This is a genomic window from Pseudomonas sp. KH_046_2 (assembly GCF_057838985.1).
Map to the genome: position 1 here is coordinate 2,524,353 of NZ_CM174480.1, position 230,686 is coordinate 2,755,038.

General features: G+C 58.8%; 194 protein-coding genes, 2 tRNA genes and 14 pseudogenes (2 of these 210 only partly in view). 96 read left to right on the forward strand and 114 right to left on the reverse strand.

Translation table 11 applies throughout. The features are described from left to right. The 3 genes from AC3IX1_RS11490 to AC3IX1_RS11500 form a co-directional block, all read right to left on the reverse strand. On the reverse strand, nt 1–235 hold the 5' portion of the coding sequence (locus AC3IX1_RS11490; protein ID WP_489388265.1) for a TolC family protein. The gene continues 1,022 nt to the left of window position 1, outside the view; only the first 235 of its 1,257 coding nucleotides appear in the window; its start codon is at nt 233–235; its stop codon lies off the left edge, out of view. Between the two features lie 100 nt (nt 236–335). After that, entirely contained in the window at nt 336–677 is a 342-nt protein-coding gene (locus AC3IX1_RS11495; protein WP_489388266.1) for a hypothetical protein, read from the reverse strand. A gap of 491 nt (nt 678–1,168) precedes the next feature. Further along, on the reverse strand, nt 1,169–1,711 hold the full coding sequence (locus AC3IX1_RS11500; RefSeq protein ID WP_489388267.1) for a DMT family transporter: 543 nt from the start codon (nt 1,709–1,711) through the stop codon (nt 1,169–1,171). A 100-nt stretch (nt 1,712–1,811) separates the two neighbouring features. Between AC3IX1_RS11500 and AC3IX1_RS11505 the strand changes: the two genes are divergently transcribed. After that, a complete protein-coding gene (locus AC3IX1_RS11505) occupies nt 1,812–2,717 on the forward strand; it encodes a LysR family transcriptional regulator (protein WP_489388268.1) in 906 nt (301 codons plus the stop codon). 39 nt (nt 2,718–2,756) lie between these two features. On the opposite strand, the gene AC3IX1_RS11510 is transcribed toward AC3IX1_RS11505, so the two are convergent. From AC3IX1_RS11510 to AC3IX1_RS11520, 3 genes are all read right to left on the reverse strand, one after another. Next, entirely contained in the window at nt 2,757–3,176 is a 420-nt protein-coding gene (locus AC3IX1_RS11510) for a VOC family protein (protein ID WP_489388269.1), read from the reverse strand. A gap of 96 nt (nt 3,177–3,272) precedes the next feature. Then, nucleotides 3,273–3,995, reverse strand: coding sequence for a hypothetical protein (locus tag AC3IX1_RS11515; RefSeq protein ID WP_489388270.1), 723 nt, complete (start codon nt 3,993–3,995; stop codon nt 3,273–3,275). Nucleotides 3,996–4,066: 71 nt separating this feature from the next. Then, nucleotides 4,067–4,573, reverse strand: a complete 507-nt coding sequence (locus AC3IX1_RS11520) for a DMT family transporter (RefSeq protein ID WP_489388271.1) — start codon at nt 4,571–4,573, stop codon at nt 4,067–4,069. A gap of 341 nt (nt 4,574–4,914) precedes the next feature. On the opposite strand from AC3IX1_RS11520, the gene AC3IX1_RS11525 reads away from it, so the two are divergent. Then, nucleotides 4,915–5,073 carry a hypothetical protein gene (locus AC3IX1_RS11525; RefSeq protein WP_489388272.1) on the forward strand — a complete coding sequence of 53 codons (159 nt, stop codon included), beginning with the start codon at nt 4,915–4,917 and terminating at the stop codon, nt 5,071–5,073. Nucleotides 5,074–5,406: 333 nt separating this feature from the next. On the opposite strand, the gene AC3IX1_RS11530 is transcribed toward AC3IX1_RS11525, so the two are convergent. Next, nucleotides 5,407–5,832 carry a GNAT family N-acetyltransferase gene (locus AC3IX1_RS11530; RefSeq protein ID WP_489388273.1) on the reverse strand — a complete coding sequence of 142 codons (426 nt, stop codon included), beginning with the start codon at nt 5,830–5,832 and terminating at the stop codon, nt 5,407–5,409. Nucleotides 5,833–5,963: 131 nt separating this feature from the next. Further along, nucleotides 5,964–6,452: a GNAT family N-acetyltransferase gene (locus AC3IX1_RS11535; RefSeq protein ID WP_489388274.1), complete on the reverse strand. Its 489-nt coding sequence runs from the start codon at nt 6,450–6,452 to the stop codon at nt 5,964–5,966. 192 nt (nt 6,453–6,644) lie between these two features. On the opposite strand from AC3IX1_RS11535, the gene AC3IX1_RS11540 reads away from it, so the two are divergent. Both AC3IX1_RS11540 and AC3IX1_RS11545 read left to right on the forward strand, forming a co-directional pair. Further along, the gene (locus AC3IX1_RS11540) at nt 6,645–7,031 is read left to right on the forward strand and encodes a YkvA family protein (protein ID WP_489388719.1); all 387 of its coding nucleotides are present in this window, start codon (nt 6,645–6,647) and stop codon (nt 7,029–7,031) included. Between the two features lie 362 nt (nt 7,032–7,393). After that, nucleotides 7,394–7,963: a hypothetical protein gene (locus tag AC3IX1_RS11545; protein WP_489388275.1), complete on the forward strand. Its 570-nt coding sequence runs from the start codon at nt 7,394–7,396 to the stop codon at nt 7,961–7,963. A 324-nt stretch (nt 7,964–8,287) separates the two neighbouring features. On the opposite strand, the gene AC3IX1_RS11550 is transcribed toward AC3IX1_RS11545, so the two are convergent. From AC3IX1_RS11550 to AC3IX1_RS11580, 7 genes are all read right to left on the reverse strand, one after another. Continuing rightward, nucleotides 8,288–9,121 carry a DUF2950 domain-containing protein gene (locus AC3IX1_RS11550; protein WP_489388720.1) on the reverse strand — a complete coding sequence of 278 codons (834 nt, stop codon included), beginning with the start codon at nt 9,119–9,121 and terminating at the stop codon, nt 8,288–8,290. Nucleotides 9,122–9,201: 80 nt separating this feature from the next. Continuing rightward, nucleotides 9,202–10,737, reverse strand: coding sequence for a DUF3300 domain-containing protein (locus AC3IX1_RS11555; protein WP_489388276.1), 1,536 nt, complete (start codon nt 10,735–10,737; stop codon nt 9,202–9,204). A gap of 156 nt (nt 10,738–10,893) precedes the next feature. Beyond that, the gene (locus AC3IX1_RS11560) at nt 10,894–12,171 is read right to left on the reverse strand and encodes a peptidase MATCAP family protein (protein ID WP_489388277.1); all 1,278 of its coding nucleotides are present in this window, start codon (nt 12,169–12,171) and stop codon (nt 10,894–10,896) included. Between the two features lie 87 nt (nt 12,172–12,258). Next, nucleotides 12,259–14,385, reverse strand: coding sequence for a TonB-dependent receptor family protein (locus AC3IX1_RS11565; RefSeq protein WP_489388278.1), 2,127 nt, complete (start codon nt 14,383–14,385; stop codon nt 12,259–12,261). Nucleotides 14,386–14,495: 110 nt separating this feature from the next. Then, nucleotides 14,496–15,236 carry a Mut7-C RNAse domain-containing protein gene (locus AC3IX1_RS11570; protein WP_489388279.1) on the reverse strand — a complete coding sequence of 247 codons (741 nt, stop codon included), beginning with the start codon at nt 15,234–15,236 and terminating at the stop codon, nt 14,496–14,498. 56 nt (nt 15,237–15,292) lie between these two features. Continuing rightward, entirely contained in the window at nt 15,293–16,426 is a 1,134-nt protein-coding gene (locus AC3IX1_RS11575) for an ATP-binding response regulator (protein WP_489388280.1), read from the reverse strand. Between the two features lie 48 nt (nt 16,427–16,474). Next, complete coding sequence (locus AC3IX1_RS11580; RefSeq protein WP_489388281.1) at nt 16,475–21,337, reverse strand: HAMP domain-containing protein; 4,863 nt, start codon at nt 21,335–21,337, stop codon at nt 16,475–16,477. Nucleotides 21,338–21,634: 297 nt separating this feature from the next. Between AC3IX1_RS11580 and AC3IX1_RS11585 the strand changes: the two genes are divergently transcribed. Then, nucleotides 21,635–22,276 carry a response regulator gene (locus AC3IX1_RS11585; protein WP_489388282.1) on the forward strand — a complete coding sequence of 214 codons (642 nt, stop codon included), beginning with the start codon at nt 21,635–21,637 and terminating at the stop codon, nt 22,274–22,276. Between the two features lie 303 nt (nt 22,277–22,579). After that, nucleotides 22,580–22,879, forward strand: a complete 300-nt coding sequence (locus tag AC3IX1_RS11590; protein WP_489388283.1) for a hypothetical protein — start codon at nt 22,580–22,582, stop codon at nt 22,877–22,879. A 66-nt stretch (nt 22,880–22,945) separates the two neighbouring features. On the opposite strand, the gene AC3IX1_RS11595 is transcribed toward AC3IX1_RS11590, so the two are convergent. Both AC3IX1_RS11595 and AC3IX1_RS11600 read right to left on the reverse strand, forming a co-directional pair. Next, nucleotides 22,946–23,599 carry a hypothetical protein gene (locus AC3IX1_RS11595; protein ID WP_489388284.1) on the reverse strand — a complete coding sequence of 218 codons (654 nt, stop codon included), beginning with the start codon at nt 23,597–23,599 and terminating at the stop codon, nt 22,946–22,948. Nucleotides 23,600–23,877: 278 nt separating this feature from the next. After that, a complete protein-coding gene (locus AC3IX1_RS11600) occupies nt 23,878–24,156 on the reverse strand; it encodes a DUF2790 domain-containing protein (protein ID WP_008001371.1) in 279 nt (92 codons plus the stop codon). A 369-nt stretch (nt 24,157–24,525) separates the two neighbouring features. Here AC3IX1_RS11600 and AC3IX1_RS11605 point away from each other — a divergent pair, with 369 nt between their 5' ends. Next, on the forward strand, nt 24,526–25,500 hold the full coding sequence (locus AC3IX1_RS11605; RefSeq protein WP_489388285.1) for a quinone oxidoreductase family protein: 975 nt from the start codon (nt 24,526–24,528) through the stop codon (nt 25,498–25,500). Continuing rightward, nucleotides 25,497–26,423: a LysR family transcriptional regulator gene (locus AC3IX1_RS11610; RefSeq protein WP_489388286.1), complete on the forward strand. Its 927-nt coding sequence runs from the start codon at nt 25,497–25,499 to the stop codon at nt 26,421–26,423. The genes AC3IX1_RS11605 and AC3IX1_RS11610 overlap by 4 nt, the downstream gene beginning before the upstream one ends. 904 nt (nt 26,424–27,327) lie before the next feature. Here the strand turns inward: AC3IX1_RS11610 and AC3IX1_RS11615 are convergent. Further along, nucleotides 27,328–27,666 carry a hypothetical protein gene (locus AC3IX1_RS11615; RefSeq protein ID WP_489388287.1) on the reverse strand — a complete coding sequence of 113 codons (339 nt, stop codon included), beginning with the start codon at nt 27,664–27,666 and terminating at the stop codon, nt 27,328–27,330. 316 nt (nt 27,667–27,982) lie between these two features. Between AC3IX1_RS11615 and AC3IX1_RS11620 the strand changes: the two genes are divergently transcribed. The 5 genes from AC3IX1_RS11620 to AC3IX1_RS11640 are packed head-to-tail and all read left to right on the forward strand — an operon-like array spanning nt 27,983 to nt 33,035. Continuing rightward, complete coding sequence (locus tag AC3IX1_RS11620; protein WP_489388288.1) at nt 27,983–29,455, forward strand: c-type cytochrome; 1,473 nt, start codon at nt 27,983–27,985, stop codon at nt 29,453–29,455. 49 nt (nt 29,456–29,504) lie between these two features. Continuing rightward, nucleotides 29,505–31,277, forward strand: coding sequence for a cytochrome c oxidase subunit I (ctaD, locus tag AC3IX1_RS11625; protein WP_489388721.1), 1,773 nt, complete (start codon nt 29,505–29,507; stop codon nt 31,275–31,277). Next, a complete protein-coding gene (locus AC3IX1_RS11630) occupies nt 31,274–31,966 on the forward strand; it encodes a cytochrome c oxidase subunit 3 (protein WP_489388289.1) in 693 nt (230 codons plus the stop codon). The genes ctaD and AC3IX1_RS11630 overlap by 4 nt, the downstream gene beginning before the upstream one ends. 6 nt (nt 31,967–31,972) lie before the next feature. After that, entirely contained in the window at nt 31,973–32,704 is a 732-nt protein-coding gene (locus tag AC3IX1_RS11635; RefSeq protein ID WP_489388290.1) for a heme-copper oxidase subunit III family protein, read from the forward strand. Nucleotides 32,705–32,717: 13 nt separating this feature from the next. Continuing rightward, nucleotides 32,718–33,035 (forward strand): cytochrome C oxidase subunit IV family protein, encoded by a 318-nt coding sequence (locus tag AC3IX1_RS11640; protein ID WP_489316126.1) that lies wholly within the window; start codon nt 32,718–32,720, stop codon nt 33,033–33,035. 32 nt (nt 33,036–33,067) lie between these two features. Here AC3IX1_RS11640 and AC3IX1_RS11645 read toward each other — a convergent pair whose 3' ends face one another. Next, nucleotides 33,068–33,628, reverse strand: coding sequence for a magnesium transporter (locus AC3IX1_RS11645; RefSeq protein WP_489388291.1), 561 nt, complete (start codon nt 33,626–33,628; stop codon nt 33,068–33,070). Between the two features lie 133 nt (nt 33,629–33,761). Next, nucleotides 33,762–34,052 (reverse strand): hypothetical protein, encoded by a 291-nt coding sequence (locus AC3IX1_RS11650; protein WP_489388292.1) that lies wholly within the window; start codon nt 34,050–34,052, stop codon nt 33,762–33,764. Nucleotides 34,053–35,025: 973 nt separating this feature from the next. Here AC3IX1_RS11650 and AC3IX1_RS11655 point away from each other — a divergent pair. Further along, complete coding sequence (locus AC3IX1_RS11655) at nt 35,026–37,536, forward strand: putative bifunctional diguanylate cyclase/phosphodiesterase (protein WP_489388293.1); 2,511 nt, start codon at nt 35,026–35,028, stop codon at nt 37,534–37,536. Between the two features lie 197 nt (nt 37,537–37,733). Here the strand turns inward: AC3IX1_RS11655 and AC3IX1_RS11660 are convergent. From AC3IX1_RS11660 to AC3IX1_RS11675, 4 genes and pseudogenes are all read right to left on the reverse strand, one after another. Then, nucleotides 37,734–38,066, reverse strand: a pseudogene (locus AC3IX1_RS11660) (isochorismatase family protein); the annotation flags it as partial. A gap of 309 nt (nt 38,067–38,375) precedes the next feature. Then, on the reverse strand, nt 38,376–38,861 hold the full coding sequence (locus tag AC3IX1_RS11665) for a DUF6130 family protein (protein WP_489388722.1): 486 nt from the start codon (nt 38,859–38,861) through the stop codon (nt 38,376–38,378). 205 nt (nt 38,862–39,066) lie between these two features. Then, entirely contained in the window at nt 39,067–39,645 is a 579-nt protein-coding gene (gene gfa / locus AC3IX1_RS11670) for an S-(hydroxymethyl)glutathione synthase (protein WP_489388294.1), read from the reverse strand. 352 nt (nt 39,646–39,997) lie between these two features. After that, nucleotides 39,998–40,615: a LysE family translocator gene (locus AC3IX1_RS11675; RefSeq protein ID WP_489388295.1), complete on the reverse strand. Its 618-nt coding sequence runs from the start codon at nt 40,613–40,615 to the stop codon at nt 39,998–40,000. A 189-nt stretch (nt 40,616–40,804) separates the two neighbouring features. Here AC3IX1_RS11675 and AC3IX1_RS11680 point away from each other — a divergent pair. After that, nucleotides 40,805–41,256: pseudogene (locus AC3IX1_RS11680) on the forward strand (Lrp/AsnC family transcriptional regulator). A gap of 67 nt (nt 41,257–41,323) precedes the next feature. On the opposite strand, the pseudogene AC3IX1_RS11685 reads toward AC3IX1_RS11680, so the two are convergent. The 8 genes and pseudogenes from AC3IX1_RS11685 to tnpA all read right to left on the reverse strand — a co-directional run. Beyond that, nucleotides 41,324–41,461: pseudogene (locus AC3IX1_RS11685) on the reverse strand (protocatechuate 3,4-dioxygenase subunit alpha); the annotation flags it as partial. Between the two features lie 665 nt (nt 41,462–42,126). Further along, a pseudogene (gene tnpC / locus AC3IX1_RS11690) lies at nt 42,127–42,717 on the reverse strand (IS66 family transposase); the annotation flags it as partial. 116 nt (nt 42,718–42,833) lie between these two features. Next, on the reverse strand, nt 42,834–43,832 hold the full coding sequence (locus tag AC3IX1_RS11695) for a tyrosine-type recombinase/integrase (RefSeq protein WP_489384668.1): 999 nt from the start codon (nt 43,830–43,832) through the stop codon (nt 42,834–42,836). Beyond that, complete coding sequence (locus AC3IX1_RS11700; protein ID WP_489384667.1) at nt 43,825–44,769, reverse strand: tyrosine-type recombinase/integrase; 945 nt, start codon at nt 44,767–44,769, stop codon at nt 43,825–43,827. Before AC3IX1_RS11700 ends, AC3IX1_RS11695 begins: the two co-directional genes overlap by 8 nt. Then, complete coding sequence (locus AC3IX1_RS11705) at nt 44,766–45,992, reverse strand: tyrosine-type recombinase/integrase (RefSeq protein WP_489384666.1); 1,227 nt, start codon at nt 45,990–45,992, stop codon at nt 44,766–44,768. The genes AC3IX1_RS11700 and AC3IX1_RS11705 overlap by 4 nt, the downstream gene beginning before the upstream one ends. 113 nt (nt 45,993–46,105) lie before the next feature. Further along, nucleotides 46,106–47,080 (reverse strand): annotated as a pseudogene (gene tnpC, locus AC3IX1_RS11710) (IS66 family transposase); the annotation flags it as partial. 61 nt (nt 47,081–47,141) lie between these two features. Beyond that, a complete protein-coding gene (tnpB, locus tag AC3IX1_RS11715; RefSeq protein WP_256453175.1) occupies nt 47,142–47,477 on the reverse strand; it encodes an IS66 family insertion sequence element accessory protein TnpB in 336 nt (111 codons plus the stop codon). Next, complete coding sequence (tnpA, locus tag AC3IX1_RS11720) at nt 47,474–47,791, reverse strand: IS66-like element accessory protein TnpA (RefSeq protein WP_256453176.1); 318 nt, start codon at nt 47,789–47,791, stop codon at nt 47,474–47,476. The genes tnpB and tnpA overlap by 4 nt, the downstream gene beginning before the upstream one ends. A gap of 162 nt (nt 47,792–47,953) precedes the next feature. On the opposite strand from tnpA, the gene AC3IX1_RS11725 reads away from it, so the two are divergent. After that, nucleotides 47,954–48,145, forward strand: coding sequence for a hypothetical protein (locus AC3IX1_RS11725; RefSeq protein ID WP_489388296.1), 192 nt, complete (start codon nt 47,954–47,956; stop codon nt 48,143–48,145). Between the two features lie 41 nt (nt 48,146–48,186). Here AC3IX1_RS11725 and AC3IX1_RS11730 read toward each other — a convergent pair whose 3' ends face one another. Further along, a complete protein-coding gene (locus tag AC3IX1_RS11730) occupies nt 48,187–49,392 on the reverse strand; it encodes an MFS transporter (RefSeq protein ID WP_489388297.1) in 1,206 nt (401 codons plus the stop codon). Between the two features lie 197 nt (nt 49,393–49,589). Further along, entirely contained in the window at nt 49,590–50,072 is a 483-nt protein-coding gene (locus tag AC3IX1_RS11735) for an Lrp/AsnC family transcriptional regulator (RefSeq protein WP_489388298.1), read from the reverse strand. A gap of 224 nt (nt 50,073–50,296) precedes the next feature. Here AC3IX1_RS11735 and AC3IX1_RS11740 point away from each other — a divergent pair, with 224 nt between their 5' ends. The 8 genes from AC3IX1_RS11740 to AC3IX1_RS11775 all read left to right on the forward strand — a co-directional run bounded on the left by AC3IX1_RS11740 (nt 50,297) and on the right by AC3IX1_RS11775 (nt 58,869). Next, nucleotides 50,297–50,686: a nuclear transport factor 2 family protein gene (locus AC3IX1_RS11740; RefSeq protein WP_489388299.1), complete on the forward strand. Its 390-nt coding sequence runs from the start codon at nt 50,297–50,299 to the stop codon at nt 50,684–50,686. Beyond that, complete coding sequence (locus AC3IX1_RS11745) at nt 50,683–52,125, forward strand: NAD(P)/FAD-dependent oxidoreductase (protein ID WP_489388300.1); 1,443 nt, start codon at nt 50,683–50,685, stop codon at nt 52,123–52,125. Before AC3IX1_RS11740 ends, AC3IX1_RS11745 begins: the two co-directional genes overlap by 4 nt. After that, nucleotides 52,122–53,636, forward strand: a complete 1,515-nt coding sequence (locus tag AC3IX1_RS11750; RefSeq protein ID WP_489388301.1) for an NAD-dependent succinate-semialdehyde dehydrogenase — start codon at nt 52,122–52,124, stop codon at nt 53,634–53,636. Before AC3IX1_RS11745 ends, AC3IX1_RS11750 begins: the two co-directional genes overlap by 4 nt. Before the next feature lie 49 nt (nt 53,637–53,685). Then, nucleotides 53,686–54,555, forward strand: a complete 870-nt coding sequence (locus tag AC3IX1_RS11755) for a transporter substrate-binding domain-containing protein (protein WP_489388302.1) — start codon at nt 53,686–53,688, stop codon at nt 54,553–54,555. A 44-nt stretch (nt 54,556–54,599) separates the two neighbouring features. Continuing rightward, nucleotides 54,600–55,679: an amino acid ABC transporter permease gene (locus AC3IX1_RS11760; protein WP_489388303.1), complete on the forward strand. Its 1,080-nt coding sequence runs from the start codon at nt 54,600–54,602 to the stop codon at nt 55,677–55,679. Nucleotides 55,680–55,690: 11 nt separating this feature from the next. After that, nucleotides 55,691–56,458: an amino acid ABC transporter ATP-binding protein gene (locus tag AC3IX1_RS11765; RefSeq protein ID WP_489388723.1), complete on the forward strand. Its 768-nt coding sequence runs from the start codon at nt 55,691–55,693 to the stop codon at nt 56,456–56,458. A 238-nt stretch (nt 56,459–56,696) separates the two neighbouring features. After that, nucleotides 56,697–57,926 carry an alanine racemase gene (gene alr / locus AC3IX1_RS11770; RefSeq protein ID WP_489388304.1) on the forward strand — a complete coding sequence of 410 codons (1,230 nt, stop codon included), beginning with the start codon at nt 56,697–56,699 and terminating at the stop codon, nt 57,924–57,926. Nucleotides 57,927–58,248: 322 nt separating this feature from the next. Then, on the forward strand, nt 58,249–58,869 hold the full coding sequence (locus AC3IX1_RS11775; protein WP_489388305.1) for a tyrosine-type recombinase/integrase: 621 nt from the start codon (nt 58,249–58,251) through the stop codon (nt 58,867–58,869). Nucleotides 58,870–59,022: 153 nt separating this feature from the next. On the opposite strand, the gene AC3IX1_RS11780 is transcribed toward AC3IX1_RS11775, so the two are convergent. The 5 genes from AC3IX1_RS11780 to AC3IX1_RS11800 form a co-directional block, all read right to left on the reverse strand. Then, nucleotides 59,023–59,823 carry a carboxymuconolactone decarboxylase family protein gene (locus AC3IX1_RS11780; protein WP_489388306.1) on the reverse strand — a complete coding sequence of 267 codons (801 nt, stop codon included), beginning with the start codon at nt 59,821–59,823 and terminating at the stop codon, nt 59,023–59,025. 109 nt (nt 59,824–59,932) lie between these two features. Continuing rightward, nucleotides 59,933–60,322, reverse strand: coding sequence for a helix-turn-helix transcriptional regulator (locus AC3IX1_RS11785; RefSeq protein WP_489388307.1), 390 nt, complete (start codon nt 60,320–60,322; stop codon nt 59,933–59,935). A gap of 273 nt (nt 60,323–60,595) precedes the next feature. Further along, nucleotides 60,596–61,561: a hypothetical protein gene (locus tag AC3IX1_RS11790; RefSeq protein ID WP_489388308.1), complete on the reverse strand. Its 966-nt coding sequence runs from the start codon at nt 61,559–61,561 to the stop codon at nt 60,596–60,598. Nucleotides 61,562–61,794: 233 nt separating this feature from the next. Then, nucleotides 61,795–62,967 (reverse strand): DUF2252 domain-containing protein, encoded by a 1,173-nt coding sequence (locus tag AC3IX1_RS11795; RefSeq protein WP_489388724.1) that lies wholly within the window; start codon nt 62,965–62,967, stop codon nt 61,795–61,797. A gap of 266 nt (nt 62,968–63,233) precedes the next feature. After that, nucleotides 63,234–64,448 (reverse strand): patatin-like phospholipase family protein, encoded by a 1,215-nt coding sequence (locus AC3IX1_RS11800; RefSeq protein WP_489388309.1) that lies wholly within the window; start codon nt 64,446–64,448, stop codon nt 63,234–63,236. A gap of 345 nt (nt 64,449–64,793) precedes the next feature. On the opposite strand from AC3IX1_RS11800, the gene AC3IX1_RS11805 reads away from it, so the two are divergent. Beyond that, entirely contained in the window at nt 64,794–66,341 is a 1,548-nt protein-coding gene (locus AC3IX1_RS11805; RefSeq protein WP_489388310.1) for an MltF family protein, read from the forward strand. A gap of 281 nt (nt 66,342–66,622) precedes the next feature. On the opposite strand, the gene AC3IX1_RS11810 is transcribed toward AC3IX1_RS11805, so the two are convergent. From AC3IX1_RS11810 to AC3IX1_RS11820, 3 genes are all read right to left on the reverse strand, one after another. Next, entirely contained in the window at nt 66,623–67,099 is a 477-nt protein-coding gene (locus tag AC3IX1_RS11810) for a GNAT family N-acetyltransferase (RefSeq protein ID WP_489388311.1), read from the reverse strand. Between the two features lie 103 nt (nt 67,100–67,202). Beyond that, entirely contained in the window at nt 67,203–67,787 is a 585-nt protein-coding gene (locus tag AC3IX1_RS11815) for an MltR family transcriptional regulator (protein WP_489388312.1), read from the reverse strand. Between the two features lie 315 nt (nt 67,788–68,102). Beyond that, nucleotides 68,103–68,423 carry an isochorismate lyase gene (locus tag AC3IX1_RS11820; RefSeq protein WP_489388313.1) on the reverse strand — a complete coding sequence of 107 codons (321 nt, stop codon included), beginning with the start codon at nt 68,421–68,423 and terminating at the stop codon, nt 68,103–68,105. A 147-nt stretch (nt 68,424–68,570) separates the two neighbouring features. Between AC3IX1_RS11820 and arsN2 the strand changes: the two genes are divergently transcribed. Then, nucleotides 68,571–69,020: an arsenic resistance N-acetyltransferase ArsN2 gene (gene arsN2, locus AC3IX1_RS11825; RefSeq protein ID WP_489388314.1), complete on the forward strand. Its 450-nt coding sequence runs from the start codon at nt 68,571–68,573 to the stop codon at nt 69,018–69,020. Between the two features lie 99 nt (nt 69,021–69,119). Here the strand turns inward: arsN2 and mhpT are convergent, their stop codons facing one another. After that, nucleotides 69,120–70,337 (reverse strand): 3-(3-hydroxy-phenyl)propionate transporter MhpT, encoded by a 1,218-nt coding sequence (gene mhpT, locus AC3IX1_RS11830; protein ID WP_489388315.1) that lies wholly within the window; start codon nt 70,335–70,337, stop codon nt 69,120–69,122. A gap of 345 nt (nt 70,338–70,682) precedes the next feature. Between mhpT and AC3IX1_RS11835 the strand changes: the two genes are divergently transcribed. Next, nucleotides 70,683–71,990, forward strand: coding sequence for an OprD family porin (locus AC3IX1_RS11835; RefSeq protein ID WP_489388725.1), 1,308 nt, complete (start codon nt 70,683–70,685; stop codon nt 71,988–71,990). Between the two features lie 60 nt (nt 71,991–72,050). Here AC3IX1_RS11835 and AC3IX1_RS11840 read toward each other — a convergent pair whose 3' ends face one another. Further along, nucleotides 72,051–72,539 (reverse strand): MarR family winged helix-turn-helix transcriptional regulator, encoded by a 489-nt coding sequence (locus tag AC3IX1_RS11840; RefSeq protein WP_489388316.1) that lies wholly within the window; start codon nt 72,537–72,539, stop codon nt 72,051–72,053. Between the two features lie 214 nt (nt 72,540–72,753). On the opposite strand from AC3IX1_RS11840, the gene AC3IX1_RS11845 reads away from it, so the two are divergent. From AC3IX1_RS11845 to AC3IX1_RS11860, 4 genes are all read left to right on the forward strand, one after another. Further along, nucleotides 72,754–73,584 carry a p-hydroxycinnamoyl CoA hydratase/lyase gene (locus AC3IX1_RS11845; protein ID WP_046038330.1) on the forward strand — a complete coding sequence of 277 codons (831 nt, stop codon included), beginning with the start codon at nt 72,754–72,756 and terminating at the stop codon, nt 73,582–73,584. A gap of 83 nt (nt 73,585–73,667) precedes the next feature. Beyond that, nucleotides 73,668–75,116 carry an aldehyde dehydrogenase gene (locus tag AC3IX1_RS11850; RefSeq protein ID WP_489388317.1) on the forward strand — a complete coding sequence of 483 codons (1,449 nt, stop codon included), beginning with the start codon at nt 73,668–73,670 and terminating at the stop codon, nt 75,114–75,116. A gap of 89 nt (nt 75,117–75,205) precedes the next feature. Beyond that, complete coding sequence (locus AC3IX1_RS11855; protein ID WP_489388318.1) at nt 75,206–77,089, forward strand: feruloyl-CoA synthase; 1,884 nt, start codon at nt 75,206–75,208, stop codon at nt 77,087–77,089. Between the two features lie 8 nt (nt 77,090–77,097). Then, complete coding sequence (locus AC3IX1_RS11860) at nt 77,098–78,339, forward strand: thiolase family protein (protein ID WP_489388726.1); 1,242 nt, start codon at nt 77,098–77,100, stop codon at nt 78,337–78,339. Between the two features lie 104 nt (nt 78,340–78,443). On the opposite strand, the gene AC3IX1_RS11865 is transcribed toward AC3IX1_RS11860, so the two are convergent. The 7 genes from AC3IX1_RS11865 to AC3IX1_RS11895 form a co-directional block, all read right to left on the reverse strand. Next, nucleotides 78,444–80,660: a DUF3604 domain-containing protein gene (locus AC3IX1_RS11865; protein WP_489388319.1), complete on the reverse strand. Its 2,217-nt coding sequence runs from the start codon at nt 80,658–80,660 to the stop codon at nt 78,444–78,446. A gap of 39 nt (nt 80,661–80,699) precedes the next feature. Beyond that, nucleotides 80,700–81,698 (reverse strand): HupE/UreJ family protein, encoded by a 999-nt coding sequence (locus AC3IX1_RS11870; protein ID WP_489388320.1) that lies wholly within the window; start codon nt 81,696–81,698, stop codon nt 80,700–80,702. Beyond that, the gene (locus AC3IX1_RS11875) at nt 81,695–82,606 is read right to left on the reverse strand and encodes a peptidyl-prolyl cis-trans isomerase (protein ID WP_489388321.1); all 912 of its coding nucleotides are present in this window, start codon (nt 82,604–82,606) and stop codon (nt 81,695–81,697) included. The genes AC3IX1_RS11870 and AC3IX1_RS11875 overlap by 4 nt, the downstream gene beginning before the upstream one ends. A 287-nt stretch (nt 82,607–82,893) precedes the next feature. After that, a complete protein-coding gene (locus tag AC3IX1_RS11880; RefSeq protein ID WP_489388322.1) occupies nt 82,894–84,066 on the reverse strand; it encodes a helix-turn-helix transcriptional regulator in 1,173 nt (390 codons plus the stop codon). 129 nt (nt 84,067–84,195) lie between these two features. After that, nucleotides 84,196–86,088, reverse strand: coding sequence for a sulfate adenylyltransferase subunit CysN (gene cysN / locus AC3IX1_RS11885; RefSeq protein ID WP_489388323.1), 1,893 nt, complete (start codon nt 86,086–86,088; stop codon nt 84,196–84,198). Then, nucleotides 86,088–87,029, reverse strand: coding sequence for a sulfate adenylyltransferase subunit CysD (gene cysD, locus AC3IX1_RS11890; RefSeq protein WP_489388727.1), 942 nt, complete (start codon nt 87,027–87,029; stop codon nt 86,088–86,090). Before cysD ends, cysN begins: the two co-directional genes overlap by 1 nt. 67 nt (nt 87,030–87,096) lie before the next feature. Next, complete coding sequence (locus AC3IX1_RS11895) at nt 87,097–87,567, reverse strand: SRPBCC domain-containing protein (protein ID WP_489388324.1); 471 nt, start codon at nt 87,565–87,567, stop codon at nt 87,097–87,099. Between the two features lie 209 nt (nt 87,568–87,776). On the opposite strand from AC3IX1_RS11895, the gene AC3IX1_RS11900 reads away from it, so the two are divergent. The 5 genes from AC3IX1_RS11900 to AC3IX1_RS11920 all read left to right on the forward strand — a co-directional run bounded on the left by AC3IX1_RS11900 (nt 87,777) and on the right by AC3IX1_RS11920 (nt 93,408). Next, nucleotides 87,777–88,892 (forward strand): DUF1214 domain-containing protein, encoded by a 1,116-nt coding sequence (locus tag AC3IX1_RS11900; RefSeq protein WP_489388325.1) that lies wholly within the window; start codon nt 87,777–87,779, stop codon nt 88,890–88,892. After that, nucleotides 88,889–90,058 carry a sulfotransferase family protein gene (locus AC3IX1_RS11905; RefSeq protein WP_489388326.1) on the forward strand — a complete coding sequence of 390 codons (1,170 nt, stop codon included), beginning with the start codon at nt 88,889–88,891 and terminating at the stop codon, nt 90,056–90,058. Before AC3IX1_RS11900 ends, AC3IX1_RS11905 begins: the two co-directional genes overlap by 4 nt. A gap of 32 nt (nt 90,059–90,090) precedes the next feature. After that, nucleotides 90,091–90,879, forward strand: a complete 789-nt coding sequence (locus AC3IX1_RS11910) for an SDR family oxidoreductase (protein ID WP_489388327.1) — start codon at nt 90,091–90,093, stop codon at nt 90,877–90,879. Between the two features lie 12 nt (nt 90,880–90,891). Further along, a complete protein-coding gene (locus AC3IX1_RS11915; protein WP_489388328.1) occupies nt 90,892–91,860 on the forward strand; it encodes a DHH family phosphoesterase in 969 nt (322 codons plus the stop codon). Between the two features lie 216 nt (nt 91,861–92,076). Beyond that, nucleotides 92,077–93,408 carry an IS4 family transposase gene (locus AC3IX1_RS11920; protein ID WP_489385477.1) on the forward strand — a complete coding sequence of 444 codons (1,332 nt, stop codon included), beginning with the start codon at nt 92,077–92,079 and terminating at the stop codon, nt 93,406–93,408. A 45-nt stretch (nt 93,409–93,453) separates the two neighbouring features. Here the strand turns inward: AC3IX1_RS11920 and AC3IX1_RS11925 are convergent, their stop codons facing one another. Continuing rightward, nucleotides 93,454–94,626, reverse strand: coding sequence for an acetyltransferase domain-containing protein (locus AC3IX1_RS11925; RefSeq protein WP_489388329.1), 1,173 nt, complete (start codon nt 94,624–94,626; stop codon nt 93,454–93,456). Nucleotides 94,627–94,864: 238 nt separating this feature from the next. Further along, entirely contained in the window at nt 94,865–95,263 is a 399-nt protein-coding gene (locus tag AC3IX1_RS11930; protein ID WP_489388330.1) for a hypothetical protein, read from the reverse strand. Between the two features lie 388 nt (nt 95,264–95,651). On the opposite strand from AC3IX1_RS11930, the gene AC3IX1_RS11935 reads away from it, so the two are divergent. Both AC3IX1_RS11935 and AC3IX1_RS11940 read left to right on the forward strand, forming a co-directional pair. Beyond that, nucleotides 95,652–96,077, forward strand: a complete 426-nt coding sequence (locus AC3IX1_RS11935) for a GNAT family N-acetyltransferase (protein ID WP_489388331.1) — start codon at nt 95,652–95,654, stop codon at nt 96,075–96,077. A gap of 175 nt (nt 96,078–96,252) precedes the next feature. Further along, on the forward strand, nt 96,253–96,807 hold the full coding sequence (locus tag AC3IX1_RS11940; protein WP_489388332.1) for a YdeI/OmpD-associated family protein: 555 nt from the start codon (nt 96,253–96,255) through the stop codon (nt 96,805–96,807). Between the two features lie 202 nt (nt 96,808–97,009). Here AC3IX1_RS11940 and AC3IX1_RS11945 read toward each other — a convergent pair whose 3' ends face one another. Further along, entirely contained in the window at nt 97,010–97,369 is a 360-nt protein-coding gene (locus tag AC3IX1_RS11945) for a hypothetical protein (protein ID WP_489388333.1), read from the reverse strand. Nucleotides 97,370–97,863: 494 nt separating this feature from the next. On the opposite strand from AC3IX1_RS11945, the gene AC3IX1_RS11950 reads away from it, so the two are divergent. The 3 genes and pseudogenes from AC3IX1_RS11950 to AC3IX1_RS11960 all read left to right on the forward strand — a co-directional run. Continuing rightward, nucleotides 97,864–99,204 carry a tetratricopeptide repeat protein gene (locus tag AC3IX1_RS11950; RefSeq protein WP_489388334.1) on the forward strand — a complete coding sequence of 447 codons (1,341 nt, stop codon included), beginning with the start codon at nt 97,864–97,866 and terminating at the stop codon, nt 99,202–99,204. A gap of 142 nt (nt 99,205–99,346) precedes the next feature. Next, the gene (locus tag AC3IX1_RS11955; RefSeq protein ID WP_489388335.1) at nt 99,347–99,541 is read left to right on the forward strand and encodes a hypothetical protein; all 195 of its coding nucleotides are present in this window, start codon (nt 99,347–99,349) and stop codon (nt 99,539–99,541) included. Beyond that, nucleotides 99,450–99,815, forward strand: a pseudogene (locus tag AC3IX1_RS11960) (transposase); the annotation flags it as partial. The gene AC3IX1_RS11955 and the pseudogene AC3IX1_RS11960, both read left to right, overlap by 92 nt. A gap of 217 nt (nt 99,816–100,032) precedes the next feature. Here AC3IX1_RS11960 and AC3IX1_RS11965 read toward each other — a convergent pair. Both AC3IX1_RS11965 and AC3IX1_RS11970 read right to left on the reverse strand, forming a co-directional pair. After that, nucleotides 100,033–101,211, reverse strand: a pseudogene (locus tag AC3IX1_RS11965) (ABC transporter ATP-binding protein); the annotation flags it as partial. A 12-nt stretch (nt 101,212–101,223) separates the two neighbouring features. After that, complete coding sequence (locus AC3IX1_RS11970) at nt 101,224–101,889, reverse strand: LuxR C-terminal-related transcriptional regulator (protein WP_489388336.1); 666 nt, start codon at nt 101,887–101,889, stop codon at nt 101,224–101,226. A gap of 204 nt (nt 101,890–102,093) precedes the next feature. Between AC3IX1_RS11970 and AC3IX1_RS11975 the strand changes: the two genes are divergently transcribed. The 3 genes from AC3IX1_RS11975 (at nt 102,094) to AC3IX1_RS11985 (ending at nt 111,287) form a co-directional block, all read left to right on the forward strand. After that, on the forward strand, nt 102,094–102,381 hold the full coding sequence (locus tag AC3IX1_RS11975) for a PilZ domain-containing protein (RefSeq protein WP_477778050.1): 288 nt from the start codon (nt 102,094–102,096) through the stop codon (nt 102,379–102,381). A gap of 89 nt (nt 102,382–102,470) precedes the next feature. Next, complete coding sequence (locus AC3IX1_RS11980; protein ID WP_489388337.1) at nt 102,471–110,300, forward strand: beta strand repeat-containing protein; 7,830 nt, start codon at nt 102,471–102,473, stop codon at nt 110,298–110,300. Nucleotides 110,301–110,522: 222 nt separating this feature from the next. Then, complete coding sequence (locus tag AC3IX1_RS11985; RefSeq protein WP_489388338.1) at nt 110,523–111,287, forward strand: tetratricopeptide repeat protein; 765 nt, start codon at nt 110,523–110,525, stop codon at nt 111,285–111,287. A gap of 307 nt (nt 111,288–111,594) precedes the next feature. Here AC3IX1_RS11985 and AC3IX1_RS11990 read toward each other — a convergent pair whose 3' ends face one another. Next, complete coding sequence (locus AC3IX1_RS11990; protein WP_489388339.1) at nt 111,595–111,819, reverse strand: GDCCVxC domain-containing (seleno)protein; 225 nt, start codon at nt 111,817–111,819, stop codon at nt 111,595–111,597. A gap of 147 nt (nt 111,820–111,966) precedes the next feature. On the opposite strand from AC3IX1_RS11990, the gene merR reads away from it, so the two are divergent. Then, a complete protein-coding gene (gene merR / locus AC3IX1_RS11995) occupies nt 111,967–112,365 on the forward strand; it encodes a mercury resistance transcriptional regulator MerR (RefSeq protein ID WP_489388340.1) in 399 nt (132 codons plus the stop codon). A 166-nt stretch (nt 112,366–112,531) separates the two neighbouring features. Here the strand turns inward: merR and AC3IX1_RS12000 are convergent, their stop codons facing one another. The 5 genes and pseudogenes from AC3IX1_RS12000 to AC3IX1_RS12020 form a co-directional block, all read right to left on the reverse strand. Beyond that, complete coding sequence (locus tag AC3IX1_RS12000) at nt 112,532–114,271, reverse strand: dipeptidase (protein ID WP_489388341.1); 1,740 nt, start codon at nt 114,269–114,271, stop codon at nt 112,532–112,534. A gap of 160 nt (nt 114,272–114,431) precedes the next feature. Further along, nucleotides 114,432–114,731 carry a hypothetical protein gene (locus tag AC3IX1_RS12005; RefSeq protein WP_489388342.1) on the reverse strand — a complete coding sequence of 100 codons (300 nt, stop codon included), beginning with the start codon at nt 114,729–114,731 and terminating at the stop codon, nt 114,432–114,434. A gap of 167 nt (nt 114,732–114,898) precedes the next feature. Further along, nucleotides 114,899–115,123 (reverse strand): annotated as a pseudogene (locus AC3IX1_RS12010) (sodium/glutamate symporter); the annotation flags it as partial. 200 nt (nt 115,124–115,323) lie between these two features. Next, the gene (locus tag AC3IX1_RS12015) at nt 115,324–115,884 is read right to left on the reverse strand and encodes a lipid-binding SYLF domain-containing protein (protein ID WP_150723586.1); all 561 of its coding nucleotides are present in this window, start codon (nt 115,882–115,884) and stop codon (nt 115,324–115,326) included. Nucleotides 115,885–116,222: 338 nt separating this feature from the next. After that, the gene (locus AC3IX1_RS12020) at nt 116,223–119,609 is read right to left on the reverse strand and encodes an Ig-like domain-containing protein (RefSeq protein ID WP_489388343.1); all 3,387 of its coding nucleotides are present in this window, start codon (nt 119,607–119,609) and stop codon (nt 116,223–116,225) included. 672 nt (nt 119,610–120,281) lie between these two features. Here AC3IX1_RS12020 and nirB point away from each other — a divergent pair. The 4 genes from nirB (at nt 120,282) to AC3IX1_RS12040 (ending at nt 124,382) form a co-directional block, all read left to right on the forward strand. Next, on the forward strand, nt 120,282–122,843 hold the full coding sequence (nirB, locus tag AC3IX1_RS12025; RefSeq protein ID WP_489388344.1) for a nitrite reductase large subunit NirB: 2,562 nt from the start codon (nt 120,282–120,284) through the stop codon (nt 122,841–122,843). Then, entirely contained in the window at nt 122,843–123,229 is a 387-nt protein-coding gene (nirD, locus tag AC3IX1_RS12030; RefSeq protein ID WP_489388345.1) for a nitrite reductase small subunit NirD, read from the forward strand. The genes nirB and nirD overlap by 1 nt, the downstream gene beginning before the upstream one ends. Before the next feature lie 101 nt (nt 123,230–123,330). Further along, nucleotides 123,331–123,771 (forward strand): CBS domain-containing protein, encoded by a 441-nt coding sequence (locus AC3IX1_RS12035; protein ID WP_489388346.1) that lies wholly within the window; start codon nt 123,331–123,333, stop codon nt 123,769–123,771. Between the two features lie 77 nt (nt 123,772–123,848). Continuing rightward, nucleotides 123,849–124,382 (forward strand): DUF3016 domain-containing protein, encoded by a 534-nt coding sequence (locus AC3IX1_RS12040; RefSeq protein ID WP_489388347.1) that lies wholly within the window; start codon nt 123,849–123,851, stop codon nt 124,380–124,382. Nucleotides 124,383–124,660: 278 nt separating this feature from the next. Here AC3IX1_RS12040 and AC3IX1_RS12045 read toward each other — a convergent pair whose 3' ends face one another. Further along, nucleotides 124,661–124,912 (reverse strand): cold-shock protein, encoded by a 252-nt coding sequence (locus tag AC3IX1_RS12045; protein WP_489388348.1) that lies wholly within the window; start codon nt 124,910–124,912, stop codon nt 124,661–124,663. Nucleotides 124,913–125,084: 172 nt separating this feature from the next. Here AC3IX1_RS12045 and AC3IX1_RS12050 point away from each other — a divergent pair, with 172 nt between their 5' ends. After that, entirely contained in the window at nt 125,085–127,751 is a 2,667-nt protein-coding gene (locus tag AC3IX1_RS12050; protein WP_489388349.1) for an autotransporter family protein, read from the forward strand. Between the two features lie 201 nt (nt 127,752–127,952). Here the strand turns inward: AC3IX1_RS12050 and AC3IX1_RS12055 are convergent, their stop codons facing one another. Then, nucleotides 127,953–128,978 carry an AraC family transcriptional regulator gene (locus AC3IX1_RS12055; RefSeq protein WP_489388350.1) on the reverse strand — a complete coding sequence of 342 codons (1,026 nt, stop codon included), beginning with the start codon at nt 128,976–128,978 and terminating at the stop codon, nt 127,953–127,955. 110 nt (nt 128,979–129,088) lie between these two features. On the opposite strand from AC3IX1_RS12055, the gene AC3IX1_RS12060 reads away from it, so the two are divergent. Next, complete coding sequence (locus AC3IX1_RS12060; protein ID WP_489388351.1) at nt 129,089–130,126, forward strand: alpha/beta fold hydrolase; 1,038 nt, start codon at nt 129,089–129,091, stop codon at nt 130,124–130,126. 64 nt (nt 130,127–130,190) lie between these two features. On the opposite strand, the gene AC3IX1_RS12065 is transcribed toward AC3IX1_RS12060, so the two are convergent. The 4 genes from AC3IX1_RS12065 to AC3IX1_RS12080 all read right to left on the reverse strand — a co-directional run bounded on the left by AC3IX1_RS12065 (nt 130,191) and on the right by AC3IX1_RS12080 (nt 132,495). Continuing rightward, nucleotides 130,191–130,670, reverse strand: coding sequence for a 2,4'-dihydroxyacetophenone dioxygenase family protein (locus AC3IX1_RS12065; RefSeq protein WP_489388352.1), 480 nt, complete (start codon nt 130,668–130,670; stop codon nt 130,191–130,193). Between the two features lie 107 nt (nt 130,671–130,777). Further along, entirely contained in the window at nt 130,778–131,650 is an 873-nt protein-coding gene (locus AC3IX1_RS12070) for a TauD/TfdA dioxygenase family protein (protein WP_489388728.1), read from the reverse strand. A gap of 327 nt (nt 131,651–131,977) precedes the next feature. Beyond that, the gene (locus tag AC3IX1_RS12075; RefSeq protein WP_489388729.1) at nt 131,978–132,172 is read right to left on the reverse strand and encodes a hypothetical protein; all 195 of its coding nucleotides are present in this window, start codon (nt 132,170–132,172) and stop codon (nt 131,978–131,980) included. A 235-nt stretch (nt 132,173–132,407) separates the two neighbouring features. Further along, nucleotides 132,408–132,495: transfer RNA gene (locus AC3IX1_RS12080), tRNA-Ser, on the reverse strand. Nucleotides 132,496–132,618: 123 nt separating this feature from the next. On the opposite strand from AC3IX1_RS12080, the gene AC3IX1_RS12085 reads away from it, so the two are divergent. Further along, nucleotides 132,619–133,290, forward strand: a complete 672-nt coding sequence (locus AC3IX1_RS12085) for a Bax inhibitor-1/YccA family protein (protein ID WP_489388353.1) — start codon at nt 132,619–132,621, stop codon at nt 133,288–133,290. A 59-nt stretch (nt 133,291–133,349) separates the two neighbouring features. Here the strand turns inward: AC3IX1_RS12085 and AC3IX1_RS12090 are convergent, their stop codons facing one another. Both AC3IX1_RS12090 and AC3IX1_RS12095 read right to left on the reverse strand, forming a co-directional pair. After that, on the reverse strand, nt 133,350–133,679 hold the full coding sequence (locus AC3IX1_RS12090) for a YceK/YidQ family lipoprotein (protein ID WP_489388354.1): 330 nt from the start codon (nt 133,677–133,679) through the stop codon (nt 133,350–133,352). A gap of 56 nt (nt 133,680–133,735) precedes the next feature. Beyond that, nucleotides 133,736–134,173, reverse strand: coding sequence for an Lrp/AsnC family transcriptional regulator (locus AC3IX1_RS12095; RefSeq protein ID WP_046038550.1), 438 nt, complete (start codon nt 134,171–134,173; stop codon nt 133,736–133,738). A gap of 136 nt (nt 134,174–134,309) precedes the next feature. Here AC3IX1_RS12095 and AC3IX1_RS12100 point away from each other — a divergent pair, with 136 nt between their 5' ends. Continuing rightward, the gene (locus tag AC3IX1_RS12100) at nt 134,310–135,203 is read left to right on the forward strand and encodes a DMT family transporter (protein ID WP_489388355.1); all 894 of its coding nucleotides are present in this window, start codon (nt 134,310–134,312) and stop codon (nt 135,201–135,203) included. Between the two features lie 15 nt (nt 135,204–135,218). Here the strand turns inward: AC3IX1_RS12100 and AC3IX1_RS12105 are convergent. After that, nucleotides 135,219–136,002 (reverse strand): annotated as a pseudogene (locus tag AC3IX1_RS12105) (hypothetical protein). Between the two features lie 68 nt (nt 136,003–136,070). After that, on the reverse strand, nt 136,071–137,696 hold the full coding sequence (locus AC3IX1_RS12110; RefSeq protein WP_489388356.1) for an NADP-dependent glyceraldehyde-3-phosphate dehydrogenase: 1,626 nt from the start codon (nt 137,694–137,696) through the stop codon (nt 136,071–136,073). Nucleotides 137,697–137,960: 264 nt separating this feature from the next. On the opposite strand from AC3IX1_RS12110, the gene AC3IX1_RS12115 reads away from it, so the two are divergent. The 4 genes from AC3IX1_RS12115 to AC3IX1_RS12130 all read left to right on the forward strand — a co-directional run bounded on the left by AC3IX1_RS12115 (nt 137,961) and on the right by AC3IX1_RS12130 (nt 143,204). Then, nucleotides 137,961–138,347 (forward strand): c-type cytochrome, encoded by a 387-nt coding sequence (locus AC3IX1_RS12115; RefSeq protein WP_489388357.1) that lies wholly within the window; start codon nt 137,961–137,963, stop codon nt 138,345–138,347. A 22-nt stretch (nt 138,348–138,369) separates the two neighbouring features. Beyond that, nucleotides 138,370–139,764, forward strand: a complete 1,395-nt coding sequence (locus AC3IX1_RS12120; protein ID WP_489388358.1) for a D-arabinono-1,4-lactone oxidase — start codon at nt 138,370–138,372, stop codon at nt 139,762–139,764. 74 nt (nt 139,765–139,838) lie between these two features. Continuing rightward, entirely contained in the window at nt 139,839–141,047 is a 1,209-nt protein-coding gene (locus AC3IX1_RS12125; protein ID WP_489388730.1) for a DSD1 family PLP-dependent enzyme, read from the forward strand. A gap of 168 nt (nt 141,048–141,215) precedes the next feature. Further along, entirely contained in the window at nt 141,216–143,204 is a 1,989-nt protein-coding gene (locus AC3IX1_RS12130) for a peptidase U32 family protein (protein WP_489388359.1), read from the forward strand. A 105-nt stretch (nt 143,205–143,309) separates the two neighbouring features. Here the strand turns inward: AC3IX1_RS12130 and AC3IX1_RS12135 are convergent, their stop codons facing one another. Beyond that, on the reverse strand, nt 143,310–143,738 hold the full coding sequence (locus AC3IX1_RS12135; RefSeq protein ID WP_489388731.1) for a hypothetical protein: 429 nt from the start codon (nt 143,736–143,738) through the stop codon (nt 143,310–143,312). A gap of 321 nt (nt 143,739–144,059) precedes the next feature. On the opposite strand from AC3IX1_RS12135, the gene AC3IX1_RS12140 reads away from it, so the two are divergent. Then, nucleotides 144,060–144,134: transfer RNA gene (locus tag AC3IX1_RS12140), tRNA-Gln, on the forward strand. Nucleotides 144,135–144,232: 98 nt separating this feature from the next. Here the strand turns inward: AC3IX1_RS12140 and AC3IX1_RS12145 are convergent. After that, nucleotides 144,233–144,895 (reverse strand): glutathione S-transferase family protein, encoded by a 663-nt coding sequence (locus AC3IX1_RS12145; RefSeq protein WP_489388360.1) that lies wholly within the window; start codon nt 144,893–144,895, stop codon nt 144,233–144,235. 158 nt (nt 144,896–145,053) lie between these two features. On the opposite strand from AC3IX1_RS12145, the gene AC3IX1_RS12150 reads away from it, so the two are divergent. Both AC3IX1_RS12150 and AC3IX1_RS12155 read left to right on the forward strand, forming a co-directional pair. Then, a complete protein-coding gene (locus AC3IX1_RS12150; protein WP_489388361.1) occupies nt 145,054–145,986 on the forward strand; it encodes a GlxA family transcriptional regulator in 933 nt (310 codons plus the stop codon). 101 nt (nt 145,987–146,087) lie between these two features. Then, on the forward strand, nt 146,088–147,062 hold the full coding sequence (locus AC3IX1_RS12155; protein ID WP_489388362.1) for a nitrilase-related carbon-nitrogen hydrolase: 975 nt from the start codon (nt 146,088–146,090) through the stop codon (nt 147,060–147,062). 94 nt (nt 147,063–147,156) lie between these two features. Here the strand turns inward: AC3IX1_RS12155 and AC3IX1_RS12160 are convergent, their stop codons facing one another. Further along, complete coding sequence (locus tag AC3IX1_RS12160) at nt 147,157–150,459, reverse strand: hypothetical protein (protein WP_489388363.1); 3,303 nt, start codon at nt 150,457–150,459, stop codon at nt 147,157–147,159. Nucleotides 150,460–151,153: 694 nt separating this feature from the next. Between AC3IX1_RS12160 and ltrA the strand changes: the two are divergent. Next, nucleotides 151,154–152,456, forward strand: a pseudogene (ltrA, locus tag AC3IX1_RS12165) (group II intron reverse transcriptase/maturase). A gap of 110 nt (nt 152,457–152,566) precedes the next feature. Here ltrA and AC3IX1_RS12170 read toward each other — a convergent pair. Next, a complete protein-coding gene (locus AC3IX1_RS12170) occupies nt 152,567–153,073 on the reverse strand; it encodes an HvfX family Cu-binding RiPP maturation protein (protein ID WP_489388364.1) in 507 nt (168 codons plus the stop codon). A 389-nt stretch (nt 153,074–153,462) separates the two neighbouring features. On the opposite strand from AC3IX1_RS12170, the gene AC3IX1_RS12175 reads away from it, so the two are divergent. Both AC3IX1_RS12175 and AC3IX1_RS12180 read left to right on the forward strand, forming a co-directional pair. Next, entirely contained in the window at nt 153,463–154,479 is a 1,017-nt protein-coding gene (locus AC3IX1_RS12175) for an IS4 family transposase (protein ID WP_489388365.1), read from the forward strand. A 390-nt stretch (nt 154,480–154,869) separates the two neighbouring features. Beyond that, on the forward strand, nt 154,870–156,372 hold the full coding sequence (locus tag AC3IX1_RS12180) for an aldehyde dehydrogenase family protein (RefSeq protein ID WP_489388366.1): 1,503 nt from the start codon (nt 154,870–154,872) through the stop codon (nt 156,370–156,372). Nucleotides 156,373–156,486: 114 nt separating this feature from the next. Here the strand turns inward: AC3IX1_RS12180 and AC3IX1_RS12185 are convergent, their stop codons facing one another. The 3 genes from AC3IX1_RS12185 to AC3IX1_RS12195 all read right to left on the reverse strand — a co-directional run bounded on the left by AC3IX1_RS12185 (nt 156,487) and on the right by AC3IX1_RS12195 (nt 159,971). Next, nucleotides 156,487–156,816, reverse strand: a complete 330-nt coding sequence (locus AC3IX1_RS12185; protein ID WP_489388367.1) for a hypothetical protein — start codon at nt 156,814–156,816, stop codon at nt 156,487–156,489. Between the two features lie 523 nt (nt 156,817–157,339). Next, on the reverse strand, nt 157,340–157,843 hold the full coding sequence (locus AC3IX1_RS12190) for a GNAT family N-acetyltransferase (protein WP_489388368.1): 504 nt from the start codon (nt 157,841–157,843) through the stop codon (nt 157,340–157,342). 181 nt (nt 157,844–158,024) lie between these two features. After that, nucleotides 158,025–159,971, reverse strand: a complete 1,947-nt coding sequence (locus AC3IX1_RS12195) for a DNA topoisomerase III (protein ID WP_489388732.1) — start codon at nt 159,969–159,971, stop codon at nt 158,025–158,027. A gap of 258 nt (nt 159,972–160,229) precedes the next feature. On the opposite strand from AC3IX1_RS12195, the gene AC3IX1_RS12200 reads away from it, so the two are divergent. Further along, the gene (locus tag AC3IX1_RS12200; RefSeq protein WP_489388369.1) at nt 160,230–160,598 is read left to right on the forward strand and encodes a DUF427 domain-containing protein; all 369 of its coding nucleotides are present in this window, start codon (nt 160,230–160,232) and stop codon (nt 160,596–160,598) included. Nucleotides 160,599–160,652: 54 nt separating this feature from the next. Here AC3IX1_RS12200 and AC3IX1_RS12205 read toward each other — a convergent pair whose 3' ends face one another. Both AC3IX1_RS12205 and AC3IX1_RS12210 read right to left on the reverse strand, forming a co-directional pair. Next, entirely contained in the window at nt 160,653–162,275 is a 1,623-nt protein-coding gene (locus AC3IX1_RS12205) for an MFS transporter (RefSeq protein ID WP_489388370.1), read from the reverse strand. A gap of 114 nt (nt 162,276–162,389) precedes the next feature. Continuing rightward, nucleotides 162,390–164,048 (reverse strand): GMC family oxidoreductase, encoded by a 1,659-nt coding sequence (locus AC3IX1_RS12210; protein ID WP_489388371.1) that lies wholly within the window; start codon nt 164,046–164,048, stop codon nt 162,390–162,392. Between the two features lie 132 nt (nt 164,049–164,180). Here AC3IX1_RS12210 and AC3IX1_RS12215 point away from each other — a divergent pair, with 132 nt between their 5' ends. After that, the gene (locus tag AC3IX1_RS12215) at nt 164,181–165,083 is read left to right on the forward strand and encodes a LysR family transcriptional regulator (RefSeq protein ID WP_489388372.1); all 903 of its coding nucleotides are present in this window, start codon (nt 164,181–164,183) and stop codon (nt 165,081–165,083) included. Nucleotides 165,084–165,216: 133 nt separating this feature from the next. Here AC3IX1_RS12215 and AC3IX1_RS12220 read toward each other — a convergent pair whose 3' ends face one another. The 3 genes from AC3IX1_RS12220 to AC3IX1_RS12230 all read right to left on the reverse strand — a co-directional run bounded on the left by AC3IX1_RS12220 (nt 165,217) and on the right by AC3IX1_RS12230 (nt 169,549). After that, nucleotides 165,217–166,314: a DNA alkylation repair protein gene (locus AC3IX1_RS12220; RefSeq protein ID WP_489388373.1), complete on the reverse strand. Its 1,098-nt coding sequence runs from the start codon at nt 166,312–166,314 to the stop codon at nt 165,217–165,219. 158 nt (nt 166,315–166,472) lie between these two features. Continuing rightward, nucleotides 166,473–168,281, reverse strand: a complete 1,809-nt coding sequence (locus AC3IX1_RS12225) for a monovalent cation:proton antiporter-2 (CPA2) family protein (RefSeq protein ID WP_489388374.1) — start codon at nt 168,279–168,281, stop codon at nt 166,473–166,475. 194 nt (nt 168,282–168,475) lie between these two features. Continuing rightward, complete coding sequence (locus AC3IX1_RS12230; RefSeq protein ID WP_489388375.1) at nt 168,476–169,549, reverse strand: diguanylate cyclase domain-containing protein; 1,074 nt, start codon at nt 169,547–169,549, stop codon at nt 168,476–168,478. 172 nt (nt 169,550–169,721) lie between these two features. On the opposite strand from AC3IX1_RS12230, the gene AC3IX1_RS12235 reads away from it, so the two are divergent. The 4 genes and pseudogenes from AC3IX1_RS12235 to dmeF all read left to right on the forward strand — a co-directional run bounded on the left by AC3IX1_RS12235 (nt 169,722) and on the right by dmeF (nt 171,539). After that, complete coding sequence (locus tag AC3IX1_RS12235) at nt 169,722–170,060, forward strand: FKBP-type peptidyl-prolyl cis-trans isomerase (RefSeq protein WP_489388376.1); 339 nt, start codon at nt 169,722–169,724, stop codon at nt 170,058–170,060. 20 nt (nt 170,061–170,080) lie between these two features. Continuing rightward, a pseudogene (locus tag AC3IX1_RS12240) lies at nt 170,081–170,185 on the forward strand (MEKHLA domain-containing protein); the annotation flags it as partial. 132 nt (nt 170,186–170,317) lie between these two features. Continuing rightward, nucleotides 170,318–170,593, forward strand: coding sequence for a metal/formaldehyde-sensitive transcriptional repressor (locus tag AC3IX1_RS12245; RefSeq protein ID WP_108215964.1), 276 nt, complete (start codon nt 170,318–170,320; stop codon nt 170,591–170,593). A gap of 13 nt (nt 170,594–170,606) precedes the next feature. Next, complete coding sequence (dmeF, locus tag AC3IX1_RS12250; RefSeq protein WP_489388377.1) at nt 170,607–171,539, forward strand: CDF family Co(II)/Ni(II) efflux transporter DmeF; 933 nt, start codon at nt 170,607–170,609, stop codon at nt 171,537–171,539. A gap of 11 nt (nt 171,540–171,550) precedes the next feature. Here the strand turns inward: dmeF and AC3IX1_RS12255 are convergent, their stop codons facing one another. Further along, nucleotides 171,551–172,660 (reverse strand): cytochrome P450, encoded by a 1,110-nt coding sequence (locus tag AC3IX1_RS12255; RefSeq protein ID WP_489388378.1) that lies wholly within the window; start codon nt 172,658–172,660, stop codon nt 171,551–171,553. Nucleotides 172,661–172,739: 79 nt separating this feature from the next. Between AC3IX1_RS12255 and AC3IX1_RS12260 the strand changes: the two genes are divergently transcribed. Continuing rightward, nucleotides 172,740–173,504 carry an ArsR/SmtB family transcription factor gene (locus AC3IX1_RS12260; protein WP_489388379.1) on the forward strand — a complete coding sequence of 255 codons (765 nt, stop codon included), beginning with the start codon at nt 172,740–172,742 and terminating at the stop codon, nt 173,502–173,504. 159 nt (nt 173,505–173,663) lie between these two features. Here the strand turns inward: AC3IX1_RS12260 and AC3IX1_RS12265 are convergent, their stop codons facing one another. The 5 genes from AC3IX1_RS12265 to AC3IX1_RS12285 form a co-directional block, all read right to left on the reverse strand. Continuing rightward, complete coding sequence (locus tag AC3IX1_RS12265; protein ID WP_489388380.1) at nt 173,664–174,683, reverse strand: branched-chain amino acid aminotransferase; 1,020 nt, start codon at nt 174,681–174,683, stop codon at nt 173,664–173,666. A 220-nt stretch (nt 174,684–174,903) separates the two neighbouring features. Then, nucleotides 174,904–176,286 carry a dihydrolipoyl dehydrogenase gene (gene lpdA / locus AC3IX1_RS12270; RefSeq protein ID WP_489388381.1) on the reverse strand — a complete coding sequence of 461 codons (1,383 nt, stop codon included), beginning with the start codon at nt 176,284–176,286 and terminating at the stop codon, nt 174,904–174,906. 3 nt (nt 176,287–176,289) lie between these two features. Continuing rightward, nucleotides 176,290–177,564 (reverse strand): dihydrolipoamide acetyltransferase family protein, encoded by a 1,275-nt coding sequence (locus tag AC3IX1_RS12275; protein ID WP_489388382.1) that lies wholly within the window; start codon nt 177,562–177,564, stop codon nt 176,290–176,292. Then, nucleotides 177,565–178,623 carry an alpha-ketoacid dehydrogenase subunit beta gene (locus AC3IX1_RS12280; protein WP_489388383.1) on the reverse strand — a complete coding sequence of 353 codons (1,059 nt, stop codon included), beginning with the start codon at nt 178,621–178,623 and terminating at the stop codon, nt 177,565–177,567. Nucleotide 178,624: 1 nt separating this feature from the next. Beyond that, on the reverse strand, nt 178,625–179,860 hold the full coding sequence (locus tag AC3IX1_RS12285) for a 3-methyl-2-oxobutanoate dehydrogenase (2-methylpropanoyl-transferring) subunit alpha (protein ID WP_046037314.1): 1,236 nt from the start codon (nt 179,858–179,860) through the stop codon (nt 178,625–178,627). Between the two features lie 185 nt (nt 179,861–180,045). On the opposite strand from AC3IX1_RS12285, the gene bkdR reads away from it, so the two are divergent. After that, entirely contained in the window at nt 180,046–180,534 is a 489-nt protein-coding gene (gene bkdR / locus AC3IX1_RS12290; protein ID WP_046037311.1) for a Bkd operon transcriptional regulator BkdR, read from the forward strand. A 139-nt stretch (nt 180,535–180,673) separates the two neighbouring features. Then, nucleotides 180,674–182,374: a PI-PLC domain-containing protein gene (locus tag AC3IX1_RS12295; protein WP_489388384.1), complete on the forward strand. Its 1,701-nt coding sequence runs from the start codon at nt 180,674–180,676 to the stop codon at nt 182,372–182,374. On the opposite strand, the gene AC3IX1_RS12300 is transcribed toward AC3IX1_RS12295, so the two are convergent. Beyond that, on the reverse strand, nt 182,365–183,228 hold the full coding sequence (locus tag AC3IX1_RS12300) for an MBL fold metallo-hydrolase (RefSeq protein ID WP_489388385.1): 864 nt from the start codon (nt 183,226–183,228) through the stop codon (nt 182,365–182,367). The genes AC3IX1_RS12295 and AC3IX1_RS12300 overlap by 10 nt on opposite strands. A 161-nt stretch (nt 183,229–183,389) precedes the next feature. Here AC3IX1_RS12300 and AC3IX1_RS12305 point away from each other — a divergent pair, with 161 nt between their 5' ends. Further along, a complete protein-coding gene (locus tag AC3IX1_RS12305) occupies nt 183,390–184,190 on the forward strand; it encodes a sulfite exporter TauE/SafE family protein (RefSeq protein ID WP_489388386.1) in 801 nt (266 codons plus the stop codon). A gap of 82 nt (nt 184,191–184,272) precedes the next feature. Here AC3IX1_RS12305 and AC3IX1_RS12310 read toward each other — a convergent pair. The 4 genes and pseudogenes from AC3IX1_RS12310 to AC3IX1_RS12325 all read right to left on the reverse strand — a co-directional run. Then, nucleotides 184,273–184,367, reverse strand: a pseudogene (locus AC3IX1_RS12310) (aldose 1-epimerase); the annotation flags it as partial. A 131-nt stretch (nt 184,368–184,498) separates the two neighbouring features. Beyond that, a complete protein-coding gene (locus AC3IX1_RS12315; RefSeq protein ID WP_489388806.1) occupies nt 184,499–184,636 on the reverse strand; it encodes a hypothetical protein in 138 nt (45 codons plus the stop codon). A gap of 8 nt (nt 184,637–184,644) precedes the next feature. Further along, nucleotides 184,645–184,764: pseudogene (locus AC3IX1_RS12320) on the reverse strand (copper homeostasis membrane protein CopD); the annotation flags it as partial. A gap of 3 nt (nt 184,765–184,767) precedes the next feature. Then, a pseudogene (locus AC3IX1_RS12325) lies at nt 184,768–184,854 on the reverse strand (copper resistance protein CopC); the annotation flags it as partial. 102 nt (nt 184,855–184,956) lie between these two features. Between AC3IX1_RS12325 and AC3IX1_RS12330 the strand changes: the two are divergent. After that, nucleotides 184,957–185,577: a TetR/AcrR family transcriptional regulator gene (locus AC3IX1_RS12330; RefSeq protein WP_008017494.1), complete on the forward strand. Its 621-nt coding sequence runs from the start codon at nt 184,957–184,959 to the stop codon at nt 185,575–185,577. A 142-nt stretch (nt 185,578–185,719) separates the two neighbouring features. Here the strand turns inward: AC3IX1_RS12330 and preA are convergent, their stop codons facing one another. From preA to hydA, 3 genes are all read right to left on the reverse strand, one after another. Next, a complete protein-coding gene (gene preA / locus AC3IX1_RS12335; protein ID WP_102672357.1) occupies nt 185,720–186,994 on the reverse strand; it encodes an NAD-dependent dihydropyrimidine dehydrogenase subunit PreA in 1,275 nt (424 codons plus the stop codon). Beyond that, the gene (locus AC3IX1_RS12340) at nt 186,995–188,362 is read right to left on the reverse strand and encodes an NAD(P)-dependent oxidoreductase (RefSeq protein ID WP_489388387.1); all 1,368 of its coding nucleotides are present in this window, start codon (nt 188,360–188,362) and stop codon (nt 186,995–186,997) included. Between the two features lie 162 nt (nt 188,363–188,524). After that, nucleotides 188,525–189,964: a dihydropyrimidinase gene (gene hydA / locus AC3IX1_RS12345; protein ID WP_489388388.1), complete on the reverse strand. Its 1,440-nt coding sequence runs from the start codon at nt 189,962–189,964 to the stop codon at nt 188,525–188,527. Between the two features lie 540 nt (nt 189,965–190,504). Here hydA and AC3IX1_RS12350 point away from each other — a divergent pair. The 4 genes from AC3IX1_RS12350 (at nt 190,505) to AC3IX1_RS12365 (ending at nt 194,742) form a co-directional block, all read left to right on the forward strand. Beyond that, complete coding sequence (locus AC3IX1_RS12350) at nt 190,505–191,989, forward strand: NCS1 family nucleobase:cation symporter-1 (RefSeq protein WP_489388389.1); 1,485 nt, start codon at nt 190,505–190,507, stop codon at nt 191,987–191,989. Nucleotides 191,990–192,137: 148 nt separating this feature from the next. After that, entirely contained in the window at nt 192,138–193,421 is a 1,284-nt protein-coding gene (locus AC3IX1_RS12355) for a Zn-dependent hydrolase (protein WP_489388390.1), read from the forward strand. A 221-nt stretch (nt 193,422–193,642) separates the two neighbouring features. Beyond that, nucleotides 193,643–194,284 (forward strand): helix-turn-helix transcriptional regulator, encoded by a 642-nt coding sequence (locus AC3IX1_RS12360; RefSeq protein WP_489388391.1) that lies wholly within the window; start codon nt 193,643–193,645, stop codon nt 194,282–194,284. A gap of 236 nt (nt 194,285–194,520) precedes the next feature. Beyond that, nucleotides 194,521–194,742: a hypothetical protein gene (locus AC3IX1_RS12365; RefSeq protein ID WP_489388392.1), complete on the forward strand. Its 222-nt coding sequence runs from the start codon at nt 194,521–194,523 to the stop codon at nt 194,740–194,742. A gap of 61 nt (nt 194,743–194,803) precedes the next feature. Here the strand turns inward: AC3IX1_RS12365 and AC3IX1_RS12370 are convergent, their stop codons facing one another. The 5 genes from AC3IX1_RS12370 to AC3IX1_RS12390 form a co-directional block, all read right to left on the reverse strand. Then, on the reverse strand, nt 194,804–195,571 hold the full coding sequence (locus AC3IX1_RS12370; protein ID WP_489388393.1) for an SDR family oxidoreductase: 768 nt from the start codon (nt 195,569–195,571) through the stop codon (nt 194,804–194,806). Nucleotides 195,572–195,608: 37 nt separating this feature from the next. Continuing rightward, a complete protein-coding gene (locus tag AC3IX1_RS12375) occupies nt 195,609–196,676 on the reverse strand; it encodes a phosphotransferase family protein (protein WP_489388394.1) in 1,068 nt (355 codons plus the stop codon). 144 nt (nt 196,677–196,820) lie between these two features. Continuing rightward, complete coding sequence (locus tag AC3IX1_RS12380) at nt 196,821–197,786, reverse strand: 2-hydroxyacid dehydrogenase (protein ID WP_489388395.1); 966 nt, start codon at nt 197,784–197,786, stop codon at nt 196,821–196,823. Next, nucleotides 197,777–198,415, reverse strand: coding sequence for a TetR/AcrR family transcriptional regulator (locus AC3IX1_RS12385; RefSeq protein ID WP_489388396.1), 639 nt, complete (start codon nt 198,413–198,415; stop codon nt 197,777–197,779). The genes AC3IX1_RS12380 and AC3IX1_RS12385 overlap by 10 nt, the downstream gene beginning before the upstream one ends. Before the next feature lie 28 nt (nt 198,416–198,443). Continuing rightward, nucleotides 198,444–198,827 carry a tautomerase family protein gene (locus tag AC3IX1_RS12390; RefSeq protein ID WP_489388397.1) on the reverse strand — a complete coding sequence of 128 codons (384 nt, stop codon included), beginning with the start codon at nt 198,825–198,827 and terminating at the stop codon, nt 198,444–198,446. 377 nt (nt 198,828–199,204) lie between these two features. Between AC3IX1_RS12390 and AC3IX1_RS12395 the strand changes: the two genes are divergently transcribed. From AC3IX1_RS12395 to AC3IX1_RS12420, 6 genes are all read left to right on the forward strand, one after another. Then, nucleotides 199,205–200,485, forward strand: coding sequence for a serine/threonine transporter (locus AC3IX1_RS12395; protein WP_489388398.1), 1,281 nt, complete (start codon nt 199,205–199,207; stop codon nt 200,483–200,485). A gap of 361 nt (nt 200,486–200,846) precedes the next feature. After that, nucleotides 200,847–201,638, forward strand: a complete 792-nt coding sequence (locus AC3IX1_RS12400; RefSeq protein WP_489388399.1) for an HpcH/HpaI aldolase family protein — start codon at nt 200,847–200,849, stop codon at nt 201,636–201,638. Between the two features lie 68 nt (nt 201,639–201,706). Continuing rightward, complete coding sequence (locus AC3IX1_RS12405) at nt 201,707–202,627, forward strand: branched-chain amino acid transaminase (RefSeq protein WP_489388400.1); 921 nt, start codon at nt 201,707–201,709, stop codon at nt 202,625–202,627. Nucleotides 202,628–202,824: 197 nt separating this feature from the next. Continuing rightward, nucleotides 202,825–205,533 carry an alpha-ketoglutarate dehydrogenase gene (mdeB, locus tag AC3IX1_RS12410; protein WP_489388401.1) on the forward strand — a complete coding sequence of 903 codons (2,709 nt, stop codon included), beginning with the start codon at nt 202,825–202,827 and terminating at the stop codon, nt 205,531–205,533. Nucleotides 205,534–205,619: 86 nt separating this feature from the next. Next, nucleotides 205,620–206,963 carry a dihydrolipoyllysine-residue acetyltransferase gene (locus tag AC3IX1_RS12415; protein ID WP_489388402.1) on the forward strand — a complete coding sequence of 448 codons (1,344 nt, stop codon included), beginning with the start codon at nt 205,620–205,622 and terminating at the stop codon, nt 206,961–206,963. A gap of 466 nt (nt 206,964–207,429) precedes the next feature. Further along, nucleotides 207,430–207,903, forward strand: a complete 474-nt coding sequence (locus AC3IX1_RS12420; protein WP_489388403.1) for an Lrp/AsnC family transcriptional regulator — start codon at nt 207,430–207,432, stop codon at nt 207,901–207,903. A gap of 401 nt (nt 207,904–208,304) precedes the next feature. On the opposite strand, the gene acnB is transcribed toward AC3IX1_RS12420, so the two are convergent. Continuing rightward, a complete protein-coding gene (gene acnB, locus AC3IX1_RS12425; RefSeq protein ID WP_046037240.1) occupies nt 208,305–210,905 on the reverse strand; it encodes a bifunctional aconitate hydratase 2/2-methylisocitrate dehydratase in 2,601 nt (866 codons plus the stop codon). Nucleotides 210,906–211,362: 457 nt separating this feature from the next. On the opposite strand from acnB, the gene AC3IX1_RS12430 reads away from it, so the two are divergent. Continuing rightward, entirely contained in the window at nt 211,363–211,833 is a 471-nt protein-coding gene (locus AC3IX1_RS12430) for a DUF1289 domain-containing protein (RefSeq protein ID WP_489388404.1), read from the forward strand. Between the two features lie 26 nt (nt 211,834–211,859). Here the strand turns inward: AC3IX1_RS12430 and AC3IX1_RS12435 are convergent, their stop codons facing one another. Then, nucleotides 211,860–212,723, reverse strand: a complete 864-nt coding sequence (locus AC3IX1_RS12435; RefSeq protein WP_489388405.1) for a universal stress protein — start codon at nt 212,721–212,723, stop codon at nt 211,860–211,862. Nucleotides 212,724–212,885: 162 nt separating this feature from the next. Here AC3IX1_RS12435 and AC3IX1_RS12440 point away from each other — a divergent pair, with 162 nt between their 5' ends. Beyond that, entirely contained in the window at nt 212,886–213,494 is a 609-nt protein-coding gene (locus AC3IX1_RS12440; protein WP_489388406.1) for a MiaE family protein, read from the forward strand. A 12-nt stretch (nt 213,495–213,506) separates the two neighbouring features. Here the strand turns inward: AC3IX1_RS12440 and AC3IX1_RS12445 are convergent, their stop codons facing one another. Both AC3IX1_RS12445 and AC3IX1_RS12450 read right to left on the reverse strand, forming a co-directional pair. Further along, nucleotides 213,507–213,998, reverse strand: coding sequence for a GFA family protein (locus AC3IX1_RS12445; RefSeq protein ID WP_489388407.1), 492 nt, complete (start codon nt 213,996–213,998; stop codon nt 213,507–213,509). A gap of 51 nt (nt 213,999–214,049) precedes the next feature. Then, nucleotides 214,050–214,448, reverse strand: coding sequence for a PaaI family thioesterase (locus tag AC3IX1_RS12450; protein ID WP_489388408.1), 399 nt, complete (start codon nt 214,446–214,448; stop codon nt 214,050–214,052). Nucleotides 214,449–214,698: 250 nt separating this feature from the next. On the opposite strand from AC3IX1_RS12450, the gene AC3IX1_RS12455 reads away from it, so the two are divergent. The 3 genes from AC3IX1_RS12455 to AC3IX1_RS12465 all read left to right on the forward strand — a co-directional run bounded on the left by AC3IX1_RS12455 (nt 214,699) and on the right by AC3IX1_RS12465 (nt 217,908). Further along, complete coding sequence (locus tag AC3IX1_RS12455; protein WP_090454991.1) at nt 214,699–215,583, forward strand: LysR substrate-binding domain-containing protein; 885 nt, start codon at nt 214,699–214,701, stop codon at nt 215,581–215,583. A gap of 100 nt (nt 215,584–215,683) precedes the next feature. Further along, nucleotides 215,684–216,808, forward strand: a complete 1,125-nt coding sequence (gene aguA, locus AC3IX1_RS12460) for an agmatine deiminase (protein WP_489388409.1) — start codon at nt 215,684–215,686, stop codon at nt 216,806–216,808. A 2-nt stretch (nt 216,809–216,810) separates the two neighbouring features. Continuing rightward, nucleotides 216,811–217,908 (forward strand): extracellular solute-binding protein, encoded by a 1,098-nt coding sequence (locus tag AC3IX1_RS12465; RefSeq protein WP_489388410.1) that lies wholly within the window; start codon nt 216,811–216,813, stop codon nt 217,906–217,908. Between the two features lie 139 nt (nt 217,909–218,047). Here the strand turns inward: AC3IX1_RS12465 and AC3IX1_RS12470 are convergent, their stop codons facing one another. From AC3IX1_RS12470 to AC3IX1_RS12490, 5 genes are all read right to left on the reverse strand, one after another. Further along, a complete protein-coding gene (locus tag AC3IX1_RS12470; protein ID WP_489388411.1) occupies nt 218,048–218,665 on the reverse strand; it encodes a DNA-3-methyladenine glycosylase family protein in 618 nt (205 codons plus the stop codon). A gap of 4 nt (nt 218,666–218,669) precedes the next feature. Then, entirely contained in the window at nt 218,670–219,482 is an 813-nt protein-coding gene (locus AC3IX1_RS12475) for an isocitrate lyase/PEP mutase family protein (protein ID WP_489388412.1), read from the reverse strand. Between the two features lie 35 nt (nt 219,483–219,517). Further along, the gene (locus AC3IX1_RS12480; RefSeq protein WP_489388413.1) at nt 219,518–220,600 is read right to left on the reverse strand and encodes a bifunctional transcriptional activator/DNA repair enzyme AdaA; all 1,083 of its coding nucleotides are present in this window, start codon (nt 220,598–220,600) and stop codon (nt 219,518–219,520) included. A 170-nt stretch (nt 220,601–220,770) separates the two neighbouring features. After that, nucleotides 220,771–221,391, reverse strand: a complete 621-nt coding sequence (locus AC3IX1_RS12485) for a LysE family translocator (RefSeq protein ID WP_489388414.1) — start codon at nt 221,389–221,391, stop codon at nt 220,771–220,773. A 91-nt stretch (nt 221,392–221,482) separates the two neighbouring features. Then, entirely contained in the window at nt 221,483–222,379 is an 897-nt protein-coding gene (locus AC3IX1_RS12490) for a DMT family transporter (RefSeq protein WP_489388415.1), read from the reverse strand. A gap of 89 nt (nt 222,380–222,468) precedes the next feature. Here AC3IX1_RS12490 and AC3IX1_RS12495 point away from each other — a divergent pair, with 89 nt between their 5' ends. The 5 genes from AC3IX1_RS12495 (at nt 222,469) to AC3IX1_RS12515 (ending at nt 227,896) form a co-directional block, all read left to right on the forward strand. Continuing rightward, complete coding sequence (locus AC3IX1_RS12495; protein ID WP_489388416.1) at nt 222,469–223,800, forward strand: aminotransferase-like domain-containing protein; 1,332 nt, start codon at nt 222,469–222,471, stop codon at nt 223,798–223,800. A gap of 86 nt (nt 223,801–223,886) precedes the next feature. Further along, on the forward strand, nt 223,887–224,483 hold the full coding sequence (locus AC3IX1_RS12500; protein WP_489388417.1) for a LysE family translocator: 597 nt from the start codon (nt 223,887–223,889) through the stop codon (nt 224,481–224,483). Nucleotides 224,484–224,802: 319 nt separating this feature from the next. Then, nucleotides 224,803–226,839 carry a lipase family protein gene (locus AC3IX1_RS12505; protein WP_489388418.1) on the forward strand — a complete coding sequence of 679 codons (2,037 nt, stop codon included), beginning with the start codon at nt 224,803–224,805 and terminating at the stop codon, nt 226,837–226,839. Between the two features lie 23 nt (nt 226,840–226,862). Beyond that, complete coding sequence (locus AC3IX1_RS12510) at nt 226,863–227,264, forward strand: hypothetical protein (RefSeq protein WP_489388419.1); 402 nt, start codon at nt 226,863–226,865, stop codon at nt 227,262–227,264. After that, nucleotides 227,261–227,896, forward strand: a complete 636-nt coding sequence (locus tag AC3IX1_RS12515) for a hypothetical protein (RefSeq protein WP_489388420.1) — start codon at nt 227,261–227,263, stop codon at nt 227,894–227,896. The genes AC3IX1_RS12510 and AC3IX1_RS12515 overlap by 4 nt, the downstream gene beginning before the upstream one ends. Before the next feature lie 9 nt (nt 227,897–227,905). Here the strand turns inward: AC3IX1_RS12515 and AC3IX1_RS12520 are convergent, their stop codons facing one another. Both AC3IX1_RS12520 and AC3IX1_RS12525 read right to left on the reverse strand, forming a co-directional pair. Next, entirely contained in the window at nt 227,906–228,739 is an 834-nt protein-coding gene (locus tag AC3IX1_RS12520; RefSeq protein ID WP_489388421.1) for a helix-turn-helix transcriptional regulator, read from the reverse strand. A gap of 33 nt (nt 228,740–228,772) precedes the next feature. Continuing rightward, a complete protein-coding gene (locus AC3IX1_RS12525) occupies nt 228,773–229,276 on the reverse strand; it encodes a VOC family protein (protein ID WP_489388422.1) in 504 nt (167 codons plus the stop codon). A gap of 266 nt (nt 229,277–229,542) precedes the next feature. On the opposite strand from AC3IX1_RS12525, the gene AC3IX1_RS12530 reads away from it, so the two are divergent. Then, the gene (locus AC3IX1_RS12530) at nt 229,543–229,791 is read left to right on the forward strand and encodes a transmembrane sensor/regulator PpyR (protein ID WP_489388423.1); all 249 of its coding nucleotides are present in this window, start codon (nt 229,543–229,545) and stop codon (nt 229,789–229,791) included. Further along, on the forward strand, nt 229,791–230,686 hold the 5' portion of the coding sequence (locus tag AC3IX1_RS12535) for an NnrS family protein (protein ID WP_489388424.1). Its footprint extends 259 nt past the window's final position; the window shows 896 of its 1,155 coding nt (coding positions 1–896); the start codon lies at nt 229,791–229,793; its stop codon lies beyond the right edge, outside the window. Before AC3IX1_RS12530 ends, AC3IX1_RS12535 begins: the two co-directional genes overlap by 1 nt.

Here is a 230,686-nt window from a genome sequence, read left to right on the forward strand (position 1 = left end):
GGTAGTTCTGCACACCTGCCAGCAACTTGGGGTCAGGTAATTCACCCGCTGGAATAGCCGCACTACTGGCAGCCTGAATCTTGGCATCTTGTGCAGCCAGCGACGGCGCATTGTTTTCGGCCAGCCGCAGCGCTTCATCGAGTGTCAATGCGGCAGCGAAGCTCGGCAATGCCAGTACGCTTGCCGCCAGACCGGCCACGAGGGACCAACCTGTGCAATAGCACTTGGAGTTCATGTTTACGATTCCTGTGATCATCCACTGCACGCGTCAAAAAGACATGCGCACAGCCAGTCCATCCCGCTAATGCGCAATGAGGCTCAATGTTGGACAGGAATCAAACGCGAGGCGGTCGCCATACCCCGGACGGGGTCTGCACGGGCAGGGAAGCGCTGAAGAAGGAAAGCACTACGGGGTTGAACACGGTTACAGGAGGTTTGAAGATAGAGACTTGCAGCATGCCGCCCGTCTTGCATTCCTGGCCCGGCTTACAAGGTTTGCCGTGCTCGGAAGGGCTTTTCATATCGTTGCAGCAGTCCATCCCCATGTCGTCCATCATCGCCATGCCCATCGACTTCATCGGGCATGGTTCTGTGGGCGCCTGAACACCCGCCATTCCGCTGAGGGGAAGCGTCAAGCTGATCATGAAGATGATGCAAAACCGCAGATAGCGTTTCATGGGCTGGAGTGTAGTCGCTGAAAATTGCTCTTACAATTGGATGCTTTTTCTCAGCAGCCTGCCGACGGCCCTGATTCGGGGCGATATCACCGTACCTGAATTAAGCCAGCATTATCGCTAACATTTGATTTGTGCAGCATTGAGCGTGAAGGCGACTGCCGGTATTGGCCGTTTGCAACTCATAGCAGCAGATTCCAACCGGCCAAATGCGCATTCAGCGTCGATCAACAGATGAACGATCAAACCACCCAACGTTTCTAACATGGCTTCAGGTGAGTCTTGGAATGACGCGCAGGTTGCTGGCTGGGTAATTGCTCAGACTTGCCCACCCATTTGCATTCGATCTGGCCACCGATTGCATCGGATTTGACCAGCATGCTTCGTGGCCCTGACCGGCAGAAAACGGCCAAAGCGGACGCCAGGAGCAGACCACTTCGATTAGCTGGATGTACAGCCGCCAGTCGACTCAAGCGATGCCCCTTGTATCCTTGTTAATTCAACGTATTTCTATTCGACGCTTGCTCTGTCAGCACTTCTTTGTCCTTCGACACAGCCTGTGAAACACCAGGACTGCTGAACTGTGCTACGACGAGGCCCAGCAGCATGATTCCCACACCCAAAAAGCGCCCAAAACCGACTGGCTTTTCCGTCAAACCAAGCAGGCCAAAGTGGTCGAGTAGCATCGCAGCAATCATCTGACCGGCTATTACAGACAGAAGGAAACCGCTCGCTCTGACTTTTGGAAGTAGCGCTAAGGAAGTAGCCACATAAACGGCCCCTGTCACACCACCGATCCACATCCACCACGGGCCGCTTACTGCACTTTGGAACTTAGGCACAGGTAAGCGCATAAGGATGGCCACTACCAATATCGCAACTACGCCAATGATGAGCGCGACGGCGGCTCCCCACAAAGGATGGCCGAGCATGCGTCCCAACGTAGCACCGCTAGCGGCCTGTACCGGAGTCAGCGTGCCCGCCATGAAGGCTGTCAGCATGGGCAGAAAAAGATAAAGGGCTGTTTTGCCTGGCATAAAGTTCTCCGTTAAACATGCCGATCAGCGCTCGGCGGGTGTGACAGTTCATGTGGTAAATTGATGAAAACCACTGCTTTGCGACTCGAGTATTCATTCAATGGATGAACTGCGCAGAATTGACCTCAACATGTTGGTAACGCTTCATGCGTTATTGGCCGAGAAACACGTCACGCGAGCGTCTGTCCGGCTGCATAAAAGCCAGCCAGCAGTCAGCCACGCTCTCGCGTTGCTCAGAGCCCATTTCGATGACCCTTTGCTCATACGGCGAAACGGGTCCATGGTTTTAACGGCGAGGGCACAAGCGCTGGCTCAGCCGCTTCAGGATGCTTTGGGCAACTTGAACTCGCTGTTGGGCGCTCCGTCATTTGAGCCATCAACGGCGAAGGGCCGTTTCAGATTGTCGCTATCGGACTATGCCGCGCGGATCCTTCTGCCTCGGCTTACCCAGAAGGTTCGTCAAGAAGCTCCTGGTATTGATTTGGCTATCAGCCAGGCAAGTCGAGAAATGATGATTTCTCAGCTTTTGGATGGCGAGCTCGACCTTGCACTGGGCATCTTTCCCGAGGTTCCGGATGCCATTGCGTTTCAAGATCTCTTTTGCGAAGGATTCATCAGTCTCGCCGATAAAAAAGTATTGCCCGCGCGGGGTGGTCTTTCACTGAACGATTGGCTATCTCGCCCGCATGTAATGCTCGCGCTTCGCCCTGATGCGAATGACGAGATCGAGCAGGCGTTGGCCGCCCGAGGCTTAAAGCGTCACATTGCCTTGGCTTTGCCCCACTGGAGCGCTGCGGTCGAAGTGCTTGCTGGTACCGATTTGATTCTTACGGTTGCCAGTCGCGCGGTAGGCCCGATGCGAAACCACAAATCGCTACGGCAATTCGAACCGCCCATTGATATCCCCCGATTCGCCTATCAGCAGGCTTGGCACACCAGAAAAGAGGGTGATGCCGCACATCGCTGGCTGCGTGAGGCAGTCTTCAAGTGCTCTCAGCAAAACTGACGACAAACCAGTGCAGCATGCCCGTCGATCTGGCGAATTTCATGAGGATTGCAGAGCAGGGCCTTTCAACTCAATTTGATTATCATCAGGGTCATTGAGATAGATCGACAAACCTGTTCCTTCTGCTCCATAGCGCATCACTGCCTTTTCAGCCGATACACCGGCATCAGCCAACTGGCGGAGAATGGCCTGTTCATCAAACGGCTCAACCCGAAGGCAGAAGTGATCGACGTTGTGTCTTTGCTTACCCGCGGGCTGCCCACCCTGACGACCGATCGGCCCGTTCACATCAACCAGGTCAATCATGGATGCACCTGCGCTCAGGTGAATCATGCCAAGGTCGTCACGGCGCTTTTTGACATCACACCCCAGTACAGATGAGTAGAAGGCCAGGCTGCGCTCAATGTCCTGCACCCGCAGAACAACATGGTCTATACGTTGAATTGAAAAACTGCGCATAACGATCTCTCCTGTCGGAACACTGATTTGAGTACCCATCCAGTTTCGAATCTTCAGATGGGCACTCTTCACGATGCGTGCATCAAGTTCGACGACTCAGCTGACCTTCGAAAACAGTTGAGGCACCTCACCCGAGAAGTCGACCCAAGGATTGGTATTGAGCAACTCGGCATGCGCCACGCTGGGTTCATCGAAGCGAATGGTGAAGCTTTCCGGCCCATGGGCGTAGGCAACAATTACGCCCTGGTGCGGATCCATGTAGCCAGCGTGCATGCCGAAGCCAGGATAGCTGAGGCGCACGGCAGGCCCTTCAGGATTGATCTCCTGCACGGTCAGACGCGCAAGGACGCCATCGGGCAGTACAAACATCCAGGTGAAAGCACCACCGGATACCACCGTCATCACTTCATCAATGCCCGCGCCGTTGTCCGAAGTGTTTACATGAAGACGACCATAACGATTCAGTGCCCATGTCCGCATCTCTGGAGTCATGGCTTTCATGTCGTAAACTTTTGGATAGGGCGCTGTATCTCCCTCGCGAGTACCCAGGTAGCCGCCACGGTGTACCTCAGGAGTACGGCCTGCGAGGTGGATTTGCTCCAGCAGTTCAGCACGGTTGAGACTGAATATCGAAAGCAGCTTGTTTTGATCTTCTTCGCTGATGGCGTTAATCAGCGATGCTTTGAGAATCGGCTTGGCTTCGTCGGGTATGGAGACAGTGCTGGCGCGCACACCTACGCTGCGCAAGACAGCGTTGACGCTATCGATACCTTCAACATCGGAACGGCCATCGCTGAACTGAAGTTTTACGAAGTTCATCTTTGTTTCTCCTATCGTGAGTCAGAAAGTTGCGGTTGCGTTGCGGGTTTGCATAAAACGGGTAAAGCGGGTTACTTGCTGATTTGTGTGGCGCTGTTCTCAACCGTTGGAGTGCCGATGCCCTGAACCAGCAACACACCACCGAAGATGAGCACGACCCCTGCCAGTCGAGTGAAAGTGATCGGTTTGTTGGCGAGTCCCATTAGCCCGAAATGGTCAACCAGAACGGAAGCTAAAATTTGTCCCGCTACGACGAGCAACAGAAATCCGCTAGCCCCTAGCTGGGGAGTGATGGCCGTTGCGCTTCCTACATACACAGCACCCAAAATGCCGCCGATCCATAGCCACCAAGACCCCTGCAAAGCCTTGCCGACGTCAGGCGCAGATACCCGCAGGACTAACAGTGCAATCACCACCACAACGGCACTGACGATCAGCGAAGTTAACGCCCCCCAGAGCGGGTGCCCTAACGCTCGGCCGACGGCTGCATTGCTGGCAGCCTGAAAGGGCAGGACTGCACCTGCCAGCAATGCGGTGCCCACCGGGATTAGTGCGAGAGCTACTACCTTACTGAACATGGCGTTCCCCTTTGGAGATGGCTGGTTTCGATGGACAAATACTCTCTAATCCACAGGAGTTATGGAAATCACATGTTTGCACATGCATTATTCATATGATGGATGGTTTAGGGAGGGAGACTCTGTAGCTCAGTAGCTATGAGTCGACTGAAAAGCCTGGATCTTCGACTTTTACTTTCAGGGGGTTAAAAGGTTGCCGACTATTTGTCGCACGCTTAAGTTGAACTGAAGTGTCCTGCTTTAAAAATCATCCATTGATATGCGAACCCACAGTCAGTGAGATAGACAGGGCAGACAGTGCTCTGCCATCCGTTGACAATAAGAGAAAAGGTTCGCATTCCATGCGCAAACTCGTAAAAATCCTGACCCTGGTTTCCTTCACCATCCTCGCTGCTCCATTCGCCACTCAGGCACAAGAAGCCCCCGAGGCGCAAAGCCCGGCCTTTATGGTGCATAAGTTAACGAACTTCCTCTACGCCATCGGCGAGCCCAACTACTAGTGCAACTCAACCGCGGCTGCTGCCAGGTTGCCCAAGCGGGCCACGCTCTCGAACACTTTAAAATTGTGCAAGGGGGGAAACGTCATTTCATCTCCGTAACAACAGCACTGCGATCAGAGCGGGAGCCCGACGAGGGCGAGCGCGTGTATGCGTACATCGTCTCGCAATTTGCTATTACATGGGTACCTTGCCGGCACTGACTTTCCATGTCGCGGCCTTGTCCCGATATGGAGTGAGCGTCAGCTTCTGGCCGATTGTTGCCTGTGGTGAGGGGCGGCACTCGATAGCTGCCCGCTACCAAGCGCAGCTATCGGCCCAGGATCCAAAACGCGGTCAGCATAACGACTTCTGATAATAGAGCCGGGTATGTCCCGGTGGATAATCTGCCAGGCGTCCGAATTCGGAGTAACCAAGTTTTCGATAAAACCCGGGTGCCCGAAAGCTGAAAGTCTCCAGCCAGATACCAATGCAGTGCTTTTTCCGTGCGACTTCTTCGGCCATGCGCATTAGCCGTTCTCCGATACCCTGGCCACGCATCGACTCGGGAACGCTGACAAGATCGATGAGCAGCCATCGATAAGAGACCTTGCCGTACAGTCCGCCAATGACTTCGTTACTGTCGGGGTCTCGTAGCAACAGGGCAAATGTTTCATGGGCGTCGTCCCCACCATTGACCAGGTTATGGGCCAGCAACGGGGTCAAGATTCCCAGCCGCTGCGCTTCCGTCGCATTTTCCGAAAGTTGGATTTCTACAGGCATGGCGCTCTCCCTGAGCGGTGAGTAACCGGGTCAACAAGGTAGCCCATTCCTGTCACCCCATGGTGGGTCAGTGAATACATCAAGTTGTCGGTTGTTTCAGATGGCCTGAATGGCCGCCTCTGGCTGTGTATTCAACCTGTCGAGTTTCTGCTGCGCGTCATGTGTATGAGGGCCGAACGGCCGTTTCCCAAAGAAGGTCGCTCCTCAATGGCATAAGGCACAAACCCAAGCTTGGGGTAGAGCAGCAGGCCTGCCGTGTTTTCGTTGAAACAGGAAATCTGCACCTCCTTGGCTCCGTAACGCTCGAATGCCAAGCCGGTCATCGTCTCTACGATAAACGTGGCCACTCCTTCGCCCCGAGCGCTCGGCGAGACGATGACATTGCCGATACAGCAAACGCCATTGCGTTCAGCTCGATAGAAATTGGCAAACCCAACGACAGTCCCATTGATCTCCACGACGGTAGAGTCGAAGCGTTGGGAGATCGCGGTAATCAACTGCGTTTCCGTTAGCGGGAAGTGCGCCTTCGGAAACATGAAAAACAACTCTTGAGCATTCTGAGGAAAGCCGCAGATCATTTTTATGTCGCTAGCCTTCACTGGTCTGTGGTTCAGTTTCATTGCTCGTCTCTAAGCTCCATGAATCAGTACTTTAGTGGAGTCCCAAGGCTAGCGCAGGGTGATGGAAAGCGATGGCATGTCCGCAAATGGCCGATTGTTGCCTTTCGTGAAGGGCCGCAGCCGAACCATGGCAGTCAATCACCCAAGGCGTTACGCTCGCAGGCACGCTCCTTTGGTACAGACAATTACGGTATGAAACACATACTTGATCGTTTACGTGGCTGGGCCAGAAAGCTCAAACAGCAAACGATGGTCCTCTGGTTTTGCTACCAGCATCCGCAAACACCCTGGTTGCCCAAGTGGATTTCGGTGTTTGTCGTGGCGTATGCGCTGAGTCCAATCGACCTCATTCCCGATTTCATTCCTGTGCTTGGATATCTGGACGATGTGATTATTTTGCCGCTTGGCATTCTGCTCGCTATTCGGTTGATGCCTGCACAGGTGCTCGAGGATTGTCAGCTCAAAGCGCGTGAGTGGGAGAAACGCCAGATAAAGCGGCCAGCGAACAGATTTGCTGCGGTGATCGTTATATTGGTCTGGCTCGTTGCTGCGGGTATTTTGGGAGCTTGCTTGCTGTGAGTTGAAGTCGATTCCCCACCGAACGGCCATGTTCGAATAATCGCTTCTGGCCGATTTCTACCTACCGTGAGTGGTGCTACTCAACCGGGTCAGGGCGAAGTTGTTGCTCAACCCATGCGTCAACCCTGATGCTCTTTTTTTGAACTCGAGCTGAAAGCACTTATCCAAAAAAAATGTGGGAATGTTTCCCATGCAACGATGCCAACTGGCTCTGAGGGATCGTGCGGATACCGCAGTGGCTCGATAATGCTGCAGATTGATGGCCGTGCCGGTTGGCCGGCTGCTCCAATGGGCGGCCGGGAACTCACTGGACATTGCGTTCGATACGGAGATGAGTACGCAACTCCATGCGGAGGTGCATCATGCTGCTCAAGAAATGTTTATTGGCTCTGGCAATCGGTGGAGTCCTGTCGGCATCGACTGTCCTGGTACCCGATTACATCGGTAGTTTCTCCAGCGTGTATGCCAAGGATGGCGGTAGCGGTGGAGGCGGCGGTGGTCACGGTGCCGGCGGCGATGGAGCCAAGGGTGGCGATCATGGTGCAGCAGGCCATGACGGTGACGGTCATGGAGGTCCGGGGCGCGGCGACACTGACCATGGTGGTGTAGCCGGGAACAAGGGCCCGGGCAATGCCCATGACAACGACGCTGACGACGCTGATCATGATGCTGACAACGATGCCGCCGATGCCGCTCGGGACGCTGCCAAGGCTGATGCCAAAGCAGCCCGTGACGCGTCCAGAGCGACTGCGGATGCAGCCCGTGATGCGGCAAAAGCGACTGCAGATGCCGCCAGGGATGCTGCCCGGGCCACCGCGGATGCCGCGAGGGACGCCGCCAAAGCCGTGGCGAAGGACGTCAGAGAGGATATGGCGGACGCCCCGGATGCTCCGGACGAGCCGGATTTCGACGCGGTTGAGGTAGAGAACTGAGCCTGCACGTTCGGCAATGAACACGGCAGGCATACCGTAGAAAACGTCCCGGGAGCTTGAGGGACGTATCGGTAAAGAGTCGCAAGCCCTGAAGCGTCGTGGGGTTTGCGACTTTTTTTCGGCTATCGTGCCTGAGGGAACATTTCTACAGACCCCTGAGACAGACTCGAGCCTTTTCGGCACAAGACTCCGGAGAGGTGTTGAATGGATTCATTTAGCGTGCGCGAGCTGAAAATGACTGACGCTCAAGCGTTGCTGGATTTCGAAATCCAGAACCGTTAACTGCTTTCAACCGTACTGAAGGCTTGTAGCAGGTCGCGCCTGCTACTCCTGATCTTCAGGTACCTCTTTCCAGCTGTCATCCGGATCGAAGCGCTTCATCGCCAGCGCCAGTTTTTCACTATCGGGCCCGAGGTCTTTCTCGAACACCTGGCCTTCATGGCTGATCATGAAACTCATCACGCCGGTGTCGTTGTACTTCACTGGCCAGGCGATCAGCGCAAAGCCCCGGCTCATCTTGTCACCGATGAGGTAACTGTAGGCGCCGCCCGGTGCCGAAGGACCCTGGCCATGAAGGATGCGGAAGCGGTAGCCGTGCCACTCTTCTTCGTCAATGGCTTTGCCGAACGAAGGACCCAGCGGGCTGATCTGACCGCTGTCGTCTTCCGCCCAGTAGAGTCCGTCGTGCTTGCCAGGGCTGCTGACGATTTTCTGCGCATACTCGAGTGCGCCATCATCGTCTCGATCCACCGAGGCATAGTCCATCTGGGCGTCGTGATAGGCCAGCACCGATTGCACCGCGGCAAGTTCATTGCGGCCGATTTGACGTGCACGGATCTCGGCACTGCCGGCCTTCATGTCGAAGCGCCAACCGTCCGCGGCTTTGGTCATGGGGATGGGCAGTGTCCAGTTCTTGCTGCCAACCGCCAGGATGGCCTTGCGGTCGCTGGCGTTTTCAATGTGGTGTTGCTCGCGGTATTGCTGCAAAAACGCATCTACATCTTCGCGCTGCACGCCTTCGCGGGGGATGTAGCTGTGCCAGTCGCTGCCCAGTAGCTCGGTCAGGCGTGCCTGGTCGGAATGTTCGGTGCCCAGCGCTTCGACAAAGGCTTGCGCGGCCTTTTCCGGGGTTGGAAAGGCCTGCTGTGCCGTCGCCATGCACGACCACAACAAACCGGCGGATATCGCCAGGACATGAGGGAGCAAGCCCGTGAGTCCCTTCAATCGAGGATGGTTGTTCAACGACGGCCCCCCCTTTGACGCGCTGGTGGATTGGACGGCCGGCTGACCTGGTGACCGGCCGATCGCGAGGCATTGGGGCGTTGGGCGGACGCCTGGCTGGCCCGGCCACGATTGGCCTGGGCGTTGGCCTGGGACGGTGAGCGTGCGCCGGCGAACGCATTGTTGCGGGCACTGCCGGCACTGGCTGCCGGTCGTTTATTCGCCGCTTGCCGCGTCTGTGCGGAGCCTTCTCTGCGCTGATTCAACTGGGCGCTCTGGTTCCTGGCCTGCTGGGTCTCTCTCCTGGGCTGCTGGTTCTCCCGGGTGTTTCTGGTCGTGCCCTGGTTTCTGTCCGCTGCCCTCGGCCTGTCTGCACCAGCCTGCAGCCGATCGCCGCCTGCGGTTGCGGACTGGAGTTTGCGCGTTTGATCGCGGGCTTCGAGATTGCTGGTGGCGGGCCGTTCGATACCGTGCCTGTCCATCGAGCTGCGGGCGTTTTCACGTGCCTGGGCGCGCTGGGCATTCTCTCCGCGATAGGCTTGACGCTGATTGGCGCCGTTCAGTTGCCGGCCGTACTGTGCGCGGCTCGCATTGTCTCGATAGGGCACGCCATTGCGGTGCACCGGGTTGTGTTGCCATTTGTTGTTGGTGATCCGGTTGTTGGCATTGATGTTGTTGTAGCGATTGACGTCGATGTCGACGTCGTTATTGCCCCAGTCACATTCACCCCACAACGATCCAACGATCGCCACACCGGCACCAAACGCGAGCCCGGCCATCAGCGCCTGGCCAGGGTAATAGGCCGGTGGCGGTGGATAGTACGCGGGCGGCGACGCCGGGTAGGGCCAGGTGCCGTAGGTGGTTGTCGGGTTATACGTGGGGACGTACACCACCTGCGGATCGGCAGGCTGAATGATGATGGTGGAGTTGCTGGCCGGGGCCGCTTCAGGGGCTGGAGCCGCGTTCGTGGTCGCCGGTGCCGGCGCCGCGACATTCTGGATCGTCACGTTCTGATACTGGTTGCTCTGCAGATTGCCGGCTGCCTGTGCCTGGCGACGCAAGCGTTGCGCGCTTTCCATGACATCGTCGGGCTGCGCCAGGAAGGCATCACCCAGGCGCTGGACCCAGACGGGGTCCTGCCCCAGCAGTACCAGAACCTGCGGGAAGGCGACCAGTGCCTGCACGCTCGGATCCCAGGGCTGGTTCGCCACCTGTTTGACCGCGTCGTCACCCTTGGCGTCCGGGTGGGCCTTGGACCAGTTGACTGCCTCGCCGACTTCCCCGGGATAGGTGGTGGCCATCAGAACCTGTGCAAACAGTGGGTCCGGGTATAGCGCAATGGGTGCCAGCATCTGATCCAGCTGTTCCTGGGTAAACACCGGATCCTTGGCCACCGGGGCGGCGGGCGCTGCCGTGGTCGCGCTTGCCGGTGCTGGGGCTGCGGCGGGTGCCGGAACCGGTGCGGCGGCGGTCCCATCCGTACCCAGTGCCAGGCACGAAGATCCGCTCAAGAACAGTACGGCCGACAACGCGTAAAGTAATGGATTGTGCATTGCACCCCCCATGGGGTCAGGCAGGCTTGAAGTGAGTGGATCAATCCCTTGCGGTGAAAGCCGTTTTTGAAAGCCACAGAGCCTAGCCTTGGCACCGCTTCCTAATGGTAGCAGTTGATTCGAAGAATCAAGGCCGGCTGAAAAACCCAGCGCCGATCACTGCGCGCTGGCATCGCTTTCATGTTCTTCGGCGAATGCCATGAACACCTTCAGGTCCAGCACATCCAGCTTGATCTGGGCGATGAACGCCGAGAAGGCCAGGTTGGCGGCCAGCAGGCGCAGGTCGCTGGCCCAGGCCGGAAGATAGACCGGCCCCTTGAGCCAGCCGGACTCGAACAGCGGCGCCAGGCGCACGGTGTCTCCCAGGCTGAGGCGCCCGGCAAACAGATGCCCCACCAGTTCCGGTCGGTTATCGCGGATTGCAATGCGCAGCAGGGTGTGGACGCCGAGCAACCCGGTCAGGTAAGCGGCATCCTTGGTGAACGCTGAGCCACCCCGCAGGTCGGCGCCGCGGAACACCCGTTGGGTCGAGCGGAAGGATTCCTCTTCTGTCTGCCCGGCTGCCAGAAAACCTTCGAACACCTGGAGGAAATCGGCACCCTCCAGTGCCTGCTGGACGGCGAGCACACGCAGGGCCAGGCGACGCAGGCGGTTGATGTCCATGCTGCCGGTGAACAGTTCAGCCAGGGTGGCAATGCCTTCCTGGGTCTGGGTCGTGCGGGGCGCCCCCAGGCCCAGGCTCGTCAGGTTGGGCTGGCGCGCGCCGTTCTGTGCCGTGGCGACATGCACGAAGGCCTCGTGTTGCAACAGCTGTTGCTTGTCCAGCTCCGAGAACAGCGCGCTGGCCCGCAGGCGAATGCGGCTCGATCCGGCGATGGCTTTGGCGGCCAGGTTCGGATCGAGCACGACCGTGATCTGCCCGGCGCCGAAGAAACGGTCCAGTTCCGGTTGAATCCAGGCGGCGAACGCCTTGGCCGGGATCTCGGCCGGGCAGGGTGGAATCCGCGCACCGCCCAGCAGGGCGTCGGTGGTCTTGAGGAAGAACCGGGCTGCGTCGAGCATGCTCAGTTGCAGGCGTGTGTAATAGAAATCCGGGCGCCGGTACAGCGCTGACGAATACTGGGTAAAGGCGGGAGTACCAATGGCCCCCAGCATGTGCCCGGCCGTGGCATAGCTACGGGCGGTCATGGCCAGGTAATTCCCGGCCGGATGCCCCACATCACACTGGCTGATAAAGGTTTCCAGGGCGGCGATGTCGGCGCTGTGGTCGCGAGGCTGCAACTCGACCCTGGGTAACTCGGCACGCCCGCCGCGCCATTTCGCCAGGAAGTCTTCCTCGATGCCATCGGGCCAGGACAGGGCATCCAGCACGCGGATCTTGCGGGTCAGGCCGGGCAGGGCGGCATCGAGTTCGGACAGGGCGGCGGCGCTCATGGAGATCTCCTTGAGGGACGAAGTGGCGTTACAAAAGCTTAGTCGTCGTGCGCGGTTGCGTGCGTTTGCGAAGACAGGTAAACGGCTTCAGAGCAGGCTCCACGACACCCCGAGGTACATCGCCATGCCCTCGCCTGGGGTGGATCGTGCCGCGTCCAGCCCTTTGTCGTCGTAGCCGGGCGTGACCGTGGCGGCATAGTGCTTGTCGGTCAGGTTGCGCAGGTCCAGCCAGGTCTGCCAGTCACCCTTGGGTGCGTTGTAGCCCAGGGTCGCGCCGAATATGGCGTAGGGATCGGCGTAGTAGCTGTTGGCGTAATCGACCGCCACCTTCGACCCCCATTGCGTGTTGACTGCGGCGAAAAAGCCTTGTGGCCAGTCGTAGCGCAGTTCGCCCTGGTAATAGTGCATCGGCAGGCCCGGCAGGCGGTTGTCGCCGAAGCGCTCATCGTCGCGGTAGTGGAAGTCACTGAAGGTATAGCTCTGGCGCAGGCTCAACTGGCCGCCATCTTCCGGCGACCAGAGGGGGCTCAGCAGGCTGGCTTCAACGCCCTGGTGCACGGTGGGGCTGGCATTGAGCTCGTAGGGCGTGGTGGCGTTGGCATCCGGCAACACCGAAAGCAGTTCGTGGCGCACCTGGGCGTAGTACCAGGCCAGGCTCCACTGCCCCAGCGTGCTGTCCCCGCGACCGCCGATTTCCAGGGTGGTGGCGGTCTGGTTTTGCAGCGTGACCGGTTGGCGCTGGGCGCCGGTGGCGACGCCGCTGCCTGCGGGGAATCGGATGTTCGAGCTATAGATCAGCGACCACGGGTGCGGTGCCTCGACCGAGCGGCTGAGATTGCCGAACAGTTGCAGGTCCGGTGTCAGTTGGTAGCGCAGGCCCACGCGCGGGGCGTAGTCCGAGTCGTGCAGGCTGGTCTTGCCACCTTCCTGCGGGTAGGTGACATCGCTTTCACGGCGGGTGTAGATCGCGGCGAGGCCGGTGGTCAGCCACAGGTCGTCGGCGATCTCCAGGTCATTGCCGACATGCAGCACCGTGTCCGAGCCCTGGTAGGTGAAGTTACGAATCAGCGTGCCCGGTGCGTAACCGGCGGTGTTGCCGGTGGGGATGCGCACGAACTCGCTGGCGCCGGCATTGGGCAGGTGTTTGGTCATTCGCAGACCCAGGGTGCTTTGGCTTTGCAGCCCCCAGAGTGTGTCGCGACGCTTGTAGTCGAACGTGCCGCTGACGTCCGTGTACGCCACCTTCAGGCGGTTGGGGCCCTCGCTCAGGTCCATGGGATAGTCGTGGTAGACAAGGCCGGTCTGGATGCTCGAATCGTCATCGATGTACCAGGTGGTCTTGTTGCCGATAAAGGTGCTGCCCGGCTCGTCGCGGCGGTCGTCCCGCGCCACGTAGGCCGGGTTGGCCGTCCGTGGGTCATGCTCGATGGAGTGCTTGGTCACGCGTCCCGCGAGGTCGTTGTCGGTCTGGCGGTGACGCAGGTAGAAGCGTGTTTCCAGGTTGGGATTGAAACGATAACCGAAGTTGGCGATGACCCCCTGGCTCTCGCTGGCCGTGTGGTCCTGGTAGCCGTCGGCATTGGCATCGGTCATGGCCACGTAATAATCGAATGCACCGAGCACCTGTCCGGAGCTGACCTGACGCTGCTGATAGCCGTGACTGCCCGTTGCGTAGCGTACCTGCAACTTCGGCGCGTCGTAGCCGGTATGGCTGACGTAATCGATGGCCCCGCCCAGGGCCAGGGCGCCCCGGTCGAACCCGTTGGCGCCGCGCAGCACTTCCACATGGTCGAGCCACAGCGGCTCCAGCAATTCATAGGGCGTGCCGCCGGGGCCGGTCAGCGGCAGACCGTCGAGCATGGTGTACAGCCCCGAGGCGTGGGCGCCCGGTGCACGGTTGATGCCCGATCCGCGGATCGAGATCTTCACCCCTTCGTTGCCTGCCGACTGGGCATAGATCCCCGGCTGGTACGCCAGCACATCCTGATTGCTGGCCACGCGGCCCTGCAACGGACGGCGCATGTCAACCACGTTGGTGCCGCCGGGCACCTGGGCCAGCCGGGCCCTGGCGTCCTCGATTCCCTGGTCTTCGTCGCTCTGGTCCTCGGCCCCGATCAGCACTTGCCCCAGCTCCAGGCCCTGAGCCTCGGTCATGGCCGGACAAACAAGGGCCAGGCCCAGCAGCGCAGCGGGCAAGGAATGAGGCGAGGGCATTGGGAAAACTCCAGACAGACACAAACGGGCAATGAACAGTGCGACGCAAGAAGGAACGACGGGAGCACATGGCAATTTTGTTATTTTTTTTTCCCGCCAAGGGCTGGCGGCTATCGGTTCAGCAGCGGTGCCAGCAATGCACACATACCGCGCCAGTGCGAACCCTCCCAGTAAACCCGCTGGCAGGCGTCGCAGCGCAGGAAGCGCGAATAGAGGGCGCCAATGCGTGGCGGCACCTGCGTCCGGGCCAGTTCCAGGCTGATCTCGTGCAGCGGCAGGTTGCAATGAAGGCACAGGCTGAATGGCCGCGCACTACGCGCCAGGTCGAGGCGCTCGTACATTTCGCGCAACTGCAGCGACGGTTTCAGGGCATGCACATAACAGCCGTGGCTGATGATTCGCCGCTTGAGCAGTTCGCGGTCGCGGGTCAGCACGATGCGTCCTTGCTGCGCAGCGATCTCGGCGATCTCGCCATCCTCGAAGCCATTGTCGTAGAGCGTGTCGAAGCCGCTCATGCGCAGCAGGCTGGCCAGCCCGCCAAGGTGCGCATCAGCGACGAAACGCAGCACCCGTAAAGGTTGCGCGCGAACCTTCAATAGTGGGCTGATGTCCAGCGCTTCGAACTTGGGATACACCGCCAGCCGGTCGTTGTCGAGGATCAACCGCTCCAGGCCCACCGACTCGCCGTTGAGCAGCACCAGTTCGACCTCGGTGTGCGGCACCCCGAGCGCTTCGATCATGTGCTTGACCGTCGCCCCTTGCGCGCACTGGCAGGTGAAGGGTTGCCGCCGCCGTTCGGCCGGCAGGAAATCGTTGAGCTCCTCGTAGAAGCGGAAAGTTGCACTGGTCATGTTGAACAGTATGGCAGGGCTGCAGTGTGGTTGTACTCGTGTTGATGCCATCCGGATCAATCGAGTGGCAGCGATATCGTTAGTCTCGTTCCTTTGTCCGGTGCGCTGTCGATCGTGAATTCCCCGCCCAGCATGCTGATGCGTTCCTTCATTCCCACCAGCCCGAACGAGTTCAGTTTTTTGCGATCCGTCATGCCTACGCCGTTGTCTTTGATCAACAGGTAAAGCTGGCGACCCTCCCTGGAAAGTTCGATATGCACCTGTGTCGCCTGCGCGTGCCGGGCAATATTCGACAGCGATTCCTGCACGATGCGGAACAGAGTCGTGGCGGATTTTTCATTCAGATCGCAACGGAAATTTTCGTCTTTCGCCGACATCGTGCAATCGATCGCGCTGCGCTGCCGGAACTCTTCAAGTTGCCACTCGATCGCTGCCTGCAATCCCAGATCGAGTACGGGCGGGCGAAGATCATTGATGATACTGCGGACACTGCGGATGGCTGTATCGAGGTGATTCAGGGCATCGCTGGCCTTTTCGTTGAGTTTGGGGTGCATGGTACTGGTGCGCGCCTGCAACATGGAGACATCGATTCGCAACGCCAGCAGACTCTGTCCCAGTTCGTCATGGATGTCGCGTGCGATCCGCTTTCGCTCTTCTTCCTTGATGTGCTCCTGATAGGAGGCCAGTTCGCGCAGCAGCAGCTTCGATTGCAGCAACTCTTCGGCCTGCATCGTCAGTTTGCGCTGCAAGTAGAACAGGTCGACAAACACCTGGATCTTGGCGCGAAGAACCTCGGCCACAATCGGCGAGAAGATGTAATCCACTGCGCCGGACGTATAACCGCGGAAACGCTCGGAATCCGTGTCGGCCTCCGCTGTGACGAAGATAATGGGCGTGTGGGCCGACTTCGGGCGGCCGTGAATGAGTGCCGCGGTTTCAAAACCGTCCATCACCGGCATTTTCACGTCGAGCAGAATGACGGCGAAGTCGCGCTGCAATAGCAGGCGCAGCGCCTCGCGCCCGGAAGTCGCCGTGGCAATGTCGAGGCCCATGTCGGCAATCACCGCGGCGAGCGCCGTAAGCTTGGCGGGATTGTCATCCACCAGCAACACGGATGCTGGCACGCCATCAGGCGGGAGCGGGTGCCGCACCTGGACTCTCTCATTGAATACTGGAGGTTCCTGCTGCATGTTTATGCCACTTCTGTTTGCGCTAGCCGCAATGAGCGCGGTACAGCGTCATCGATAGAGCCATTTGCGCATCAGTGACAGCAGCTGGTCGGTATCCACCGGCTTGCTGACATAGTCCGAGGCTCCCGCCTCGATGCACTTTTCACGGTCACCCATCATCGCCTTGGCCGTCAGCGCAATCATGGGCAGGGCTTCAAATCTCTTGAATGTACGGATCTGGCGCATGGTTTCAAAGCCATCCATCTCGGGCATCATGATGTCCATCAGCACGATGTCGGTATCGGGCTGCTGCTGCAACAGCTCTATGGCGGTTCGGCCGTTTTCGGCCGTGGCCACCAGCATTTTGTTGCACTCAAGCACACTGGTCAGTGCAAAAATATTGCGCACGTCATCGTCGACCACCAGGGCCTTTTTACCCTCGAGACTGTCCGAACCCTCATAGAGTTTTTCCAGCATCCTGCGCTGGGTCTGCGGCAGCCTGGCTACGACACGGTGTAGAAACAGCGCGGTTTCGTCGAGTATCCGCTCGGGGGACTGAACGGCCTTGATGACGCCCTTGCCGAGCAGCGTCCTGAAACGCTCGTGTTCCGGCTTGGCAAGTGTCTCTGCACCATAGACGACGATCGGCAATTCACGCATGGCGTGGTCTTCCTGCAAGGCCTCGAGAAACCTGATGCCGGATGCGTCGGGCAGTTCGAGATTGATTGCCATGCAGTCGTAGCGTTTCTTTGCCAGTTTCTTCAAGGCTTGCGCGCCGCTGGCGGTCGTTTCGATCTTCACGTCGGTGTTGCCGAGCAGATCGAGGATGCGGGCGCGGCTCCCTTCGTTGCCGTCGATGAGCAGCAGATTCCTGGTCTTGCGCCGAGCGAATGCCACGATGCCGACCAGCGCATTTTCAATCTCGTCGGCTGTGACCGGCTTGAGCAGATGGTCGAAGGCGCCATAGCGCAGCCCGCGTGTGTGGTCGTCAGCGTTCGAGATGATCTGGACCGGGATGTGACGCGTGGCGAAATTGCGCTTCAACTGCTCGAGCAGCGACCAGCCATCGATGTCCGTCAGGCCCGGGTCCAGCGTGATCGCGGCGGGTTTGAAGCGCTTGACAAGCTCCAGTGCATCCGCGCCACGGGTCGTGACGATTGCCCTGAACCCCTTATGGTGCGCGGCCTCGAGCAGATTGCTGGCGAATCGGACGTCGCCCTCGAGCATCAGCAGCACCTGGTCCCCGGGTTGGACAGACTCGCGGTCGTCCGGTATCTGTGCAGACGGGCCTGGCATGAGGTCGCGCTTGACTTGGCCAGGTACTGCCTCAGTCGCTGATTCGTCTAGCGTCTGACGCTGGGCATCCTGTGTATGCAAGGGCACGTACAGCGCGAAAGTACTGCCCTTGCCGATCTCACCGGGAACCAGCCGCAGCTCACCGCCTAGCCGGTGCGCGAGTTCGCGGCTGATCGACAGGCCGAGGCCGGTGCCGCCGTATTTTCGTGAGGTTCCGGTATCTGCTTGCTGGAACGCCTCGAAGATGAGTTTCTGTTTGCCGGCAGATACGCCAATGCCGGTGTCGGTGACCACGAAGGCGACCACCGCATCGGCACGATTGAGTTCGCTGTTATCCACGCTCCACCCGGACACAGCGGGCTCGATGCTGATCTTGACGCTGCCTTGCTCAGTGAACTTGAAGGCGTTGGACAGCAGATTCTTGACCACCTGCAGCAGGCGCTTTTCGTCGGTCCAGATGACGGGGGGCAGGGTAGGGGCCAGTTCAATCGTGAAGTCGAGGCCTCGGTTTTCGGCGACCGGCCGGAAGGTGCGTTCGATCTGGTCGTGCAGATCGGCGAACAGCGTTTCATTCAGATCCAGTGTGACCGTACCCGACTCGATCTTCGACAGATAGAGAATCTCGTCGATCAGCTCCAGCAGGTCTTTGCCCGCGCTACGGATGGTCTTGGCATATTCGACCTGCCTGGGCGTGAGATTGTGTTCCGCGTTGTCGCTGAGCTGCCGGGCCAGGATCAGCAAGCTGTTCAATGGCGTTCTGAGCTCATGGGACATACTGGAGAGGAATTCGGACTTGTACTTCGAGGTCAGCATCAGCTGCTCCGCCTTCTCCTCCAGCGACAGCTTGGTGATTTCGACTTCGCGGTTCTTGCGCTCGACTTCGGCTTTCTGCTCCGCCAGCAGTCCAGCCTTGTCCCCCAGTTCCTCGTTGGTCTGCCTCAATTCTTCTTGTTGCCTTTGCAGTTCGTGCGCCAGCGATTGCGACTGCTTGAGCAGTTCTTCGGTACGCATATTGGCTTCGATCGTGTTGAGCACGATACCAATCGATTCAGCAAGCTGATCAAGGAAGGTTTGATGAATGATGCTGTAGCGCGTGAACGAAGCCATTTCGACGACGGCCTTGACCTTGTTCTCGAACAGGATCGGCAACACGATGATATTCAGCGGCGCGGCGGCACCCAGCCCCGATGAAATCGCGACGTAATTTGCGGGTACATCGGCCAGCAGGATGCGCCGCTTTTCGTAGGCGCATTGCCCGACCAGGCCCTCGCCGAGCCGCCACTCATCGTTCACATTGATGTTGCCCTTGTACGCATAAGCGGACAGCAGTTTGAGCTTCGCAGGATCGGGCGGGCTCTCGTTCATCATGTAGAACACGCCGTGTTGGGCGTTGATCAGCGGAGCCAGTTCAGACAGCACCATCTTGGAGACTGCCGCCAGATCGCGCTGGCCCTGCAGCAGACGGTTGAATTTCGCGAGATTGCTCTTGAGCCAATCCTGCTCCGCGTTTTGCCGCGTGGTTTCGCGCAGGTTGCGGATCATCTCGTTGACGTTGTCCTTCAATTCCGCCACTTCACCCTTTGCTTCCACCTCCACGTAACGAGTCAGGTCGCCCTTGGTCACGGCAGTCGCCACGTCGGCAATTGCGCGCACCTGATTGGTCAGGTTGGCCGCCAGACCGTTCACGTTGTCGGTCAGATCGCGCCAGGTGCCGGCAGCCCCCGGCACGTTGGCCTGGCCCCCCAGCTTGCCCTCGACACCCACTTCACGCGCCACCGACGTCACCTGATCGGAGAACAGCGCCAGCGTATCGGTCATACCGTTGATGGTGTCGGCCAGTTCGGCGATCTCGCCCTTGGCTTCCAGTGTCAGTTTCTTCTTCATGTCGCCGTTGGCGACTGCGGTCACCACTTTGGCGATGCCTCGCACCTGGCTGGTCAGGTTGGCCGCCATGAAGTTCACGTTTTCGGTCAAGTCCCTCCAGGTGCCGGACACGCCTTGCACCTGTGCCTGTCCCCCAAGCTTTCCTTCGGTGCCGACTTCGCGCGCCACCCGCGTCACTTCGGCGGCAAAGCTGTTGAGCTGGTCCACCATGGTGTTGATGGTGTTTTTCAGCTCCATGATTTCGCCCTTGGCTTCCACGGTAATCTTGCGCCCCAGGTCGCCTTTGGCCACCGCCGTCGTCACGTCGGCGATGTTGCGCACCTGATTGGTCAGGTTGGCCGCCATGCTGTTGACCGAGTCGGTCAAGTCTTTCCAGGTTCCACCGACACCCGTCACCCTGGCCTGGCCACCGAGCTTGCCGTCAGTCCCCACTTCGCGAGCCATGCGCGTCACTTCGTCGGCAAAGGTCGAGAGCTGGTCCACCATGGTGTTGATGGTTTCCTTGAGTTGGAGAATTTCACCTTTCGCTTCGGCTGTGATCTTGCGTGACAGGTCGCCGTTGGCCACCGCCGTCGTCACGTCGGCAATGTTGCGCACCTGGGTGGTCAGGTTGGCCGCCATGCCGTTGACCGAATTGGTCAAGTCCTTCCAGGTACCGGACACGCCGGTCACTTCGGCCTGTCCGCCCAGTTTGCCTTCGGTGCCGACTTCCAGCGCGACGCGGGTCACCTCCGAGGCGAAGCTGGAGAGCTGGTCGACCATCGTGTTGATCGTGTTTTTCAGTTCGAGAATCTCGCCTTTGGCTTCAACGGTGATTTTCTTGCCGAGGTCGCCGCGCGCCACCGCCGTCGTCACCTGTGCGAGGTTGCGCACCTGGGTGGTCAGGTTGGCCGCCATGCCGTTGACCGACTCGGTCAGGTCGCGCCACGTCCCTGATACGCCACGCACTTCCGCCTGACCGCCCAACTTGCCTTCGGTACCGACTTCCAGCGCCACGCGGGTCACCTCCGCAGCGAAACTCGAGAGCTGGCCGACCATCGTGTTGATGGTGTTTTTCAGCTCGAGAATCTCACCCCTGACTTCGACGGTAATCGTCTTGCCCAGATCGCCTTTGGCCACCGCGGTCGTCACGTAAGCGATGTTGCGCATCTGGGTGGTCAGATTGGCGGCCATATCGTTGACGGAGTCGGTCAGGTCTTTCCAGGTGCCGGACACCCCTTTGACATTGGCCTGCCCACCGAGAATCCCTTCAGTGCCGACTTCGCGCGCCACGCGGGTGACCTCGGAGGCGAAGGAGCCCAGTCGAGTCACCATGGTGTTCACGATCCTGGCGGATTTGAGGAACTGACCCCGCAGTCTCAGACCGTCGAGTACCGGTGGTACCTGCTGGCTCAGATTACCCTCGGCAACCGACCCGATAACGCGAATCATCTCGCTCATCGGGCTGATGAGGTCGCTGGTGAGCGCATTGCTCGAGTTGACGATCTTTTGCCATGAGCCTTTCATCATCGGCAATTCGATACGCTCATCGACCTTGCCCTGCTTGCCGATCAGTCGCGCCACGCGTTCGAATTCAGTGGCGGTGTCGGCCGCCATGTCGATGATCTCGTTGAGCGTGTCGGCGATCTTGCCCGGCATGCCGGTCCAGTCTTCCGGCATACGCGTAGTGAAGTCACCATTGCGCAACGCCTTCAGCGCTGCCAGCAACGTCTTCATGTCGAAAACTTCGATCGGTGTCGTCACTGTGGCCATGTCTATGTCCAGTCAGGATGGATGCCACGCGCAAGGCGTCATGCAGGAGCCGGCATTGCAGTATTGACCATGCTGAAAGCCGAGCGTTGGCTTACGAAATATTAGCAAGGTTGGCGCAATGCCCCGGATCCTGGGGAAATTGCCCGGGAACAGGCCGTTCCAATCGGCTGCAGCCGCAGTATGGAGAGGTGAGCGCTAACGCCTGAGGCAAAGGTGCAAGCGCGCTATCGGCCTGCTAAGGTCAAACCCTGCAGCAGATTCCATGGCTTGCTGGCCATTGCCGAATGGAAAATACAAATGATTGACCACAAAATCAGAGTCTTGCTGGTGGATGATCACAGCATCGTGCGCAGCGGCGTGCGACGCATGCTGGAGACTGCCGGCGAGATCGACGTTACGGGTGAGGCCGAGACGGCACAGGACGCAATGCTCCTGGTCCGGGAGCAGGATTTCGACGTGGCGCTGGTCGATATTCAGCTTCCCGACAAGTCCGGCCTCGAACTCCTCAAGCTCATGCGTGCGCACAAGCCCAAGCTCGCCGTTCTGATGTTGAGCATGCATTCGGTCGAGGCCTATGCGTTACGCGCAATCAAGCAAGGCGCGGCGGGCTACCTTACCAAGGATATTTCCGCAGCCACTCTGGTTGCAGCGGTTCGCAAGGTGGCCTCAGGCGGCAAGCACGTCAGTCCTGAGCTGGCAGAAAAACTGGTCAACGCTATCGGCAGGGGCGATGCGGCACCCCACGAAGCGCTATCTGACCGGGAGCTTGAAGTACTCAAGCTCCTCGCTTCAGGCGAGAGGATTGTCCGCATCGCTCAGATACTGCACTTGAGCCCGAGTACCGTCACGACGTACCGGGCACGTATCCTGGAAAAAACCGGGATGGACAGCAACGCGAAACTGGCCCGCTATGCCCTCGAAAACGGCCTGTTGACTTAGAGCACCCTGCCATCCGACGCAATTGAATCGTCCTGATCCAGCCTGCGTGTAGTGGAATCACTACAAACGCCTGGCCAATAACTCCACAAAGAAGTCCTGCTAACGTCGATAGCGGGGGGCGTTCCAATCAAGCATAGTTACCCCTCGGTGAAATCATGCAGGTCACCCACACAAAACCATTGATTGCACTGATGCCAGCCAGAGATTCAGGCGCTTTGCTCCTTCAGGATAGGCATGAGAGCAAGTTGAGCGCGGAGTACACGCTGCATTCCTGTTGAATCAAGGTTCTAACTGGAGGACGTCATGATGATAGGTTATTGGTTATGCGCATTGCTGTGGGGTGTGGTGCTGCTGGAGGAGATCCAGCTCATGCCCCTCCAGGAATGGAAAGACGAGGGTCTGAAAAAGGTTCTGCTGTTGCGCCGGACCAGAACCCGGACTGGCTACTTCATTGCGTTGATCGCAGGCGCCATGTGCCTTTATAGCGAAATCCTGGTGGCGCCGGTCGATCAGAGCATTCTCAGTCCGGAGCTGATACTTGCCGTATGTGGTGTGCTCTGGGGAGTTTATCTTTCCGTAGTCTGTATGAAGGGCAAGCGATAGACGCCAGTCTCCATGACTACTTGGGGACTACTTGGGGATAGCTGAACTTCCTTGTTCAAGCTGACTTCACCATCCAGCCAGGGCGGCGTTTCCTGTAGTCCTGGTGCCGTGGCCCATACGCGCTTCGGTGTCTCGGTCTTTTGCCCAGGCGGTGAGCAGTACCATCGCCCCGAAACCGCCGACGATGAGAACCGGATAGGCTGCCAGCAACTCCAGCAGCGAGTACTTCCAGGCCAGCGGACGACCGACACCGAGCATGGCGGCATAGAACCACGACACGCCAGAGAGGGCACCGGAGAACAGCGCCAGCATGCGCAGGCTGAAGGACAGTTTGAGTAACGAACCGGCTTTTTTCAACGCCGGCAATACAGCGCTATGCAACAGGAAGCCGTTAAAGGTCAACAGCACAACGATGCCGATCTTGGCTTGCAGTTTGGGATTGAGGAAATACTCCATCCCCTTGCCGGCATAATCGATCCCGACAATACCAATGCCGGTAATCCAAAGGGCTATCAGTGCAAGTACGACGGTTTTTTGAAGGCTTTCCATGTGCGCGTCATCTTGGTGACCTGACGCATCCCCCTTCAGGAGTTGCTTGACCATTGCAATGTCACTGGTCAAGACCAGCCCGATTGCAACGCAGCAGGCGATAAGATGGAAATATACAACGCCCAAACGCACATATTCCACGGTGGACGAAGAGAACATACTTAGTTCCATGGTTACCTCTTGGCTTCAATAGTGAATCAATTTGGCTCTCGGCACGGCTTGATTGGAATTTACCGTTGCTGACTGCCATTCAGATCCAGCCATTGTTATCAATTAATCTTGCGACATTACGCCATCAAGATAATGGTGAGTTTCGCGAATGAACTTTCAGTCATTCGATCATGTCCATTTTCAGGTAACAAAAAACATCATCCGCACTGAGTGCATATGAAGTTTAACTTCCGCTTCTGGGGAGGGCGGCGAGGCCCGGAATCCGATCGACTGGTTGATCAGGCAATGCTGGTTGGGTCGGCGGGGCTGCCACCCCATTCGAGGAAACGGATCTTGTGGACTTCGCCCTCGCTGTCTTCGTAGACCAGGGTCACCGGAACCACGCCGGTCTTGTCGGATGTATCGGTGCGCTGCAATACCCGCTTCACATCGATTTCCATACCGTAGTGGTATTCGACGGCTGAGACATGCGCGCCGGGTTCTTGCAGGCTGTTCTGGTCGAAGACACTGGGTGCGAGACTGGAAATCACCGCACTGACAATTGTGGCCATGCTCATAAGGCTGTACCTCTTCTGAAGTTCGCTTGACAAGGACCTAATGTGACACGCGATGAAAGTGAAGTTCACTTTACCGTGACGAACGCGCCTGTCTGAAAAGCCTGTAGTGCCTGCAAACTCCCGGCAATTCCCCGCGCTTGACGCCTCTCGACCATTCGTCCTTTAACCCCCGTATTTATTGGTCAAAGTCCATTTTTTAGGGAGGTCATGACATGTCATGACGGATTTTCACGCAGGTGAATCAGTGATTACATTGCTGCAATAGTTGCATTAATGTCCTGCAATCAACCCGTCTTGTTCATCAGCAGATCAGCTCTCACACTGAGGCCACTTATTTGATGACGGCTTCTGACGGAAGGAGAAGTGACCATGGTATCTGCGATCCGGTTTAACCAGTTCGGCACCCCTGACGTGCTGAACCTGGAGACACTGAGCGAACAAACGCCAGGCCAGGGCGAGGTCTGGCTTGAGCAAGAGGCTGTAGGTGTGAACTTTCTCGACGTTACCCAGCGTAGGGGAGCGGTGCCCGTTCCTTTGCCATCCGGGCTTGGGCTGGAAGGCGCTGGGCGTGTCGCCGCGGTGGGGGCGGGTGTCAGCAACGTGCGAGCAGGGGATCGCGTGGCCTATGCAACCGGCCCCTTGGGTTCCTATGCTTCGGCCCGGCTTTATCCGGCAGAGCGGCTGGTCAAAATTCCGGATTCGCTGTCATTTGACGATGCAGCAGCCGTCATGTTCAAGGGCATCACGGCGCAGTACCTGTTGAAAGCCACCTATCCCGTAGGCCCCGGCACAACCATTCTGCTCTACGGTGTGGCTGGAGGGCTGGGGGAAATCATGGTGCCGTGGGCGAAGCACTTGGGTGCCACCGTGATCGGCGTGGTTTCAAAGCAGGCCAGTGTCGAGAAAGCTCATGCGTCGGGATGCGATGAAGTCCTGGTGTTCGATGCTGACAGCCTGGCTTGCGAGGTGACTCGTATCACACAGGGTAAAAAGGTAGACGTCGTCTATGACCCGATAGGGCGTGTTTCTTTCCAAGCATCCCTGGATAGCTTGCGACCACGAGGGCTGATGGTATCGTTTGGCGCTTCATCAGGTGCACCGTCAGCCGTGGAGCTGTCGACACTCAATGCCAAAGGCTCGCTGTTCCTCACACGTCCTTCGTTGGCAGCCCATACGGCGAGCGCCTGCGAGTACCAGGAACGAGCGCAGGATGTATTGGCTGCCATCGGTGCGGGTATTCTCAAACCTTCGGTCCGGGCAAGCTACTCTCTGGCTGACGCAGCATTGGCGCATGCGGACCTGGAGTCGGGGCGTTCATCGGGGGCGATCATTCTAAAACCATGAATCTTGATGTTCTGAACAATCAGCACAGTGACGAAATCGCTGCGTTTCTGGCCGTGGCCTCGCAAGGCTCATTTGTCGGTGCCGGCCGGCTATTGCAGCGACACCCGACAGTCGTCTCGAAACGACTCGCCGCAATGGAGAAGCGCCTTGGCGTTCGGCTCGTGGAGCGCTCCACCCGCCAGGTTCGAATTACTGAAACAGGTGCCAGGCTGGAGCAGCGCCTTCGCTCAGCCATCGAATTGATGAATGAAGCGCAGCAGCAAGCGTCCGAGGGCGCCAGCGAAATTCGCGGTACTTTGCGCCTTGCATTGCCGGCAGCCATGGGCAGGCGTTGGCTTGGCCCGATGCTGCCGGAGTTTCTCAAGGCTCATCCGCATGTCTCGATCCTTGCAGACTACAGCGAGCGTCTGGTCGACATCATCGATGAAGGTTTTGACGCGGCGATCCGGATCGGAGAGTTGGAAGACAGCCGGTTGATCGCCAAAAAACTGAGTGACCATCGCCGGATACTCTGTGCCTCGCCTGCTTACATCAGACAACACGGCATGCCCGAAACGCCACAGGATCTGATCCGGCACAATTGCCTTCGCTTCAGCGGCCTTGCGTCTTTTCCCCAGTGGAGACTCCATCGCGGCAATGAACTGCAGACGGTTTCCCCCAAAGGAAACCTGACGGCCAATGACAGCGAATCATTACTTGCAGCGGCCCGCGCCGATGCGGGAATACTGGGGGCAGGTGACTGGTTGATGAGCCGTGATATTGCTGCCGGGAGGCTGTTGCATGTCCTTCCTGACTGGCAATTGGATACCGCTGGTGGGGTCTATCTGGTCAGGCCATCGGCCAGGTTTCCGGGCGCCGTGGTCGTCGCGTTCAAACATTGGATTGAGTCAAAGTTCATCCCCGCGCCTCCATGGGCCATCTGACTGGCTGACCTTCGGTTCCCATTTGACCGACACAAGGCTGCCGGTCATTTGTGTTTATAAAATCAGGTGGTGATTCACTTTATCCATTGGATCAAAGCCAATACAGGATAGCTGCGGACCACAACCAGCCGATGCAGAGGGTGATGGCAAGATAGATCGCCACAATCATCAGAGGCTGATTCCACATGACACACCTCCCAAAATCGCTTTCTTTACATGGGTGCCTGGTAAAACGGGTGCTCGTCATATGAGCAATAACTCGTCAGAACACTCCAAGGGTGAACTCCATCGCCAGTACAGCGGACAACGCCAGCGCCATCACCAACGCGATAAACATCAGGCCCAACTCAGCGAGCTGCTTATAAAGGGCCATCGGCCGTTTCGTGATTCGCGCAATTGATCTATTAGTGGAAGACATCACCCATCCTCCCTTTTTCGTGGAACACGCACCACAGGCTTGACCTGGGCAACAAGGCGATGGAACTGCATGGTGATGTCGCTCGTTTCATTTTTCACCCCTCGCGTCATGCCGAATCCGGCGAGCCCCGCCGTCTCCATGATGTCCGGGACGACAGCTGTTGCGGGTATCAGGGGTGGTGCAACTAATGAGCCATTTCAATTGGGCGAAGAAAAAACTCAAATGAATTAACAAGCTGTTTGCGAGGGCTTCAAGCGAGAGAAAGGGGGAGGGGGGAATATTCCTCAAATTTGGTGGCAAACGCCTGGTTGGGTGGGTGTAGTCCCCCATTTATGGAGAGAGTAGCGGCCCTGTTTCACCGATCGCTTCTGTCTGTAGTTTCAACCGGTCGAAGCAACACACTGAATTCTGTCTAAAAGACCAGTGAGTTTTCGGCACCGCACACTATCCCGCGGAGAAACTCCGATGCCGGGAATCATGTAACCGCTACTCAAGCAGTTGATCAATCAACACCGCATTGGTGTAGATCAAGCTGCCGTCACTCGCTCGGTGTCCAACCAGATGGAACTGACCGCGTTCGTCGTGCAGATAGACGCGCATCTGGCAGTCGGACAAGGGGGCGTATCCCTCGGGCATGATCAAATCCATCGAGTCCATATCGACATCGACCATGGCTTCCCGCTCGTGGGTCTTCTGCAAGCGCTCTTCGGCCTCCTCCAGGCGGACATGGAGAGGTCCGTCGACATAGAAATGGACTTCCCCCATCGGGGTGGACTTCTGGGCGTTGCCGGTTTTGCACCAGCCTTCGATCGTCAGGGCACTCATGACGAAACCTCCCATGTGGATTGCTGGAATCTGTAGCTATCGTTCCTGCTCGATGCCATCACTCATGTTTGATGACTGCACAAGGGCAGGGTTCGATTTTTGGCGCCGCTTCTGGCCAATCTCTGCTGTTCGTCATCAGAAATTCAGTATAGCCGGTCGCCGGGCCTCGCCTGCCAACCTCACGGTACATCCGATGGGCTCTATACTTCCTACTGACTTTGCCGCCCGGACGGGTGGTATTTGCCTGCCCTGCTTGGACGTCAGCGGCGATGCTTTTTGCATACCCAATGAACAACAGGAATAGGATGAAGAGGAAATGGCAATAGCAATTGTCCTGATACTAATCGTTATTGCATCAGTGCTATTTCACATACTGGCGCCTTGGCATGCGACGCCGGCAGCTTCCAACTGGGGTTCCATAGACACCACCCTGTTCATCACCCTGATCATCAGCGGCATATTTTTCATTGCCATCACGGTATTCATGGCGGTAGCGGTGATGCGGTATCGTCACAAGGAGGGTGCCAGGGCGGCCTACCAGCCAGAAAACAAAAAGCTGGAACTGTGGTTGATTATCGTTACCTCGGTAGGTATTGCCGGGATGTTGGCGCCAGGCCTGGTTGTCTACAACGATTTCGTCCGGGTGCCGAAAGAGGCTTACGAACTTGAAGTGGTCGCCCAGCAATGGCAGTGGGCCTTTCGTTTTCCCGGCCAGGACGGGAAGTTGGGCAAGTCGGATATCAGGTTTGTCGATTCCGCCAATCCCCTCGGTGTTGATCCCAAGGATCCCGCAGGGCAGGACGATGTGCTTGTAATGAACAATGAAGTTCGCCTTCCGCTCGACCGGCCGGTGAAAGTCTTGCTGCGCGCTAAAGATGTCCTGCACGATTTCTATGTACCGCAAATTCGCAGCAAGATGGATATGGTGCCAGGGATGGTGTCGTACTTTTGGTTTACGCCGACTAAAACCGGAAAATACGAAGTCCTTTGCGCTGAGTTTTGTGGCGTAGGTCATTACAACATGCGCGGCCATATGATCGTGGAAGAGCAGGGCGTCTTCGATCAATGGCTCAAAGGCCAGCCGACTTTTGCGCAGACATTGACGACAACTGCCAAACCCGGTCGAGATAGCGTGCTGGAAAAAGGCCGCCAGTTGGTCGAACAACTCGGCTGCAAGGCCTGCCATAGCCAGGATGGCGGTGCCAGTCTCGGCCCGGGATGGAAGGGGCTGTACGGCCGCACTGAACAACTTGCCGATGGCACCAGTGTGCAGGTCGACGAGGCCTACCTGAAAGAGTCGATTCTCGATCCGAAGGCCCGATTGGTACAGGGCTACCCGCCGGTCATGGTGGCCTATACTCTCAAGGACGATGAACTGGGTGCCGTCATCGCCCTGATCAAATCACTGGGTGCTGCGGGGCAAGACGATGAACCTTCGACGGGCGAAGCGTCGAGCCCGGGTGAAGACCTGGTGGCGCAGGGACAGCGACTGGCCGGGTCGCTCGGCTGTCTGGCCTGCCACAGTGTCGATGGCAACAAGGGCGTCGGCCCCAGCTGGCAGGGCCTGTATGGCAAGACGCAAACCCTTGCCGACGATACGAGCGTAAAGGTCGATGAGGGCTATATCAAAGATTCGATTCTTAACCCCAGCGCCAAAATCGTCAAAGGCTATGCAGCCGTCATGCCGGCCTTGGCTCCGAGTGACGAGGAGCTCAATGCACTGATCGCTTTTATCAAATCCAAAGCCAATGCTGACGCTGATGCGACCAAGGCGGAGCCAGGGAAGTAGCCGTAAAGCAGCCAGGAATACACTGAAACTTCGGCAGGAGGATGACGTGATGGCCTATGCGGAGCAAGCCGAAACAGAAGCACTGCACGAGCCCAAAAGTTTCCTGACCAGATACATCTGGAGTCAGGACCACAAGGTCATAGCCATTCAGTATTCGTTGACGGCCATCTTCGTGGGGCTTATCGCTCTGGTGTTGTCCGGCTTGATGCGCATGCAGATAGGCTTCCCCGGCAGTTTGGCGTTCATGGACGCCAGTGCTTACTATCAGGCGATGACCATGCACGGCATGATCATGGTCATTTACTTGCTCACGGCCTTGTTTCTGGGGGGCTTCGGCAACTATCTGATCCCGCTGATGGTGGGCGCCCGCGACATGGTCTTCCCCTACGTCAACATGCTCAGCTACTGGTTTTACCTGGTGGCGGTACTGGTGTTGCTCAGCAGTTTTTTTGTCCCTGGCGGCCCCACAGGTTCCGGCTGGACGCTCTATCCGCCACAGTCCATTACCCAGGGGACACCGGGGGTTGAGTGGGGCATTGTCCTGATGCTGGTCTCACTGGCGATTTTTATTGTCGCGGCCACCATGGGCGGGTTGAACTACGTCACCACGGTGTTGCAGGCGCGCACGCACGGCATGACCTTGTTTCGCATGCCGCTCTCGGTATGGGGCATCTTCATGGCCTCGATCATGGCCTTGCTGGCCTTCCCGGCGTTGTTTGTCAGTGCGGTCATGATGCTGTTCGACAAGCTGTTGGGCACCAGCTTCTTCATGCCGGCGATGATCTCGCTGGGGCAGCAGCTCGATCACCAGGGTGGCAGCCCGATACTGTTCCAGCACCTGTTCTGGTTCTTCGGTCACCCGGAGGTCTATATCGTTGCTCTCCCGGCGTTTGGCCTGGTCTCCGACTTGATCAGTACCCATGCGCGTAAAAACATCTTCGGTTACCGAATGATGGTGTGGGCCATTATTGCGATTGGCGTACTGAGTTTTGTGGTCTGGGCGCACCATATGTATGTCAGTGGAATGAACCCGTACTTTGGCTTTTTCTTCGCCGTCACCACGTTGATCATCGCGGTGCCAACCGCGCTGAAAGTCTATAACTGGGTACTGACCCTGTGGCGCGGCGACATCCACCTGACCGTGCCGATGCTGTTTGCCCTGGCCTTTATCGTCACCTTCCTGGTCGGCGGTCTGACCGGGTTGTTTCTCGGCAATGTGATCGTGGATATCCCGCTCTCGGACACCTATTTCGTCGTGGCCCATTTTCATATGGTCATGGGGGTCGCCCCGGTCCTGGTGGTGTTCGGCGGCATTTATCACTGGTTCCCGAAAGTCACCGGGCGCATGTGGAACGACACCCTGGGCAAGCTGCATTTCTGGATTACCTTTCTGGGCACCTACGCCATCTTCTTCCCGATGCACTACCTGGGTTTCCAGGGCATGCCACGTCGCTACTACGCCTATGAAAACTACGCGTTCATCCCGCAGTCCGCGCAAGACTTGAATGCCTTCATTACGGTGATCGCATTGATTGTCGGCGTTTCCCAGTTGCTGTTCCTGTTCAACCTGACCTGGAGTGCATTCAAGGGCAAACCGGCAGGCAGTAATCCCTGGGGCGCAGCCAGCCTGGAATGGCAAACACCGGACACCCCGCCGAAACACGGTAACTGGGGAGAGAAATTGCCGGTCGTGCATCGCTGGGCCTATGACTACAGCGTGCCGGGGATAGAGCAGGATTTCGTTCCGCAAACGGTTTCCGCCGAGGAGTTGGAGCAGATGCGGCAACTGAGTGCCGGAACCAAGGCGGACATCAAGACATGAACAGGCTGCTATTGAGAAACGCCGACGGCGCTGATCCCGGCGGCAGCTGGAGTCGCGACCCTGAGGGTATTCACGCTGCCGAGGATGCCGATAGAAGGCAAACCGCAAGGGTAGGCCTGCGCTTGTTTCTGGTGGTGGTGAGTTCGTTATTCTTCCTCTTCCTGATCGCCTTTATTGCCCGTTCACAGATGGCCGACTGGCTACCCCTGACAGAGCCTTTGGCACCGTTAGGCAATCTCCGGCCGCTCTGGTTGAATTCGGCTTTTCTGGTATTGAGTTGCATCGCACTGCAGTGCTCGCGTATGGCTGCCCGAAAGGCTCGGCTGGGCGCAACTGTCATTGGTTTTGCATCGGGGGGTGTCTTGGCCATTGCCTTTCTGGCGGGGCAACTCTGGCTCTGGCAGCAGTTTGTCGCCTGGGGCTACTTTGTCGCCAGCAATCCAGCCAACAGTTTCTTCTACCTGTTGACCGGCCTGCATGGGCTCCACTTGCTGGGCGGGCTGATCGCCTGGTGCTGGATCGTCGCTAAATTTCTGCGTCATGTGCCACTGGCACAACTCAGCGCCAGCGTAGAGCTCTGTGCCATCTATTGGCATTACTTGCTGGGCCTTTGGTTCGTGCTATTCGCGCTGCTGGCCAGCACGCCGCAAACCTATGAAGCCATCGCCAGATTCTGCGGCCTGAGGTGAACAGCCATGGCATTGCACCCACAAGCCCAAGCCCAAGCCCAAGCCCAAGCCGAGATCAGTTCATCCAATCCACCAGGTTCGCCGCCTGCACCGGGATGGCAGGGCATCGCCAGCGATTGGTCCTCGGATAAAGAGGCCTTCAAGCAGGTCCCTTGGGGCAAGGCGATGATGTGGATATTCCTGCTCAGCGACACGTTTATATTCACCTGTTTTCTAACCGGCTACATGTCGGTACGCATGACTATCACCAGCGCCTGGCCGAACCCCAGTGAAGTGTTCGCATTGACGATCGGCGGCAGGGAAATCCCGCTTATTCTGATCGCCATCATGACTTTTGTGCTGATCAGTAGCAGCGGCACCATGGCCATGGCCGTCAATTTCGCCTATCGGCGTAATCGCGCGAAAACCACGGCCCTGATGCTGGCGACCGCTGCCTTGGGGGTGACTTTCGTCGGCATGCAGGCATTTGAATGGAGCAAGCTCATCGCAGAAGGGGTGCGTCCCTGGGGGAACCCCATGGGAGCGGCGCAATTTGGCGCCAGCTTTTTCATGATTACCGGTTTTCACGGACTGCATGTGTCAATCGGTGCCCTCTACCTCAGCATTGTGGCGCTGAAAGTATGGCGCGGAGACTATGAGCGCTCCGGAAACTATCAGAACGTCGAGATAGCCGGGCTTTACTGGCACTTCGTGGATTTGGTGTGGGTATTTATTTTTGCATTCTTCTATTTATGGTAGAGGAGCACGGGTGATGGCACATGCTCAGGGTCAGCAACATCCAATCAGTTTGTACCTTAAAATCTGGGGGCTGTTATTCGTCCTCAGCACGCTGTCGTACCTTGTCGACTATTTCCACTTCCATGGCTACCTTCGCTGGTCCCTGATTATCACTTTCATGTTGTTGAAGGCAGGTTTGATTGTCTCCATCTTCATGCATATGGCATGGGAGCGCCTGGCATTGGTCTACGCCATATTGGTGCCACCTTTGTGTTTACTGGTGCTCATCGGGCTGATGGCCACCGAGGCAGACTATGTATTCCTCAGCCGGGTCATTTCCTTTGGCCAGTAAGCAGCTTTCGGATGGCCTGGAGTCTCCAGGCGCTAACCGGATATCACTCGCTTGAACTGATGCCATTTATGCTGCCAGGCCACTGTCCAGTGTGGGGCTGCCGCTCCCGTGCCGGCGACCTTCAGCTTTGGATGCTGTTTGATGACCTGGTCCAGTACCGATTCCTGATTCGGTTCAACATCCACGAAGAAGATATGTTTGCCTTCTTTTACTGCCTGCTTGAAATTGCGGAAGTGAGTGTTCGGCACCTGGAATCCAAAAAAACCGCCTTCCCAGATGCAGAAGCCCAATACAACAATGGCAAGGAAGATAAAGGGCATCCAGCCTGCGGCGGATTCGGTCCAGCCCATCCAATAGGCGCCACCCAGGACCAGCGCTGCGAGTGGCACGCCGATCACCGCACCAATCTCACCAGAGTGAACAGCATCCTGTTCCATTAGCGAACTGATCTCGTGGAGGTGATGTTCTTCTACATCAGCAACTTTTTCACTGAGCACATGAATCTGTTCGGAATTGATGCCGCCAGCTTCCAATTCATATTCAACGTTTTCAAGATCGTTGAGATTGTCACTGATGTAATAGTGTCGGTTCATGCCACACCTCCCGTCTCGGGTTTGCTGTAGACCTCCTCTGTCCGGCAGCAGTTGGTAGCTGTACTGTGGGGAACGTTGCACACCCCGTGCAATCTGGAAAAAGTATAGCACTCACCACCCTGCGGACCGGTCGCTAGCTGATCTGCACAATGACCGGACCTTCCGTCACGATTGGCGGGTTTGCGTGGATGTTCGATGCATTTTTCTGAATCCATTCACGCGCGACTTTCAGGCTCGCATCGCTGCCGGCCTTGTCCGTGCAAACAGTCACCGCTGTACCACCATCACCCGTATTCAACAGTGTGTAGTTGACGAGGCCAGGCACTGTCCGCAGGGTCGCTTCGACGTCGGCATTGCGCTTTTCCAACAGTTCGAAAAGCTCCTTTGCTCCAGTACCCAGGTAGGTTCTTATCACCGCATACATAGTCGTCTCCCTCGGGAGTGCCGCCTTGATGCCAATCCGGATCCGTTGATGGCCGCTATCACTCAAGGTTTCGGTTCGCCCTGATTTATTAAGCTTAGCCAAACGCCGGCGACAATCGTAATGCAACGACCGCCGGCTGCTTTTGGCCGAAAGCTGCCGACCATCAAGGGCTGCTACCGACCTGGAGCAGTCGGCGAACAGAATAATGGCAAATTAGTGGCTATGCTTGGTCTGCTGTCGAAACTCATCAGGCAGTCCGGCAGGCTGCGCGGAAATGACCCGCAACGTGCCCTATGTCACCCGACTATTCTGCGTGAAGCATCCAGTTCAGGGGCGCAAATCCGCAACGACACTCGGGAAGACATGGAGCAAACCCTGCACCTGCAGGCGCAGGGTTTGGACTAGATCTGTTGGGATCACTCAGGATCGAATCGACTTTCGCTACGGTGCGGCTGGGCACTGCGAAAACGGGGATATGCTCACCCCAGACATGCTGGCCAAGGTCTGCACGCTCGCCAGAGGCGCAGAACGAGGCTGAGGAAATTGAAAGGAACAGAACATTTGGCAAAAGTGATTGCCGACGTTCAGTTCTACAATGGAGAGCGAGGAGAATCGTTACCTGAAACGATGATGTCAAACACAACAAATGAAAATGATTTCGTTTTATCGCCGAAATGTTAAGAGACTGCTTTCGAGAGTAAAAAATTTCACCATGAAATCAGCATCGCCAAATGCATTGCTTAGTGTCGAATAGTTGGTTGGCGTGACACTTAAGACGTATAGCTTCGGTAGCTATTGCTTGTCTCGGTAGCTTCGCTCACGAAAACCAGCGTGAATCCAGAACAGAGAAAAAATTTGGCTAATGCTACGTGCGGTGTGTTCTCAGGTTCAGGTGTCGGCACAAAAGGTTAACTGGTTTCCGAGTACCGCTTCTATTGGTCAATTTAGAAGGATTATGTTTGGAGATTGTGAAATGGATTCTTTCAGGAAGAAAAGCGCCGCAAAGCAAGCCATACCCACCAGTTCAAATAAGCCGCGCTCGACCAAATGGCACCGCATGTACTTTTTTCTTGCGGGATTCGACGTGCTGGTTGTTGTGCTGAGCGTGCTATTGAATCACCTGATCGTCGATACCTATCACCGCTCCATCAAGGCAAACCAGTCGTGGGTCCAACAGCTGTCGAGCTATTCAACGCTGGGCAGCCTGGCTTCCACAGTCAATGCGCCGGGCAATAATGTGTTCGATACACATAATGTTGAAGCCGAATCGCGGAACATGAATGAAGCCTTGCGCGCCTTCAACGAGCATTTGGCAATGGCCAAAAAACAGTTGGAAGTACGGATCGCCAATGAGGCTGAACACAGTGCAGATATACAAGCCTTTACCCTTGCATTGAAGGATGAGGTGGGTGCAGTTGATGCCGCGATGGTCGAAATGGTGAACGAGGCCTTGCTGATCTTTTCCTACTTCAGGGAGGGGCAGTCGGATAATGCCGGCAAACGCATGGCAACGATGGACAGGAAGTTTGCCCTGTTGCTCGCCTCACTCAGTACCGTTCGGGATCGCGTTGGCCTGATTCAAAGCAAGCTCCTGGAGGAGGAGCTTGAGTCGGTCGAAGAACTGCGCCGGGTCGAATACGCGATCATGGTGTTCGTGCTACTGATGGTCAGTGCGGCCGTTATCTACGGGGGCAAGATCAGGCGCGAAATGGAGTCGCAAGCAGCCGAAAGGGAAGGTTATCTGGCAGTGCTGCGTGAAAGCGAGAAGCAGGCCCGCCAGCAAGCATCGCTGCTGGACAAGGCCCAGGACGCCATTGTCGTTCACGGGATGGATAACCGCATCCTGTACTGGAACAAAAGTGCCGAGCGTCTCTACGGTCTGTCAAAGGAAGAGGCACTCGGCAAATCGGCACAGGAGTTGATCTACCAGGGTAGCGCCGCTTTCAATGCGGCCACTAACAGCCTGATAGAAACGGGTGACTGGGCGGACGAAGTTACACTTCGACGCCGGGATGGCCGCACCATCACGCTCGAAAGTCATCGAACCCTGGTGCGAGACGATGATGGCCAGCCGCAATCCGTTCTGTCGATCAATACTGACATCACCCACCGTAAGACCGCTGAGCAAGAGGTCCAGCGTTTGGCCTTCTACGATCAGTTGACCGGGCTGGCCAACAGGCGGCTCATGTTGGACCGGTTACAGCATCTGCTGGCGGGCAGCTCCCGTAGCCTGCATACGAGCGGGATAATTCTCATTGACCTGGATAACTTCAAGGCACTGAACGACACGCTGGGGCATGACAGAGGCGACATGTTGCTGCAGCAAGTTGCTCTGCGCCTTTGCGGCTGCATACGCGAGGGCGACACCGTGGCTCGCCTGGGCGGAGACGAATTCGTCGTCCTGCTGGATGGCCTTAATGAGAATCCTCCAGAAGCAGCTATCCAGGCCAAGGCTATTGGCGAAAAGATTCTCAACTCTCTGAACATTTCCTACCAGTTGGATGGATATGAGCACCACAGCACCCCCAGCCTCGGCATTGCGCTGTTCCAGGGGCAGCTGAGCACAGTGGACGATCTTATGAAGCGCGCTGACCTGGCGATGTATCGCGCCAAGGCGGCGGGCCGCAATACCATGCGCTTCTTCGATCCGGAAATGCAGGCGGTTGCCACGGCACGCGCCAGACTGGAAGTAGACTTGCGCCAAGGCTTGCAGGACAACGAATTCCTTCTTCATTACCAGCCGCAGGTGAATAGTGAGGGCCGTATCATTGGCGCAGAGGCACTGATGAGATGGCAGAATCCTGAGCGCGGAGTCGTGTTTCCAGGCGAGTTCATTCCATTGGCAGAGGAAACGGGGTTGATTCTGCCGTTAGGCCGTTGGGCGCTGCAGGCAGCCTGCACTCAGCTGGTTGCCTGGGCAAAGCATTCGGAAACCGCCCGACTGGGTATGGCTGTGAATGTCAGCGCCCGCCAGTTTCACCATCCGGACTTCGTCGAGGAGGTACTGCAAGTACTGAGATACACGGGGGCCGATCCGAAGAAATTGAAACTGGAACTGACCGAAGGCCTGCTGATAGAGGATATGGAAGGTACTGTCGCCAAAATGATCGAGTTGAAAGAGATCGGCATAGGCCTTTCGCTGGATGATTTCGGAACCGGCTACTCGTCACTGTCATACCTGAAGAGCCTTCCGCTGGATCAACTCAAGATCGACCGGTCCTTCATCAGAGATGTGCTGGTTGATCCCAACGACGCCGCCATCGCCTGCGCGATTGTGAGCCTGAGCCAGATATTGGGGCTTTCGGTGATTGCAGAAGGTGTGGAGACAGAAGCTCAGCGCACCTTTCTGGTCAAGCATGGCTGCCAGACCTACCAGGGCTTCCTGTTTTCCCCGCCACTGCCAGCGGAACAATTTGAGGAGTATGTTCACGAAAGATTAATGGCGAGCACTGATTTCCCACGGACCAAGACTAAATCGCCATAACTTCGCAGGTGCCTGGGAACGTCCGCTTTCGGCTGTGGATTCAACCCAATGCGGACGATGAGAGGTCGACTCAAATGTGGCTCGCACCCGCAACTGCCGGAGGTAGCCTCGAACAGCTAGTAGGAGCGAGCCTTCTTGCCCACCTGAGGATTTGCAGAACCACACATCATGGTTCTGCAAATCGCTCACAGGTGTATTTAGCCTTGAAGTGCCGTCATCAGGACTTGTACCAACTGACCACCTTCGGGCGTAGCCCAGCTTCCTGCGAGCTCCGCGATCAACTGATTGGTAGTGGTCAGCGTCACACCGCCCTTTTCCATCCGGCGCAGGGCGATATCATCCGCCATTACGCTAGGGGAACCGCCGCCATCAGCAACCACCTGTACTTCATAACCATCGCGCACCAGGCTCAGCGCCGGATAGACCGTGCAGACGTCATTGGTGACCCCGGCGATGATCAGTTTCTTGCGCCCCGTAGCCTTGACCGCTGAGGCGAAGTTCTCATCGTCCATGGCGTTGACGATAAACAACATCTCAGGCTATGAGCTCGTAAGGGGCTGTCTTCTAATACAATGGGAATCAAACGTTTGTTAGGTACCAGATCATTTTTGATCCTTGTGCCTCCTTGTCGTTTTTTCTCGGCGCATTCAAATGATTGTTCTGGCCGAAAGCGGCCCTTGGTCAATGTCCGTTAGTGGCCGATTGTTACCTGTCGCAAATGGCGGAAAACCCAGAACTGACGGTCATGAAAGGCAGAAATCGGCTGAGCAGTCAGTCAGATGTGTTTTCGAAATCAGGGGCTACTCACACTGCCGCAGTTAGCTATGAACACTCAACAGTTATGGTTTTACTGCGTGAGCCTCGTCAATGTGGGGAGCGTCCGCTGGTTTCTTCTGCGGAACCATAAAACTCACTGTCGTACTGGTGAGAATTTTGTGAGTCGGGTCGGCCACTTCAAGAAGAACCTTGTGCGTGCCGGGCGTCAGTCCGACCAGGATAATCGGGTCTTCGCTGGTGTGCGCCCATGTACCTTTCCAGTCGTCGACGGTCACGTGGAGGTGACCGAGACGTGGTGATACATCAACAGCCGCTTTGCCAAATACCGGCATGATCCTGGCGTGCTCTGTTCGGTACTGGATAATGACAACACCGCGGGCGAGTGGCTCGGCAAGCGGCGGGTAGGCAATGAGTTTTGGCGCAGTCTCGGATTCCAGTGGAAGTATTGCCGGTGGGGAATCGGTGTCCGCTACCCCTTGTCCGCACACGGCAGTGCCAAAGAGGACACCCAAAGCCAGGGCCAACAGATTTTCGGGAGCGAGGGACATGGTGTTTTTCTCCCGCGTGATTTCATTCAAGTCTGGATCAATCCGGGTATTTCCCAGTGTGGTACAAAACTGGTACGAGCGGAATTGAAAGCTGGCGTAACCCGTTGTCTTGATGCCCACAGCCCCCAGTTAATTATGTGGGGCGCACAACATCAAAGGTGCATCGGAGCCGCGGTCCGGGAAGGAAACCGCGGCGACCGATCAATCAGGCGGCGGGGAGCAGGCCTTTCTGTTTGGCGACATGAGTCGCCAGTGCGTCCATCAAGTCCGGGGACAGGCAGTCATAGGGTTCCAGGCCGATCGAGCGCAAGCGCTCGCGGATAGCCTTCATTTGCGCTGGCGGTGTGCCGGTTTCGATGATGGAGGACACGAACGCCGCGAATCCCGGCGCAGCCCATCCGCTCTGTGGTGAAAGCTCGGTGTGGACGAAGTCCAGGCCATAAAACGCATGGTCCTTGTTCTCGATGCGCCCAAAGAGATGGGCGTGACACTGCTTGCAGGCGTGGCGCTGGATGGTCGCGGATTCGTCGACAATCGCCAGTTTTTCGCCGTGGGCAATGACGCTGACCTTATCTCGAGGCACCACGGCGATGACGGCGAATGTCGCGTTTTGTGGTTTCCAGCATTTGCTGCAACCGCATGCGTGGTTATGCAGAGTTTGTGCGTCGATCTTGACCTCGACCTTGTCGGTCGCACACAGGCATTGCAGGGTGCCACCTGCGAAATTCGCGGCGGCGGGTTGGATACCATTGTCCAGTGCTGGGTGAAGTTGCAAGGTGCTCATGCTGGCGTCTCCGTTTCAGGGGGTCAGACAAAAGTGCCTGGGGCCGTGCCCCAGACCGGTAGTTCATCGGAACTCGATGACGGCGCGGATCGATTTGCCTTCATGCATCAGATCGAACCGCGGCGGGTTTCGAAAAGGACACAGTGTATAAACGAGTGACCTCCTTCGGTGCGACCGGTCGATTACCCAGATCAAGAATAGTCTGCGATGACGTCTCGAGCGCGGCCAGGTCCGCGCACGGGCGAGTGTGCCGGGTTCGGATGGAATCAGGGGTCGCCGTTAAAGAGCATTTGTGTGAGATGCTCACGTTCTTCAGTTCCTGGCAGCACACCTGAATGACCAGTGCCCGAAATTAACCCGGCATCCGTTCGGTAAACAGCGTCACGGCGATGATGATCATGCTCGCTCCGGAGAAACGACTGACCCACTGAGCGGCAGCTGGGCGTGCCCGAAGAACAACCTGTGAGCCAAATCCGACCAGGAGATAAATGACGCCACAACTGACGGTGTGGACGAGCCCGAGCGCAATCATCTGCGTCGGTACGGGCCAGGGGGCAGTGGCGTCGGCAAACTGAGGCAAGAGCGCAAGGAACAGCAGGAACACTTTCGGATTCAAGCCGCTGACGCAAAGCCCCTTGAGCGCCCAGCGCAGCCATGAGCCTGACGCCTGAACTTCATCGGAGTGGGGTGTGGAGGGACGGGCGAGCATGTTGATGCCCAGCCACAGCAGATAACCCGCCCCGGCCACCGTCAGCACTGACATGACCCCAGGATGGTTGGCGACCAGGGTGCCAACACCCGCGGCTACCACCACTGTGGCAATCAAGTGGCCGAATAACAGTCCGCCCACAGCCGGTATGACAACGCGATGCTTCAAGCCGGCGGATATCGCGTAGGCCCAATCCGCCCCGGGCGTCACGACGAACAGAAACGACACCGCCCAGAAGGCAAAAAAGACACTGAAGGTCATGGCGCCACCCGCGCCCGTTGATCAATCATCGCGTTGTTCATCGTCCCGCCTCTCATATCAATGGCCGTCCCTCTTGTTTCCTGAAGATGAGTACGGCTGTTAATGGATGGAGGAAGATTAATGAAATGTTGTTAGAATTAACTTTCAAAGATGGTCGTGTTTTCGTTGTGATGAGGGAGATTATTCTGCATGGACAGAACTGACCGGAAGATTCTTGCCGAATTGCAAAAGGATGGCCGCCTTTCGGTCACTGAACTTGCCGAACGTGTGGGCTTGAGCCTTTCACCCTGTCATCGGCGAGTGCGGGCACTGGAGGACTCCGGTGTATTGCTGGGCTATCGCGCGCAGCTTGATCCCGGTGCATTGGGCCTGAATTTTTCTGCAATGGTATTTGCCACGCTCCGCGAGGGTGACCGGCAAGCCGTCGAGGCGTTCGAGGCGGCGCTCATTGATATACCCCAGGTGGTCGATGCCCAGCGGTTGTTTGGGGAGCCGGACTATCTACTGCAGTCGTTGCCCAGGACTTGCCCGCCTTTCAACGGCTTTACGATGAGAGCCTCTCGACATTGCCTAATGTGCAACGGCTCACCTCGACCCTGGTCATGAAGCGGGTCATTCAAGACCGGCCGCTACCTTTGTGATTGGCCCAACGGTAGATAACGTTCCTGTCTCTCAAGCAGCCTCCCCGTATAGGGGAGGCTGTCTTCGTCAGAAGTCGAAGAACACCGTTTCCGATTCGCCTTGAAGGTGAATGTCGAAGCGGTAGGCCAGTTTCCCGTCAACCGTGCAGCGCCTGGCAATCAGGGATTCACTCCGATGTGGCTGTTCGATCAGATTCAATACGGGGTCCACTACAATCATCCTCATCATGAATCGCCCCTAGCCTCGGCCATAAACTGGGGCCGAGGCCCTAGAAGGGGACGCTCATTACAGCTTTCAAGAATCTAAAGGAACAGATATGAAATGGAGGGGGTATAGGAGGATGACACTGAAGCGTGAATTTGCTGTTCGAGGTAAGCAGTTTCTGATCAACAGACGGATTGATGAAGCGAGCAACCGATGACTTTGCGACTTTAATTTCCATCTGCTGCTCAAGGATGATCACCTAGAGGTCATGGGAGTTGAAGTCATGGAGGATCCTGTGACTCCTCTGGAGCAGGATACACAACGTGCTTTCAGACAGCGCCGCTCAATAGCATTCGACTTGGCAAAGACTTTGAAATTGATTCGCTCTATAACTTGAATCGTCCCTAGATTCGTAGACACCTTCGAATGGCCCCTTCTGGCCGTTCTCTGCCGCTCATGTCTCCACGTATCTTGCAGGTCAAATACGGTGCACATGACTGGTCAGGTCCAATGCAAATGGGTGGTCATATGCAACACAAACGGGAGGTCAAGTAGGGTGTAATTTCGCACCCAGTTCTTTTTGCCTTTTTGCCTTTTCGTCTTTCACCCAAGCCTTTATTTCAGGGCTATATTTGTAAGCGTCTGCCCAACTCACCTTGCGTAAGTTAGGCCGGCACCCACTGATGCGGCAGCAGTTGGTCGATCTCACTTGCCCGCTGCGTCGGCAGGCGCATCAACACATCTTTGAGATACGCATAAGGATCATGCCCATTCATGCGGGCTGACTGGATCAAGCTCATGATCGCAGCTGCCCGCTTACCGCTGCGTAGCGACCCGGCGAACAACCAGTTCGAGCGTCCAAGTGCCCACGGCCTTATCTGATTTTCGACCGCATTATTATCTATGGGCACAGCCCCGTCCTCGAGATATCGAGTCAGTGCCGTCCAGCGTTTGAGGCTGTAATCCAGAGCTTTGGCGATGGCCGACCCTTCGGGCACAAGATCGCGCTGGGCCAACATCCAGGTATGCAGTGCGTCGATCAGGGGGGCTGCTTTTTCCTGGCGTATTCGCCAGCGATTTTCGTCGGTCATTTCCCGCGCTTGCCGTTCAATTTCGTACAACCCGCCAATTGAGTGCAGCGCCTGCTCAGCCAGTTGGCTTTTATTCGTCGCGTGCAAATCGAAAAACTTGCGGCGGGCGTGGGCCAGGCAGCCGATTTCCGTGATGCCTTGCTGGAAGCTGGCTTTGTAGCCGGCATTATGTGTTGCAACACATAATGCCGGTTATGTTGCGGTCTGAGTTATGTTGCGGTGGTAAGAGGCGCCGCCTCCCAATCGGGAGTTCGGCGCAAAAAGTGGCACATAAATTCATGTTACAGCCCTCGCATGAACGCCATGAGAGATGCTGAACTCGGTCGCAGGCGCACAGCCTCAGGCACATTTGTGACGTCCAAACATGCAAGCGCCTTGGCCTTCATTTCGAGATCGACTTCCGCGTAGATGTGGGTTGTGTCCAAGGAGACATGCCCCAGCCAGGCCCGAATTGTATTGATATCGACCCCGGCTCTTAACAGGTGAACGGCGGTCGTGTGTCGAATAGTGTGCGGGCTGATGCGCCTGCCTTGCATGGAATCAACCCACTTGCCGGCTGCTCGTCCATACACCGACACAACGCGATGGATGCCGAATCGAGTCATGGGATTCCCGGCACGACCTATGAATACGCGATCCTCTGTTCTGCGTTCGACGATGAGTGCCCGCAGCGCTGTAGCTGTTACTGACCACAGGGGGCAGACGCGCCATTTGTTTCCCTTACCCAGAATGCGCACGGAGGGTGAAGTCCCAAGTTGCAAATTACCAACGCTGAGGCAGGCAGCTTCGTCAGCGCGGGCGCCGGTGTTGTATAGGAACAGCAAAATCGCATAGTCCCGTGCACCCTGGCTCGTAGCCCGATTAGGTGCCCGGAGCAGAGCCTCCACTTCTGGCTTGTCGAGGTAGTGGATGACTGCCTGGGTAGTTTTTTTGAACGGGATAGAACGGATCTCTGTGCACCACGCCAAATGCTCTGGCGATCGCATAGCAATGAAACGCCCTAATGAATGAATCGCGCAGAGCCGCTGGTTGCGCGTGACGATGCCACAACCGCGCTCGTGTTCGACGTGTTCAAGGAATGCGCGCACGATGGCGGGCGATATGTCGAGCACCGTTAAATGGTCGATTGCCACCGAGGCTCGTCGACTGACAAATGGAAGCAGGAGCGTCAGCGTGTCGCGGTAACTGATCTGGGTGTTGTGGGATAGGTTGCGCTCGGCGACCAGATACTCCAACAAGAAGCGACGTACCCATGCCCCGAGGCGATTGCGGTCAATCATGATCAATCTCCTGGCCTGAATAAATGGCAAATCGGCGACTCGCTTCGTGCAACAGTTCGGGAGTCATATGCAAATAGCGCTGGGTCGACCTTATGTCGACATGCCCCAAATACGTTGCCAATTGCGGCAATAGCCGCTGTACATCCTTACCGGCGCGATACCATCCCAGTACACGATGAACGGCGGCTGTATGCCGCAGATCATGGAGGCGCGGTGGCCGTAGCTCGCCAGTTGGGCGAGCAATACCTGCCGCCAAACGAACACGTTGGAACACAGTTATGACGTATTGGTAGTTCAGGCGATGGCCAGTACGAGTGCACAGCAGGGCAGAGTCTTGGCCCAGTGGAAGTGCCAGCGCGCAACGTTGTCCTAGATAGACTCGCAGTTTCGATGCCAGCCTGGGCCCAATCGGCACCAGTCTTGTCTTATAGAACTTCGTGTCACGAACGGTGATGATTCGCTGCTCGAGGTCGACGTCACAGAGATTTAGTCTGATCGCCTCTCCGACGCGCAACCCTGCACCGTAAAGGATCAGCAGGAGGGTTCTGTATGTCGCAGCTTGAAGGCGACTGAGCGAGGTACTCAGTATGACGGTGGCATCTAACAAGTGCTGTATTTCTGCGGTGGCATAGACATAGGGAGTCTGTGCCGGTGGAAACTGTGGTGGTCGTTCCGGCAGGGGCGAGATCGTTGTGTGACCACGTGCGATTGCGAAGCGATAAAAGCTAACAAGTAATCCTCGCTTCGTCTTCCACGTAGCGCTTAGCTCACCGTGCCCATGCAGAAATGCGGCTACTGCCTCTGGAGTAACTTCGGGCAGCGGCAGGTTTCCAGTCTCACGTGCAAACTGACGTAGTACTCTGGCACTGCTATTCAGGCCCACGCCTTGGGCACGACGGACAGCCACGTAGGCATTGACTACGTCCAAGGTTCTCATAGCAGGTCTCCCAGGTCGAAGTCACCGACTTCACGTAACGAGACCAGATCAACCTTGGTGTACGTCATTGTCGCCGACGTGCTGCGGTGGCCCAGGTGGTCGCCAATCTCCTTGAGGCTCAGCCCATTGGCGAGCAGCCTGGCCGCGCATGCATGTCGCAGCGCGTGCGGCCCCAAATGTGCGACTTGTATGTTGAGCAGACGCAATCTGCCGCTGACGATGTTGTATAGGCCAGCAGCGGAGATGGGGACTCGCGGCGCCCGAGTTCGGATGAATATCTCAGGGTGCAGTACCTTCGGACGCACTGTGTCGACGTATTGCGCTAATGCCTCAGCCACTGTGAACGCCAATGGATAAACCTGTGGCTGACGGCGCTTCAATCGCCAAATATGCAATTGGCCAGCAGCCCAGTCGATCTGATCCAACCGGAGTGCGGCAACTTCTCCCCGGCGTAAACCGTAGACGGCGAGAAGCATCAGGATGGCTCGGTCGCGCACATCGCGTTCAGAGCTTGAATTTGTAGTTGCGAGTACTCGCTGAACATCCTCCCAGCTCAGTGCATAGGGAAGTGACTCTAGGGCGTAATGTCGCGGGGCGCGGATCGAGTCGGCCAATGTACTGCTGCATGCTCCCTGCGTTGCCGCGTAGCGCAGGAATACCCGCAACATTGTTGCGACGTGCCCTGCCGAAATTCGCGACCACCGTTGCGCACCGTAGGTGATGAAGTAGGCATCAATATCCTCGGGGCTAAGCGTCGAAAATCTGCGGCCTGTGTTGAAGCACCAGCGCAAAAAGGTTGCCGTTCGACTGCGCCATTGACTGATGGTACATGGTGTCAACCCGCGTTCATCCCGCATCCACGAGACGAAAAGCTCAAGATTCTCCTCGAATGGAATTGGCTCCGCCGTTGGCTCTTGCCACCAGCCCAGGAACTTAAACCAAGGTCTTGCGGTGTTTATCAACGTCGTAGCAGTTGCAGGAGAATTGGCCGGCAATGGCCCTTCGTGAATGATCTGGCGCAGCCGTGACGAATTGATTGCATTGAGGTCGCTTGGCTGCACCCGTTCGGCGATCCAAAGCAAGCAGCACGCCTTCAAGTAAAGGGAGGCATGCGTACAGCCCTGCTCAGCACAGTGCTGTAGATATCGCTCGCGTTCAGCGGCCAGCGATCCCACACGATGGCGTTTACAGGCAGCGTTTGAAGAATAGATATTCTCGAACATGGCAGACACTCCAGGTGATGAGGGTCTACCAAGGCGCTGCAACTTATGTTGCGTCAATCACCTATCGACAACAGAGAAACTGCCTATTCGCCCGGTCGGGATCACATAACTCAGGCCGCAACATAACCGGCAAAATCATCGCAAACCAGCTTGCCATTCCACTGGCCAAGAAAATTGCGTGCATGTTCGCCCGCCCGGCTCGGGCTGAAGTCGTACACCACTGCCTTGAGCGCCGAAAAAGGCGTGGTGCAGTAGGTCCAGACGTAAGCACGGTGGGTTTTCTTCTCGCCCGGCGCGAGCATCTGTACCGGCGTTTCGTCAGCGTGGATCACACCTTGAGCAAGCACTGTTTCGCGCAGCGCATCGACCAAGGGCTGGAGCTGCACACCGGTTTGGCCGACCCATTGCGCCAGGGTCGAGCGGGCGATAGCCAGGCCGGCGCGGCCAAAGATTTTCTCTTGCCGATACAGCGGCAAATGGTCGGCGAACTTGGCCACCATCACGTGAGCCAGCAGCCCTGCGGTCGGGATGCCCTTGTCGATGACCTGGGCCGGAACCGGAGCCTGACTCAGCGTTTCACATTTGCGGCAGACCCATTTCCCGCGCACATGCTGCTCGACGGTGAACACGCCCGGGATGTAATCCAGCTTCTCGCTGACGTCTTCGCCGATGCGCTGGAGCTGGCAGCCGCAGGCGCACTGGGTGGTGTCGGGTTCGTGATAAATCACGGTACGCGGAAACTGCGCTGGCAAGGAAACACGCTTGGGCTGCTTGCGTGGTTCGGCCGGCGCAGCCGGCGGATTCAGCGCCTTCAGCTCGGCTTCGATGGCCGCGATGTCGGTGTCGAGCAGGTCGTCGAGCAGGCTGCCTTGGGCAGGGCTCAGTTGCTCGCTGCGCTTGGCAAACTTGTTACGTTTGAACCAGGCGATTTCGTGGGTGAGCTGCTCGATGATGGTTTGGTCGCGGTCGTTCTTCTTGCCCATCCGGTCGACCTGCTGCCCGAGAGAATCAACCTGGGACAGCAACTGCGCCGCGAGGGCACGCAGTTGGTCTGGGGACATTTGGTCGAGATTGGGCGATGAAGTCATGCCGCGAATTTTGCCAGAGCAAGCCGTTTGCGGCGATAGACCAATGGGCTAATGGCGGGCGTTAAAGCAGTGTGATTGCACCGCCCGCCCCAACGCGCTGCCAAGGCAGACCGAGCACCAAGGCCTGAAGTTGCTCGGTATCCAGCTCCATCTCGCAGCCATTCCGAATACCGGGCCAGTGAAACTTGCCTTGGTTCAACCGGCGAGCAGCCAGCCAGACGCCAATCCCGTCATGCACCAGCACTTTCATACGAGTGGCGCGGCGGTTGGCGAACAGATAAGCACAGTGCGGCTTCGCCGCACCGAACACCGCGATCACCCTGGCCAGCGCCGTTTCAGTACCGGCACGCATGTCCATGGGCTCGGTGGCAAGCCAGATGGCGTCGATGCGAATCATTGAGTGAGTCCACGGACAAAGCGGGCGCAGCCTTCAGGATCGGACGTTGGCCATTTCACTGTGATCGATTGCTCGCCAAGCGGCAACTCAATGGTCGCCAACGCTTCCACCTGCCGTTTAGGCGTAGCTTTCAACGGAACGAAAGCCGGCAACGCCGCTGGTAGCTGATCTCGATAAAGCGGTAGCCACTTGCGGATAACGTTGGCATTGATGCCGTGGCTGATGGCAACGCTGGATAGGGTTGCGCCCGGTTGCAGACATTCCTGAACAACCTGGGCTTTGAACGGTTTCGGGTAAGAGCTTCGTTGGCGCATGGAAATCCTGACGTTAAGGGCGATCGCGTCCGCTTAAAAATACGCGGACACCATCGCCCTTAACGCTGGAGTTCGGAAGGTGTGTTGGCTGGACGCTTACCTATATTTGATGTCCACGACTTGATGGTCCCGTGTAAATAGGGCCATATAAAGTTAATACAGATGGTGGATGAAGCTGGAATAGGCACTGTAGGCCCGATACGCCCGCTGATGGCTATGCCCCTGCAGGACGATGAACTCACCTTGCGCGACGAAGAGCTCAAAGGCGTCCTTACACCGCAGATACTCATGCTGGATAGCCAAAATTTCGAGAAACTAAAAGCTCACATCTTGAGCCTTCACCAATCCATTTAACGCGCCTAATTCAGCACCTTCGCGGCCACGCTATTAACGAACTATGCCGTTGCCAGGGATGATTCTTTAGGCACACTCAAGAACCTCACCAACGCCAGCAGCGGAAGCGCACTGCCAACGATCACGATCCACAACCAGCCACCGTACTCATACACTGGACTGGCCACCGAAGAGCCAAATGCGCCACCGATAAAGATGCTGGTCATGTACAGCGCATTCAGGCGGCTGCGGCTTTTGGCGTCAAGGGAATAAACCGCGCGTTGGCCGAGGACCATGTTCGTCTGTACGCAAAAGTCGAGGACCACACCAGTCATTGCCAAACAGATAACGCTGCAGGTCGGATGGATTAAGGCGGGGAAAAAACTCAGGCTAGCTAACAGCAGCACCCATAACGTAGCGATGCGAGTGTGACCTGCATCGGCGAGGCGACCGGCGATGGGGGCGGCGATGGCGCCAATAGCTCCGACAAGGGCGAAGATCGCGATCTGCGACTGCGACAAGCCATGATTGCGCGCCAGTTCCAGCGGCACCGCAGTCCAGAACAGGCTGAACGCAGCGAACATGCAGCCATGATAAAACGCGCGCTGCCGCAATACTGGATATTGGCGGAGTAAGATCCACAGCGAACCGAGCAACTGACAATAGGATGCACTGTGATCTGGCCGGCGTTTGGGGATAGTAAGGGCCAGCACTATGCTGATGATTGCCATTAACACAGCAGCAAAGACAAATATCGCCCGCCAGCCGAAATGGTCAGCAACGACGCTGGACACAGGTCGCGCCAGTAAAATCCCCAGCAGTAAACCTCCCATGATCCCGCCGATTACGCGGCCGCGAGATTCTTCTGGCGCTAGGTGAGCAGCCAGCGGAATCAGTATTTGTACCGATACCGAACTGAAGCCTATCAGCAGCGATATCAACAAAAATACATTTGGTCGATCGGTTAGTGCCGCGCTAATAAGACTGACAATAGCCACTACCGTGGTGGTGATCATTAACCGGCGGTTCTCAAGCAGATCACCTAGGGGCACGAGAAAGAACAGGCCAAGCGCGAAACCGATCTGGGTCAGCGAAACGATCAGGCTGGCCATGGTATTGGTCAAACCAATGTCCGGGGCAATCAGGCCGATGATCGGCTGCGAATAGTAAATGTTAGCCACGATTGAGCCGCAGCAGAAAGCGAATAGCAGCACCATCCCTTTGGTCATAGTCGGAGGCACTTGGGGTAACTGGGGGGCTGGATTCATAACGTGTCTCGCGGAACAAAAGGAATTAGGCGCAGGCAGATGCCACAGCCGTTACGGCGAAAGTCGATTGGAGTGATAGCACTCATCCGTTGCGGAATGATGAAGGGGGCGTATTTTGTCACGCCGTAGACTCCGTGTCAGACCAGAAAAGACGATGCCAGCCCCTCAAGAGGTGAATTAGGGATTGGTGTATAACATCAGACACTGTCATCTTCAGTTGGTATATATAATCCACGTTTGTATGTTTGTAGAGCAACGCTGGTTGTAACCCGACGGATGTTCGGATTTTCCTCTACAAGGCGCTGAGTAATAGCATCATAGGCCTCCACATTCTTTGCTACTACGATCAAGTAGACGTCGGCAGAGCCAGTTGTATAGATAGCCTGCTGGACGGAGTCTTCTTTATCCAACCATCTTTTAAGTTGAGATAGTAAGTCCTTGCGTTCTCTCTCAATTTCTAGCGCAGTGACGAAGGTCAAGGGCATTCCGACCTTCTTCGCATCTACAATCGTGACCTGTCCCTGAATTACTCCATCATCGCGCATCTTACGGATACGCCTCAAAACAGAAGAAGCGGACATACCTGTTTCTTCAGCGATTTGATCAGCAGGGATAAGGCAATCTCTCTGCAAAATCGAAAGAATTCGACGATCACCACGATCAAGGGTGTTGTGAGTCACTGATGCTTTCCTCGTAACGGCCTGCGAAATAAACCATCTATGGCAAGGTCAGTTGAACATAGTTGGAAATACGGCAAACGTCAAAAATTGACATATTTTGACGTTCAGAAGTCATTTTATAAATGAAACATGCCGTATTAAACCGAAAACTGAGAATATTATGGTGGTAACCGGCAGATCTAACTCCGCCGTTCTCTGGATCAAGTTAAGAGGTGTGGGTGGTAATGAGCAATGTGACTGAAGTGGTGATCGGTGACCCAGTTGAAGTAGTGGATCGGTTTTTCACCGCCTGGGCAAAACAAGATCTAAAGACAGTGATTGAAATATTTTCCGAAGACGCCGTTTATTGTGCATCCCAAGGGCCTGAGCCTGGAACAACATATCGCGGGCGTCATGAAATTGAACCAGCTGTGAAAGTGATGTTCGATGCTGCGGGCGAAACAAAATTGAAGTTGGTGGCGATCTACCCGTTCGAGGGTGGGGTCACTGCGACATGGGATGTAAGCGGTAAAGATGCAAATGGACAGTCAGTAGCCGTTCTTGGGATTGATGTCTTCCTGGTACATAACGGGCACATCACCTTAAAGGACGCCTATCGCAAGGTTAAGTCATGAACAGCGTAAAAGACCACGGTAATACGAACTGTAGTCCGCTGAGTAGTGGCTTAACCCTGAGCGGAAAGGACCTTGGGTTTAATGCGGAACCGACGACTAAAGTCAGTTCCCCTATACGCTTAGAAATGCCTGGGCTGGACCATGCGCCATCTTACTGGGCGGCGACAGCCGGGGAGGAAGTGGCTACAGCCAATCAGTTGACGAGCAGATCGCAAACTTCGGTTGCTATTATTGGCGGCGGATTTACAGGCCTTTCGTGCGCTTATCACCTTGCAAAAAAACATGGGATTAAAGCGACCGTCCTAGAAGCCAATAAAGTTGGATGGGGAGCAAGCGGCCGTAATGGCGGTTTTTCAATGATCTGCGTCGGCAAAGATGACTATGCAGATACCGTAGCTCAATACGGGCTTGAGGAAGCGAAACAACAATTTGACGTCGGATTTTCCGCAGTAAAGACTGTAGAAGACATCGTGCGTGACAACATGATTGATATTGAGCGCGCCGAAACCGGCTGGATAAATATCGCTCATAAAACCTCCAGAATAGACGGACTAAGATCGACTCAACGACTTCTCAAAGAAAGTTTCAACTATGAAACCGAATTTGTTGACGAGAAGACCCTAAGACAAAATTATATTGGTAGCACTGAAGGGTATGGTGGGCTGATCTACCCTAACGGGTTCGGACTGCATCCGCTTAAATACGCTCGCGGAATGGCAAAAGCAGCAATAGACCACGGTGCGACGATCCACGATCAGTCACCGGTTTTGAGTTGGACTAAGGAGGGCGGTCGGCATGTCCTTACAACGCCTGAAGGCACCTTGGTCGCTGACCATGTAGTAATAGCGACTGCTGGATATACATTAGACTCATTAAATCCCTGGATGGCTGGCCGTGTTCTTTCAGCTATATCGAATATTGCTGTCACACGTCCATTGACACCTCAGGAGCAGGTTAAAGCGGGACTCAACACCACAATGATGGTAAGCGACACTCGCAAGCTTGTTTTTTACTATCGATTGTTGCCCGATGGTCGACTTCTTTTTGGTGCTCGTGGTGGAATTCGCGATGAAGGAAGCCGCAACAAGCAGGCATATGATTGGCTGATCAAGCGCATGGTCGATATGTTTCCGAGCCTGGCATCCGTCGAAGTTGAGTATTTTTGGCGTGGTTGGGTGTGTCTATCACGCGACAAACATCCGCATATGGGTGTTACTGAAGATTCCTCTGTTCATTACTCAATTGCATACATGGGTAACGGCGTTGCTCTTGGCTCTCACTTTGGTCGTCTTGTTGCCGCCCAAGTTGCGGGACAGCCAGAAGAGCCAAACATTACTCTTTTTAGAAAGCAGTTGCCACGATTTGAGTTGCCATGCCTCAGAGAGGCACAGTTGAGGGCTGCTTACTCTTATTACGGTATAAAGGACCGGTATTTATGAGCACTAATACACTAGAGAACGTCCAGTTTATGAATTCACTCATGGACTACACGGAACTCGGAATCAGGCTGATAAGAAGAAAGGATTTCCTACTTGGATCGTCATTGGTAAACGGGCAGTGGTTAAATAGCCCAACGATGATTGATGTGAATGATCCTGCTACCGGCCAACTGATTTGCAGCGTTTCAAGCCTTGACGCCGAATATGTCGACGAGGCAGTAGACGCCGCAGTGAGCGCTTTTCCTGGTTGGGCTGACTTTCTGCCAAAGCAGCGCGGCAATCTGCTAAGGAAGTGGGCTGCGCTAATACGAGAGCATCAGGAAGACTTGGCTACGCTGATTACTCTTGAACAAGGTAAGCCACTTGATGAGTCCCGGGGGGAGATCCAGTATGGAGCTGGGTTCATTGATTGGTTTGCAGAAGAAGCAGAAAGACTGTACGGGGAGACATTGCCAAGCCACAAGCCAGGAAGAAATCTGAGCGTCGTAATACAACCAATAGGCGTAACGGCTTGCGTAACACCATGGAACTTCCCTTCTGCCATGATTGCTCGGAAGGCCGCTGCAGCACTTGCTGTGGGTTGCACAATGATTGTTAAACCCGCCCCAGAAACGCCGTTGTCGGCTTTGGCCATGATTAGATTGGCTAAAGAAGCGGGGATTCCGTCGGGAGTACTGCAAGTCATAGTTGGCGACGCCGCATTGTTATCCATGCGCTTGCTTGAGCGTAAAGAAGTGCGAGCATTCTCATTTACTGGGTCGACGGAAGTAGGCCGCTTGCTACTTGGGAAGGCCGCGGCAACGGTCAAAAAAGTGTCACTTGAATTAGGTGGAAATGCACCATTCATCATTTTCGATGATATGCCACTTGATAAGGCTGTCGATGACTGTATGGCAGCTAAGTTCGCCACATCCGGTCAAGACTGCCTTGCGGCTAATCGGATTTATGTTCAGCGCGGAATTTACAAAGAGTTTGTTGAGCGTTTCGCCCTGAAAGTTTCGAAATTGCGCGTCGGCCATGGGCTCGAAGTCGGATCCGAAATCGGACCAATGACTCGTCTGTCAGCGGCAGACAAATGCCGTCACCTAATTGCGGATGCAATCGAAAAAGGAGCGCGTGTAGTCGCTCATCATTCGGATTGTTCAATCGGGTCATTTGTTTCACCAACCGTTTTAGCTGATGTTACTGATGGCATGTTGATCGCTACCGAAGAAATATTTGGTCCTTTGGCTGCAATTCTACCGTTTGATAGTGAAGACGAGGTAGTTAAGCGTGCTAATAACACAGAAATGGGCTTGGCAGCCTATGTATATACCAACGACCTCGCCCGATCCACAAGAGTTGTTAGCAGTCTTGAATATGGGATGGTTGCAGTTAATACCCCTAGTTTTACAGGGCCTCCCATACCGTTCGGCGGTTGGAAACAGTCTGGACTTGGAAGGGAAGGCTCCAGGCATGGCACAGCCGAATATACGGAAATGAAATACGTCTGCGTTTCATACAACTCGTAATATATCCCGAAGTACAAATTTTCCATAACAAATCAAAGAGGAAATAGTAATGAGGACCACTCAAGCAACTAACGCTTTTGCTAAACGACTTGTGGTTTCAGCACTGGTAATCTTCTCGACATATACATCTATTGCCGCGCATGCAGGTCAAGCATGGGATAGAATCGAAAAGAAAAAAGAAATGGTTGTAGCGACTGACGTAGCTAATCCACCTGCTTCCTTCTTGTCAGACGGAAACAATCTCGATGGTTTTGACGTAGCGGTTGCACGTGAAATCGCCAAACGGATTGGAGTCAATGTACGCTTTGTTACCCCAAGCTGGGATGTTATTACGGCTGGTAACTGGCAAGGCAGGTGGGACCTTTCTGTTGGCTCCATGACTCCGACTGCTCAGCGGCGCCGGGTACTAGATTTTCCGGCTATTTATTACTATGCCCCTGGTGGTTTGGCTGTTCATGTAAAGAATGCCACTATCAAGTCCGCCTCAGATGCCAGCGGTAAAAAGGTAGGTACGCAAGCAGGTTCTACTTATGAACAATACCTCCTTGGCACATTAAATATCGACTCAGATGGCCAAGTCCCTTTCATGTTTCAAGTAAAAAACCCTGCCATGACGACGTACGAGGGAGAGGCCACGGCACTCGATGATTTGCGTTTGGGAGACGGTGTTCGACTTGATGCTGTAGTTGTTTCACAGCAAGCAATTTTGGGTGCAATAAAATCCAATTACCCTATTCGCCAAGTAGGTGGTGCGCTATTTTACGAGCCATTAGGTGTGGCAATTGAGAAAGGCGACCCCGAACTCGCTGGTCATATCCAGCAAGCGGTTGAGTCAATGAAAAAAGACGGCGTGCTGAAACAGCTCTCGGAGAAATGGTTTCACGCAGACTATACAACGACTATTCGTAGTGACAGCTGACTCAGTGTGTCGATCAAGTAATTCATAATGCTGACACCAACAAAGTGCTGCTGAACGTCTTTGTTGGTGCGGGAGCTCCTGAAATGTCAATTAAAATAATATCTAAGGATTCACAAGTGCTTTTGCCTCGCGATGAGCAATGTGCATCACTAGTTACACCTGTAAGCTCAGAGTCACGCCGCATCAAGCGAGATGTAATTTGCGGAGTTGCTTTTCTTCTGCTCGGTGTATTTGCCCTATTCAGCAATTTTGAAATCGTCGACTGGGCTGACATGCCTTATAAGGTGTTGTTGGGGACCCTCCTTGTGGTGGGCAACTGGCTAGTTGTTCGTCGAACTCCATTTCGATTTGCGGTAGTTTTAGTGTGGGTGGAACTGGCATTCCTGTTCGTTCTCTTTTGCTCCTCTTTTGACTTTGAACCAGCTTACGCGCTGCAAAAAGCGAAGTCGATTCTTGGTTTGGAGTTAAAAGACGGATTTTTACAAGGAGCAGCCCTGACTCTTTTCATATGTGCGGCTTCGATTGCGCTGGCCATGATTCTTGCGCTGCTTGCTGCCCTGGCCAAGCTTTTCGGAGATGGATTTACATATGGCATTGCATCTTTTTATATCTCGTTTTTTCGAGGGACACCCCTTCTCCTTCAAATATTAATCATTTATCTCGGCTTGCCTCAGGCTGGGTTGACGATTCCCGCGGTGCCGGCTGGTATTCTCGCATTAGCCTTGAATTACGGTGCATATATGGCTGAGATTTTTCGCGGTGGTATTACCGCTATTCCTCGAGGTCAGTGGGAAGCAGCTGACGCTCTTGCTCTAGGAAAAATGCAGGTTCTTCGGTGGATTGTTTTGCCACAGTCATTACGGCTTATCGTCCCTGCTACGGGCAATCAGTTTATTATGATGCTCAAAGACAGTGCGCTCGTTTCAGCAATGGGTGTATGGGAGATGATGTATCTAGCTCGGGCAATTGGCCGCGCAGACTTCCGCAATATGGAAATGCTAATCACGGCAGCACTTATTTACTGGATTATGTCGGCGATCCTTGAGGCGTGTCAGGCTCGGTTGGAACGGAGATACTCGCGTGGCATTAGGTCATCGGTTCCTGCACGGGCTGGAGGCAAATGATGAACAACTCTATGATTCAATCGAATGAGAATATTTCTAACTCTAACAGCGTTGTTCAACTGGAAAGCGTATCTAAATGGTACGGTAACTTTCGTTGCTTGGATAATGTTCAGTTTAACGTAACACCTGGGGAACGGATTGTCGTTTGCGGTCCCTCTGGTTCTGGTAAGTCTACGTTAATTCGTTGCATAAACGGTATTGAAGCCCATGATAAAGGGAAAGTCAGGGTGGCTGGATATGAGTTAACGCGAGACAGATCGACCTTGGATCGTGTACGCCTAGAAGTAGGTATGGTGTTCCAGCAATTCAATTTGTTCCCCAATCTTACAGTCTTGGAAAACTGCACTCTTGCATTGCAGAAAGTGAAAAAAATGTCCAAAAGAGATGCCGTGGAGGTAGCGGAATTTTACCTTGCTCGTGTACACCTTCCTCATCTGGCTGATCGATATCCTGACCAACTTTCTGGTGGTCAACAGCAACGTGTAGCAATTGCTCGCGCCTTGTGTATGAAACCGCGAGTTATGCTTTTCGATGAGCCTACTGCTGCATTGGACCCTGAAATGGTTCGGGAAGTACTCGATGTGATGACAGAGTTGGCGAGTGAAGGAATGACCATGATTGTGGTTACCCATGAAATTGCTTTTGCGCGCTCTGTTGCTTCACGAGTGGTATTTATGGATGCAGGGCGGATTGTAGAGTCTGCTTCACCTGCTGAATTCTTTGATGCGCCTAAATCTGATCGAGCTCGATCATTTTTACAGCAGGTGATTCGTCACTGAGTTCAAATTCTATTGTTCAAGAGGCATTTCCCGCATCAAACCTCTTAACCCTTAAGGAGGCAGCGTTCCGGATTTAGGGGGGAGTCGGATTTGTCTCTTGAACAAAGAGTAGGAAAGCCTCGTATACAGAGATAATCGCTCGTGTGAACCATTAGGCACCGGAGCGAATGAAACAATACATTCTTCAGCGGATGAATCACCCAAACAATAAAAAGATCGACTCAATGGAGAGTTTCATATGCACTTTACTCGTACTGTCCTAGCGCTGTCCCTCAGCCTGATTTTTGTTCAGGCACATGTCCAAGCAGCACCGCCGCTGACATTGAACAATGGCAGCAGCACGTTGATCGCACAAAACAGCAACGCATGGGTTGAAATCAACAAGGCCGCGCTGGACCACAACATCCAGACACTGCTGGGCCAGCTTGAAGGTAAGTCAAAGCTGTGTGCGGTGCTCAAGGCTGATGCTTATGGCCATGGCATCGGCTTGGTCATGCCATCGGTGATTAAGTATGGCGTGCCCTGTGTGGCGGTGGCTAGCAATGAAGAGATGCGCGTGGTTCGCCAGAGCGGCTACAAGGGCGAGTTGATCCGTGTGCGTACCGCGTCCTTAAGCGAACTCGAAGATGCGCTGCAATACAACGCCCAGGAACTGGTCGGCAACCTCGATTTCGCCCGTCAAGCGGCAGAGCTAACAAACAAACACGGGCGCAAACTCCAAGTTCATATTGGTCTGAACTCTAGTGGTATGAGCCGCAATGGCTTGGAGATGGCCACCGAACAAGGCAAGAAGGATGCTGTAGCCATCACCAAGGTACCGAACCTCGAAGTGGTCGCGATCATGACCCACTTCGCGGTGGAAGAGAAAGAAGACGTGCGCAAGGGCCTGGCGACCTTTAATGAACAGGCTGCTTGGTTGATGGACGTAGCCCAACTCGACCGAAAAAAAATAACCCTGCATGCGGCCAACTCGTTCGCCACCTTGGAAGTACCTGAGTCGCACCTGGACATGGTCCGCCCTGGGGGTGCCTTGTACGGCGATACTGTGGTGTCGCACACCGAGTATCAACGAGTTATGCAGTTCAAATCGCACGTCGCGTCGGTCAACAACTACCCGGCCGGCAATACTGTCGGGTATGACCGTACATACACTCTGAGCCGCGATTCGAAACTGGCGAACATCACGGTCGGTTACTCCGATGGCTATCGCCGCGTGTTTACCAACAAGGGTGTGGTATTGATCAATGGTCATCGAGTACCAGTAGTGGGCAAGGTTTCTATGAACACCTTGATGGTCGATGTCACGGATGCACCCGACGTAAAAGCAGGTGACGAAGTAGTACTGTTTGGTAAGCAAGGCACAAGTGAGATCAGCCAGGCTGAAGTCGAAGAGATCAACGGTGCGCTACTCGCTGATCTCTATACCGTTTGGGGCAATTCCAACCCCAAGGTACTGGTCGAGAAGTAGCCCCTCCATTGTTGTAAATCACAGCGCGCTCGCTAGGGCGCGCTTTCAGCGAGCTAATGTCAGGTGAAAAACCTGAGCCAGATACTTATGGGTAACGAAGGCATTGCTTCGTGTAAATCACTTTTATGCCTTGTTAACTACCAAGATTAACAGTGCTGATTGGGCTTACAAGGAAGAGCGACTCCAAGTTAAGTAGATACGTGGGGTATCCCTCCACCTACCGGTATCTGCTGGTTCCGAAGGGCCGCAATGGGTCGGATAGCGACCACCAGCCATTGTGACTGATCCACCCTTGTCCTCCCCTCAACGTGGAGGACGAGCCATGAACACTATTGCTAGATACAGCCATCAGCCTTGGAACAAGGGAAAGCTTGTCGGGCAGAAATCCCCGCTCCGAGTCAGAGATATCTGGGCCATTCGAGTAAGACTTCAGCTTGCTGAGAAGACGCGTGATTTGGCGCTCTTCAACTTGGCCATCGATAGCAAGCTGCGTGCCTGTGACTTAACCAAGTTGCGAGTCCGAGACATCGCCCATGGGGAGCATGTGTCGTCACGGGCCATCGTGATGCAGCAGAAAACTCAGCACCCAGTGCAATTTGAAATCACTGAGCAAACCCGAACGGTTCTGGAGGCTTGGATGCATCGGGCGCGTCTCCGCAGCGAGGACTTCTTGTTCCCGAGCCGGTTGCACGCCTCAGACCATCTTTCCACCAGGCAATACGCTCGAATAGTCAAAGCGTGGGTGACAGCCATTGGCCTTGATCCAACCATGTACGGTACCCACACGCTACGGAGAACCAAGGCATCGTTGATCTATCGCAGGACGAAGAACCTGAGAGCTGTCCAACTCCTGCTTGGTCATACGAAGCTTGAAAGCACTGTCAGATACCTGGGAATCGAGGTCGATGATGCCCTGGAAATGGCAGAACAAACGGAGGTCTGATCATCCATAGTGACGGTCGATGCTAGACCGTCGCTATCCGACCCATTGCTGTCTGTCGCGGTCTAGAGATGTGGGCGCTCTTGGCACGCGCTGAACGCCGAAAGCGGTCACCCTTCGAGCGATTATCTGGGGGAGATATGCCAACCTGCCAGACTATTTTTTCTTCTCGAATGCAGCAATTTCCTCGGCCAGGATCGGTATCGCCATGTTGATGCTCTCCTGGCCGAAGGACGTGGCAATCTTGAGTGTCTCCATGATCTCTTCCATGGTCGCACCCAGGGCCAAGGCCCCCTTGATATGGCGCCGCGTGCCGGGTGCGTACATGTGCGTAACCGACGCGTCCAATGCGATGCTGAGCAGTTCGACGAACTTCGGTTGGAGAGTCTTTCCGTCGTAAATGCCCCCGACGGCCGCAAAGAACTGATCGGTCCACAGAGGGTCAAGGTTGAAGAATGGATCCCAGGCCGTATTCCAGAGTCCCTTCTCCTTCATCATATCGGCCGAAGGGGTCGCAACATTCTTGACAGTAGGCGTCTTCCCGGCCGCCTTGCCCTCCTCGAGCAGAATCGGCGCGCCGAGACTGCACGCATGGATCGCCATGAACGCCGCTCCCTCGATCACCAGCTGGATCTCGTTTCGGGTGGCGCCCGCTTGAAGTGCAGCCCTGATGTGACGGCGCGTGGGCTCCGGTTGCAGGTTTGTGCAGGCGGCGTTCAGGCCGACGCAGATCAGCTCGATGGTCTTGATGTCGAGAATGCCGTTTGTCCACGGATTCGTGTTCACCTTCAGGTATGCCTCGGCTTTGGCAGGGTCCCAGTTCCGCACCGTGTCGATGGCCTTGGTCTGCGAGGATTCCCTCGCCGCCTCGGCCGGAGCCGAGACAACCATGGCGCTGGCCACGGCAAGGCCGCCGAGACCGAGGGCGCTGCTCTCAAGAAATTCGCGTCGGTCCATCAAAGTCCTCATTGGGCTGTATTGCAATGTCCGCACCAGAAACCCTCTCTGGAGCTTAGGCGATCGCTTGGATTGTTCTACCTTTAAAGTGCGCTAAAAAGTACTGACTTCAGAAGCCTCTTGGGGTGATCGGGGAGGGCTGGGTTCTCCAGGACGATGGACTGCAGTCGAAGAGTCGGCTGAACCAGCGGGAGAAGGCGCTCAGTTCGGAAAAACCGAGAACGCCGGCAATTTCGCTCAAGGGATGGTGGGGATTTGCCAGGTAACGTGCCGCCAGTTCCCTGCGTACTTGATCCAGCAGCGAAGAAAACGTCTCACCCTCGCGCGTCAACTGCCGGTGCAGTGTCCGTCTGTCGCGGCCAAGGTGGGCTGCCACGTGTTCTACCGAGCAAAGCCCGGTCGGCAGCAGCGTCCAGATCAACTGGTGCACCTGCTCCAGCAGGGCTGTCCTGGAATCTTCGTGAATACTTTTCAGATACTGTTGAACGTAATGGGCCATTTCTGGATCGGCACTGGGCAGGCGCGATCGAGATCACTGGTGCGGCAGACAATGCCGTCCAGCAAACAGTTGAACTGTACCGCCGTCTGGGCCGGTTCCATGTGCTTGACCGAGCCACACGCCATTTGCGTAAAACCGGAGACCTACTCCTTGTGATGCCTTGAGCCTGATTCTCTGAAGAGGCGCGGTTTTCCGCGGCTTATGAACCTTGATCAACGTTGAATCCACAGCCAGAAGCCGTCATTCAGATGTATCCATGGAACCAGGAGCGATTCAGTTCGCGGGCACGGTGATCACAGGCGCCTGCGGCGCCACACCTGTTTCGGCAAGAGAGAACAGCACGAGAATGAACAGGAACTCGGATTTGGATTTCATATCACGGTCGTCGATCCAGAACCAATAGTCACGATAGCGAACAGCGGCATACACATCGGCGGGACGTTCCGCGCTCGAATGGATGCGCACCAACGGGGCGTCCCATGAACTTGCAGGGTCGGGCGCGGCGGGCGTCGGGTTTGCACGTCCTTCCTGCACGTGTAAAGGCGGGGCCTCGATCGTCGCTGCGAGTTCCAGGAATATTTCCGACATGGAACGCGTGAGCAAGGCGATCTCGGTATCGCTCCTTTGCGCCATACCGAAGGTCAGCTTCAGTTCACTTGTGTCAGGACGCAGGTGAAGGATCTCTCGCACAGCATGGCGATCGTTCTCGACCTCTTCCGAGACGTCCCGCGTGACTATAACCAGCACGCTTTCATCGTTCATGCGTTGATTTATTCGCATGCCTAGCGATTCCGAACGCTGTATCCGTCTTAATGCCTCAAGCAACTGATAGAAACGCGGATCCGCAGCACGAGCACGTGCAGGCGATGTGGATCGGTTGTAGACCCCGTTAATGGCGCGGGTGGTCAATTGCAGCACGCGGTCGACGGGATAGCCTGCCTGAACAAGGGAGAACACGGCCGCCGGAGATAGCGGTTGCAGCAGGTAGCGAGAGAATCGCTCCCCGGAGAGCGGCGTGTAGCTGATAGTCGGACGATCCGTATAACGTCCGGATGCACCTATGGACTGGCTATTTCCGTCGATAGGCAATCCCGAGAACCAACTTGCTCCGAGGTTGACCTGACTCTCCATTGCGCTGGAGCTGATCACCGAAGAGACTTCCAGGTACACCGGAGCGTCGCCGTAGCGCAACTTGACGATATTGAGAAGCGTCTGTTCTTTCCAGGTAGTGGCAATCACTGTGCCGTAGTCTGTTCGATCGCGTTGAACCGAGGCTGGCCCCAGCGTCCCGCACCCGGCAATGTGGCAGGCGGTAGCGATTAGAGCGACCAAGGGGATACGGATTTGCAGGCACCTGACCTTCGACGCTGAAGGCTCGTGATCCATGATTTTGCCTCATGACGCATGTTTTTTTGGCAGTCGGTCATGCCGTTTGGTGCACGGGACAAAGGCAACCACATGGATCGGTTGCATTAATCCTCCTCTCTCAGCGCTTTGATACGCCCTGATCTCTCTGCCGCAACCAGCGCTGCATGGTCCTTTGCATTTTGATCGGCATAGGTCAGGGCAAATTTGCCGATGGCCTGGTCGAAGGAGTCAGATTTGCCCAGATAGCCGCTAATCAGCGCAGCATCCCCGGATTTGGCGTGGGCACGGGCCAAGGTGAGACCGCACAACTCGGCGTACATCTTCATTTGTGCGCTCGACGCCCCCTCAATAGGCGCGGACATTTTCATGTCCCGCAACTGACGTACGAAGAATTGTCGGCCTCTTTCACCTTGGGTCCAGCCCAAAAAAATATCACTGGAGGACTGCATAAGCCGTTGCCCTGTGACAACGCGTTGACCTTGATTTTCGTAGACGCTCTTGCCCGCGTAGGGTGCCAGTACTGAGGGACAGGCTTCCTTGAATTGCAGGAGCAGAGGGTGGTTTTCCGCGGAAAAAAACAGACCGACAAAACATTGCGTGCCGACGCTGCCGATCCCGACTGCTTTGACGGCAAAGTCTTCGAGACGGTAACGATCGAAAAGCACGCGTCGTTCATCAGGCAGAGATAATCGATAGACTTGCAGAGCCAGCTGAACTCTATGCTCAAACTCCTTTTCATAAACGTGAAAAAGCACAGGTGGCTGATCGATCAAGCGCCGTCGGCCCGCAACTTCACTGCTGATCGTGGGATACAGGTATTCGCCGACACGTAGTTTGGCCTTTGCCAGCAATTGCTCCCGATTTTTTTTGACTTTGGCATTGGGAGCCATGGCGATGATCGTTTCGGCATCCATGCGGTCATACCATATCTCCAGTGGACTCAGCTTCGACAGGCTGCGCAGGCGTTTGCGGTAAGCACGAACACATTCGACGGCGATAACCCGGGCCTCTTTGTCGCTGTGTCGGTTATCACGTGCAGCCACGACAAAACTGATGGCCAGACGTTTGACATCCCATTCCCAAGGTGCGGGGAGCGTTTCGTCGAAATCATTGATGTCAAAAATCAGATTGCGCTCAGGTGTCGCAAACAGTCCGAAGTTCAATAGGTGGCAATCCCCGCAGGCCTGCACCCGAATGCCTGTGTTCGGGGCAGTGGCCAGGTCATGAGCCATCAATCCCGAAGAGCCGCGCAAAAAGGTGAATGGACTGCGCAACATGCGCCCGTAGCGGACAGGCACCAGATTAGGCAGCCGATACCGGTTGGACTCTTCAAGGAGGTCGATAGGGTCGCGGTGTTTGCTTGGAGGTTTCCATACCGAGTGAACCGAATGTGGCACGTTCTCACGTAATTGCTCACCTGCATTCAGGCGTTCTTTGCGCGAATGAAAGACTGGCGCGTCCTCCGTGACTTTCGCTGTTTTTGTCGTACCTTTGGCTTTTTTGCTAGGAGACATTTCCACTCCTTTGCTCAACGAAATCGAACTTATTTTCCCGTTGTTGTACCCGGAGGAGCGAATCCGGGCGGCACTTTGAGCCATGGGAAGCCCTTCAACGCCATGTCATAACCGGTGGCATAGAGCTTGCGCATGTACTCGTTGTCGAACTCTTCCTTGTGGGGGAAGTTGAAGCTCGCCGGTATGAACCCGAGATTGAAGTCCACTCCGTCACGTTGGGTGGTGGCATAGATCCGGTAGAGGTCGCCGATGCCCTGGCTGTGGATCAACGAGGCGATCGAGCGCCCAGCGATGCTCATGGTGCTGCGCTCGACCTGCGCCCAGTCCGGATCAAGTCGCGCGTTGCGTATCACGTAGAGTTTACGCTCGCGGGTGACTCCTGCTTTTGCCGCCTCCTCGTTGATACGGATCCCGGCTGGATAAGCGAATACCTGCGCCATGATGCCGCCGTCCACGTGCATTTCCTGATAGGGTTTACCGTCGACTTCCACATCGATCATCATCGGCGGAAATCCTCCCGGAATCGAGGCGGATGCGATCATGATTTTCACGAAAAGGTCCAATGCCTCAGGACCACCATAGGTCGCGATTTTTCCCATGTCCCAGATAATGGGGCGACGCGCATCGAGGTCTGCGGTGGCGACCAACAGAAAGCGGCCCTTCGCGTACTCGGCGGCGACCTCCTTGAGCATGTCCTCGGTCACCGATTGGCGCGTCAGCTTCAACAGCGGCGCATTGTCCGACATTGCGTCGCTCAAAACGCCTGAGATAAAGCTGCGCGGTGCAATGACGTCTTTGGGCGATAAGGTGGTATAGACCCGCTTCAGCGTTGCGTCGTACTTCGGCCCGAGAAAGGCGAAAGGCGCAATCAGCGCGCCCGTGCTGATGCCGGTAACGAGTTTGAATTCAGGGCGCTTTCCTGTAACCGTCCAGCCATTCAACAATCCCGCGGTGAACGCGCCATTGTCACCACCACCCGAAATTGCCAGAAATGTCGCTGGCGGTATGGGCCCCTTGTACCCCTGCTTCACGAGGTAAGCCTGTTCCCGCTGCAGCGCTTCAAGCGCGACTCGGGTCAGCTCTGTCATGTCGCCGCCACCGACATAACGCACCCCGGTCATTCCCGGAATCTGCGCTCTCGCCGTCAACTCGGACGGCACTGCGGGTAGGCGAGGCGGCGTCATGGTGCAGCCTTGTATCAGTACAAGCAGCGCGACAATCAGACTGGTGATTTTCATAGTCATCTATCACTCGAAAAGTATTCGATCCGATTGCCCATGGTGTCGATCCATCATCCGAAGCATCCGTCTGATGGGTCGATTCAACGACCGTGTACAGGTGTCGACTGCTTCGAAGCGACTGGTTTCTTGACGTCGAGTAGTCACTCCCTATGCGTCCTGACCGCTTGCAATAGTTGGAACGATAGCATCGCTGAACCGATCCGCTATTGCGCGACCTCCAGATCGAGCATCCGGCACCCAGACCTGGAACTGCTGTCATCACTGAACTAGGCTTTGCTGTGTTCTTCTGGATGCATGGTCTTGGCCATCTTGGCAAATTAGACGAAAGCAACGTGTGGAGCTCTGACCATGTCGGGAGCGAGCGATCTGGTAACACACCGTACTCCTACACGCTCAGCGCTGATCATCCACGCCATTGCGGCGCTCGCGTTCGCTCTTTTCACCGGCCCGATCCATGCCGCAGCCGAGGCAAAGACTTCCCCCGAGGCACCGCCGCGTGAGCAACTCACTATCTCGACCGAGGGCGCGCCGTGGACCGGCGATCTCGACGGGATGATCGATCGACAGGTCATTCGAGTCCTGACGGTTTACAGCAAGACTTTTTATTTTGTCGATAGGGGGGTCCAGCGCGGTGCAACTTACGACTTTTTTCGCGTATTCGAGGAGGATCTGAACAAGCAATTAGCCAAGGATAAAAAGCTCAAGCACAAGGCTCTGAAAGTGCGAGTGGTGTTTATTCCCGTCGCTCGGGATGAGTTACTGCCGGCGCTGGCTGCCGGCAAAGGCGATATTGCGGCGTCTAACCTGACCGTGACGGAGGAACGCAAGCACCTGGTTGATTTTACTTCACCTATCTATCGCAACGTCAGCGAGGTGGTGGTCTCCGGTCCCAACTCGCCCGCGGTCTCCAGCGTGGATGAGTTGGCGGGACAGCTGGTCTTCGTTCGAAAATCCTCCAGTTATTACGAGAGCCTGATGGCCCTCAACCAGCGTTTCGCCGGCGAGAACAAACCGGCGGTCATCCTCAAGGAAGCACCGGAGGCCCTGGAGGACGAGGATCTGATCGAGATGCTGAATGCCGGCATGATTCCTCTCATCGTTGTGGACAAGCACAAAGCGGACTTCTGGAAGAAGGTCTTCCCGGCTATCACGGTGCATGACGACGTCGCGTTGCGCACCGACGGCGAGATTGCTTGGGCGATTCGCAAGGGCAGTCCGCAGTTGCAGGCCGCTGCCGACGATTTCATTGCCGGTCACGGTCAAGGGACTACCTTAGGGAACATGCTTCTGACGCGTTATTTTAAGAACGAAAAATATGTGAAGGCCTCTGTCTCCGAGTCCGAGCGCAAGAAATTTGTCGCATTGGTTCAGTACTTCCAGCAGTACGGGGACAAGTACGATGTGGACTGGTTATTGATGGCAGCCCAGGGATACCAGGAATCTCAACTGAATCAGGCAGCCAGGAGCAAGGTGGGCGCCATTGGAGTTATGCAGGTCATGCCCGCCACCGGCAAGGAACTCGGTGTCGGTAACATTGCGCAAGTCGAGCCAAACATTAATGCCGGGATCAAGTACATGCGCTGGATGATCGACCAGTATTATGGCAAGGAGCCCATGACCAACCTGGACAAGGCCTTGTTCGCCTTCGCTTCCTACAATGCAGGGGCGGGCAGAATTTCCAAACTTCGCAAAGAAGCCGCCACCCGGGGGCTGGATCCGAACGTCTGGTTCCACAACGTTGAGTACGTTACCGCCGAGAAGATCGGTGCGGAGACGGTTACCTACGTCAGTAATATCTACAAGTACTACATTGCCTACCAATTGATCACGCAAGCCCAGGCGGCGAAAGACGAGGCGGCGCAGAAGCTGGAAGACCAGAGCAAAGAGGCACCTTGACTGATCAATAGGGTTCAAAAAAATCGCACGATAAGGGCATCGAGCTGGATACCTGAAACACCCACGTTTCTGTGGACCGCATTGAGCGGCAACAAGGCGCAGAGACAGATCGTCTGTGATTGCTTGGTCGGAATCGACAGGCAGCTTTTGGCCGTTTTCTGCCCGTCGTCAATACGGTGTGTGCTGGTCAATTCGAATGCAATCCCTAGCCGCTAACGTTCAGGTTAATTGGTTGCGGAGCGCAGTCCCGAGTGAGCGAAGCGAACGGTTTGAGCCAATTGTTATGTTTTTGCGTAGAGGACAAGAGAATAGTCTCCGTTTCCGCTTTTGTAAGGCTGCCCGAGCTTCGAAAAACCAAACTGGCTAAACAAGTAATGCATGGGGACATTATCTTCACGTGTAGTGGCAAAGCATGCCTTACCAACTAGTGATTCTTTAATTGCTTCCATTAAAACACGCCCGTAACCTTTGCCTCTCGCCGAACTCGATACGTACAACCAGCCTAGCTCATACTGATACTTGCTTTGTTCTGGAGCGTTAGACTTCTCAAAGACATCAGCTTTATACCCAGCATTAGGGTTTTTAATTGCTCCAACAGCAACACACTCGCCGTCGTTGATGAAGAGGAGTTTTTCTGCGCGCTGAATTCGCTGTCGCAGACCGACCAGCGAAACCTCTCCACCATCGGAGACTAACCTCTCAAATGTCTTAAGCTCAGTGCTGCTACAGTCTTTGGGGGCTTTGGCTATTTTTTCCATGCTCAGATGTCATAATGTTTGGTTAAGGGGCGGGCATTAGCCCGTCCCAGTGAGCGCAGCGAACGGTTTGAACCAGTTGTTATGGTTCAAATGCATGGGGCGATTACTTGACTGCACCTTTAACCATGACCATTACTGGAACCCCCTCAGGTGGTTGCTCTTCTTCGATAGAGCGCCAACGAGATGCATCTGCGGTTACCCATGCTTTTGGTTCTCTACGTTCTTTTTGAACCCACGCAGCTCTGTAATATAAGCGAAGAACAATACAGATAACGGAGTTCATGAATCTGAATCGAGGATCATTAACAGGATAGTTTGAGCCTTGTGGAAGATCAGATTTGAAGCTTGTGCAGTACCCTTTAATTTTCTCAGTTTGAAAAGACAAACCATGCTTTGCGTGTGCGAATTCATTTCGAATTTTTCTAATTAGACCAATTTCCTGGTATTCAAATTCGTCAATGAGACCCAGAGCATAGCAAGCCTCTATTTTTGAGGAGAACGTACCTAGTGGGGCGTTGCCTTCAGTCAGTAACTTGTTGGATGACTTCCCCTCAATGAAAAATGCTTGAAGAGTTTCGAGAAGTTTTTCATCAATTAGCGCTGCGCCGACCAGTGGAAGCCCGCGATCGGTTTCTCTCTTTAGTTCTTCAACGAACCTGGCTAGATCTTCTGCGTGATCAAGTCTCATGGGCGGAACCTTGAACCATAACTACTATTAAGCGAGATGCCATGTCGCGTTTCTTGTCGCGATAGCGTGTCATATAACGTTCCTTGTCGCCCTGTAAGTCCTTGTCTAGTGTAGAGGTGGGTCGCAGCATACGCGACATTGCTCAGGGAGAAACACGACATGGATGACGGTAAACCGTGCTGCCTTCTAGAGTCGAATGCAGCTTCCGTGACACTACTCATTTGCCATCACCGTGTCCATCGTCCACTTTTGGCCGATTTCTGCCCATCACAAAGGGCAGAAATCGACCCATGGCGAACAGTCCGGACACTAGAGTCAGGTGTCGGATTGATGAACCGCCCAGTGTTTCATTTCTTCTGCAATGAAGTGGTTCACCAGATCACTGTACATTTTCTCGATTGCATCCGGGCTCAGGCCCTCAGCCTCGGCCCACTCGCGTCGTGTCGCCAACATGGCCTTGAAACGTTCCGGAGCACGCACTGATGTCACTGAGGTCTTGTACTTCGAGGCAGCCAGTACGTAGTGAAAGCGCTTTCCCAACAGCTTGATGACAGCCTGATCAAGGGCATCGATTTCACGTCGGATATCCTCCATGCCTGCACACTCTTCGGGCTGCAACTGATTGATGACGTCCATGTAGGTGACTCCGTTTGTTGAAAAGTTCGTGGGCCTTCGGAAGAAGTATCGGCGCGCGGTCTTTCGTGAGGGCGGCTATTAAGCTGCCTGGCCACTTCATTGAGCCTGCTAGCATTGGATGTCAGTGAGCCAGAAGCAAGGGGGGGCATGGAAACAAGAAAAGTAGCGCTGAATGAACTGGATCATCTGCGCAAGTCATTAAGCCCGGCAGGGCTGCCCTTCAGTGATGTCAGCGAACCGGATCGACAGTTTTACCGGTTCGAAGTGGATGGGCAATGGGTGGCTTATGGAGGGCTCGAGGGTGCGGGTTGCGATCTGTTGCTGCGCTCGATAGTCGTTTGTGAGGCGCATCGTGGAGAGGGGCTGGGTAAAGCGGTGTTGTCTGAACTGGAACGCTTTGCGGTCTCTCAAGGCGCAGTCCGATTGCACCTGTTGACCCAAGGCGCTGTTGGTTTTTTCGCTGCCAATGGATACGAACTGCTTGGCAGGGACGAGGCACCTGCGGCGATCACCCAGACCGTTCAATTCAAGCATTTGTGCTCCGCATCGGCGAGCTATCTGCGCAAGACGCTTAACGGTCCCCCTTGTACTGATTAGTCATTGATGTGCATCGATTTGAGGTTGATTCGGTGGTCATAAAAAAATGCCCGGCAAATTGCCGGGCATTTTCATTCCTCAAACCCAGGGTGGCGGAGCTCAGTTTGCAGCTTGCGGTTGAGACTCGGTGCTCGCTCCATTGCGGGCGATCACGGTCAGGATCGACAGCGAGGCGATCACCAGCCCTGGTGACGTTGCCAGCAGCACGCCAGTGGTGCCGGCACCGGCGGCGAGGATCTGGCCGGCGGCCAGGGGGCCTGCCACCGACCCGAGCCGGCCGATGGCCACGGCCGCGCCGACACCGGTGGCGCGCACCGATGTCGGGTAGGAAGGAGGCGCGAGTGCATACAGCACAAGCTGTGCGGCCATGACGAACAACCCGACGGCAAACCCGGCGATGGCCATCGGCACGATACCCACTGACAGGCCGACCCCTGCCAGCGCCGCCAACACCCCGGCGTACACGAACAGGACCACTTTCAGGCCGTTGCAGCGGTCCAGCATCACCCCGCCGAGCAGCGAACCAATGGCGCCGCCGATGTTGAACAGCATCTGCACCATGCCTGCCTGGGGCTTGGTGAAACCCTGTTCCAGCAACAGCGAGGGCAGCCAGTTGAGCAGCATGTACATCACGGTCAGGGTGAAGAAATAGCTCAACCACAAGGCCAGCGTGCAGCGTGCGCGTCCTTCGCCGAACAGCGCCTGGGCGGTGGACGACCGTGGGTTGCCGGTCGTGACATGTTGCTGGCGGAACGCCGTGGATTCGGGCAGCAGCAGGGCCATCAGCGGCACCACGAGCAAAGGCGTCAGACCGCCGATGATGAAGGTGGTTTGCCAGTGTTCACTGGAAAGCATCGCCACCACCGCCGCCAGCGCGCCGCCCAGGGGCACGCCGCAGTACATGACGCTGATGGCGGTGCCGCGATGGCGTTCGCTCACGGCCTCGGCACACAGGGCAATCAGGTTGGGCAGGGCGGCACCCAGGCCCAGGCCGGTCATGAAGCGCACCAGCAGCAGGCTGGAGTAGCTCTCGACATAGGCGGTGCAGAGCGAGAAGACACCGAACAGCAGCACGGCGCCGACGAGGATTTTCTTGCGGCCGATACGATCGGCCACCCAGCCGCCAAAAAACGCACCTGGCAGCAGGCCGATGATCCCGGCGCTGAACACCCAGCCCATCATCTTCGGGTCCAGGGCAAAGCTCTGGCGCAAACCCGCGGCAGCGGTGCCGGCAGCCTGCAGATCGAACCCCTCGATCAGCGCAACGATAAAACACAAAGCGATTGTCAGCGTCGAGCGACGCGATGGACTGTCCATGGGTGAACCTCATTGTTGTTTTTGTTATGCAGTCGAGCCCTCCGCGCGTTGGGTGCGCCGTCAGTGACCGCTGGCGATTAAGATAACAAAAATAACTAAAAAAGAATGCCGTCCTGAAAATTGTAAAAAACCACAAATAAAGTGATTAAAAACAGATTGTTATGAATGCATTCAGAAGGATATGTTAAAATAGATAATAATATTAATGTTCGATTATCGGTCATATGCGATTGACGGCGACCCTTGGCTGTTTCCATTCTCTGGTCGTGAAACCGGCAGTCCCGTGCGGATCCGGCACCCACGAACAACAATAAAAAGTGGACATCGAACATGCCAAAACGCCCCATGAACACCGGTTCCGTAGCGTCACTTCCCTGCGTCTGCAGTGTCCATCCAGGGTGGGTCGTGGCACTGCTAGGCGTCAGCGTTCTGCCCTCTCAGCTGCGGGCCGAGGGGTTTATCGAGGACAGTCACGCAAACTTGACCCTGCGCAATTACTACATGGACCGTGACTACAAGGATGGCGGGGCCAAGTCTGCTGCACGGGAGTGGGCCCAGGGTTTCATCCTGGGCATGGAGTCGGGGTTTACCGAAGGCGTTGTGGGTTTCGGTCTGGACGTTCGCGGGTTGCTGGGGGTCAAGCTCGACTCTGCGCCGCATCGCAGCGGCACCGAGTTGTTGCCGGTGTCGGCCAGCGACAAGCGCGCGGCGGATGAATATTCACGGCTCGCCCCGACGGCCAAACTAAGATTTGCCCAGTCCACGGTGAAGAGCGGCGATGTCTCGATTTTCCTGCCGTTCGCTTTCGCCAGCCCATCGCGACTGTTGCCACAGACCTTTCGCGGTACGACCCTCAGTTCCAAAGATATCGATGGCCTGACCCTCAACACCGGCTACATCGACCGCATCAACAAGCGCGATTCCACGGACTATCAGGCCATGAGCATCGCCACGCCAAACCGGCGATTCAACGGCGCCGCCACCACCTCGCATCTGGCGTACGTGGGGGGCGATTATCAGGTCAACAAAGAACTCAGTCTGCGCGCCTACCATGCCGAGGTGGCCGAGCTGTACCAACAGGACACCCTGGCGCTGCTGCACAACCTGCCGCTTGGCGACGGTGTGTTCACCAGTGACTTGCGCAGTTTTTTCAGCCGTGAGGATGGCAGTGCCAAGGCGGGTAAGGTGGACAACCGCAACCTCTCGGCATTGTTCGGCTACCGCTTCGGCGGGCACCGGGTGAGCTTCGGCTACATGCATTCGAGCGGCGACACCGCGACGCCCTACATCTCCGGCACGGAGTTGATGGGCATGAGCGAACAGACCATGGCTTCGGATTTTCTCAACGCCAAGGAGCGCACCTGGCAAGCGATCTATGACTACGACTTCGTCGCGTCCGGGGTGCCCGGTTTGAAGGGAAGGTTGCGTTACGTGCGCGGCGACAATATCGAGTTGGCCGCCTACAACGCCGAGGACCGCAAGGAGCGCGAATTCCAGATGGAACTGGGCTATGTGATTCAGAGCGGCCCGCTGAAAAACGTCGGTCTGTTGGCGCGCAAGTCGATCTACCGCAATGACTTCCCGAGCGGTACGGCGTTTCGTGATGAAAACCAGACCCGGTTCCAGGTGCTCTACACCTTGCCGATCTGGTAACGCCAAGTTGCTCGATGTTCCTTGCCGGCCACCCCTCGGGGGTGTGCCGGCGTTTCGCGTTCAGTCCTGATAAACCTTCTTCAGCAGGCGCAGCAGTTCTTCGCGCTCCCCGCCAGTCAGCGATGAAGTGGAGTCGGAATCGCTTTGCGCGGCGATCTGCTTGAGCTCCTTGAGCAAGGTTTCGCCGGTCTTGCTCAGGAAGATTCCGTAGGAGCGTTTGTCCGGCTTGCAGCGCACCCGCACTGCCAGCGCGCGGCTTTCCAGTTTATTGAGCAGCGGCACCACCTGCGGCGGCTCGATGGCCAGGGCCCGGGCCAGGTCAGCCTGCATCAGCCCCGGATTCTGGTCGATGATCGCCAGGGCCGAGAACTGCGCGGGGCGCAGGTCGTGGGCTGACAGGCGACCGATCAGGTTCTGGAACAGTTTGAGTTGGGCGCGCCGCATCGCGTAGCCGATCAGGTCATCCAGTGCCGAATCCAGCGGTGCCTGCAGCTCGGCGGTGGCGGACGGGGACTCGCTCTGGTCGGCGAGGGGAGAAGGCTTGGCCATTGCGGGTGAATCCTGAAGAGGTGGAGGTTAACAAGCCTATCTAGTTTGCCGGGGTTGGCCGCTGATAGCTATGGCCGTCGTTCATGGCGATGGGTTCGGAGGATATTTCCGGGTGGATAAAAAAATGGTTAATTCGATTAATAGTTAATTGACATAACTATATCGGTCCTTTAATTTCCAGTCATCTTCAAGCCAAGAACAAGAGAGCAACGCCATGAGCAACTACGAAGGTCGCTGGACAACCGTCAAGGTCGAGATCGAAGAAGGCATCGCCTGGGTCATTCTCAATCGCCCGGAAAAACGCAACGCCATGAGCCCGACACTCAACCGGGAAATGATCGATGTGCTGGAAACCCTGGAGCAGGATCCGGCGGCCGGCGTGTTGGTGCTGACCGGTGCCGGCGAAGCCTGGACCGCGGGCATGGACCTCAAGGAATACTTCCGCGAAGTGGACGCGGGCCCGGAGATCCTCCAGGAAAAAATCCGCCGCGAAGCCTCGCAATGGCAATGGAAACTGCTGCGCATGTACACCAAGCCGACCATCGCCATGGTCAACGGCTGGTGTTTCGGTGGCGGCTTCAGCCCGCTGGTGGCCTGTGACCTGGCGATCTGCGCCGACGAAGCGACCTTCGGCCTCTCGGAAATCAACTGGGGCATCCCGCCGGGCAACCTGGTGAGCAAGGCCATGGCCGACACCGTAGGCCATCGTCAATCGCTGTACTACATCATGACCGGCAAGACCTTCGGTGGGCAGAAAGCCGCCGAGATGGGCCTGGTCAACGAAAGCGTACCCCTGGCGCAACTGCGTGAAGTCACCGTGGACCTGGCGCGCAACCTGCTGGAGAAAAACCCTGTGGTGCTGCGTGCGGCCAAGCATGGCTTCAAGCGCTGCCGCGAGCTGACCTGGGAGCAGAACGAGGACTACCTGTACGCCAAGCTCGACCAGTCGCGCCTGCTCGACACCGAAGGTGGCCGAGAGCAGGGCATGAAGCAGTTCCTCGACGACAAGAGCATCAAGCCCGGTCTGCAGGCCTACAAGCGCTGAGACTGATCGCCGGGTGCATCTGCGCCCCGGCGCTCTGCATCGCTCGACTGTATTCCCGATAAAGACAATAAAGAGGAATCACCATGCTGGACGTGCCCCTGCTGATTGGCGGCCAGTCGCTGCCTGCCCGCGACGGTCGGACCTTCGAACGCCGCAACCCGGTGACCGGCGAAGTGGTATCGCGGGTGGCCGCCGCCACCCTGGAAGATGCCGATGCCGCGGTGGCTGCTGCCCAGGCAGCGTTCCCCGCCTGGGCCGCCCTGGCGCCCAATGAACGTCGCACCCGTTTGCTCAAGGCCGCCGAGCAGTTGCAGGAGCGCAGTGAAGAGTTCATTGCAGCGGCCGGTGAAACCGGGGCCATGGCCAACTGGTACGGATTCAACGTGCGGCTGGCAGCGAACATGCTGCGTGAAGCGGCGTCGATGACCACCCAGATCAATGGTGAAGTCATCCCCTCGGATGTGCCGGGCAGTTTTGCCATGGCCCTGCGCCAACCCTGCGGCGTGGTGCTGGGGATCGCCCCGTGGAATGCCCCGGTGATACTCGCCACCCGTGCCATCGCCATGCCGCTGGCGTGCGGCAATACCGTGGTGCTCAAGGCTTCGGAGCTGAGCCCAGCGGTGCACCGCCTGATCGGACAGGTCTTGCAGGATGCCGGATTAGGCGATGGCGTGGTCAACGTCATCAGCAATGCCCCGGCGGATGCCCCGGCGATTGTCGAGCGGCTGATCGCCAACCCGGCGGTGCGACGGGTCAACTTCACCGGTTCAACCCATGTCGGGCGCATCGTCGGCGAGCTCTCGGCGCGCCACCTCAAGCCGGCCTTACTAGAGCTGGGCGGCAAGGCGCCGTTGCTGGTGCTCGATGATGCGGACCTCGATGCGGCGGTCGAGGCAGCGGCCTTCGGCGCGTACTTCAATCAGGGGCAGATCTGCATGTCCACCGAACGGCTGATCGTCGATGCCAAGGTCGCCGACGCCTTTGTCGCCAAGCTGGCGGCCAAGGTCGAGACCCTGCGCGCGGGTGATCCTGCATCGGCGGATTCGGTGCTCGGTTCGCTGGTGGATGCCAGTGCCGGAACGCGCATCAAGGGGTTGATCGACGATGCCCTGGCCAAGGGCGCACGGTTGGTGGTCGGCGGGCAACTGGACGGCAGCATTTTGCAGCCAACCCTGCTCGATGGCGTCAACGAGACCATGCGTCTGTACCGTGAGGAATCCTTCGGCCCGGTGGCGGTGTTGTTGCGCGGGGAGGGCGATGAAGCGTTGCTGCGCCTGGCCAACGACTCCGAGTTCGGGTTGTCGGCGGCGATTTTCAGTCGCGACACCGGGCGTGCCCTGGCGCTGGCCCAACGGGTCGAGTCGGGCATCTGCCATATCAATGGCCCGACCGTGCACGACGAAGCGCAAATGCCCTTCGGCGGGGTCAAATCCAGCGGCTACGGCAGCTTTGGCGGCAAGGCGTCCATCGAGCATTTCACCCAGTTGCGCTGGGTCACCTTGCAGCATGGACCGCGGCATTACCCGATCTGAACCGCAGAAATAACAATAAAAAGGCTGCAGCCACCACCATGCTCATTCGTCCGGCTTGGTGGTAGCGTGCCTTGATGGAGAACAAGCACGTGAGTTCCGAATTCAGATCGCAACCCCACACCGAGTCCGGCGCGCCGCGCTACCGTCACGTGGCCATCGGTCGCGCAGCGGTCGAGGTCACAGAACAGCAGGGCGCATTGCACATGCGTTCCCTGGAGCCATTGGCCGAGTATCCACCGCGACTGCTCGACCGTCTGGTGCATTGGGCCAAGGTGCGTCCCGAGCAGACCTTTATCGCCGCCCGCCAGGCCGACGGTGAGTGGCGTCGGGTCAGTTACGCCCAGATGCTCGACAGTGTCCGGGCCATCGCCCAAAGCCTGTTGAGCTACGGCCTGTCGGCGGACAAACCGCTGGTGCTGCTCTCGGGCAATGACATCGAGCATTTGCAACTGGCCTTTGGCGCCCTGTACGCGGGCATTCCCTACTGCCCGGTGTCGCCGGCCTATTCGCTGCTGTCCCAGGATTTCGCCAAGCTGCGTCACGTCTGCGAGCTGCTGCAGCCCGGCCTGGTGTTTGTCAGTGATGCGGCGGCCTACCAGCGTGCCATCGAGGCGGTACTGCCGGCCCAAACGCCTTTGATTACCGTCCATGGCCAAATCGCGGAGCGTAGCCAGGTCAGCTTTGCCAGCCTGCTTGAGCAGCCGGGCGGGGCCGAGGCCGAAGCCGCGTTTGCCGGCACGGGGCCGGACAGCATCGCCAAGTTCCTGTTCACCTCCGGCTCGACCAAGCTGCCCAAGGCGGTGATCACCACCCAGCGCATGCTGTGCTCTAACCAGCAGATGCTGTTGCAGACGTTTCCGGTGTTCGGCGAAGAACCGCCGGTGCTGGTGGACTGGCTGCCGTGGAACCACACCTTCGGCGGCAGCCATAACGTCGGCATCGTGCTCTACAACGGTGGCAGCTTTTACCTGGACGACGGCAAGCCCACGGCGCAGGGTTTCGCGCAGACCCTGCGCAACCTCAAGGAAGTGTCGCCCACCGCCTACCTGACCGTGCCCAAGGGTTGGGAAGAACTGGCCTCGGCACTGGAGCAGGACGCGGAGCTGCGGGAGATCTTTTTCAAGCGCATCAGTCTGTTTTTCTTTGCCGCGGCCGGTCTGTCGCAAAGTGTCTGGGACCGCCTCGACCGGATCAGCGAACAGCACTGCGGCGAGCGTATCCGCATGATGGCCGGGCTCGGCATGACCGAGGCTTCGCCGTCCTGCACCTTCACCACCGGGCCGTTGTCCATGGCCGGTTATGTCGGCCTGCCGGCACCCGGTTGCGAGGTGCGCCTGGTGCCGGTGGACGGCAAACTCGAAGGGCGCTTTCGTGGGCCGCACATCATGCCTGGCTACTGGCGTTCTCCGCAGCAGACCCACGATGCGTTCGACCCGCAGGGCTTCTACTGTTCCGGCGATGCGCTCAAACTCGCCGATCCGCGGGATCCGCAATTGGGGCTGATGTTCGACGGGCGCATCGCCGAAGATTTCAAGTTGTCATCCGGGGTGTTCGTCAGCGTCGGGCCGTTGCGCAGCCGCGCGGTACTCGAAGGTTCGCCCTATGTCCAGGACCTGGTGGTGACCGCGCCGGATCGCGAATGCCTGGGCGCGCTGGTGTTTGCGCGGATGTTTGAATGTCGGCGGCTGTCAGGGCTGGCGGCCAGTGCCAGCGACACCGAGGTGTTGGCCAGCGCGCCGGTACGCGAATGGTTTGCCGGCTGGTTGCAGCGACTCAATCGCGACGCCACGGGCAATGCCAGTCGCCTGGAATGGATCGCCTTGCTCGACGAGCCAGCATCCATCGACCGGGGTGAAATCACCGACAAGGGCTCGATCAATCAGCGTGCGGTATTGCAGTGGCGCGCGGAGCAGGTCGAGGCGCTGTATCGCGGGCTCGATCCGGGCATCCTGCGCGCCGGGGCGAAATCGTGAGCGAAGTCGTGAGTGCAGGCGGGCAGTACTCGGCCTTCGCCGATGCGGCGATTTTCGATGCGGTGCGCACGCCGTGGGTGGACCTCGGTGGGGCACTGGCCGAGGTGTCGCCGATCGACCTGGGCATCAAGGTCGGGCGCGAAGTACTGGCGCGCGCGAAAGTCGATCCGCTGGCGGTAGACAGCGTGCTGGCGGGCTCCATGGCCCAGGCCAGCTTCGATGCCTACATGCTGCCACGGCACATCGGCCTCTACAGCGGCGTGGCGCAATCGGTTCCGGCACTGGGGGTGCAGCGCATCTGCGCCACCGGTTTCGAACTGCTGCGCCAGGCCGCCAGGCAACTGGATGACGGCGTGCAATTGGCTTTGTGCGTGGCCACCGAATCGATGTCGCGCAATCCGATTGCGGCCTATACCCATCGAGGCGGTTTCCGCCTTGGCGCGCAAGTGCAGTTCAAGGATTTTCTCTGGGAAGCGTTGTACGACCCGGCTCCCGGGGTGGACATGATCACCACCGCCGACAACCTCGCGCGGCGTTATGGGCTGAGTCGCGAAGCGGTGGACGCCTACGCTTGCGCCAGTCACCAGCGGGCGTTTGCGGCACAACAAGCAGGCTGGCTGGCACCCGAGATCGTTGCCGTGGGGTGTCAGACGTTTGAACTGCAAGGCTATCAACCACGGGGCATCCGCCTGTCACGCGGCGTCGACACGGTGAGTGAAGACAGCCACCCACGGCCCGGAGACATCGCGGCATTGACCCGGTTGCGCAGCGTGCACGCAGGCGGGGTGCAAACCGCCGGCAACAGTTGTGCGGTGGTCGATGGCGCGGCGGCGGCCCTGGTCGGGCGTGCTTCGGCCTGCGTGGATACACCGTTGGCCTTGCTGCGGGCCAGCGCGGTGGTCGGGGTGGCGCCGGAGTTCATGGGCATCGGTCCGGCCCCGGCGATTCGCCTGCTGTTGCAGCGCAGCGGCTTGAGCCTGGAGCAGATCGACCGCTTTGAAATCAACGAAGCCCAGGCCGCTCAGGTCCTGGCGGTGGCTCAGGAACTGGAGCTGGATTGTTCGCGTCTGAACGTCCAGGGCGGTTCGTTGGCACTCGGCCACCCCTTGGCCGCCAGCGGCTTGCGTCTGGTGCTGACCCTGGCGCGACAACTGCGTGAGCACAATCTGCGTTACGGGGTCGCCGCGGCCTGTGTTGGCGGCGGGCAGGGCATGGCGCTTTTGATCGAGAACCCCGACTGGCGTGCCTGAGGTTTCCTCGGCTGACGGACAGCTTGTGTTGTACGGTAATGAGCGGTTCGGAACTTGGGTTTGAGGGTATTGATCTCGCTGCAACGGGGCGTCCAGCCCCGACGCTACTTGACCTCCTCAACCTCATAATTCACATAGCCGAACTCGTTGCTGCGAGCCGCCATGTATTTGCCGTTTTGCTCGAATACCGTGGCCTCGAAGGGTGTGCCGCCGAGTGTTGTCACTAGATGCCCGTCCTTGATTTCATATTTGGCCGGTACGCCAAACTGGCCGTCATGCAGCATGTTCAGGTATTCCCCTTGCGCAGGCGGCTTGCCATCGATGCTGGTGACCAGGCGCTGGCCTTCGGTGCCATAGACGATCTCGAACGTCTGGCCGGTGACGGTATTGCGCACCTTGATGGTTTTACCCACCACGTAGGCTTGCAACTGCTCGTCATTGAGCGCTTTGGCGCCTTCGGTTTTCAGCTGGTCGATGGTTTTGCCAGCAGCGACAAGTTTGCTGTCCTCAACTGTCGGCGTGTACCAGATCGGCGAGGTCCACGCACGTTCCTGGACGGTGGCCGAGACATCGGCCGGTGGCGGCAATTGCAACTTGGCCGCGTCATAGGTACTCCAGCGCGGGGTTGGAATCTGTAGCACGCGGGCGTAGTAGAACGCGTGCTGGGCCGGATCGAAATCCGGATCGACCCAGACTTTTTTCAGCTCGGTGGCACCAATGGTATTGGTGTAGGTCGCCTTGGAAACATCGACCGTAGAGCCCACCGGTGGGACTTTGCCGGTGGCCTGGTCCAGTTGGCGATCACCGGACCAGGCGACGTCGTAGACCTTCTCGAAGGTCTGGCCGTTTCTGGTCCAGCCCTTGATGATCTGGATTCGGTCGAGGTTGCCATCGTCGACATCCTTGACCGCCCACACCACGAAGGACGGCGTCTGTTTACCCTGTTTTGCCGGCAAGTCGCCGCCCATGGGAACGCCCTTGGCGTAGGCGGCATGCACCCAGTCTTTGTCGTTCCACAAACTGCTGTCGAAGCCCCAGCCACCAAACATGCGCACGGGGATGCGCACGCCGCTGGTGCCATAGACTTCTTTACGCTTCATGGCATCGAAGATCGATTCACGGGTGTTTTCTTCAGCCCACACGCCGGCCAAACCGGAGGTGCTGGTTTGCAGGGCCACCATGCCCGAGTTCTGTTTGCCGGAAATACGCGCTGCTGGGGTGCTGTCGGTAAAACCGTGGGAGCCGAAGTTGTTGTTCTGCGAATAGGGGATCACCCCGTTGTGCGAATCGCTGGCGCCGACCACACCCATTTTGTACGGGTTGTATCCGCGGGCTTGCTGCAAAGCCATGCCGTTTTGCCAGGCTTGCCTGATGTAACTGCCATTGAGTTTCGACGTGCTGTTGTCGATGCCAAGCAGGAAGCTCATGATTTCATAATTGGCAAATTCGTCGGTTGGCGACAGCTCGGGGTGGGTTTCGGAGGTGCCCTTGACCTGGTGAATTTCGGTGAGGGATTCATTGCGCATCCGCGTCTCGGCCCAGGCGGCATCGATGGGGCGGCCACGGTCATCTACGTCCACCGGAAACATCAGGCCGTTGCTGAGGTTGGCATTGTGCGAGATCGCCAGCACCTCGTTGCCTTTTTTGCGTTGATCGTCCATCCAGCCCCACAAATCCTCCGGTTTGTCTGAATCGAGGGCTGTGAAGGGCAGGTCCGGAACCTTCTTCGAGTCGCGGAAAAACACATTGCGGTGCATGTTTTGATTGTTGGGGGCTGAGGTCCATTCATAGGCGACAAACGTGGTGAACTTGCCGGGCTTGTAGTACTTGTCGGCGATGGCGATGTTCTGCTGCCAGATGTTGCCGGCAACCTTCGGATCAATCAGCTCCTTGATCGGGTGGCTCAAGCTGCCAGCGATCCATTTGAACACCCGGTTGAAATCTTCCGGGGTTTTGACAATCAGCTTTTGCGCGATGGGCAGCTTGCTGAAGTCTGACTTCGGATCGTTGGCCAGGGCGATCACGCCCACGTATTCCGAGTGGTCGGTCACGCCATGGAAATCCAGCGGGCGACCCTTGAGTTGTACTTCAAACCCCATTGGATGCTTGATCGGCATCCCAAGTGAGAATTGGTACGTCTGCTCGGGATCGACCTGGTGGTTGCCGATCAGGTAGGCATCGATCGACCAGGAGCTGTGCGAGTGCGTCTGGCCAAAGTAAACCTCGCGATCCTGGTTGCCCTCTGCCAATGCCAGCGTGCTGACAGTTAACACGGCACAACCGAGCAGTGTTGGCGCGGTGAAGTGTGTAGGGTTTTTCATATTCCACGTCTCCGGAATACGGCAATGACAGGGTGCAACTCAGGACAGGAAACTCGAGACTCTTTCGAAAAACCAGAAGGCAGCCAGCGTGCCCAACCCGTAAGAAGCAATCGGTCGGGCATACAGGACTGCAGGCCGTGGCAGTCGACAGCGCAGCAGCAGTGCACGCAGGCTCAACACGACGGTGACGAACATCAGCTGGCCGATCTCGACGCCGACATTGAAGGTGAACAGCGCCACCGGCAGGTCGCGCTGCGGCAAACCGATTTGCGCCAGCGCACCGGCAAAACCGAAGCCATGCAACAAGCCAAAACAGAACGCCACCACCCATGGCCACTGGAGGGTGAAACTGGTTTCGTCACGGTTCTTGCGGGCGATTTCCACCGCCAGCAACAGAATGCTCAGCGCAATCGTCGCTTCCACAGGAGGGCCGGGCAGCCGCACCGCACCCACTGTAGCGAGTGCCAGAGTGACGGAATGGGCGAGGGTGAATGCGGTGATGGTCTTCACCAGCATCCAGCCATTCCCCACCAGCAGCAGGAGACCGAAGACGAACAACAGGTGATCGAAGCCCCCCAGGATGTGTTGGATGCCATGGACCAGAAATGCACCGGCCACCGAAAACGCTCCCGGCGTGGCCGTGATCTCTATCCAGGGTTGCGCAGGATGGACGAGGGTGGTCGTCAGGCTACCGTCCAGGCGCGAGACACGCACCAGCACATCGGTGATGCTCGCTTGCAGACCGATGAATTCAATACGTTGCCCGACCAGTCCTGCGGGACCGGCATCAATGACTCGACGCTCGATCAGTGAATCGTCCAGTTCGCTTTCCACGGGCTCAACGACAGTGCGCACACCTTCGGCAAACCGGAGCGCAATCGGCAATCGCATGCCTGAAAGCAGCGGCGTGCGCCACAATGCGTCATAGCGCCCGACGGCCGTTTCGTTGAGTTCCAGGTAAGCGGGGCGCGACTCATGGGCCATGGCCGTCAGTCCCATGAGCCAGAGCACCAACAGCAGCCATACTGCGCGCCTCATCGCGGCCGCTGCGTCTGTGTGGCGGCAATCGCACCGGAGGAAGCAGGCATTATCACTACGACCTCATAGCGTGCTTTCAGCGCATCGAAACTCGCGCGTTTCGATGCGCTACGTTGTTCGGACAACCAATCGGACTTAACCTGCCGGGCCACGGTTTCGAAGGACGGAGGAGGTGATTTGGCCAGTGCATCAATCCACACCAGATGCCAGCCAAAACCCGACTCCACAGGCCCCACCCAACCCCCCGGCGTTTGCTTGAACAATGAAATGGCAAACGTTGAACCAAAGACTCGCGCCACCTGATCCCGGGATTGTTCTGTATAGGTGTTTTTAAACATGAAGGCATCGCCTTCACCACTGTACTTGTCAGACAGCCCACTGAGTGCGGACTGAGCCTGCGCCTGCGCATCCGCACCACGTTTGTCGAAGGCGAAAAACAAATGATGGAAGGTCAAAAGTGGCGGCGGGGCATATTGGTCCTGATGCTGGATATACCAGGCCTCAAGTACACCGGGTGCCGGTTCGCGAAGTGACGCTACATCCTCGGCGAGGAAGTCCATTTTTTGCGCCAGTCGGCGGCGAATAATAGTGTCGTCTTTATCCAGGCCAAGTTTCAGTGCTTCGCGATAGAGGATTTCCTCTTTCACATATTCCTCAATCAGGCCCTGCAACTGTTGCTCCGATGCGGGTCGTTGCCATCGTGCCAGCCAGGAAATCGCGATCCGCTGAACAACTTCAGGGGTGATTTCGATGCGTTGCGGATCTTGATCAAGGGTTGAACGGTGTAAACCTCCGTACAACACAAAGAGTGCAAAACCGGCGATCAGAAAGTGCAATAGCGGCTGGCGGAGGCATCGCTTGATTAACGAAAATCGAGATTCTTTCGCTTCGCAGACGCTAAAGTTCATGACTTATTGCCCCACGCCATACTGCGAATGGTTTTCGCAGCAGAATGGAGTATTGCTGCTGTACCGGAACTTTCCACCAAGGCTAATCACCATAAGCACTATGGCTTAGTAGCAATCGGATTAACCAATTCCCCAAGGCCGTCCAGTCTTGCACCTATACAATCCAGGACGGAGCGCCCAGGCACAATCAGTATACGAAGGCTACCGAAGTCGTCGGGCATGTCGCCATTTTCACCCGTCAGCGCGTCTTCCGGTGCAACGGGTTGGTACGGGTTGCGATATGACCGCTACCCCAGCGACGCCACGCTATTGAGCAAGGTCTTGACCAGTTGCGCCTGGCGCGTGGCGCCGGTCTTGGCGAACACGCCGCGCAAGTGGGCGCGCACGGTGTTGCGCGAAACCCCGAGCGCCTCGGCCGTCTCATCGAGGGTCTGGCCGTCCATGACCAGCATGGCCACTTCGGTTTCCGTGCGGGTCAGTTGGAACAGGCTACGCAGCAGGTCGCGCGAGGCTTGGGGCGAGTCGGCGGGATCGCGGATGAACACCACCACTGCCGGGCGTCGGGCGCTGTTGTGGGTCTGGTAGTTCATGGCAATCGGGCGCAGCAGCAGGTTCAGAGGCATCTCGCCGCTGGGCCGTGACAGGGTCAGGGCTTGCAGGTCGTTGAGGCCGCGCGGGCGTTGTTTCAACACCGCCTGGATGGCCTGCTGCAGTGTGCGGTTCTCATGGCCGGCGAAGGCACAGAGCTTGTCGTGCCTGCATTCCAGGCCGTCATGGCTGTCGAACAGGCGCTGGGCGGCACGGTTGCAGCGCATCATCCGGCCGTTCTCGTCGAGGATGGCCGTGCCCACCATCAGGCGGTCGATGGTGGCCGCGTAGAGCTGGCGTTCGGCATCCAGTTGATCGACCGCCGAGTGCAGGTCCACCGCCTGTTGCAGGTGCGGCAACAACAGGCGGATCAGATCGATCTGCGCAGGGGTGAAGGCTTCGCTGGCGTGGTCGCGGCAGGCGAACAGCGCGCAGTGCATGCCGGCGGCGGTGCGCATGTTGGCCACCAGCACATCGCGCAGGTCCAGGGGCTGCAGGTAGTTGCGGTAGAAATCATGGGCCAGCCAGGCCTCTGTGCCCAGCACCTGATCGGCACTGGCCACTTGGTCCGCAGGCCAGTCGAGGAACGGGCAGATCGAATAGAAGTGCTCGCTGTAAGAAGGCTCGCCGGGCAACAGCGCGCCATGCACCGAGGCATTGACGATCAGCCCGGGGCGTTCATGGTCGGGGTTGCGCAGCACCAGGGTGAAGAAGCTGACGGCGAAGCGCTGGCGCAGGGCTTCGAGCAAACTGGCCCAGGGCGTGGGTTCCAGCGTGCCGTGGTAGACCAGCCCGAGCAGGCTGCTGAGCTCGGCCGAGGGGATGTCGATGCTGGCGTGCAGGTCCGGGCAGGTGGAAAAGGGCAGGGTCATGCGCGCCTCTTTGGCTGCGTGTTGTCATGGGCGAGTATCGACCGGGGTCACGACGGTAAAATCGTCCGTTTGGCCTAGGCACTGACGGGCGCAGCGCATGCCCAGGGGGCAGGCTGCGCCCGCTAGCCGTTACAGCGCCAGCAAGGCTTCGACTATGCGTTCGGCGGCGGCCTCGGCGGACTCGAACTGGGTGTCGATATGGATGTCCGGCGCCACCGGCGGCTCGTAGGGCGAGTCGATGCCGGTGAAGTTCTTCAGCTCACCGCGCCGGGCCTTGAGGTACAGGCCCTTGGGGTCGCGCTGCTCGGCCAGGGCCAGCGGCGCATCGATGAAGATCTCGAGGAAGTTGCCGTCGCCGGCCAGGCTGCGGGCCATGTCACGCTCGGCCCGGAACGGCGAGATGAACGAGACCAGGGTGATCAGCCCGGCATCGAGCATCAGCCTGGCCACCTCCGAGACCCGGCGGATATTTTCCACCCGGTCGGCTTCGGTAAAGCCCAGGTCGCGGTTCAGGCCGTGGCGCACGTTATCGCCGTCGAGCAGGTAGGTGTGGCGGCCCAGGGCATGCAGCTTGCGCTCGACCAGGTTGGCGATGGTCGACTTGCCCGCGCCGGACAAACCGGTAAACCACAACACCCTCGGCGACTGGCCCTTGAGCGCAGCGTGGGCCTCGCGGTTGACGTCGATGGCCTGCCAGTGCACGTTCTGCGCACGGCGCAAAGCGAAGTGCAGCATGCCGGCACCGACCGTGCGATTGCTCAGGCGGTCGATGACGATAAAGCCCCCGGTATCGCGGTTGTCGGCATAGGCATCGAAGGCGATCGGCCGGTCCAGGTGCAGGTTGCACACGCCAATGCCATTCAGCTCCAGGGTCTTGGCCGCCAGGTGCTCGAGGCTGTTCACATCGACCCGGTGCTTGAGGTTGGCGCAGCTCATGCCGACGGTGCGGCAACCGATTTTCATCAGGTACGGGCGGCCCGGCAACAGGGGCTGTTCGTCCATCCACACCAGGGTCGCTTCGAACTGGTCGGCCACCGCCGGCGGGGCGTCGGCCAGGGCGATCACGTCGCCGCGGCTGATGTCGATCTCGTCCTTGAGGGTCAGGGTCACGGCCTGGCCGCACAGGGCTTGCTGCTGCTCCCCGGCGCTGCCAAGGATGCCGGTGATCTCGCTCTGCTGGCCCGAGGGCAGCACACGGATGCGCTCGCCGACGCGCACGCTGCCGGCCACGACGTTGCCGCAGTAGCCACGAAAATCCAGGTTCGGCCGGTTCACCCACTGCACCGGCAGACGGAACGCCGCGCGGCTCTGCCGGTCCTGCTCCAGCGGTACGTCTTCAAGGTAGGCAAGCAGGCTCGGGCCCTGGTACCAGGGCGTGTTGGGGCTGGCCTGGAGCATGTTGTCGCCACGCAGCGCCGACAGCGGGATGCACTGGATATCCTGCAGGCCGATCTGTGTGGCGAAGGCGCGATACTCGGCTTCGATGCGCTCGAACAACGCCTGGGAGTAGTCCACCAGGTCGAGCTTGTTGATCGCCACCACCACCTTGCGGATGCCCAGCAGCGACACCAGGTAACTGTGCCGGCGGGTCTGGGTCAGCAAGCCCTGGCGGGCGTCGATGAGGATCACCGCAAGGTCCGCGGTGGACGCGCCGGTGACCATGTTGCGGGTGTACTGCTCGTGGCCGGGGGTGTCGGCGACGATGAACTTGCGCTTGTCGGTGGCAAAGAAGCGGTAAGCCACATCGATGGTGATGCCTTGCTCGCGCTCGGCGCTCAGGCCGTCCACCAGCAGCGCGAAATCCAGTTCGTCGCCCTGGGTGCCGAGCTTTTTCGAGTCGGCTTCGAGCTGGCCCAATTGGTCCTCAAAGAGCGCCTTGGACTCATACAGCAGTCGGCCGATCAGGGTGCTCTTGCCGTCGTCGACACTGCCACAGGTGATGAAGCGCAGCAGTTGCTTGTTCTGCTGTTGCTGCAGGTAGGGCGTCAGGTCGCCATTGCGTGCGTCGGTGATCGCGTTCATCAGAAATACCCCTCTTGTTTCTTCTTCTCCATGGAACCCGCCGAGTCGCTGTCGATCAGCCGGCCCTGGCGTTCCGAGGTGCGGCTGACCAGCATCTCGCCGATGATCGCCGGCAGGTTGTCGGCGTCACTGTCGATGGCGCCGGTCAACGGGTAGCAGCCCAGGGTGCGGAAGCGCACCTTGCGCAGTTCCGGGGTTTCTCCCGGCAGCAGCGGCAAGCGCTCGTCATCGACCATGATCAGCGTGCCGTCACGGCGAACCACCGGGCGCTCCTTGGCGAAGTACAAGGGCACGATGGGGATCTGTTCCAGGTAGATGTATTGCCAGATATCCAGTTCGGTCCAGTTCGACAGCGGGAACACCCGCAGGCTTTCACCCTTGCGTTTGCGTGTGTTGTACAGGCGCCAGAGCTCCGGGCGCTGCTGCTTGGGGTCCCAGCGGTGCTGCTCGGAGCGCAGGGAAAACACCCGTTCCTTGGCCCGCGACTTTTCTTCGTCGCGCCGGGCGCCGCCGAACGCGGCATCGAAACCGTAGTGGTCCAGGGCCTGCTTCAGGCCCTGGGTCTTCCACACATCGGTGTGCACGGCCGAGCCGTGGACGAAGGGGTCGATGGCCTTTTCCACGCCTTCGGGGTTGATGTGCACCAGCAGTTCCAGGCCCAGGCGTTCGGCGGTCTGGTCGCGAAAGGCGATCATTTCGCGAAACTTCCAGGTGGTGTCCACGTGCAGCAGGGGGAAGGGCGGCTTGCCCGGGGCGAAGGCTTTCATCGCCAGGTGCAGCATGACCGCGCTGTCCTTGCCGATGGAATAGAGCATCACCGGGTTTTCACACTCGGCCACCACTTCGCGGATGATCTGGATGCTTTCCGCTTCCAGCCATTGCAGATGAGTCAACATCGGATACCTCCTCGTGTTCTGCCGGGATTGGCGCCGGCTGAACATCACGGTAGGTAAAGCACCGCCGGCACTTCTTCGTCTGCTCGGACGAAGAGGCGCCGGCAGCTGAAGGTCACGCGACGGACGCGTACAGCGTCTCGGCCCGGATCTTCAGGGCGTGGGCAACGGCATCGAACCCCTGTTTCACCCAGGCGCCATGATCGGCCATGACCTGGTCGGCGGTGGCGCCGAGGAACTGGTCGGTGGTGTGGTAGCGGCAACGGGCCGCGCCGGTGTGCTCGATGTGCTGCTCGCGACGGGCAGCGTCGGGATTGCCGGCGTTGGCATACATCTCCCAGGCGAGCAGCCGGTGGGGTTCGAAGTCCGCCAGGTACTCGATCACGTGCAGCAGTTCACCTGGCCGCCCCGGATTGGGCAGGAACAGGTTGACCGGCTCGCCGAGCACCAGGCTCGACTCGACCTTGACCGTGTAGGGGTTCCACTGCGGGTAGGCGGGCAGGTCGATGAGGATTGCCCAGACCAGTTCGGCCGGTGCGGCGATGTCCACGGTCAGCGAACGGACCAGGTTTTTTTCTGCGCTCATGGGTGGCTCCTGTGAGGATGACTGCGCGCCACGGGCGGTGGCGCCAGTGAGCCCTGGGCTCAGGCGCGATCCTCACCGCTTGTACCCGGCGGCTCCTCGTCCGCCCGGACTAGATCGGGCGTTTAGTCCGCACGGACGAAGAACCGTTGCCGGGCTTCTCCCTAAGGTCGTGTTCAGCGGCGGGCCCTCCGCCGGCAGAGGAGACAGACATGGCTACAGACACCCCCCAACAGGAGGTCATCAGCGGTGAGACCTGGACCCGGTTTTGCGAGCAGTTGCGCCGCAGCGGCGAACAGATACTGCGTGCCGAAGCCCCGGCCGACGAGCAGACCCGCGCCGAAGGCTTTCGCTACCTCACCCGCTTGCTGCGCATCGCCCTGGAGATGCACCTGGAGTTCGCCGACCCCGACTTCCCCGGCTTCATCACCCCCTCCCATGAAACCGCCAAGATCGGCGCCGACAACCCGGACAACCTGTACCGCTATGCGCGCCTGAACGGCGAGCACGAATACCGGGTCAGCGGCCAGCGCGGCAGTGTCGCCTACCTGAGCTTCGGCTCGCAGAAGGGGGGGTACGAGACTGACGGCAAGATGATCCAGACCGGCTTTATCGACGCCGGGCAACTGCAGCTGGATGCCGAAGGCAACTTCGAAATCATCCTCAGCCAGCGCCCGCCGGCCAGCGGCAACTGGCTGCCCCTTGAGCCGCAGAGCAACGCGCTGATCGTGCGCCAGACCTTTCTCGATCGCAGCAGCGAGCAACCGGCGCAACTGCGCATCGAGCGCCTGCAGGCCAGCCAGGCACCCGCGCCGCTGGACGCCGCGGGCCTGCAGCAAAGCCTGCAGCGGGTCGGCAGTTTCGTCGAGAACACCGCACGCTTGTTCGCCGACTGGGCCCAGGGTTACCAGCAACACAGCAACCAACTGCCGCCCGCCGACCAGGCGCTGTGCCAGGCCGTGGGTGGCGACCCCAACATCTTCTACTACCACTCCTGCTGGGCGCTGGCCGAGGACGAAGCGCTGCTGATCGAGGTCGACCAGGTGCCGACCTGCGACTTCTGGAACCTGCAGATCAACAACTACTGGATGGAGTCGCTCGACTACCGCTATCACCGCATCTGCCTGAACAAGCATTCGGCGCAGCTTGCGGCGGACGGCAGCCTGCGCATGGTCCTCAGTCACCGTGACCCGGGCCTGGCCAACTGGCTGGAAACCGCCGGCCATCCCCACGGCACCCTGTGTCTGCGCTGGGTCGGCGCCAGGCAACCGGTTCATCCGACCACCCGCGTGGTCAAACTCAATGACCTCAAGGAGCTGGCAGTATGAACGGCAACGATTTTTCTCCGGACCTGCTGCTGACCGAGGCCAGCGCTCGCGCAAGTGGCCTTGAGGATTTCGGCCCGGGTGATTTTCGCCAGGGCCTGGTGGTGCTGGCTGACGCTCTGGAAAAAGAAGCACGGTTGTCGTCCCAGGGGCGTGCGCTGTTGCGCGAGAAGCTGCTGGCGCAACTGGTCAACCGCCTGGTGATCGAAGACCACTGTCGACGCTTCCCGGAAATCCTCGAACTGCAAATCAACGACCCGTTGGTGATCGTCGGCCTGCCACGCACCGGCACCACGCTGCTGCAACGCACCCTGGCGGTGGACCCGCAGTTCAGCAAGGCGCAGTGGTGGGAAACCCGTTACCCGGCGCCCCTCGGCGGGGAGACCCTGGAGCAACCGTTGCAGCGCCTCGGCCGGGCGCGCGCCGAAGTGGCGGCGATGATCGAGTTCCTTCCGCAGTTGCTGGCCATCCACCCACTGGACGCCGAACAGCCCGACGAAGAGTTCATGTTGATGGAGCACTCGTTCCTCTGCGCCATGGACTCCTACGTCAACGTCCCCAGCTACACCGCCTGGCTCGACCGTCAGGACCAGACCCAGGTCTACCGTTACCTCAAGCGCTGTCTGCAGTTCCTGCAATGGCAGCAGGCGCGCCGTGGCATCGCCCCCGGTCGGCGCTGGTTGCTCAAGAGCCCGCAGCACCTGCATACCCTGGAGCTGTTGTTCGAAGTGTTCCCCGGGGCGCAGGTGGTGCTCACCCATCGCGAACCGGCCAGGACCATTCCCTCGCTGGCCAGCTTCATCCATACCCTGTGGCAGCTGTACAGCGACCAGGCCGATGCCCAAACCGTCGGCGAGCAGTGGAACCGGCGCATGGCGCGGGCCTTGCGCCATGCCATGGCGGTGCGCGACGGCATGCCGGCCGAGCGCTTTCTCGACGTGCAGTTCGAAGACACCCTGGCCGCGCCCCTGGCAGTGGTCGAGCGCATCTATCGTTTCGCCGGCCTTGAATGCACGCCAAAGGTCCAGGCGGCCATGGGCCAATGGTTGTCCGCCAACGGCCGGGAAAAACGCGCTGCCCATCACTACAGCCCTGACCAGTTCGGCCTCAGCGACGCACTGCTGGAACGTGACTACGCCGAGTACCGTGCCCGGCATCTGCAAGCCTGAGCCTGTCCCAAAACAATAAGAGGATTCATCCCATGCTGCTTAAAGACAAAGTCGTGATGGTCTCGGGCGTCGGCCCCGGGCTGGGTATCAAACTGGCCCTGGAGGCCGCGCGGGAAGGAGCGCGGGCCGTGGCCATCGGCGCCCGCGACATGGGCCGCCTGCTTGAGGCGCAACAGCGTATCAAGGCGGTCGCCGGGCATTGCCAAGTGCTGTGCGTGGCCACCGATATCACCGATGTGCAGGCCTGCAATCGTTTCGCCGAAGCCACCCTTGAGCAATTCGGCTGTATCGATGCGCTGATCAACAGCGCCTTTTCCCATGGCGGTTTCCAGGCGGTGGACGAGGCGGACAACGATCCGCTGCGCGAGGCGCTGGAGGTCAACCTGTTGGGCTCGCTGAACATGAGCCGCGCGGTGCTGGCGCCCATGCGCGCGCAGGGCGCGGGGGCGATCGTGATGATCAACACTCTTGGGGTGCGCAAGCCGTATCAGGGCGGGGCGGCCTATGCCGCGTCAAAAAGCGCCCTGGCGGCCAGCGTGCGCTACCTGGCCAGCGAGCAGGCGGCCCACGGTTTGCGGGTCAACGCTCTGGCCTGTGGCTGGATGTGGGGCGAGCCGGTGCAGGCCCTGGTACGCCAGACGGCTGCCGCCCGGGGTGTCAGCGAAGAACAGGTGCGTGCCGAGTTCAGTACCGGCATCCCAGGTGGGCGCATGCGCAGCGACGAGGAGTGCGCCCGCGCTGCGTTGTTTCTGGCTTCGGACTACGCCAGTGCGATCAATGGCGCGCAGCTCGACGCCAACGGCGGCGAAGTCATGCACTGAGGAGCAGGGCAGATGAACACAATCGATCACTGTGCCTTCAACGGCGATGCCGACGGTCTGTGCGCCTTGCAGCAGTTGCGCCTGGCGGGCGAACTGAGTCCGCAGGTGCGCCTGGTCAGCGGGGTCAAGCGCGACATCGAGCTGTTGCGCCGGGTCCAGGCCGGAGCCGGCGAGCGGGTCACGGCGCTGGACGTGGCCCACGAGCAGAACCGCGAGGCCACCAAGCGTCTGCTCGACGCTGGCGCCCGGGTACGCTACTTCGACCACCACTTTGCCGGCGAACTGCCGCAGCACCTGGCATTCGAGTCCTTCATCGACACGGCCGCCCAGGTGTGCACCAGCCTGCTGGTCAACACCTACCTGGACGGGCGTCATCATCGCTGGGCGGTGGCCGCGGCCTTTGGTGACGGCCTGACCGGCCCGGCGCGGGCGCTGGCGACGCAGCATGGCCTGGCCAACGATGAAGTGCAGGCCCTGGAGGAACTGGGCTTGCTGCTCAACTACAACGCCTATGGCGACAGCCTGTCAGACCTGCACTTCGATCCACTGGCGTTGGCCGCCGAGCTGCTGCCTTACCACGACCCGCTGGATTTCATCCGCCACAGCACAAGCTTCACCACCCTGCGCATCGGCCATGCCGCCGACATGGCCGCTGCCGCAGGCCTTGAACCCTGGCACGAGGCCCGGGGCGCGCAGCTGTACCGCCTGCCCGAGCAACCCTGGGCGCGGAGGGTCAGTGGCGTGCTGGCCAACCAGCTGGCGGCCGGTGCGCCGCGCAAGGCGATCGGCTTGCTCAGCGCCAGGGCGGACGGTGACTGGTCGTTCAGCCTGCGTGTACCGGAAGAGGCCGGGCTGGCGGCGGATGCCTTCTGCCGGCAGTTTCCCACAGGGGGCGGGCGCAAGCGTGCTGCCGGGATCAACCGTCTGGCCGACGCGCAGTTGAAGGAAGTCGCCGCACGCCTGCTCGATTGCTATCGCTGAGCCAAGAGCAACGCAACCACGGCATCGTTTGCCCAACTGCCTTCCCGGAGTTTGTAAACCACATCGAGAAACTCATCTGAGCGTTCATAGCACTCATCGTGTCCGCTTTGATAAAGGGGCTCTCCAAGGGCTAATGCCGATCAGTTAAGCCTTCTCGCTTGACCTTTGGCCGCAAGAAATCAAAATCCGATGCCTGTACTGGCATCGGATTTTTTTATGCGTCTCGCTCGGGCACTGGAACTGACCCACAACATCGCCTCTACCCCCAACGCCATCGAGGGATTGGATGCCTTGCTCGATCCTTCTTTGGTCGAACAGGCGCTTGAACAAGCCGGTGTGGCGACGCTGCGCAAGCGTCGTTTGCCGCTGGAAATGATGCTCTGGTGCGTGATCTCCATGGCGTTCTTCCGGCGCATGTCGGCCTGGGATGTGGTCAGTCGCATGAACATCATGTTGCCGGGCCAGCGCCCGTTGGTGGCCCCCAGCGCCGTAGTCCAGGCCCGTCAGAGATTGGGCAGCGAAGCTGTACGACAAGTCTTCGATTTGACCCAGAAAAGTTGGCATGAGGCGGCCAATCATCCGACTTGGGCCGGTCTGCGTTTGTTGGGCGTCGATGGCGTTGTCTGGCGCACGCCCGACACGCCGGAAAATCGGGCGCGCTATGACTCCGCCAGCAACCAGCACGGCGACACCGGTTTTCCTCAGGTGCGCATGGTCTGCCAAATGGAGTTGACCAGCCATTTGCTGATTGGAAGTGCGTTTGACGGCTACCGCAGCAACGAAATGAAACTGGCCGAGCAACTGATCGAAACCACCCCCGATCACTCGCTGACGCTGTTTGATCGTGGTTTTTACTCGTTAGGTTTACTGCATCAGTGGCAGCAGGCAGGCGTCGAACGCCACTGGCTGATGCCGCTGAAAAAAGGCTCGCAGTACGAGGTGATCCAGCGTTTGGGGCGCCAGGATGCGATTGTTTCGCTGAGCACTTCGCCGCAGGCCCGCAAGCAATGGCCTGGGTTGCCGGAGCGGCTGACCGCGCGACTGCTGAGCAAAACCGTGAAGGGCAAGGTGTGTCAGATTCTGACCTCAATGGCTGACCCGCTGCGTTTTCCTTCCGACGAGATCGTTGATCTGTACAGCCAGCGCTGGGAAATCGAATTAGGCTTTCGGGAAATGAAGCAGACGCTGCTCAACAGCAGTTATACGCTGCGCAGCAAGACACCCGAGATGATCGAGCAAGAGTTGTGGGGCGTGTTGTTGGGCTACAACTTGTTGCGCTATCAGATGGTGGAAATGAGTCGCCACTGTCCTGGCATTTACCCGTGCGAAATGAGCTTTACCGCGTGTACCTGGGCGATTCTCGGGTTTATCAACAGCGTCTCGGCCGACCGTTCCGGGAACATCCCCAAGTATTTGGCCGAGCTTCATGCTTCAGCGCCGCACTACGTGCTGCCGCATCGACGTGAGGAGCGCGTTTATCCTCGGGCGATTCGGCTGAAATCACCGAAGTATCCGATCAAAAATAAAAATGCCAGTCAGCTTAACTGACTGGCATTACTCTCCAAGGGCCCATTTTTTGAGCAAATGTCCTGGTCAGAAGTATTTGAGCCAGCCGATATCGCGACGGCGTGCCTTCAATGCTGCGAACCAGCGCACGGGTAAATACAGGGATAAAGCCAGGAGCACCGCCGTCAGCCACACAGCCCAAATGCTGTCGAAACCGAAAAGAACTCCCTGGTTCAATCCGAACAACGCCACGCTGACCAGATACAGCGCCTTGAGTACGTAAAGGTGGAGCAAGTAGAAGAACATCGGTGCCGCGCCAAAGACTGCCAATGCATTGACCCACTTGCGTTGTCGGGCCCGTTCCAGGGCACGAAGCAGTAACAGGCCCATGCCCAGCGTCAGCAACAGGAACAACAGGGAGGGTGGGTATTTTGTAATGTTGAAGAAGCTCATGAACGTTTGCGTGATGCCTTCATGGGCGACCCAATGCGCCTCGCCATAACCATTGACGGCTCGCAGTGCGACAAATCCGATCAATGCCCCGGCCCCTGCAAGCAGCAGAGTACGTTGCCGCTGCGCGGCCAAAACCTGGCCAGCAAACCAGGGCCCGATACTGTACCCGAGGGCGATCACACCGATCCAAGGAAGCACAGGATAAGAGGTGCGCAGACGCAAGCTGTCGGAGAAATCGATCCAGCCGCGATCATGCAGAATCGCCCAAGGTATATGCATGGGCGAGCCTGTCGCGAAGTGAACATTATCCAGCAGGTTGTGCCCGGCCACGATCACCAGGCCCAGGCAGCACAGAATGGGCCTGGGTAACCAAACCAGTCCGGCCAGGGCAATCATGCAGATGCCAATGGCCCAGATCACTTGCATGTAAATGGCCGTAGGCGGGAACTGAAAGGTCCAGGCGAAGTTCACCAGGGTGAACTCCAGCAGTACCAGGAACAGGCCGCGTTTGAATAGAAAGGCTGACACATCGCCCTTGCCCTGGTGCTTTTGGCCGTACAGGTAAGCGGAAAGTCCAGTGAGCAGTATGAAAACCGGGGCACACAAATGGGCAAGTGTGCGGCTGAAAAATAGCGCCGGCTCAGTGGATTCGATGTCCATCGGGTCTGATACCTGACGGTGCAAAAAGAACGTTTCGCGTACGTGATCCAGCAGCATAAGGAGGATGACCAATCCTCTCAGGGCATCAATGGACAACAGGCGTTGGCTCAAGCTTGTGATGGGAGGAATGTGGGTAGAAGTTGTCATCGAATGTCGCAAGCAGGGAGTGGATGGCTCTGCCAGTGGCGACTGGCAATTCATGTTGTATTAAGGATATAACATAACATAATCGCTTGCTTCATGGGCATTCGTATGACGTGGCTAATTTCGATGTCATCGGTACTTCGGGGAGGGTGGCGTTTGCATGTAGCCTTCAACGCCGGCGAGGAGGGCGAAAGTGAGTCGCTCGCACCTCGTCGACGTTTTTAACCTGCGGGGCGTCGCACTAGCGACGATAGTAGCGGCGATCGTCCTCGTATCGGTACCGCATGGCCCGATCCTGATGGCGTTCCCAATCACGGCGGCGTTCTGCTTCCCGGCGGGCTTGCTCTCTGCGCCAGTTATCTCTATGCCAGTCGTCCCGGCGCCAATCGTCTCTACGAGAGTGCCAGCGGCCGTCATGCCAGTATCGGTCGTCATGGGCAAGCAAAGGCCCTGGTTGCTTGGCGACCCTACTGGCCAAGGTCGGCCAAGGGTTGCCGGCAGCCTGGACCGGAACCTGAACTTCTACGACTTCAGGTGCGAAAACAGGGGTTGAGGTCTTCATCTGTGTTGCTGATGCCGAGCCCACTGCCGCGAAGGCGAACAGGCCGAAGAGCACCATCCGTGGGTCATGGAATTTCATGAGCGAAGACAACCTCTGATTGATATTTGGACGTGTGGCCATCTGGCAGCGGGAAGCCTGCGGGTTTGCGCTTACCGAGTGGATGTGCCTATCCACATAGACCGATAAACAGGAAAAAGTTCTAGGGGACCGCTGTTTAAATAGCTAACGGCATAAGTGTGCGGCCCTTTTGGGGTTTGCTATCTCGATGTCCGTCCATGGCTGATTGCTGCCTGACGTGATGGGCTGCAACCGATCCAAAGCTGACGGTGGTGACAGGAAAAAATCGGCCAGAGCAGTCATTCAGCCCATCAAAAAACGGACCATTGATGCATTTACTGATTCACCATGGGGCGACAGAAATGGGCTACCTTGTTGACCCAGTTACTCACAGCTCAGGGAGAGCGACATGTCTGTAGAAATCCAGTTTTCGGAAAATGCGACTGAAGCAGAGCGGTCAGGAATTTTGACTCCGCTACTGGCACATAATCTGGCCAACGGTGGGGACGACGCCCATGAAACATTTGCCCTGTTGCTACGAGACCCTGACAGTAACGAAGTTATAGGCGGGCTATACGGCAAGGTCTCATATCGATGGCTGCTCATTGATCTTGTCAGCGTTCCCGAGTCGATGCGTGGCCAAGGTATCGGAGAACGGCTAATGCGCATGGCCGAAGATATCGCTCAGAAAAAGAACTGCACTGGTATCTGGCTGGAGGCCTTCAGCTTTCAGGCACCCGGTTTTTATCAAAAACTTGGCTACTCCGAATTCGGACGCCTGGCAGACTATCCACCGGGACATACCCGGCTCTATTACCAGAAGTCGTTGTGCTGACAGCGTTTTGATCTTGGCCCGATAGCTGCTTCGTTGGAGACCACAATCGGCCATAAGCAGCCGCTGGACAGACTAGTGGCTAATAGGTAGCGTCGACCTTCAGCACTGAATCTTTACCGCAGCTGAGCTTGGTGTCGCCAAATAGTAGTCAGGCGTATTAGTTGGAGGAGTTGCAATGACAACAATCGATGTGAAATCCCGATTCGAAGCAAAGCTTCTTCGTCCGACAAAGCCTGGTAATGATACGTCGTGGGCGTTCGTAGTACTGCCAAGAGACGCGAGTGAACAGCTTCCGAGGCGAGGAAGGACGACAGTTGACGGCACAATCAATGGGCACCATTTCCAGGCAACCCTTGAGCCGGATGGTCAGCTGAGCCATTGGCTGCAGGTAAGTAGAGAGTTACTCGAAGCCGCAGGCGCGGCCGTTGGGGATATCGTTACACTAGAGTTAACCCCTGTGAAGAAGGAACCCGAGCCTGACATCCCACCAGATTTTCAGGAGGCACTGGCAGCCACTCCAGAGGCTCGTAAAGTTTGGAACAATACGACGACCATCGCACGAGTAGACTGGATACACTGGATTATTTCAGCCAAGCAACTTAAGACGCGCGCAAAACGAATTGGTGATGCCTGCGATATGCTTGCATCCGGCAAGAAGCAGGTTTGCTGTTTCGACCAGTCCGGCTACTACAGTAAGGCCTTCCGTGCGCCCGAGGCAGAAAATTTATAAATGGAACATTCCGTTGAATACGCCTAACAATGCGTTCTGCCACGTTCTATGAGCGACTGGCCCCGTTGCGCGAACTAAAGAGTGGTCAGGGCGAGCACGCCCAACACCAGCCAGACAGACGAATGCAATCGCACTGACGACAGGGTTGGAAAGCATTACTCACCACGTGTGGGGAGGGTCCATATACGACTTGTTAGCCGCTTTAGAACCCCCCGAAACCGACAAACCAGGGAGTCAAAGCCCTGCCTTTATGCCCTTCATACTCCGATTCACTTTCAAGCTGCTTTCGACAATAAAACAAACTGATAATGGCTGGGATAAATAACAAGCTGAACAACCATTGAAATGCATCTGTTGATTTCAAGGTGATCGCCACAAGTAAATTAATTAGAGCTATGCCAATAATGAATAAGTTATATCTGATATGTCGACGCTTCATTGAAGCAAAGCTTTCCCAGTCATAAATCAGCCAGTCGTGGGAAAAATCGTCGCATTTAGGACACCTAAGGCTAGTCGGAAGCTTGTCTGCGATGTAACCACAGCCGGGGCATCGAACTTTCATGGCGCTATCCTGACACTCTCTCATTAGGTGGACATGCCATGTCGCATTTCTTGTCGCAGTAAGCGCGATATCTATCGAAGGGTAACGCGACAGGGGTGACAGCAAGCCCGACTAGGTAAGGAGGGTAGCAGGACAGCATCTATTTGCCACTAGTCTGTCCACCGACTGCTTTTGGCCGATTGTTACCTGTCGCAAAGGGCGGAAAACGACCGAGGCTGTGTAAAAACGTTCTCGACCAGTAGCGGCGATCTGAATCGGGTCAAATAACGCGATACCACGCAAATTTCAGGTCTTGATTTGACCAGAACTTCTACAGATTTCACGTAGCAACGCAGACCTAAAAAATGATGCAGGCGTTTTTACGCAGCCTGGGCCAGAAGCAGCCATTCACGTTTCATCGGAAAAGTGTCTCTGAGCCACATTCGGGGGGACAATCGAGAGCGATCTTCACATCTCGATCATGTATGCCCTTAGGGCGTGGTCAGGAGGAAACCATGAGCAAACGCGACAAGCGTGGCAATCCTGTTTCCTATGGCGTGCAGGAGGCGATCGATGCTCTGGATAGCGCTTGCGACTTGCTGCATGCCTACCAGGCCGATCCTCTGGCGGCGGCTGACAAAATTATCGCGCAGCACCCGGATTTTGCGCTGGCCTACGCCTTTCGTGCTGGCGCGATTGCGACTGCGACCGACAAAGCGTTTGACTCAGAGCTGTTCAAAAGTTTGGACGCGGCAGAGCGGTTGGCACCGAAAGCGAATGATCGCGAGCGGCAGCATATCCATGCCGTACGCGCTTGGTTCGACGGCGACTGGGAGCGGGCAATCGAAACCTGGGGGCGTGTTTCGATGGAGCACCCCCGCGATCTGCTGGCACTGCAATTCGCCCATTTGGGCGACTTCTATCTAGGTTACTCGCACATGCTACGTGATCGCGTGGCTCGTGTGATGCCGCGCTGGGACAACCAGATTCCTGGCTTTGGCTTTGTGAAAGGGATGTATGCCTTTGGCCTGGAAGAGGCAGGGGATTACCGGCAGGCCGAAGAGCAGGGGCGCGAGGCTGTTGCCTTGAACCCGCAGGATGGCTGGGCAGTGCATGCCGTCACCCATGTCATGGAAATGCAGGGCCGTAGCGAAGAGGGGGCAAAGTATCTTTCATCCAGCGCCAGTGCTTGGGCTCCCAATAGCATGTTTGCCTTCCATTTGTGGTGGCACCAAGCGCTATTCCTCCTTGAGGCCAATGATGTGGCGGGCGCGTTTCGTCTCTTTGATGAGGACATTTCAGCGGGTGGATTTGGTCAGGCGCTTGAGCTACTTGATGGATCAGCGCTGCTCTGGAGACTCTCTCTGCTCGGTCATGACGTTGGAGATCGGTGGAAAGGACTGGCCGAAAGATGGGAGTCCCGTTGTGAAGACGGCTTCTACGCCTTTAACGACGTGAACGCGATGATGTCATTCGTGGGTTCTGGAAACAGCCGTGCACAAACTCAGCAGTTGGATACCCTGAAGCGGACCGCTGCTGGCACTGGTACCAATGCCATGATGAGTAGAGAGATTGGTGTGCCGGCGTGCGAAGGGTTGGTGGCGTTTGGTCGTGGGGATTACGCCCAGGCTATAGCGTCGTTGATGCCGCTACGAGCCAAAGCCAACCGCTTCGGCGGTAGTCACGCGCAGCGTGATGTCTTCTCATGGACGCTGACCGAAGCCGCTATTCGCCTTGGCAACCGCACACTTGCCGAGGCACTGGTTGCCGAGCGCCTTGCATTGAAGCCTGAGAGCCCGATCAACCGCGCCTGGAAAATGCGCGCGGGTCAATTACAGCCGCTGCATGCGCGATAGCAGGAAGTCCGACCAATGATAGATCTATTTTCTCCGGGGCTTGCAGCAACCTTGTAGAAGCGGGCAGCTATGGGTCCAGGCTGTGTGAACACGCCAGTGATTGTCTAACCTTCTGATGGTCGAGATCGTATCGGGGGCGATCATGAAGCGATTCATTGAAGGTGAGGCTCGGACGCAAGTCACCTTGCTGCCGGAGTGTCTGGACGATTACGTAGCTGTAGAAAATCCAGTGCGCGTGGTCGACGTTTTCGTCGATGAAAGACGGCATGTTATTGCATTGTTACTACTTCTCGGGCTGCCAGTCCTGCGCAATGCACAAGCAATGTACGACGGGTAAGGAGCGCCGTGTGAAGCGCTGGGAACATGAGGCGGTAATCGATGCGATGCAGGTTCGGTTGGAACTTGACCCGGGGAAGATGAAGGTTCGCCGTCAAACTGTTGAGCATCCATTTGGAACGCTCAAATACTGGATGGGAGCCACCCACTTCCACACCAAAACACTTCCGCGGGTAAGTACCGAAATGAGCCTTCATGTGCTCGCCTACAACCTCAAACGAATGATGAGCATCTTCGGCATCTTGTTGGGACTGCTTGAGGCGATCAGGGCGTGAACCAGCCGCTTGATCGTCCGTGAGAGACTGTTTGGGCCGCTGACGCGGCCCAAACAGCATTTACGAACGCCTATGTGGCTGACCAGGGCAATTCGCGCTTCCGTCTGCTGGTTTCGCAGGCAACGTCCGTAGCTCTCAGCTTTCGACGTATTCAGTGCGTTTTCACACAGCCTGGACCCAAAGCAGCCGCTTGCAGATCATCCCCGGCCGTTCACGCTCATACCTGATCCATAGCCTCGGTCACCCCCCGATCCTCACCCAGGAACCCGCCGCTCTGATGGTGCCACAGCCGCGCATAGATGCCGTTCCTGGCGAGCAATTCGGAGTGGGTACCCTGTTCGATGATGCGCCCATCGTCCATGACAATAAGTCGATCCATCGCGGCAATCGTGGACAGCCGATGGGCGATGGCGATTACGGTTTTTCCCTCCATCATTTCATCGAGGCTTTCCTGAATGGCCACTTCGACTTCCGAATCCAGCGCGCTGGTAGCCTCGTCAAGTAGCAGGATCGGGGCGTTCTTGAGCATCACTCGGGCAATCGCGACGCGCTGGCGCTGTCCGCCCGACAGCTTGATGCCGCGCTCGCCCACCAAAGTGTCGTAGCCGGTGTGCCCTTGCCGGTCGCTCAGTTGGCGGATGAACTCATCGGCCTGGGCATTGGCCGCGGCACTGCGGATTTGTGCGTCACTTGCATCGGGTCGGCCGTGGGCGATGTTGTCGCGAATGGAACGGTGCAGCAGGGAAGTATCCTGGGTGACCATGCCGATGGCGCTGCGCAGGCTGTCTTGCGTCACCTGCGCAATGTCTTGCCCGACTATGCGAATCTGCCCGCGGTCGACGTCATGGAAACGCAGCAGCAAGTTGATGAGCGTGGATTTTCCCGCGCCGGAGCGGCCCACCAGGCCGATTTTTTCGCCCGGACGAATGTTCAGGCTCAGGCCATCGAGCACTTGGCGTTCGCCATTGTAGTTGAAGCTCACGTTGTCGAAGGTTACCGCCCCGCCGGAGGTCACCAGCATGCCCGCGTCCGGCGCATCCTGCACCTTTGGGCCGCGGGTAAGGGTTGCCATGCCATCCTGCACGGTGCCGATGCTCTGGAACAGCGAGGTCATTTGCCACATGATCCAGTGCGACATGCCATTGATGCGCAACGCCATGGCGGTAATCGCCGCCACGGCACCTGTGCCGACTTCGCCCAGGTGCCACAGCCAAAGCGCATAACCGCCTGCTGCCATGATCAACGTCACCACCAACGCTTGGTTGACGATCTCGAATTGGCTGACCAGGCGCATCTGGCGAAAGCCGGTCTGCTTGAAATCCTCCATGGCCGCGCGCGCGAAGTGCGCTTCACGATTGGAATGGGAGAACAGTTTCACTGTCGTGATGTTGGTGTGTTGCCGCAGTCCTCAGTCGCCTGTGGAAAGCCCATGCTTGTGTGCGTAGGCGTAGAGATCTACGCGGTTCGTCAGGCCCAGTTTGCTGTAGATCGATGTCAAATGATTGCGCAGCGTGTGTTCGCTGATGTGCAGCTTCTCGGCCACCAACTTGCCAGGGGCAGAGGGATCGCTGGCCAGCGATGCAATGGTTTGCTGTTCGCGGCGCGTCAGCTTGGCGATTTTGTGTTGCTCCGGGTCTATATCGCGCTCGACTTTCTTGCGCGCCAGTTCAAGGAAGATACGGCTGGTCGCATTGCGGTCAATCCACAGTTCGCCTTCGTGCACTTTTTCTATGGCTTTGAGCAATGTTGATGCGGATGCCGACTCCCGCTTATCCACCACGCCCCGTGCACCCGCCAGCACCGCACTGTCATGCAGCGCCACGTCGCTCGACCCTGTCACTACCAGAATCTTGGCTTTGGTCCGGCTGTGCAGTTCGGCCAGCGACTCGATACAGTCCTCGCTGTCCAGGTCCAATACCACCACATCTGGTGTGTATTGGTGCAGCGAAAGCAGGTATTGCGCCACCGACGCCGTCGAACCCGCCAATGCCAACCTCGGTTGAGCGCTTTCCACCAGACGCTCAAGGCCCCAGGCCACGAGCGGTAGAGCTACTAACAGGACTTGAATTGGCATGCGGCTCGCTGCCTCTTTAGGCGGGTTGTGTTAGCTGATCATGATAGCAATCGTTGCAGCCCGTAGCTTTTTTCTATGGCGCTTCAGGCACCCCCTCCCATGACATTTGTCCCGTAAAACACTGTTTTCATGGGGGATTGACTCCCAGAAAAAAAGGGATAGCGCACTCATGTAAAAAACCGCGGCCGTTTTTAGACTGCAGTCATGAAAGACGCACACCGAATTGAGCCCCGAGAACAAGTCACCCTGTCGCTGCAACTGATCGGCGGGGGCAGTGGTGTCATCCGTGACATCAGCGCCTCCGGTTTGTATTTCGAAACCGATAGCGAGCAGCAGGTGGGTAGCTTGATTGACTTCGAGATCGAACTCGACACCCCCGGCGGCCCCATGAAGTTCAAGGCGCAAGGACAAATCGTGCGCATTGAGCCACAGGGCGGCAGGATCGGGGCGGGCGTGAAGCTGCTGGCCAGCCGGCTGGTACCGGTGGAGTGAGGTGTTCGTGGGGTGAGGAAGAATCGGCTTGTGGCTGTTAGCGGCCCACAGCGGTTTTTTGCTCAGGGTGACTTCTTAGGGAGAAAGACATGGCTAGCACTACAACTACCAGCGGCGGAACCGTTACCTCGTTTTCCAACACGCCGCAGGCGAAGGATGACGTCTTTACCATCACTGAAAATCTGTTGAGGGTCAGGTATTGGGACGTCATGTCCAATGACCTCGGCGGTAGCGCGAAGACACTCTGGTCACTCGACAATGCGGTGAGCGATCCTACTGCCACCAAGGCTTATGCTCCGGCCGACCTCCTGACCCAGGATACGGCGAGGGCTGAGGGGCTGAGTTCTGACACCAGTTCGAAAGGTGCAAAGATCTGGATCACCTCGGACGGTAAGGTCGGCTATGACGCCGCTTCTTTCTCGCCTGATGTAAAGGCACAAATCCAGGCGCTTGCTACTGGCCAGCTCCTGACGGACAGCTTCACCTATGCGATTCGCCTCGGCAACGGAACGCTCAGTTGGGCCACCGCGACGGTGCAGTTTTCGGGCGTGAATGATGGTGTGGCGATCAGCAACGGCGCGCAGGCCGGCACGGTGACCGAAGACGCCAACACCACTGCGAGCGCGACCGACTCGCTGACGGCCAGCGGCACGATTGTGTTTAACGACGTCGACCTGAGTGACATGCACATGGCGACGTTCGCGTCGGCGGGGGGCAATGCTACTCATCTGGGTACATTCGTGCTCTCGCCGGTAAGCGAAGCAACGAACGCGGCCGACGGTTCGGTGCAATGGACGTACAACCTGAGCAATGCGGCGGCGCAGGACCTGGCCCAGGGACAGACAGTAACCGAAACTTACCTGGTCACCATCAGCGATGGTCATGGTTCGTCGGTTACGCAGAATGTGACCATCACCATCACCGGCAGCAACGACGAAGTGCTGGTCAGTGGCGCGGTCGACAGCGGCGAGGTGGTAGAAGACGGCACCGCGCAGGCCAGCGGCACGGTGGACTTCACCGATGTCGACCTGACCGACGATCACCTGGTGACCGCGGCGCCCAAGTCGAGTGACTACAGCACGGCGATGGGTACCTTCAGCGTGGTGGAAACCACCGACACCACCGGCACCGGCATCGGCGGGGTCGTGACCTGGACCTATGGCATCGACAACGCGGCGGCGCAGCAGCTGGCCGCCGGCCAGACGGTGCATGAAGTCCACACCATCACCATCAATGACCAGAACGGCGACACCGTCACTCAGGACGTGACCATCACCATCACCGGCAGCAACGACGAAGTGCTGGTCAGTGGCGCGGTCGACAGCGGCGAGGTGGTAGAAGACGGCACCGCGCAGGCCAGCGGCACGGTGGACTTCACCGATGTTGACCTGACCGACGATCACCTGGTGACCGCGGCGCCCAAGTCGAGTGACTACAGCACGGCGATGGGTACCTTCAGCGTGGTGGAAACCACCGACACCACCGGCACCGGCATCGGCGGGGTCGTGACCTGGACCTATGGCATCGACAACGCGGCGGCGCAGCAGCTGGCCGCCGGCCAGACGGTGCATGAAGTCCACACCATCACCATCAATGACCAGAACGGCGACACCGTCACTCAGGACGTGACCATCACCATCACCGGCAGCAACGACGAAGTGCTGGTCAGTGGCGCGGTCGACAGCGGCGAGGTGGTAGAAGACGGCACCGCGCAGGCCAGCGGCACGGTGGACTTCACCGATGTTGACCTGACCGACGATCACCTGGTGACCGCGGCGCCCAAGTCGAGTGACTACAGCACGGCGATGGGTACCTTCAGCGTGGTGGAAACCACCGACACCACCGGCACCGGCACCGGCGGGGTCGTGACCTGGACCTATGGCATCGACAACGCGGCGGCGCAGCAGCTGGCCGCCGGCCAGACGGTGCATGAAGTCCACACCATCACCATCAATGACCAGAACGGCGACACCGTCACTCAGGACGTGACCATCACTATCACCGGCAGCAACGACGAAGTGCTGGTCAGTGGCGCGGTCGACAGCGGCGAGGTGGTAGAAGATGGCACCGCGCAGGCCAGCGGCACGGTGGACTTCACCGATGTCGACCTGACCGACGATCACCTGGTGACCGCGGCGCCCAAGTCGAGTGACTACAGCACAGCGATGGGTACCTTCAGCGTGGTGGAAACCACCGACACCACCGGCACCGGCATCGGCGGGGTCGTGACCTGGACCTATGGCATCGACAACGCGGCGGCGCAGCAGCTGGCCGCCGGCCAGACGGTGCATGAAGTCCACACCATCACCATCAATGACCAGAACGGCGACACCGTCACTCAGGACGTGACCATCACCATCACCGGCAGCAACGACGAAGTGCTGGTCAGTGGCGCGGTCGACAGCGGCGAGGTGGTAGAAGATGGCACCGCGCAGGCCAGCGGCACGGTGGACTTCACCGATGTCGACCTGACCGACGATCACCTGGTGACCGCGGCGCCCAAGTCGAGTGACTACAGCACGGCGATGGGTACCTTCAGCGTGGTGGAAACCACCGACACCACCGGCACCGGCATCGGCGGGGTCGTGACCTGGACCTATGGCATCGACAACGCGGCGGCGCAGCAGCTGGCCGCCGGCCAGACGGTGCATGAAGTCCACACCATCACCATCAATGACCAGAACGGCGACACCGTCACTCAGGACGTGACCATCACCATCACCGGCAGCAACGACGAAGTGCTGGTCAGTGGCGCGGTCGACAGCGGCGAGGTGGTAGAAGACGGCACCGCGCAGGCCAGCGGCACGGTGGACTTCACCGATGTCGACCTGACCGACGATCACCTGGTGACCGCGGCGCCCAAGTCGAGTGACTACAGCACGGCGATGGGTACCTTCAGCGTGGTGGAAACCACCGACACCACCGGCACCGGCACCGGCATCGGCGGGGTCGTGACCTGGACCTATGGCATCGACAACGCGGCGGCGCAGCAGCTGGCCGCCGGCCAGACGGTGCATGAAGTCCACACCATCACCATCAATGACCAGAACGGCGACACCGTCACTCAGGACGTGACCATCACCATCACCGGCAGCAACGACGAAGTGCTGGTCAGTGGCGCGGTCGACAGCGGCGAGGTGGTAGAAGACGGCACCGCGCAGGCCAGCGGCACGGTGGACTTCACCGATGTCGACCTGACCGACGATCACCTGGTGACCGCGGCGCCCAAATCGAGTGACTACAGCACGGCGATGGGTACCTTCAGCGTGGTGGAAACCACCGACACCACCGGCACCGGCACCGGCATCGGCGGGGTCGTGACCTGGACCTATGGCATCGACAACGCGGCGGCGCAGCAGCTGGCCACCGGCCAGACGGTGCATGAAGTCCACACCATCACCATCAATGACCAGAACGGCGACACCGTCACTCAGGACGTGACCATCACCATCACCGGCAGCAACGACGAAGTGCTGGTCAGTGGCGCGGTCGACAGCGGCGAGGTGGTAGAAGACGGCACCGCGCAGGCCAGCGGCACGGTGGACTTCACCGATGTCGACCTGACCGACGATCACCTGGTGACCGCGGCGCCCAAGTCGAGTGACTACAGCACGGCGATGGGTACCTTCAGCGTGGTGGAAACCACCGACACCACCGGCACCGGCATCGGCGGGGTCGTGACCTGGACCTATGGCATCGACAACGCGGCGGCGCAGCAGCTGGCCGCCGGCCAGACGGTGCATGAAGTCCACACCATCACCATCAATGACCAGAACGGCGACACCGTCACTCAGGACGTGACCATCACCATCACCGGCAGCAACGACGAAGTGCTGGTCAGTGGCGCGGTCGACAGCGGCGAGGTGGTAGAAGACGGCACCGCGCAGGCCAGCGGCACGGTGGACTTCACCGATGTTGACCTGACCGACGATCACCTGGTGACCGCGGCGCCCAAGTCGAGTGACTACAGCACGGCGATGGGTACCTTCAGCGTGGTGGAAACCACCGACACCACCGGCACCGGCATCGGCGGGGTCGTGACCTGGACCTATGGCATCGACAACGCGGCGGCGCAGCAGCTGGCCGCCGGCCAGACGGTGCATGAAGTCCACACCATCACCATCAATGACCAGAACGGCGACACCGTCACTCAGGACGTGACCATCACCATCACCGGCAGCAACGACGAAGTGCTGGTCAGTGGCGCGGTCGACAGCGGCGAGGTGGTAGAAGACGGCACCGCGCAGGCCAGCGGCACGGTGGACTTCACCGATGTTGACCTGACCGACGATCACCTGGTGACCGCGGCGCCCAAGTCGAGTGACTACAGCACGGCGATGGGTACCTTCAGCGTGGTGGAAACCACCGACACCACCGGCACCGGCACCGGCGGGGTCGTGACCTGGACCTATGGCATCGACAACGCGGCGGCGCAGCAGCTGGCCGCCGGCCAGACGGTGCATGAAGTCCACACCATCACCATCAATGACCAGAACGGCGACACCGTCACTCAGGACGTGACCATCACTATCACCGGCAGCAACGACGAAGTGCTGGTCAGTGGCGCGGTCGACAGCGGCGAGGTGGTAGAAGATGGCACCGCGCAGGCCAGCGGCACGGTGGACTTCACCGATGTCGACCTGACCGACGATCACCTGGTGACCGCGGCGCCCAAGTCGAGTGACTACAGCACAGCGATGGGTACCTTCAGCGTGGTGGAAACCACCGACACCACCGGCACCGGCATCGGCGGGGTCGTGACCTGGACCTATGGCATCGACAACGCGGCGGCGCAGCAGCTGGCCGCCGGCCAGACGGTGCATGAAGTCCACACCATCACCATCAATGACCAGAACGGCGACACCGTCACTCAGGACGTGACCATCACCATCACCGGCGATAATGATGCCCCCACGGTAACCTCTGGGGCGACGGCAAGCGTGGCGGAAAATGCCTTGGCCAGCACCGTGGTGTACGCCGCAACGGCGACTGATCCGGATGCAGGTGACGGCAAGACCTGGACGCTGACAGGCACGGATGCATCGTTACTCCACATCAACTCCAGCACGGGTGAGGTGACGTTAAATGCCTCGGCAGACTATGAAACCAAGTCGAGCTATAGCTTCAACGTAGTGGTCACTGACGACGGTGATTTGAGCGACAGCAAGGCCGTGACTTTGAATATCAACGACGTCAACGAAGCCCCCACGGCAGTCAGCTTCAGCAACACCACAACAGCGATCAATGAAAACGTCGTAGTTGGTGCGGGTATCAAGGTTGCCGATATCGCCATTACCGACGATGCATTGGGTTCAGAAGCGCTCAGCCTGAGTGGGGCCGATGCTGCTTCGTTTGCGATAGTCGGCAACGAACTGCGCTATGTCGGCGCATCGCCCGATTTCGAGGTGAAATCGTCCTATAGCGTGACGGTAAATGCCAATGACCCGACGGTCGGTGGCAATCCAGATGCGGCCCAGAGCTTCACGCTCACTATCAATGATGTTGTCGAGGACAGCACAGCGCCGACGGTGACAGGTGCCAGTTATGGTACTAACGATGGCACGGTTAAGGCAGCTGAGACGGTGACGCTGAACATCACCTTCAGCGAAGCCGTACTGGTCACCGGTTCGCCGACGCTCAATCTGAACACGGGCGGGACGGCGAGCTACACAAGTGGTTCAGGCACCAATACGTTGACATTCACCTACACAGTGACTGCGGGTCAAAATACCGCCGATCTTGCCCTTGCTGCGTCGCCATTCACCCTAGGAGGCGCGACGATCAAAGATGCTGAGGGGAATAATGCCGATCTTGCAGGTGCCAATAGTCTCAACCCAGCTACCACGCTGATCGTCGACACACAGGCACCTACGGGAAATCCTCCAGGAGGGATTAACAATACTTGGACCAATCCGACTTTCTCACTTGGGGTTGCCGATAATCTTTCCGGTGTGACCTCGGTGCATGTCGACACGGTTCGTTCCTCCGGGCCGCAAGTGTCTTTCGATGCATCCTTGACCAGCGGTTCCTCAACCAGTGGAACTTGGACGCATTCGACTACAGCGCTCGTAAACAATGAAAACTTAAATATTAAGTTCACCGACGCTGCAGGCAATATGGTCACAGTGACAGGCAAGGCCCCTGCCGGTGCCGCCGGAGAGCCCATCAATCTGGCCCTCGAGGTACCCGCCGCAGGGATAAGCGGCCTGATTACCCTGATCATCAGCGGTCTGCCCGCAGGCTGGCTGTTAAATGTCGGCACCGACAACGGCGACGGCACCTGGACAGTGCAAACCAATGACCCTGGCTCACTGACCGTTACCACCCCATCGGACTTCGCCGGTGCGTTGGTCCTCGGCGTCAACATGAGCTGGACCAATGCCGACGGCAGCATTGGCAATGCCTACGTGGCTGACAACGTCGAAGCCTTTGCCCCTGGCAATCCAATCTTCGCCTTGTCGACAGACGACAACCTGACCGGCTCGTCCGGTGCCGACACCTTCGTGTTCGCCCAGCCAATCGGCAACAACGTCATTCACAACTTCGACGCGGCGGCGGACAAGATCGACTTGATCGGCTTCACGGGCGTCAACGGCATGGCGGATGTGAGTATCGCCAACGACGCGAACGGCAATGCCGTGCTCAGCATCAGCGCCGACCAGACGATCACGGTCAAAGGTGTGGATGCTGCGGCGTTGAGCGGGGCCAATCTGCTGTTCGATGTGGACCCGGTCACGACCAATACGGGCACCATCACCATTGCCGACGGCGCGATCATGCCGTTCGGTGGCAGCATCGACAACAGCGGCACCATAGCGCTCGGCTCCACCGGCAGCGGAACCGATCTCGAGATTCTGTTCCGTGGCGCGACGTTGACCGGTGGCGGGCAAGTGGTTCTGTCCGACAGCGCGCAGAACGTGATCTTTGGTGGCAGCGCGGACACGGTGCTCACCAATGCCGACAACACCATCTCGGGTGCTGGCCAGTTGGGCGCGGGGCAGATGATGCTGGTCAACTCGGGCCTGATCCTTGCCAGCGGCGTCAATGCGCTGGTGATCGATACCGGTAGCAGCGCCGTTACCAACACGGGTGTGCTGCAAGCCAACGGCAGCGGCGGATTGGTGGTTGAAAGTGCGCTCGTCAACAGCGGCAGCCTGTGGGCGAACGATGGCAACATTACCGTCCACGGAGATGCCAGTGGCGCGGGAAGCGCGACTATCAGCGGTTCGGCGATACTGGAGTTCGGTGCTGCCTCCGATCAGCATGTGACGTTCGACAGCGGCGCAGCAGGCACGCTCAAACTCGATGTGTCGACGGCGTTCAGTGGCAGCGTCAGCGGTTTTGCCGCAGGTGACAAGCTGGACTTTGGCGATGTTGCGTTCGGCGCCAATACACAGATCACCTATGCAGCGAATGACACCGGAACCGGCGGCATGCTGAGCGTGAGCGACGGTGCGCACGTGTCGCAGCTCGTGATGAATGGCCAATACGTGGCCGCGGGTTTGCAGGCGAACGCCGAGGGCAGCGGCAGTGAGCTGGCCTACGATGCAGCGGCGGCAAACCATACGATGCTGGGCGGCCAGGCCAACGACATTCTGGTCGGCGGTGCGGGTGACGATCTGTTTTTCGGCGGGCTGGGCAACGACACGCTCAACGGCGGCCTCGGCAACGATACCTTCGCGTTTGCTGCCGCAGGCTTCGGCAACGACTCGGTCCAGGGCTTCGACGTCGATCCGGCCGGAGGGCAGGACCTGCTCAATATCGCGGGGCTGGGGATCAGCAGCGAGACGTTCGCTGCCAACGTGAGCATTGCGGCTGACGGGGCGGACACGGTGATCGGGATCGGAGTGGACTCTATTCGCCTTGTCGGTGTTAACAGTGCAGGTATCGATCAGGCGGACTTTATCCTGATGACATGATGCTTTTGCTACTGGCCGCACGTTGCTACGCGGTTGCAGACCCCATCGCGAACAAATCCGCGATGGGGGCTGTGCGCGGTAAAGTCCTGGCACAGTAGCCTTTGCAGCGGGAACTTCAGGGTACTGGCCTGGTCAATTGGGGCCCCGTATCGCAGATGCCGAGCAGCGCTTTGGCCTGTTTTACTTCAGTGCCGTCCGAGATCAGTCGAGTTCACCCCCCTGATGCCAACCAAGAGTTTTCTGTCGGGACTCATCCTGGTGTTCTGCGCCGTCGCGTCGTTTTGGTCGGTTGCTGCCGAGCGAAGAGCGCCCTCGCAAAGTAACAGTGCATCAACCACCCTGATCGAAACCGCCTCGCGGCAGTATGAAAATGGCCAGTTGGACCAAGCCGCTGCCACGCTGGAGCGTGCCCTGCATATCCAGCCGAACAATCCCGCGACGCTGCATTACCTCGGTGTGTTGCGTCTTCAGCAGGGGCAGTACCAGCAGGCTGAAACCCTGGCGGCGCGCTCGAACATGCGGGTTGGTCGCAACGTCGAGTTGCGCAACCGCAACTTCCAATTGATCCAGGCGGCGCAGCAGGCCCAGGCTTCGGGTACCCCACCCAATGCCAAAGAGGACCTGGTCGCAGTACAGAAGGGGCTGGAGGAAGAGACCCAAAGGCGCCGCGAAGCAGAAATGGCGGTTGTTGAGCAATCCACTCCGGTCACCGGGCGTGACGTTGGCAACTACGCTAGCGCAGAGACAGATCGGGTTGCGGATGCGCCGACGGCTGGAAGAGTCGGGCCCGAAGGAAAATTACAAATGACTAATGTCGAGCCAGAGCGGGCGTACGCTGAGGTTGAGATTCCCCACGGCCATATGCCGCCTCCGGGTAAATGCCGAATCTGGTTTCCTGATCGTCCGCCGGGGCATCAGCCTGCACCCGGCAAATGCAAGAAGCTACGATATCGGGTTCCGTCAGGAGCCTACCTGGTGCGCGGTTGAGTTTCTGAGTGACCACTTCTGGCTGGGGGCTGATCGTCGCGAATGGCTGCACAACCCATTGCAGCCATTGCCCAACGACTGTGATCGGGACAAAGCTACCTGCCGAAAACGGTACCAAATGCGCACTGATCGATCGTCACCAATTGGATCAAAGCCAATACAGGAGCGCAATGGTATACAACCAGCCGATGCTGAGGGTGATAGTCAGGTAGATCACCACGAGCACCAGAGAGTGATTCCACATGACACTGACCTCCCATAACCACGGTTTGAGGCGCGTCAGGGGCGTCTGATAAACCGAATAAACTCAGGTCAAGCCCGTACCACAGCATCCGCGCTGCTCCTGAATCGGCGGGCACTTCACCGTGCCAAACGAACAGAACACACAGCAGTCACCGGGGGTCGGGCGTAGCAGGGTTTTGCAACTGCCACATTCGTAGAAAAACTGACAGGCATCTGTGGGCATGGCTTCCTGCTTGGCGAAACCGCAATGCGGGCAGGTCAACACGGATTCGAGGATGACGGCGCTCATGGTTGCCTCACTTGTGAACGGTGGAGGGATAACCTGCCTTCGTCGTCGGTTTCCACTGGTGCCCGAGCCATCGTTTTCTCCATTGAACTGATCTAACCTAGGGTCACTTTACACTCCGTACCTGAGTACAGAATCAAGGGGCGTGTGATGGCGACAGGGCTGAGTATCGGCAAGTTGGCGGAAGCTGCCGGGGTGAACATCGAGACTATTCGCTATTACCAGCGACGCGGCTTGCTGGATGAACCGCCAAAGCCGCTCAGCGGTTATCGATGCTATCTACCGGCGCAGGTCAAACGGCTGCGCTTCATCAAGAGGGCGCAGGCGCTGGGGTTCACGCTGGATGAGGTGGGCACACTGCTGACACTCGATGCGGCCTGCACTTGTCGCGAGACTCGGGCACTGGCCGTGCGCAAGCTGGCCCTGATCGAGAAAAAGATGGCAGACCTTGCCGCACTGCGGCAGATACTGGGCGCACTGGTGCAGGAGTGCGATGCAGGCGACGGCGGGGCCGCTTGCCCTATCATCGATGTGCTGAACAGGGAGTGATGCCTTGCTCCTGAATCATCAAGGGGGCAGCGGCATTGGCATGGCTTGCACAGGCGCCAAGCCTCTGGTTTTTCGCGAGCAGGCTCGCTCCTGCAAGGGCCGGCATGTGATTTGAGAGTGGAAGTGAAAGGAATGGACCCGCCAGGGCGGCGGGTCCGAAGGGGGATCAAAGCTTCGGCAATTGCCCGATGCGGCCCATCATTTCGGTGACGATCTGCAAGTCCAGCAGGAACTGCTCGGTGGTCTTGAACTCGTTGTCGTTGTGACCGGTGTATTTGACGTTCGGCATGGCCAGGCCGAATTGCACGCCGTTGGGCAGTTCATGCACGGAGGTGGCGCCGGCGGAGGTGCCGAACTTGTGTTCCATGCCGAGGTTTTCGCTGGCCACCGCGAGCAGGGCCTTGACCCATTCACCCTCGGGGTTGCGGTACATCGGTTCGGCAATCGACAGGTCGAAGGTCGGTGAGATCTGGGTCTTCTTGCTCCAGGCGTCCAGCTTTGCGGCGATTTCGGACTTGAGCACTTGCGGCGTCTTGCCCTTCGGCACGCGCAGGTTGACCGCGAGCTTGAAGGCTTTGTCGTCCATCCCGACATAGGTCAGGGAGGTGGTCAGCGGGCCCATGAACTCATCGGCAAAACCGACCCCCAACTTGCCACCCAGGTAATCCAGCCCCCAGTTGTCGGCGGCGTAGCGGGCGGCGTCCGTGATCTGGTTGTGCTTGAGCGCGACCTTGCCGTCGAGGCCATTGATGAAGTCGAGCATCCTGGCCACCGGGTTGACGCCGGACTCGGGCTCGGAGGAGTGGGCGGACACGCCGGTGACCGTCAGTTTGACGTCCTTGCCGTCGACCTTGGCGGCGACCTCGAAGTTGCCGCCGTTGCGCTTGGCATACTCGGTGCCGGCCTTCTGCAGGCTGGCGGCCAGTTCGGCGGGTTTGTCGGTCACCAGGGTCGCGACCGATGTCGACGGGATCTGGTTGGTGGCCAGGCCGCCGGTCATCGAGGTGATTTCTGCGCCCTTGCCTTGCGCGGCGCGCTTGGCGAAGCTGGCCATGACCGTGCCGTAGCCTTTCTCGGCAATCACCACCGGGTAGCCACCATCCAGCGCCAGGTTGTAGTTGGGCGTCGGGTTGCGTTCGAAGTAGTAGGGGATGGCGTCGCCGGTGGTCTCTTCGGTGGTGTCGACCAGCAGCTTGAAGTTGCGGGCCAGCGGCAGTTTCTCTTCCTTGATGATCTTCATGGCGTAGAGCGCCACCACGATGCCGTTCTTGTCATCCTCGGTGCCGCGGCCATACATGCGATCGCCGATCAGGGTGACCTTGAACGGGTCGAGGCGAGTGCCGTCCTGCAGCACCCAGTTTTCCGGCGTCACCGGCACCACATCGGCATGGGCGTGAATGCCCACGACTTCGTCGCCGCTGCCTTCCAGGGAGATCTCGTAGACGCGGTTGTCGATGTTGCGAAAGTTCAGGTTGAATGCCTGGGCCAGGCCCTTGATCTTCTCGGCAATCTTGATGAATTCGGGATTGTCGTGCTGTTCAACACCTTCCACGCGCACGGTCGGAATGGCCACCAATTCCTTCAGGGTTTCGGTGGCCGCGCTGCCGTATTTCACCCGGGCATAGAGGCCAAGCAAACGATGGATTTCGTTTTGCTGCTCAGCGGTAAGCGTTTTGTTGTCGAGGAACGCGCTGATGGCAGGGCCGAGGTCGTCGGTCTTGGCGATATCGCTCTTGGCCAGGCTTCCCAGAAACTGCCTGAAATCCTTGACCGATGCATCACTGAAGGTCTTGAGGATGATCGCGTTCTGTTGCGGGGTGATGTTGGCGTGGGCAGCGGTAGTGAACGACGAAAGGCTGGCGAGCATCAGGGTGGTCGCAGCCAGGTGCTTGAGGGAAAAATCCATTGCTGGGGGCATTCCTTTGCAGGCGGTTTGTAAGAAATATCTGATCGGTCGATCAGAAACTTTTCAAAACTAACACCGCGAGCGTGTGAAACGGGAGCCCCTGAAGTGGGATCTGTCGCACAGAAATGCAAAAGCGGCGCAGAAATGAAAAACCGCTCTATCAATGCTTACATTCTGCCATCACTACTTTGCAGGTATTCGGCGTGCCACCGGATCGGCCGGCATAACGTATGCAATTACTCAGGGATTTTTGCCGAGCCATGTCCAGGGTGTCGCCCCAGGCGAGGCCGCCTTCGCCGACGGTGGGGAGCGCTTTTGCATAGCAGGCCGAGCCGGTGCTGGCGGCTGAATAGCGAGCGGTGCTGGCGTTGCCTGAACAGCCGGCGATCAGCGCCAGATTGACGGCGAGCAGGGATAGCAGGATCCATGACGACCATGGGCGCGCAGTGTGTCCCGTCATCCCGGTTCCCCTGTAGCAAGAGGCGCATTTGAGACCGTACCTGGCCGGATCAGGGCCGGGGCACACTCTTTCTCTGAGCCTATCCTTGCGGCATCGATCCTGCTGCTCCTTTCGTCCGCTTTCCTGAGTTCGGTGTGTCTGGCCGTCCGAGAGTCGAGTTGAGGTCGCTACAGACCACTGAACATGCTGATGATCACGGCATTGACCAGGTCAATGAAAAAGCCGCACACCAGCGGCACGATCAGGAAGGCCTGGTGCGCCGCACCGTACTTTTGCGTCACGGTCGACATGTTGACGATGGCCGTCGCCGTGGAGCCGAGGGCAATCCCGCCGAATCCGGAAGCGATCACGCTGGCTTCGTAATTGCGCCCCATAAAGCGGAAGACCACAAAATTATTATCAGGATTCGCTCATTCAATGTTTAGACCTGTATCAATGAACGGTCGAAACAGCCTTGCTCGTCCAGATGGCTTCCCAATCATCAGGTTGCGTCTGTGCGCCAGGAGTGAGGACAGCCTAGCCTAAACGGGAAAACCCATCCCGGTTGGCACAGGCCGTCATCACGCTCCCGATGGCCAGTCAGACGCTGACTTTAGCGCTTGATCAGAGAAATCTTCGTTCCCTCGATACTGACCCCCGCCATTAATCCTTGCTGGTCGAAGATGAATGCGTAGGCGTCGTCTTTCAGCGTCGAGCTGGACAGGTTCTTCGCAACCCCTTCATCCACAAACACAACTGTTGGCCCTACACCGATTTCCCAGCCCTTGGTTTTGGCTACATAGTCCACGGCTTTATCGGTCATCAGGAAAACCACATAGCCATACGACTGGGCGCCGGCCTGCAGCCCCCATGAACCGCTGACAGAGTTGTAGTAGTTCTCGACTTTCGTGCCCTTCATTAGAACGCCTTCGCCATAGCTGCCGCCGAACACAAGTCCCGCCTTGATGATGTTCGGGAAAACCAGCACCGCCTTGGCCTGGTGCGAGATGGTTTCGGAGAACGGATTGGTCTTGTAGAGCGTCTGCAATGCTTGTCGAGCGTCGGCATTCAGATCCTCGGCGGTGGCCGCTGCGGCATTGTTCAGGAAACCGGCTGATGCCAATGTTGCAATCGCGAGGAAGAACGACAGGAAGAACCGCATTGATTGAGTCATTTGCGTACTCCGCTGAGTGAGTTGGGGATGAGCGCAGCGGCAAGTGCCCGCGTCACGCAGGAACCGAACCCGCTGAGGTTATCCGGCGCACCCTGAAATATGTGAATTGCAGGCATCGCTCGTGAATGAAGTTGGTTTGCAACCTTGGCCGGAGGCCACGGATCATTTGCGCTGCCATCAGCTGTTATGACCGTTGCGTAATGGCCGGGTTCGATGTCAGTTCTGCTTCTGGCCGATGGTTTTCCGTTGCACGGGGTTTATCCAGGGGCTGGGCTGAAGTGGGGGGGCTTGTAGCAAGAGGGCCTCAATGAAGCCCTCTTGCTAAAGCCTGGTTGTACTCAGTTCGCCTTTATCGGCACCGTCACGGTTTTGCCGAAGGCCGATTTGATGGTTGCCGTCGGGTTAGGCGACGGACCAGTGCCGACTGTCGTCACCGCTATGTTCCAGCGCGCGCCGGTCGGCGTAAGCGTCAGGACAGCGGCGCCAAGGTTCACCGTACCGGTTGCGGTGGTGGCAGTCGCCGTGATGGTATTGCCCGTGCCACGGGAGGTGGTGCCGGACAAGACCCAATACCAGCGGCTGTTGAGGCGGGCGGTGACGGTAGCGCTGGTGACGATCAGGCTCTCGTTGATCGTTGCCGAGACCGCCACGGACACCGTCGCCGGTTCCGACTCCGCGCCCTTGGCATCGGCGGCCCTATAAGTAAAGGTCGCGGTGAACGGCGCGGGGACCGTGGCCGGTGGTGTGTAGGTCACACGCGTACCATCGGTGCTGACCACGCCCTTGCCGGAGTCCGGTTGCTCCAGCCCCACCACTTTGAGTGGCACGTTAGCGTCAGGGTCGGTGTCGTTGGCCAGCACGTTGATGGTCACCGGTTGGCCGGTGTTACTGATGGCGCTGTCAGGGTTGGCGATCGGTTTTTGGTTATCGCCGTCGTTATTGTCACGAGTATCGCCAGTGCGGAAGGTCGGCAGCGCGGCGGAGTTGACGTAGGTGACGCCGTCCCAGCCGGGCAGGGGCGCTGGCATCAACTGGAACTGGCCCGGATGCTCGATATCCCAGCGCAGCAGCATGGACGTGTCCTCGTGCTGGGTGTTGTGGCAATGCTCCATGTAGGTCCCGGCGAATTCCCGGAAGCGGATCGCCATTTCCACATCCACCGAGCTGTCGATGCCATCGCCGATGCGATAGACGTCCTTGCGCGCCCATTTTTCCCATTCCGGCGGTGGGTTGCCATCGCGGTGGAGGACGATCCCCTCTTCGAAGTGCACGTGCACCGGGTGGTTCCAGCCGTTGCCGCCGCTCTTGATTTTCCACACCTCAAGGGTGCCGTCGCCGGAGAACCCGGCAGGGGTCGGGCCGTTGGCCAGTTGCGGAGCGGCGCTGATGATTCGAGGGTCCATCTGGAAGCCTAAACCGCCGTCGGTCTTGATCGTCCAGGGTGCTTCGTCGGTACCGTCGGAGCGGCCGAAGATGAACTCGCGATGCCGCGCCACCTTGAGCTTGGCCTGCATCGCTGGGTCGTCGCGGTTGATGGTCAGCGGGATCATGGTCTTGCCGGCCGGTTTACCCGGTTTGGCGGGTTCGTAGTCGGCGGGGTTCATGCTCACGTCCTGGCCAGCATAAGGCTGGACCACCATCTGCATGAACTTGCCCACCGCCGGGTCGCCGGCGTCCCATTCCAGCCCTTTGCTGCCCAGTTTGAGCACCGCCTTGTACTTGCCGGAAAGGACATCGGCCAGGCTCAGCACTGTAGCCTCCGGCCCCTTGCCGTCGTGGTGCTCCATCAGGTTGACGAAGTACAGCTTGTCGCCGATGTTGACCCCGTTTTTCGCGAAGTTGACGATGATGTCGTAACGCTCGGCAATGCCCATGGTGGGCAGGATGGCGTTGTGGTTCTGCATGTCACCGTTACCTTCCAGGTCCATGCTGCCATCGAACGGCACAGCATGTTCCATAAGGTTGCCGTCGTTGGCGATCAAGTGGAACGGCACGCGGGTATAGGACAGGCCGGAACCGGCCGGGCCGGGGAATTCGCCGCCGGTACCGGCGACTTCACGCACCAGCGCGAACCTGAAGTAGCGCGACACCGAGCCATTGAGGATGCGGAAGCGATAGCTGCGCGCCCGCACATTCAGGCGCGGCTGGTACTGCCAGTTGACCAGGACCTGATCGCCGAGAAAGCCGTCGGTGTTGAACGGGTTGAACCACAGCTGGCCAGTGGCGTCCCAGGCCTTGTCGGCAATCATCAGGTTCACATCGTAGTCACGGTTGCCCCAGGGTAGTGCCGAACCGCTGGGCAGGCGCAGGTTGACGCCGTCTACAAGCGCTTCGTTACCGCGATCCAGGGCGCTGTAGTAATTCATCATCACCGCGTTGCCCTTGTAGACGTTCTGCGCGGTGAAATCGACCATGTGGTCGTGGAACCAGTGGGTGCTCATGGTTTCGCGCCAGTCGCCACGGATCTTGATGCTGCCGTTGTCGCACGTCTTCAGGCCCGGAGTGGCATCGTTGACGAACAGGGTTTCGCCCGGGGCGCAGGGGAACGCCGCGCGCGGATCCTGAGCGCTGGTGTTGATGGTGTCGTAACCGGCCAACTGGATCGGCCAGCGATAGTCGTAGTACTGCCCCGGAAAGAAAAACGCACCGGAAAAGCCATCGCTTTCGGCCGGGGAGTGGCCGTTGTGTTCGTGGGTGGTGAGGGTGTGCAGGCCAAACCCCATATTGGCCGACGGATCGATCGGCAGGGCGTTGTAGTGGCGCATCAGCGCGGCTTGACCGTAACGCACCATCAACAGTTTTGGCGGAAAGGTGCCGTCGAAGGTCCAGAGCGCCTTGTGGTTCTGAATCGGCATGTTGGGGTGAAAACGAACATTTATGCCTTTGGTGGTGCCCGCAATGACCGGGGTGTTCGAGGTCTGGTTGTAGAGCCCGCCAGGCCCGAACTCACCGACGGCGTAGTTGTGCAACTGTCGGCGGTCGCGCATGCCGCTGTTGAGCTGGGCGCCCGCTTGCACGGTCTTGAAGGCGACCTGCGGGAAGAACTCGTTCCAGCGCTGGTGCGACCAGCCTTTTCCTGGCGGACGACCTTCGGCCGGCGAGCCGACCGGATGGCGGTTGAGGAAGGCTTCGATCTGCGCTTTCCACGGGTTGCGGTCCAGCACGTTGGAAAATTGCGACGGAAACGGGTACAGCCCCGGTTGGCGCATGAAGGCCACCAGCGCCGTGGGCGAAGGGCCGCTGCGGGCGATGTTGTTCGGGTCCTGCGTGGGCGCCGGGCCGACGAGCGGAACCGGGAAGGTCAGGGGCGGTGCCGGCAGTGTCGGGTCGAGTTTTTCCGTGCCGAATTCTTCGAGCAGCAGTAGTTGCTGAGTGTACGGCTGGGCCCCGAACAACGGGCTGGGCTTGCCGTTGGTGGGAATTTTGAATGATGTCTGCAGGGCTGGAGGCAGCACGTTATCAACCGTTGGCGTGGTGCGGGTGCCAAAAACGCCATTGGGCAGGGCGATGGCGCCCTGGTTGACGGGTGGCATGGCCCGTATGGCAGCCGCCGCGGCATCGAGGTCCGCCGGCGGGTTGCTAAACGCCGAGGGGTCCGTCGGTGGTGGCGGGCCGAAATCATCCAGCGGTACGGCGTTGACAGTGGTCAGGGTAAGAAGCATCGCATAGGGCAGTGACCTGCGCAGCAAGGCGAGGGAGCTGCATGGTAGTGTCGTGCGTTTCATTTTTTCACCCCTCGCGTCACGCCGAATTTGGCGATCCCCGCCGTCCCCCATGATGTCCGGGACTACAGCTGTTGCGGGTACAAGGGGGGGGCGTGCAACTAATGAGCCACTACCCTGGAGGGAAGAAAAAGTTCAAATTAATTAGCGATTTGTTTCTAAATATTACACAGGAGAGTAGGGGGGAAGTGGGGGGTATTCCTCAAATCAGGTGGTAAATGCCCCGTTGAGTGGGTGTAGTGCCCCATTTATGGAGAAAGTAGTGCGATCGAACTGTACATGCACTTTTATAAAGCGCCATGCGTAACAACGTGCACCAGTCGGAAGCGCCAAAAGTCGGCTCACACTTGCCGAAACTTGCTTCGACAGCAGTCGCCATGACAATCAATATAGCTAAAAATCCAGTGTTTTCAGATAGTTGAAGTCTCTATGTGGCTGACTGGCACAAAGGCTGCAAGGCTGTCATCAGGTCCACCTGGAGAGCATTCGTGTGGACAGCCCCCTCGGTCAACGACGATCGATTGGCCGAACAGGTCGTGGGCAGCATCGGTGGATCAGGCATAGATGCCTGGTTTCAACACCGCAAAAGAACAGGCAAAGACGCCTGGAACCGAAAGGTTTCAGGCGTTTTTTTTTGCTTTTAAAACCGTGATTGGCTCGGGCTGGGTGCTTTCTATGAATTCCAATGTTGCCACGTTGAACAAGATGCAAACGCTGATCGTGATCGGTAATGGCATGGTCGGACATCATTGTGTCGAACAGCTGATCGAGCGGGGGGCGCTTGACCAATACCGGCTGCACGTCTTCAGTGAGGAGCCGATGCGTGCCTATGACCGTGTGCATCTTTCCGAGTACTTCGCAGGTCGTGATGCCGAGTCGCTGGCGCTGTCCGATGCGTCGCTTTACCAGACCCCCGGCGTTACGCTGCATCTGGGTGTGCCGGTATTGGAAATCGACCGCGTCCGTCGCCAGGTGGTCACCTCGCAAGGTTGCGTCACGTATGACAAGTTGGTTCTGGCCACCGGGTCTTATCCGTTTGTTCCGCCAATCGAAGGCGCCGAAGGTGAGTCGCGTCTGGTCTATCGCACCCTGGAAGACCTCGATGCCATTCGGGCTGCGGCGGCCAATGCCCGGCGCGGCGTGGTGGTTGGCGGTGGCTTGCTGGGTCTGGAAGCCGCGAACGCGTTGAAGAGCCTGGGCCTTGAAGCCCACGTGGTGGAATTCGCGCCGCGCTTGATGCCGGTACAACTGGATGACCTCGGTGGCCAGGCGCTCAAGGCGCAGATCGAACGATTGGGCGTCGGTGTACACCTGTCCCGCGCCACTCAATCGATCAGCGCGGGCGAGCAGTACCGCTATCGCATGAATTTCGCCAATGACGAATTCCTTGAAACCGAACTGATCGTGTTTTCCGCCGGTATCCGCGCTCAAGACGCGCTGGCTCGTCAATGCGCGCTGGAGATCGGTCCGCGCGGTGGCGTGGTGATCGACGACACGTGCCTGACTTGCGACCCGAACATCTACGCCATCGGTGAATGCGCTTCATGGAACGGCAGCCTGTTCGGCCTGGTCGCGCCGGGCTACCAGATGGCGCGCAGCGTCGCGGCCCGTCTGTGCAACGAAGTCGCCGAGCCGTTCACCGGTGCCGACATGTCGACCAAGCTCAAGCTGCTGGGGGTGGATGTCGGTTCCATCGGCGACGCCCACGGCAACACCCCGGGCGCGCGCAGCTATCAATTCATCGACGAAACCAGCGCCAGCTATCGCCGCCTGGTGGTGGATGCCAGTGGCAAACACGTAATTGGTGCAGTGCTGGTCGGTGACAACAGCTACTACGACACCTTGCTGCAATACATGCAAAACGGCATCGCCTTGCCGTCGGAACCAGCCAGCCTGATTCTGCCGTCCACCGAAGGCGCGCCGACCCTGGGGCCGGGTGCTCTGCCGGAGTCGGCCACGGTGTGTTCCTGTCATAACGTCACCAAGGGCTCCATTTGTTCGGCCATCGACGGCGGCTGCACCGACCTGGGCCAGCTCAAGTCGCAGACCAAGGCCTGCACTGGCTGCGGCGGTTGCGCAGGCCTGCTCAAGCAAGTGTTCGAGCATGAACTGATTGCCCGTGGCGTCAGTGTCGACAAGAGCCTGTGCGAACACTTCGCCTACACCCGTCAGGAGCTTTATGCGCTGGTACGGGTAGAGGGCGTGATCACCTTCGACGAACTGTTGGCCAAACATGGCCGTGGCCACACCGGTTGCGACGTCTGCAAACCGGCGGTGGGCTCGATCCTCGCCTCGTGCTGGAACCAGCCGATCATGGACACGTCGCTGGTGCCGTTGCAGGACACCAACGACACCTTCATGGCCAACATGCAGAAAAACGGCACCTATTCGGTGGTGCCACGCATCGCCGGGGGGGAGATCACGGCGGACAAGCTGATCGCGATTGGCGTGGTGGCGAAGAAATATGACCTCTACACCAAAATCACCGGCGGGCAGCGCATCGACCTGTTCGGCGCCCAGTTGCATCAATTGCCGGACATCTGGTCCGAGTTGATCGAGGCCGGTTTCGAAACGGGGCACGCCTACGGCAAATCGACCCGCACGGTGAAGTCTTGCGTTGGCAGCACCTGGTGCCGTTATGGCGTGCAGGACAGCGTGAAAATGGCCCTGACCCTCGAGGATCGCTACAAGGGGCTGCGTTCGCCGCACAAGCTCAAGTTCGCGGTCTCCGGTTGCACCCGTGAGTGCGCCGAGGCGCAGAGCAAGGACGTGGGCGTGATCGCCACCGAGAAAGGCTGGAACCTCTACGTGGCCGGTAACGGCGGCATGCGCCCGCGCCACGCCGAGTTGTTCGCCACCGACCTCGATGACGCCACCCTGATTCGTTACATCGACCGTTTCCTGATGTTCTACATCCGCACCGCCGACAAGTTGCAGCGCACCTCGGTCTGGCGTGAAAGCCTGGAGGGCGGCCTGGATTACCTCAAGGACGTGGTCATCAACGACAGCCTGGGGCTTGGCTTTGAGCTCGAATCGCAGATGCAACTGGTGGTCAACCGCTACGAATGCGAATGGGCCAACGCCCTGAAAGACCCGGAAAAACTCAAGCGCTTCCGCACCTTCGTCAACGATCAACGCCCGGACCCGGACATCCACTTTGTCCAGGAGCGCGGTCAGCGCCGGCCGATCATGGCCTCTGAGCTCCACCTTATCCCTGTCATCGAGGAGATTGCCTGATGAGCCAGTCCGATACCCAGCGAGTCTATTCCAGTTCATCCCTGGTCAATTCCGATGCCTGGCAAGCGGTGTGCAGCCAGGAGGATCTGGTGAGTAACTCCGGCGTCGTCGTCTGGCTCGACGGTGCACAAGTGGCGCTGTTCTACCTGCCGGCTGCCGAGGGCAAGACCCTCTATGCCGTCGATAATCATGACCCGCAATCGGGGGCGAATGTCATCGGTCGCGGGCTGATCGGCAGCATCAAGGGCGACCTGGTGATTGCCTCGCCACTCTACAAACAGCATTTCCGCCTTGAGGACGGCAGTTGCCTGGAGTATCCGCAGCAGCGCCTGCGGGTCTGGCCGGTGCGCCTGAACGCAGGCCAGGTGGAGGTCGCGGTGGCCTGACCACCTGAATTTCGCCGGGGTCTGAGCGCTCATTCAATCAATGAATCATGCTTGGCTCCGGCGGAGTCGATGATCAATGACAAACAGTATCGGAGGCTTATATGAAAACAGCCGCACAACTGCTGAAACTCAAGGCCGTGCAGAACCGACGGGTGCATAGCATCACGCCAGACCAGACGGTGCTTGAAGCGTTGAAGATGATGGCGGAAAAAAATGTCGGTGCCCTGCCCGTCATGGAGGAGGGGCAGGTGGTCGGCGTTATCAGCGAACGCGACTATGCGCGCAAGGTCGTTCTACAGGGGCGCTCCTCGGTCGGTACGCCGGTCCGGGCCATCATGAGCGCGCCCGTCGTGACAGCTGACAGTCAGCAGAGCATCGAGCGTTGCATGGCGGTCATGACCGACAGTCATCTGCGCCATCTGCCGGTGGTGGAGGGCGACCAACTGATCGGCCTGTTGTCGATTGGTGATCTGGTCAAGGAAGCCATCGTCGAGCAGACCGAGTTGATCCGGCAACTGGAACACTACATTCGCGGGCATTAAATCGACCGGGGCAGGGGGTATCACCTCAGGTGTAAACTAAAGCACGCATTGAAAAACGCTGCACCTGGAGGTGAGCCATGCGCTCAATAACCGTTTACTCCTCGATCGCAGTGCTGGCGCTATTTATGGTGCCACTTGCCACCGCAGCGACTTCGGTCGAAGTCGTCTTCAAGAACCCCGAAAAATTCAGCGATGCCAGCCTTGATAGTCCGGGCTATGAACGTGGTGCCGATCCTTATGTCATGAAAGAGCTGCGTAGCTACATCCAGAAGCTTGGCGAGCGGTACCTGCCACCGGGCCAGCAGCTGCAAATTGAAATACGCAACATCGACCTGGCCGGTCGCTATGAACCCTGGAGGCCTGATGCCTACGAGGTGCGCTTTATGCGAGACATCACCTGGCCGAGCATCGATCTACATTACGTGCTCAAACAAAACGGCCAGATCGTGAGCCAGGCCGACGCCAGGGTCATCGATCAGCTCTACCTCCAGCGTCCGGGGCGTGCCAACAGAAGTGACAGGCTCTACTCCGAGAAGGCCATGCTCTCGGACTGGTTCCACAGACAATTCGCCGGGCAACATCTGCTGACCAAGCCAGAGCCCGGGGAGTGACCTGCGAGCAGGCGTATGACGGTCTTCTGAAGTAGGGATTGTATGAGGTCCGCTGGACGCCGTAGGAAGGAATGAAGCTTGTACCAATTTTTATACCGCTGACCGTGTACTCATGGGGTAAAACGGGTAATCCAAAGTAAGGAAGTGCCTGGCTTTATTGATCCTGAGTACCTTGTGTTACCCAATAAGAGTCGTGGTGTAATTCTGCTCGGACGGAATCAGGCCGGTTGCTGTCTGTCGTGAAAGGCTGCAATCGACCCATACAGTTCGATTGGAAGCTAGTTCAATGGGGCTTGTAGTGACCGAATGAGATCAGCCTGTAGTCCGTTCGGACCATGCGTAATCTCGAACTCTACTCTTTGACCCTTAAATAGTGTCTCAGAGCCATCACCACATATACTTCTAAAGTGTGCAAAAAGGTCCTGCCCACCTTCATCAGCGATGATGAGCCCTGTACCTACCGCATCATCGAACCATTTCACTACGCCTGTCGCCATGCCATAACCCTCCTGGTTGTCAAACTCTCCCATTCACAGGCGAGAGAAAACGACGAATAAAACATCCTCGATCCGAAGTGCGAGTCAGCTCACAAACCCATCAAAAAACATCCAATAACTTGTGGATTGAAAATCCATGAACTAAACATAACCCCGAAGTCAGCTTACCCAAAATAAATAATAACTTCAGAACTAAAGGGGTCTTATGAGCCTTGCCGTGCGATTAGGGAAAAACGGGTTGCTCCAGGCAGGAGCATTGTCAATATTAAGCTTGGCATTACAACAAGCACAGGCAGCATGTAACTTGGTGAGCGGGGTCGGTGACACTTCCTACACCTGTGACAGCGGCACCAGTGGTTCACTCACCGACACCGACGGCAACAACACGTTGACGTTCCCGGCCAATGGAACCGGTACCGTCGGCGGTAATGTCATCTTCGGCGACGGCGTTGACCGAGTAGTGATGGACTCCGGCCTCATCACCGGCAGGCTTGATCAACGTAATGGCGCGGACTCGTTTCAAATATCTGCCGGCCAGATCAATGGCGCGGTGATACAAGATGACGGTACCGATGATTTCGTCATGACCGGTGGGCAGATCCAGTCACTGGCCCAAGGTGGGGGGCGCGATACCTTTCTGATGACGGGTGGCAGAATCGTCGACTCATTTGTCGACGGCGATATCGCGAAAATGACCGCCGGTAGAATCGGCCGCGTCGACATGAAGCTGTACACCAATATTTTCGACATGTCTGGCGGCGCGATTGACGGCAACCTGGTCACAGGGTTCGACAAGGACACCATTATCGTGTCGGGCGGCACCATTGGCGGCAACATCAGCACCAGCGGTGGCGATGACAACATCACCGTCTCCGGGGGGGTGATCAATGGTGAAATCCGCACCAGCGTCGGCAATGACCAGTTTACGTGGACGAACGGCGGCCAGATCAACTCAGCGGTACTCATGGGTGATGGTGACGACACCGCACTGTTGGGTGGTCTGAATGAAAACCTGCTGGCGCCGACACCGTCCATCGACGGCGGTCTGGGTAACGATCAGTTGACCTTCGCCAGCACCACCTCGGCCACCCCGTCCCGATACATCGGCTGGGAAAGCGTGAGCCTCACCAATAACTCGCGCTTCGACCTGGCCGGGGATTTTTTCCTCGGTGACAGCGCGACCGCAACCGGCGTGTTTTCGATTGATGGCAGCAGCACCCTGGCCGTGACCCAAGGCAACCTGCGTCCCTTTACCGCGGGCCAGTTGGCAACTCTGAACAACGCGGGCGCCATCGACATGACCACTGGCAGCAACAGTGCAACCGACTCACTCACAGTCCACGGCAACTATGTTGGCAACGGTGGGCAATTACTGCTGCAAACGGTGCTCGGCGACGACAGTTCCGCCAGCGACAAACTGGTGGTGTCCCAGGGCACCATCAGCGGCAACACCCAATTGGGCGTTACCAACCTGGGCGGACTTGGCGGGCTGACCCGGCAGAACGGTATCGAAGTGGTCCAGGCGCAAAATGGTGCCACCAGCAGCAGCGACGCCTTTGCCCTGAAAGGTTCGCTATCGGCGGGGGCTTACGAGTACTACCTGTTCAAGGGCGGCGTTACTGCCGGCTCTGAGAACAACTGGTACCTGCGATCGTCGGTGGTGGCCGTGCCACCTCCCACGGTACCGCCCGTGGTGACGCCACCGTCGCCCGTACCGCTTGCCCCGCCACCGATTGAGCAACCGGCGCCAGTGGTGGACCCGGATGAGCCACCGGTCGAACCACCGACCGCACGCCCTGTCGTCCCCACCGAACCGACCGAACCTGCCCCTACGCAGCTCACCGCCGTGACGTCGCCAACCCCCGCCGCCACCACACCGCCGATCCCTACGGCGGTCGCAGGGGCAGACCCGATTCCGCTGTATCGCGTGGAAGTACCGGTGTATTCCGTAGTTGTTCCCGCCGCGCAACTGATGGCTTTGCAAGCACTGGGCACCTTCCATGAACGCCAGGGCGAACAAAGCCTGTTGGCCGAAACCGGCAGTTTTCCCGCTGGCTGGGGCCGGGCCTATGGCAGCAACCTGCAGAAAAGCTGGACCGGCACCGTGTCGCCAAGCTTCGATGGCTCACTCCAGGGCTTCCAGATCGGCCATGACCTGTACGGCTCGCAGACCAGCGGTGGGCAGTTGCAGCGCGCCGGGCTGTTTGTCGGCCACACCCATCTGCAAGGGGATGTCGATGGTTTTGCCGAAGGCTTTCAGGACCGCCGCTCGGGTCGGGTGAAGCTCGATGGCGATCACTTCGGAGCATACTGGACCCTGATAGACCCCACCGGCTGGTACGTGGACACCGTGGCAATGTGGTCGCGCCTGGATGGCGACAACAGCTCCGAGCGCGGGGTAAAAATGGACACCAAGGGCGATGCGGTGACCCTGTCGGCTGAAGCGGGATATCCCATTCGCGTCTCGGAAAACTGGGTTGCAGAGCCCCAGGTACAGTTAATCAACCAGCAGATCGATCTGGATGATCAGAACGACGGAATTTCCGACGTGTCCTTCGACTCGCAGGATTACTGGACGGGCCGCCTCGGCACCCGACTCAAAGGGCGTTACCAGGCCGACAACATCCCGCTGGAACCGTATGTGAGGGCCAACCTCTGGCGTACATTTGGCGGTTACGACACCGTCACCTACGATGATGTGGACCGGATCAAGACCGAACACAAGTCTTCATCCGCTGACATCGATGCGGGGATTGCAGCCAGACTGACTTCAGATATCAGCGTCTATGGCAGCGTCGGATACAGCTTCAATCTGGACAGCAATGATCTGAGCGGTACGACGGGCACCGTGGGCCTGCGCATGAGTTGGTAGGTCGTGGAAACGCTTGTTGGTCCCTAAGTGAAGTTTGCACTAAGAATGGTACTTGGTGAGTACCTTGCTCCTTCTTTGGGTTGCGTCGCTCTGGCGCGACTCAAGGATAGGGGACTCGCTCTACCGCGTTGCGCGGTTTTTGTGGAGGGGTATTTATTGGCTGTGGGACATTTTTTCGCGTATTGGGACACCGCGAGCGGGTTAAAGCTCAGGTGTCGCCTTGCTCTCCCGGTAGGAGGTGGCCCAATCCGAGGGTGTCTTGCCAAACTGGCTGCGGAACCAGCGTGAAAAGTCGCCGGCGGAGGAAAAGCCAAGGAGTTCAGCGACCTCATACAATCGGCGTTTGCTATTGGCCAGATACTCTTCGGCGAGTTCAACGCGAACAGCATTGATGATCGTGGTGACACTCTCTCCCTCGGTCGCCAAGTGTCGGTTAAGGGTGCGTCGATGCATGCCCAGATGCTGGGCAACCCCTTCGACAGAACACAGTCCGCTTGGCAGCAGCATCTTGACGATCTGGCGTACTCGCTGCGCCGGTTCGTCGCGCAGGTTAGCCAACTGCATGTCCAGCGATCGCTTCACTTCTCTATGCAACGCGGGGTCAGCCGCTGGAATGGGCATGTCCAGATCACGCGCACGGCAAACGATGGCATTGAATTCCTGGGAGAACTCGATAGCTGGCCCCAACACTCGGTGGTGCACTTCAAGGTTGGAGGGGGGCTCGTGAGTAAAACTGACCCTTACCGGGCGGAACGTATTGCGCGTCAACATGCTCAACGTCCGCAGCCCAATGCCGGTCGACTGTTCGATAGCCTGGCGCCAGACACCGTGACCACCCTGCATATTCACACCTACATGCAGCAGTACCAGGTCGCCTGCATCTTCTAGTCGCAACTCCACCCCGGCGTTATGCAGCCGCATATAGCGCGCACATGATTGCAAGGCGGTGCGAAGTGTTGGTTCTTCGCGGATGAGCAGCGCCAGCATGCCGAAGTTGGACAGATGTCTCGTTTCCGCGAGCAGCAATCCGAAGGCCTCTTGGCCGGATAGGCGGGCCGATTCTTCCAGCATCCACCCCACCGAATCGATGCTGATTATGATGTTTGGATCGTCGAGGACACTGGCGGGCAACTTCGCCAGGCGCAGCATGCGAAAGGGATCAAGCCCCACTGAACGGGCAACTTGCTCATAAGCAGTAAGGCTGGCACTTCGCGTCAGGGTGTACATGTATCTCCTCGTGTCCCAATTTCACAAGATTGTGTCCTGCGAAGCTTAGTGCAGGACACCTTGTCACGACTACCTTCAAGCCAACAACGACAAAAAGATGGAGGTAGATAATGGACGCGCGCACCGCTATGCGCATCGGTCAGCCGCTCACCGCAATGGAACAAGTGGACGCCGATGACCCCGATGCATTCAATCACTGCTTTGCCGAGCTCAACGGCATTCGCATGCATTACATCGACGAGGGACAGGGCCCACTCGTCATACTGCTGCACGGTTTTCCGTACCTTTGGTATATGTGGCGGCGCCAGATCCTGGTGTTGGCGGAGACCGGTTATCGGGTCGTGGTCCCCGATCAACGAGGGTTTGGGCAAACCGATCGCCCTGACGCCATTGAAGCCTATGACATGAGTCAGGCCGTCGGCGACATGGTGGGCTTGATGTCGGCACTGGGCGAAACGTCCGCGGTGATCATAGGGCATGACCTGGGCGCTTGGGTGGCCCAAGCGGCGGCCATGCTGCGGCCTGATCTGTTCCGTGGCCTGGTGATGCTCAATACCCCGGTGCCACCGCGCGGCAAGGTCAAACCGACTGTGGGTTTGCAGGCAATGGCAAAGGGCAGGGTGTACCACCATCTGTATTTCCAGCAGCTCGATAAGCCGGATCGCGAGTTGGCCAGTGATCCGCGCAAGACCTTGCGTAGCGTCTTCTATTCGATCTCCGGCAGTGCTGTTGGAGCTGAACGCTGGCGCCTGTTCGTCGAGCCAGGTGAGCCCATTCTCAATGCCTTCACTGAACCGAGGGGCGAGTTCCCGTCATGGCTGAGCGCTCGGGCGCTCGACTACTACGTTGCTGAATACACGCGCACCGGCTTTACCGGACCCTTGAACTACTACCGCTGCCGCGACCGGAACTGGGAGATCACCGCGTTTCTCGACGGTGCGGTGGTGCGCCAGCCGAGCCTGTTCATCGGTGGTGCTGCCGACCCTTCGCTCGAGCCGGTCGAAATCCGCGCGCTCTACGAACAACTCGACGCCTACTTACCCGGGCTACAACAGAAGGTCCTGCTACCGGGCGTGGGCCATAGCGCCGCGGAAGAAAGCGTCGATCAAGTCAATGAATTGCTCCTGACGTTTCTCGAACAGTTCTAACGGTGGGGGCGAGCGTCTTGGTGCGCCCGCCCCGATTCGCGTTTTCCGCGGCAATACCTGTCACTCAGTTGAATGCCGTCAGATCTTTCGGTGCGATGTCATGTTGCTCGCAGTAGGCAAGATAGCGATGCAGCCCGGACTTCCAGTTTTCCAGCGCGACGATGTTGTCGTTCCCGTCCAGGAATGCGAGATCACCCGTCACGTGAACCAGCGTGAGCACATACCCGTCTGTGCTTCCTGTGCTGACGACTTCAGGGGTGTGAGTCGACGCGGCCGTCTCATAGACGATGCTGCCAGGGCCGGCGATCCAGTCATGTTCCTTGTATTTCCACCGGCCTTCGATTGTGTAGACCATCACCGTACCCGTGTGGTGATGTTTGGGCAGTTGCATGTCCAGCGGCGCCTTCATCATGACGATCCATTCACCACGGATCGGGTCAAGCTTGAAGTACTTCAGCAGGACGTTTTCCGCATAGGGCGTAAACGGTACCCACGGCAGCGATTCGCCATCGATGACTGCGGTGTCGACGTGTTCATAGAGCATGTCTTTCTCCATTGATGCGGTTGGGATCGAGTATTCGTCGGCAGCCAAGGCCACCCGACCATGAGTAATGGTCGAGTGCCCTGGACTTTCTGAGGGAGCTGTCGGGATCAGGTAAGCGGCGTGCCCGCGAGAGTGGCGCGCAGCATCTTTCTTGGTGCATTGCCGTAGTCAGCGACCGCGTAGTGCTGGACTTGCAAGTTGTCCCACATGGCAATCGTGTTGGTTCGCCACTTCAGACGCACCTGGTACTCGGGAATCGCGGCCTGAGACGTCAGGTAGTTCATCAAATGATGAGCCTCCGGCATGAAGTCCTGTCCGTAGCGGATATCCTCGAAGTTGAAGAAATTCGAAAAATGGGTGGTGAACGCGGAGTTGACGAACAGCACCTTTTCGCCTGTTTCGGGATGAATCAGCACCACCGGGTGTTCAGCGGCGGGGTTCTTCGCGGCCATGGCATGACGTTGCTCACGCGGCAACTGGGCGCCAAAGGAGTGTTCGGCACTGTGTTTTGCGAACAGACCTTCGATCCGTTGCTTGATGGTGTCTGGCAGGTTTTCGTAAGCCATCACCATGTTGGAGAACAGGGTGTCGCCGCCAGATTCAGGCCCCTGTTCGCAGCGCAATATCGCACCGCGAGGCGGAGCTGGCTTGAAGGTGACATCGGTGTGCCAGAGGTTTTCGCGGCTTGCCTTTTCGACAAAACTCTTGGGTTTGCTTGGGTCAAGGTTGCGGTACAGCATCAGCAGCTTGTCAGCTTCCGGATGGCTCGGCGCCAGGGGATGGCCTTCCAATTCGCCGAATTGCACGGCGAAGTGCTGTTGCTCCGTGGGGGTGATGTCCTGATCGCGAAAGAACAGCACTTTGTGCTTCAACCACAGCGCCCGGATTTCCGCGATCAGTTCGGAGTCCTGGGCAGCATCGGCTAGGTTGATGTTGCTGACTTCGGCACCGATGGCCGGGGAGCAAATCTCCACCTTGATCGAATGCTGGCGCACTGATGACCGGATAATGGCGGGGGCCGAGGGAGGGAGTTGTGAAGGCGTGTCTTGGGCTGCGGCGACTGTTGTCATTGTTATCTCCAATCCGAGCTTGTACGGCGGTGCGCTATATATGCACCCGATATGGGTAACTGCCCCCCGTGCCGATTGGGCAGAGGTACCGGCCCTATAGTAGGTATCAGGGGTACGATGCCGTGGGCCTGGCGGGACAGTTTCTTCGCATACTGGGACAAGGAAAGAGAGATAACCGAACAATGTTGCGATGTTGGTTGGATGGTCCGCTTTTGGCTGATTGCTGCCCTTGTGTGCTCACTCCGGTGCCATGAGTACTGCGAGGCTCATTTTGATAAAATCTTCGTTTTTGTTGATCGTTTGCAGGGCGCCGCGAACGTTGCCGGCTACTTCCGCTGATCCTCTTTGCTCAACCCAAAGCGTCAGCTCCATGATCGCGGCTTCGAGCGCAAGTTGGTTTTCGTTGATCTTGAACAGAAGGGAAGGGAGCAGGTCTTAGTTTGGCATCACGAAATCCTCCATGAAAGAGGGGCATCGTAGCAGCGGAAATGCGGTGACACACATAGAGGAATGCAGCGGTCGGCAGGACGCCAAAGGGGGGGGGGGAGAAACGGAAAGTTTTGTAACGGTTACCAAACAGTTTTGTAACGGCTCTAAAAAGCAGCAACGATTTCAGAACTCCAGAAACGACAAAGCCCTGAATAATCAGGGCTTTGTCGTATAAAGATGGCGGAGGCGATGGGATTCGAACTCATGGACCTGTTACAGTCGACGGTTTTCAAGACCGTTGCCTTAAACCACTCGGCCACACCTCCGTTTGCGTTGCGGGCGCCATAATACCTGAATGAAACACACTGTCAAACTCTCTGCTTAGCTTGTTACAGGGCGTCTGTTATGATCTTTGCGACTGAACGTTTCAAACCAACAGGAGTGTCGCCATGCGCGAACAGGATTACGCAGTTAATAACAGCGTGCAGGCTGAGCAGCTAGAGGTTAGCCGCGTCCTGCGCAACACATACGGCTTGCTCGCCCTGACCCTGGCATTCAGCGGTGTGACAGCCTACGTTGCCCAGCAGATGCATGTTGGCTACCCGAACATTTTCGTGGTGCTGATCGGCTTCTACGGTCTTTTCTTCCTCACCAACAAACTCCGTGATTCGGCCTGGGGCCTGGTGTCGGCATTTGCCCTGACCGGTTTCATGGGTTTCCTGCTTGGCCCGATCCTCAACCGTTACCTGGGTATGCAGGGCGGCGCTGAAGTGGTCAGCTCGGCGTTCGCGATGACGGCGCTGGTGTTCGGCGGTCTGTCGGCGTATGTGCTGATTACCCGCAAGGACATGAGCTTCCTCGGCGGTTTCATCACGGCAGGCTTCTTCGTGCTGCTGGGTGCGACGCTGGCGAGCCTGTTCTTCCAGATCAGCGGCCTGCAACTGGCGATCAGCGCAGGTTTCGTGCTGTTCTCCTCGGTCTGCATTCTGTTCCAGACCAGCGCCATCATTCATGGCGGCGAGCGTAACTACATCATGGCCACCATCAGCCTGTATGTATCGATCTACAACCTGTTCATCAGCCTGTTGCAGCTGTTCGGCATCATGAGCCGCGATGATTGATCGTCGGCACTGAGTAAAAAACCCGCCCAGGCGGGTTTTTTATTACCAGAAATTCAGTATTACTCGGCAATGACAATGCTGCCATCGGCTTGCTGGCGGTAGATGGTGTAGGGCAGCAGCAAGGTATCCATCGCCCCGGACACGACCACGTCGAGCAGCACGATAGCGGGGGCGGGACCATGTGCCTGCGCATCCCGGCCGTCTTCGAGGGGGGCGTTCAGGTAGCAGAAGTCGTAGGTCACGCCGCTGTAGATTCGCGGTACCGCACCGCAATAACTCTTTTGTTCCTTGAGGCTTTTTGCGGCCACTTCGTCACTGCGCACAACCGTCTGAATCGTGCCGCAACCCGCCAGCATCGTAGCCACCAGTAGCATTGCCTGAATTTTCATGCCGTCAATCCTTCGCCGGAAAGCATCAATCTACTTCAGTCTGAAACAAACATCACTCACGCCATGGGCGGCAACCGGCGCTTGACCGGGGTTTTCTTGACGATCGCCGTATTGGTTTCAGCGTGGGTGTTGAGACGGTCGAGCAGGGTGTCCAGTTGTTCCATCGAGCGCACATGCAGGCGCGCAATGAAACAGTCGTCGCCGGTCACCTTGTCGCACTCGGTGAATTCGGGAATGGCCATGATTTGCCGTTCCACTTCCTGCAATTGCCCCGGCAGCGGGCGAATACGCACGATGGCCTGGAGTTGATAGCCAAAGCATTTCGGGTCGATTTCAACGGTGTAGCCCTTGAGCACGCCGCGCTCTTCCAGGCGGCGCAGACGCTCGGCAACGCTGGGGGAGGACAGGCCGCTGATTTGCGCCAGGGCCTTGAGCGAACGTCGCGAGTCTTCCATCAGCGCCGTGATCAGCAGCTGGTCGATGTCATCGGTCATGGCTAAACCCTCTGTTAGGCATTTTTTCAAAACGGCCTTTATAAAAAAGGCAGATCCCGAGTTTAGCCTGCTTTTTGCTCTGGAGTAGCCCCTGGGTGCATTGGCATACTTTTGCCACAAACACAGGAGTCTGATGATGGACAAAACCCTACGCCGCGGTTCGTTCGAAATGACGGCCGCCATGTTGATCTCCGGCACCATCGGCTGGTTCGTGCTGGTGTCCGGGCAACCGGTGCTGGACGTGGTGTTCTGGCGCTGCCTGTTCGGCGCCGGCACCTTGCTGCTGATTTGCGCGGGCTTCGGCTTTCTGCGCCCCGGCATTCTGACCCGCACCACGTTCCTGCTCGCCGTGCTCAGCGGTGTGGCGATTGTCGGCAACTGGGTGTTGTTGTTCGCGTCCTATTCCCGAGCATCAATTGCCATCGGCACCGCCGTCTATAACGTCCAGCCGTTCATGCTGGTCGGGCTGGCGGCTTTGTTCCTCAACGAAAAGATCACCGCGCAGAAATTGACCTGGCTGGGCGTTTCGTTTCTCGGGATGCTGGCGATTGTCAGCGCCCATGGCAGCCAGGGCGAGAGCGGCAGCGATTACCTGATGGGCATTGCCTTGGCCTTGGGCGCGGCGTTTCTCTATGCGATTGCCGCGCTGATCATCAAGCGCCTGACCGGAACCCCGCCGCATTTGATCGCGCTGATCCAGGTCAGCACCGGCGTGTTGTTGCTCGCGCCATTCGCGAATTTTTCGGTATTGCCGCAGGCACCGAGCGCGTGGGCCAGCCTGGTGACGCTGGGCATGGTGCACACCGGCGTGATGTATGTGTTGTTGTACGGCGCGATTCAAAAGCTGCCGACGGCGTTGACGGGCGCGCTGTCCTTCATCTACCCGATCGCGGCGATTTTCGTCGACTGGTTTGCTTTCGGCCATCGCCTGGAGCCGCTGCAATGGATCGGCGTCGCAGCAATTCTGCTGGCCGCTGCCGGCATGCAACAAGGCTGGTCGCTGAAGTTTCGGCGCACGGTGACGCCGTAACCTGCTACGCCAGCGTCAGATGTTCCAGCGCGGCGCGCTCTTGGCCAGGCGCTGGCGCATCTCGCCGACGTTGGCGGCCAGTTGTTGAGTCAGCAAGCGATAGCCGTCCAGCGTGTTGTAGACCGGTGCGTCAAGGCTGAAAAGTGGTACATCCATGGGCCGAACGAGCCGCTGGGCGGCGCCTGATTTCAACGCCCGGGCCATGCCGATCAATTGCACGCGAATCTGTCGATGCTCGGCTTTCAATGCCGTTTGCATCAGCGACATCGCCTCGGGGTCATTGGCATCCGGTCGCGTATTGCCGAGGATTTCCAGGGTGCTGACGCACATGCGCAGGTTGCGCTGGAGGGCATCGAGGTCGGTCATGGAAATCTTCACTTCCTTGGACACCGAAGGCATCAGTGAGCGAAGTTGCACCATCGCCGTGTTCAGGCGGGTCATGAGTTTGAGGTGTTCGTCGGCGGTGATGGCCTGGCCATCAATGATGCGCCCGTAGACTTTCGCGCAATCACGTAGCGCATCGGCCAGGTTGTAGCGCCAGGAATAAACCGCGTACAGCGGAAAACACCAGGCCGACACCGGCACCGATCAAGGTACCGATGGCGAGCTCGGCGGCTTTCTTGCCGATGTTGCCGTGGTGCTGCAAACCGTCGATCACCACTAGCATCGTCACCTACGCCCACTCACCGTGGGGCAGATTGATCCCGGTGGTCAGCAGGATCGTCGCCAGCAACCCGAGCGACACCCGCACCGCGTGGATCACCCGGGCATGGCGGTAGCGCCGGTACGGGTCCAGCAGCGGACGCAGCAGTCGGCGCAGCAAGGGTGGCAGCCGATGGGCTCTGGATGTACTCAGGCTGGCGCTCCTCAGAAGATGTAGTCGGTGGTCAGGAAGCTCGAGCTGCGGCCGCTGATGATCTCGCTGATCAGGTCCTTGTTGGTCTCCTGGAACTTGGTGGCCACCAGGGTGCGGATCGAAAACACCCGCAGAGCATCATGTACCGACAAGGTGCCTTCGGCCGAGTTCTTGCGACCATTGAAGGGGTAGGTGTCCGGACCGCGCTGGCATTGGGCATTGAGGTTGATGCGCCCGACCTGATTGGCAAAGGTGTCCACCAGCCGGCCGACCGCCACCGGGTTGGTGCCGAAGATGCTCAATTGCTGGCCGAAATCCGACTCCAGCACGTAGTCGATCACAGTATCCAGATGACGGTACGGCACGATGGGGATGACCGGGCCGAACTGTTCTTCCTGATAAACCCGCATCTGCGGCGTGACCGGGTACAGCACCGCCGGGTAGAAGAACGACGCACGAGCCTCGCCGCCGTTGGGGTTGACCACCTTGGCGCCCTTGCTCTCGGCTTCCGCCACCAGTGCATGCAGATAGTCGACCTTTCCCGATTCCGGCAGCGGTGTCAGGGCTACGCCACTTTCCCAGGGCATGCCGGGCTTGAGGTTGGCGAGCCGGGCATTGAATTTGTCGATGAAGGACTCGACCACGTCTTCGTGGACAAAAAGGATTTTCAGCGCGGTGCAACGTTGGCCATTGAACGACAGCGAACCGGTCAGCGCTTCACTGACCGCGTTGTCCAGATCCACTTCCGGCAGGACGATGCCCGGGTTTTTCGCATCCAGGCCCAGGGCCGCGCGCAAGCGGTGGGGTCTCGGATGGAGTTTTTTCAGGTCACTGGCGGCCTTGTTGGTGCCAATGAAGGCAAAGATGTCGATCTTGCCGCTGGCCATCAGCGCACTGACCGTCTCGCGGCCGCTGCCGTAGATGACGTTGATCACCCCGGTCGGGAAGCTGTCGCGGAAGGCTTCCAGCAGCGGGCGAATCAGCAGCACGCCGAGCTTGGCCGGCTTGAACACCACGGTGTTGCCCATGATCAGCGCCGGGATCAGCGTGGTGAAGGTTTCGTTCAATGGATAGTTGTAAGGCCCCATGCACAGGGCCACGCCCATCGGCACGCGACGGATCTGGCCGAGGGTGTCCTGTTCCAGTTCGAAACGGCTGGAGCGGCGGTCGAGTTCCTTCAGGGCGTTGATGGTGTCGACGATGTAGTCGCAGGTGCGGTCGAACTCCTTTTCCGAATCCTTGAGGTTCTTGCCGATTTCCCACATCAGCAACTTGACCACGGCGTCGCGCTGCTCGCGCATGCGCCCCAGGAAGGTTTCGACGTGCTGGATGCGTTCGGCCACGCGCATGGTCGGCCACAGGCCCTGGCCGCGGTCATAGGCGCGGACTGCGGCGTCCAGTGCGGTCAATGCGGTGTCGGCATCCAGCAGCGGCGTGCTGCCGAGGATCACCTGTTCATCGCCATTCGGGCCTGCCAGGTACACCGGGCTGCGGACCTGGGCCAGCGGCCCGTTCCAGGATCTGAGTTGGCCATCGACCAGGTACTCGCGCTGCTCGGTCTGGCCGTCAAGGCGGTACTTTTCCGGAATGTCGGCGGGGCTCGGGAACAGGTTCTGGAGAATATTGGCTGTGGTCATGTCGCTACCCCTCTGGATTGGGTGATGCACTGATGAATCGTTTTAGCAGACCTCGGCAACGCTTGTCATGACTCATCTCAGCGTTTTTCCGCGCAGCGTGATGTCCGGGGATTTATCGGTGCCTTGCGTCATGGCCTCAGAAGCTCCCCTTGTTGGCCCCCAATGCCCTCAACCCGCCCGCGCGGGGTGCCTTAGTGTTGACTCTCCTTGATCACAACAAAAAAGCTGCACCCGGATGGCCGGGCAGCCAATGAGAGGGCAGCCATGCGGGCAAGCCGATTAACTGAAAAGCCTAGCCTTTGTTTGGCCTTGGCGGGGTGTGTCTTTGCGGCGTTGTTTGCAGGGTGCGGCGAAGAGCCGAACAACCCGCCGACCCGCAGCGAGGCTGGCACCGCGAGGCCCGCCGACGCCGAGCTGGCGCAGGTCTACGACAACAGCTGCAAGCTGTGCCACGCCAACCCGGCGGCCGGGGCGCCGCTGACCGGCGACATCAAGGCCTGGCAACCACGGGTATTGCAGGGCGTCGACACGCTGCTCGACCACGCGATCAACGGTTACAACGGCATGCCGCCGATGGGCCTGTGCATGCAGTGTTCGCAAGAACAGTTCCTGGCGCTGATTGCCTTTATGTCCGGCCAGCAAATCCAATAACAAGAACGGCAGGGTGCGATTCATGACGATGGACCTGACACGGCGTCAGTTGTTGCAACGGGCGAGCGTCATTGGCGCCTTTACCGCGCTCGGCTCAACGCCGGCACTGGCCGAGCTGCTGCGCGCACCGCGCCTGATTCCCTGGCGCAACTGGTCGGGCGGCCAGAGTTGCCTGCCGGCGGCGCGGCTGGCGCCCAAGAACCTGGATGAGTTGACGCAAGTGATGCGCCAGGCCCCCGGCAGGATTCGGCCGGTGGGCTCGGCGCATTCCTTCAGCGCGCTGGTGCCCACCGACGGCACCTTGCTGTCGCTGAGCTATTTCACGGGTTTGCTCGATCACGATCCGCAAACGCTGCAAGCCGAGTTCGCCGCCGGTACGCCGATGTCACGCATGGGCACGCCGCTCAAGGACATCGGCCAGGCCTTGCAAAACATGGCCGACATCGATTACCAGACTCTGGCCGGCGCGATCTCGACCTCGACCCACGGTACCGGCAAGAACTTTCAATCGTATTCGGCGCACGTCTGCGGCATGCAGTTGGTAACCGCCAGCGGCGACGTGTTGGAGTGCGACGCCAGCCGTCATCCTGAAGTGTTCAGCGCAGCCCGGGTGTCCCTGGGAGCGTTGGGCGTGGCCAGCAAGGTGCGCCTGCAAAACCGCCCGGCCTATCGGTTAAGGGAGCGCCAGTGGATCGCCAAAACCGAAGAGTTGCTGGAAGACCTGGACAAGAACACCCGGGAAAACCAGCACTGGGAAATGCTCGTGGTGACCCATTCCGACTACGCCTTGTCGATCGCCCTGAACGAAACCACCGACCCGGCCACACCGCCGGTCCCGGCGGATGAGGAGGGCGGCAACGAGTTTGTCACGCTGATCGAGAAGATCGACAAATACGCCAGCGACTTCCCGGACCTGCGCCGCACCATGCTCAATAACCTGCGCCACCTGGCCAGTTTCGATGACCGGGTGGGTGACTCGTTCGATATCTACGCCAACGTGCGCACGGTGCGCTTCAACGAAATGGAATATTCCGTGCCGGCCGAATACGGCCCCGCGTGTTTGCGCGAGATCCTCAAACTGATCCAGGACAAGGACCTGCGCACCTGGTTTCCGATTGAATACCGTTACGTCAAGGCCGACGACATTCCCCTGAGCATGTTCGAAGGCCGCGACAGCTGTTCGATCTCGGTCCACCAGCATTACCAGATGGATCATCACAACTTCTTCGCCGCCATCGAGCCGATTTTCTGGAAGTACAACGGCCGGCCACACTGGGGCAAGCTGCACACGCTGAACGCGAAAAACCTGCAACCGTTGTACCCGCGCTGGCAGGAGTTCATCCAGGTGCGGCAGGCACTCGACCCCAGCGGCAAATTCCTCAATGCGCATTTGTCATCGATTCTGGGGGTGAACTAATGGCCGTCAATCGCCGCAATTTCTTGCTCGGCACGGCAGGAGTCGGCGCCTTGTTGGTGGGGCTCGGGGCGTGGCTGCGGCCGGGTGACCGAGGCGCGCCGTACAGCGATTACTTCCGTACGCTGAACCGCGAACTCAAGAACCACGGCCCGATGCGACCGGTGATGCTGATCGACCTTGATCGACTGGATCACAACATTGATGTGGTGATGCAATCGGTCAAACGCGGCGGCAAGCACCTGCGCCTGGTGGAAAAATCACTGCCGGCGCCGGGGCTCCTGGCCTACATCGCCCGGCGCGCCGGCACGCAACGCCTGATGTCGTTTCACCAGCCCTTTCTCAACCATGACGCGGTGCGGTTTGCCGAGGCCGACATTCTGCTGGGTAAGCCGCTGCCGGTGCGTTCGGCCGAGTTGTTCTATCAATCGCACAAGGGGCTTTTCGACCCTTCCAGGCAATTGCAATGGCTGCTCGATACGCCGCAACGCCTGCAGCAATACCTCGCCCTGGCTCAAGGGCTGGGTACGCGAATGCGGGTGAACATCGAACTGGATGTCGGGCTGCATCGCGGTGGCGTCAGCGACCTTGGCGTACTCGGGCAGATGCTGGCGCTGATCAGCCAGCACCCGCAACATCTGCAATTCGCCGGGTTCATGGGCTACGACCCGTTCGTGGGCATGGGCGTGCCGGGGATTCTGGGCGCGCCCGAGGAGCTGTTTGCCAAGGTGATGGTGATCTACAACCGCTGTGTCGATTTCACCCGCCAGCAATACCCTGGTTTATGGCGCGAAGGGTTGACCCTCAATACGGCCGGCAGCCCGAGCTATCGCATGCATGAGCATGAACAACTCAGCAGCGAAGTGTCGGTGGGGACGGCGATGCTCAAGCCTGCTCATTATGATTTGCCGTCACTGGCGGAGCATGTGCCCGCCGCCTACATCGCCACGCCCGTGCTGAAAAGCACCGGGGCTGTGAATATTCCGGCGCTGGATGACAAGTCCAGGCTGTTTTCCTGGTGGGACACCAATCAGCGCGAAACGTATTTCATCTATGGCGGTAACTGGATGGCGGAGTTCGAATCGCCAGCGGGGTTGCAGAGCAATGGCGTGTATGGCCGCAGCTCGAACCAGGAAATGGTCAATGGTTCGGCGGCGGTGGGGCTGACGGTGGAGGACCAGGTGTTCTTGCGCCCGACCCAGACGGAGTCGGTGTTGTTGCAGTTCGGGGACTTACTGGCGGTTCGGGGTGGGAAGATTGTGGATAGCTGGCCGGTGTACTCCTGATGTTTGTTGGGTGATTGCTCCGATGCCTTCGCGAGCAGGCTCGCACACAGGGGGGGGGCAGGCGCGCCAGACCTGCCCGAAACGCCACCCGGTAGCATCCGAGTGCCGGTCAGGCGTTTCGCCGCTACAATGCACGCCTCGACCGTGACAAGCCTGACTAAAAAAATTATGTCTTTGCCCAAACATCACCTGGAATTGCTCAGCCCTGCCCGCGATGTCGCCATCGCCCGCGAGGCCATCCTGCATGGCGCCGATGCCATCTACATCGGCGGCCCGAGCTTCGGCGCCCGCCACAATGCCTGCAACGAAGTGAGCGATATCGCCCAATTGGTGGAATTCGCCCGTCGCTACCATGCACGGGTGTTCACCACCATCAATACCATCCTGCACGACAACGAACTGGAGCCGGCCCGCAAGCTGATCCACCAGTTGTACGACGCTGGCGTCGATGCGCTGATCGTCCAGGATCTGGGGGTGATGGAGCTGGACATTCCGCCGATCGAGCTGCACGCCAGTACCCAGACTGACATCCGCACCCTGGAGCGGGCGAAGTTCCTCGATCAGGCCGGTTTCTCGCAACTGGTTCTGGCCCGCGAGCTGAATCTCCAGGAGATCCGCGCCATCGCCGACGAAACCGACGCGGCCATCGAGTTCTTTATCCATGGCGCGTTGTGCGTGGCGTTTTCCGGTCAGTGCAACATTTCCCACGCGCAAACCGGGCGCAGCGCGAACCGTGGCGATTGCTCCCAGGCTTGCCGCCTGCCGTACACCCTCAAGGACGAAAAGGGTGGGGTGATCGCTTACGAAAAGCATCTGTTGTCGATGAAGGACAACAACCAGAGCGCCAACATCCGTGCCCTGGTCGAGGCCGGCGTGCGTTCGTTCAAGATCGAGGGCCGCTACAAGGACATGGGCTATGTGAAAAACATCACCGCCTACTACCGCCAGCGCCTCGACGCCGTGCTCGAAGACCGCCCGGACCTGGCCCGCGCCTCCAGCGGCCGCACCGCGCACTTCTTCCTGCCCGACCCGGAAAAAACCTTCCACCGTGGCAGCACCGATTACTTCGTCACTGACCGCAAGATCGATATCGGCGCCTTTGACTCGCCGACCTTCACCGGTCTGCCGGTGGGTGTGGTCGAGAAAGTCGCCAAGCGTGACATGCAGGTCGTGACGCACGAGCCGCTGTCCAACGGCGACGGCCTCAACGTGCTGGTCAAGCGTGAAGTCGTGGGTTTCCGCGCCAATATCGCCGAACCCAAGGGCGAGTTCGAGGAGGACGGCGAGAAGCGCTATCGCTATCGCGTCGAGCCCAACGAGATGCCGGAGGGGATGTACAAGCTGCGCCCCAACCACCCGCTGAATCGCAACCTCGATCACAACTGGCAACAGGCGCTGCAAAAGACCTCCGCCGAGCGTCGCATCGCCCTGAACTGGGTCGCTCGCCTGCGTGAAGAGCAGCTTGAACTGACCGCTACCAGCGAAGAGGGCATCAGCGCCAGCGTCACCCTGGCCGGCCCGTTCGGCGCCGCCAACAAGCCGGAACAGGCGCTGGAGCAATTGCAGGATCTGCTCGGCCAACTGGGTACCACGCAGTACCACGCCATCGACATCAAGCTGGACGCGCCGCAGGCGTACTTCATCCCCAACTCGCAGCTCAAGGCTTTGCGCCGTGAAGTGATTGAAGCCTTGACCGAAGCGCGGATCGCTGCCCACCCGCGTGGCAGCCGCAAGGCCGAAACCACGCCGCCGCCGGTGTACCCGGAGTCGCACCTGTCGTTCCTGGCCAACGTCTACAACCAGAAAGCCCGGGATTTCTATCACCGCCACGGCGTCAAGCTGATCGATGCGGCCTACGAGGCCCATGAGGAAACCGGCGAGGTGCCGGTGATGATCACCAAGCACTGCCTGCGTTTCTCCTTCAACCTGTGCCCGAAGCAGGCCAAGGGCGTGACTGGTGTGCGCACCAAGGTCGCACCGATGCAACTGATCCACGGCGATGAAGTGCTGACGTTGAAGTTCGACTGCAAGCCTTGTGAAATGCACATCATCGGCAAGATGAAAGGCCACATCCTCAACCTGCCGCAACCGGGCAGCGTGGTCGGTCACATCAGCCCCGAAGACCTGCTCAAGACCATCCCGCGCGCGCCGCACTGAGTGACCGGTGAGTGCGCCGCAACGGCGCGCTCACCTGTTCCCGCGTGGAACCTGTTTTTGCTGAAGTCTGGACGCCGGCGACAAGCCTGGAGCTGGCGGTCGACACTATTCACAGGTGTCGGCGACAGCCCTTTCAGCTCGTTTGAATTCCTGTTTGACGTCGGTGGGGATACGCTGCTTTTTCATTTCCTGACCGAGGAAGGGTTGTTCGCCTCGGGACTGGACCTCAGCGTCCTCGGCGGTTATCTGCGCCTCGATGGCAGCGGCGTGCTTGTCGATGACGGCATCGACCTCGGCTTCATTCCTGGCGGTATCGAGTGCCAGGACCAACTGACCGGCCTCGGCTTTTTCGGCTTCGGCATAGGCTTCGACCGTCAACCCGGAGGCCAACGCTCGCGTCTGGGTTTCCAGGCGATTGAGATGCTCCCGGGCGGCCTTGCAGACCGCTTCCTGTCGCTGACTCTGGATGTGTTCCCAGGTGTTCAACCCATAAATCGCGGTCCCGAGTACCAGAAGGGTTGCAGCGGCCCCCATTAATTTGACTTTCACTTTTGGCGCCCTCAAATGGCAAGGGAAGGGTGTTGCGTAAACGATTCCCGATTCAATTCGAGTAAAGAAAAGCGTAGCAGAGCTGTTCGGGCTGAATGTGCGCCGATAACTCCGCGAGATCCGGCTCAACACTAAGCGCCTGTTTTAACGAACAATTTTTTTTGTTGGGGCTTCCCAGGCGAGGAAAAAGTTGGTAAATTTGCGCCCACTCTTACAGCGGCCCTCAGGGAGCCAGTCGCGAGAGCAGGCAACAAGTCTTGTTGCCACTCAAGAAAGCGAGTGCCAGGCACTCATCGCAACAGATACAGGGGCGTCGCCAAGCGGTAAGGCAGCAGGTTTTGATCCTGCCATGCGTTGGTTCGAATCCAGCCGCCCCTGCCATTTTTTATTCCTGCCTAATCAGATAACACTCGACCGGCGGTTATTATTCGTCGATTTGCTGGTTTTTTGCCGCCCGTTCCCCAGTCGCGCTGATGCCACTACCGAAAGCGCTCCGGGATGGCTTCGGCAAACGGGTACCAGGAAAAATACGGCCGTGCCTCGTCGATCACCCGCTTGACCGAGGGCCTTTGGATCAGCCTGTCGAAATAAGCACTCAAGTGGCGATGATCGTCGGGAAAGGGTACGAGGATGCTGGCGTAGAACAGCGCCGGGGCGGCGGCGCAATCGGCCATGCTGAAAGCGGGGCTGGCTGCCCAGGTGTTTGCGGCCAGCTGGTGTTCAAGCATGCCGTACGCCGTCATCAGCGCGGCGCGTTCGCGGGTCAGGTCGCCGTTTGCGGCATTGATTCGGTCAGCGACGATCTTCTGCATCGGCACCTGGACGTGCAGGTCGAAAAAACGATCCCACAGGCGCACCTCCAGCGCGGCTTGCCAATCGTCTGGAATCAGGCTTGCCTGGCGGGGATGAAGCCGGTCCAGGTACTCAATGATCACGCTCGACTCGGGTACGTCCCGTTGGCGGTCGTGATCGCGGATCACCGGGAATTTGCAGAGTGGCCAAAGTGCTTGTAGCTCGGCCCGGTCAGCCTCGTTGCCCAGGTCGATGATCCTTTTTTCAAACTCGATTTCCAGTTCATAGAGAGCGATCAGCGCTTTGTGGCAGAACGACGAGAGCGGATGGAAATAGAGAGTCAGTGACATCCTTCAATTCCTCGGTGAGATGGAAGCCGCTTGATTATCCGTCGCTATCGGCCAATGCGCGGGGTGCTCCACCCTGATGTCCGGTGCCTGCTGTTCGGGTTAGAGTACAGGTCTTCTGGCCTGAACATCAGGCATGCCACGTTTAGGGTCATATCGCCATGCACCAGATCGGACTCATTGTTTACCCCGGTTTCCAGGTTCTGGGCCTGGCCATGTGTGCCGCCTTCGAGTTGGCCAACAGTGCCGCTGACGAGCCGTTGTACCGCATTGCCTTGCTGTCCGAGCCGGGCGGCCTGGTGCAAACGTCCGCCGGTTTTGCTGTGCAGACCGAAGCGTTCGACCAGCGTGCGTTCGATACGCTGCTGGTCCTGGGCGACAACCTGATCCGCCCGACCACGCCGGGCATGCTGAAGTTTTTGCGCCATGCCAGTCACGGCACCCGGCGTCTGGGCTCGATTTGCACGGGGGCGAATGCGTTGGCGGAGGCCGGTTTGCTCGATGGGCGGCGGGCGACTACCCACTGGGCGCATGTGCCGGCCTTTCGCAAGGCGTACCCGAACGTGAAGGTCGAGGAGGACCGCATCTTCATCAACGATGGTCACCTGTGGACCGCGGCGGGGATGAGCGCATGCGTGGACCTGGCTTTGGCGCTGGTGGAGATGGATCTGGGCGCGGACGTTGCACGCAAGGTAGCGCGGCAATTGGTGGTGTACCACCGGCGTTCCGGCGGACAGTCGCAGTTTTCGGTAATGCTGGAACTGGCCCCCAAGACCGACCGCATACAGGCCGCGCTGAACTACGCCAAGCAGAATCTCAAGTCGGCGTTGTCGGTCGAGGAACTGGCCAACGCGGCCAATCTCAGCCCTCGGCAATTCAGCCGGGTGTTTCATGCCGAAACCGGCCAGTCTCCGGCCAAGGCCATCGAAAACCTGCGGGTCGAGTCGGCCCGGTTGATGATGGAAACCGGGCGGCACTCCATCGATGTAGTGGCGACGGACACTGGTTTTGGTGACCGGGAACGTATGCGCCGCGCTTTTATTCGAGCGTTCGGGCAGCCGCCGCAGGTGATCCAGCGTGCCAGTCGGGGCTGAATTATGATGTCTTGAAAGGTGGTGTATGCGACATTCAGGCCTTTTTATTTCAAGCGTAATATTGATCTCGTTGAAACGTATCCCTCAATGAGACCACCGCCATGACCCTCGTCAAAGCCGCCGCCGTACAAATCAGCCCTGTTCTTTACAGTCGAGAAGGCACCGTCGACAAAGTGGTGCAGAAGATTCTCGAACTCGGCGAACAGGGTGTGCAATTCGCTGTGTTCCCGGAAACCGTCGTGCCGTACTACCCGTACTTTTCCTACGTACAGTCGCCGTTCGAAATGGCCGCCGAACACCTCAAGCTGCTGGACCAGGCGGTCACCGTGCCTTCGGACGCCACCGATGCCATCGGCGCGGCGGCCAGGCAAGCCGGCATGGTCGTGTCCATCGGCGTCAACGAGCGCGATGGCGGTTCGCTGTACAACACGCAGTTGCTGTTCGATGCCGACGGCTCGCTGATCCAGCGTCGCCGCAAGATTTCCCCGACCTACCACGAACGCATGATCTGGGGCATGGGCGACGGTTCCGGCCTGCGGGCTGTCGACAGCGCGGCAGGGCGCATCGGTCAACTGGCCTGCTGGGAGCATTTCAACCCGCTGGCCCGTTATGCCTTGATGGCCGATGGCGAACAGATCCATGCGGCAATGTACCCTGGCTCGTTTGCGGGCCCCCTGTTCGCCGCGCAAATGGAAGTCAGCATTCGCCAGCATGCCCTGGAGGCCGCGTGCTTTGTGGTCAATTCCACCGCGTGGCTGTACCCCGAGCAACAGGCACAGATCATGGCCGATACCGGTTGCGCCATCGGCCCGATCTCCGGCGGTTGCTATACCGCGATCATCAGCCCGGATGGCTCGGTCCTGGGTTCGTTGCAGGAAGGTGAGGGCGAGGTGATCGCGGACCTCGACATGGGCCTGATCGACAAGCGCAAGCGCATGATGGATTCCCGCGGTCACTACAGTCGTCCGGAACTGCTGAGCCTGCTGATTGACCGCACACCGCAAACCCAGGTGCATGAACGCAGTGCGCATCCGAGGCGGGTCGAAGAGACCGGGCTGGAGGAGGTGGTTGATTAGATTAGAGTAGTCCTGAAATAGGTTTTACACCTACCCCAACGCATCCGCCCCCGCGGGACTTATTCCCGCATCGGCGGTACATGGGTATTAATGATTAATCGGCGCTAATTGTTAAAAGCTCAATATTGTCTACATACACTGTTGCCCCGGCCGCTTGAGGTGCCATGAAGTACAGTTTGCTGACACCTCCGCGGCTGAGCCCATCTATCTGTAATATTGCAGATTGGCCCTCCGACCATAAATGTGTTGTGTCTGGCCCATTGTTGTATGTGGCGTAAATTCCACTCGAAGAGGTCGTAAGGTGACCCAGAGTCACAAGTGAGACGCGCTCTACATACCGTTTGAAAGTTACCAGCACAGAACCGCCTCTCGATATATACAACGCCCGGCCCGAGAAATAAGGGTATGCCGAGGCACCGGTGGAGATCTCCGGCAAAGAACTCGTGGACATCGCCTGGAAGTCCATCAGTGGGCGGTTGGTAATATTCCTAAATTGGCCTAGGGGTATCGACTCAAAATTTTCAATGGTCTCCTCGATCACCGTAAAGGTTCTCGCCGGTGAAACTTGCCCATTTCCGTATAGGGCTTTGGCGGTGAAGCTGTGCTCGGCCAGGCTCAGGCCCGTCATGGCGTGGGTCCAGATGCCGGTTGCAGGGTCGGCGGTCGCCTCGCCTTTGGACGTGGTGCCATCGAAGATCTGGACCTTCTGGCCCTTGCTCGCCACCCCGGTGAGCTTGACGGTGGTGTCGACCGTGAAACCAGCCTCTGGGATCAGAACGTTCTTGGAGTCTTCAGCCTTGGTGATCTCCGGCTTCAACTCCACTAGCGCCTTGACGGTATAAGTCCGTACAGGGAAGACCACGGCTTCGCTTTCATTCTGGCTCTTGCCCAGCGCCGCCTTGAACTCCATGGTCAGGCTGCTGCCGTCCTTGAGATTTTTTAACCCCGCGAGTGCGATGGCGTTTTCGTAGTAGCTATTATCGATCCACCCTTGATAGACATACGAACCGGGTGCCTTGAGTAGCTGGTTGGTGTAGACGGTGCCATCCGCATTTGTGCCCTTCAGGACCAACCATACATATTGGCGAGTGGCAATCAGCGGCCAGACACCCATGCGGTAGGTGGCATTGGCGGTCAGGTTGGCGACGTTGAACACAGGGCCCTGGCCATTGTTGTCGGCATCCATGATGATCGGTGAATTCAGCACGTTGACCGGCAAGGTCCCGACATTCAGGCTCAACGGCAATGACGTAACAGGCTTGCCGTCACGGGTAATGGTAAACGTCACGCTCACCGTTTTGCCCAGGTTGAACGCCAGCACCGTGACCGGCAGCGCAATGCTCAGGCCCGTCTCACTGATCAGCCTGGCTTCGGTGGTATGAGAGGCTTCCGCATGGCTGCCGGCCACAGCGGCCCAGGTCACGCTCAACAGGTCGGTCGGCAGCAACCCCTCCGGCGGAACCACGGCCGTCAGCGCCTCCACGGCGTTCATCGGCAACAAGGTTTTGCCGTCCGCTTCGGCTTGCTGAATTCGCGGTGGGTCGAGCTGCAGTGCCACGCCCACGCTGAAGTCCAGTGGTTGCGAATACCGGGTGTTCTCCCCGGCACGTTCGACGAAGTACCTGGCTTGTACCGTGCCGCCCTCGTTGCCCTTGATCAGATCGGCGCTGATGGGAAACGGTACCTCTTTGCCGGCAGTGATCGTGGTCAGTTTGATCGAGTCGCTGGACTGGCCGGTTTTCGACCCATCCCATACTCGTGTCACCGTGTCCTCGACCAGGGTATTGAGCCAGGTGGCCGTCAGGGTGGTGCCATTGCGATCCGGGTCGAGGGCGTTGTCGACCACGCCGTCTACCCTCGGCTCCGGCAGCTCCAGGCGTGGTTCGCCAATATTGAGCAGCGATGCATGTTCGGATTCGCGCAGCGCATTGAGCGCGCTGTAGTGATCCAGCTTCGCCAATACGCTGTCGTCGCTCAGCAATTGGTAATAGAGCTCCAGCGTGCCGCCTTCCAGTGGCTTGATATGGACGCCGTCAACGGTGATGTACAGCGGCAAGCCGGCGGAGATGTCGCCATTGGTAATCGGGCGCAACGGCAGGTCGGGCAGATAGGGTGTGAAATCCGGCAAGGTACCGAGCCAGAACAGCTTGATCGCCTGGCCGGCCTCGAACGAGTCATCCCACGGGATTTCGATGCGGGTGCGCGGCAAGTCTGGATCGAGCGCCCCTTGCGAGGCGTCTTCGGCGATCGGCGGCTTGAGGCGATGGAGTTCCCCGATGACGCTGATGAACTGTCCTTTGGAATGAATATCGGCCGAGCCATCGTCTTTCTGGATGCGGTACGACAGCACCATCTGGGTCTTGGCCAGGCGTCGCAGCAGTGCATTGGGGATCGGTATTTCAAGGATGCTCGGTACGCTGCCCAGGACCTTGCCCGACAGTTCGTGGTCGATCGGTCCCCCTTCCACCGGCGTGCCTTTGACCCTGAGGAAGATGGTGTCGTCCTTCGCGAAAAACCTGGCGTCCACGGCAATGACTTGCCCGGTACCCAGGGCATCGCCCAGCTTGTCGACATCCAGCACGTTGTTCAGCGCTTCCTTGAGCAGCGGTGCATTTGGACGCGCCGTGTCGATGCTGACCACCACCCGTTGGGCGGCACTCCAGTCCTCGGAACGGTTGTCGACCTTGTCGTACAGTTCGAAAACCACCGCCAGGCCGGTGCTGTCAGAGTCCCCCGCGTCACGAATCGTGGCCTCGTCGACATGAATGACGACGGGCGTTTTGCCGTCGGCCTGATCCTGGGTCAGGGGTGGGCTGAGCACAAAGACACCGCCCCAGCTCAGGCGGATCACATCGCCGGGGGCAATGTTCGGGTAGGGGTCAATGGTGATGTCGACGCCAGCGCTCACGTTGTCCTGATCGATGCCGCCTTCGAGAATCTCGCGGGGAATGTGCATGACCAGCTTGGAGTGGCCCGGCGTGTCGTTGTCATCCTTGCCGCCGGGGCGGGTGAGTTTGACGAACACCTTCATCACTTCGGAGGGCTCGGCCGTCTGGCCCAGACGGGTCACGGCGTAGGAGACATTGAAGTTGCTGGCAATGATGTGCCGTGCCTCCACGAACATCCGCAGTTCGGTGTCGACCTCTGAAGCGGCCACGGTCTTTTGCAGCACCTGATTGCCGGGGCCCCAAAAAATTACCAGCCGGTCGCCTTGACCCATGACCCCCCACGGGCCGGCCAGGCATTTCAGGCCATGGCGCGGGAAGTTGTCCAGTACCGCCGCGATGTTCAGGCCCCAGACATCGGGATTGGTGGAGATCGGGTTTACGGTACGCCCGGGAATGCCCAGCTCACGCAGGAGTTTGATGCTGTTGTCGGGGGAACGGGACGAGGCCATGGAAGGGACTCCAGTCGAGGGATGGGGGACGGATCACAATTTAAAGCCTGACGGGGTGGGGCTGCCTACTGTCAGATCTGACAGGTCGGGAAGGGTTTTCGATGAGTGGTAGGCGTTTCGCCGGGGCTGATTTGATTGACGGGATTGGGGGCCGTTGCAGGCTATCGCGCAAGATTGTGCTGGTGAGTGAGTGTCTGCCACTACCGAAAAAACGGTATGCCGCATTGAGCAAACAAAAGGGGACTTCATGGAAGTCCCCTTTTTGTTGTGCGCCCAGCATGGGCGCAATCTTGTGGGTGGAAGTCCCATCGTGAGCTGACCACAGCGAACGAAGTGAAGCGCAACTGCATTAGGGCGACCGAGTGTGGGGAGGAAGCGTGAATCGAAACCGTGAGCCGATGGACAAGAACCGGATACAAGGCGATGTCGACCAGGGCGAGCGGGCAGCAAATCGCAAAGCTCTTGTGGTCAAAGGGCGGCATCGTAAATCCGGCGGTTGTGCGGGGAAGGATTGCGTTCTTACCTGGGGAGATCTCGCCTTGTGCCTGAAAGGGCGACGGCATCAGCCGGAGCGAGAAGTCAGCAGAGGCCGTAGTAGTCTTTTTTTTTTGACGAAGGGCCGAACGAGAGAAAGCGTTATAGGCCATGTTGATGCGAGAAACCGGAAGTCAGATGCCTGCCAAACGCGGGGCGGATGGAGACAGCGAGCGGTGAAGCCGTGAGAAGTCCCGTCAGCGACGAGGTCAATCGCCCGCAAGATGAATCCGACAACGCAGGACAAGGGCTGCTGGAGCGGGCCTTTGCGAGAGAAAACCTGAAACGGGCATGGAAACGGGTCAAGGCCAATAAAGGTGCAGCGGGAGTCGATGGTCTGGATATTGAACAGACCGCAGAACACTTGCTAACCCAGTGGGCAGGGATTCGTGAACAGCTTCTTTCAGGTATCTACCGGCCCAGTCCGGTACGACGAGTGGCCATTCCCAAGCCTGACGGCGGTCAACGTGAGTTGGGTATCCCGACGGTCATCGACCGTCTGATCCAACAAGCACTGCTGCAGGTCTTGCAGCCATTGCTCGATCCAACTTTCAGTGAACACAGCTACGGCTTTCGTCCGGGACGCTGTTTTAGCTGCCCAGCGTCATGTGTCCTCGGGTCTCAAAGTGGTGGTGGATGTGGATCTGGAGAAGTTCTTCGACCGGGTCGACCACGATATTTTGATTGATCGTTTACGCAAGCGGATTGCGGATCGGGCGGTTATGCGACTGATCCGGGCGTATCTGGATGCGGGAACGCAGATCAATGGCGCGGTCGAGAAAAGCCGTTGCGGGGCGCCGCAAGGCGGTCCGCTGTCACCGCTGCTGGCGAACGTGCTGCTGGACGAAGTGGATCGGGAGCTTGAACACCGAGGTCATTGCTTCGTGCGCTATGCCGACGATGCGAATGTGTATGTTCGCAGTCACAAGGCGGGCCAGCGGGTGATGATCTTGCTGAGGCGTTTGTATGAAAAGCTGCACTTGAGCGTCAACGCGAGCAAGAGCGCGGTGACGAGTGCATTTGGTCGCAAGTTTCTTGGGTACGCCTTCTGGGCCTCTGTACAAGGCGTCAAAAGAGCAGTGGCGATCAAGGCGCGCAAGCAGTTCAAACAACGGGTACGTGAACTCACGCGTCGCTCGGGTGGTCGCAGTTTGCGGCAAGTTGTCGAGAATCTACGTCCCTACCTCTTGGGCTGGAAAGCTTGCTTCGGGTTGTCACAAACACCGAAAGTCTGGCGAGGGCTAGATGAGTGGATGCGACATCGATTACGAGCGATCCAACTTAAACAATGGAGGCGTGGTCCGACGATTTATCGCGAACTGCGGGCGCTGGGAGCCAGTAGCCAATCGGCACGGAAAGTGGCGGCTAACTCTTATAGTTGGTGGCGTAACAGCCGCTTTGAGCTCAATCGAGTGCTGGACGTGGCGTGGTTTGACAGGCTGGGATTGGTGCGACTCTCATAACCTCAATCTCTCGAACCGCCCGGTGCGGACCCGCATGCCGGGTGGTGTGGCAGGGGAGCGGCCTGTGAAGGCCGCCCCCTATGCCGATTGTCGGCGTTTTAGCTTTCGTTTCAGCGACGCCAGAAGCAACGCGCCAGCAGCGCATCGATGCTGAGCTTGCCGCCACCCGAAAGCAGCAGCGGCGTGAGGGCCACAAGGTAGATCAAGGGCAGCTTGAAGTTGCCGTAACCCTTGTTGCTGATGGCATAGCCTTGGGCAAGTTCGCTCAGGCTGTGCCAGTCGGCGGGCCAATGAACGGCGGCGGTTGCAACGAGGGTCAGCACCATCAGGTTCAGCGCCGAAAAACGTGTGCCCAGGCCCAGCAGCAAAGTCATGGAAAAGATCAGTTCGGCCCACATCGACAGTTCCCAGTTCAGCGTCGCTGGAATGTGGTCGAACGGAAACGGGAAGCGCTCCTGGATATCGGTGAACCAGTTCTGGCCGTTGAATTTTTCCAGGCCGGACTCGAAGAATTCCCAGGCGAGGAACACTCGCAGCGCCAGGGGGGCAACCCAGTCGCCGGCACGGTCGAGGTTCAGGTGCAGGCCTTTGACGGCCGAAGAAAGGGAGGTGCTCATGGACGTTGGTCTCTTTCAGGTCAGGGATACGGGGCAACGGCCTGCCCCGTGAGTTGAGCGCTTTGATCGGCATGGCCAATCGGCAGGCGTATTTCATCAATGGGGTGTATCTGCGGTGTGTCGTTGTGGCGGGGTTTTGCGTGCGGGGTGTGTCGGGGGCGGGGCTGTACACATTGAGATACGTAACCGGTACCCTTGTGGGAGCGAGCTGTGGCGAGGGGGCTTGCCCCCGTTTGAGTGCGCAGCACTCACAAGATCTTCGATACATCGGAAATTTTGGGGCTGCTTCGCAGCCCAACGGGGGCAAGCCCTAATGCCAGTCAGTTAAGGAATTGACTTGCCCGCCAAGCAATAATAGAAACGAGCTTATGTTTTTATGAGCTCGCTTCATGCCCCTCCAAAACGACCTTCAAGAAGTTACCAAACTTAATCCGATCTCCTTCGAGCGCTTTGCACAGCTGATTGATCCTGTGTGGATTGAGCAGGCGCTGGCATCGACCGGTACAGTCTCGATTCGCCGCAGACGCTTGCCGGCCGAGCGTATTGTGTGGCTGGTGGTTGGGTTGGCCTTGTTCAAGAGCGAACCGATTTGGCTCATCGTGCAACAGCTGGGATTGGCATTGGGCGAAGCGAAAGTGCCTGCACCCAGTGCCGCAGTCCAGGGCCGGCAACGGCTTGGAGAGGCGCCGCTGGCTGCACTGTTTAAGCAATTGGCCGAAGCATGGAGCGGTGCTGAGCAGCCGGCTTCGGCCGGCTTTTTGGGGTTGCGTAGCTTTGCGGTAGACGGCGTGGTTTGGTCCACCCCCGACACACCGGAAAACCGCCAGGCCTTTGGTGGCGGGCGGACTCACTCGGGAGATGGAGCCTGGCCGCAAGTGCGCGGTGTTTGCCTGATGGATACCTATAGTCACTTGATTCGAGCCGCCTGTTTTGGCGAGTTTGCAGTCGGCGAGCTTCGCCATGCGAAGGGGTTGGAAAAAGCGGTAAGCGATCACTCGGTGACGATTTTTGATCGAGCCTACTACTCCGCAGCCCTCTTGCTCGACTGGCAACAAAGTGGGACTGAACGGCATTGGCTCATGCGGGCACGCAAACCGCTTAAATACGAGGTGATCGAAGAGTTGGGCACGGGTGATTGGCTCGTGCGACTGACCGTTTCTCGAGACGCTCTCAAGCAACGTCCGGACCTTCCCAGCCATTGGCATGCACGACTGATTGAGTACTCGATAGACGACAAACCGCGCCGCTATCTCACCTCCTTGACCGATGCCGAACGTTACCCTGCCAATCAGGTGGCGGGGCACTACAACGAACGCTGGGAAATCGAATTGGGTTATCGCGAGATCAAGCAAAACCTGCTTAAAGGCGAACAACTACGCAGCAAACAACCTGATCTGGTGCGCTAGGAACTGTGGGGAACCCTGCTGGCCTACAACTTGATCCGTCAGGAAATGCGCCTGATGGCTGGAGAAATGAAGGTGGCGCCACAACGCTTAAGCTTCCTCTGGTTGGCTCAAGCAGTGACCAGCGCGCTACGGTTCTGCCCGCTGGAAACACCAGGTACGATTCCTCAGCGACTGGCAGCACTGCGAATCCAGGCCCAACACTTCATGTTGCCTGCCAGGCGGCAGTGAAGTTACCCAAGGGTGGTCAAGCCCAAGCCAGTCAAATACCCCAAAAAGAAAACTGGAGGGCTTAACTGACTGGCATTAGGGCAAGCCCCCTCGCCACAGCTCGCTCCCACAGGTAAATTGCTATACATTTTCCGGCCGCCCATTGCATGGTGTAACTGCTTCATGTCTCTTGCGCTCGAACGTCTAGTCGCTGGCACGCCAATCCCTTTCGCCGGTAATCGTGTCACTGTCGTCAGCCCCGAACTGGCGCAGCGCTTCCAGCCCGGTGATCACCTGCTGGTGGAGCAGGTCAGTGGCGAGTTACTGCTGATCCCCGTGGCGGACCAGCAAGCGGCCAACGTCGCGATCGAGCGCGCTCAAGCGGCGTTTACCGCGCTGTCGGCGGTGTCTGATCAAGCTATCATTGCTTTCTTCGACCTGTTTGCCCAACGCCTGGAAACCCCGGAATGCTGGGCCTTGATCGAGGCCGCCAACCTGGCCGACATCGAGCGGGCCAAGGCGCGCGGTCGCTCGACCACCCGGTTGCTGGCCGATGAGCGCATGCGTCGCGACATGATCGCCGGCCTGCGCGCCTGGCGTGATGCAACGGCCAGCCGTGGCAAGGTGATCAGTTGCGTCGAGCACGATGGCTGGAAAGTCGAGCAAGTGGTCTCGCCCTTGGGCATCGTCGCGTTCGTCTTCGAAGGCCGGCCGAATGTGTTTGCCGACGCGGCGGGTGTGTTGCGCACCGGCAACACCGCCGTGCTGCGCATCGGCAGCGATGCATTGGGCACCGCCCAGGCGATCGTCACCCACGCACTGAACCCTGCACTGAGCGACGCCGGCTTGCCGGCCGGTGCCGTGTCGCTGGTGGAAAGTGTCAACCACGCTGCCGGTTGGGCGATGTTCGCTGACCGGCGCCTGTCATTGGCGGTGGCCCGTGGTTCGGGACGCGCCGTCAGCCAGTTGGGCAGCATCGCGCAGCAGGCCGGCACGGCGGTCAGCCTGCACGGCACCGGTGGCGCGTGGCTGATCGCCAACGCCGATGCCGACGCCCCGCGCTTTGCCACCGTGGTGCGCAACTCCCTGGACCGCAAGGTCTGCAACACCCTGAACGTCTGCCTGATTCACCGCGACCGCGCCGCTGAACTGGTGCCGCTGTTCCTCGACGCACTCAAGCAGGCCGGCATTGCACGGGGCCAAGGCTGCAAGCTGCACATCGTCGAAGGCAGCGAGTCGCATCTGCCGCAAGACTGGCTGGCGGCAACGGTCAAGGTGTACCGCGCCGAAGGCTATCAGACCGAGGCGCAGGCCGAGCCGTTGCCGGAAGATCAATTGGGTCGCGAATGGGAGTGGGAAGAAACCCCGGAAGTCAGCCTGAAAATCGTCGACGACCTGGACGGTGCCATTGCCTTGTTCAATCGCTACAGCCCGCAATTCACGGTGTCCTTGATCAGTGAAAGTGCCGAGGCTCAGGAGCGCTTCTACAACGCGGTCAACGCGCCTTTTGTCGGCAATGGCATCACCCGTTGGGTCGACGGCCAGTACGCGCTGAACAAGCCGGAACTGGGACTTTCGAACTGGGAGAGCGGGCGCCTGTTTGCGCGCAGTGCGATTCTCTCGGGTGATGGCGTGTTCACTATTCGTAGCCGCATGACCCAGATCGATCTGGGCGTCAAACGCTGAACCCTGTGGGAGCAGGCTCGCTCCAGCATTTGGTTTTCGGTCCAGCATAAAAAAGGCCTGCTCCTTATCGAGAGCAGGCCTTGTTTATCAATAAGTCAGTGATGACTCATTCAATTAGTAGAGCCGGTCAATCACCCGAACTTCGTTCTGATCCTGCATCGAGGCCCAGGCCTGTTTCAGGGTTTGCAGAACATTACCGATGAAGTCCTTGTCGGCTGCGGCCTTCTTGCCGACATAGCCCTGGCCGCGACGGTACATCTTCAGTCGGGCGAGCAGGTTCTGGTTGTTCTGGTCGAACTCTGCTTCATGGGCGTGCGGCGACAGGCAGTCGATATGAACCTGGCCACACTTGCTGATCCAGAGAATATGGTTGTCGTGGCTGTCTTTCTTTGCAGCGAAGATACGAGCCAGTTCATCGATAGTTGGTTGATTGTTCAGATTCATCATAAAGCCCCTTGACCAATTGGTGATCTTTCAAAGTTGATTCGCTAATACAGGTAGCCCATCGGTTAGTTGATCCCTGGCACCGAAACCAGGACGTCAGCGTTCGACCGCCTTATCGGGCGGGGTCCTGCGTCTGTTGCATGTAGTCGTGTTGAATAACTGCTACGCAATAGCGTCACAACGAAGAGAAGCGGCGAAAACCTTAAGGCCACTGCCGACGTTTTCAGGGTCGGCCACAAGCTTCATGAGGATTGCTCGCCAAGTCTTCTCGCCCTTGTACTGGACGTTCAGGCCAGGTCAGCTTCTTCAATCTGCCTTGTGGGCAGCGTGTATCCGGGAAAAACAGCTCGGCGGTCAGACGAGCTTGCTCAAACGTGTTGCCTGTACTCCCGATCGGGGAGACGTCTGCATCATGCAAGGGCAAATCGGAGGCGTCAACGGTTTTGTAGTGAATATTTTCAGTCACTACATATTGTCGGACAAAGCTGTTGGGAATTAGCGGGCGGAGCCGAAGGTGTGTCGGTCAGGACGACAAAGGCGGACACTCAAAGCGGTAAAAAGTGCAGGGATAGCGGTCAACCACCTGCTGATGCAAGGTGAGCCCGCCAATGCCGAGGCCTGGCATCACGGCGGCCCAGAACAGCCTTGCGGACTGATTCGCCTCGAAGTGGAAAATCTGCCATTGACCGGGGAATCGGCTCAAGAGGGTGGAAACGACAAATCGCGCGACACCCTGGCCACGGAAGCGTCGGCTGACAAACAGATAGCCGATGTTGTAGTCGGCGCCGGGTAGATGGACCTGGTTATCCACGGTCACGAAGCCGGCCAGTTCACCGTCGACCTTGATCAGGAATGGCCGGGTGGCCGGGTTTCGCCAGTAGTCGGGCATGGGCAGGATGTTGAACAAACCGTATTCGCCCAGTTTCAGCGGCAGCCACTCGCTGAAGTCGTAGGTGTAGAACTGTATCAGGTTTTCGATGGTTTCCAGTTCATCGCGTTGGGCGGCGTGCAGTTCTATCGAAGGCATACGAAGTGGCTCCTGATCGGCCAAGGGACACAATTGATTATGGCCGGCGTCGCACGATCCGTGGCGAGGGAGCTTGCTCCCGTCGAGTCGCGAAGCGGCTCTCACTCTCTGACAAAATGAATGGGCCTGCTGCGCAGTCCAGCGGGAGCAAGCTCCCTCGCCACAGGGTTCGCTGTAAGGTTTAAGTACTGCTTGCCGGTTTTGCCCTGCGCTTGGTGCCGCTCGCTGGTTTGCGCGGGGCGCCTTTACGTTTTTTCTTCCAGGGGGCTGCGGCGGAGCCGCCGGGCGGTGGGCCGCTGATGGTCAGGCTCAGCCCGGCGCAGCGACTGACCTGCTTGCTCATCCACGCCGCCTGTTTGGTGACGAACTCTTCCAGGCTCATTTCCCCGCTTTGCACCATGTCCAGGGCCTGTTCCCAGATTGCCGTGGTGCCCGGATCGGCGATGGCCCGCGGTACGGCGTCGATCAGGCTGAACGCGGCCGGCGTCGCGGCCAGGGCCTTGCCGTTCTTGACCAGATAACCACGGTCGAGCAGGCCCTGAATGATCGACGCACGGGTCGCTTCGGTGCCGATGCCGGTGGTGTCCTTGAGCTTTTGCTTGAGCAGCGGGTCTTGCACCAGTTTGGCGACATTCTTCATGGCCTTGATCAGGTCGCCTTCCGTGAACGGCTTTGGCGGTTGCGTCCAGAGGTCCTTGAATTGCACACCGGCCACTGCGCAGTCGATGCCTTCGGCCAGGTTGGGCAGCGTCTGCGGCGCCGGGGCTTCGCGCCCCTTGGCTGGAGCCAGTGCTTCGGGCAGGGCGCGTTTCCAGCCTGGCTCGATGATCTGCTTGCCGACAGCGCGCAAGGCCTCGCCAGCGCAGTCGAAGTCGGCCTGGGTGCGGTCGTATTCGTGATTGGGCAGGAACTGCGCCAGATATCGCGCGCGGATCAGGGTGTAGACCGCACGCTGTTTGCCCGCCAGCTTGTCGAGATTCTTTGCCGCAGCGGTGGGGATGATGCCGTGGTGCGCGCTGACCTTGGCATCGTTCCAGGCCCGTGAGCGCCGTTGCGGATCCAGGTGGTCGTGCAAGGCGTTCAACGCAGGATCGGCCTGGCGCAGCGCCGCCAGAATGGCCGGTGCCTCGCTGTGCTGACTGAGGGGCAAGTAGCCGCAATCACTGCGCGGATAGGTAATGACCTTGTGGGTTTCGTACAGCGCCTGGGCGACGTCGAGGGTTTCCTGGGCGCCGAGGCCGAGTTTCTTTGAGCAGACCTCCTGCAGGGTGCCCAGATCGAACGGCAGCGGGGCCACTTCGCGCATCCGTTCGGTGCGCAGCTTGATCACTCGCGCACTGGCCGCGCCGCTCATGGCGGCCGCCGCTTGTTGCGCCAGCGCCTGGTTCAGGCAGCGGTCCTGATCGTCGCAAAGCTCCGATGCCGCGCGCCATTGCGCAGTGAACGCGGTGCCGTTGTGCAGCAGTTGCACGTCGATGGCCCAATAGGGGACGGGCACAAAGTCGGCAATGCTGCGATCGCGATCCACCACCAGGCGCAAGGTCGGCGTTTGCACCCGGCCGACCGGCAACACGCCTTGATAACCAGACTGGCGCCCCAGCAGGGTGAACAGTCGGCTCATGTTCATGCCGATCAGCCAGTCGGCCCGGGAACGTCCCAGGGCCGAGTGATAGAGGCTGAAGGTCTCGTTGCCCGGTTTGAGGGCCGCGAGGGCCTTGCGGATGGACGCATCGTCCAGCGCCGACAACCAGAGGCGGCGGATCGGCCCGCGATAGCGGCAATGTTCCACCAGCTCCCGGGCGATCATCTCGCCCTCACGGTCGGCGTCCGTGGCAATGATCAGTTCGGACGCTTCGCCGAGCAGGCGCTTGACCGCCTTGTACTGGCTGGCGGTGCGCGGCTTGACGGTCATTTTCCACTTCTCGGGAATGATCGGCAGGTCGGCCAGCACCCAACGCTTGTAGCGCGCGTCGTAGGCATCCGGCGGTGCGGTTTCCAGCAGGTGGCCGATGCACCAGGTCACCGTGACGTCCGTTCCCAGCCAGCAGCCATCGCCCCGGCGCCTGGCGCCGAGGACTGCCGCGATGTCTTTGGCCTGGGAAGGTTTTTCACAGAGGTACAGCCGCATAACCACCATCGCCGATCAATATGCCAAGGGTGCACAGAATGGCGCTTGATGGGCGATGGAGCAATCTTTATCTGTATGGATGTACAGCTTTGTATGTCGCTTCCGTTCGGCTGCGAAGCCGTCGCGAGGGTAAAACTTGGGTTATACCTGATGAATCGTGGTCTCAGGTTTTGGGGCCGCTGCGCAGCCCATCGCGGGCAAGCCACGCTCCCACATCATCGATTTGCAGGTCCATCACCGTCATGAGGAACGTTTTCCATGAAAAGCTCCGGTCCTAGCCCTGTCATCACCATCGCCGAGCAGCCTGGCTGCCTGCTGGTGAGATTTCACGGTATTCAAGTGGCCGCCTCGGCGCGGGCCCTGGTGTTGCTGGAGGCCAACTACCCGCCGGTGTACTACGTGCCGCGAGAGGACATCGACGAGAAGTATTTCGCCCGCACCGACCACACCAGCTATTGCCCGTACAAGGGCGATGCCAGCTATTTCAGCCTGCAGGTGCCGGGGCATGAAAGCGCCAACGCGGTGTGGAGTTACGAAGACCCCAAGGTGTCGGTGGAGCAAATCCGCGGGTATCTGGCGTTCTATCCGGATCAAGTGAAGTTCGAGTTGCTTGATGTCGAGGTCTGATCGGGGTTGATCGGCGTGACGAGGGAGCCTGCTCCCTCGTCGTCAGGCATTGCCTCAGTTCTTGTCGAGATCCACGTTGCGCGTCTCACGCAGGCAAATCATCCCCACCACCAGGCTCACCCCGGTGATCACCACCGGGTACCACAGCCCGTAGAAAATGTCCCCGGTGTACACCACCAGCGCGAACGACACGGTCGGCAGGAAGCCGCCGAACCAGCCGTTGCCGATGTGGTAGGGCAGGGACATCGAGGTGTAGCGGATGCGGGTCGGGAACAGTTCGACCATCAACGCCGCCAGCGGGCCGTAGCACATCGCGGAAATGATGATCAGCGCAACGATCAGCGCCACGATCATCGGCTTGTTGATCTGCTGCATGTCCGCCTGTTGCGGGTAACCGGCGAGGGTCACGGCACCGCGCAGGGCGGCTTCGTCGAAACCATCGATCTTCACCTCACCGACGCTGACCTGCACATCGCTGCCGGTCGGCGCCGCTGCGCTCTGGTACGGCAGACCCTGCTTGACCAGGAAGGTCTTGACCTTGTCGCACGGGCTGTCGAATTTCGCCTTGCCCACCGGGTCGAACTGGAAGGTGCAGGTGGCCGGGTCGGCCATCACGGTGATCGGTGCCTGGCGACTGGCCTGGTCGATGGCCGGGTTGGCGTAGTGGGCCAGGGTCTTGAAGATCGGGAAGTACAGCGCGGTGGCCAGCAGCAGGCCGATCATCAGCACCGGTTTACGCCCGACCTTGTCCGACAGCCAGCCAAAGAAGATGAAGAAAGGGGCGCCGATGGTCACGCTGACAATCAGCAGACCGTTGGCCACCGCCGGGTCCATTTTCAGGAACTGGGTGAGGAAGAACAGCACATAGAATTGCGCGGCGTAGAAGGTCACCGCTTGCCCGGCATTGATGCTGAACAGCGCGATCAACACCACCTTGAGGTTTTCCCATTTGCCGAAGGAGTCGCGAATCGGCTGTTTGCACAGCTTGCCTTCTTCTTTCATTTTCACGAAGGCCGGCGACTCGTGCAGGCTCATACGAATCCAGGTCGAGATGCCCAGCAGCACGATGGAAAACAGGAACGGAATGCGCCAGCCCCAGACTTCGAACTGGTCACCGGTGAAGTAGCGGCAGCCCAGCACCACCAGCAGCGACAGCAGCAGGCCCAGGGTCGCGGTGGACTGAATCCAGCTGGTGTGGAAGCCTCGCTTGCCGATGGGCGCGTGCTCGGCGACGTAGGTCGCGGCGCCGCCGTATTCACCGCCCAGGGCCAGGCCCTGGAGCATGCGCAGCACCACCAGGATGATCGGCGCGGCGATGCCGATGCTGGCGTAGGTCGGCAGCAGCCCGACGCAGAACGTCGCCAGGCCCATGAGGACGATGGTGGCGAGGAAGGTGTACTTGCGCCCGATCATGTCCCCCAACCGCCCGAACACCAGCGCGCCGAACGGCCGGACGATGAAGCCGGCGGCGAAGGCCATCAGGGCAAAGATAAACGCGGTGGTGTCGTTGACCCCGGCGAAGAACTGCTTGCTGATCACCGCCGCGAGGGCGCCGTAGAGGAAAAAGTCGTACCACTCGAAGACCGTCCCGAGGGACGAGGCGAAGATGACTTTCTGGGTTTCCTGGCTGGTGCCCGCGCTGCGCACGGCTTCCAGGGTTTGAACGTTCTCTGACATACCGGTATCCCTCACAGTGATTGTTTTTGTTGTTCCACTGGTGTTGCGTGTTCCATTTCAGGGGTAATGCTGTAGGAGCGAGCCTGCTCGCGATGGCGTCGTTCCATTCAACGTTTATGCTGGCTGATCCACCGCTTTCGCGAGCAGGCTCGCTCCCACAGAAAGCGTTTCTGGCGTGGCCAGGATCATCTGCGCCGCCTTCTCGGCAATCATCAGCGTCGGCGAGCAGGTGTTGCCCGAGGTGATGCGCGGCATGATCGAGGCATCGGCAATGCGCAGGCCGGGGATACCATGGACCTTGAGTTGCGCATCGACCACGGCGTCGGCGTCATTGCCCATGCGGCAGGTGCCCACCGGATGGAAAATCGTGGTGCCGATCCGCGCGGCGGCCTCGTGCAGCTGTTCTTCGCTTTGCAGGCTGTCGCCGGGCAGGTATTCCACCGGATTGAAGGCGCGCAGGGCCGGGGCGGCGACGATGCGGCGGGTCAGGCGAATGGCGTCGGCGGCGACCCGCAAATCCTCCGGGTGGCTCAGGTAATTGGGTTGGATCAGCGGGGCTTCTTGCGGATCGGCGGAGCGGATGTCCACCCGGCCACGGCTTTGCGGACGCAGATCGCAGACCGATGCGGTGAACGCCGGGAACGCATGCAACGGTTCGCCAAAGCGCTCCAGCGACAGCGGCTGCACGTGGTATTCGAGGTTGGCTGACGTCTGTTCCGGCCCCGAGCGGGCGAAGGCGCCCAACTGGCTCGGCGCCATGGACAGCGGGCCGCTGCGGTCATACAGGTAGCGCAGGCCCATGCCCAGCTTGCCCCACAGGCTGCCGGCTATCTGGTTCAGGGTGCGGGCATTTTCCAGCTTGTAGATCAGCCGCAGTTGCAGGTGATCCTGCAGGTTGCCACCGACGCCGGGTAGCTCATGGACGACACCGATGCCCAACCGCTCCAGCAGCGGACGCGGGCCGATGCCGGAGCGTTGCAGGATGCTGGGCGAACCGACCGAGCCGGCACACAGGACGATCTCCTTGCGCGCCTTGAAGGTTTTCGCCTGACCTTGCCAGCGGGCGCTGACCGCCGATGCGCGGCCATTGTCCAGCAGCACGCGGTCGACTTCGACCCCGGTCAGTACGGTGAGATTGGGGCGCTGGCGCACCGGTTTGAGAAAGGCCTTGGCCGCGTTCCAGCGGATGCCGGCCTTCTGATTGACCTGAAAATAGCCGCAACCTTCGTTGTCGCCCTGGTTGAAGTCATCGATGCTGGCGATGCCGGTTTGCTCGGCGGCACTGCGGAAGGCATCGAGAATCGGCCATGACAGACGCTGGCGTTCGACCCGCCATTCGCCCGCAGCGCCGTGAAATTCGGCGGCGCCGGCGAAGTGGTTTTCACTCTGCTTGAACAGCGGTAACACGTCTTGCCAGCTCCAGCCGGGGTTGCCGTCGGCGGCCCAGCGGTCGTAGTCGCCGGCCTGGCCGCGCATGTAGATCATGCCGTTGATCGAGGAGCAACCGCCCAGCACCTTGCCGCGCGGGTAGCTCAGGGCGCGGCCTTGCAGGCCCGGTTGCGCTTCGGTCTTGAAGCACCAGTCGGTGCGCGGGTTGCCGATGCAGAACAGGTAGCCCACGGGGATGTGAATCCACGCATAGTTGTCGCGGCCGCCGGCCTCGAGCAGCAACACGCGATGCTGCGCATCGGCCGACAAACGATTGGCCAGCAGACACCCGGCCGGCCCGGCCCCGACCACGATGTAATCGTATTCATCCAGGAAAGTCTGCATCCCTGACCTCGTGTTGTTGTTCTTGTTGTCTGTCATCCTAGTTGTTAGCTTTCGTCAAAAGAATGTTAGTTTTTGCGCAGCCGCTGTGCGTTTTTAAACAGCATCCCGAACAGCAAAGAACAAGGACGATTCATGTTCGACTGGAATGACTTGCGGTTTTTTCTCGAATTGCAGCGCAGCGGGCGTTTGCTCACGGCTGCCCGTCGCTTGAACACCACCCACGCCACCGTGGCACGGCACATCGAGGCCATCGAAAAGAGCCTCGGTACGGCGTTGTTCGTCCAGCATGCCCAGGGTTACGAGATGACCCCGGCAGGCGAGGCGTTGCTTAAACACGCCGAGGCGATGGAGAACGTGGCGCTGCTGGCCCAGGAGGAAATCACCCAGTCCACCGCGCCGCTGGGCAAGATCCGCGTCGGCGTGACGGAAGGGCTGGGCATCATGTTCCTGGCCAGTCGAATGAACGGCTTGTTCGAGCGCTATCCGGGGCTGGAGGTGGAACTGGTGGCGGTGCCGCGCTTTGTCAGCATTCTCAACCGCGAGGCGGAAATCAGCATCCACCTCGAACGCCCGGCCGCCGACATGCTGGTCACCCGCAAACTCACCGACTATCGCCTGGCGCTCTATGCCAGTCAGGACTACCTCGACCGCTCACCGCCGTTGCGCAGTCGCGAGGACCTGGGGCGCCATGCGTGGATCGGCTATGTCGATGATTTGCTGTTCAGCCAGGAATTGATGTTCCTCAACAGCTTCTGCCGCAACCCGCGGGTGGTGTTTCACAGCACCAGCGTGATCGCCCAACAGCAGGCGGCGCGCTCAGGCCTGGGGATTGCCGTGCTGCCGTGCTACATGGCCAGTGCCGATCCCGGTCTGGTGCCGCTGTTGCCGGATGAGAGCATCCAGCGCAGCTATTGGATCAGTACTCGTCGGGAGCTGCACAAGTCGGTGCGGTTGCGGGTGTTGTGGGATTATGTGGTGGAGTTGTGTGAGCGGGAGCAGGGGTTGTTGTTGGGGGCTGTTTCCCTCGGTGCCTGAGCTGACGCCATCGCGGGCAAGCCCGCTCCCACAGGTTTTTGTGCTGTTCACACCGACTGTGTAGCGCCGCAGATCCCTGTGGGAGCGGGCTTGCCCGCGAAGGCGGCAGCACATCCAGTATCCATCTTGAGTTTTAAACAAGAATCTCGAACGCCGTGCTGGCCAGCCGTTCCCCATTGACCATGACATGCACCGCATGGCGCCCCGCATAATGCCGGCGGGTGGTGAGTTCCTTGATCTGCTGACCACGGCTCACGGCTTCGACGGCATTACCGGGCAGCGTCAGCACCTTGAGCTTGAACACCTTCGCCGAGGTGCTGCCGTTGGCCTTGACGTAGTCGATGGCGTAGTCGATCACCAGGCGCTGGCTGCTTTCTACCGTGGATCTGACGGCGAACGACAGGGTGATCTTTTCTCCCAGGCCAATCACCGGCGGTTCGACTTTCATATCGACGATCTCGACTTCGGGTTTGCCGCCCGCGCCGATAATCGCCAGTGCCCGCCGGTTGCCCTGTTTGATCAGGCTGCGCAGAGCGTGCTTGGCGATCCAGGCGGTATGCCTGTTGCCCAGCGACCAGCCTTCGATCAGGTCCAGCACCCAGTCGGGACGATCCTTGGTGATGTCGTTGAGGTGGTTGGCCACGGACTTGCGCACATACAGGCTGGTGTCGGCCTTGAGGTTGTCGAGGATGTTCGCGGCCAGTGTCGGATCGGCCTGAATGAGTTCCAGCCGGAATGACCAGGGCAGGCGTGGTCGGCATCCTTCGCTGGCCAGGCGCCGCACATGCTCGTTGTCGTCCAGGGACCAGTCGTGCATCAGCTTGAGCGAACGCTCGAGGTCACTGCGCAGAAAGTGACGGATCGCGAATTCCGAGGAACCGAAGGCGGTGAAGTACTTCAGGGCGTCCATCGACACTTCGAACGCATGGGCGCCATAAGTGGCGACATAGTGCGGCAGGCACATGCTGACGAAGCCGCTGTTCAGGCGCGGGGCGAGGGCGCGCAGGACTTCCAGCGACGCTTCATAGTCCAGGGGGAGCTCGGTGTGCAGGCACTCGCTGACCCGGGCCATGCGCTGCATGACGCTGAGATCTGCCAGGCCGGCTTGGGCCAGTTTCAGGAAGCGCTTGGCCTCGAATGATGGATAGACCGCGGTCATTTCGCTGGCGATGTGCTGGAGGCGCTCGGTGTTGAAGATTTCCTTGAGGGCGGGGGAGGATTCGTCAGCCATGGTGGACTCCTTTGAAATGATTGTTTATCCAATGCACCGCGTCATCGTTCATCGCGGGCAAGCCCGCTCCCACAGGGTTAATGGATGTACGCAAAATCAAGGACACCCGAAACAACTGTGGGAGCGAGCCTGCTCGCGATGAGGCCCGAATAGTCACCTCATTTTGTGCCCGCCTGCTCCTGCAGTTGATCCGACTCGAACAACCTGGCCAGTTCCGCCCGCGCTTCCTGCGCCGTCTGCATCACCTTCACGGCGTCGTCATACACCGCATGCTGGGCTTCAAGCACCTCTTCGTCGTGCTGCTTGAAGCGTTTGATCCGCGCATCGGCCTGGGCCTGGGTCAATCCCAGGCCGATCAGGGTTTGCCGGCTCATTTCCAGGCTCGAATAATAGGTTTCGCGCACGGCGTGAGCGCCGACGTCCATCAGTCGGTGCACATGCTGACGGTTACGGGCACGGGCGATGATCTTCATATGCGGATAGAGCTTGCGCACCAGTTCGGCGGTCTTGATGTTGGTGTCCGGGTCGTCGGTGGCGATCACGAAATACTCGGCTTCCCCCACCTTGGCCGCGTTGAGGATTTCCGGGCGCATCGGGTCACCGTAGAACACCGGCACGCCACCAAAGCTGCGGGACAGTTCGATGGTTTCCACCGAGGTGTCGAGGGCCACGAACTTGATGTTCTGCGCACGCAATATCCGCGCAACGATCTGGCCCATGCGACCCATGCCGGCGATCACCACCCGTGGCGCGTCGGCGTCGATTTCGCGGAACTTCTCCGGCACTTCCACCGGTTGCACCTTCGGGCTGACCAAGCGTGCGCAAATCAGCAGCAACAGCGGCGTCACGGCCATGGACAGGGTGATGGTCAGCACCAGCAAGTCATACAGTTCGGTGGCGAACAGCCCGTGGTCGCGCCCGATCTTGAACACCACAAAGGCAAATTCACCACCGGCCGCCAACACGATTCCCAGGCGGATCGCACTGACCTTTTTCAAGCCCCCGGCCAGGCGACCGACCAGAAACAGCAGCGGCAGTTTGATCGCGATCAGCAGCAGGGTCAGGCCCAGCACCGCCGCTGGCATGCTCAGCAACAGGCTCAGGTTCGCGCCCATGCCGACACTGATGAAAAACAGCCCGAGCAACAGGCCCTTGAACGGTTCGATCTGGGCTTCCAGTTCATGGCGATACTCAGAGTCCGCCAGCAGCAGGCCGGCGAGGAAAGCACCCAGGGCCATGGAAATTCCGACCAGCTCCATCAGCCATGCCGTGCCGATCACCACCAGCAACGCCGTGGCGGTGGAAACCTCTGGCAACGCGGTTTTGGTCACCACGCGAAACACCGGTCGCAGCAGATAACGCCCGCCGATCACCACCACGGCGATGCTGGCCAGCACTTGCAGGCCGTGGTTGAGGTTTTCGCTGGCGCTGGTGCTGTGATCGCCACCGGCAAGCAACGGCACCATGGCAATCAAGGGGATCGCGGCGATGTCCTGAAACAACAGGATCGCGAACGCCAGCCGCCCGTGGGGGCTGGTTAGTTCCTTGCGTTCAGCCAGGCTTTGCAGGCCGAATGCCGTGGACGACAGCGCCAGGCCCAGGCCGAGGACGATCGCGGTGTTCAACGGCTGGCCAAACAGCCACAGCGCCACCACGCCAATCACCGTGCCAGTGAGCAGCACTTGCGCCAGGCCCACGCCGAACACTGATTTGCGCATCACCCACAAGCGTCGCGGCGACAGCTCCAGGCCGATGATAAACAGCAGCAACACCACGCCGAGTTCGGAAATGTTCGCGACGCTTTGTGGATTGTCGATCAGGCCCAGCACCGACGGGCCGATGATCACCCCGGCAAACAGATAGCCCAGAACCGCCCCCAGATGCAGGCGCTTGGCCAAGGGAACGATGAGCACGGCCGCCATCAGAAACACGACAGCGGCTTGTAGCAGGTTGCCTTCATGGGGCATGGGCGAAACTCCAGAACTTGGCGCGGCGGGGGCGTCAAGGATAAAGGCTGGGCTCGCCGAAGATCTACCGTGGGTTGTCAGTTGGATCTTTACAGTTGGGCCGCCGCCTTCGCGAGCAGGCTCCCACAATGTTTCCGGTCGTACGCAAACTCCGTGTACGGAACAAATCACTGTGGGCACTCTCTGACGAAGTGCTACTGGCTATGCGCCCGCACCACGCTCTCGGTGCCCAGCCGATACTGATTGTTCCCGCTGCGCTTGGCCTCATACATCGCCAGGTCGGCAATGTGCAGCAAGCGGTCGATGCTCGGCGCATGATCGGGGAACACGGCGACGCCGAGGCTGGTGCCGATGTGGCGCTGGTCGTTGCCGATGGTGACGGGCGGGGAGAGTTCGACGAAGATTTTCTGGCAGATCGTGCGCGCTTCGTCTTGCAGGCTTTTGCCTTGGGGCAGGTCTTGGAGGATGACCACGAATTCGTCGCCGCCGATCCGGGCGACGGTGTCGGTGCCACGCAGAATACGCTTGAGCCGGGTAGCGGTCGTAACCAGCACACGGTCGCCGGCCGCATGACCATAGCGGTCGTTGATGGCCTTGAAGCCATTGAGGTCGACAAACACCAGCGCCACCCGCGTGGCGCCGGTGCGCGCCTGCTCCAGCGCTTCGGACAGGCGCTCTTCGAGCACCAGGCGATTGGGCAGGCCGGTCAACGGGTCGTAATGGGCCAGGTGCTTGAGGTAGTTGGCCGAGGCCTTTTCTTCGGTGATGTCGCGTACCACGCCCATCATCTTGATCGTTTCGTCGTGGTCGTTCTTCACCACGTTGCCGGTTTCCCGCAGCCAGCGGATCGTTCCGTCGGGCCAGACCACGCGGTATTCCTCGTCATGGTTTTCACCGGTTTCCAGGCAACGCAGTTCGCCGGCCCGAACCCTGGGCCGATCATCCGGATGCACGCAGGAGCAGAACAGGGCGTAAGAGGGCGTCACTTCGCCGATCTTGAAGCCGAACATGCCGAAAATGGCATCTGACCAGTACAACCGGTCGGTGTCGACATCCCAGTCCCAGGTGCCGATGCGGGCAAAGTACTGGCTGCGTTTGAAGCGCTCGGCATCGCCATCCAGGTGGATGTTCTGGCTTTCGGACAGGTTGTTGATGACCGCGCGATATTCCGCCAGTCGCTTTTGCAGCGAGCGTTCGCGCCAGGCCAGCGCGACGATCAGGCTGAGCGTCGTTGAACCAAGGATGACGCTGGTCCAGAGCATGATCATTCGGGGATGGCCATCAGGGCGGTGAACCGTACGGGTAATTGTTGATTATTTTAGTTCAGTAAACAGCTTTAAACGTCACGCGGGTGGTGGCAATGGTTGCCAATCGAGGGCAAATCTGGGAAAACGGCGCCCGTCAGGCCCTTGAGGGCGAGAGAGCATACGAGTGAAATCAATGAATGACGAGCTTCAGGTAATCGATCTACAGCCGGGTGACGGAAAAGCCGCCGTAAAAGGCGCACTGATCACCACCCAGTACCGTGGCTGGCTGGAGGACGGCAGCGAATTCGACTCTTCCTACAGCCGGGGCAAACCCTTCCAGTGCGTGATCGGCACCGGGCGGGTCATCAAGGGCTGGGACCAGGGCCTCATCGGCATGCAGGTCGGTGGCAAGCGCAAGTTGCTGGTGCCGGCGCACCTGGCCTATGGCGAACGCACCATGGGCAAGATCACGCCGAATTCGAACCTGATCTTCGAAATTGAATTGCTGGAAGTGCTGACGCGGGATGATTGACCGCGGTTGCCCGGGAGGCCCATGAAGGCAAGGTGTGGACGCTCATCGATCAGCAGGGTGCGTGCGTGGGGCAAGCGGCGTTGTTCTGGCCGGATGCCGGACGGGTTGGGCAGTTGGGGAGTTAAACCTAAACGTTTAGCGGCCAACTGGCTGGCGAAAGTCGATGTCAGCCAGGCCGACCTGTCATCGGATTGTGCCTTGCCAGGCTCCGCTCTATAGGCGAACATACGCGCCATATAGGGGTAGGGGGTATAGGTATGTCGCACATTCACGAACACAAGGATGACTTGATCAAGCGGGTCAGACGGATTGCCGGTCAGGTGGAAGCGGTAGAGCGAGCGCTTGAGTCCGACGCCGATTGCGCCAAGACCCTGCACCTGGTCGCCGCCATCCGTGGCGCGGTCAATGGTCTGCTGGAGCAGTTCATCGACGCCCACGCCCGCGAGCACGTGGCCCATCCAGGCCTGAGCGATGAAGAGCGCGCCCAGGGCGTGGAAGACTTGCTGCTGGCCATCCGTCGTTATGCCAAATAGAGGCCTGAATCCCATGACACAGACACCCCAGGCTTCGCGTTTTTCTCACGACCATGTGTTTCTCGGCGCATCCCATGATGAAAACGCCCGACGCACCTTATGGGTGGTGGCGCTGACGTTTGTGATGATGATTGGGGAAATTGCCGCCGGTTACATCACCGGTTCCATGGCGCTGCTGGCCGATGGTTTTCACATGGCCACCCATGCCGGAGCCCTGGGCATCGCGGCGGCGGCCTATGGGTTTGCGCGGCGCAATGCCAACAACGCGCGTTACAGCTTCGGCACCGGCAAGGTCGGGGATCTGGCCGGTTTTGCCTCGGCCATGGTGCTGGGGCTGGTGGCGATCGGCATTGCCAGTGAGTCAGTTTTTCGCCTGTTTCAGCCGACCACGGTGGCATTCACCGAAGCAACGGTGATTGCGGTGGTGGGGCTCGCGGTAAACATCGCCAGCGCCTTTTTGCTGGCCGGCGACCACGGTCATCATGGCCACGATCACGGACACAGCCATGAGCACGGCCATCATCACCATCACGACAACAACCTGCGCTCGGCCTATGTCCATGTGTTGGCCGACGCCTTGACGTCGGTGCTGGCGATTGCCGCGTTGCTGGCCGGGCGCTATCTGGGGTGGGTGTGGCTGGACCCGGTGATGGGCATCGTGGGCGCCATCGTGATCGCGAAATGGGCCGTTGGATTGATGCGTGACAGCGCTGCGGTATTGCTCGATGTCACGGATGAGCACGTTGCCGATGAAATCCGTGAACTGCTGGAGTCATCGGACGATGTGCGCATCAGCGATCTGCATGTCTGGCAGGTCGGTCCCCAGGCACGGGCTGCGATTGTCAGTGTTGTCGCCGCGGCCAATGTCAGTGCCGACACCATTCGCGAACGCCTGGCGCCGGTCCATGAACTGTCTCACCTGACCGTCGAATACCGCACGGCTTGAGCGGCTTTCGGTCAGTCAAGGAATAGCGCAATCCGTCCATTCGTGGATGGGCGGTATTGCCATTTCAGTTGGTCCAGTGCCGGCCGCATTGCCAGAAACTGCTTGAGCGTAGCGCCACCAATGCACAACGCCAGGCGTTGCCCCGGACATTGATGACGCCCCGCACCAAAGGTGAAGCTGCGCCGGTTCGGGCGGTCGAGCAGGAAGGTGTCGGGGTTGTCGTTGAGCTGCGGGTCGCGATTGGCCGAGGCCAGTAGCACCAGGATCACGTCTGCGGCATTCAGCCTCACACCTTCAATCTCGCAGGGGGCGGCGACGAAGCGGCGGGTGTTCTGTACCGGCGGGTCGAAGCGCTGTATTTCGGCCAGCAGGTCTTCGACAGGAGTTGATTCGCTGCGCAGCAACGGATGTTGAATCAATGCCAGCACGGTGTTGCCGATCAGTCCGGCAGTGGCTTCGAAAGTCTGGGAGAGCAGGCCGATCAGGTTGGCGATCAGGGTTTGCGGCGCGCCGGAGGCGAAGCGCTGGCGGATGCCTGCCAGCAAAGGGCTGTGGTTGTGCGCATCATCGAGCAATTCAATGAAATAGCCGCTCAACTGTTCGGCGGCAGTGTGGGCGGCGGTCAATTGCGCCGCGTCGCTCAAGGGCGACAGGCAGGCGACGAAATCCGCCGTCAACTCGCTGATGGCGCGGCCCTGAGCCGGGTTGAACCCCAACAACGCCGCCACCACGCACACCGGTCCACGAAACATGGCGTTGTACAGGCCAGCGGCATCAGCGGTCATCAATCTAGCGCTGACCAGGGCTTCGACCTCCCGCTCATCGATCAACTCCAGCCCTGGCGCAATCGCCGACCGTGGGCAACGCTGGCGTTCACCTTCATTCATGCGCATCAATTGGCCGAACACCTGGCCGGCGATGCCATCGGCAATTGCCCTGGGGACTGGCTCCTGCGCAGGGCGAACGTGGCAATCGGGATGCGCCAGCACGGCGGCCACCGCCCGGGCGCTGCTGGCCACCCACAGGTTCAGCCCCGGATGAAAAGCCAGCCCACCCTCGGCACGCAGTTGTGCGTAGTAGGGATAGGGGTCGGCATGGGTCGCAGCGATGATCGGGTCCATGGGTCACAGCCTTTTGTTGTTGGAAAGTGTTGCTACTATCTCCAGTCCGAAAGGGCATTGATTCGTCCGGGAGCGAAATATGAGCGCAGAACAACACGACATCGGCGTCTCGCAGGTGGCGGCAGCCATCGCTGAGCCGGCGCGGACGAAAATCCTCTGTTCGCTGATGGACGGCCACGCCCGCACCAGCACCGAACTGGCGGCGGTGGCCGAAGTCAGCGCGTCGACCGCCAGTGCCCACCTGGCCAAGCTCAAGGAACTGGCGCTGGTGCGCCTGCACGTACAGGGACGGCATCGCTATTACAGCCTGGCGGACAAACGCGTGGCCCAGGCCTTGGAGGCGCTGATGGTGATCGGCCAGAACACCGCGCCGAGTTTCCGGACGCGGACCCCGGATCGCCTGCAATTTGCTCGCACGTGCTACGACCACATGGCGGGCACCTTGGCGGTGTTGTTGCATGACCGGATGCTCGAAGCGGGCTGGCTGGAGGAAACCGACGAACAGGCCTATCGCTTGAGTGGCAGTGGTACGGCAATGTTTCAAGGGCTCGGGATCGAGGTGCAGGACTTGAGTACCTTGCGTCGCCGTTTTGCCTGCCCGTGCCTGGACTGGAGCATGCGCCGGCCACATTTGGGTGGGTCGCTGGGGGCGGCGTTGCTGCAAACGGCGCTCAAGCGCAAGTGGGTGACGCAGGATCTGGACAGTCGGGCGTTGGCGCTGACGGCGTTGGGGCGTAAGGATATGGCGGGGCGGTTTGGGATTGAGTTGCCGTTGGCGGTTGAGGGTAATCTTAAAACTTCGCAAATCTCGGCAGGTTCGGTGGAGTTCGTGAACATTCGCTGACTGTCGATACGGGCATTCCGGTTGTTACTGTGTTGAATGCAATGCCGTCATCGCGAGCAGGCTCGCTCCCACAGGGGGCGGTGGATTCGTCAGTACAATGCAAACAAAAAGCCCCCCATCGGTTACCCGATGGGGGGCTTTTGTGCGTCTGGCGTCAGGTCAAACCTTGACGATCCAGCCCGCTGGCGCTTCGATGTCGCCGGTTTGCACGCCGGTCAGCTCTTTGTAGAGCTTCTGGGTGATCGGGCCGACTTCGGTTTCGCTGTGGAACACGTGCAGGTGGTCGTTGTAGTTGATGCCGCCAATCGGCGTGATCACCGCCGCGGTACCGCAAGCACCGGCTTCCTTGAAGTCTGCCAGCTTGTCGATGAACACGTCGCCTTCGACCACGTCCAGACCCAGGCGGGACCTGGCCAGTTCGATCAGCGACAGACGGGTGATGCCCGGCAGTACCGATGGCGAGTTCGGGGTCACGAACTTGTTGTCGTGGGTGATCCCGAAGAAGTTGGCCGAACCGACTTCCTCGATCTTGGTATGGGTCAGCGGATCCAGGTAGATGCAGTCGGCGAAATGCGCCTTCTTGGCCTGGGAGCCCGGCATCAGGCTGGCGGCGTAGTTGCCACCGACCTTGGCGGCACCGGTGCCTTGTGGCGCAGCGCGGTCGTAGCTGGAGATCAGGAAGTTGTGCGGGGTCAGGCCGCCCTTGAAGTAGGCGCCAACCGGGATGCAGAAGATCGAGAAGATGAACTCGGGCGCGGTACGCACGCCGATGTTGTCACCCACGCCGATCACGAACGGGCGCAGGTACAGCGCGCCGCCGGTGCCGTACGGCGGAATGAAACGCTCGTTGGCGCGGACCACTGCCTTGCAGGCTTCGATGAACTGCTCGGTTTCCACCTGCGGCATCAGCAGGCGGGCGCAGCTGCGCTGCATGCGCAGGGCGTTCTGGTCCGGGCGGAACAGGTTGATCGAGCCGTCCTTGCAACGATAGGCCTTCATGCCTTCGAAGCATTGCTGGCCATAGTGAAGGGCAGTGGAGCCTTCGCTGATGTGCAGCACATTGTCTTCGGTCAGGGTGCCTTTGTCCCACTCGCCATTGCGAAAGTACGACAGATAGCGCTTGTCGGTCTTGATGTAGTCAAAACCCAGCTTGTCCCAATTGATGCTTTCGTTACCCATGACACCCTCTATCACTGAACAACCGTCGAAACGGTTCAAGGCTTCTGACGTTTTTTGGATGGGGACAACAATACTTCATTCCGGGCCGGTTTCGCAGCCCGGATTGCATTCCTTGTAGGAGCGAGCTTGCTCGCGATGGACGTCAACGATAACGCGCCTCGTCTGAGTGACCGCGTTGTCCTGAGTTTTTCGCGAGCGAGCTCGCTCCTACAGGTTCGGGCTAGAGGTGCAACGCATGCCCCAGAGCCCGCAACGCCGCTTCCTGCACCGCCTCACCCAGCGTCGGGTGCGCATGGATGGTGCCGCCGATGTCTTCCAGCCGCGCGCCCATCTCCAGGCTCTGGGCAAACGCAGTGGACAACTCCGACACGCCTACGCCCACCGCCTGCCAGCCGACAATCACATGATTGTCGCGACGGGCGACCACCCGCACGAAGCCGCTTTTCGACTCCAGGGTCATCGCCCGGCCATTGGCGGCGAACGGGAAGCTCGACACGATGCAGTCCAGACCTGCGGCGTTGGCTTCGTCCGGGGTCTTGCCGACCACCACCAGTTCCGGGTCAGTGAAGCACACGGCGGCGATGGCGGTCGGGTTGAACTCGCGGGATTTACCGCTGATCAGCTCGGCGACCATCTCGCCCTGGGCCATGGCCCGGTGCGCGAGCATCGGTTCGCCGCTCAGGTCACCGATGGCATACACGTTGCGCATGCTAGTCTGGCAGCGGTGGTCGATCTTGATCGACGAACCGTTCATGTCCAGGTTCAGCGCTTCGAGGTTCCAGCCCTGGGTGTTCGGCTTGCGACCGACGGCCACCAGCACCTGATCGGTTTCCAGGTTCAGGGTCGCACCGTTCGGGGCCAATACCTGCAATGTATTTTCTTTTGAATCAAAGCCTTGCACGCTGTGTTTCAAGTAAAGCTTCACGCCGAGTTTTCTCAGTTCGTCGTGCACAGGCTGGGTCAGTTCGGCGTCGTAGGCCGGCAGGATGCGCTCCTGCGCTTCTACCACGCTGACCTCGGCGCCGAGCTTGCGATAGGCAATGCCCAACTCCAGACCGATGTAACCACCGCCGACCACAATCAAGCGCTTGGGCACGGATGTCGGCGCCAAGGCTTCGGTGGACGAGATGATCGGCCCGCCAATCGGCAACATCGGCAGGTTCACGCTTTTCGAACCGGTGGCCAGCACCAGGTGCTCGCACTGGATGCGCGTGTCGCCGACATCCACGGTTTTACCGTCAACCACGTTGGCCCAGCCTTGGATGACCTGGACCTTGTTCTTTTTCAGCAACGCCGCAACGCCGGTGGTCAGGCGATCGACAATGCCGTCTTTCCATTCGACGCTCTTGGTGATGTCGAGGGTTGGCGCCGAAACGCTGATGCCCAGGGCCGAAAGCTGATGGTGGTGCTGCGTCTGATGAAACTGCTCGGCGACGTGAATCAGTGCTTTGGACGGAATGCAGCCAATGTTCAGGCAGGTGCCGCCCAACGATTGGCCTTCCACGAGGATGGTCGGGATGCCCAGCTGGCCGGCACGGATCGCCGTCACATAACCGCCGGGGCCGCCGCCGATGATCAGCAGCGTGGTATTCAGGGTCTGCATGACTTACTCCACAAACAGGGTAGCGGGTTGTTCGAGCAAGCCACGAATGGCCTGGATGAATAGCGCCGCGTCCATGCCGTCGACCACGCGGTGATCGAAGGAGCTGGAGAGGTTCATCATCTTGCGGATCACAATCTGGCCTTTGATCACCATTGGCCGTTCGACGATCTTGTTCACGCCGACGATCGCCACTTCCGGCAGGTTCAGCACCGGCGTGCTGACGATGCCGCCCAAGGCGCCAAGGCTGGTCAGGGTGATGGTCGAGCCGGACAATTCATCGCGGCTGGCCTTGCCGTTGCGGGCGGCGCTGGCCAGGCGAGCGATTTCCGCTGCGCTGTCCCACAGGCTGCGGGCTTCGGCGTGACGCACCACCGGCACCATCAGGCCAACGTCGCTCTGGGTCGCGACGCCCACATGCACCGCGCCGAGGCGGGTGATGACCTGGGCTTCGTCGTCGTAGCGGGCGTTCATCTGCGGGAAGTCGCGCAGGGCAACGACCATGGCGCGGACCAGGAACGGCAGCAAAGTCAGCTTGCCGCGGGTCGCGCCGTGTTTTTCATTGAGGTGCGCGCGCAGCTCTTCCACGGCGGTGACGTCGATTTCTTCGACATAACTGAAGTGGGCTGCACGCTGGGTGGCGTCCTGCATGCGCTGGGCGATCTTGCGGCGCATGCCGATCACCGGGATCTGCTGTTCATCGGTACGTTGGGCGTAAGCAGCCGCCACCGGTGCCGAAGCATTTGACTGCCCCTGGGCCAGGTAGGCGTCCAGGTCTTCATGCAGTACGCGGCCGGCCGGGCCGGTGCCACGTACCAGGCGCAATTGAATGCCGAGGTCCAGCGCATGCTTGCGCACGGCCGGAGAGGCCAACGGACGCTCATCGGCCTGGCGAGCAACCATCGGGCCCTGGCAGACGGCAGCTTTCGGCGCCGGGGCAGCGACCGGTTTGCTTTCAACCACGGCTTCAACTTTAGGTGCGGCCACCGGGGCTTCTTTAACGGGAGCCGGTTGCGCCGACTCCTTAACGTTGCCCGCGCCTTCGACTTCAATGCTGATCAGCACACTGCCGACCGCCATGACTTCGCCCGGCTGTCCGCCGAGGGCGATGACCTTGCCATGCACCGGCGACGGGATATCGACCATCGCCTTGTCGGTCATGACATCGGCCAGCACCTGATCTTCGACGACCATGTCGCCGACCTTGACGTGCCATACCGACAATTCAACTTCTGCAATGCCTTCACCAATGTCCGGCATTTTAATGATGTGCGTGCCCATTCAGACCTCCATGACCCGTTTCAACGCCGCGCCCACTCGGGACGGGCCTGGGAAATACGCCCACTCTTGCGCGTGCGGGTAAGGGGTGTCCCAACCGGTGACGCGTTCGATCGGCGCTTCCAGGTGGTGGAAGCAATGCTCTTGCACCAGCGACACCAGTTCGGCACCGAAACCGCAGGTGCGTGTGGCTTCGTGCACCACCACGCAGCGGCCGGTTTTTTTCACCGATTTGACGATGGTTTCCAGGTCCAGCGGCCACAGGCTGCGCAGGTCGATGACTTCGGCATCGACGCCGCTTTCTTCAGCGGCGACTTGCGACACGTAGACGGTGGTGCCGTAGGTCAGCACGGTGACGTCCTTGCCCGGACGGGCGATCGCGGCAACGTCCAGCGGTACGGTGTAGTAGCCGTCCGGAACCTGTGCGGCGGGGTGCTTCGACCACGGGGTTACCGGGCGGTCGTGGTGGCCGTCGAACGGGCCGTTGTACAGGCGTTTCGGCTCGAGGAAGATCACCGGGTCATCGTTTTCGATGGAGGCGATCAGCAGGCCTTTGGCGTCATACGGGTTGGACGGCATGACAGTACGCAGGCCGCAGACCTGGGTGAACATCGCCTCGATGCTCTGGCTGTGGGTCTGGCCGCCGTAGATGCCGCCGCCGCAAGGCATGCGCAGGGTCATCGGTGCGGTGAACTCGCCGGCCGAGCGATAACGCAGTCGCGCGGCTTCGGAAATGATCTGGTCGGAGGCCGGGTACACGTAGTCGGCGAACTGGATCTCGGCCACCGGGCGCAGACCGTAGGCACCCATGCCCACGGCGACACCGACGATACCGCTTTCGGAGATCGGCGCGTCGAACACCCGGGAGGTGCCGTACTTGTTCTGCAGGCCTTCGGTGCAGCGGAACACGCCGCCGAAGTAGCCGACGTCCTGGCCGAAGACCACGACGTTGTCATCACGCTCAAGCATCACATCCATGGCCGAGCGCAGGGCCTGGATCATGGTCATGGTGGTCGTGGTCATGGCGGTTTCCAACTCGATTTTGTTGTTGTGATCGTTCATGTCAGATCCCCAACTCTTGGCGCTGGCGCTTCAAGTGCTCCGGCATCTCTTTGTAGACGTCTTCGAACATGGTCGCGGCGCTCGGAATCTGGCCACCGGCGAGGGTGCCATATTGCTCGGCTTCTTTCTGTGCGGCGATCACTTCGGCTTCCAGTTCGGCGCTGACCGCGGTGTGTTCCTCTTCGGACCAGTGACCGGTCTTGATCAGGTGCTGCTTGAGGCGCGCAATCGGATCACCCAGCGGGAAGTGGCTCCAGTCATCGGCGGGACGGTATTTCGACGGATCATCGGAGGTCGAGTGCGGACCGGCGCGATAGGTGACCCATTCGATCATGGTCGGGCCGAGGCCGCGGCGGGCGCGTTCGGCGGCCCAGGCAGAGGCAGCGTAGACCGCGTAGAAATCGTTGCCATCGACCCGCAGGGAGGCAATGCCGCAACCGACGCCGCGCCCGGCGAAGGTGGTGGCTTCACCACCGGCAATCGCCTGGAAGGTGGAGATCGCCCACTGGTTGTTGACCACGTTGAGGATCACCGGCGCGCGGTACACGTGGGCGAACGTCAGGGCGGTGTGGAAGTCCGACTCGGCGGTGGCGCCGTCGCCGATCCAGGCCGAAGCGATTTTGGTGTCGCCCTTGATCGCCGAGGCCATACCCCAGCCCACGGCTTGCACGAACTGGGTGGCGAGGTTGCCGGAGATGGTGAAGAAACCGGACTCCTTGACCGAGTACATGATTGGCAACTGACGTCCCTTGAGCGGATCGCGCTCGTTGGACAGCAGCTGGCAGATCAGGCCGACCAACGGCACGTCGCGGGCCATCAGGATGCTTTGCTGGCGGTAGGTCGGGAAGCACATGTCGTCGATGTTCAGGGCCAGGGCCTGGGCGCTGCCGATGGCTTCTTCGCCAAGGCTCTGCATGTAGAACGACATTTTCTTTTGACGCTGGGCGACCACCATGCGGTTGTCGTAGATGCGGGTCTTGAGCATGGCGCGCATGCCTTTGCGCAGGATCTCGCTAGAGACGCCTTCGGCCCAGGGACCGAGGGCATTGCCCTGGTCGTCGAGCACGCGAATCAGGCCACGGGCCAGGTCAGCCGTGTCAGCCGGTTCAACGTCGATTTGGGGTTTGCGCACCGTGCCGGCATCGGTCAGATGCAGGTAGGAGAAGTCGGTTTTACAGCCGGGACGGCCCGAGGGTTCGGGGACGTGCAGGCGCAGCGGTTCATACGCTTGGGTCATGGCTTCTACGCTCGATCTTGTGAATTTCTTGTAGTGAGCTGACAGATTTCGTTCGGTAGAAGAAATCTTGTCCTACAACAATCATAGGCCCGGCCAAGAAGAATATTTCTCTCTGTTTCGTTGCGCAAAAGATCATTTGCAGATAAAAAACCTGCATAAACATAAAAAACAGGTGGTTTTGTCTCATGCGTAAACTGGACCGTACCGATATCGGCATTCTCAACAGCCTTCAGGAGAATGCGCGCATCACCAACGCCGACCTCGCGCGTTCGGTGAACCTGTCGCCGACCCCGTGTTTCAACCGGGTCAAGGCCATGGAAGAACTGGGGGTGATTCGCGAGCAAGTGACGCTGCTTGATGCCGACCTGCTGGGGCTGCATGTGAACGTGTTCATTCACGTCAGCCTGGAGAAGCAGGTGGAGGAAGCGTTGCAGCATTTCGAAGAGGCGATTTCCGATCGCCCCGAAGTGATGGAGTGCTACCTGATGGCGGGCGACCCGGACTACCTGATCCGGGTGCTGGTGCCGACCATTCAATCGCTGGAGCGTTTCATGATGGACTTTCTGACCAAGGTCCCGGGGGTGGCGAACATTCGTTCGAGCTTTGCGCTCAAGCAGGTGCGGTACAAGACCGCGCTGCCATTGCCGGCCAATGGGTTGACGCTGGATAAATAAGGATTGGCGGTGTCACTGCATTTACTGACGCAATAAGTCACAGCTGTACAGCGCCGCTCTACAGTTTGAACTCATGTTTGTGTGATGCAGTTTTCTTTATGTTTTGCTCTCCACTATTGATTAACTAGAGTGAAACATAATGAAGCCTGTATTAGATAAAGTTGCATTGGCCTACTCGCTGGACGTCAATCCTGATGATCTGGATGATTACGGAAATATAAAAGAATATGTTCCTCCTGTTTTTGAGCCGTTTGTCGAGGACATGGGTGGAGCTGATTTGATGGATATCCAGGCCGCTCTGGACGGTGGGCCGGGTCCATCTGCCCTGGAGAGCGATATTGGAATTACCGCCGGCTGGTGCCCGGGAGGGAGTTGGAGTGGCGGGATATGTAAACCCTTCAATAACATTCGTACCCACTGGATGCGCGCGTACGGTGTTGTCAGCAACTTGCCGATTCATATGGCGATTCTGCCCGGCACTCACAATTCAGGTTTCGACAAACAGGCAGCGTCTACCCCTAGTATGGAGGTATGTCAGGACGTTGCGCCGTTCCATCAATTGAATGCCGGTATTCGAGTACTGGATCTCAGGGTTCAACATTACTCGGGATTCTTGGTTGGTGATCCACGGCGTTATTCGATTTTTCATTCAACAAGCAACGGGCGAACGGTCCAGGGCGATATTATCAATGCTGTGCGCATGTTTCATAATAGCTCTGATTGGGACACCAAGCGCGAGATCGTGATTCTGAACTTCCATCAGTTCAGGAACTTTACGGCCGATGCCCACCGTGAGCTAGCTGGAATAATAAAATCCTCTTTGGGCGAATCGATCATATCGCCTGTGTATCGAGATCTGACGGTGTCGCAAATATGGGCGTTGCCAAACTACAAAAATGTCGTCATTTCATACAACGCCGATCCCAGGGATGCGCTTTTTTGGCACGGCGTCAATCAACGCTGGATAGGTTCGAATACACCGTCGGATCGTGAGCTCAAAGCGTTTATTGACCGGGTCGGCAATGAAACCAAACCCTGGGGTGAATTGCGGGCGATTCAGGCCCATCGAATGGCACCGGTTATTTATATACCCAGCGATATTTCGGGCTCATTGATGTCATGGTTTGCTACAGGCAATGCCAGTTCTCCGATCATGAAGTACTACATCATCAATTGCGATTGGTCGTTACGGCATCGCCTGGTGGACAACATCATCTATTCCAACCAGTTCCGCAGCCGAGCGCTGGGCATTCCCGATGTTGTACAGGCCAGCCCGACGGGCATTGGCGTCCAAGGCATGCCAAGCGCCCGGCATATGATCCTGCAGATCGATGACGCGCACTGGACTGAAACAGTGGCGCTGCCGCCGATTCTTGATGAAGAGCCACACCGGTTGCTGGTTTGCTCGGACGCGGACGCCGAATGTGAACTGGATCTGCGTGGCAGTGATGTTCCGCTGCCTGGCGTCCGTTTATCGAAGGGGGAGGTGGTTGCCCTGGTATGTCTTGATGGCTCGCGCCAATGGGCGTTGCAGGTGCGCGATTGCTCGCCGAATGAGCACGGCCATGTGATTGCGGCACCCTGCGACGGCGAGAAATTCGTTCGCTATACATTGTCGGTCGGCAATTACGCGCCGTTGGTGTACTTGCCGGTCGCAGCTCCCGCCAACAGTGTGGTGCTGATCGTGTGCGATGCACTCTATACCACCCGAATCAGCCACTCCCAGGGCACGGATGAGCTTGAACATGTCATCTCTCCCGGTCAGGTTCTCGCGTTTACCTACAGCACAGCGTCCCGGCAGTGGCACAAGCAGGAGGTGCTACCCGGCAGTCACAACTGATTGATCGGAACTTTCAAATAAATCACACCATTGTCTTCCGCGGGCGGTAGGTTCCCCGCCCGCACATTCACCTGAATCGCCGGCAGCAGCAGTGTTGGCATGCCCAACCCGGCATCGCGTTTAGTGCGCATCTCAACGAAGGTGTTTTCGTCGATGTCGTCTCGTACATGGATGTTGCCTTTGCGCTGCTCACCGACGGTGGTCATGCAGCGAGGTTCGCGGCCCTCGGGCGGGTAGTCGTGGCAAACGAACAGACGCACGCTGGCGGGGAAGGCCAGCAGTTTGTGGATCGAGGCGAACATCTGGTTGGCATTGCCGCCAGGAAAGTCGCAGCGCGCCGTGCCAACGTCCGGCATGAACAGTGTGTCGCCGACCAGAATCACATCGCCGTCGATCAGGTACGCCATGTCCGCCGGGGTATGGCCGGGCACATGCAAGGCCGTGGCATTGAGGTTGCCGATGCGAAATGACTCGTCGGGGGCGAACAGGTGATCGAACTGTGAACCGTCGATGCAGAACTCCGGCTCAAGGTTGAACAAGGCCTTGAACACGTTCTGCACCTTGCAGATCGACTCGCCGATGGCGATCTGGCCACCCAGTTCCCGGCGCAGATACGGCGCGGCGGACAAGTGATCGGCGTGGGCATGGGTTTCCAGCAGCCACTGCACCTGCAAGCGGTGTTCGCGCACGAAAGCGATGATCTTGTCGGCTTGAATCGTTGCCGTGCGGCCGGCGGCCGGGTTGTAATCAAGTACCGCGTCGACGATCGCGCATTGTCCGCCGTCGTCTTCGTAGATCACATAACTGTAGGTCGACGAGGCGTCGTCAAAAAAAGCTTCAATCAGGGCAGGCATGGCGGCCAATTCTTTCGGGATAAGCGTTGAGGGTAGATTCATTTTCCCTGCGCTGACCAGTCTCACCTGCATTCAGTTAATGAAAAATCCTGCGCGGGCTCTATCCTGTCATTCATCGATGCCGGGCGTTCCCGGTTTTTGTCGCGGATCACGAGTGTTTTATGTTGCTGGCAAGTCTGTTTGGCGTGGTGATGGGGTTGGTGTTGGGGTTGACCGGCGCGGGCGGCGGGATTCTCGCGGTGCCGGCCCTGGTGTTGGGGTTGGGCTGGAGCATGACTCAGGCCGCCCCGGTGGCGTTGTTTGCGGTGGGCAGTGCGGCAGCGGTCGGCGCCATCGATGGTTTGCGTCATGGCCTGGTGCGTTACCGCGCGGCGTTGTTGATCGCAGCGCTCGGTGCGGTGTTTTCGCCGGTGGGTATCTACTTCGCCCATCAGTTACCGGAAAGAATCCTGATGATCCTGTTCAGCTTGTTGATGGTCGTGGTGGCCGGGCGGATGTTGCGCCGTGAACGCAAGGATGACGGCCCGAGTGACCACGGCCACGCCAACTGGGGGCAGAAGAACTGCATGCTCGATCAACAGACCGGGCGCTTTTCCTGGACCGCCAAATGCACCGCGACCCTCGCCGCGCTCGGGGCGGTGACGGGGGTGGTGTCGGGATTGCTGGGAGTGGGTGGCGGCTTTCTGATCGTCCCGGCGTTCAAGCAACTGACCGATGTGCAAATGCGCGGGATCGTCGCCACCTCGCTGATGGTGATCAGCCTGATATCGGCCATTGGCGTGATCGGCGCGTTCCATGCCGGGGTGCGTATCGACGGCCAGGGCGTGGCCTTTATTGGCGCCAGCATCGTCGGCATGATCATTGGCCGCAAGCTGTGCGCACGGGTACCGGCGCGGGCGTTGCAGGCGGGGTTCGCCAGTGTCTGTCTGGTCATCGCCGTTTACATGCTGGTGCGTGCCTGAGCCTTACAGTGCTTGATATTGCAGGCTGAAACCCAGTTCGGTGGATTGACCCTGTTCCAGTAAGCGCAACCCTGGTCGACCGGGCCGGTGCCTGCAGTCGGGTGTTCGCTGTCCGCGGCAGGTGCGGATGCAGCCCAAGCCATGCCACGCAGCGTTTTCAGTCAGGTGCGTGACGTTCGTCTTCGAGTTCGATCAGTGTTAGCGACATGTTGACCTGCCATGTGATTTTTTGAGGCTTGCACCGTTCCCTGTGGCGTTCCGACAAGCCCCCTCGCTACAAAGGCCCGCTCCCACAGGGGATTGGGTTGTCAGTTGGAAATCATTGGGGGCAGGGTGCCTGGCAGCGAGACCGCCGCCACTGCGCCAAGCCCCAGCATCCACTCCAGCATCACGCTGGCGCGCAATCGCACATTGATCAGCCCGGTGATCAGCAACCCTGCGACCAACCCGTAACCAGCCGCTGATCCATTGCGGTTTCGCCATTTGCAAGCAAGGGCCTGAACACCCAGCCCCCGAACAGCATCAACACCACGATGAAATGCAGGAAGCGGCACAGCACCAGCGCGCTCGCCATGAATTACTGGCCAACCTTGAAGGCGTAGGCACCTTCGCTTTTGTGAGTGTCGACCGACACGGCGTGCCATTCGACTTTGTAGGCGCCGGCGGTCTAGCGTTACGACAGCGGCTGTACGAAGTTTCGTTTTCCCCTGTCGCCGCGGTCCAGAGCGGATGCTAGTCTTGCTCAACGTTGTTGTCGGGGATCCGCATGGGCAATCACAAGATCGAGATTCGTCGCAGTAACGTCGAAAAAATCCTGCTGGGGGCGGAAAAGGTCTTCGCTGAAAAGGGCTTCGGCAGCACCGCCATGGCCGACATCGCCGCTGAAGTGCAACTGCCGCGCTCCAACCTGCACTACTACTTCAGCACCAAGACCGAGTTGTACAGCGCCGTGCTGTTCGACTTGCTGGAAGTCTGGAAGCAGGACGCGCTGTGCTTCGAGATGTTCGATGACCCGCGTGTGGTGCTCAGCAGTTACATCCGCGCCAAGATGAACCATTCCCGCAGCCGGCCGTATGGCTCGAAAGTCTGGGCCAATGAAATCATCCATGGCGCGCCGACCCTCGGCGCAGCGCTGGATGCGAGCCTGTACGACTGGGCCAAGATGAAGGAAGCGAAAATCCGCCAGTGGGTGGACGACAAACGCATCCTGCCGGTGGAGCCGTCGAGCCTGCTCTACATGATCTGGGCCTCGACCCAGCACTACGCCGACTTCGATCATCAGGTGAACATTCTCAACGACCATCAGCCGCTGTCGGACATGCAGTTCGAAAAGGCGGTGCAGACGGTGACCAGTGTGATTTTGCGGGGGATTGGATTGGAGCCTTGAGATTTGTGGTGTAGCGGCGGACCTCATCGCGAGCAGGATCGCTCCTACAAGGGAATGCTGTCGTACACAAATGCGGTGTACACCAGCGATCAATGTAGGAGCGAGCCTGCTCGCGAAGGCGTCAGTTCAGGCGTCGCTGACCTCAAGGACTGACGTGATACGGATTCCTCGGATCATGATTCCAGTCCAGGAACGGCTTGCCGGTCTCCACCGGCACCATCTCGATGCAGTCCTGCACCGGGCAGGTGATCTGGCACAGGTTACAGCCCACGCACTCCTCATCGATCACCTGATACTTGTGAGTGCCGTCCGCTTGCTTGAGGCTGGCCACGGCCTGGTGCGAGGTGTCCTCACATGCGATATGGCAACGACCACAACCGATGCACGCCTCCTGATCGATTTTCGCGATCACCTGGTAGTTGATGTCCAGGTACTTCCAGTCCGTGGTGTTGCCCACCGCGCGCCCGGAAAACTCCGAAATGCTGGCATAGCCCTGACTGTCCATCCAGCGTGACAAACCGTCCTTCATGTCTTCGACAATCCGGAAACCATGCAGCATCGCTGCCGTGCATACCTGCACCGAGCCACTGCCGAGCGCGATGAACTCCGCGGCGTCGCGCCAGTTGCCGATGCCGCCAATGCCGCTGATCGGCAGGCCCTGGGTCTGCGGGTCGCGGGCGATTTCGGCGACCATGTTCAAGGCAATTGGCTTGACGGCCGAGCCGCAGTAACCGCCGTGGGTGCTTTGGCTGCCGACCATGGGGTTGGCGACCATGCGCTCGAGGTTGACGCTGGTGATCGAGTTGATGGTGTTGATCAACGACACCGCATCGGCACCGCCACGGTGGGCGGCGCGGGCGGCGACGCGGATGTCGGTGATGTTCGGCGTGAGCTTGACGATCACCGGCAACGAGCAATACGTCTTGCACCAGCGGGTGACCTGTTCCACGTATTCCGGCACCTGGCCGACCGCCGCGCCCATGCCCCGTTCCGGCATGCCGTGGGGGCAACCGAAGTTCAGTTCGATGCCGTCGGCGCCAGTGGCCTCCACCAGCGGCAGGATGTGTTTCCAGGATTCTTCGACGCAGGGCACCATCAAGGACACGATCAGTGCGCGGTCCGGCCAGTCCTTTTTGACCTGGGTGATTTCCCGCAGGTTGATCTCCAGCGAGCGGTCGGTGATCAACTCGATGTTGTTAAAACCGAGTACCTCCCGGTTAGCCCCGAAGTGCGCCGAATAGCGCGACGACACGTTCACCGCCGCCGGGTCTTCCCCCAGGGTTTTCCAGACCACGCCACCCCAGCCGGCCTCGAAGGCGCGGACCACGTTGTAGGCTTTGTCGGTCGGTGGCGCGGAGGCCAGCCAGAAGGGGTTGGGTGCTTTGATGCCGGCGAAGACAATCGACAGATCGGCCATTTACGCAGCCTCCACATTGAGCATCAGTTGAGCATTGATTGCCTCGGCGGCGCGCTTGCCATGCTGCACGGCTTGCACGGTGAGGTCTTGATCGAGGCTGGTGCAGTCACCGCCGGCATACACGCCGGGGATGCTGGTGCGCAGGTTTTCATCGACTTCGATGCGTTCGCCCTGGCGCTTGAGCTCGCGGGCCAGCGGATCGCTGAGGGCGCTGCCGTCGAAGGCCTGGCCGATGGCCTTGAAGATCGCATCGGCGGCCAGTTCGAAGGTTTCGCCGGTGGTTTGCAGGCGACCTTCGACCAGATGGGTTCGGGCGAAACGCATGCCGCGCACGCGGCCTTGGTCATCGAGCAGCACTTCTTCGGGTTGTGCCCAGGTCATCAGCCGCACCTGATTGGCCTTGGCAATGTCCTGTTCGTGATGGGTGGCCCCCATGTCCTCGACGCCACGGCGGTACACCAGATTCACATCGTGGGCGCCGAGGCGGGCCATTTGTACCGCCATGTCGATGGCGGTGTTGCCCGCGCCGAGGACAATGCAGTGGTCGGCCAGGGGCAACTGGCTCAGGTCATCGGCCTGGCGCAGTTCGCGGATGTAGTCGGTGGCGGCGAGCAGGCCGGGCGCGTCTTCGTGGGCCAGGCCCAGTTGCTTGCTGGCGTTGAGCCCGAGGCCGAGGAACACCGCATCGAACTGTTGGTGCAGTTCGCTGAGGGTCAGGTTCTCCCCGAGTTTCTGCCCGTGGCGGATTTCGATGCCGCCAATCTGCAACAGGAACTCAAGTTCCTTTTGCGCGTAGTCATCCACCAGTTTGTATTTGGCGATCCCGTATTCGTTGAGGCCACCAGCTTTTTCCCGCGCCTCGAAGATCACCACGTCATGCCCGTGCATGGCGCTGCGGTGAGCACAAGACAACCCGGCCGGGCCGGCGCCGACCACGGCGATGCGTTTGCCGGTGCTGGCAGCACGCTGGAAGGGGTGAGTGCTGAAGTGCGCATTGTCCACGGCGTAGCGTTGCAACAGGCCGATCATGACCGGCGCACATTCGTGAGCGTTGTTGCGCACGCAGGCTTGCTGGCAAAGAATCTCCGTCGGGCACACCCGGGCGCAACTGCCGCCGAGGATGTTGGCCGAGAGGATTTTCTGCGCGGCGCCTTGCACGTTGTCCTGCGCAATGTTGCGGATGAACGAAGGGATGTCGATCTCGCTCGGACAGGCATTCACGCAGGGCGCGTCGTAGCAATACAGGCAGCGCGAGGCTTCCAGGTTTGCCTGGCGCTCGTTGAGCGGCGGCGCCAGGTCGGTGAAGTGGCCGGCGAGGGTGGCCGCATTCTCATGGGGATGCGGGAGGTGGTCCAGGGTCTTGATCACGGTATTGGCCTCACGGTTATTTGAGGTGCTGCCTCTGAACGGGCATTGTTTTTTGTGTTGTCTGTGCGGGCCTCATCGCGAGCAAGCTCGCTCCCACAGGTTTTGTGAACACTCGAGATCCCTGTGGGAGCGAGCTTGCTCGCGATAGGCCGAAGGCCGCTTTCAGCGTTTCACAGCAACCGGCTTGTGCAACTCGGCCCGCTTGCTCAGCAAATCAAACACCGCCGGATACGCCGGCCGTTCGATGTAGCGCCCGGCGCCACGCTCGGCCCGCAGGTCGCCGTCGGCCCAGACCACGCGGCCCTGGCTGATGGTGTGGCTGGGCACGCCGCGTACGGTCTTGCCTTCGAAGATGTTGAAGTCCACCTGCTGATGGTGGGTCTTGGCGGAAATGGTCCGTGTGCCTTGCGGGTCCCACAGCACCAGGTCGGCATCGGCACCCACACGAATCGCGCCTTTGCGTGGGTAGAGATTGAAGATCTTCGCCGTGTTGGTGGACGTCAGCGCGACGAATTGCTGCATCGAAAAGCGACCGGTGTTCACGCCTTCATCCCACAGCACTGCCATGCGGTCTTCGATGCCGGCGGTGCCGTTGGGAATCTTGCTGAAGTCGTCGCGGCCAGCGGCTTTTTGCTCGGCGCAGAAGCAGCAGTGGTCAGTGGCGGTGGTGTGCAGGTTGCCCGATTGCAGGCCATGCCAGAGCGCCTCTTGATGGCCGCGAGGACGGAACGGCGGGCTCATTACATAACCGGCGGCGGTCTGCCAGTCCGGATGGCGGTAGACGCTGTCGTCCAGCAGCAGGTGCCCGGCCAGCACTTCGCCGTAGACCGGCTGGCCCTTGCCCCGGGCGTAGGTGATTTCGTCCAGGGCTTCCTTGGTCGAGACGTGGACCAGGTACAGCGGCGTGCCCAGGGTTTCGGCGATGCGGATCGCTCGGCTCGCGGCTTCGCCTTCAACCTGGGAAGGCCGCGACAGTGGATGCGCTTCCGGACCGGTGATGCCCTGGGCCATCAGCTTGCGTTGCAGGTGATACACCAGTTCACCGTTTTCCGCGTGAACGGTCGGCACCGCGCCCAGTTCCAGACAGCGTTCGAAACTGGCCACCAGGGTGTCATCGGCGGCCATGATCGCGTTCTTGTAGGCCATGAAATGCTTGAAGCTGTTGACGCCGTGCTGGCTGACCAGCTCGGCCATTTCCTCGCGGACCTGTTCGCTCCACCAGGTGATGGCGACATGAAAACCATAGTCCGACGCCGACTTCTCGGCCCAGCCGCGCCACTGGTGGAAGGCTTCGAGCAAAGATTGCTGCGGATTGGGAATCACGAAGTCGATGATCGAGGTGGTGCCGCCGGCCAGTCCCGCCGCCGTGCCGCTGTAGAAATCTTCGCTGGCCACGGTGCCCATGAAGGGCAGTTGCATGTGGGTGTGCGGGTCGATGCCGCCGGGCATCAGATATTGGCCGCTGCCGTCGAGCACTTCGGCCTCTGCCGGAACATCGAGGTTTTCGCCGATGGCCTTGATCACGCCGTCTGCGCAATACACATCGGCGCGATAACTTTCATCATGGGTAATAACGTTGGCGCCACGGATCAACAGAGACATTCCGAGTTCCTCGCAGGCAATGACCGGTTTATGCCGGTTCTAGATGTTCTATTTAAAAACAGCCCGGACAGATTGATTCCTGTCAGTGCTGTCAGGATTAAACGCTAGCTGCAGTTATCCGAATCGGCAAGAATATTTTTTATAAGCTAATGCTGTTGTTAACTAAATGATATTTAACGATTAAGTTCAAGAATCACCAAAATGGTGAGGCTACTCACCATTTTGACGCACTTGACAGGATCGAAAAATAGTCAAGATTTCTTATGTGAAATCAGCTGTTTGAGTATGGTCTATGGTTGATGCGCAGCCATTGAAAAAAGATCTACGCACCAGTTTGAGTCCTGACTGTTTCGACAACTTGTCTGGCATTCGGCCTGAGTGGCCTGACAAATAGTCGAGTCAGCGAATAAAACTGATAAACATCAGTTGGTTGCAATGTGTTTATGGAACTGCCCGATGCTTGATCGGGGCACACGGCACGTTTATTGATGCCGCCAGCCCCTGATGAGCAACAATAATCAAAAGAACAGTGGAGCGGCCATGCAACAGATCAGATCGCAAGTGACCGAGCGCGACGGCTTGTTCGAGCTCGAAGCCGGCAGCGATGTCCTCGACAGTCCCCGTTACAACCACGACATTGCACCGACCAAGGTGCGCGAACGCACCTGGAACAAATGGCACATCACCGCATTGTGGGTGGGCATGGCAATCTGCGTGCCGACCTACACCCTCGGTGGGGTGCTGACCGCGTACTTCGGCCTGACCGTCGGCGAAGCGCTGCTGGCGATTCTGTTAGCCAACATCATCGTGCTGATTCCCCTGACACTTAACGCCTTTCCCGGCACCAAGTACGGGATTCCCTTTCCGGTATTGCTGCGCTCGTCCTTCGGCGTGCTCGGCTCCAACATTCCGTGCCTGATCCGCGCCCTGGTGGCGTGCGGCTGGTTCGGCATTCAGACCATGTTCGGCGGGCTGGCGATTCACCTGTTTCTCGGCTCGGTGTTCGAGGGCTGGAAATCCCTGGGCGGCACCGGCGAGGTCATCGGCTTCATGGTGTTCTGGGCGCTGAACCTGTGGGTGGTGATACGCGGCGCCGAGTCGATCAAATGGCTGGAAACCCTGTCGGCTCCGCTGTTGGTGCTGGTGGGCGTTGGCCTGCTGGTCTGGGCCATGCCCAACGTGTCGATGACCGAATTGCTGGCAATTCCGGCCAAGCGTCCCGAAGGCGCCGGCGTGGCCAGCTACTTCGCCGCCGGGCTGACGGCGATGGTCGGCTTTTGGGCCACGCTGTCACTGAACATTCCGGACTTCAGTCGCTACGCAAAAAGCCAGAAGGATCAGATTGTCGGGCAGATCATCGGCCTGCCGCTGACCATGTTCCTGTTTGCCTCCCTCGGCGTGGTGATGACCGCGGCCTCGGTGAAACTGGTGGGGGTGACGGTGTCCGATCCAGTGACCCTGATCGGCCATATCCAGAGCCCGGTGTGGGTCGCACTGGCAATGGCGCTGATCATCATCGCCACGCTGTCGACCAATACCGCAGCCAACATCGTGTCGCCAACCAATGACTTCCAGAACATCGCGCCCAAGGCGATCAACCGTACCAAAGCGGTGATCCTGACCGGGCTGGTGGGGCTGGGTCTGATGGCCCATGAACTGCTGAAAAAACTTGGCCTGATTGTCTCGGACGTCAGTCTGGAAACCGTCTATTCCAACTGGCTGCTCGGCTATTCCAGCCTGCTGGGACCGATTGCCGGGATCATGGTGGTGGACTATTTCCTGATCAAGAAACAGCAACTGGACCTTGCCGGCCTGTACCGCGATGACGTGTACCCGGCGTGGAACTGGAGCGGGTTCATCGCTTTCGGCGTGCCGGTGGTGCTGACGCTGCTGTCCCTGGGCAGTGATGCGTTCAGCTGGTTCTACAGCTATGGCTGGTTCACCGGCTCGGCGCTGGGTGGGGTTATTTATTACGGGTTGAGTGTGATGCGGCCTAGCCCGTCAATCGCTAAAACTGCGGTGTAAGGGAGGGCCTCATCGCGGGCAAGCCCGCTCCCACAGGGTTCTCGGGTGTTCACAAAACCTGTGGGAGCGGGCTTGCCCGCGATGGCGACCTCAAGCTCACCAACAAATTGCCTGAAGAAGCACACAAGAACAGCCTGAGGAGATCATCATGAACGCGGCCGTAGACGTTCTGCAGTCCAGCCATCAGCACATCAACCGCGACCGCCTGTGGCAATCGCTCATGGAGCTGGCCAGGCTCGGCGCCACGGTCAAGGGCGGCGTGTGTCGCCTGGCCCTGACCGACCTCGACCGCCAGGCCCGGGACATCTTCGTCAAATGGTGCGAGGAGGCCAGCTGCACTGTCAGCATCGACGCCGTCGGCAACATCTTCGCCCGCCGCCCCGGGCGCAATCCCGACCTGCCACCGGTGATGACCGGCAGCCACATCGACACCCAGCCCACTGGCGGCAAGTTTGATGGTTGTTTCGGTGTGTTGGCTGGCGTCGAAGTGTTGCGCACCCTCAATGACCTGAACATCGAAACCGAAGCGCCGCTGGAAGTGGTGGTCTGGACCAACGAAGAAGGCTCGCGCTTCGCCCCGTGCATGATGGGTTCCGGCGTGTTCGCGGAAAAATTCACCCTCGAGGAAACCCTGGCCAAGGTCGATGCCGATGGCGTGACCGTGGGTGAAGCACTGAATGCAATTGGCTACGCCGGCCCACGCAAAGTCAGCGGCCACAAAGTCGGTGCCTACTTTGAAGCCCACATCGAGCAAGGCCCGATCCTGGAAGACGAACGCAAGACCATAGGCGTGGTCATGGGCGCCCTCGGGCAAAAGTGGTTTGACCTCAAGCTGCGCGGCGTCGAAGCCCACGCCGGCCCGACCCCGATGCACCTGCGCAAGGACGCCCTGGTCGGCGCCGCGGTGATCGTCGGTGCGCTCAACCGCGCTGCCCTCAGCCATCAACCCCATGCCTGCGGCACCGTCGGTTGCCTGCAAGCCTATCCCGGCTCGCGCAACGTCATCCCCGGCGAAGTGCGCATGACCCTGGACTTCCGCCATCTGGAACCGGCGCGCCTGGACTCGATGATCGCCGAAGTGCGCGAAGTCATCGAAACCACCTGCGACGAACACGGCCTGACCTTCGAACTCACGCCAACGGCCGACTTCCCGCCGCTGTATTTCGACAAAGGCTGTGTCGAAGCCGTGCGCGGCGCCGCCCAAGCCCTGGGCCTGTCGCACATGGACATCGTCAGCGGAGCTGGGCACGACGCGATCTTCCTCGCCGAACTCGGCCCGGCCGGGATGATCTTCGTACCCTGCGAAGGCGGCATCAGCCACAACGAAATCGAAAACGCCGCGCCGGATGACCTGGCGGCCGGGTGTGCGGTGCTGTTGCGGGCGATGCTGGCGGCTTCGGCGGCGGTGGCGAAGGGCGAACTGGCGGCCTGAGCCGAGTGACGTGCGCTGGAATTTTCAGCGTACGTCACAACGCGCAATCTTCAATCGTCATCCTGTTGAATCCCTCAAACACTTGGTCCACCTGCGGGCCTCGCAGATCAACTCAAGCTTTTCGCTGACAGAAAATGATGGAGATCCCACAAGGCTCGTTGCACTAACCAAAACTCCAGCGGTCGTACTCTTCACAGGGTCACCATACTTATGGAGACGTAATGAGCCATGACGTCCTGACCACGGAAACCAATCGCCGCCAGTTGCAGCAGATCATCGCCGGCCTGTCCGACGGAGTGATTCTGCTGGACCCCGACCAGAGCATCCTGTGGGCCAATGATACCGCGCTGGCCATGCACGGCGTAGCGCACATTAGCGATCTGGGCAGCAACGCCAAGGCCTATGTCAAACGCTTCGCCCTGCGTTATCGCAACAATCACCTCGTGCCGGCCGACAGCTACCCGATCAATCGAGTGGCCCGTGGCGAGACGTTCAGCGATGTGCTGGTGGAGGTGACATCGGCGAGGGACAAAGAGCGCACCTGGGTCCATCGCGTGCGCAGCCTGGTATTGGCTGACAGTCGTGGCAAGCCGCAATCGCTGGTGTTGATCATGGACGATGTCACCGACCGGGCCAGTACCGGGCAATTGACCGCCCGTGAGCGCGATGTACTGGGCCTGATCTGCGAAGGCCTGGCCGACAAGGAAATCGCCGCGCGCCTGAAACTGGCGCCGAACACAGTGCGCAACCATGTGGCGACGGTGTATTCCAAGCTCGATTTGCACAGCCGCAGCGAGGCGATTGTCTGGGCGCGGGAGCGGGGACTGTTCGCTGGTGAATCCCGGTCGAAGGGGCAGGGTTAAGGTACAAACGCACTATGCGGTCGCCGCATTGATCGAAGATCTGCGTTACGAACTGCAAAGCAACTCCCTGTGACACCCGGATCCGGTGATGTAAGAACTGTCAGCTTTTACGGGTGTTGGCCGCGGGTTGGGCTATAAGTGATTCGCAGATATTTATTTTTTTGACAGGTGCATGGATTTTGCGCGTCGGTTTTGTTGTCACAAAAATGTGTCGATCACTTATCGCGGGTCAACCTATGAAAACTCTTGGGAAACGCGTTATCTCACCCTTGTCGCTGGCATTGTGCGTGGCGATTCTCGGCGGCTGTGCCAGTCCGCCGCCACCTCCAGCAGTCACTCCACCCCCACCTGAGCGCACCTGTCAGGCCATGGATAAAACCGATGTCCTGGGCGATGTGCGGGGCGATGACGGGCAGGTGACCCGAGTCACCACCACGACTCGCTGCGTCACGCAGTAAATCCGGGTTTCACTCTGTGGGAGCAGGCTCGCTCCCACAGGGATTTGTGCTGTTCAGACGATCAGGACAGGAACCCGCCATCCACATTCAGCGAAACGCCGGTGGTGTAGCTGGAGGCATCGCTGGCCAGGTACAACACTGCGCCGGCCATTTCGCTCGGGTCAGCCACGCGCTTGAGCGGAATCTGTTGCAGCGCGGTGTTCAGGATGGCTTCGTTTTTCACCAGTGCCGAGGCGAACTTGGTGTCGGTCAGGCCCGGCAGCAAGGCGTTGCAGCGAATCCCGAACTGCGCGCACTCCTTGGCGAAGACTTTGGTCATGTTGATCACCGCCGCCTTGGTCACCGAGTAGATGCCCTGGAATATGCCCGGCGAAACGCCGTTGATCGACGCCACGTTGATGATGCTGCCGCCGCCGTTTTCGCGCATCAGCTTGCCGGCTTCGACCGACATGAAGAAGTAGCCGCGGATGTTCACGTCGACGGTTTTCTGGAAAGCGCTGAGGTCGGTGTCCAGCACGTTGCAGAACTGCGGGTTGGTCGCGGCGTTGTTGACCAGGATGTCCAGGCGCCCGAACTGTTCCTTGATGCCGGCGAAGACCTGGCTGATCTGTTCCATTTCGCCGATATGGCAGGCAACGGCGGTGGCCTTGCCGCCGGCGGCGATGATGGCGTTGGCGACGTGCTGGCAGCCTTCAAGCTTGCGGCTCGACACGATCACGTGGGCGCCTTGCTGGGCCAGCAGTTTGGCGATGGCTTCACCGATGCCACGGCTGGCGCCGGAAACGAAAGCGATCTTGCCGTCGAGGTCGAACAACTGAGTCTTGGACATGGGATTCCCTTGTAATGAAGCCTTGTGATGAAGCTGATCAGAGGCTGGATTTCGAAATGACCTGCAAGCTCATCTGCTCCAGCAGCTTGTTCATGTGAATGAACTGCGCGAAGCGTTTGTCCTGGGTCTGGCCATGGTAGAAGCGGTAGTAGATCTGCTGCACGATGCCGGCCAGGCGGAACAGACCGTAGGTGTAGTAGAAGTCGAAATTGTCGATGCGGATGCCCGAGCGTTCGGCGTAGTAATCGACGAACTCGCGGCGGGTGAGCATGCCCGGCGCGTGGCTCGGCTGGCGGCGCATCATCTGCACCGGCGCCGGATCATCGGCTTCGATCCAGTAGGCGAGGGTATTGCCCAGGTCCATCAGCGGGTCGCCGAGGGTGGTCAGTTCCCAGTCGAGCACGCCGATGATCTGCATCGGGTTGTTCGGGTCGAGGATCACGTTGTCGAAGCGGTAGTCGTTGTGCACGATGCTGGAGGTCGGGTGGTCGGCCGGCATCTTGTCGTTGAGCCAGGCTTTGACCGTTGCCCATTGCGGTGCGTCAGGGGTCAGGGCTTTTTCGTAGCGATCGCTCCAGCCTTTGATCTGCCGCGCCACGTAACCTTCGGGTTTGCCGAGGTCACCCAGGCCGTAGGCGTTGTAGTCGACGCGGTGCAATTCCACGAACTTGTCGATGAAGCTCTTGCACAGGGCTTCGGTTTTCGCCGAATCCAGGCCCAGCTCCGGCGGCAGGTCCGAGCGCAGGATGATGCCGTTGACCCGTTCCATGACATAGAACTCGGCCCCGATCACCGATTCATCGGTGCAGTGCACGTAGGCTTTCGGGCAGTACGGAAAACCGTCGCGCAGTTGATTGAGGATGCGGAATTCACGACCCATGTCGTGGGCCGACTTGGCCTTGTGGCCAAAGGGCGGGCGACGCAGGACGAATTCCTGTTCGGGGTATTCCAGCAAGTAAGTGAGGTTTGAAGCGCCGCCCGGAAACTGGCTGATCCGTGGCAAGCCGCTGAGCCCCGGAATATGGGCCTTGAGGTACGGATCGATCAGGCTGGCATCGAGCTCTTCGCCGGTGCGGATACGGGTGGACTGGTCGTTAAGCGCCATGCTTATCCCTTCTGCTTAGTCTGGAGGCCTGAAACTATTGGCTAATCTAATGCGCACACTGCGCACCTACAACCGCGAGCGGCTCTTATAGGTGAGCGTGTTGCCGGCCAATCATTGTTTTTGATACAGCTGTTTGAATCGCCGTCAATGGGCGAGCTGGCTCTCGGCCGACGGCAGGTGGATCGGCGTCAGCACCGGTTGATTAGAGAAAAACGCCACGAGGTTCTTGCCCACCAGCTCGACGGTGCCCTGGGTGGCTTCCGGGGACAGCCCGGCGACATGGGGCGTGAGGATCACGTTGCTCAAGGTCTTGAGTGCATTCGGCACCTTTGGTTCGGCGTCGAACACATCCAGTGCGGCACCGGCGATCCGGCGTTGCTCCAGGGCGCTGATCAGGTCAGCGGTGGCAATCACGCTGGCCCGGGCGATGTTGACGATAAAGCCCTTGGAGCCCAATGCGTCGAGCACCTGACGATTGATCAGGTGCTTGGTGCCCAGGCCGCCGGGCGTGGCGACGATCAGGAAGTCCGAGGTGCGCGCCAGTTCGGTCGGGGTCGAACAGTAGGTGTAGGGCACTTCGCTGCGATGCTGGCGGTTGTGGTAGCAAATGCTCATGTCGAAACCGGCGCTGGCGCGTTTGGCGATGGCCATGCCGACCGCGCCGAGGCCGAGGATGCCCAGGCGTTTGCCGGAGAGGGAAGGGCGCATGATTTTCGGCCACTCGCCGCGCCGCACCGCGGCATCACAGCGTGGCACGTCGCGCACCAGTGACAGTAGCAGCGCCATGGCATGGTCGGCGACGGACGAGGCGTTGACCCCGGCACCATTGGTGACGGTGATGCCCCGGTTGGCGGCGGCCTGCAGATCGACGTGTTCATAGCCGGCGCCGATCACGCAGATGATCTTGAGGTTTGGCAGTGCGGCGATTTCATCGGCATACAACCCCAGTGGGCCACGGGTAAGGACGGCGTCGATCTGCCCTGCGTGCCTGGCAATGGCTTCGGCGCGCTCGGCGGGCGTCGGGGCCAGAATCAGGTGAAAACCCTGATGTTCGAGGATAGGCAGGTAATCATTGATGGTTTCAACCAGTACCAGAACGGTTACAGGCATGCTTGGCTCCCTGGCATCGAAAATTCGATTCGAACGTCGCTTTGTTTCGACGGCATGAGGACGGCCCGGGCAGCCTCGAGAATTTCATCCGACAGCGGATCGCCACGGGTGGCCCGGGACAACATCAGCGCACCGAACATCAGCGAATACTGCACCAGCGCCTGCTGCCGCTTGCCGGCTTCGTCCTCTGCGTCCAGCAATGAGCCGAGGGAATCAAGCAGGTTGTTCAGGCCCTTCATATAGGTTTGGCGCAATCCGCTCTCGGCGGCCACATGGCACATGTCCCCGGCAAAGGCCACCACCGGGCAGCTGTCGCCCGGATTGTCCCGGCTTTCGCTGGACAGGTAGGTTTCGACCACGGCACGGCGGGCGGCGCCCTTGCTGTCATGCTCGGCCACCCGCCCCAGCCAGCGTTGCGCGGCCTGCTCGAAAGCCCGGCCGCTGGCCTCTTGCGCCAGGGCTTCCCTGGATTCGAAGTGCCCGTAGAAACCGCCGTGGGTCAGGCCCGCAGCGGCCATCACATCGACCACACTGATCCCGTGCAAGCCGCGTTCGCGAAACAGCCGTGTGGCGGCATCGACTATGGTCTCGCGGTTGAGGTCGGCTTGTTTGCGGGAAACTCGGGGCATGGGGCATTCTCGGTTTGCAGGTTGAATATCAAAGGGCGTATTGGGCAATCCCGTTGCCGAACGACCAGTTCTCTTTTTTCACTTCCACCAGATTAATGAAAACGTCCTCCAGGCGCACCGCCATCTCTGCGTTAAGGCTTTCGGCGATGGTTTTGTAGAGGAGTTTTTTCTGCTCCAGGGTTCGCCCTTCGTTGAGGGTGATCTGGATGACGACCAGGTTATCGGTGCGGTTGATGCCCAGATACTCGGGATCAAAGATGAAATGCTGTTCGTCGTGTTCGGCGAGGATCTGGAAATTATCGTTCTCCGGCACGCCGATGGTGCTGTGCATGGCGGCATAGATCAGTTGCCCGATGCGCTTGGCGTGGGTGGGGTCCCGGTGTTTTTTGATGTCGACGCGAACCAGTGGCATGGGAAGACTCCAGAAGGAATGCGGGTTGGTTAAAAATACATGACGTTTGACCTTTATCAAGTGGCAAACGCCATCTTGCGATGAAGCGCAGGATCTGAAAGCCGCACAAATCCCTGTGGGAGCGGGCTTGCCCGCGAAAGCGGTGTGTCAGTCACCTCAACGCTGAATGTGCCGCCGCCTTCGCGGGCAAGCCCGCTCCCACAGGTTGTGTGTCGTTCATTTTCGCTCGATTGGTACCACCGTTCCTCACCTAAGTCTTTGCTTCTGTTCACTAATCCTCCAGAATCGCGCCCCTGTTTCGGCCGGGCGCCGCCTGTCGGGTATTCCGACGCGTCCTGGCCGGGTGGCAAGTGACCGGAATGTGGAGATCCCACCGGATGAATGATCAGGCCAATAGCGTCAACGAACGCTATGTAGAAGCGACACCCGCGACGCTTTCGAGCTGGAATCGCCAGGACACCACCTGGATGCTGGGCCTGTTTGGCACGGCGATTGGTGCAGGAACCCTGTTTTTGCCGATCAACGCAGGCCTGGGCGGTTTCTGGCCGCTGCTGATCCTGGCGTTGCTGGCGTTTCCGATGACGTTCTACGCACACCGCGGGCTGACGCGTTTCGTGCTGTCGGGTCGCGAAGGCGCCGACATCACTGAAGTGGTGGAAGAGCATTTCGGCATCAAGGCCGGCGCGCTGATCACCTTGCTGTACTTCTTCGCGATTTTCCCGATCCTGCTGATCTATAGCGTGGCCCTGACCAACACGGTTGGCAGCTTCATGGAACATCAACTGCACATCACGCCGCCGCCGCGCGCCGTATTGTCGCTGGTGCTGATCCTCGGCCTGCTGGCGGTGGTGCGTTGCGGTGAGCAATTGATCGTCAAGGCCATGAGCCTGATGGTCTATCCGTTCATCGTCGCGCTGCTGTTCCTGGCGGTGTACCTGGTTCCCCACTGGAATGGCGGCATCCTCGCCACCGCGAGCAGCGTGCCGGCGCCGTCGGCGCTGCTGCATACCCTGTGGCTGGCGATTCCGGTAATGGTGTTCTCTTTCAACCACTCGCCGATCATCTCGGCGTTCGCCGTGGACCAGAAACGTCGCTACGGTGAGCACGCCGAGGAGCGCAGCTCGCAGATCCTGTCCCGCGCCCACCTGCTGATGGTGGTGATGGTGCTGTTCTTCGTCTTCAGTTGCGTGCTGACCCTGTCGCCAGCGCAACTGGCTGAAGCCAAGGCGCAGAACCTGTCGATCCTGTCGTACCTGGCCAATCACTTCAGCAATCCGACCATCGCCTTTGCGGCGCCGTTGATTGCCTTCGTGGCCATTTCCAAGTCGTTCCTGGGGCACTACATCGGCGCCAGCGAAGGTCTCAAGGGCCTGATCGTCAAGAGCGGCAAGCGTCCGTCCGCCAAGGCTCTGGACCGCATGACCGCCGCGTTCATGCTGGTGGTGTGCTGGATCGTCGCCACGTTGAACCCGAGCATTCTCGGCATGATCGAAACCCTCGGTGGCCCGGTGATCGCGGCGATCCTGTTCCTGATGCCGATGTACGCCATCCGCAAGGTGCCGGCGATGGCACGCTATCGCGGTCAGGCATCCAACGTCTTCGTGGCGGCGGTGGGCCTGGTGGCCATTTCGGCGCTGGTCTACTCGTTACTGGGCTGAGTTTCCCTGTGGGGCAATGAACAGGCTTTCGCGAGCCGGGTCCCTCCCATAAAAAAAACGCCGCTCTTGCGACCAGGAGCGGCGTTTTTTTATGCCCGATACAACGTTCAATTCAACTCATTGGTTTTGGCGTGTCGGGGAATTGAAAGCCTCTTGGCGCGTATCAGCGGACGATCCAGTCGGCGTACATCACACCAACATTTTCTGATATCAGCATGAAGATTTTGAGGAGACGAAAAAAACGGAATGAATGTTCTGCTACGCGTCATTCCTGATAATGAAAATGCGCAAAAAATACCCCTGGCATCTGCCTAATATGAACCATCTGTTAGCGCCGCATCACAATGTCAGGAGGCCTGCCGTGCACCTCGTAAATCCAATCAAGCAGAGTTTAAAAAGCGCTACACCGACCGTAGGTTGCTGGCTAACGCTCGCAAGCCCTGCCGTCGCCGAACTGATTGCCCATTGCGGTTTTGATTGGGTGGTCATTGACGCTGAGCACGGCCCCAGCGATACCCAGGATCTTGCGGCTCAACTGAGAGCCATTGACGCGGCCGCCTTTAACGGGGCAAGAGCGGCCGGTGCCGTGCGAGTCACCGCCAACGATCCGTCCCTGGTCAAGCGCGCCATGGATTGTGGGGCGCAGACCATCGTCTTCCCGAATGTAAACAGTGCGACTGATGCGCGAGCCGCCGTGGCATCGATGTTATTCCCGCTACACGATGAAGGGGGTGTCAGAGGCGTCGCTGGAATGGTCAGGGCGGGGGCGTATGGGGTGGACAGTCACTATGTCAAATCCGCAAACAACCAGGCGTGCGCCATTGTCCTGATTGAGTCAGTGGAAGGGGTGGAGAACGTCGACGCTATCGCTCAAGTCGAGGGCGTCGACTGTCTGTTCATCGGCACGGCCGATTTGTCGGCAAGCATGGGGCTACTGGGGCAAACCAGGCATGACGAGGTCAAGGCCGCAGTCGAGAAGGTGTTGATGGGGGCACGCATGCACTCCAAGGCCGTAGGCATCTTTGCAACGTCGGTGGAAGAGGCACGCCAATACCGGGAGAAAGGTGTGACCTTCATCGCACTGCACTCTGATGTTGGATGGCTGACCAAGGGCGCGATGGACGCCTTGGACGCACTTGATCTAAAAAAATAATACTCGCCTGATCATCGAGAAACTTCGATCAATAGCTCGATTTTTATTATTTAGTCTGGAGGTTGTAAATGTCGATGTCAGACCGTGACGGGAAAATTTGGAAAGACGGTGAGTTAGTTGAGTGGCGTGAAGCCAATACCCATATTTTGACTCATACACTTCATTACGGCATGGGGGTGTTCGAGGGCATGCGTGCCTATGAAACCACACGCGGACCTGCAATCTTTCGCCTGAAAGAGCATATTCGTCGCCTGTTTAATTCGGCGAAGATCTTTCAGTTGGATATTCCGTTTGATGAAGAAACTATTCGTCACTCGTGCATGGAAGTCATCCGGGTAAATAACTACCCGTCGTGTTATCTGCGGCCTTTGGTCTGGATCGGTTCAGACTTTCTGAGTATCTCAGCAAAAAACAACACCATTCATGTCGCGACAGCAGCATGGCCCTTGGGCTCTTACCTTGGGGAAGAGGGCATGGAAAAGGGTATTCGCGTAAAAACGTCATCGTTTACCCGCCATCACGTTAACGTATCCATGGTGCGTGCCAAAGCGTGTGGCTATTACATCAATTCCATCCTGGCTAATCGAGAGGTGACTTCGCTCGGCTTTGATGAGGCGTTACTGCTGGACACTGAAGGTTATGTCAGTGAAGGCGCGGGCGAGAATGTTTTCATGGTTCGAGATGGCGTTATTTATACGCCCGACCTGGCCTCTTGCCTGGATGGCATCACCCGTGATTCGGTGATGGTTATTGCTCGGGACCTAGGCTTCGAAATTCGAGAGAAGCGTATTACACGCGATGAGTTGTACTGCTGTGACGAGGCCTTCTTTACAGGCACCGCGGCTGAAGTTACACCCATTCGTGAACTCGATGGTCGGACCATCGGTACCGGCTCGCGAGGCCCGATCACTCAGCAACTTCAAGAGGTCTACTTTTGCGCGGTGCATGGCACGAATGAAAAGTACGCCCATTGGTTGACCTGGGTTTGATAGTCGACTCACCGATAGAGGATATGTTCTAGAGAGCAGCCGAGTCGTACTGGCAGATGCCGGACTAAACTTGTTGAGCAACGATAGTATAAAAAGTGTGTGTCCAGGTGGATAACCAATAATGAATATCAACGCTGAAAGGCGTTTTTAAACGTTCTTGGCAGTGGCTGGAATTTTTGGTGTGAGGTGAAGCAAGCATGGACAGTTCCCTGCACGGTACTCCTGAAAATCCCGAGTTTTGCGCCAATGAAAACGACACGCAGGAGTCTGCAGAATGGCGTGATGCACTCCTTTCTTTGATTGCCAATAGCGGCCCTGAGAGGGCTCGCAACATCATCGATGAACTGGTCAGTCTTGTCCGCGATCCCAACATCGGTTGGAAACCTTCGTTGGTTACGCCCTACATCAACACTATCCCCGTAGCAAAGCAGCCCGCATTCCCGGGCGATCTGGCAATCGAGGAACATCTCTCATCGATCATTCGGTGGAATGCGCTCGCCATGGTCGTGCGTGCCAACCAGGCATATGGTGATTTGGGGGGGCACATCGCCAGTTACGCGAGTGCGGCGGATTTGTTCGAGGTCGGTTTTAACCATTTTTTCAGAGCGAGGAGCGAGTCTTTTGGAGGCGATCTGGTCTTCTATCAGCCTCACTCGGCTCCAGGTGTTTATGCGCGCGCCTTCCTTGAGGGACGACTGGAAGAAACGAACCTCGTGCACTACCGGCAGGAAATCACCGCGGCCGGACAAGGGGTGCAGGGTTTGTCCAGCTATCCACATCCATGGTTAATGCCGGACTTTTGGCAATTTCCGACAGGGTCGATGGGTATCGGCCCAATCAGTTCGATCTTCCAGGCCCGATTCATGCGCTACCTTCACAACCGTGACTTGCTGAACACCTCTGAGCGAAAAGTGTGGGGCGTTTTCGGTGACGGTGAGATGGATGAGCCGGAAAGCATGTCTGCCCTTACTTTGGCCGCAAGGGAGGGTCTGGATAACCTGATCTGGGTAGTCAATTGCAATCTACAGCGATTAGACGGGCCGGTGCGAGGCAATGGGCGAATCATCGACGAGTTGGAAGCACTGTTTGTCGGGGCAGGCTGGAACGTCATAAAACTGGTTTGGGGGTCTGATTGGGACGGGCTTTTCGCCCGCGATACGGATGGAAGTCTGGTGCGCGCCCTTTCGCAAACTGTTGATGGGCAGTTCCAGACGTTTGCCGCGAAAGACGGGCGCTACAACAGGGACCATTTTTTTGGTCAAAACGCAGCATTGGCAAAGCTTGCCCAAGGTCTCACAGACGAACAGATCGATCGGCTGAAACGAGGCGGCCACGATATGGTGAAGATCTACGCAGCCTACCAAGCGGCGGCTGTTCATAAGGGGCAGCCTACGGTCATTCTTGCCCAGACCAAAAAAGGTTACGGGATGGGTGAAGCCGGCCAGGGAAGAATGACGACTCATCAGCAGAAGAAGCTGGATCGCGAAGCGCTTATCGGCTTTAGAAATCGATTCAATCTGCCCCTGACCGATGAGCAGGTTGAGACGCTCTCTTTCTACAAGCCTGCCGCTGATAGTCGTGAAATGCGCTATCTGCTTGAGCGTCGCCAAAGCCTTGGGGGGTTCACGCCCAGTCGGCAAACGGATGTCCCTGTGGTCGCAGTACCGGGATTGGAGGTGTACGGAAGCTTTGCCATTCACGCGCAAGGCAAGGAAATGTCTACCACGATGGCGTTTGTGAGGATGCTCGGCAGCTTGCTGAAAGATCCTCTCCTGGGGCGACGGGTGGTTCCCATCGTGGCTGACGAGGCCCGGACGTTCGGGATGGCGAATCTGTTCAGGCAAATTGGTATCTATTCCAGTGTCGGCCAGCATTATGAGCCAGAGGACATCGGCTCCATCCTGAGCTACCGAGAGGCGCTGGATGGCCAAATACTTGAAGAGGGCATCAGCGAGGCCAGTGCCATCAGCTCCTGGGTGGCTGCGGCAACCAGCTACGCCACCCATGGTCTGCCCATGCTGCCGTTCTACATCTATTACTCAATGTTCGGATTTCAGCGAGTAGGTGATCTCATTTGGGCGGCAGCTGACCAAAGGGCCAGAGGCTTTCTGCTTGGCGCCACAGCAGGCCGTACAACACTGGGAGGGGAAGGTCTGCAGCATCAAGATGGCAGCAGCCATTTGATGGCTGCTCTGGTGCCAAATTGCAGAGCGTACGACCCGGCATTCGCGGGTGAGTTTGCGGTAATTCTTGATCATGGCATGCGCCAGATGCTGGAGAAACAGGTTGACGAGTTTTACTACGTCACCCTTATGAACGAAAACTACGCCCAGCCCAATCTTCCTGCTGATGTCGTGCAAGGCATCATCAAAGGCATGTACCTCTTCTCCGAACACGCGTGCGGAGCGGGATTGAACAGAGTGCGGCTGCTCGGATCAGGCACTGTCTTGCGCGAAGTGATGGCTGCAGCAGAACTCCTGAGCGCGGATTGGCAGGTCGACTCTCAGGTGTGGAGTGTCACCAGTTTCACAGAAGTTGCGAGGGACGCCAGAGGTGTAGAGCGTTGGAACCGACATCATCCTGAAGGCGAACAGAAAACGAGCCACGTTAGTGAGTGCTTGCCGAAGGGGAGTCCAATCATTGCTGCGACCGATTATGTGCGCGCGCTACCGCAACTGATTGGCTCCTATGTTGAAGATCACTATGTCGTCCTGGGTACGGACGGCTTTGGTCGCAGCGATACGCGCACAGCGCTGCGCAAGTTTTTTGAAGTAGACCGTCATCAGATTGTCCTGAGTACGCTATGGGGTTTGGTGCATGAAGGAAAACTCAGTGCCGATGTCTGCTCTCGTGCCATTGAAAAGTACGACATTAAGTTTGACGAAACAGCCCCTTGGGAATGTTAGTTCGAATTTGCTAAGGGAGGCAGTGTAATGGGTGTCGCCCATTGCGCTTGTCGAGACTGTTAGACAAAAAATTCTGGATGATCTTCATGACGACGTTGTGCGAAATTTTAGTTCCTGATATTGGCGATTTTAAAGAAATCAGCATTGTTGAAGTGCTTGTTGCACCAGGTGATTGGGTGGCAACAGGGCAAACTATCATTGTTGTCGAATCCGATAAGGCAACAATGGATATTCCTGTGTCGCACGACGGCAAGATAAGCACTGTTCAAGTTGTGGTAGGTGAAAAAATCAGTGAAGGGTCGTTGATTGCCACCGTGGAACATGTCGAGGGCTCTGCAAGGAAATCATCCACAATTGCAGGTGAACAACTTCAGGCGGTTGCCACTCAGTCCCCGGTTTCCGTCCCGGTTGCAATGCCTTCACCTGCTCACTCGCCTGTACCGTTGGCATCGTATTCATTGGAGATATCTCATGCGGTCATCGCTGAGAGTGTCACTTCCAATGGGGCGTTGCCGTTTGCGTCGCCCTCGGTTCGTAAGTTGGCCCGGGAGCTTGGGGTGCCACTGAATGAAATAAACGGCACTGGACCTAAAGCACGGATTATCAAGGAGGATGTTCATTCTTTCGTTGCGCAAATAATGGCCGGGTCGAGAAAAACAAATGCGCAAAACAACAGCCCGACGACTCAATCCTTCATGGAGGGGCTGTTACCTTGGCCGGTTATTGATTTTTCAAAGTTTGGCGAAGTGAGGCGTGTCGATCTGTCTCGACTCAAGAAAATGAGTGGCGCCAATCTTTACCGTAACTGGTTAAGTATTCCGCATGTTACGAATCATGAAGAAGCGGACATTACAGAGTTGGAAGATTTTCGTCGTAAACTCAACAAAGAGCACGCCAGCCAAGGCGTTAAAGTGACGATGATCGCTTTTGTCATGAAAGTATGTGTTGCTGCGCTGAAGAGGTTTCCTGAATTCAATTCGAGTCTGGATCGCGATCAGCTCATATTGAAAGACTATTTTCATATCGGTTTCGCTGCTGATACGCCCCACGGACTGGTAGTTCCAGTTATTCGTGATGTTGATAAAAAGGGCGTGTTGACCTTAGCTCGGGAGATGTCCGCGTTATCGGCTAAAGCCCGCGCAGGGGAGCTTGAGTCAGCAGATATGAGCGGTGGTTGTTTCACTATTTCCTCCCTGGGTGGAATAGGAGGTACGTACTTTACCCCGATCATCAATGCGCCAGAGGTCGCAATTTTGGGGCTCGGTCGAAGCAGCAGTCGGGTAACCCTGGATGAGGGACAGGTAGTGCCAAGGCTGATCTTGCCCCTGAGTTTAAGTTGGGATCATCGCGTCATTGATGGAGCCGCGGCAGGCCGTTTTAATGTTTTCCTTGCCGAGCAGTTGGCTGATATGCGTCGATTGATTATGTAATCTTGATTGTTGAAGGTAAGGGCAGTTCAGTGCGTTGTCATTCGAGAAATCATGTTCAAGTGAGGGCCGGTGCTACGGTACGTCGCCGGTAGTGCCAGGGATGCATTAATCGAAAGTATGAGAAGCTTTTGGGGTGGGCATGAAAGAGTCTCGTCATCACCGAGTTACAATGCTACTGAACAAATTGAAGGTGCCTCGTATGGGATTTTACAAGGCTAACTTAGGTAAAGTACTGGTTAATTCGCCGCTATTATTGCTTATGTTGATTTTTATTGTTCGATCATGTGAACGTTGACACCAGTGTCGATTTTCACCCCAAGTAGCCTATTATGAGTGTGCTTCAAGTACCGAGTAGGCAAGCAGAAGATACTACGACTTTCTTGCAACTTGATTATACTAAAATCCTCTTGACTATAGATAAGATATGGAGTGTATGTTCTGTGTTTTTTGGGGGGGTGAAATGGTTATGCCAAAGGTAAAGATCGATGCTACGGATCGCCGGATATTGGCGGCGCTACAGAGGGATGCCAGGCTTTCGAGTGCAGAACTTGCTGAACTGGTGTCACTGAGCGCATCTCCTTGCTGGCGACGGGTCAAACGGCTCGAAGAGATCGGTCTGGTGCGTGGTTACCACGCCAGTATTAATACCGAAATGCTTGGCTACGCTATCACTGCCTTTGTCCAGGTGGCGCTGGATCAAAAAGATATTGACCATATGAAAGCGTTCGAGGAGTCGATTACTGCCTTCGAACAGGTGATCGGCTGTCACTGTATTTCAGGGGTCTACGATTACCAGTTGACGATCCTGGCGACAGATCTGGCTGAGTTCAGTGAGTTCGCCAGAAAAAATATAAACGGTTTCCCAAGTGTCAAAGACGTGTGCACGTCCTTTGTCGTAAAGGAAGTCAAGGCGCCAGTAAACTTGATGGTCGGGCTGTAGTATTCATAAAGCGCGTCGATTTAGAACAGTAGGCTCAGCCTCTGACGCAGGACAAGGATCGAAAAAAAAAGAGATTTCTTTGGGGTATCGTAGAGTGTTTGCCTAGGGAGCTGTCCCTGATCTATGGCTCGATCAGTTCTTATGCGCTAAAGCATCGCGACCGGGTTACCTCGAACCGCGACCTGCTCGTGCTGGGGGCTTCCAACCTGTTGTCCGGCCTGTTCCACGGCATGCCGGCGGGAGCGGGTATTCGGCGACGTCGGTGGGTCAGTCGATAAGGATGTAGCAAACAGACCGCTATCGCGAGCAGGCTCGCTCCCACAGGGGGTAGTGTTCAAATTGAAGGCATGAAAAACGCCGCCCATCTTACGATGGGCGGCGTTTTTCATTGCGTTGCAACGTTAGGCTTGAACGACCGGGATGTTGGCGTTCGCAGCAGCTTCACGGAACTCGGCGATCTGGTCGAAGGACAGGTAGCGGTAGACATCGGCCGCCATGCTGTCGATCTTGCCAGCGTATTCCATGTACTCCTCGACGGTCGGCAGGCGACCCAGGATGGAAGCCACGGACGCCAGCTCGGCCGAAGCCAGGTAGACGTTCGCGCCGTCACCCAGACGGTTCGGGAAGTTACGGGTCGAAGTCGACACGACGGTCGAGTTCGGCTCTACACGTGCCTGGTTACCCATGCACAGCGAGCAACCCGGCATTTCCATGCGAGCGCCGGCCTTGCCGTAGATGCCGTAGTAGCCTTCTTCGGTCAGCTGGTGAGCGTCCATCTTGGTCGGCGGCGACAGCCACAGACGGGTTGGCAGCTGACCCTTGACCTGTTCCAGCAGTTTACCGGCAGCGCGGAAGTGACCGATGTTGGTCATGCACGAACCGATGAACACTTCGTCGATCTTCTCGCCAGCAACGCTGGAGAGCAGGCGAGCGTCGTCCGGGTCGTTCGGCGCGCAGAGCACAGGCTCCTTGATGTCGGCCAGGTCGATCTCGATGATTTCAGCGTATTCAGCGTCTTTGTCCGCTTGCAGCAGCTCAGGGTTGGCCAGCCAGGCTTCCATCGCTTGAGCGCGACGTTCCAGAGTACGTGCATCGCCGTAGCCTTCGCCGATCATCCAGCGCAGCAGGGTGATGTTGGACTGCAGGTATTCGGCGATCGACTCTTTGGACAGCTGGATGGTGCAACCGGCAGCCGAACGTTCAGCCGAGGCGTCAGACAGTTCGAACGCTTGCTCGACGGTCAGCTTAGGCAAACCTTCGATCTCCAGGATGCGACCGGAGAAGGCGTTCTTCTTGCCTTTCTTCTCTACGGTCAGCAGGCCAGCCTGGATCGCGTAGTAAGGAATGGCGTGAACCAGGTCACGCAGGGTGACGCCTGGCTGCAGTTCGCCTTTGAAACGAACCAGGATCGACTCAGGCATGTCCAGCGGCATGACGCCGGTGGCTGCGGCGAACGCAACCAGGCCGGAACCGGCCGGGAACGAGATGCCGATCGGGAAGCGGGTGTGGGAGTCACCACCGGTACCGACGGTGTCTGGCAGCAGCATGCGGTTCAGCCACGAGTGGATGATGCCGTCGCCCGGACGCAGGGAAACGCCGCCGCGGGTCATGATGAAGTCAGGCAGGGTGTGGTGGGTGGTCACGTCGATCGGCTTTGGATAAGCCGCGGTGTGGCAGAAGGACTGCATCACCAGGTCGGTCGAGAAGCCCAGGCACGCCAGGTCTTTCAGTTCGTCACGGGTCATGGGACCGGTGGTGTCCTGGGAACCGACGGTGGTCATCTTCGGTTCGCAGTAGGTGCCCGGACGAACGCCGGTCACGCCGCAAGCCTTGCCGACCATTTTCTGCGCCAGGGTGAAACCCTTGGTGCTTTCAGCCGGTGCTTCAGGCTTCTTGAACAGGGTCGAAGGTGGCAGACCCAGCTCGGTGCGAGCCTTCTCGGTCAGGCCACGGCCGATGATCAGCGGAATACGGCCGCCGGCGCGAACTTCGTCCAACAGGACCGGGGTCTTCATTTCGAAGGTGGTCAGGACTTCGTCGGTGCCGTGCTTGCAGACTTTGCCAGCATGCGGGTACAGGTCGATCACGTCGCCCATGTGCATGTTGGATACGTCGAATTCGATTGGCAGTGCGCCGGCATCTTCCATGGTGTTGTAGAAGATCGGAGCGATCTTGCTGCCGAAGCAGAAACCGCCGGCACGCTTGTTCGGTACGTAAGGAACGTCGTCGCCGAAGAACCACAGCACCGAGTTGGTTGCCGATTTACGCGAAGACCCGGTACCGACCACGTCACCGACGTAGGCGATAGGGAAACCGGCGTTGCGCATTTCTTCGATCTGCTTCATCGGGCCGGTGACGCCTTGTGCGTCAGGCACGATGCCGTCGCGAGCCATTTTCAGCATGGCCAGGGCGTGCAGCGGGATGTCAGGACGGGACCAGGCATCAGGCGCAGGGGACAGGTCGTCGGTGTTGGTTTCGCCGGTGACCTTGAACACGCGCAGGCTGATCTTGTCGGCCAGGGTCGGGCGCTTCACGAACCACTCGCCGTCAGCCCAGGATTGCAGCACGCCTTGGGCGTGAACGTTACCGTTCTTGGCTTTTTCAGCGACGTCGTGGAAGGCGTCGAACATCAGCAGGGTGTGCTTGAGTTCTTTGGCAGCTACTGGAGCCAGTTCGGCGTCGTCCAGCAGGTTAACCAGCGTCACGATGTTGTAGCCGCCCTGCATGGTGCCGAGCAGTTCAACAGCGCGCTTCTTGTCGATCAGGGGGGATTTGGCTTCGCCTTTGGCGATGGCGGACAGGAAGCCGGCCTTTACATAGGCTGCTTCGTCCACTCCAGGCGGAACGCGATTGGTGATCAGGTCAACGAGGAATGCTTCTTCGCCAGCCGGGGGATTTTTCAGCAGCTCGACCAGGCCTGCAGTTTGTTCGGCGTTTAGCGGCTGGGGAACGATACCCAGTGCTGCGCGCTCTTCGATATGTTTGCGGTAGGCTTCAAGCACAGTTATTACCCTCATCAGTGGTCCCAAATGGGTGTCCGGGACGCTCATCCCGAAATTGCCGTACTCATGCGCTGCATGGCGTTGTGAGCCACTTAGCCAGAATTACCGACAATTCCTTACAGAAGCTGCTTTCAAAGTTTTACGCCTGCAGAGCGGGAGCTGATGAGGGTTGGCGTTGGGCTTTTCCCCGCTGGAAAAACCCCTCGCCAACACCGCTCTGAAGGAACGACTGTGCTCGTGACGCTTTGAAAACAGCTTCTAACGGACATTGGCGCCTAAAAAGGCAGGCTGATTCTACGGCAAAAAAAAATTAAAGGTAAGTCAGTGTTTATTGGACTTTGGTGGTGGCGGTCACTCGAGCCCGATTCTCCATAGGCCCTGAACTTTGAGGGGTGATCAATGGCCGACAAAGGGCTAACATGCCGGCCTGTCCTGCTTTTTCGCGTTTTGCCTATCTATGCCCAATCAGACCATCAAGACACCCTGCGTCGGCCTCTGCTCCACTGTTTACGGTGACCTGGTGTGCCGTGGCTGCAAGCGTTTCCACCACGAAGTGATCCACTGGAACGGTTACAACGAGGAAGAAAAGCGCGCGGTATGGCTGCGTCTTGAGCAGTTGCTGTCGCAGGTGATGGCCGCCAAGGTGGAAATTTTCGACCCGGCACTGCTGAGAATGCAGCTGGAGCAGCGCAAGATCCGCTTCGTGCCCCATCAGTCGGAATACTGTTGGGCCTACCAGTTGATCGCCCGCGGTGCGCGGGTGATCAACAACCTGGAGGCCTACGGGATGGTGTTGCTGCCGGAGTTTCGCGAGTGGAACCTGCCGGAACTGCGCGACGCCATTGATCGGGAATTTTTCCTGCTCTCCGAGGCCCATTACCAACGCTACATTGCGCCGGGTTTTTTGAAAGATGCCTTTGGCGCCTGACCCTCGCCACAAAAGCATGTTCGGCCTCAATGCTTGTCGACAATCTCCTCAAGATGATCCGCCACTTCCATCGGTTTGAGCACCAGCACGTCGCTCTCGACCGAATCGAGCACCACTTCCGCGGTATTGCCGATCAGCGCCCCTGACAACCCGCTACGCGCCACGGTACCGATCACCGTCACCGCCGCTTGCAACTTGTGCACCATGAACGGAATCAACACGTCCGCCGGGCCTTCCTCGATGTGCAGGTGTTCATCGTCGATGTCGAATTCAGCCTGGAACGACTTGCATTGCTCGCGGTAGCGCGCCTGGATGGTTTCGCTGAGTTGAAACGTCGGGTCGGCCGACGACAGCATCGGCGACGGGTGGGCGCTGATCACGTGCAAGTGGGCCTTGGCCAGGGTGGCGATGTCATAGCCGTGATCAATGATGGTGTCGTGCAGGTGGCGGTGTTCGAGGTCGCTGTTGCCGACGTCGATAGCGGCCAGGATCACTTTGTCTTTCCATGAACCGGCGGTTTTCACCAGCAGTACCGGGGAAGGGCATTGGCGCAGCAATTTCCAGTCCTCGGGTGTCAGCAGGGCCTTTTTCAGTGCGCTGTCGGGAAAGTGCTGCTTCACCACAAGGCCGCAGCCTTCGGCTTGCTGCACCTCGATGATGGTTTGATGCAGGCTCTGATTCCAGGCCTGCTCAGTGGTGATGTTGTAACCGTCTTCCTGTAAAGCGGCCTTGAGCACACCCAGCATGCCACTGTGATCATGCTTGGGATCGCACACCAGCAGATGCAACTGTGCCTGGGTCACACCGGCGATCAACTTCGCCCGTTTGAGCGCCAGGCTTTCGGAGTGTTCGGGGTCGATGACCACCAGAATGCTGCGTACGGCTTGCATGAGCGTGATCTCCTGAAAATAAAAAAGCACGGCGTTGCACAACTATAGTTGCTGTCTGCGATTCGGCGACTTGATGCATATCAACGGTTGGCGACTGGTGGTCTGCGGGCAGGCCGGTATAATCGGCGCCCTTCGTTTTGAACCTATTTTTCCGTGAGCCCCATGATCCTTCCCGAAATTCACGAGTTCCTTGGCTGCCGCACCCCCGACGGCTGGATCCAGGCCGCGCTGGCCGATCAGGAAACCCTGCTGATCGACCACAAGAACTGCGAATTCAAGGCCGCGAGCACCGCGTTGAGCCTGATCGCCAAGTATCACTCCCACGTCGATCTGATCAACATGATGTCGCGCCTGGCCCGGGAAGAGCTGGTGCACCACGAACAGGTCATGCGCCTGATGAAGCGCCGCAAGATCGGGCTGCGCCAGCTGTCCGCCGGGCGCTATGCATCGGGGCTGCGCAAGGTGGTACGCAGTCACGAGCCGGTGAAGCTGGTGGACACGTTGGTGGTGGGGGCGTTCATCGAAGCCCGCAGTTGCGAGCGTTTCGAAGCGCTGGTGCCGCATCTGGACGAAGAACTGGGCAAGTTCTATTTCGGCCTGCTCAAGAGCGAAGCCAGGCATTTCCAAGGTTACCTGAAGCTGGCTTATCAATATGGAGACGCCAAGGACATCGCCCAGGTGGTCGACAGGGTCCGCGCCGCCGAGCAGGAACTGATCGAATCGCCGGACGTGGAATTCCGTTTTCACAGCGGTGTGCCGGCTGCGGCGTAATCCCCCCTCCAGTCATGAACGGCTCAAACCCAGCCGTTCATGCCATTGCGCGATGGACTCTTCGGGGTACACATCGAACTGTTTATCCCCGGGTTGCGCCTGGACTTCCACCCATGATGCCTTTGAACCCAACATCAGGTGCGTGTGCTCCGGCGGCACCGGCAGCGGGGTGTCGATGGCCGAGGCGAACGGGTGGATCAACTCCGGCCACTGCGGGCTGAACAACCACAGACCCGAGCCGCAGACCGAGCAGAAATGCCGCTCGGCGGTGCTGCTGTGGGCGCGTTTGTCGCCGTCTTCCTTGAGTCGCGCATGGTAAATCGCGATGTGCTTGCGTCCGCGAACCTTGAGGCTGGCGGCATCGCCACCGAGATTGACCGCATAGCCGCCACCTCCCTGGGTCTTGCGGCAGATCGAGCAGTAGCAGCGCTGGTAAGGGTAGGGGTGGGCGCAGGTCAGACTGAACGACACCGCGCCGCAATGGCAGGAACCTTCGAGTTGCATAAGAATCTCCGGCTGTCTGGAACGTACCCGGAACAGCCTAGACCGTCAGGGCTACTCGACCGGCACCAGGATCGCGTCGCCGGTCGCCACCAGTTTCAGTTGATCACCGGTTTGCGCGAACAGCTCGGCGCGGGCGAACACCTGTTTCTTGCCGGCCTTCACCACCCGGCCCCGGGCGATGAACACTTCACCGATGGCAGGCGCCAGGCAGTTGACTGAAAAGTGCGAGGCCAGCACGTTGCCCGCCACGGTTCCTGCGGCGAAGCCACAAGCTGTGTCGAGCATCGCGCCAATCAGGCCGGCATGCAGGAAACCGGCGTATTGCGCCATGTCGGTCTCGCGAAAGGCCATCGTGAGTTCGACTTCGCCGCTTTCGGCGCGGGTAACTTCGAAGCCGGCCCAGCGGTTGAAGGCTGATGTCGAGTTGATGTGCTTGAGTGTGTTGAGCATGGCGAATCCCTCCGGTTGAGGGCTCAACATGCGCCGGGTGCGGGTGGATGTCATGGTCCATAAGGGAAGGTGATGGGCTGGTGGGTTGGTGGTGAATGGGATGGCCCTTTCGCGAGCAAGCCCGCTCCCACAGTTGGAGTGCACTTCCCTGTGGGAGCGGGCTTGCTCGCGAAGAACGATAACGCGGTCCCGCTGGACAGCCACCGCCAGCCAATCCAGCATGTCCCCCTCAAAACCGGGACATGACCTGATGCGACGACTACCTTCCCTGGCTGCCCTGCGAACCTTCGAATGCGCCGCCCGTCACGCCCATTTCGGCCGGGCGGCGGCCGAGCTGTGTGTCACCGACAGCGCGGTCAGCCACCAGATTCGCCAACTCGAAGAGCAGCTCGGTGTGCCGTTGTTCGTGCGTGAGGGCCGGCAGATTCGCCCGACCCTGGCCGCCGGTCGCCTGATGCAGAGCTTGCAGCAGGCGTTCGAACTGATTGGCGATGCCTGTGATGAACTGCGCGACCCTTCATCCCTGGCGGTATTGCGTCTGGCGGTCACCGCGGAGCTTGCGCAAAAGTGGCTGATGAGCCGGCTCACGGATTTCTACGCGCGCTACCCGCACATCACCCTGCATCTGTACGAACAGCCGATCGATGCCACGGCGCCGGGGGAAGACATCGACCTGGCGATCACCTACGGCACCGGCCCGGTGGACAGCACCGCGTATTTCGTCCGGCCGCTGCCGGCGTTGCAGTTCTTCCCGGTGTGCAGCCCCGGCCTGTTCAACCAGGGCACGCTGAAAACCCCGAAGGACCTGGCCCGCCACTGTCTGCTGCACGACGACCAGGACGGCAAGACCTGGACCGCGTGGCTCACCAGCCATGCCGGCGACCAACGCCCCGACCGGCAACTGTATTTCGCCCATGCCGGGCTGGCACTGGAGGCCGCGGCCCAAGGGCAGGGCGTGGCCATGGGCGACAACCTGACGGCCCAGGAAGATTTGCTCAGCGGTCGGCTGGTACGGCCGTTCACCTCGAGCATGACTGCGCTGGGCCAATACGCGCTGGTGTGCGAGCGGCTGCGGCTGGAGCGTCCGGCGGTGGCGCAGATGCTGGAATGGTTCAACGATCAGTTGCTCGATTGATGAGTTGAATTCAAGTATTCCGAAATAATCATCGTTGGCGAGCCAGTCGCCAACGCCCTTAGCCTGTGGTCATTCCAATCCCCGCTGAAGAGGTTTGACCATGGCCCGCTTGCTCGACACCACCCCCAAACAGGACGGTTTCCGTCTGCCCGGCGAATTCGAAGCCAAGTCCGGTTGCTGGCTCGGCTGGCCGGAGCGCACCGACGTCTGGCGCAACGGTGCCAAGCCGGCGCAGAAAGTCTGGGTGCAGATCGTCACCGCCATTTCCATGAGCGAACCGGTCACCGTGTGCGCCTCGGCGGCACAGTTCGCCACCGCGCGCCGTCAGTTGCCACCGCAAGTGCGCGTGGTGGAAATGACCTGCAACGACACCTGGTTCCGCGACAGCGGCCCGTGCTTTGTGGTCAATGACCAGAGCGGCGAAGTGCGCGGCGTCGACTTCGAATTCAATGCCTACGGCGGCCTCGACGGCGGCCTGTACTACCCGTGGGACAAGGACGACCAGATCGCCAGCAAGATCCTCGAAATCGAACGCTTCGACCGCTATCGCGCGCCGTTGATCGCCGAACTGGGCGGCATCCAGAGCGACGGCCAGGGCAGCATCCTGACCACCGAACAATGCCTGCTCAACCGTAACCGCAACCAGCACCTGGGCAAGGCCGAAGTGACCCGTCGCCTGACCGATTACCTCGGCGCCGAGCAGGTGATCTGGCTGCCACGGGGCTGCAAGTTCGACGAAACTGACGGCCACGTCGACGACCTCGCGTGCTTCGTGCGCCCCGGTGAAGTGGTGCTGCAATGGACCGACAACCGCGACGACCCGCAGTGGGAAATCTATCAGGAGGCCTACGACATCCTGCGCAGCACCCGCGACAGTCGCGGTCGCGAACTGATCGTGCACAAGCTGCCGCAACCGGATGTGCTGGAGTGGACCGCCGAAGAAGCCGAAGGCCTGGACCAGCAGGACAGCACCCATACCCGCCAGGCCGGGACGAAGATCTGCGCGTCGTACATCAACTACTACGCCGGCAACAGTTCCATCGTGGTGCCGCTGTTCGGTGATCGCAACGACAAGGTGGCGCTGGCGACCCTGGCCGAGCTGTTCCCGAAACACAGCATCGTCGGCATCGAAAACTCCCGGGAAATCCTCCTCGGTGGCGGCAACGTCGCGTGCATCACCATGCCGCAGTACGCCGCCACTGCTTCCAACAAGAAGGGAGTGTGAAAATGGGCCTGCACAAACTGACTCAAGCAATACTGCTGGTGCTTGCACCCCTGTGTGTGCAGGCCGCCGACACCACGAAGCCGGTGGTCAACCTGTACATCTGGGGCGAGTACCTGGCCCCGGACACCTTGAAGAATTTTGAAGCGAAAACCGGCATCCATGTGGTGGCCGACCACTTCGATTCCCTGGAAACCGTCGAGACCAAACTGCTCACCGGCCGCAGTGGTTATGACCTGGTGCTGACGGCGGGGCAGCATCTGTCCCGGGCCATCGAAAGTGGCGCGGTGCAGACGGTCGACAAGCAGCAACTGCCGCATTTCGCCGGGGTCGGCGAGGAGTTCCGCCAGCACATGGCGGTGTTCGATCCGGGTAACCGCTACGCCGGGATCTACGCCTGGGGCACCACGGGTGTGGGTTATCAGGAGCAGGCGGTCAAACAGCGCCTGCCCGACGCGCCGACCAACAGTTGGGCGATGCTGTTCGACCCGGCCGTGGTCGCGAAATTCGCCGATTGCGGGGTCAGCCTGCTCAACGATCCCAACGAAGTATTTGCGGCGGTCATGAAGTACATGGGCCTGGACATCAACCGCCAGAACCTCGATGACCTGAAGCTGGCCGAGCAGCAACTGGCGAAGATTCGTCCGTACATTCGCTACTTCGACAACGACCTGAACATCAGCGACCTGGCCAACGGCAACACCTGCGTGGCGATGTCGTGGAACGGCAACGTGGCCATCGCGGCGGGCCAGGCCGAGGCGGCGGGCAAGCCGTATTCGCTCAAGTACCGGATTCCGAAGGAGGGCACGCTGATCTGGTTCGATGCCATGGTCATTCCCAAGGATGCGCCGCACCCGAAGGCCGGCCTGGCATTGATGGACTACCTGATGACCCCGGAAGTGATCGCGCCGATTACTGACACCATCCATTACGCCAATGCGATCACGGCGGCGGACGGCTTGGTCGAGCCGGCGATTCGCAATGATCCGGGGACGTATCCGACGGCCGCGGTGAGGGCTTCGCTGTATAGCAAGAATGACAATGGCAAGGCGTTCAACCGGGCGTTGATCAGGGCATTCAGTCGGTTGAAGTCGGGGTTGTGATTTGTTTCGGGTGATGTATTGACTGGGCTGACGCCTTCGCGGGCAAGCCCGCTCCCACAAGGATCATTGTGTACGCAGCCTTTGTGCTCGACACAAAACCTGTGGGAGCGGGCTTGCCCGCGATGAACGATAACGCGGTTTATTTGTTGGGCACCCGCCACAAATACCAGGAGGCCACCGTCCGATAAGGGCTCCACGCCGACCCGATCTCGATCATCTGCTTGCGTGTCGGCTGCACCTCCAGGCCCTTGAGTCGTCGATAACCCTCACGCACCCCAAAGTCATCGGCCGGCAGGATATCCGGCCGCTCCAGGCTGTAGATCAGCAGCATCTCCACGGTCCAGCGGCCCACGCCGCGCAAGGTGATCAGTCGTTCGATCAGCGCTTCATCGTCCATGGCCAGTGCCGTGGCGTAATCCGGCACCACGCCGTCCAGCGCCGCCTGGGCGATGCCCTGGATGGTCGCGATCTTGCTCGCGGAAAATCCGCAACTGCGCAGTCGGTCGAAATCCGTGGCGACGATCTGTTCAGGCCTGGGAAACGAACCGGAACCGAACAGCGCGAGCAGTCGGCCGACTATCGCATCGCCGGCCTTGGCGTGCAGTTGCTGATAGGCAATCGCCCGCACCAGCGACTCATACGGGTCACGGGCCGCATGCGGCTGGTGCAGGCACGGGCCGATGGCGTCGATGTGGCGGCGCCAGTCGCCATCGATGGTCGCCAGGAACGCACTGGCCGCCCGATAGCCGTCGGCCATGGGCTCAGGCTTTCCCGGACGGTTTCAACAAGGCGTTTACTTCGCCATAGGTCAAAGCCTTCAGGTCGTGGCTATCGAACTTGCCGGTTTGCAGAAAGCTCTTGGCGATGCCGGCCATGGCGCCGTAGAGGAACTCGGCGATGCCCGAACCCGCGCTCAGACGGCGTACGCCCAGTGCCTCGAGCGCTTCAGGCGACGGCAGGCCCGGGAACCCCAGCACATTCAGTGGCAGCGAGGTGCCCTGGCACAGCGCCTTGATCTCGTACTCCGCGGTAACGCCGGCGGCAAACAGGCCATTGGCACCGGCCGCCTGATACAACGCGGCGCGCCTTAGGGTTTCGGCGACGCGATCTTCGGCGGGCACCAGACCCCGCAGGTAGACATCCGTGCGCGCATTGATAAACAGGTTCACGTTGCGCCGGTCGGCCACCTGGCGCGCGATCTCAATCTTGCGTACCAGCAACTCCGGTGGCGCGGAGCCGTCTTCGATATTGATCCCGACAGCGCCGGCGGCGATCACCGCATCAACCACCTGCGCTACCCGTTCCAGGTCATCGGAATAACCGGCCTCGATGTCCACGGTCAGCGGCACCGAAATGACCCGGGCAATCGACTCGACGGTCGAGACCAGGCGCTCAAGGGGCAGGGTGTTGCCGTCCGGATAGCCATGCACCCAGGCCACCGCCGCACTGCTGGTGGCCACGGCCTTGTTGCCCAGTTGCTCCACCAGTCGCGCTCCGGCGGCATCGGCGACGTTGGTGAGGATCAGCAATCCCTCGTGATGCAGTTGGTGCAGTTGATTGTCGAGCCTGTCCATCGAGTTTCCTTCCTTATGAAAAATCTGTGGGGGGATCAGAACGCCAATTGCTCAGTGAGCTGCACCGCTGCGTTCTCCAGCCTGAGCAGAAACGCCTTGCGCGGCTGGCCTCCAGCGTAGCCGGTCAACGAGCCGTCGGCGCCGATCACGCGGTGGCAGGGCACGACAATCGATAAGCGGTTATGCCCGTTGGCCAGGCCCACCGCCCGGCTGGCACCTGGCTTGCCCAGGCTTGCCGCGATGGCGCCGTAGGTGGTGGTCCGGCCGTAAGGGATCTTCGCCAGTTCAGCCCAGACCCGGCGGGAGAACTCGCTACCGGGCATGTGCAGGGCCACGCTGAACTCCGTGAGCGTGCCGGCGAAATACGCGGACAATTGTTCTTCGATCTGCTGTAAATGCGCGTTGTGCCCCGGCGCTACGGCATAGCCGAAACGGTTTTGCAGCGCTTCGACCGCAGGGTTCAGTGAGGCCTGGTCGAGAAACTCCAGCAGCACCAGACCTCGCCGTTCGGCCATGGCGATCATCGGCCCCAGCGGTGTGGTCAGGCGCGTGAACAGCAGCGGCTCGCTGTTGGCGGCGCGGCCTGGGGTGATGTGAAACGATTTCTGGAAGGCATCGCGAAAACCGCTCAGGGACTCGTAACCGGAATCGAAAGCAACGTCGTCGATGGAGTCGCCTTGCTTGATCCCGCCCAACGCCATGCCCAGACGCCGAGCGCGCAACCATGCGTGGAAGGTCATGCCGAAGTGCTGCTTGAACCAGCGGCGCAGTTTCAGCGGTTCGATGCCTTGGGCCAGTAGTTGGGCGTCGGTCCAGCGCTGCTCCGGGTCGGCGTCTACCGATCTGAACAGAGTCTGCACCCAGTCCGGCGCGCTGGCGGCGGTGTCCAGCGGTTTGCAGCGCAGGCAGGCGCGATAGCCCGCCGCCAGGCATTGTTCGGCGTTGGCAAAGAACTCGACATTTTCCGGCTTCGGGCTGCGGGCGGTGCAACCGGGGCGGCAGAAGATGCCTGTGGTCTTGACCGCCGTGAAGAACACCCCCTCGTAGGAGGTGTCTCGTTCGAGCATGGCGCGAACCATCTCGGCACGGGGCGGAAGCAGCGTTTTTTGTAGGTTCATGGGCGCAGCATAGATCGCGTCATGGATGACCTCCACCGGAAAATCGACAGTGAATTTCGTTCATTACACACAGCACCCTGTGGGAGCGGGCTTGCTCGCGAAGGCATCGTGTCATTCGACATTGAGGTGACTGACACGACGCCTTCGCGAGCAAGCCCGCTCCCACATTTTCAGGCGCGTCTGGCCATCAGAAGTACCGAAGCCGCCGCCGACAACAACCCGGCACAGCAGCGGTTGAACATCCGCTTGCCCGACGGCCTGGCGAACCAGCGGCGCATGTGCAGGCCCATGTAGGCGTAAGCGCCGATGGCGATCCATTCCAGCACCAGAAACAGCGCGCCCAACACCACGAACTGCGGCGCAATGGCGTGGGTCGAGTCGACGAATTGCGGCAGGAACGCGGTGAAGATCAGGATGGCCTTGGGGTTGCCGGCCGCTACCAGGAACTCCTGTCGGGCCAGCGCCAGCGTGCCCACTGGGGCTGTGGTGACCACGTTTTCCACACCCGGATCGGCGCGCCACAATTGCCAGGCGAGGTAGAACAGGTAGGCCGCGCCGAGGATCTTGATGGCGTAGAACAGCAACTCGGAGGTTTGCAACACCACCGCCAATCCCGCCGAGGCCAGGGCAATCATCCCGGCGAACGCCAACAACCGGCCGATGCCGGCGACACACGCGGTGCGGTAGCCATAGCGGGTCGAATTGCTGACCGACAGCAGGTTGTTGGGGCCGGGTGCCATATTGAGGGCGAAGCAGGCCGGCAGGAACAGGGTGAGGGTGGCGAGGTCCATGGTGGGCTCCTGTAGCAAGAGCGCTATTTTTATCACGGCTCACCCGCGACCAGACCCATACAGTCATGGGCGCAAACCACCGTACACGGGGCTATCTGGCGAATTTTTTCGCCCCGGCCACGCAAAGGATCACGGCGACAGTGACACCCAGCATGCCTACGCTGACATGTTCATGCAGCAGGGTGGCGGCCAGGGTCAGCCCGAAAAACGGCTGAAGCAGCTGCAATTGCCCGACGGCGGCGATGCCCCCTTGGGCCAGCCCGCGATACCAGAACACGAAACCGATCAGCATGCTGAACAGCGAGACGTAAGCCAGGCTGAACCAAGCCGGCGTGCTGATGCCGGTGAACGAAGCCGGCATCCGCATCCAGCTCAGCACCGCCACGACCGGCAGCGACAGCACCAGCGCCCAGCTGATCACCTGCCAGCCACCCAGCGTGCGCGACAGCTTCGCGCCTTCGGCATAACCCAGGCCGCAGGCGAGGATGGCCAGCAGCATCAGGATGTCGCCTTGCGGGGAGGCGGTCAGCCCTTGGGACAGGGCAAACCCGACCACCAGCAGGCTGCCCAGCACCGAGAAAATCCAGAACGCCGCCCGTGGCCGCTCGCCGCCGCGCAGGACGCCAAACACCGCCGTCGCCAGGGGCAACAGGCCGACGAAGACAATGGAGTGCGCGGACGTCACGTATTGCAGCGCCAGCGCGGTCAACAGGGGAAAGCCGATGACCACGCCCAAGGCAACGATGATCAACGGAATCAGTTGCTGGCGCGCCGGGCGTTTTTCCTTGAACAGCCACAGCAGGCACAGCGCCAGGACCGCCGCGATGGTCGCGCGCGCGACCGTCAGGAACACCGGGTCAAACTCCAGCACCGCCACCCGTGTCGCCGGCAGCGAGCCGCTGAAGATCACCACGCCGATCAGGCCGTTGATCCAGCCGCTGGTGCTGTTTTCCAGCGTCCGGTGTTGCAGGTTCGAGATCCGTTCCATTTGGCTCACGCTCATTGTCTGATTGCACGAAACTCATCGTATGAGCGACTATCGATACAATCAAAAAATTGTCATGGATACATCTCGACATGCCTCGTTCCCGCTACAAGACCCTGGTGGATGCCTTTGCCGCCGACATCCGCTCCGGTCGTCTGCCACCCGGCACGCGCCTGCCGACTCACCGGCAACTCGCCACGGAGCACGGTCTGGCGCTGGTCACCGCCAGCCGGGTGTATGCCGAGCTGGAGGGCATGGGCCTGGTCAGCGGCGAAACCGGACGCGGCACCTTCGTCAGGGAAACCTCGCTGCCGCCGGGGCAGGGCATCTCGCAGCACGTGGTGGCGGCGGGGATGATCGACCTGAATTTCAACTACCCGTCCTTGCCCGGTCAGGCCGACCTGTTGCGCACGGCCTTGCGTCAACTGGCCTTGTCGGGTGACCTGGAATCGCTCTTGCGCTATCAGCCCCACGCGGGACGCCTGCACGAGCGGGCCTCGGTTGCACGCCATCTGCTTGACCGCGGGCTGAGCGTGCCGGCCGAACAGGTGTTGATCGTCAGCGGCGCCCAGCATGGCCTGGCGGTGGCGATGATGACGCTGCTCAAGCCCGGCGATGTGATCGCCGCCGATGCGCTGACCTATCCCGGTTTCAAGACCCTGGCTGAAACCCTGCATCTGGAAGTCTTGCCGATTCCGGTCACCGATACCGGGCCTGATCTGCCAGCGCTGGAAAAACTCTGCCGCAGCCGATCGGTACGGGCCGTCTACTCGATGCCGACCTTGCACAACCCTTTGGGCTGGGTGATGGACTTCGATCAGCGCGAGCAGTTGGTGGCGATTGCGCGCCGGCATGACCTGACGATCATCGAGGATGCGGCCTACGCGTTCCTGGCCGAAAACGTACCGCCCCCGTTGGCCGAGTTGGCGCCGGAGAGGACGGTGTACGTATCCGGCCTGTCGAAGAATGTCGCCACCGGGTTGCGCGTTGGCTTCATTGCCGCACCCGCGCAATGGGTCGCCGCCTTCGAGCGCACCGTCATGGCGACCACCTGGAATACCCCCGGCGTGATGACTGCCATCGTCACGGCCTGGCTCGACGACGGCACCGTCAGCCAACTGGAGGCGCAAAAACGCGCGGACGCCCGGGCCCGGCAAGCCTTGGCCCGCGAGGTGCTGGCAGGGCTCAGGACCATCAGTCACCCGAACTCCTACTTCATCTGGTTGCCGTTGGCGGAAGACGCCCGGGCCGACCGGATCGCCATGGAGCTGATGCGCGAGCAGGTGTCGGTGTCGCCGGCCGAGCCCTTTGCGATTTCGGCCCATGTGCCGCACGCGATACGCTTGGCGTTGGGCTCGGTGGACATGGACTCGCTGCGCGTTGCCCTGAGCAAGGTTAAAAACGTCGTTGGCTATTACTCATAGCGCTGCAGGGCAGTTTTCTTCAATACGCGAGCCGCTCGGCTCTTTACCTTGAGGGCCTTGTTCAATTCGATGGAAGAAGGTGTGCAATGAGTCTGATGATGTCCATGGCGGCGTTTGCGCTGGTCGCGTCCATCACGCCGGGGCCGGTCAATATCGTAGCGTTGAGCTCCGGCGCACGGTTTGGCTTCAGGGCCAGCCAGCGCCACGTGGCCGGGGCCACGCTGGGGTTTGTCTTGCTGTTGGTGCTGATGGGCCTGGGCCTGCATGAATTGTTGTTGCGGTGGCCGGCGCTGACGAAAGTGGTGCAATGGGCAGGGGTAGCCTTTCTGTTGTACATGGCCTACAAGCTGGCGGCCGACAATGGGCAGGTGCAGGCCAGTGAATCGGCCCAGGCGCCATCGATGCTGTATGGCGCCATCATGCAATGGCTCAACCCGAAGGCCTGGCTGGCCTGCGTGGCTGGCATGGGCGCGTTCGTCGCCGATGGCGAGGGGAGCCTGGTCTGGCAGTTCGCCGCGATTTATCTGGTGATCTGTTATGTGTCGGTCGGGTGCTGGGCGTATGCCGGGACGTTTCTGCGCGGTTTCCTGAACAACCCGGCGGGTATGCGCCTGTTCAATCGCGCCATGGCGTTGCTGCTGGTGGTGAGTGCGGTGTGTCTGGTGTTGCCGGAGATGCACTGACAACGAGTGTTTTTCCATCATCTGGTTAGTGTGCAGAAATGCCCTACGCACTTATCAGAAACAGCTTATATCGGTTTTCGTCATCCTCGGGAAAGCTTGCGTGCGCTTGAACGAGGGTGGCTTCCCAGTCCCCCCTTATCCCTCATGCAGACCCAGGACGTCTGGATTATCTCAATCCCCCTGCGCTCCTTCTTCTACCGTTGCTGCGATTAACGACACGTTTACGGTGTTGACGCTGTCCTCACTGGCGAGGGCAGCGAACGGGCAATGGCAGAGCGCGACCCCGGGCTCACTGCTAACCCAATGTAAAAGGACGGACATGAACGACACCTTGCACCGTACGGACACGCTTAATCCCGTCAAGACCGTTATTTGCGGACCCCAAAAAAAGCACTGGATCGAGTTTCAGTTGTTGGACGAGCAGGGTGAGCCGCTGGCAAACCTGCCCTGGCACGCCGTGAATGAGGCCACTCGATGTGGCATCGCTACCGAATATGCCGGGCAGAGCGATGAACAAGGGGTGATCCGCATTGACGGGCTGCATCCGTTAGCCATCACCCTGCAAATGCAGGCCGATCCCTTGGCCGAGCAATTGCAAGGTCGGCGCCTGCGTGGCGTACGGCCGGAACCACCGCGACCGGGATTAGGTAACCGCACGCCACTGTATGGGCCGCAGCGCTCGGGGTTTTCGCCGATCGAGCAACAGGCGTTGATGGACGGTCATAGTTATCACTACCTGCGGATTGGGCAGTTGTGCGGTCGACTTCCGACGTTCGTGCCGCCTCTGCAGGACCCGGCTGAGCTCCCGGCCTTCCATTTTCCCGAGCGGATATTGAGTGGTTTTACCGTTGACGATGAGCAACTGGATCGTCGTCATGTGCTGGAAGTTTGCCCGTTCCGAGCCTGGTCACTGGTATTGCATCACCAGGCGGAGTACAGCCTGGCCAATGCTTACAACCTGGGGTTGATGAGTATTCTGGCGTACAGCAACCGACCCAAAAAGGACCGTGGATCTGTTGAGGAGCTTTTTGAGGAGCAATGCTTGGATCTGTCGCGTACACCGCGGGTCTGGGATAACGGCCAAGCGTGGCCCTGTTTGGTCACGGACGTACCGTTCAGTGATCGTTATGTAACGGTTAAGCCCATAAATACGGCTCAAGCTGAGCCGCCGGAAGGCAACACGCAGCTGTTTTATGCCATCAGCGCCACTCAGGTGCTGGTCGCCTGGCGCGGCACCGAAACCGACGGTCTCGCCGATCTCATTACCGATGTCACCTTCCGCCCAACCGAGCCGAAGGTTGCGGCCCAGTGTGACGCCAAGGTGCCTTGTGGCGACCTGACTCCAGCAGGCAGCGTACATATGGGTTTCCGTGATGCCTTCGAAGTGGCCATAAGACGTTATGCGAATGATTTGGGCGAGACGATATTGGAACATGCGTTCGACAAAGAACTGTTTATCTGTGGCCATAGCCTGGGTGGCGCTCTTGGTCTGATTCATGCCGCGTCGCTCAAACAACGCAACCCACTCTTGTACACCTACGGCATGCCTCGCACCTTCACCCTCAAGGCTATTCAGTCCCTGAACGAGATCTGGCATTTCCGCCATGTCAACGACACCGACGTCGTCCCCCGTGTCCCTCCCGAGGCGGCGCTGGACAATCATCTGTATGACCTCTATGGACCGATGGGTACATTGCTGGGCTTTAGCTGGTCGGCCCGCCAGGCATTGGTCAGTGCATTGTTCAAACACGACGACCCCTTCAGCCATCACGGCGAAGTCGCCATGTTTTTCCGCACCGAACAACATCAGGAACAACCCATCACGCCATATCCCGCCTACCGCAACCCACAGGGCCAGCCCTATCGCAGCACCATCTCCTACAAATTGCAGGAAAAGGCCAAGTTGTACCTGGTGCCCAGCTTGAGTGAGGCTGAAGAACAGCAGGCCAAACAAGCCCAGGAGCGTCTGCATGCATCGCTCAACGCCGAAAGCCGCGCCAGGTTTTTTCCACCGTACAGCAACCCGGCAGTGGGCCGGATGCTGCGCATAGGTGACCACTACATGTCGCAGTACCAGCCTTATATCCACAATCAGCTAATGGAGTCGATCAATTCCGAGCGCGAGCCGTTGCTGGAGCGGCAGGTGCAGCGACGTAAGTTCGAGCGGCAGATGCAGGAATACTACGGCAGGACTCCCGAAGATGAATTCACCCGAAACAGTGTGTTCCTCGAATTGCAGAAGCTGATCGACCGGGCCTTGCGGGTCACGCGGCAGGCGGAGGGCGGCGCCGAGGCGCTACAGCGCTTCGATGCTGTTGCTGACCCCCTGGCCTTTTACGAAAAAACCTTCGGATAAGGCCGTAACGGTAAAGGAAAATCATGCGCCAAAAAATCTCCGTTGGTTTGTTTGTTGCGTTGTTCAGCCTCAGTGGTTGCGGTCAGGATTACAGCCTGTCTCCGCCTGCGGACAGTGAACAGGTCACGGTGACGGTCAAAGTCCCCAAGGAACTGAAAGCGGAGACCATGCAGGTCATGTACCGCTCGCTCACTTGTAAACGTATTTCTCGAGGTGCCAGCGGTCAGCGTCTTGAGTCAGACGGTCATCACGGATTGGATGTGCAACTGCAACGTCAGGGATCAAGCGATCTCTTTCAAGTCAAGCTGCCGAAGGATGGCGGGGGTGCCTGCAACTGGCATCTGGCCAATGTGACCTTTGGCGTTGTCTATGTCGATCCAACCCGCTTCGGCGAAAACGTGATTACAGGAGGGGGGGAGGAGTGATCGTGATATTTGACCACAACAATTCGCCACGAGGCGGTGCGGATATTGAAGTGGATGGAGATTTGACGATCAAGAAGGATTATTACCCTTGGTTGAAAGAGAGCTTTCTAGGGGGCTACAGCAAGCGTATCAGCCTCGTGGGAGAGGGCGATATCTATCTCAGCTATCAAGCAACGCAGGCGCGGAAAGTGTATTTCGAACCAGTGCTGCATCCCGACTTTGTAGTCTATTCAGCGGAACCAAAAGTAAAGAAAAAAGGTGACCACACCACCTTTACCTATCCCGACGGTACCGTCGTTGCGGATGGTAAATGGCATCCTGTTTTCTTGAAGCTACAAACTATTCGGACCGGGCGTGATCGCGATTGTTTCGATGTTTGGCGTTACGCCAACTGCCAAGGCCGCCGTCCACAGCTATTGCCCGATTGGCTGCCCGAGCCTGACCAGGCAGGATTTGGGCGCTACCTCCTAGTCGACGAATGGGGCAACAAGCTGCCGTCGTATTCCTATCGATTGGTTGGCCAAAGCGGTGAGGTATTTCAGGGCCGCACCGAACCCAATGGACGGACAGCACTATTGCCTGTCAGTGCGCATCCGCTGCGCAAGGCCGAGTTTCCCGAGCGGGCTTGGTGATCAGATGGCTCACCCCCGATACTGCCCCGGCGTAGCCGCCAGGTGTTGTTTGAATGCCCGTTGAAAATGCGCCTGATCGGCGAACCCCGCTTCCAGTGCCACGTCCGCGATCAGCTTGCCGCTGCGCAATTGATCCTGGGCGAACTGGATGCGCCGGTTCACCAGGAACGCGTGGGGCGTCATGCCGTAATGCTGCTTGAAGGCGCGGATCAGGTAGGACGGCGACAGTTGCGCCGCCTGGCAAATGTCTTCGAGCCTGAGGGTTTGCGTGCAGTGGTCACGGATGTAATCGGCCGCGCGCTCCAGCTTGAAGTTGGGTTCGCGCAGCGGCTGGGCTGCCGGGTTGAGTCGTAGCTGAACCTCGGTAAAGAACTCCACGGCCACGCTGTGTTTGCGCAGCACGTCTTGCTGTGGATCGACCAGCACCTCATACAAACCCGCGAGGCCGGCAAACAGCTGGGCGTCGCGGGTATGGGTTAGGGAAAAGCGGCGAAACGCCGCGTCATCGCCGAACCCGAGCTGATGCTGCAAATCGGTCAGCCACGGCGTATCGACGTACAGCATCAGGTACGACCAGGGTTGGTCTTCGATCGGGTTGCAGGCGTGGACGTCGCCGGGGTTCATCAGCACCACCGTGCCGACGCCGACCTCGAACGCCGACTGCTCATGCATGTAGGTGCTGCGCCCGGCGGTGATCGCCCCGATGGAAAAGTGCTCGTGGGCGTGCCGGGTGTAGCAGACTTCGCGCCCGTCGGCGATGGAGCGGGCTTCGATGAAGGGCAGGGCATCATCGCGCCAGAAGCGCGGGGCCTTGTCGGCGTTCTTGGCAACGGCGTGCTTCATGCTCACTCCTCGGCAGGTCAGCGCCCGAGTGTATTAGCTCTCGCCGTCAAAGGCGCGCTGCAACGTCGCAATATCGAGTTTTTTCATCTGCATCATCGCCTGCATGGCCCGTTGGGATTTTTTCGTGTCGGGGTCTTTGATCATGTCCATCATCGCGACGGGGACGATCTGCCACGACAGCCCGAACTTGTCCTTGAGCCAACCGCATTGCTGGGCTTCGGGCGTGCCACCGGCCGACAGGTTGCCCCAGTAATGATCGACTTCTTCCTGGCTCAGACAATTGACCTGAAACGAAACCGCCTCACTGAACTTGAACAACGGCCCGCCGTTGAGACCGGTGAAACTCTGACCGTCGAGTTCAAAGCTGACGGTCATGACCGAGCCCTCGGGCTGGCCGTGGAACTCGAATCCGGCGTGGCCGTAATGGGTGATGGCAGTGATTTTCGAGTGGTCGAAGATCGAGCAATAGAATTTCGCCGCCTCTTCGGCCTGATCGTCGAACCACAGGCAGGGCGTGAGTTTTTGTACGCGTAGCATGGTGCCAGCTCCTCTGCAGGTAACGCATGTTCCGGACTTTCAGCGTAGTCAGCCTCTGGTCGTCTGGCCGTACCGTAGATCGAGAAAATTGCCGCAGGGTAGCGTGGTGGTAGTCGAAGTGACTTTAAAGAGAGTCAAACAGACTATTTTGGTGATGGGTCTTTATGACACGCATGAGCGCAAGTGCCTGGATCTAAAGGGGTAAAAACCTGGCACGGGACTTGAAAAGGTAAACGTACAACTGAATGCCTTCAGGAGTACGCACAATGTTCAACTTATTCAGCAACCCTCGAAACGTTCTTCAATGGTCGAGCCGTGTGCTCGGCGCGGGTCTGGCAATGCTGCTGGCCGGCGTTTACGGTGCCTATCTCTACGACGGCCATCTGTCGATCGTAGTGCTGGTGTCCATGCACGCCATGACCATTCTCGGCCCGACCCTGTTGAAAGTCGGCTATGTCATGCGCCTGCTTTCCCAGTATCGGCTGAGCCGAGGCCCGATCCGGGTGTTGGCTTGATGTGCCGGCTTGCCGCTGCACCGGTTTTCAGTCTTGGCTTTCGCCCGTTCTTTCTGGCCGGGGCCGGGTTCGCGGCCCTCGCCGTGGCGATCTGGGCAGTGTGGCTGTACGGCCGTTTACCCGCCGCGCAACCTCTGGGTGGTATGCTCGCCTGGCATCGACATGAAATGCCTTTCGGATTTGCCGCGGCCATCATTGCCGGGTTCCTGCTGACGGCAGTGCCCAACTGGACGGGCCGGCCGGGGCTCAGGGGCTGGCCGCTGATCGGCCTGGTGCTGGTGTGGCTGCTGGCGCGACTGGCCTGGTGGCTGCCGATGCCTGCCCCCTTGCTACTGGCCTTGCAGGTTCCGTTTCTGCCGCTGCTGGCGTGGGTGTTGGGACGCGATCTGCTGGCTGCGGGCAAACGAGAGAATTATCCGGTTCTGTTGATGGTGTCGTTGCTGGCCGGGTGTCAGGCGTTGACGTTGCTGGGTATTGCCCTGGATGACGCCAATCTGCAACGCCATGGCGTGTTGGCTGCCTTGTGGCTGGTGGGCGCGCTGATGAGCGTGATCGGCGGACGGGTGATTCCCTTCTTTATCCAACGCGGCTTGAACCGGCCCGCAACGCCTGCGCCCCATCCGTTGCCGGGCAAGGTGTTGCTGATCAGCGCCATGCTGGCGGCGGTGTCTTTTGCTGCCGATTTGAACGACGTCCCGCGGGTGCGGCTGGCGCTGTTGTTTGCGTTGATCAGCGGTTTGCATCTGCTGCGATTGTGGCGCTGGCATGATCGCGGCCTGTGGCGCGTGCCGCTGCTGTGGTCGCTGTACCTGGCTTATGCCTGGCTCGCGGTGGCGACACTGGCCATGGCGCTGTGGCACCTGGGCTGGATGCCGCAACAAAGCCAGGCCACCCA

Bases quoted from the DNA above. Each gene is read 5' to 3' on its own strand.
- AC3IX1_RS12170 (WP_489388364.1), bottom strand. From the start codon at position 153,073: ATGAGCACCTCCCTTTCTTCGGCCGTCAAAGGCCTGCACCTGAACCTC.
- AC3IX1_RS11515 (WP_489388270.1), bottom strand. From the start codon at position 3,995: ATGAACTTCGTAAAACTTCAGTTCAGCGATGGCCGTTCCGATGTTGAA.
- AC3IX1_RS11665 (WP_489388722.1), bottom strand. From the start codon at position 38,861: ATGTCCCTCGCTCCCGAAAATCTGTTGGCCCTGGCTTTGGGTGTCCTC.
- AC3IX1_RS12235 (WP_489388376.1), top strand. From the start codon at position 169,722: ATGAATGACGAGCTTCAGGTAATCGATCTACAGCCGGGTGACGGAAAA.
- AC3IX1_RS11520 (WP_489388271.1), bottom strand. From the start codon at position 4,573: ATGTTCAGTAAGGTAGTAGCTCTCGCACTAATCCCGGTGGGCACCGCA.
- AC3IX1_RS12275 (WP_489388382.1), bottom strand. From the start codon at position 177,564: ATGGGCACGCACATCATTAAAATGCCGGACATTGGTGAAGGCATTGCA.
- AC3IX1_RS11990 (WP_489388339.1), bottom strand. From the start codon at position 111,819: ATGAGCGCCGTCATCCTCGAATCCGTGTTGACCTGCCCGCATTGCGGT.
- AC3IX1_RS11815 (WP_489388312.1), bottom strand. From the start codon at position 67,787: ATGAGACTTGATCACGCAGAAGATCTAGCCAGGTTCGTTGAAGAACTA.
- AC3IX1_RS11555 (WP_489388276.1), bottom strand. From the start codon at position 10,737: ATGCACAATCCATTACTTTACGCGTTGTCGGCCGTACTGTTCTTGAGC.
- AC3IX1_RS11935 (WP_489388331.1), top strand. From the start codon at position 95,652: ATGTCTGTAGAAATCCAGTTTTCGGAAAATGCGACTGAAGCAGAGCGG.
- AC3IX1_RS12225 (WP_489388374.1), bottom strand. From the start codon at position 168,281: ATGCCCCATGAAGGCAACCTGCTACAAGCCGCTGTCGTGTTTCTGATG.
- AC3IX1_RS11870 (WP_489388320.1), bottom strand. From the start codon at position 81,698: ATGAGGCGCGCAGTATGGCTGCTGTTGGTGCTCTGGCTCATGGGACTG.
- gfa (WP_489388294.1), bottom strand. From the start codon at position 39,645: ATGAGCACCTTGCAACTTCACCCAGCACTGGACAATGGTATCCAACCC.
- AC3IX1_RS11605 (WP_489388285.1), top strand. From the start codon at position 24,526: ATGGTATCTGCGATCCGGTTTAACCAGTTCGGCACCCCTGACGTGCTG.
- AC3IX1_RS11930 (WP_489388330.1), bottom strand. From the start codon at position 95,263: ATGAAATTCCATGACCCACGGATGGTGCTCTTCGGCCTGTTCGCCTTC.
- AC3IX1_RS12130 (WP_489388359.1), top strand. From the start codon at position 141,216: ATGTCTTTGCCCAAACATCACCTGGAATTGCTCAGCCCTGCCCGCGAT.
- AC3IX1_RS11895 (WP_489388324.1), bottom strand. From the start codon at position 87,567: ATGAGCGCAGAAAAAAACCTGGTCCGTTCGCTGACCGTGGACATCGCC.
- AC3IX1_RS11970 (WP_489388336.1), bottom strand. From the start codon at position 101,889: ATGCCAATTCAAGTCCTGTTAGTAGCTCTACCGCTCGTGGCCTGGGGC.
- AC3IX1_RS11650 (WP_489388292.1), bottom strand. From the start codon at position 34,052: ATGTATGCGGTGATAAGAACCTACCTGGGTACTGGAGCAAAGGAGCTT.
- AC3IX1_RS11765 (WP_489388723.1), top strand. From the start codon at position 55,691: ATGATTCAATCGAATGAGAATATTTCTAACTCTAACAGCGTTGTTCAA.
- AC3IX1_RS11585 (WP_489388282.1), top strand. From the start codon at position 21,635: ATGATTGACCACAAAATCAGAGTCTTGCTGGTGGATGATCACAGCATC.
- AC3IX1_RS11820 (WP_489388313.1), bottom strand. From the start codon at position 68,423: ATGGACGTCATCAATCAGTTGCAGCCCGAAGAGTGTGCAGGCATGGAG.
- AC3IX1_RS12285 (WP_046037314.1), bottom strand. From the start codon at position 179,860: ATGACCCAAGCGTATGAACCGCTGCGCCTGCACGTCCCCGAACCCTCG.
- AC3IX1_RS11500 (WP_489388267.1), bottom strand. From the start codon at position 1,711: ATGCCAGGCAAAACAGCCCTTTATCTTTTTCTGCCCATGCTGACAGCC.
- AC3IX1_RS11910 (WP_489388327.1), top strand. From the start codon at position 90,091: ATGCTGCTTAAAGACAAAGTCGTGATGGTCTCGGGCGTCGGCCCCGGG.
- AC3IX1_RS12145 (WP_489388360.1), bottom strand. From the start codon at position 144,895: ATGTCACTGACTCTCTATTTCCATCCGCTCTCGTCGTTCTGCCACAAA.
- AC3IX1_RS12295 (WP_489388384.1), top strand. From the start codon at position 180,674: ATGAAGCCTGTATTAGATAAAGTTGCATTGGCCTACTCGCTGGACGTC.
- AC3IX1_RS11495 (WP_489388266.1), bottom strand. From the start codon at position 677: ATGAAACGCTATCTGCGGTTTTGCATCATCTTCATGATCAGCTTGACG.
- AC3IX1_RS11955 (WP_489388335.1), top strand. From the start codon at position 99,347: ATGAAGCGATTCATTGAAGGTGAGGCTCGGACGCAAGTCACCTTGCTG.
- mdeB (WP_489388401.1), top strand. From the start codon at position 202,825: ATGGACAGTTCCCTGCACGGTACTCCTGAAAATCCCGAGTTTTGCGCC.
- AC3IX1_RS12415 (WP_489388402.1), top strand. From the start codon at position 205,620: ATGACGACGTTGTGCGAAATTTTAGTTCCTGATATTGGCGATTTTAAA.
- AC3IX1_RS12485 (WP_489388414.1), bottom strand. From the start codon at position 221,391: ATGGACCTCGCCACCCTCACCCTGTTCCTGCCGGCCTGCTTCGCCCTC.
- AC3IX1_RS11845 (WP_046038330.1), top strand. From the start codon at position 72,754: ATGAGCAACTACGAAGGTCGCTGGACAACCGTCAAGGTCGAGATCGAA.
- AC3IX1_RS11540 (WP_489388719.1), top strand. From the start codon at position 6,645: ATGAAACACATACTTGATCGTTTACGTGGCTGGGCCAGAAAGCTCAAA.
- AC3IX1_RS12060 (WP_489388351.1), top strand. From the start codon at position 129,089: ATGGACGCGCGCACCGCTATGCGCATCGGTCAGCCGCTCACCGCAATG.
- AC3IX1_RS11780 (WP_489388306.1), bottom strand. From the start codon at position 59,823: ATGGACCGACGCGAATTTCTTGAGAGCAGCGCCCTCGGTCTCGGCGGC.
- AC3IX1_RS12190 (WP_489388368.1), bottom strand. From the start codon at position 157,843: ATGCCTTCGATAGAACTGCACGCCGCCCAACGCGATGAACTGGAAACC.
- nirB (WP_489388344.1), top strand. From the start codon at position 120,282: ATGAATTCCAATGTTGCCACGTTGAACAAGATGCAAACGCTGATCGTG.
- AC3IX1_RS11655 (WP_489388293.1), top strand. From the start codon at position 35,026: ATGGATTCTTTCAGGAAGAAAAGCGCCGCAAAGCAAGCCATACCCACC.
- AC3IX1_RS12370 (WP_489388393.1), bottom strand. From the start codon at position 195,571: ATGTCCAAGACTCAGTTGTTCGACCTCGACGGCAAGATCGCTTTCGTT.
- AC3IX1_RS12035 (WP_489388346.1), top strand. From the start codon at position 123,331: ATGAAAACAGCCGCACAACTGCTGAAACTCAAGGCCGTGCAGAACCGA.
- AC3IX1_RS12375 (WP_489388394.1), bottom strand. From the start codon at position 196,676: ATGGCGCTTAACGACCAGTCCACCCGTATCCGCACCGGCGAAGAGCTC.
- AC3IX1_RS12205 (WP_489388370.1), bottom strand. From the start codon at position 162,275: ATGTCAGAGAACGTTCAAACCCTGGAAGCCGTGCGCAGCGCGGGCACC.
- AC3IX1_RS11745 (WP_489388300.1), top strand. From the start codon at position 50,683: ATGAACAGCGTAAAAGACCACGGTAATACGAACTGTAGTCCGCTGAGT.
- AC3IX1_RS11915 (WP_489388328.1), top strand. From the start codon at position 90,892: ATGAACACAATCGATCACTGTGCCTTCAACGGCGATGCCGACGGTCTG.
- alr (WP_489388304.1), top strand. From the start codon at position 56,697: ATGCACTTTACTCGTACTGTCCTAGCGCTGTCCCTCAGCCTGATTTTT.
- lpdA (WP_489388381.1), bottom strand. From the start codon at position 176,286: ATGCAGACCCTGAATACCACGCTGCTGATCATCGGCGGCGGCCCCGGC.
- AC3IX1_RS12065 (WP_489388352.1), bottom strand. From the start codon at position 130,670: ATGCTCTATGAACACGTCGACACCGCAGTCATCGATGGCGAATCGCTG.
- AC3IX1_RS11595 (WP_489388284.1), bottom strand. From the start codon at position 23,599: ATGGAACTAAGTATGTTCTCTTCGTCCACCGTGGAATATGTGCGTTTG.
- AC3IX1_RS11725 (WP_489388296.1), top strand. From the start codon at position 47,954: ATGGTGGATGAAGCTGGAATAGGCACTGTAGGCCCGATACGCCCGCTG.
- AC3IX1_RS12475 (WP_489388412.1), bottom strand. From the start codon at position 219,482: ATGGACAGGCTCGACAATCAACTGCACCAACTGCATCACGAGGGATTG.
- bkdR (WP_046037311.1), top strand. From the start codon at position 180,046: ATGCGTAAACTGGACCGTACCGATATCGGCATTCTCAACAGCCTTCAG.
- AC3IX1_RS11945 (WP_489388333.1), bottom strand. From the start codon at position 97,369: ATGAAAGTTCGATGCCCCGGCTGTGGTTACATCGCAGACAAGCTTCCG.
- AC3IX1_RS12220 (WP_489388373.1), bottom strand. From the start codon at position 166,314: ATGGCTGACGAATCCTCCCCCGCCCTCAAGGAAATCTTCAACACCGAG.
- AC3IX1_RS11570 (WP_489388279.1), bottom strand. From the start codon at position 15,236: ATGACCAGTGCAACTTTCCGCTTCTACGAGGAGCTCAACGATTTCCTG.
- AC3IX1_RS12390 (WP_489388397.1), bottom strand. From the start codon at position 198,827: ATGCCACTGGTTCGCGTCGACATCAAAAAACACCGGGACCCCACCCAC.
- AC3IX1_RS11590 (WP_489388283.1), top strand. From the start codon at position 22,580: ATGATGATAGGTTATTGGTTATGCGCATTGCTGTGGGGTGTGGTGCTG.
- AC3IX1_RS11775 (WP_489388305.1), top strand. From the start codon at position 58,249: ATGAACACTATTGCTAGATACAGCCATCAGCCTTGGAACAAGGGAAAG.
- mhpT (WP_489388315.1), bottom strand. From the start codon at position 70,337: ATGGACAGTCCATCGCGTCGCTCGACGCTGACAATCGCTTTGTGTTTT.
- AC3IX1_RS12450 (WP_489388408.1), bottom strand. From the start codon at position 214,448: ATGCTCAACACACTCAAGCACATCAACTCGACATCAGCCTTCAACCGC.
- AC3IX1_RS12245 (WP_108215964.1), top strand. From the start codon at position 170,318: ATGTCGCACATTCACGAACACAAGGATGACTTGATCAAGCGGGTCAGA.
- aguA (WP_489388409.1), top strand. From the start codon at position 215,684: ATGGCCCGCTTGCTCGACACCACCCCCAAACAGGACGGTTTCCGTCTG.
- AC3IX1_RS11700 (WP_489384667.1), bottom strand. From the start codon at position 44,769: ATGAGAACCTTGGACGTAGTCAATGCCTACGTGGCTGTCCGTCGTGCC.
- AC3IX1_RS12445 (WP_489388407.1), bottom strand. From the start codon at position 213,998: ATGCAACTCGAAGGTTCCTGCCATTGCGGCGCGGTGTCGTTCAGTCTG.
- AC3IX1_RS11905 (WP_489388326.1), top strand. From the start codon at position 88,889: ATGAACGGCAACGATTTTTCTCCGGACCTGCTGCTGACCGAGGCCAGC.
- AC3IX1_RS12100 (WP_489388355.1), top strand. From the start codon at position 134,310: ATGGACAAAACCCTACGCCGCGGTTCGTTCGAAATGACGGCCGCCATG.
- AC3IX1_RS11865 (WP_489388319.1), bottom strand. From the start codon at position 80,660: ATGAAAAACCCTACACACTTCACCGCGCCAACACTGCTCGGTTGTGCC.
- AC3IX1_RS12230 (WP_489388375.1), bottom strand. From the start codon at position 169,549: ATGATCATGCTCTGGACCAGCGTCATCCTTGGTTCAACGACGCTCAGC.
- AC3IX1_RS12480 (WP_489388413.1), bottom strand. From the start codon at position 220,600: ATGAACCTACAAAAAACGCTGCTTCCGCCCCGTGCCGAGATGGTTCGC.
- AC3IX1_RS12000 (WP_489388341.1), bottom strand. From the start codon at position 114,271: ATGGATTTTTCCCTCAAGCACCTGGCTGCGACCACCCTGATGCTCGCC.
- AC3IX1_RS11545 (WP_489388275.1), top strand. From the start codon at position 7,394: ATGCTGCTCAAGAAATGTTTATTGGCTCTGGCAATCGGTGGAGTCCTG.
- AC3IX1_RS11705 (WP_489384666.1), bottom strand. From the start codon at position 45,992: ATGTTCGAGAATATCTATTCTTCAAACGCTGCCTGTAAACGCCATCGT.
- AC3IX1_RS12440 (WP_489388406.1), top strand. From the start codon at position 212,886: ATGATCCTTCCCGAAATTCACGAGTTCCTTGGCTGCCGCACCCCCGAC.
- AC3IX1_RS11510 (WP_489388269.1), bottom strand. From the start codon at position 3,176: ATGCGCAGTTTTTCAATTCAACGTATAGACCATGTTGTTCTGCGGGTG.
- preA (WP_102672357.1), bottom strand. From the start codon at position 186,994: ATGGCCGATCTGTCGATTGTCTTCGCCGGCATCAAAGCACCCAACCCC.
- cysD (WP_489388727.1), bottom strand. From the start codon at position 87,029: ATGTTCAGCCGGCGCCAATCCCGGCAGAACACGAGGAGGTATCCGATG.
- AC3IX1_RS12470 (WP_489388411.1), bottom strand. From the start codon at position 218,665: ATGGCCGACGGCTATCGGGCGGCCAGTGCGTTCCTGGCGACCATCGAT.
- AC3IX1_RS12365 (WP_489388392.1), top strand. From the start codon at position 194,521: ATGAAAACTCTTGGGAAACGCGTTATCTCACCCTTGTCGCTGGCATTG.
- AC3IX1_RS11600 (WP_008001371.1), bottom strand. From the start codon at position 24,156: ATGAGCATGGCCACAATTGTCAGTGCGGTGATTTCCAGTCTCGCACCC.
- AC3IX1_RS11835 (WP_489388725.1), top strand. From the start codon at position 70,683: ATGAACACCGGTTCCGTAGCGTCACTTCCCTGCGTCTGCAGTGTCCAT.
- AC3IX1_RS11785 (WP_489388307.1), bottom strand. From the start codon at position 60,322: ATGGCCCATTACGTTCAACAGTATCTGAAAAGTATTCACGAAGATTCC.
- AC3IX1_RS12095 (WP_046038550.1), bottom strand. From the start codon at position 134,173: ATGACCGATGACATCGACCAGCTGCTGATCACGGCGCTGATGGAAGAC.
- AC3IX1_RS12160 (WP_489388363.1), bottom strand. From the start codon at position 150,459: ATGGCCTCGTCCCGTTCCCCCGACAACAGCATCAAACTCCTGCGTGAG.
- AC3IX1_RS12185 (WP_489388367.1), bottom strand. From the start codon at position 156,816: ATGAATCTGAACAATCAACCAACTATCGATGAACTGGCTCGTATCTTC.
- AC3IX1_RS11980 (WP_489388337.1), top strand. From the start codon at position 102,471: ATGGCTAGCACTACAACTACCAGCGGCGGAACCGTTACCTCGTTTTCC.
- AC3IX1_RS11805 (WP_489388310.1), top strand. From the start codon at position 64,794: ATGTCGGGAGCGAGCGATCTGGTAACACACCGTACTCCTACACGCTCA.
- arsN2 (WP_489388314.1), top strand. From the start codon at position 68,571: ATGGAAACAAGAAAAGTAGCGCTGAATGAACTGGATCATCTGCGCAAG.
- tnpA (WP_256453176.1), bottom strand. From the start codon at position 47,791: ATGCGCCAACGAAGCTCTTACCCGAAACCGTTCAAAGCCCAGGTTGTT.
- AC3IX1_RS11740 (WP_489388299.1), top strand. From the start codon at position 50,297: ATGAGCAATGTGACTGAAGTGGTGATCGGTGACCCAGTTGAAGTAGTG.
- AC3IX1_RS12300 (WP_489388385.1), bottom strand. From the start codon at position 183,228: ATGCCTGCCCTGATTGAAGCTTTTTTTGACGACGCCTCGTCGACCTAC.
- AC3IX1_RS12115 (WP_489388357.1), top strand. From the start codon at position 137,961: ATGCGGGCAAGCCGATTAACTGAAAAGCCTAGCCTTTGTTTGGCCTTG.
- AC3IX1_RS11840 (WP_489388316.1), bottom strand. From the start codon at position 72,539: ATGGCCAAGCCTTCTCCCCTCGCCGACCAGAGCGAGTCCCCGTCCGCC.
- AC3IX1_RS12050 (WP_489388349.1), top strand. From the start codon at position 125,085: ATGAGCCTTGCCGTGCGATTAGGGAAAAACGGGTTGCTCCAGGCAGGA.
- AC3IX1_RS12135 (WP_489388731.1), bottom strand. From the start codon at position 143,738: ATGGGGGCCGCTGCAACCCTTCTGGTACTCGGGACCGCGATTTATGGG.
- AC3IX1_RS11950 (WP_489388334.1), top strand. From the start codon at position 97,864: ATGAGCAAACGCGACAAGCGTGGCAATCCTGTTTCCTATGGCGTGCAG.
- AC3IX1_RS11985 (WP_489388338.1), top strand. From the start codon at position 110,523: ATGCCAACCAAGAGTTTTCTGTCGGGACTCATCCTGGTGTTCTGCGCC.
- AC3IX1_RS12490 (WP_489388415.1), bottom strand. From the start codon at position 222,379: ATGGAACGGATCTCGAACCTGCAACACCGGACGCTGGAAAACAGCACC.
- AC3IX1_RS11610 (WP_489388286.1), top strand. From the start codon at position 25,497: ATGAATCTTGATGTTCTGAACAATCAGCACAGTGACGAAATCGCTGCG.
- AC3IX1_RS11635 (WP_489388290.1), top strand. From the start codon at position 31,973: ATGGCATTGCACCCACAAGCCCAAGCCCAAGCCCAAGCCCAAGCCGAG.
- AC3IX1_RS12530 (WP_489388423.1), top strand. From the start codon at position 229,543: ATGTTCAACTTATTCAGCAACCCTCGAAACGTTCTTCAATGGTCGAGC.
- ctaD (WP_489388721.1), top strand. From the start codon at position 29,505: ATGGCCTATGCGGAGCAAGCCGAAACAGAAGCACTGCACGAGCCCAAA.
- AC3IX1_RS12405 (WP_489388400.1), top strand. From the start codon at position 201,707: ATGTCGATGTCAGACCGTGACGGGAAAATTTGGAAAGACGGTGAGTTA.
- dmeF (WP_489388377.1), top strand. From the start codon at position 170,607: ATGACACAGACACCCCAGGCTTCGCGTTTTTCTCACGACCATGTGTTT.
- AC3IX1_RS11695 (WP_489384668.1), bottom strand. From the start codon at position 43,832: ATGATTGACCGCAATCGCCTCGGGGCATGGGTACGTCGCTTCTTGTTG.
- hydA (WP_489388388.1), bottom strand. From the start codon at position 189,964: ATGTCTCTGTTGATCCGTGGCGCCAACGTTATTACCCATGATGAAAGT.
- AC3IX1_RS12210 (WP_489388371.1), bottom strand. From the start codon at position 164,048: ATGCAGACTTTCCTGGATGAATACGATTACATCGTGGTCGGGGCCGGG.
- AC3IX1_RS11940 (WP_489388332.1), top strand. From the start codon at position 96,253: ATGACAACAATCGATGTGAAATCCCGATTCGAAGCAAAGCTTCTTCGT.
- AC3IX1_RS12385 (WP_489388396.1), bottom strand. From the start codon at position 198,415: ATGCCCCGAGTTTCCCGCAAACAAGCCGACCTCAACCGCGAGACCATA.
- AC3IX1_RS12505 (WP_489388418.1), top strand. From the start codon at position 224,803: ATGAACGACACCTTGCACCGTACGGACACGCTTAATCCCGTCAAGACC.
- AC3IX1_RS11730 (WP_489388297.1), bottom strand. From the start codon at position 49,392: ATGAATCCAGCCCCCCAGTTACCCCAAGTGCCTCCGACTATGACCAAA.
- AC3IX1_RS12455 (WP_090454991.1), top strand. From the start codon at position 214,699: ATGCGACGACTACCTTCCCTGGCTGCCCTGCGAACCTTCGAATGCGCC.
- AC3IX1_RS11530 (WP_489388273.1), bottom strand. From the start codon at position 5,832: ATGCCTGTAGAAATCCAACTTTCGGAAAATGCGACGGAAGCGCAGCGG.
- AC3IX1_RS11550 (WP_489388720.1), bottom strand. From the start codon at position 9,121: ATGGCGACGGCACAGCAGGCCTTTCCAACCCCGGAAAAGGCCGCGCAA.
- AC3IX1_RS12350 (WP_489388389.1), top strand. From the start codon at position 190,505: ATGCAACAGATCAGATCGCAAGTGACCGAGCGCGACGGCTTGTTCGAG.
- AC3IX1_RS12465 (WP_489388410.1), top strand. From the start codon at position 216,811: ATGGGCCTGCACAAACTGACTCAAGCAATACTGCTGGTGCTTGCACCC.
- AC3IX1_RS11795 (WP_489388724.1), bottom strand. From the start codon at position 62,967: ATGTTGCGCAGTCCATTCACCTTTTTGCGCGGCTCTTCGGGATTGATG.
- AC3IX1_RS11620 (WP_489388288.1), top strand. From the start codon at position 27,983: ATGGCAATAGCAATTGTCCTGATACTAATCGTTATTGCATCAGTGCTA.
- AC3IX1_RS11800 (WP_489388309.1), bottom strand. From the start codon at position 64,448: ATGACTATGAAAATCACCAGTCTGATTGTCGCGCTGCTTGTACTGATA.
- AC3IX1_RS12040 (WP_489388347.1), top strand. From the start codon at position 123,849: ATGCGCTCAATAACCGTTTACTCCTCGATCGCAGTGCTGGCGCTATTT.
- AC3IX1_RS12435 (WP_489388405.1), bottom strand. From the start codon at position 212,723: ATGCAAGCCGTACGCAGCATTCTGGTGGTCATCGACCCCGAACACTCC.
- AC3IX1_RS12260 (WP_489388379.1), top strand. From the start codon at position 172,740: ATGAGCGCAGAACAACACGACATCGGCGTCTCGCAGGTGGCGGCAGCC.
- AC3IX1_RS11850 (WP_489388317.1), top strand. From the start codon at position 73,668: ATGCTGGACGTGCCCCTGCTGATTGGCGGCCAGTCGCTGCCTGCCCGC.
- AC3IX1_RS12420 (WP_489388403.1), top strand. From the start codon at position 207,430: ATGCCAAAGGTAAAGATCGATGCTACGGATCGCCGGATATTGGCGGCG.
- AC3IX1_RS11560 (WP_489388277.1), bottom strand. From the start codon at position 12,171: ATGAGCGCCGCCGCCCTGTCCGAACTCGATGCCGCCCTGCCCGGCCTG.
- AC3IX1_RS12265 (WP_489388380.1), bottom strand. From the start codon at position 174,683: ATGGGTAACGAAAGCATCAATTGGGACAAGCTGGGTTTTGACTACATC.
- AC3IX1_RS12215 (WP_489388372.1), top strand. From the start codon at position 164,181: ATGTTCGACTGGAATGACTTGCGGTTTTTTCTCGAATTGCAGCGCAGC.
- AC3IX1_RS11645 (WP_489388291.1), bottom strand. From the start codon at position 33,628: ATGAACCGACACTATTACATCAGTGACAATCTCAACGATCTTGAAAAC.
- AC3IX1_RS12280 (WP_489388383.1), bottom strand. From the start codon at position 178,623: ATGAACGATCACAACAACAAAATCGAGTTGGAAACCGCCATGACCACG.
- AC3IX1_RS11675 (WP_489388295.1), bottom strand. From the start codon at position 40,615: ATGACCTTCAGTGTCTTTTTTGCCTTCTGGGCGGTGTCGTTTCTGTTC.
- AC3IX1_RS12510 (WP_489388419.1), top strand. From the start codon at position 226,863: ATGCGCCAAAAAATCTCCGTTGGTTTGTTTGTTGCGTTGTTCAGCCTC.
- AC3IX1_RS12120 (WP_489388358.1), top strand. From the start codon at position 138,370: ATGACGATGGACCTGACACGGCGTCAGTTGTTGCAACGGGCGAGCGTC.
- AC3IX1_RS12055 (WP_489388350.1), bottom strand. From the start codon at position 128,978: ATGTACACCCTGACGCGAAGTGCCAGCCTTACTGCTTATGAGCAAGTT.
- AC3IX1_RS12015 (WP_150723586.1), bottom strand. From the start codon at position 115,884: ATGACTCAATCAATGCGGTTCTTCCTGTCGTTCTTCCTCGCGATTGCA.
- AC3IX1_RS12355 (WP_489388390.1), top strand. From the start codon at position 192,138: ATGAACGCGGCCGTAGACGTTCTGCAGTCCAGCCATCAGCACATCAAC.
- AC3IX1_RS12380 (WP_489388395.1), bottom strand. From the start codon at position 197,786: ATGCCTGTAACCGTTCTGGTACTGGTTGAAACCATCAATGATTACCTG.
- AC3IX1_RS11505 (WP_489388268.1), top strand. From the start codon at position 1,812: ATGGATGAACTGCGCAGAATTGACCTCAACATGTTGGTAACGCTTCAT.
- AC3IX1_RS11535 (WP_489388274.1), bottom strand. From the start codon at position 6,452: ATGAAACTGAACCACAGACCAGTGAAGGCTAGCGACATAAAAATGATC.
- AC3IX1_RS11975 (WP_477778050.1), top strand. From the start codon at position 102,094: ATGAAAGACGCACACCGAATTGAGCCCCGAGAACAAGTCACCCTGTCG.
- AC3IX1_RS12045 (WP_489388348.1), bottom strand. From the start codon at position 124,912: ATGGGAGAGTTTGACAACCAGGAGGGTTATGGCATGGCGACAGGCGTA.
- AC3IX1_RS12020 (WP_489388343.1), bottom strand. From the start codon at position 119,609: ATGAAACGCACGACACTACCATGCAGCTCCCTCGCCTTGCTGCGCAGG.
- AC3IX1_RS11810 (WP_489388311.1), bottom strand. From the start codon at position 67,099: ATGGAAAAAATAGCCAAAGCCCCCAAAGACTGTAGCAGCACTGAGCTT.
- AC3IX1_RS11900 (WP_489388325.1), top strand. From the start codon at position 87,777: ATGGCTACAGACACCCCCCAACAGGAGGTCATCAGCGGTGAGACCTGG.
- AC3IX1_RS12395 (WP_489388398.1), top strand. From the start codon at position 199,205: ATGAATGATCAGGCCAATAGCGTCAACGAACGCTATGTAGAAGCGACA.
- AC3IX1_RS11925 (WP_489388329.1), bottom strand. From the start codon at position 94,626: ATGACAACTTCTACCCACATTCCTCCCATCACAAGCTTGAGCCAACGC.
- AC3IX1_RS11755 (WP_489388302.1), top strand. From the start codon at position 53,686: ATGAGGACCACTCAAGCAACTAACGCTTTTGCTAAACGACTTGTGGTT.
- AC3IX1_RS12090 (WP_489388354.1), bottom strand. From the start codon at position 133,679: ATGAAAATTCAGGCAATGCTACTGGTGGCTACGATGCTGGCGGGTTGC.
- AC3IX1_RS12195 (WP_489388732.1), bottom strand. From the start codon at position 159,971: ATGCGGCTGTACCTCTGTGAAAAACCTTCCCAGGCCAAAGACATCGCG.
- AC3IX1_RS11580 (WP_489388281.1), bottom strand. From the start codon at position 21,337: ATGGCCACAGTGACGACACCGATCGAAGTTTTCGACATGAAGACGTTG.
- AC3IX1_RS12500 (WP_489388417.1), top strand. From the start codon at position 223,887: ATGAGTCTGATGATGTCCATGGCGGCGTTTGCGCTGGTCGCGTCCATC.
- AC3IX1_RS12330 (WP_008017494.1), top strand. From the start codon at position 184,957: ATGGGCAATCACAAGATCGAGATTCGTCGCAGTAACGTCGAAAAAATC.
- AC3IX1_RS11615 (WP_489388287.1), bottom strand. From the start codon at position 27,666: ATGAGTGCCCTGACGATCGAAGGCTGGTGCAAAACCGGCAACGCCCAG.
- AC3IX1_RS11880 (WP_489388322.1), bottom strand. From the start codon at position 84,066: ATGACCCTGCCCTTTTCCACCTGCCCGGACCTGCACGCCAGCATCGAC.
- AC3IX1_RS11565 (WP_489388278.1), bottom strand. From the start codon at position 14,385: ATGCCCTCGCCTCATTCCTTGCCCGCTGCGCTGCTGGGCCTGGCCCTT.
- nirD (WP_489388345.1), top strand. From the start codon at position 122,843: ATGAGCCAGTCCGATACCCAGCGAGTCTATTCCAGTTCATCCCTGGTC.
- AC3IX1_RS12360 (WP_489388391.1), top strand. From the start codon at position 193,643: ATGAGCCATGACGTCCTGACCACGGAAACCAATCGCCGCCAGTTGCAG.
- AC3IX1_RS12200 (WP_489388369.1), top strand. From the start codon at position 160,230: ATGAAAAGCTCCGGTCCTAGCCCTGTCATCACCATCGCCGAGCAGCCT.
- merR (WP_489388340.1), top strand. From the start codon at position 111,967: ATGGCGACAGGGCTGAGTATCGGCAAGTTGGCGGAAGCTGCCGGGGTG.
- AC3IX1_RS12495 (WP_489388416.1), top strand. From the start codon at position 222,469: ATGCCTCGTTCCCGCTACAAGACCCTGGTGGATGCCTTTGCCGCCGAC.
- AC3IX1_RS12005 (WP_489388342.1), bottom strand. From the start codon at position 114,731: ATGACGGGACACACTGCGCGCCCATGGTCGTCATGGATCCTGCTATCC.
- AC3IX1_RS12155 (WP_489388362.1), top strand. From the start codon at position 146,088: ATGACCCTCGTCAAAGCCGCCGCCGTACAAATCAGCCCTGTTCTTTAC.
- AC3IX1_RS12110 (WP_489388356.1), bottom strand. From the start codon at position 137,696: ATGACCACAGCCAATATTCTCCAGAACCTGTTCCCGAGCCCCGCCGAC.
- AC3IX1_RS12150 (WP_489388361.1), top strand. From the start codon at position 145,054: ATGCACCAGATCGGACTCATTGTTTACCCCGGTTTCCAGGTTCTGGGC.
- AC3IX1_RS11875 (WP_489388321.1), bottom strand. From the start codon at position 82,606: ATGAACTTTAGCGTCTGCGAAGCGAAAGAATCTCGATTTTCGTTAATC.
- AC3IX1_RS12525 (WP_489388422.1), bottom strand. From the start codon at position 229,276: ATGCTACGCGTACAAAAACTCACGCCCTGCCTGTGGTTCGACGATCAG.
- AC3IX1_RS12520 (WP_489388421.1), bottom strand. From the start codon at position 228,739: ATGAAGCACGCCGTTGCCAAGAACGCCGACAAGGCCCCGCGCTTCTGG.
- AC3IX1_RS11750 (WP_489388301.1), top strand. From the start codon at position 52,122: ATGAGCACTAATACACTAGAGAACGTCCAGTTTATGAATTCACTCATG.
- AC3IX1_RS12430 (WP_489388404.1), top strand. From the start codon at position 211,363: ATGCCCAATCAGACCATCAAGACACCCTGCGTCGGCCTCTGCTCCACT.
- AC3IX1_RS11640 (WP_489316126.1), top strand. From the start codon at position 32,718: ATGGCACATGCTCAGGGTCAGCAACATCCAATCAGTTTGTACCTTAAA.
- AC3IX1_RS12180 (WP_489388366.1), top strand. From the start codon at position 154,870: ATGTCTCTTGCGCTCGAACGTCTAGTCGCTGGCACGCCAATCCCTTTC.
- AC3IX1_RS11525 (WP_489388272.1), top strand. From the start codon at position 4,915: ATGCGCAAACTCGTAAAAATCCTGACCCTGGTTTCCTTCACCATCCTC.
- AC3IX1_RS12255 (WP_489388378.1), bottom strand. From the start codon at position 172,660: ATGGACCCGATCATCGCTGCGACCCATGCCGACCCCTATCCCTACTAC.
- AC3IX1_RS12175 (WP_489388365.1), top strand. From the start codon at position 153,463: ATGCCCCTCCAAAACGACCTTCAAGAAGTTACCAAACTTAATCCGATC.
- AC3IX1_RS11920 (WP_489385477.1), top strand. From the start codon at position 92,077: ATGCGTCTCGCTCGGGCACTGGAACTGACCCACAACATCGCCTCTACC.
- AC3IX1_RS11630 (WP_489388289.1), top strand. From the start codon at position 31,274: ATGAACAGGCTGCTATTGAGAAACGCCGACGGCGCTGATCCCGGCGGC.
- AC3IX1_RS12085 (WP_489388353.1), top strand. From the start codon at position 132,619: ATGCGCGAACAGGATTACGCAGTTAATAACAGCGTGCAGGCTGAGCAG.
- AC3IX1_RS11575 (WP_489388280.1), bottom strand. From the start codon at position 16,426: ATGCAGCAGGAACCTCCAGTATTCAATGAGAGAGTCCAGGTGCGGCAC.
- cysN (WP_489388323.1), bottom strand. From the start codon at position 86,088: ATGAACGCGATCACCGACGCACGCAATGGCGACCTGACGCCCTACCTG.
- tnpB (WP_256453175.1), bottom strand. From the start codon at position 47,477: ATGATTCGCATCGACGCCATCTGGCTTGCCACCGAGCCCATGGACATG.
- AC3IX1_RS12305 (WP_489388386.1), top strand. From the start codon at position 183,390: ATGTTGCTGGCAAGTCTGTTTGGCGTGGTGATGGGGTTGGTGTTGGGG.